Origin of the sequence: Curtobacterium sp. NPDC090217, from assembly GCF_044746705.1 — a bacterium.
GTDB lineage: Bacteria > Actinomycetota > Actinomycetes > Actinomycetales > Microbacteriaceae > Curtobacterium.
Genome location: NZ_JBIVCR010000001.1, coordinates 667930 through 888246 on the forward strand (window position 1 = coordinate 667930; position 220317 = coordinate 888246).

221 protein-coding genes, 5 tRNA genes and 4 pseudogenes (2 of these 230 cut by a window edge) are annotated in these 220317 nt (G+C 70.5%); 127 read left to right on the top strand and 103 right to left on the bottom strand.

Annotated features, from left to right (window positions below; translation table 11 throughout):
• The 5 genes in view from ACIPJ2_RS03405 to ACIPJ2_RS03425 are tightly spaced (at most 7 nt apart) and all read right to left on the bottom strand, a layout consistent with a single transcriptional unit that may run on beyond the window.
• Window positions 1-281: the 5' portion of a penicillin-binding protein 2 gene (locus ACIPJ2_RS03405; RefSeq protein WP_281266314.1), read on the bottom strand. 1174 nt of this gene lie to the left of the window's left edge; only the first 281 of its 1455 coding nucleotides appear in the window; the start codon lies at window positions 279-281; its stop codon lies off the left edge, out of view.
• The gene (locus ACIPJ2_RS03410; RefSeq protein WP_402727559.1) at window positions 278-1702 is read right to left on the bottom strand and encodes an FtsW/RodA/SpoVE family cell cycle protein; all 1425 of its coding nucleotides are present in this window, start codon (window positions 1700-1702) and stop codon (window positions 278-280) included. Before ACIPJ2_RS03410 ends, ACIPJ2_RS03405 begins: the two co-directional genes overlap by 4 nt.
• Entirely contained in the window at window positions 1699-3060 is a 1362-nt protein-coding gene (locus ACIPJ2_RS03415) for a Stp1/IreP family PP2C-type Ser/Thr phosphatase (RefSeq protein ID WP_402727560.1), read from the bottom strand. Before ACIPJ2_RS03415 ends, ACIPJ2_RS03410 begins: the two co-directional genes overlap by 4 nt.
• A gap of 7 nt (window positions 3061-3067) precedes the next feature.
• Complete coding sequence (locus ACIPJ2_RS03420) at window positions 3068-3625, bottom strand: FHA domain-containing protein (protein WP_402727561.1); 558 nt, start codon at window positions 3623-3625, stop codon at window positions 3068-3070.
• A complete protein-coding gene (locus tag ACIPJ2_RS03425; protein WP_281266318.1) occupies window positions 3622-4299 on the bottom strand; it encodes a DUF3662 and FHA domain-containing protein in 678 nt (225 codons plus the stop codon). Before ACIPJ2_RS03425 ends, ACIPJ2_RS03420 begins: the two co-directional genes overlap by 4 nt.
• 85 nt (window positions 4300-4384) lie before the next feature.
• Between ACIPJ2_RS03425 and ACIPJ2_RS03430 the strand changes: the two genes are divergently transcribed.
• Window positions 4385-4471 (top strand) — tRNA-Leu (locus ACIPJ2_RS03430).
• A 144-nt stretch (window positions 4472-4615) separates the two neighbouring features.
• Here the strand turns inward: ACIPJ2_RS03430 and ACIPJ2_RS03435 are convergent.
• Complete coding sequence (locus ACIPJ2_RS03435; RefSeq protein WP_402727562.1) at window positions 4616-5731, bottom strand: glycoside hydrolase family 172 protein; 1116 nt, start codon at window positions 5729-5731, stop codon at window positions 4616-4618.
• A 109-nt stretch (window positions 5732-5840) separates the two neighbouring features.
• Between ACIPJ2_RS03435 and ACIPJ2_RS03440 the strand changes: the two genes are divergently transcribed.
• From ACIPJ2_RS03440 to ACIPJ2_RS03470, 7 genes are all read left to right on the top strand, one after another.
• Window positions 5841-6824, top strand: a complete 984-nt coding sequence (locus ACIPJ2_RS03440; RefSeq protein ID WP_402727563.1) for a LacI family DNA-binding transcriptional regulator — start codon at window positions 5841-5843, stop codon at window positions 6822-6824.
• 126 nt (window positions 6825-6950) lie between these two features.
• Entirely contained in the window at window positions 6951-8546 is a 1596-nt protein-coding gene (locus ACIPJ2_RS03445) for an FGGY-family carbohydrate kinase (protein WP_402727564.1), read from the top strand.
• Complete coding sequence (locus ACIPJ2_RS03450; protein ID WP_402727565.1) at window positions 8543-10216, top strand: fucose isomerase; 1674 nt, start codon at window positions 8543-8545, stop codon at window positions 10214-10216. The genes ACIPJ2_RS03445 and ACIPJ2_RS03450 overlap by 4 nt, the downstream gene beginning before the upstream one ends.
• Before the next feature lie 59 nt (window positions 10217-10275).
• Window positions 10276-11643 (top strand): ABC transporter substrate-binding protein, encoded by a 1368-nt coding sequence (locus tag ACIPJ2_RS03455; RefSeq protein ID WP_402727566.1) that lies wholly within the window; start codon window positions 10276-10278, stop codon window positions 11641-11643.
• Window positions 11640-12599 (top strand): carbohydrate ABC transporter permease, encoded by a 960-nt coding sequence (locus tag ACIPJ2_RS03460; RefSeq protein ID WP_402727567.1) that lies wholly within the window; start codon window positions 11640-11642, stop codon window positions 12597-12599. The genes ACIPJ2_RS03455 and ACIPJ2_RS03460 overlap by 4 nt, the downstream gene beginning before the upstream one ends.
• The gene (locus ACIPJ2_RS03465) at window positions 12589-13503 is read left to right on the top strand and encodes a carbohydrate ABC transporter permease (RefSeq protein WP_402727568.1); all 915 of its coding nucleotides are present in this window, start codon (window positions 12589-12591) and stop codon (window positions 13501-13503) included. Before ACIPJ2_RS03460 ends, ACIPJ2_RS03465 begins: the two co-directional genes overlap by 11 nt.
• A 58-nt stretch (window positions 13504-13561) precedes the next feature.
• Window positions 13562-14317 (top strand): SDR family NAD(P)-dependent oxidoreductase, encoded by a 756-nt coding sequence (locus ACIPJ2_RS03470; RefSeq protein WP_402727569.1) that lies wholly within the window; start codon window positions 13562-13564, stop codon window positions 14315-14317.
• Between the two features lie 110 nt (window positions 14318-14427).
• Here ACIPJ2_RS03470 and ACIPJ2_RS03475 read toward each other — a convergent pair whose 3' ends face one another.
• A complete protein-coding gene (locus ACIPJ2_RS03475; RefSeq protein ID WP_402727570.1) occupies window positions 14428-14832 on the bottom strand; it encodes an ROK family protein in 405 nt (134 codons plus the stop codon).
• Between ACIPJ2_RS03475 and ACIPJ2_RS03480 the strand changes: the two are divergent.
• From ACIPJ2_RS03480 to ACIPJ2_RS03495, 4 genes and pseudogenes are all read left to right on the top strand, one after another.
• A pseudogene (locus ACIPJ2_RS03480) lies at window positions 14790-15038 on the top strand (phosphoenolpyruvate hydrolase family protein); the annotation flags it as partial. The gene ACIPJ2_RS03475 and the pseudogene ACIPJ2_RS03480 sit on opposite strands and share 43 nt — an antisense overlap.
• Window positions 15039-15049: 11 nt before the next feature.
• Window positions 15050-15346 (top strand): EthD family reductase, encoded by a 297-nt coding sequence (locus tag ACIPJ2_RS03485; RefSeq protein WP_402727571.1) that lies wholly within the window; start codon window positions 15050-15052, stop codon window positions 15344-15346.
• On the top strand, window positions 15343-16527 hold the full coding sequence (locus tag ACIPJ2_RS03490) for a Gfo/Idh/MocA family protein (protein WP_402727572.1): 1185 nt from the start codon (window positions 15343-15345) through the stop codon (window positions 16525-16527). Before ACIPJ2_RS03485 ends, ACIPJ2_RS03490 begins: the two co-directional genes overlap by 4 nt.
• Before the next feature lie 111 nt (window positions 16528-16638).
• Complete coding sequence (locus ACIPJ2_RS03495; protein WP_402727573.1) at window positions 16639-17625, top strand: NAD-dependent epimerase/dehydratase family protein; 987 nt, start codon at window positions 16639-16641, stop codon at window positions 17623-17625.
• Between the two features lie 5 nt (window positions 17626-17630).
• On the opposite strand, the gene ACIPJ2_RS03500 is transcribed toward ACIPJ2_RS03495, so the two are convergent.
• The 3 genes from ACIPJ2_RS03500 to ACIPJ2_RS03510 all read right to left on the bottom strand — a co-directional run bounded on the left by ACIPJ2_RS03500 (window position 17631) and on the right by ACIPJ2_RS03510 (window position 21095).
• Window positions 17631-18818, bottom strand: a complete 1188-nt coding sequence (locus ACIPJ2_RS03500; RefSeq protein WP_402727574.1) for a Fic family protein — start codon at window positions 18816-18818, stop codon at window positions 17631-17633.
• 116 nt (window positions 18819-18934) lie between these two features.
• The gene (locus tag ACIPJ2_RS03505; RefSeq protein ID WP_402727575.1) at window positions 18935-19549 is read right to left on the bottom strand and encodes a TetR/AcrR family transcriptional regulator; all 615 of its coding nucleotides are present in this window, start codon (window positions 19547-19549) and stop codon (window positions 18935-18937) included.
• Between the two features lie 28 nt (window positions 19550-19577).
• Complete coding sequence (locus ACIPJ2_RS03510; RefSeq protein ID WP_402727576.1) at window positions 19578-21095, bottom strand: PucR family transcriptional regulator; 1518 nt, start codon at window positions 21093-21095, stop codon at window positions 19578-19580.
• Between the two features lie 89 nt (window positions 21096-21184).
• Here ACIPJ2_RS03510 and gabT point away from each other — a divergent pair, with 89 nt between their 5' ends.
• The 3 genes from gabT to ACIPJ2_RS03525 are packed head-to-tail and all read left to right on the top strand — an operon-like array spanning window position 21185 to window position 25397.
• On the top strand, window positions 21185-22540 hold the full coding sequence (gene gabT, locus ACIPJ2_RS03515) for a 4-aminobutyrate--2-oxoglutarate transaminase (protein WP_402727577.1): 1356 nt from the start codon (window positions 21185-21187) through the stop codon (window positions 22538-22540).
• Window positions 22537-24030 carry an NAD-dependent succinate-semialdehyde dehydrogenase gene (locus tag ACIPJ2_RS03520; protein WP_402727578.1) on the top strand — a complete coding sequence of 498 codons (1494 nt, stop codon included), beginning with the start codon at window positions 22537-22539 and terminating at the stop codon, window positions 24028-24030. Before gabT ends, ACIPJ2_RS03520 begins: the two co-directional genes overlap by 4 nt.
• Window positions 24027-25397, top strand: a complete 1371-nt coding sequence (locus tag ACIPJ2_RS03525; RefSeq protein WP_402727579.1) for a flavin monoamine oxidase family protein — start codon at window positions 24027-24029, stop codon at window positions 25395-25397. Before ACIPJ2_RS03520 ends, ACIPJ2_RS03525 begins: the two co-directional genes overlap by 4 nt.
• 63 nt (window positions 25398-25460) lie before the next feature.
• Here ACIPJ2_RS03525 and ACIPJ2_RS03530 read toward each other — a convergent pair whose 3' ends face one another.
• Together ACIPJ2_RS03530 and ACIPJ2_RS03535 are read right to left on the bottom strand one after the other, a co-directional pair.
• Window positions 25461-25991: a GNAT family N-acetyltransferase gene (locus ACIPJ2_RS03530; protein WP_402727580.1), complete on the bottom strand. Its 531-nt coding sequence runs from the start codon at window positions 25989-25991 to the stop codon at window positions 25461-25463.
• Between the two features lie 22 nt (window positions 25992-26013).
• Complete coding sequence (locus ACIPJ2_RS03535; protein WP_402727581.1) at window positions 26014-26583, bottom strand: TetR/AcrR family transcriptional regulator; 570 nt, start codon at window positions 26581-26583, stop codon at window positions 26014-26016.
• Window positions 26584-26659: 76 nt separating this feature from the next.
• On the opposite strand from ACIPJ2_RS03535, the gene ACIPJ2_RS03540 reads away from it, so the two are divergent.
• A complete protein-coding gene (locus tag ACIPJ2_RS03540) occupies window positions 26660-27394 on the top strand; it encodes an SDR family NAD(P)-dependent oxidoreductase (protein WP_402727582.1) in 735 nt (244 codons plus the stop codon).
• Between the two features lie 48 nt (window positions 27395-27442).
• On the top strand, window positions 27443-27601 hold the full coding sequence (locus ACIPJ2_RS03545) for a hypothetical protein (RefSeq protein WP_402727583.1): 159 nt from the start codon (window positions 27443-27445) through the stop codon (window positions 27599-27601).
• A 72-nt stretch (window positions 27602-27673) separates the two neighbouring features.
• Here ACIPJ2_RS03545 and ACIPJ2_RS03550 read toward each other — a convergent pair whose 3' ends face one another.
• Both ACIPJ2_RS03550 and ACIPJ2_RS03555 read right to left on the bottom strand, forming a co-directional pair.
• On the bottom strand, window positions 27674-29038 hold the full coding sequence (locus ACIPJ2_RS03550) for an NAD-dependent succinate-semialdehyde dehydrogenase (protein WP_402727584.1): 1365 nt from the start codon (window positions 29036-29038) through the stop codon (window positions 27674-27676).
• Window positions 29039-29047: 9 nt separating this feature from the next.
• Window positions 29048-30463 (bottom strand): APC family permease, encoded by a 1416-nt coding sequence (locus tag ACIPJ2_RS03555; RefSeq protein WP_402727585.1) that lies wholly within the window; start codon window positions 30461-30463, stop codon window positions 29048-29050.
• 229 nt (window positions 30464-30692) lie between these two features.
• Between ACIPJ2_RS03555 and ACIPJ2_RS03560 the strand changes: the two genes are divergently transcribed.
• The gene (locus tag ACIPJ2_RS03560) at window positions 30693-31838 is read left to right on the top strand and encodes an alpha/beta hydrolase (protein ID WP_402727586.1); all 1146 of its coding nucleotides are present in this window, start codon (window positions 30693-30695) and stop codon (window positions 31836-31838) included.
• 10 nt (window positions 31839-31848) lie between these two features.
• Here the strand turns inward: ACIPJ2_RS03560 and ACIPJ2_RS03565 are convergent, their stop codons facing one another.
• Window positions 31849-32862, bottom strand: coding sequence for an agmatine/peptidylarginine deiminase (locus ACIPJ2_RS03565; protein WP_402727587.1), 1014 nt, complete (start codon window positions 32860-32862; stop codon window positions 31849-31851).
• Window positions 32859-33908: a nitrilase-related carbon-nitrogen hydrolase gene (locus ACIPJ2_RS03570; RefSeq protein ID WP_402727588.1), complete on the bottom strand. Its 1050-nt coding sequence runs from the start codon at window positions 33906-33908 to the stop codon at window positions 32859-32861. Before ACIPJ2_RS03570 ends, ACIPJ2_RS03565 begins: the two co-directional genes overlap by 4 nt.
• A gap of 228 nt (window positions 33909-34136) precedes the next feature.
• Between ACIPJ2_RS03570 and ACIPJ2_RS03575 the strand changes: the two genes are divergently transcribed.
• The gene (locus ACIPJ2_RS03575) at window positions 34137-34817 is read left to right on the top strand and encodes a hypothetical protein (RefSeq protein WP_402727589.1); all 681 of its coding nucleotides are present in this window, start codon (window positions 34137-34139) and stop codon (window positions 34815-34817) included.
• A gap of 93 nt (window positions 34818-34910) precedes the next feature.
• Here the strand turns inward: ACIPJ2_RS03575 and ACIPJ2_RS03580 are convergent, their stop codons facing one another.
• Both ACIPJ2_RS03580 and ACIPJ2_RS03585 read right to left on the bottom strand, forming a co-directional pair.
• Window positions 34911-35753: a hypothetical protein gene (locus ACIPJ2_RS03580; protein ID WP_402727590.1), complete on the bottom strand. Its 843-nt coding sequence runs from the start codon at window positions 35751-35753 to the stop codon at window positions 34911-34913.
• A 60-nt stretch (window positions 35754-35813) separates the two neighbouring features.
• On the bottom strand, window positions 35814-36656 hold the full coding sequence (locus ACIPJ2_RS03585; RefSeq protein WP_402727591.1) for a helix-turn-helix transcriptional regulator: 843 nt from the start codon (window positions 36654-36656) through the stop codon (window positions 35814-35816).
• A 123-nt stretch (window positions 36657-36779) separates the two neighbouring features.
• On the opposite strand from ACIPJ2_RS03585, the gene ACIPJ2_RS03590 reads away from it, so the two are divergent.
• Genes ACIPJ2_RS03590 through ACIPJ2_RS03600 form a run of 3 tightly spaced genes read left to right on the top strand, consistent with a single transcriptional unit; the run spans window position 36780 to window position 39096 of the window.
• Complete coding sequence (locus ACIPJ2_RS03590) at window positions 36780-37760, top strand: SDR family oxidoreductase (RefSeq protein ID WP_402727592.1); 981 nt, start codon at window positions 36780-36782, stop codon at window positions 37758-37760.
• On the top strand, window positions 37757-38227 hold the full coding sequence (locus ACIPJ2_RS03595) for a VOC family protein (RefSeq protein WP_402727593.1): 471 nt from the start codon (window positions 37757-37759) through the stop codon (window positions 38225-38227). Before ACIPJ2_RS03590 ends, ACIPJ2_RS03595 begins: the two co-directional genes overlap by 4 nt.
• A 50-nt stretch (window positions 38228-38277) precedes the next feature.
• The gene (locus ACIPJ2_RS03600; protein WP_402727594.1) at window positions 38278-39096 is read left to right on the top strand and encodes an SDR family oxidoreductase; all 819 of its coding nucleotides are present in this window, start codon (window positions 38278-38280) and stop codon (window positions 39094-39096) included.
• Between the two features lie 26 nt (window positions 39097-39122).
• Here the strand turns inward: ACIPJ2_RS03600 and ACIPJ2_RS03605 are convergent, their stop codons facing one another.
• The 5 genes from ACIPJ2_RS03605 to ACIPJ2_RS03625 are packed head-to-tail and all read right to left on the bottom strand — an operon-like array spanning window position 39123 to window position 44380.
• Window positions 39123-39776 (bottom strand): DUF1345 domain-containing protein, encoded by a 654-nt coding sequence (locus ACIPJ2_RS03605; RefSeq protein ID WP_281266342.1) that lies wholly within the window; start codon window positions 39774-39776, stop codon window positions 39123-39125.
• Complete coding sequence (locus tag ACIPJ2_RS03610) at window positions 39773-41107, bottom strand: flavin monoamine oxidase family protein (RefSeq protein WP_402727595.1); 1335 nt, start codon at window positions 41105-41107, stop codon at window positions 39773-39775. Before ACIPJ2_RS03610 ends, ACIPJ2_RS03605 begins: the two co-directional genes overlap by 4 nt.
• Window positions 41107-42468 carry an NAD(P)/FAD-dependent oxidoreductase gene (locus ACIPJ2_RS03615; protein WP_402727596.1) on the bottom strand — a complete coding sequence of 454 codons (1362 nt, stop codon included), beginning with the start codon at window positions 42466-42468 and terminating at the stop codon, window positions 41107-41109. Before ACIPJ2_RS03615 ends, ACIPJ2_RS03610 begins: the two co-directional genes overlap by 1 nt.
• A gap of 2 nt (window positions 42469-42470) precedes the next feature.
• Window positions 42471-43913, bottom strand: a complete 1443-nt coding sequence (locus ACIPJ2_RS03620; RefSeq protein WP_402727597.1) for an aspartate aminotransferase family protein — start codon at window positions 43911-43913, stop codon at window positions 42471-42473.
• Window positions 43910-44380, bottom strand: a complete 471-nt coding sequence (locus ACIPJ2_RS03625) for an Lrp/AsnC family transcriptional regulator (protein ID WP_111106184.1) — start codon at window positions 44378-44380, stop codon at window positions 43910-43912. Before ACIPJ2_RS03625 ends, ACIPJ2_RS03620 begins: the two co-directional genes overlap by 4 nt.
• 125 nt (window positions 44381-44505) lie before the next feature.
• Between ACIPJ2_RS03625 and ACIPJ2_RS03630 the strand changes: the two genes are divergently transcribed.
• From ACIPJ2_RS03630 to ACIPJ2_RS03655, 6 genes are all read left to right on the top strand, one after another.
• Window positions 44506-45957: a gamma-aminobutyraldehyde dehydrogenase gene (locus ACIPJ2_RS03630; RefSeq protein WP_402727598.1), complete on the top strand. Its 1452-nt coding sequence runs from the start codon at window positions 44506-44508 to the stop codon at window positions 45955-45957.
• Window positions 45958-45993: 36 nt separating this feature from the next.
• Entirely contained in the window at window positions 45994-47181 is a 1188-nt protein-coding gene (locus ACIPJ2_RS03635) for an ABC transporter ATP-binding protein (RefSeq protein WP_402727599.1), read from the top strand.
• Window positions 47178-48386, top strand: a complete 1209-nt coding sequence (locus ACIPJ2_RS03640) for a spermidine/putrescine ABC transporter substrate-binding protein (protein ID WP_402727600.1) — start codon at window positions 47178-47180, stop codon at window positions 48384-48386. The genes ACIPJ2_RS03635 and ACIPJ2_RS03640 overlap by 4 nt, the downstream gene beginning before the upstream one ends.
• Window positions 48383-49303, top strand: coding sequence for an ABC transporter permease (locus tag ACIPJ2_RS03645; RefSeq protein WP_402727601.1), 921 nt, complete (start codon window positions 48383-48385; stop codon window positions 49301-49303). Before ACIPJ2_RS03640 ends, ACIPJ2_RS03645 begins: the two co-directional genes overlap by 4 nt.
• Window positions 49300-50121, top strand: coding sequence for an ABC transporter permease (locus ACIPJ2_RS03650; RefSeq protein ID WP_402727602.1), 822 nt, complete (start codon window positions 49300-49302; stop codon window positions 50119-50121). The genes ACIPJ2_RS03645 and ACIPJ2_RS03650 overlap by 4 nt, the downstream gene beginning before the upstream one ends.
• A gap of 457 nt (window positions 50122-50578) precedes the next feature.
• Window positions 50579-51442 (top strand): NUDIX hydrolase, encoded by an 864-nt coding sequence (locus ACIPJ2_RS03655; RefSeq protein ID WP_402727603.1) that lies wholly within the window; start codon window positions 50579-50581, stop codon window positions 51440-51442.
• Here the strand turns inward: ACIPJ2_RS03655 and ACIPJ2_RS03660 are convergent.
• Window positions 51429-53018 carry a GMC family oxidoreductase gene (locus ACIPJ2_RS03660; RefSeq protein WP_402727604.1) on the bottom strand — a complete coding sequence of 530 codons (1590 nt, stop codon included), beginning with the start codon at window positions 53016-53018 and terminating at the stop codon, window positions 51429-51431. The two genes, ACIPJ2_RS03655 and ACIPJ2_RS03660, sit on opposite strands and share 14 nt — an antisense overlap.
• Entirely contained in the window at window positions 53015-54364 is a 1350-nt protein-coding gene (locus ACIPJ2_RS03665; protein ID WP_402727605.1) for an alpha/beta fold hydrolase, read from the bottom strand. Before ACIPJ2_RS03665 ends, ACIPJ2_RS03660 begins: the two co-directional genes overlap by 4 nt.
• An 86-nt stretch (window positions 54365-54450) precedes the next feature.
• On the opposite strand from ACIPJ2_RS03665, the gene ACIPJ2_RS03670 reads away from it, so the two are divergent.
• The 4 genes from ACIPJ2_RS03670 to ACIPJ2_RS03685 all read left to right on the top strand — a co-directional run bounded on the left by ACIPJ2_RS03670 (window position 54451) and on the right by ACIPJ2_RS03685 (window position 61595).
• A complete protein-coding gene (locus ACIPJ2_RS03670) occupies window positions 54451-57003 on the top strand; it encodes a glutamate--cysteine ligase (RefSeq protein ID WP_402727606.1) in 2553 nt (850 codons plus the stop codon).
• On the top strand, window positions 57003-58787 hold the full coding sequence (locus tag ACIPJ2_RS03675) for an N-acetylglutaminylglutamine amidotransferase (RefSeq protein ID WP_402727607.1): 1785 nt from the start codon (window positions 57003-57005) through the stop codon (window positions 58785-58787). The genes ACIPJ2_RS03670 and ACIPJ2_RS03675 overlap by 1 nt, the downstream gene beginning before the upstream one ends.
• Window positions 58784-60721 carry a prolyl oligopeptidase family serine peptidase gene (locus ACIPJ2_RS03680; protein ID WP_281266355.1) on the top strand — a complete coding sequence of 646 codons (1938 nt, stop codon included), beginning with the start codon at window positions 58784-58786 and terminating at the stop codon, window positions 60719-60721. Before ACIPJ2_RS03675 ends, ACIPJ2_RS03680 begins: the two co-directional genes overlap by 4 nt.
• A gap of 157 nt (window positions 60722-60878) precedes the next feature.
• Window positions 60879-61595 (top strand): GntR family transcriptional regulator, encoded by a 717-nt coding sequence (locus tag ACIPJ2_RS03685; RefSeq protein WP_402727608.1) that lies wholly within the window; start codon window positions 60879-60881, stop codon window positions 61593-61595.
• A 6-nt stretch (window positions 61596-61601) separates the two neighbouring features.
• On the opposite strand, the gene ACIPJ2_RS03690 is transcribed toward ACIPJ2_RS03685, so the two are convergent.
• Window positions 61602-63017, bottom strand: coding sequence for a sugar porter family MFS transporter (locus ACIPJ2_RS03690; RefSeq protein WP_402727609.1), 1416 nt, complete (start codon window positions 63015-63017; stop codon window positions 61602-61604).
• 135 nt (window positions 63018-63152) lie between these two features.
• Between ACIPJ2_RS03690 and ACIPJ2_RS03695 the strand changes: the two genes are divergently transcribed.
• From ACIPJ2_RS03695 to ACIPJ2_RS03735, 9 genes are all read left to right on the top strand, one after another.
• On the top strand, window positions 63153-64337 hold the full coding sequence (locus tag ACIPJ2_RS03695) for an ROK family protein (RefSeq protein WP_402727610.1): 1185 nt from the start codon (window positions 63153-63155) through the stop codon (window positions 64335-64337).
• A complete protein-coding gene (locus ACIPJ2_RS03700; protein ID WP_402727611.1) occupies window positions 64337-65821 on the top strand; it encodes a sulfatase-like hydrolase/transferase in 1485 nt (494 codons plus the stop codon). The genes ACIPJ2_RS03695 and ACIPJ2_RS03700 overlap by 1 nt, the downstream gene beginning before the upstream one ends.
• A gap of 25 nt (window positions 65822-65846) precedes the next feature.
• A complete protein-coding gene (locus ACIPJ2_RS03705) occupies window positions 65847-66878 on the top strand; it encodes a formylglycine-generating enzyme family protein (protein WP_402727612.1) in 1032 nt (343 codons plus the stop codon).
• 187 nt (window positions 66879-67065) lie between these two features.
• A complete protein-coding gene (locus ACIPJ2_RS03710; protein WP_281266358.1) occupies window positions 67066-68064 on the top strand; it encodes a sugar phosphate isomerase/epimerase in 999 nt (332 codons plus the stop codon).
• The gene (locus ACIPJ2_RS03715; RefSeq protein WP_402727613.1) at window positions 68061-69014 is read left to right on the top strand and encodes a 3-hydroxyacyl-CoA dehydrogenase family protein; all 954 of its coding nucleotides are present in this window, start codon (window positions 68061-68063) and stop codon (window positions 69012-69014) included. The genes ACIPJ2_RS03710 and ACIPJ2_RS03715 overlap by 4 nt, the downstream gene beginning before the upstream one ends.
• A gap of 17 nt (window positions 69015-69031) precedes the next feature.
• The gene (locus tag ACIPJ2_RS03720) at window positions 69032-69793 is read left to right on the top strand and encodes an SDR family NAD(P)-dependent oxidoreductase (protein ID WP_402727614.1); all 762 of its coding nucleotides are present in this window, start codon (window positions 69032-69034) and stop codon (window positions 69791-69793) included.
• Between the two features lie 50 nt (window positions 69794-69843).
• On the top strand, window positions 69844-71232 hold the full coding sequence (locus ACIPJ2_RS03725; RefSeq protein ID WP_402727615.1) for an MFS transporter: 1389 nt from the start codon (window positions 69844-69846) through the stop codon (window positions 71230-71232).
• Complete coding sequence (locus tag ACIPJ2_RS03730; protein WP_402727616.1) at window positions 71229-72923, top strand: dihydroxyacetone kinase family protein; 1695 nt, start codon at window positions 71229-71231, stop codon at window positions 72921-72923. Before ACIPJ2_RS03725 ends, ACIPJ2_RS03730 begins: the two co-directional genes overlap by 4 nt.
• Window positions 72920-73672 (top strand): triose-phosphate isomerase family protein, encoded by a 753-nt coding sequence (locus ACIPJ2_RS03735; protein ID WP_402727617.1) that lies wholly within the window; start codon window positions 72920-72922, stop codon window positions 73670-73672. Before ACIPJ2_RS03730 ends, ACIPJ2_RS03735 begins: the two co-directional genes overlap by 4 nt.
• A 241-nt stretch (window positions 73673-73913) precedes the next feature.
• On the opposite strand, the gene ACIPJ2_RS03740 is transcribed toward ACIPJ2_RS03735, so the two are convergent.
• Window positions 73914-74597 carry an SDR family NAD(P)-dependent oxidoreductase gene (locus ACIPJ2_RS03740; protein ID WP_402727618.1) on the bottom strand — a complete coding sequence of 228 codons (684 nt, stop codon included), beginning with the start codon at window positions 74595-74597 and terminating at the stop codon, window positions 73914-73916.
• Window positions 74598-74764: 167 nt separating this feature from the next.
• Here ACIPJ2_RS03740 and ACIPJ2_RS03745 point away from each other — a divergent pair, with 167 nt between their 5' ends.
• From ACIPJ2_RS03745 to ACIPJ2_RS03755, 3 genes are read left to right on the top strand one after another with little or no spacing between them, the layout of a single operon-like run.
• Complete coding sequence (locus ACIPJ2_RS03745; protein ID WP_281266366.1) at window positions 74765-74947, top strand: hypothetical protein; 183 nt, start codon at window positions 74765-74767, stop codon at window positions 74945-74947.
• A 21-nt stretch (window positions 74948-74968) separates the two neighbouring features.
• Window positions 74969-75508, top strand: a complete 540-nt coding sequence (locus tag ACIPJ2_RS03750) for a MarR family winged helix-turn-helix transcriptional regulator (RefSeq protein ID WP_402727619.1) — start codon at window positions 74969-74971, stop codon at window positions 75506-75508.
• Window positions 75509-75533: 25 nt separating this feature from the next.
• A complete protein-coding gene (locus ACIPJ2_RS03755; RefSeq protein ID WP_281266368.1) occupies window positions 75534-76139 on the top strand; it encodes a TetR/AcrR family transcriptional regulator in 606 nt (201 codons plus the stop codon).
• 89 nt (window positions 76140-76228) lie between these two features.
• Here the strand turns inward: ACIPJ2_RS03755 and ACIPJ2_RS03760 are convergent, their stop codons facing one another.
• Together ACIPJ2_RS03760 and ACIPJ2_RS03765 are read right to left on the bottom strand one after the other, a co-directional pair.
• Window positions 76229-77344, bottom strand: a complete 1116-nt coding sequence (locus ACIPJ2_RS03760; RefSeq protein ID WP_402727620.1) for a Gfo/Idh/MocA family protein — start codon at window positions 77342-77344, stop codon at window positions 76229-76231.
• Window positions 77341-78141 carry a sugar phosphate isomerase/epimerase family protein gene (locus ACIPJ2_RS03765; RefSeq protein WP_402727621.1) on the bottom strand — a complete coding sequence of 267 codons (801 nt, stop codon included), beginning with the start codon at window positions 78139-78141 and terminating at the stop codon, window positions 77341-77343. The genes ACIPJ2_RS03760 and ACIPJ2_RS03765 overlap by 4 nt, the downstream gene beginning before the upstream one ends.
• Before the next feature lie 217 nt (window positions 78142-78358).
• Between ACIPJ2_RS03765 and ACIPJ2_RS03770 the strand changes: the two genes are divergently transcribed.
• Genes ACIPJ2_RS03770 through ACIPJ2_RS03780 form a run of 3 tightly spaced genes read left to right on the top strand, consistent with a single transcriptional unit; the run spans window position 78359 to window position 82247 of the window.
• Window positions 78359-79660 carry an MFS transporter gene (locus tag ACIPJ2_RS03770; protein WP_402727622.1) on the top strand — a complete coding sequence of 434 codons (1302 nt, stop codon included), beginning with the start codon at window positions 78359-78361 and terminating at the stop codon, window positions 79658-79660.
• A 14-nt stretch (window positions 79661-79674) separates the two neighbouring features.
• Complete coding sequence (locus ACIPJ2_RS03775) at window positions 79675-80928, top strand: MFS transporter (protein WP_402727623.1); 1254 nt, start codon at window positions 79675-79677, stop codon at window positions 80926-80928.
• On the top strand, window positions 80928-82247 hold the full coding sequence (locus ACIPJ2_RS03780) for a carboxylesterase family protein (RefSeq protein ID WP_402727624.1): 1320 nt from the start codon (window positions 80928-80930) through the stop codon (window positions 82245-82247). Before ACIPJ2_RS03775 ends, ACIPJ2_RS03780 begins: the two co-directional genes overlap by 1 nt.
• A gap of 4 nt (window positions 82248-82251) precedes the next feature.
• Here the strand turns inward: ACIPJ2_RS03780 and ACIPJ2_RS03785 are convergent, their stop codons facing one another.
• Genes ACIPJ2_RS03785 through ACIPJ2_RS03800 form a run of 4 tightly spaced genes read right to left on the bottom strand, consistent with a single transcriptional unit; the run spans window position 82252 to window position 85911 of the window.
• Window positions 82252-82428 carry a hypothetical protein gene (locus ACIPJ2_RS03785; protein ID WP_281266374.1) on the bottom strand — a complete coding sequence of 59 codons (177 nt, stop codon included), beginning with the start codon at window positions 82426-82428 and terminating at the stop codon, window positions 82252-82254.
• Window positions 82425-83267 carry a class E sortase gene (locus tag ACIPJ2_RS03790; protein ID WP_402727625.1) on the bottom strand — a complete coding sequence of 281 codons (843 nt, stop codon included), beginning with the start codon at window positions 83265-83267 and terminating at the stop codon, window positions 82425-82427. Before ACIPJ2_RS03790 ends, ACIPJ2_RS03785 begins: the two co-directional genes overlap by 4 nt.
• On the bottom strand, window positions 83264-84328 hold the full coding sequence (locus tag ACIPJ2_RS03795; protein WP_402727626.1) for an FHA domain-containing protein: 1065 nt from the start codon (window positions 84326-84328) through the stop codon (window positions 83264-83266). Before ACIPJ2_RS03795 ends, ACIPJ2_RS03790 begins: the two co-directional genes overlap by 4 nt.
• 26 nt (window positions 84329-84354) lie before the next feature.
• Complete coding sequence (locus ACIPJ2_RS03800; protein WP_402727627.1) at window positions 84355-85911, bottom strand: conjugal transfer protein; 1557 nt, start codon at window positions 85909-85911, stop codon at window positions 84355-84357.
• A gap of 130 nt (window positions 85912-86041) precedes the next feature.
• Here ACIPJ2_RS03800 and ACIPJ2_RS03805 point away from each other — a divergent pair, with 130 nt between their 5' ends.
• The gene (locus tag ACIPJ2_RS03805; protein WP_402727628.1) at window positions 86042-86632 is read left to right on the top strand and encodes a TetR family transcriptional regulator C-terminal domain-containing protein; all 591 of its coding nucleotides are present in this window, start codon (window positions 86042-86044) and stop codon (window positions 86630-86632) included.
• Here the strand turns inward: ACIPJ2_RS03805 and ACIPJ2_RS03810 are convergent.
• On the bottom strand, window positions 86629-87090 hold the full coding sequence (locus ACIPJ2_RS03810; protein WP_402727629.1) for a hypothetical protein: 462 nt from the start codon (window positions 87088-87090) through the stop codon (window positions 86629-86631). The two genes, ACIPJ2_RS03805 and ACIPJ2_RS03810, sit on opposite strands and share 4 nt — an antisense overlap.
• A gap of 250 nt (window positions 87091-87340) precedes the next feature.
• Window positions 87341-87961: a GNAT family N-acetyltransferase gene (locus ACIPJ2_RS03815; RefSeq protein WP_402727630.1), complete on the bottom strand. Its 621-nt coding sequence runs from the start codon at window positions 87959-87961 to the stop codon at window positions 87341-87343.
• 140 nt (window positions 87962-88101) lie between these two features.
• On the opposite strand from ACIPJ2_RS03815, the gene ACIPJ2_RS03820 reads away from it, so the two are divergent.
• A complete protein-coding gene (locus tag ACIPJ2_RS03820; RefSeq protein WP_402727631.1) occupies window positions 88102-88542 on the top strand; it encodes an NUDIX hydrolase in 441 nt (146 codons plus the stop codon).
• A gap of 8 nt (window positions 88543-88550) precedes the next feature.
• Here the strand turns inward: ACIPJ2_RS03820 and ACIPJ2_RS03825 are convergent, their stop codons facing one another.
• Window positions 88551-88922: a VOC family protein gene (locus ACIPJ2_RS03825; RefSeq protein WP_402727632.1), complete on the bottom strand. Its 372-nt coding sequence runs from the start codon at window positions 88920-88922 to the stop codon at window positions 88551-88553.
• Between the two features lie 33 nt (window positions 88923-88955).
• Here ACIPJ2_RS03825 and ACIPJ2_RS03830 point away from each other — a divergent pair, with 33 nt between their 5' ends.
• Together ACIPJ2_RS03830 and ACIPJ2_RS03835 are read left to right on the top strand one after the other, a co-directional pair.
• The gene (locus ACIPJ2_RS03830) at window positions 88956-89594 is read left to right on the top strand and encodes a nucleoside/nucleotide kinase family protein (RefSeq protein ID WP_402727633.1); all 639 of its coding nucleotides are present in this window, start codon (window positions 88956-88958) and stop codon (window positions 89592-89594) included.
• A gap of 22 nt (window positions 89595-89616) precedes the next feature.
• Window positions 89617-90450, top strand: a complete 834-nt coding sequence (locus tag ACIPJ2_RS03835) for an SDR family oxidoreductase (RefSeq protein WP_402727634.1) — start codon at window positions 89617-89619, stop codon at window positions 90448-90450.
• Window positions 90451-90555: 105 nt separating this feature from the next.
• Here the strand turns inward: ACIPJ2_RS03835 and ACIPJ2_RS03840 are convergent, their stop codons facing one another.
• The 4 genes from ACIPJ2_RS03840 to ACIPJ2_RS03855 all read right to left on the bottom strand — a co-directional run bounded on the left by ACIPJ2_RS03840 (window position 90556) and on the right by ACIPJ2_RS03855 (window position 94551).
• Complete coding sequence (locus ACIPJ2_RS03840) at window positions 90556-91797, bottom strand: CynX/NimT family MFS transporter (protein WP_402727635.1); 1242 nt, start codon at window positions 91795-91797, stop codon at window positions 90556-90558.
• Window positions 91794-92498, bottom strand: coding sequence for an HAD hydrolase-like protein (locus ACIPJ2_RS03845; RefSeq protein WP_402727636.1), 705 nt, complete (start codon window positions 92496-92498; stop codon window positions 91794-91796). The genes ACIPJ2_RS03840 and ACIPJ2_RS03845 overlap by 4 nt, the downstream gene beginning before the upstream one ends.
• 94 nt (window positions 92499-92592) lie before the next feature.
• A complete protein-coding gene (nucS, locus tag ACIPJ2_RS03850; RefSeq protein WP_402727637.1) occupies window positions 92593-93288 on the bottom strand; it encodes an endonuclease NucS in 696 nt (231 codons plus the stop codon).
• Window positions 93289-93297: 9 nt separating this feature from the next.
• Window positions 93298-94551, bottom strand: coding sequence for an MFS transporter (locus ACIPJ2_RS03855; protein WP_402727638.1), 1254 nt, complete (start codon window positions 94549-94551; stop codon window positions 93298-93300).
• Window positions 94552-94606: 55 nt separating this feature from the next.
• Between ACIPJ2_RS03855 and ACIPJ2_RS03860 the strand changes: the two genes are divergently transcribed.
• Window positions 94607-95716, top strand: coding sequence for a substrate-binding domain-containing protein (locus ACIPJ2_RS03860; protein ID WP_402727639.1), 1110 nt, complete (start codon window positions 94607-94609; stop codon window positions 95714-95716).
• A gap of 579 nt (window positions 95717-96295) precedes the next feature.
• On the opposite strand, the gene ACIPJ2_RS03865 is transcribed toward ACIPJ2_RS03860, so the two are convergent.
• Entirely contained in the window at window positions 96296-97606 is a 1311-nt protein-coding gene (locus tag ACIPJ2_RS03865; RefSeq protein ID WP_402727640.1) for an MATE family efflux transporter, read from the bottom strand.
• A gap of 32 nt (window positions 97607-97638) precedes the next feature.
• Between ACIPJ2_RS03865 and ACIPJ2_RS03870 the strand changes: the two genes are divergently transcribed.
• Window positions 97639-98307, top strand: a complete 669-nt coding sequence (locus ACIPJ2_RS03870; RefSeq protein ID WP_402727641.1) for a GAP family protein — start codon at window positions 97639-97641, stop codon at window positions 98305-98307.
• A 108-nt stretch (window positions 98308-98415) separates the two neighbouring features.
• On the opposite strand, the gene ACIPJ2_RS03875 is transcribed toward ACIPJ2_RS03870, so the two are convergent.
• Complete coding sequence (locus tag ACIPJ2_RS03875) at window positions 98416-99753, bottom strand: uracil-xanthine permease family protein (protein ID WP_402727642.1); 1338 nt, start codon at window positions 99751-99753, stop codon at window positions 98416-98418.
• 105 nt (window positions 99754-99858) lie between these two features.
• Here ACIPJ2_RS03875 and ACIPJ2_RS03880 point away from each other — a divergent pair, with 105 nt between their 5' ends.
• The gene (locus ACIPJ2_RS03880; RefSeq protein ID WP_402727643.1) at window positions 99859-101823 is read left to right on the top strand and encodes a M13 family metallopeptidase; all 1965 of its coding nucleotides are present in this window, start codon (window positions 99859-99861) and stop codon (window positions 101821-101823) included.
• Window positions 101823-102779: a serine hydrolase gene (locus ACIPJ2_RS03885; protein WP_402727644.1), complete on the top strand. Its 957-nt coding sequence runs from the start codon at window positions 101823-101825 to the stop codon at window positions 102777-102779. Before ACIPJ2_RS03880 ends, ACIPJ2_RS03885 begins: the two co-directional genes overlap by 1 nt.
• Window positions 102780-102982: 203 nt before the next feature.
• On the opposite strand, the gene ACIPJ2_RS03890 is transcribed toward ACIPJ2_RS03885, so the two are convergent.
• From ACIPJ2_RS03890 to ACIPJ2_RS03940, 11 genes are all read right to left on the bottom strand, one after another.
• Entirely contained in the window at window positions 102983-103174 is a 192-nt protein-coding gene (locus ACIPJ2_RS03890; protein ID WP_402727645.1) for a hypothetical protein, read from the bottom strand.
• Window positions 103175-103201: 27 nt separating this feature from the next.
• Window positions 103202-103624 carry an MFS transporter permease gene (locus tag ACIPJ2_RS03895; RefSeq protein ID WP_402727646.1) on the bottom strand — a complete coding sequence of 141 codons (423 nt, stop codon included), beginning with the start codon at window positions 103622-103624 and terminating at the stop codon, window positions 103202-103204.
• Window positions 103621-104505 carry an Asp23/Gls24 family envelope stress response protein gene (locus ACIPJ2_RS03900; protein ID WP_402727647.1) on the bottom strand — a complete coding sequence of 295 codons (885 nt, stop codon included), beginning with the start codon at window positions 104503-104505 and terminating at the stop codon, window positions 103621-103623. The genes ACIPJ2_RS03895 and ACIPJ2_RS03900 overlap by 4 nt, the downstream gene beginning before the upstream one ends.
• A gap of 75 nt (window positions 104506-104580) precedes the next feature.
• Complete coding sequence (locus ACIPJ2_RS03905) at window positions 104581-104754, bottom strand: CsbD family protein (RefSeq protein WP_281266400.1); 174 nt, start codon at window positions 104752-104754, stop codon at window positions 104581-104583.
• Window positions 104755-104840: 86 nt separating this feature from the next.
• A complete protein-coding gene (locus ACIPJ2_RS03910; RefSeq protein ID WP_402727648.1) occupies window positions 104841-105407 on the bottom strand; it encodes a hypothetical protein in 567 nt (188 codons plus the stop codon).
• Window positions 105404-105994 carry a DUF6286 domain-containing protein gene (locus ACIPJ2_RS03915; protein WP_402727649.1) on the bottom strand — a complete coding sequence of 197 codons (591 nt, stop codon included), beginning with the start codon at window positions 105992-105994 and terminating at the stop codon, window positions 105404-105406. Before ACIPJ2_RS03915 ends, ACIPJ2_RS03910 begins: the two co-directional genes overlap by 4 nt.
• Before the next feature lie 9 nt (window positions 105995-106003).
• Complete coding sequence (locus ACIPJ2_RS03920) at window positions 106004-106318, bottom strand: hypothetical protein (RefSeq protein WP_281266403.1); 315 nt, start codon at window positions 106316-106318, stop codon at window positions 106004-106006.
• Window positions 106315-106506, bottom strand: a complete 192-nt coding sequence (locus tag ACIPJ2_RS03925) for a hypothetical protein (protein WP_402727650.1) — start codon at window positions 106504-106506, stop codon at window positions 106315-106317. The genes ACIPJ2_RS03920 and ACIPJ2_RS03925 overlap by 4 nt, the downstream gene beginning before the upstream one ends.
• A complete protein-coding gene (locus ACIPJ2_RS03930; protein ID WP_402727651.1) occupies window positions 106503-106964 on the bottom strand; it encodes an Asp23/Gls24 family envelope stress response protein in 462 nt (153 codons plus the stop codon). The genes ACIPJ2_RS03925 and ACIPJ2_RS03930 overlap by 4 nt, the downstream gene beginning before the upstream one ends.
• Window positions 106965-107126: 162 nt before the next feature.
• Entirely contained in the window at window positions 107127-108335 is a 1209-nt protein-coding gene (locus tag ACIPJ2_RS03935; RefSeq protein ID WP_402727652.1) for a helix-turn-helix domain-containing protein, read from the bottom strand.
• 22 nt (window positions 108336-108357) lie between these two features.
• Window positions 108358-109029, bottom strand: coding sequence for a DUF4232 domain-containing protein (locus ACIPJ2_RS03940; RefSeq protein ID WP_402727653.1), 672 nt, complete (start codon window positions 109027-109029; stop codon window positions 108358-108360).
• Window positions 109030-109141: 112 nt separating this feature from the next.
• Here ACIPJ2_RS03940 and ACIPJ2_RS03945 point away from each other — a divergent pair, with 112 nt between their 5' ends.
• Window positions 109142-109438 carry a hypothetical protein gene (locus tag ACIPJ2_RS03945; protein WP_402727654.1) on the top strand — a complete coding sequence of 99 codons (297 nt, stop codon included), beginning with the start codon at window positions 109142-109144 and terminating at the stop codon, window positions 109436-109438.
• Between the two features lie 48 nt (window positions 109439-109486).
• On the opposite strand, the gene ACIPJ2_RS03950 is transcribed toward ACIPJ2_RS03945, so the two are convergent.
• A complete protein-coding gene (locus ACIPJ2_RS03950) occupies window positions 109487-109918 on the bottom strand; it encodes an NUDIX domain-containing protein (protein WP_402728310.1) in 432 nt (143 codons plus the stop codon).
• Window positions 109915-111225, bottom strand: a complete 1311-nt coding sequence (locus ACIPJ2_RS03955) for a glutamyl-tRNA reductase (RefSeq protein ID WP_402727655.1) — start codon at window positions 111223-111225, stop codon at window positions 109915-109917. Before ACIPJ2_RS03955 ends, ACIPJ2_RS03950 begins: the two co-directional genes overlap by 4 nt.
• A 38-nt stretch (window positions 111226-111263) precedes the next feature.
• Here ACIPJ2_RS03955 and hemE point away from each other — a divergent pair, with 38 nt between their 5' ends.
• The 12 genes and pseudogenes from hemE (at window position 111264) to ACIPJ2_RS04015 (ending at window position 121355) form a co-directional block, all read left to right on the top strand.
• On the top strand, window positions 111264-112385 hold the full coding sequence (hemE, locus tag ACIPJ2_RS03960; RefSeq protein ID WP_402727656.1) for a uroporphyrinogen decarboxylase: 1122 nt from the start codon (window positions 111264-111266) through the stop codon (window positions 112383-112385).
• Entirely contained in the window at window positions 112382-113698 is a 1317-nt protein-coding gene (locus ACIPJ2_RS03965) for a protoporphyrinogen/coproporphyrinogen oxidase (RefSeq protein ID WP_402727657.1), read from the top strand. Before hemE ends, ACIPJ2_RS03965 begins: the two co-directional genes overlap by 4 nt.
• Before the next feature lie 95 nt (window positions 113699-113793).
• Complete coding sequence (locus ACIPJ2_RS03970) at window positions 113794-114048, top strand: hypothetical protein (RefSeq protein ID WP_281266412.1); 255 nt, start codon at window positions 113794-113796, stop codon at window positions 114046-114048.
• A complete protein-coding gene (locus ACIPJ2_RS03975) occupies window positions 114045-114503 on the top strand; it encodes a phage holin family protein (protein WP_402727658.1) in 459 nt (152 codons plus the stop codon). The genes ACIPJ2_RS03970 and ACIPJ2_RS03975 overlap by 4 nt, the downstream gene beginning before the upstream one ends.
• A gap of 26 nt (window positions 114504-114529) precedes the next feature.
• Window positions 114530-114766 carry a DUF3618 domain-containing protein gene (locus tag ACIPJ2_RS03980; protein ID WP_281266414.1) on the top strand — a complete coding sequence of 79 codons (237 nt, stop codon included), beginning with the start codon at window positions 114530-114532 and terminating at the stop codon, window positions 114764-114766.
• A 58-nt stretch (window positions 114767-114824) separates the two neighbouring features.
• Window positions 114825-115544, top strand: coding sequence for a hydrogen peroxide-dependent heme synthase (gene hemQ, locus ACIPJ2_RS03985; protein WP_402727659.1), 720 nt, complete (start codon window positions 114825-114827; stop codon window positions 115542-115544).
• Window positions 115541-116776 (top strand): ferrochelatase, encoded by a 1236-nt coding sequence (locus ACIPJ2_RS03990; protein ID WP_281266416.1) that lies wholly within the window; start codon window positions 115541-115543, stop codon window positions 116774-116776. Before hemQ ends, ACIPJ2_RS03990 begins: the two co-directional genes overlap by 4 nt.
• Complete coding sequence (gene hemC / locus ACIPJ2_RS03995; protein ID WP_402727660.1) at window positions 116773-117750, top strand: hydroxymethylbilane synthase; 978 nt, start codon at window positions 116773-116775, stop codon at window positions 117748-117750. Before ACIPJ2_RS03990 ends, hemC begins: the two co-directional genes overlap by 4 nt.
• 29 nt (window positions 117751-117779) lie before the next feature.
• Window positions 117780-118463: pseudogene (locus ACIPJ2_RS04000) on the top strand (uroporphyrinogen-III synthase); the annotation flags it as partial.
• A gap of 66 nt (window positions 118464-118529) precedes the next feature.
• A complete protein-coding gene (hemB, locus tag ACIPJ2_RS04005) occupies window positions 118530-119522 on the top strand; it encodes a porphobilinogen synthase (RefSeq protein ID WP_402728311.1) in 993 nt (330 codons plus the stop codon).
• Complete coding sequence (gene hemL, locus ACIPJ2_RS04010; RefSeq protein WP_402727661.1) at window positions 119522-120874, top strand: glutamate-1-semialdehyde 2,1-aminomutase; 1353 nt, start codon at window positions 119522-119524, stop codon at window positions 120872-120874. Before hemB ends, hemL begins: the two co-directional genes overlap by 1 nt.
• Window positions 120875-120893: 19 nt before the next feature.
• Window positions 120894-121355: a DIP1984 family protein gene (locus ACIPJ2_RS04015; RefSeq protein ID WP_402727662.1), complete on the top strand. Its 462-nt coding sequence runs from the start codon at window positions 120894-120896 to the stop codon at window positions 121353-121355.
• A gap of 223 nt (window positions 121356-121578) precedes the next feature.
• Here the strand turns inward: ACIPJ2_RS04015 and ACIPJ2_RS04020 are convergent, their stop codons facing one another.
• The 5 genes from ACIPJ2_RS04020 to ACIPJ2_RS04040 all read right to left on the bottom strand — a co-directional run bounded on the left by ACIPJ2_RS04020 (window position 121579) and on the right by ACIPJ2_RS04040 (window position 126537).
• Window positions 121579-122364 carry an ABC transporter ATP-binding protein gene (locus tag ACIPJ2_RS04020; protein ID WP_402727663.1) on the bottom strand — a complete coding sequence of 262 codons (786 nt, stop codon included), beginning with the start codon at window positions 122362-122364 and terminating at the stop codon, window positions 121579-121581.
• Window positions 122361-123689 carry an FCD domain-containing protein gene (locus tag ACIPJ2_RS04025; protein ID WP_402727664.1) on the bottom strand — a complete coding sequence of 443 codons (1329 nt, stop codon included), beginning with the start codon at window positions 123687-123689 and terminating at the stop codon, window positions 122361-122363. Before ACIPJ2_RS04025 ends, ACIPJ2_RS04020 begins: the two co-directional genes overlap by 4 nt.
• Before the next feature lie 38 nt (window positions 123690-123727).
• Window positions 123728-124396, bottom strand: coding sequence for a GntR family transcriptional regulator (locus ACIPJ2_RS04030; RefSeq protein ID WP_402727665.1), 669 nt, complete (start codon window positions 124394-124396; stop codon window positions 123728-123730).
• Window positions 124397-124484: 88 nt separating this feature from the next.
• Window positions 124485-125462 carry an acryloyl-CoA reductase gene (locus tag ACIPJ2_RS04035; protein ID WP_402727666.1) on the bottom strand — a complete coding sequence of 326 codons (978 nt, stop codon included), beginning with the start codon at window positions 125460-125462 and terminating at the stop codon, window positions 124485-124487.
• Window positions 125463-125508: 46 nt separating this feature from the next.
• Window positions 125509-126537, bottom strand: coding sequence for a 6-phosphofructokinase (locus ACIPJ2_RS04040; protein WP_402727667.1), 1029 nt, complete (start codon window positions 126535-126537; stop codon window positions 125509-125511).
• Window positions 126538-126611: 74 nt separating this feature from the next.
• Here ACIPJ2_RS04040 and ACIPJ2_RS04045 point away from each other — a divergent pair, with 74 nt between their 5' ends.
• Window positions 126612-127565 carry a DNA-3-methyladenine glycosylase family protein gene (locus ACIPJ2_RS04045; protein ID WP_402727668.1) on the top strand — a complete coding sequence of 318 codons (954 nt, stop codon included), beginning with the start codon at window positions 126612-126614 and terminating at the stop codon, window positions 127563-127565.
• Between the two features lie 125 nt (window positions 127566-127690).
• Here the strand turns inward: ACIPJ2_RS04045 and ACIPJ2_RS04050 are convergent, their stop codons facing one another.
• Window positions 127691-128281 (bottom strand): hypothetical protein, encoded by a 591-nt coding sequence (locus ACIPJ2_RS04050; protein ID WP_402727669.1) that lies wholly within the window; start codon window positions 128279-128281, stop codon window positions 127691-127693.
• A gap of 139 nt (window positions 128282-128420) precedes the next feature.
• Here ACIPJ2_RS04050 and ACIPJ2_RS04055 point away from each other — a divergent pair, with 139 nt between their 5' ends.
• From ACIPJ2_RS04055 to ACIPJ2_RS04065, 3 genes are read left to right on the top strand one after another with little or no spacing between them, the layout of a single operon-like run.
• Window positions 128421-129104: a YceI family protein gene (locus ACIPJ2_RS04055; RefSeq protein WP_402727670.1), complete on the top strand. Its 684-nt coding sequence runs from the start codon at window positions 128421-128423 to the stop codon at window positions 129102-129104.
• Window positions 129101-129616, top strand: a complete 516-nt coding sequence (locus tag ACIPJ2_RS04060) for a sigma-70 family RNA polymerase sigma factor (protein WP_402727671.1) — start codon at window positions 129101-129103, stop codon at window positions 129614-129616. Before ACIPJ2_RS04055 ends, ACIPJ2_RS04060 begins: the two co-directional genes overlap by 4 nt.
• Window positions 129613-130311 (top strand): anti-sigma factor, encoded by a 699-nt coding sequence (locus tag ACIPJ2_RS04065; protein ID WP_281266428.1) that lies wholly within the window; start codon window positions 129613-129615, stop codon window positions 130309-130311. The genes ACIPJ2_RS04060 and ACIPJ2_RS04065 overlap by 4 nt, the downstream gene beginning before the upstream one ends.
• A gap of 11 nt (window positions 130312-130322) precedes the next feature.
• Here the strand turns inward: ACIPJ2_RS04065 and ACIPJ2_RS04070 are convergent, their stop codons facing one another.
• Entirely contained in the window at window positions 130323-130790 is a 468-nt protein-coding gene (locus ACIPJ2_RS04070) for a MarR family winged helix-turn-helix transcriptional regulator (protein ID WP_402727672.1), read from the bottom strand.
• A gap of 94 nt (window positions 130791-130884) precedes the next feature.
• Between ACIPJ2_RS04070 and ACIPJ2_RS04075 the strand changes: the two genes are divergently transcribed.
• Window positions 130885-134442 carry a bifunctional proline dehydrogenase/L-glutamate gamma-semialdehyde dehydrogenase gene (locus ACIPJ2_RS04075; protein ID WP_402727673.1) on the top strand — a complete coding sequence of 1186 codons (3558 nt, stop codon included), beginning with the start codon at window positions 130885-130887 and terminating at the stop codon, window positions 134440-134442.
• A 3-nt stretch (window positions 134443-134445) separates the two neighbouring features.
• Here the strand turns inward: ACIPJ2_RS04075 and ACIPJ2_RS04080 are convergent, their stop codons facing one another.
• Window positions 134446-135078 carry a hypothetical protein gene (locus tag ACIPJ2_RS04080; RefSeq protein WP_402727674.1) on the bottom strand — a complete coding sequence of 211 codons (633 nt, stop codon included), beginning with the start codon at window positions 135076-135078 and terminating at the stop codon, window positions 134446-134448.
• Between the two features lie 30 nt (window positions 135079-135108).
• Between ACIPJ2_RS04080 and ACIPJ2_RS04085 the strand changes: the two genes are divergently transcribed.
• Together ACIPJ2_RS04085 and ACIPJ2_RS04090 are read left to right on the top strand one after the other, a co-directional pair.
• Window positions 135109-135837, top strand: coding sequence for a tyrosine-protein phosphatase (locus ACIPJ2_RS04085; protein WP_402727675.1), 729 nt, complete (start codon window positions 135109-135111; stop codon window positions 135835-135837).
• Window positions 135838-135882: 45 nt separating this feature from the next.
• Window positions 135883-136704: an ornithine carbamoyltransferase gene (locus ACIPJ2_RS04090; RefSeq protein WP_402727676.1), complete on the top strand. Its 822-nt coding sequence runs from the start codon at window positions 135883-135885 to the stop codon at window positions 136702-136704.
• Between the two features lie 3 nt (window positions 136705-136707).
• Here ACIPJ2_RS04090 and ACIPJ2_RS04095 read toward each other — a convergent pair whose 3' ends face one another.
• The 4 genes from ACIPJ2_RS04095 to ACIPJ2_RS04110 all read right to left on the bottom strand — a co-directional run bounded on the left by ACIPJ2_RS04095 (window position 136708) and on the right by ACIPJ2_RS04110 (window position 138861).
• Window positions 136708-136905: a hypothetical protein gene (locus ACIPJ2_RS04095; protein WP_281266434.1), complete on the bottom strand. Its 198-nt coding sequence runs from the start codon at window positions 136903-136905 to the stop codon at window positions 136708-136710.
• 218 nt (window positions 136906-137123) lie between these two features.
• A complete protein-coding gene (locus tag ACIPJ2_RS04100) occupies window positions 137124-137399 on the bottom strand; it encodes a hypothetical protein (protein WP_402727677.1) in 276 nt (91 codons plus the stop codon).
• 68 nt (window positions 137400-137467) lie between these two features.
• Window positions 137468-138463, bottom strand: a complete 996-nt coding sequence (locus tag ACIPJ2_RS04105; protein WP_402727678.1) for an SDR family oxidoreductase — start codon at window positions 138461-138463, stop codon at window positions 137468-137470.
• Window positions 138464-138549: 86 nt separating this feature from the next.
• Window positions 138550-138861 (bottom strand): hypothetical protein, encoded by a 312-nt coding sequence (locus tag ACIPJ2_RS04110; protein ID WP_402727679.1) that lies wholly within the window; start codon window positions 138859-138861, stop codon window positions 138550-138552.
• 28 nt (window positions 138862-138889) lie between these two features.
• Between ACIPJ2_RS04110 and ACIPJ2_RS04115 the strand changes: the two genes are divergently transcribed.
• Both ACIPJ2_RS04115 and ACIPJ2_RS04120 read left to right on the top strand, forming a co-directional pair.
• On the top strand, window positions 138890-139696 hold the full coding sequence (locus ACIPJ2_RS04115) for an alpha/beta hydrolase (RefSeq protein WP_402727680.1): 807 nt from the start codon (window positions 138890-138892) through the stop codon (window positions 139694-139696).
• Window positions 139684-140556: an NAD-dependent epimerase/dehydratase family protein gene (locus ACIPJ2_RS04120; RefSeq protein WP_402727681.1), complete on the top strand. Its 873-nt coding sequence runs from the start codon at window positions 139684-139686 to the stop codon at window positions 140554-140556. The genes ACIPJ2_RS04115 and ACIPJ2_RS04120 overlap by 13 nt, the downstream gene beginning before the upstream one ends.
• Window positions 140557-140661: 105 nt before the next feature.
• Here ACIPJ2_RS04120 and ACIPJ2_RS04125 read toward each other — a convergent pair whose 3' ends face one another.
• The 6 genes from ACIPJ2_RS04125 to ACIPJ2_RS04150 form a co-directional block, all read right to left on the bottom strand.
• On the bottom strand, window positions 140662-141192 hold the full coding sequence (locus tag ACIPJ2_RS04125; RefSeq protein WP_402727682.1) for a dihydrofolate reductase family protein: 531 nt from the start codon (window positions 141190-141192) through the stop codon (window positions 140662-140664).
• Window positions 141193-141201: 9 nt separating this feature from the next.
• On the bottom strand, window positions 141202-141567 hold the full coding sequence (locus tag ACIPJ2_RS04130) for a hypothetical protein (RefSeq protein ID WP_402727683.1): 366 nt from the start codon (window positions 141565-141567) through the stop codon (window positions 141202-141204).
• A 349-nt stretch (window positions 141568-141916) separates the two neighbouring features.
• Window positions 141917-142681: a YqjF family protein gene (locus ACIPJ2_RS04135; RefSeq protein ID WP_402727684.1), complete on the bottom strand. Its 765-nt coding sequence runs from the start codon at window positions 142679-142681 to the stop codon at window positions 141917-141919.
• The gene (locus ACIPJ2_RS04140; RefSeq protein WP_402727685.1) at window positions 142678-143529 is read right to left on the bottom strand and encodes a nitroreductase family protein; all 852 of its coding nucleotides are present in this window, start codon (window positions 143527-143529) and stop codon (window positions 142678-142680) included. The genes ACIPJ2_RS04135 and ACIPJ2_RS04140 overlap by 4 nt, the downstream gene beginning before the upstream one ends.
• Entirely contained in the window at window positions 143526-143897 is a 372-nt protein-coding gene (locus ACIPJ2_RS04145; RefSeq protein WP_402727686.1) for a hypothetical protein, read from the bottom strand. Before ACIPJ2_RS04145 ends, ACIPJ2_RS04140 begins: the two co-directional genes overlap by 4 nt.
• A 152-nt stretch (window positions 143898-144049) precedes the next feature.
• On the bottom strand, window positions 144050-144487 hold the full coding sequence (locus tag ACIPJ2_RS04150) for an Lrp/AsnC family transcriptional regulator (RefSeq protein ID WP_281266444.1): 438 nt from the start codon (window positions 144485-144487) through the stop codon (window positions 144050-144052).
• 218 nt (window positions 144488-144705) lie between these two features.
• On the opposite strand from ACIPJ2_RS04150, the gene ddaH reads away from it, so the two are divergent.
• Window positions 144706-145599 (top strand): dimethylargininase, encoded by an 894-nt coding sequence (gene ddaH / locus ACIPJ2_RS04155; RefSeq protein ID WP_348639036.1) that lies wholly within the window; start codon window positions 144706-144708, stop codon window positions 145597-145599.
• Window positions 145599-146831, top strand: coding sequence for an ornithine--oxo-acid transaminase (gene rocD / locus ACIPJ2_RS04160; RefSeq protein WP_402727687.1), 1233 nt, complete (start codon window positions 145599-145601; stop codon window positions 146829-146831). Before ddaH ends, rocD begins: the two co-directional genes overlap by 1 nt.
• Window positions 146832-146876: 45 nt before the next feature.
• Here rocD and ACIPJ2_RS04165 read toward each other — a convergent pair whose 3' ends face one another.
• The gene (locus tag ACIPJ2_RS04165; protein ID WP_402727688.1) at window positions 146877-147875 is read right to left on the bottom strand and encodes an SDR family oxidoreductase; all 999 of its coding nucleotides are present in this window, start codon (window positions 147873-147875) and stop codon (window positions 146877-146879) included.
• Window positions 147876-148140: 265 nt separating this feature from the next.
• Here ACIPJ2_RS04165 and ACIPJ2_RS04170 point away from each other — a divergent pair, with 265 nt between their 5' ends.
• Window positions 148141-149151, top strand: coding sequence for an aldo/keto reductase family protein (locus ACIPJ2_RS04170; RefSeq protein WP_402727689.1), 1011 nt, complete (start codon window positions 148141-148143; stop codon window positions 149149-149151).
• Window positions 149152-149228: 77 nt separating this feature from the next.
• Here the strand turns inward: ACIPJ2_RS04170 and ACIPJ2_RS04175 are convergent.
• From ACIPJ2_RS04175 to ACIPJ2_RS04185, 3 genes are all read right to left on the bottom strand, one after another.
• Window positions 149229-149301, bottom strand: a tRNA-Phe gene (locus tag ACIPJ2_RS04175).
• Between the two features lies 1 nt (window position 149302).
• A tRNA-Asp gene (locus tag ACIPJ2_RS04180) sits at window positions 149303-149379 on the bottom strand.
• 68 nt (window positions 149380-149447) lie between these two features.
• A tRNA-Glu gene (locus ACIPJ2_RS04185) sits at window positions 149448-149520 on the bottom strand.
• Between the two features lie 323 nt (window positions 149521-149843).
• Between ACIPJ2_RS04185 and ACIPJ2_RS04190 the strand changes: the two genes are divergently transcribed.
• Together ACIPJ2_RS04190 and ACIPJ2_RS04195 are read left to right on the top strand one after the other, a co-directional pair.
• Window positions 149844-151130, top strand: coding sequence for a M23 family metallopeptidase (locus tag ACIPJ2_RS04190; protein ID WP_402727690.1), 1287 nt, complete (start codon window positions 149844-149846; stop codon window positions 151128-151130).
• Between the two features lie 32 nt (window positions 151131-151162).
• The gene (locus ACIPJ2_RS04195) at window positions 151163-152572 is read left to right on the top strand and encodes an NlpC/P60 family protein (RefSeq protein WP_402727691.1); all 1410 of its coding nucleotides are present in this window, start codon (window positions 151163-151165) and stop codon (window positions 152570-152572) included.
• Between the two features lie 109 nt (window positions 152573-152681).
• Here ACIPJ2_RS04195 and ACIPJ2_RS04200 read toward each other — a convergent pair whose 3' ends face one another.
• Complete coding sequence (locus tag ACIPJ2_RS04200; RefSeq protein WP_070417329.1) at window positions 152682-153173, bottom strand: inorganic diphosphatase; 492 nt, start codon at window positions 153171-153173, stop codon at window positions 152682-152684.
• Between the two features lie 64 nt (window positions 153174-153237).
• Here ACIPJ2_RS04200 and tilS point away from each other — a divergent pair, with 64 nt between their 5' ends.
• The 15 genes from tilS (at window position 153238) to ACIPJ2_RS04275 (ending at window position 166249) form a co-directional block, all read left to right on the top strand.
• Window positions 153238-154257, top strand: a complete 1020-nt coding sequence (gene tilS / locus ACIPJ2_RS04205; protein ID WP_402727692.1) for a tRNA lysidine(34) synthetase TilS — start codon at window positions 153238-153240, stop codon at window positions 154255-154257.
• A gap of 9 nt (window positions 154258-154266) precedes the next feature.
• Window positions 154267-154818, top strand: coding sequence for a hypoxanthine phosphoribosyltransferase (hpt, locus tag ACIPJ2_RS04210; RefSeq protein WP_402727693.1), 552 nt, complete (start codon window positions 154267-154269; stop codon window positions 154816-154818).
• A gap of 127 nt (window positions 154819-154945) precedes the next feature.
• Window positions 154946-156931: an ATP-dependent zinc metalloprotease FtsH gene (gene ftsH, locus ACIPJ2_RS04215; protein WP_402727694.1), complete on the top strand. Its 1986-nt coding sequence runs from the start codon at window positions 154946-154948 to the stop codon at window positions 156929-156931.
• A 5-nt stretch (window positions 156932-156936) separates the two neighbouring features.
• The gene (gene folP, locus ACIPJ2_RS04220; RefSeq protein ID WP_402727695.1) at window positions 156937-157860 is read left to right on the top strand and encodes a dihydropteroate synthase; all 924 of its coding nucleotides are present in this window, start codon (window positions 156937-156939) and stop codon (window positions 157858-157860) included.
• Window positions 157857-158264 (top strand): dihydroneopterin aldolase, encoded by a 408-nt coding sequence (gene folB / locus ACIPJ2_RS04225; protein ID WP_402727696.1) that lies wholly within the window; start codon window positions 157857-157859, stop codon window positions 158262-158264. The genes folP and folB overlap by 4 nt, the downstream gene beginning before the upstream one ends.
• On the top strand, window positions 158261-158839 hold the full coding sequence (folK, locus tag ACIPJ2_RS04230) for a 2-amino-4-hydroxy-6-hydroxymethyldihydropteridine diphosphokinase (RefSeq protein ID WP_402727697.1): 579 nt from the start codon (window positions 158261-158263) through the stop codon (window positions 158837-158839). The genes folB and folK overlap by 4 nt, the downstream gene beginning before the upstream one ends.
• Entirely contained in the window at window positions 158836-159312 is a 477-nt protein-coding gene (locus ACIPJ2_RS04235; RefSeq protein ID WP_281266455.1) for a DUF3180 domain-containing protein, read from the top strand. Before folK ends, ACIPJ2_RS04235 begins: the two co-directional genes overlap by 4 nt.
• Window positions 159313-159331: 19 nt before the next feature.
• Window positions 159332-159853: a PH domain-containing protein gene (locus ACIPJ2_RS04240; RefSeq protein WP_402727698.1), complete on the top strand. Its 522-nt coding sequence runs from the start codon at window positions 159332-159334 to the stop codon at window positions 159851-159853.
• Between the two features lie 8 nt (window positions 159854-159861).
• Window positions 159862-161616 carry a PH domain-containing protein gene (locus ACIPJ2_RS04245; RefSeq protein ID WP_402727699.1) on the top strand — a complete coding sequence of 585 codons (1755 nt, stop codon included), beginning with the start codon at window positions 159862-159864 and terminating at the stop codon, window positions 161614-161616.
• The gene (locus ACIPJ2_RS04250) at window positions 161613-162305 is read left to right on the top strand and encodes a Rossmann-like and DUF2520 domain-containing protein (protein ID WP_402727700.1); all 693 of its coding nucleotides are present in this window, start codon (window positions 161613-161615) and stop codon (window positions 162303-162305) included. Before ACIPJ2_RS04245 ends, ACIPJ2_RS04250 begins: the two co-directional genes overlap by 4 nt.
• A 2-nt stretch (window positions 162306-162307) precedes the next feature.
• The gene (locus ACIPJ2_RS04255; protein ID WP_402727701.1) at window positions 162308-162784 is read left to right on the top strand and encodes a hypothetical protein; all 477 of its coding nucleotides are present in this window, start codon (window positions 162308-162310) and stop codon (window positions 162782-162784) included.
• A 40-nt stretch (window positions 162785-162824) separates the two neighbouring features.
• Window positions 162825-164393 (top strand): lysine--tRNA ligase, encoded by a 1569-nt coding sequence (gene lysS / locus ACIPJ2_RS04260; protein WP_402727702.1) that lies wholly within the window; start codon window positions 162825-162827, stop codon window positions 164391-164393.
• Window positions 164394-164433: 40 nt separating this feature from the next.
• A complete protein-coding gene (locus tag ACIPJ2_RS04265) occupies window positions 164434-164637 on the top strand; it encodes a hypothetical protein (protein ID WP_281266461.1) in 204 nt (67 codons plus the stop codon).
• A gap of 79 nt (window positions 164638-164716) precedes the next feature.
• Window positions 164717-164848 carry a hypothetical protein gene (locus ACIPJ2_RS04270; protein WP_281266462.1) on the top strand — a complete coding sequence of 44 codons (132 nt, stop codon included), beginning with the start codon at window positions 164717-164719 and terminating at the stop codon, window positions 164846-164848.
• Between the two features lie 339 nt (window positions 164849-165187).
• A complete protein-coding gene (locus ACIPJ2_RS04275; RefSeq protein WP_281266463.1) occupies window positions 165188-166249 on the top strand; it encodes a sigma-70 family RNA polymerase sigma factor in 1062 nt (353 codons plus the stop codon).
• 141 nt (window positions 166250-166390) lie between these two features.
• On the opposite strand, the gene ACIPJ2_RS04280 is transcribed toward ACIPJ2_RS04275, so the two are convergent.
• A complete protein-coding gene (locus tag ACIPJ2_RS04280; protein WP_281266464.1) occupies window positions 166391-167323 on the bottom strand; it encodes an NAD(+)/NADH kinase in 933 nt (310 codons plus the stop codon).
• Between the two features lie 53 nt (window positions 167324-167376).
• Between ACIPJ2_RS04280 and ACIPJ2_RS04285 the strand changes: the two genes are divergently transcribed.
• Complete coding sequence (locus ACIPJ2_RS04285; RefSeq protein ID WP_402727703.1) at window positions 167377-167874, top strand: Clp protease N-terminal domain-containing protein; 498 nt, start codon at window positions 167377-167379, stop codon at window positions 167872-167874.
• 165 nt (window positions 167875-168039) lie between these two features.
• Complete coding sequence (locus tag ACIPJ2_RS04290; RefSeq protein WP_402727704.1) at window positions 168040-170562, top strand: ATP-dependent Clp protease ATP-binding subunit; 2523 nt, start codon at window positions 168040-168042, stop codon at window positions 170560-170562.
• Window positions 170563-170636: 74 nt separating this feature from the next.
• On the opposite strand, the gene ACIPJ2_RS04295 is transcribed toward ACIPJ2_RS04290, so the two are convergent.
• Window positions 170637-170819, bottom strand: coding sequence for a hypothetical protein (locus ACIPJ2_RS04295; protein WP_402727705.1), 183 nt, complete (start codon window positions 170817-170819; stop codon window positions 170637-170639).
• A 68-nt stretch (window positions 170820-170887) separates the two neighbouring features.
• Window positions 170888-171340: an SRPBCC family protein gene (locus ACIPJ2_RS04300; RefSeq protein ID WP_402727706.1), complete on the bottom strand. Its 453-nt coding sequence runs from the start codon at window positions 171338-171340 to the stop codon at window positions 170888-170890.
• Window positions 171341-171413: 73 nt separating this feature from the next.
• On the opposite strand from ACIPJ2_RS04300, the gene ACIPJ2_RS04305 reads away from it, so the two are divergent.
• On the top strand, window positions 171414-171956 hold the full coding sequence (locus ACIPJ2_RS04305; protein ID WP_281266468.1) for an amino-acid N-acetyltransferase: 543 nt from the start codon (window positions 171414-171416) through the stop codon (window positions 171954-171956).
• Between the two features lie 64 nt (window positions 171957-172020).
• On the top strand, window positions 172021-172701 hold the full coding sequence (locus ACIPJ2_RS04310) for a hypothetical protein (protein WP_402727707.1): 681 nt from the start codon (window positions 172021-172023) through the stop codon (window positions 172699-172701).
• Window positions 172702-172719: 18 nt separating this feature from the next.
• Here ACIPJ2_RS04310 and ACIPJ2_RS04315 read toward each other — a convergent pair whose 3' ends face one another.
• Both ACIPJ2_RS04315 and ACIPJ2_RS04320 read right to left on the bottom strand, forming a co-directional pair.
• Entirely contained in the window at window positions 172720-173148 is a 429-nt protein-coding gene (locus ACIPJ2_RS04315; protein WP_402727708.1) for a hypothetical protein, read from the bottom strand.
• A 116-nt stretch (window positions 173149-173264) separates the two neighbouring features.
• On the bottom strand, window positions 173265-173471 hold the full coding sequence (locus ACIPJ2_RS04320) for a cold-shock protein (RefSeq protein ID WP_056126521.1): 207 nt from the start codon (window positions 173469-173471) through the stop codon (window positions 173265-173267).
• A 282-nt stretch (window positions 173472-173753) separates the two neighbouring features.
• Here ACIPJ2_RS04320 and ACIPJ2_RS04325 point away from each other — a divergent pair, with 282 nt between their 5' ends.
• Complete coding sequence (locus ACIPJ2_RS04325) at window positions 173754-174137, top strand: dehydrogenase (protein ID WP_402727709.1); 384 nt, start codon at window positions 173754-173756, stop codon at window positions 174135-174137.
• A gap of 146 nt (window positions 174138-174283) precedes the next feature.
• On the opposite strand, the gene radA is transcribed toward ACIPJ2_RS04325, so the two are convergent.
• Window positions 174284-175645 carry a DNA repair protein RadA gene (radA, locus tag ACIPJ2_RS04330; RefSeq protein ID WP_402727710.1) on the bottom strand — a complete coding sequence of 454 codons (1362 nt, stop codon included), beginning with the start codon at window positions 175643-175645 and terminating at the stop codon, window positions 174284-174286.
• A 9-nt stretch (window positions 175646-175654) separates the two neighbouring features.
• Window positions 175655-176680, bottom strand: coding sequence for an SGNH/GDSL hydrolase family protein (locus ACIPJ2_RS04335; protein WP_402727711.1), 1026 nt, complete (start codon window positions 176678-176680; stop codon window positions 175655-175657).
• A gap of 143 nt (window positions 176681-176823) precedes the next feature.
• Between ACIPJ2_RS04335 and ACIPJ2_RS04340 the strand changes: the two genes are divergently transcribed.
• Window positions 176824-176913, top strand: a tRNA-Ser gene (locus ACIPJ2_RS04340).
• Between the two features lie 328 nt (window positions 176914-177241).
• On the opposite strand, the pseudogene ACIPJ2_RS04345 reads toward ACIPJ2_RS04340, so the two are convergent.
• The 3 genes and pseudogenes from ACIPJ2_RS04345 to ACIPJ2_RS04355 form a co-directional block, all read right to left on the bottom strand.
• Window positions 177242-177376 (bottom strand): annotated as a pseudogene (locus ACIPJ2_RS04345) (IS3 family transposase); the annotation flags it as partial.
• 18 nt (window positions 177377-177394) lie between these two features.
• Window positions 177395-177634, bottom strand: a pseudogene (locus ACIPJ2_RS04350) (transposase); the annotation flags it as partial.
• A 326-nt stretch (window positions 177635-177960) separates the two neighbouring features.
• A complete protein-coding gene (locus ACIPJ2_RS04355) occupies window positions 177961-178686 on the bottom strand; it encodes an NYN domain-containing protein (RefSeq protein ID WP_402727712.1) in 726 nt (241 codons plus the stop codon).
• A 128-nt stretch (window positions 178687-178814) separates the two neighbouring features.
• Between ACIPJ2_RS04355 and ACIPJ2_RS04360 the strand changes: the two genes are divergently transcribed.
• The 3 genes from ACIPJ2_RS04360 (at window position 178815) to ACIPJ2_RS04370 (ending at window position 182797) form a co-directional block, all read left to right on the top strand.
• Window positions 178815-180248, top strand: a complete 1434-nt coding sequence (locus ACIPJ2_RS04360) for a hypothetical protein (RefSeq protein ID WP_402727713.1) — start codon at window positions 178815-178817, stop codon at window positions 180246-180248.
• Between the two features lie 80 nt (window positions 180249-180328).
• Window positions 180329-181180 carry a DNA adenine methylase gene (locus ACIPJ2_RS04365; RefSeq protein ID WP_402727714.1) on the top strand — a complete coding sequence of 284 codons (852 nt, stop codon included), beginning with the start codon at window positions 180329-180331 and terminating at the stop codon, window positions 181178-181180.
• A 561-nt stretch (window positions 181181-181741) separates the two neighbouring features.
• A complete protein-coding gene (locus ACIPJ2_RS04370; RefSeq protein ID WP_402727715.1) occupies window positions 181742-182797 on the top strand; it encodes a hypothetical protein in 1056 nt (351 codons plus the stop codon).
• Between the two features lie 834 nt (window positions 182798-183631).
• Here ACIPJ2_RS04370 and ACIPJ2_RS04375 read toward each other — a convergent pair.
• Genes ACIPJ2_RS04375 through ACIPJ2_RS04385 form a run of 3 tightly spaced genes read right to left on the bottom strand, consistent with a single transcriptional unit; the run spans window position 183632 to window position 186426 of the window.
• On the bottom strand, window positions 183632-184714 hold the full coding sequence (locus tag ACIPJ2_RS04375) for a zinc-binding dehydrogenase (RefSeq protein ID WP_402727716.1): 1083 nt from the start codon (window positions 184712-184714) through the stop codon (window positions 183632-183634).
• Between the two features lie 39 nt (window positions 184715-184753).
• A complete protein-coding gene (locus ACIPJ2_RS04380) occupies window positions 184754-185539 on the bottom strand; it encodes an SDR family oxidoreductase (protein WP_402727717.1) in 786 nt (261 codons plus the stop codon).
• A 53-nt stretch (window positions 185540-185592) separates the two neighbouring features.
• Complete coding sequence (locus ACIPJ2_RS04385) at window positions 185593-186426, bottom strand: zinc-binding dehydrogenase (RefSeq protein ID WP_402727718.1); 834 nt, start codon at window positions 186424-186426, stop codon at window positions 185593-185595.
• A gap of 220 nt (window positions 186427-186646) precedes the next feature.
• Here ACIPJ2_RS04385 and ACIPJ2_RS04390 point away from each other — a divergent pair, with 220 nt between their 5' ends.
• A complete protein-coding gene (locus tag ACIPJ2_RS04390; protein WP_402727719.1) occupies window positions 186647-187258 on the top strand; it encodes a TetR/AcrR family transcriptional regulator in 612 nt (203 codons plus the stop codon).
• A gap of 81 nt (window positions 187259-187339) precedes the next feature.
• Here the strand turns inward: ACIPJ2_RS04390 and ACIPJ2_RS04395 are convergent, their stop codons facing one another.
• Window positions 187340-187684 (bottom strand): YciI family protein, encoded by a 345-nt coding sequence (locus ACIPJ2_RS04395; RefSeq protein WP_402727720.1) that lies wholly within the window; start codon window positions 187682-187684, stop codon window positions 187340-187342.
• Window positions 187685-187794: 110 nt separating this feature from the next.
• A complete protein-coding gene (locus tag ACIPJ2_RS04400; RefSeq protein WP_402727721.1) occupies window positions 187795-188322 on the bottom strand; it encodes a MarR family winged helix-turn-helix transcriptional regulator in 528 nt (175 codons plus the stop codon).
• A 56-nt stretch (window positions 188323-188378) separates the two neighbouring features.
• On the opposite strand from ACIPJ2_RS04400, the gene ACIPJ2_RS04405 reads away from it, so the two are divergent.
• Window positions 188379-189575 carry an FAD-dependent monooxygenase gene (locus ACIPJ2_RS04405; protein ID WP_402727722.1) on the top strand — a complete coding sequence of 399 codons (1197 nt, stop codon included), beginning with the start codon at window positions 188379-188381 and terminating at the stop codon, window positions 189573-189575.
• 179 nt (window positions 189576-189754) lie between these two features.
• Here the strand turns inward: ACIPJ2_RS04405 and ACIPJ2_RS04410 are convergent, their stop codons facing one another.
• Complete coding sequence (locus tag ACIPJ2_RS04410; RefSeq protein WP_402727723.1) at window positions 189755-192076, bottom strand: fibronectin type III domain-containing protein; 2322 nt, start codon at window positions 192074-192076, stop codon at window positions 189755-189757.
• A gap of 172 nt (window positions 192077-192248) precedes the next feature.
• On the opposite strand from ACIPJ2_RS04410, the gene mgrA reads away from it, so the two are divergent.
• The 3 genes from mgrA to ACIPJ2_RS04425 all read left to right on the top strand — a co-directional run bounded on the left by mgrA (window position 192249) and on the right by ACIPJ2_RS04425 (window position 194603).
• Window positions 192249-193292, top strand: coding sequence for an L-glyceraldehyde 3-phosphate reductase (gene mgrA / locus ACIPJ2_RS04415; RefSeq protein WP_402727724.1), 1044 nt, complete (start codon window positions 192249-192251; stop codon window positions 193290-193292).
• A 106-nt stretch (window positions 193293-193398) separates the two neighbouring features.
• The gene (locus ACIPJ2_RS04420) at window positions 193399-193959 is read left to right on the top strand and encodes a VanZ family protein (RefSeq protein ID WP_402727725.1); all 561 of its coding nucleotides are present in this window, start codon (window positions 193399-193401) and stop codon (window positions 193957-193959) included.
• Complete coding sequence (locus ACIPJ2_RS04425; RefSeq protein ID WP_402727726.1) at window positions 193956-194603, top strand: hypothetical protein; 648 nt, start codon at window positions 193956-193958, stop codon at window positions 194601-194603. Before ACIPJ2_RS04420 ends, ACIPJ2_RS04425 begins: the two co-directional genes overlap by 4 nt.
• A 131-nt stretch (window positions 194604-194734) precedes the next feature.
• On the opposite strand, the gene ACIPJ2_RS04430 is transcribed toward ACIPJ2_RS04425, so the two are convergent.
• From ACIPJ2_RS04430 to ACIPJ2_RS04440, 3 genes are read right to left on the bottom strand one after another with little or no spacing between them, the layout of a single operon-like run.
• The gene (locus ACIPJ2_RS04430) at window positions 194735-195574 is read right to left on the bottom strand and encodes an NlpC/P60 family protein (protein WP_402727727.1); all 840 of its coding nucleotides are present in this window, start codon (window positions 195572-195574) and stop codon (window positions 194735-194737) included.
• Window positions 195575-195579: 5 nt separating this feature from the next.
• Window positions 195580-196542 (bottom strand): N-acetylmuramic acid 6-phosphate etherase, encoded by a 963-nt coding sequence (gene murQ, locus ACIPJ2_RS04435; protein WP_402727728.1) that lies wholly within the window; start codon window positions 196540-196542, stop codon window positions 195580-195582.
• Window positions 196532-197485: an N-acetylglucosamine kinase gene (locus tag ACIPJ2_RS04440; RefSeq protein WP_402727729.1), complete on the bottom strand. Its 954-nt coding sequence runs from the start codon at window positions 197483-197485 to the stop codon at window positions 196532-196534. Before ACIPJ2_RS04440 ends, murQ begins: the two co-directional genes overlap by 11 nt.
• 105 nt (window positions 197486-197590) lie before the next feature.
• On the opposite strand from ACIPJ2_RS04440, the gene ACIPJ2_RS04445 reads away from it, so the two are divergent.
• The 7 genes from ACIPJ2_RS04445 (at window position 197591) to ACIPJ2_RS04475 (ending at window position 204991) form a co-directional block, all read left to right on the top strand.
• A complete protein-coding gene (locus ACIPJ2_RS04445) occupies window positions 197591-198490 on the top strand; it encodes a MurR/RpiR family transcriptional regulator (protein WP_281266495.1) in 900 nt (299 codons plus the stop codon).
• 1 nt (window position 198491) lies between these two features.
• Window positions 198492-199643, top strand: a complete 1152-nt coding sequence (locus tag ACIPJ2_RS04450; RefSeq protein ID WP_402727730.1) for an exo-beta-N-acetylmuramidase NamZ domain-containing protein — start codon at window positions 198492-198494, stop codon at window positions 199641-199643.
• Window positions 199640-200785, top strand: a complete 1146-nt coding sequence (locus tag ACIPJ2_RS04455) for a serine hydrolase domain-containing protein (protein WP_402727731.1) — start codon at window positions 199640-199642, stop codon at window positions 200783-200785. Before ACIPJ2_RS04450 ends, ACIPJ2_RS04455 begins: the two co-directional genes overlap by 4 nt.
• Window positions 200776-201576: a serine hydrolase gene (locus ACIPJ2_RS04460; RefSeq protein ID WP_402727732.1), complete on the top strand. Its 801-nt coding sequence runs from the start codon at window positions 200776-200778 to the stop codon at window positions 201574-201576. Before ACIPJ2_RS04455 ends, ACIPJ2_RS04460 begins: the two co-directional genes overlap by 10 nt.
• Before the next feature lie 83 nt (window positions 201577-201659).
• Window positions 201660-202547, top strand: a complete 888-nt coding sequence (locus ACIPJ2_RS04465; RefSeq protein WP_281266499.1) for a carbohydrate ABC transporter permease — start codon at window positions 201660-201662, stop codon at window positions 202545-202547.
• Between the two features lie 72 nt (window positions 202548-202619).
• Window positions 202620-203984, top strand: coding sequence for an ABC transporter substrate-binding protein (locus tag ACIPJ2_RS04470; RefSeq protein ID WP_402727733.1), 1365 nt, complete (start codon window positions 202620-202622; stop codon window positions 203982-203984).
• Between the two features lie 98 nt (window positions 203985-204082).
• Window positions 204083-204991, top strand: a complete 909-nt coding sequence (locus ACIPJ2_RS04475) for a carbohydrate ABC transporter permease (protein ID WP_281266501.1) — start codon at window positions 204083-204085, stop codon at window positions 204989-204991.
• A 70-nt stretch (window positions 204992-205061) separates the two neighbouring features.
• On the opposite strand, the gene ACIPJ2_RS04480 is transcribed toward ACIPJ2_RS04475, so the two are convergent.
• From ACIPJ2_RS04480 to ACIPJ2_RS04490, 3 genes are read right to left on the bottom strand one after another with little or no spacing between them, the layout of a single operon-like run.
• Window positions 205062-206360 (bottom strand): amidohydrolase family protein, encoded by a 1299-nt coding sequence (locus ACIPJ2_RS04480; protein WP_402727734.1) that lies wholly within the window; start codon window positions 206358-206360, stop codon window positions 205062-205064.
• Window positions 206361-206401: 41 nt separating this feature from the next.
• The gene (locus tag ACIPJ2_RS04485; RefSeq protein ID WP_402727735.1) at window positions 206402-207346 is read right to left on the bottom strand and encodes a PDR/VanB family oxidoreductase; all 945 of its coding nucleotides are present in this window, start codon (window positions 207344-207346) and stop codon (window positions 206402-206404) included.
• Entirely contained in the window at window positions 207343-207972 is a 630-nt protein-coding gene (locus tag ACIPJ2_RS04490) for a cupin domain-containing protein (RefSeq protein WP_402727736.1), read from the bottom strand. The genes ACIPJ2_RS04485 and ACIPJ2_RS04490 overlap by 4 nt, the downstream gene beginning before the upstream one ends.
• Before the next feature lie 153 nt (window positions 207973-208125).
• On the opposite strand from ACIPJ2_RS04490, the gene ACIPJ2_RS04495 reads away from it, so the two are divergent.
• The 7 genes from ACIPJ2_RS04495 (at window position 208126) to ACIPJ2_RS04525 (ending at window position 215238) form a co-directional block, all read left to right on the top strand.
• Window positions 208126-209403, top strand: coding sequence for an amidohydrolase family protein (locus tag ACIPJ2_RS04495; protein ID WP_402727737.1), 1278 nt, complete (start codon window positions 208126-208128; stop codon window positions 209401-209403).
• A 52-nt stretch (window positions 209404-209455) separates the two neighbouring features.
• Window positions 209456-210223: an ABC transporter ATP-binding protein gene (locus ACIPJ2_RS04500; protein ID WP_402727738.1), complete on the top strand. Its 768-nt coding sequence runs from the start codon at window positions 209456-209458 to the stop codon at window positions 210221-210223.
• Complete coding sequence (locus tag ACIPJ2_RS04505) at window positions 210223-211086, top strand: ABC transporter permease (protein ID WP_402727739.1); 864 nt, start codon at window positions 210223-210225, stop codon at window positions 211084-211086. Before ACIPJ2_RS04500 ends, ACIPJ2_RS04505 begins: the two co-directional genes overlap by 1 nt.
• A 68-nt stretch (window positions 211087-211154) precedes the next feature.
• Window positions 211155-212348, top strand: coding sequence for an ABC transporter substrate-binding protein (locus ACIPJ2_RS04510; RefSeq protein ID WP_402727740.1), 1194 nt, complete (start codon window positions 211155-211157; stop codon window positions 212346-212348).
• Between the two features lie 111 nt (window positions 212349-212459).
• Complete coding sequence (locus ACIPJ2_RS04515) at window positions 212460-213821, top strand: FAD-binding oxidoreductase (protein WP_402727741.1); 1362 nt, start codon at window positions 212460-212462, stop codon at window positions 213819-213821.
• Window positions 213818-214606, top strand: a complete 789-nt coding sequence (locus ACIPJ2_RS04520; RefSeq protein ID WP_281266510.1) for a creatininase family protein — start codon at window positions 213818-213820, stop codon at window positions 214604-214606. Before ACIPJ2_RS04515 ends, ACIPJ2_RS04520 begins: the two co-directional genes overlap by 4 nt.
• Complete coding sequence (locus tag ACIPJ2_RS04525; RefSeq protein ID WP_402727742.1) at window positions 214603-215238, top strand: pyridoxal 5'-phosphate synthase; 636 nt, start codon at window positions 214603-214605, stop codon at window positions 215236-215238. The genes ACIPJ2_RS04520 and ACIPJ2_RS04525 overlap by 4 nt, the downstream gene beginning before the upstream one ends.
• 104 nt (window positions 215239-215342) lie before the next feature.
• Here ACIPJ2_RS04525 and ACIPJ2_RS04530 read toward each other — a convergent pair whose 3' ends face one another.
• Window positions 215343-215966 carry a TetR/AcrR family transcriptional regulator gene (locus ACIPJ2_RS04530; protein ID WP_402727743.1) on the bottom strand — a complete coding sequence of 208 codons (624 nt, stop codon included), beginning with the start codon at window positions 215964-215966 and terminating at the stop codon, window positions 215343-215345.
• A gap of 101 nt (window positions 215967-216067) precedes the next feature.
• Here ACIPJ2_RS04530 and ACIPJ2_RS04535 point away from each other — a divergent pair, with 101 nt between their 5' ends.
• Window positions 216068-216628, top strand: a complete 561-nt coding sequence (locus tag ACIPJ2_RS04535) for a hypothetical protein (protein ID WP_402727744.1) — start codon at window positions 216068-216070, stop codon at window positions 216626-216628.
• 206 nt (window positions 216629-216834) lie between these two features.
• Here ACIPJ2_RS04535 and ACIPJ2_RS04540 read toward each other — a convergent pair whose 3' ends face one another.
• Complete coding sequence (locus tag ACIPJ2_RS04540; protein ID WP_402727745.1) at window positions 216835-218076, bottom strand: MFS transporter; 1242 nt, start codon at window positions 218074-218076, stop codon at window positions 216835-216837.
• A gap of 106 nt (window positions 218077-218182) precedes the next feature.
• On the opposite strand from ACIPJ2_RS04540, the gene ACIPJ2_RS04545 reads away from it, so the two are divergent.
• Window positions 218183-219415: an ATP-binding protein gene (locus ACIPJ2_RS04545; RefSeq protein WP_402727746.1), complete on the top strand. Its 1233-nt coding sequence runs from the start codon at window positions 218183-218185 to the stop codon at window positions 219413-219415.
• 105 nt (window positions 219416-219520) lie between these two features.
• On the opposite strand, the gene ACIPJ2_RS04550 is transcribed toward ACIPJ2_RS04545, so the two are convergent.
• Window positions 219521-220317 carry the 3' portion of an ABC transporter substrate-binding protein gene (locus ACIPJ2_RS04550; protein ID WP_402727747.1) on the bottom strand. Its footprint extends 520 nt past the window's final position, so only the last 797 of its 1317 coding nucleotides appear in the window; its start codon lies off the right edge, out of view; it ends in the stop codon at window positions 219521-219523.

The window sequence follows — 220317 nt, forward strand, 5'->3', positions numbered from 1 at the left end:
CCGATCGTGAAGTAGCCGGTCACCGCCGAGTAGAGCGCGCCGTTGGAGTACTTCCGCTGGTACTGGTACTGATCGTCGACCGCGGTGGACTCGGCGATCGGCGTGCCGTTGACCAGGATCGCGCCGCGCTTCGTCGAGTAGCTGTCGAGGATGGTGCGGGAGTTCCGGGGGTCGGCGCGGAGGGAGTCCGCCGAGAAGAACTGGATCGAGGTCGTCGACACGAAGAGTGCGACGAACATGAGCACGACGACCGTGGAGACGCCGCGGAGCTGCCGTTTCATCGACGCCCCTTCCTGGTCCGGCCGAGGGCGTCGCCACGCTCGGACAGGACCCGTTGTTCCGCGGGGATGGAGTCGGTCAGCCGCAGCAGCATCGCCGCGATGATCCAGTTCGCCACCAGGGAGGAACCACCTGCGGCCATGAAGGGTGTCGTCAGACCGGTCACGGGGATGATCCGGGTGATGCCGCCGACGACGACGAACACCTGCAGGGCGATCGTGAAGCCGAACCCGATGCCGAGGAGCTTGCCGAAGTCGTCCTGCGCCATGAAGCCGACGCGGATGCCGCGGGAGGCGAGGACGATGAAGAGCGCGAGGATCGCGAAGACGCCGATCAGCCCGAGTTCCTCGCCGAGGGACGCGATGATGTAGTCCGCGTTGGCGACCGGGGTGATGTACGGGCGGCCCTGGCCGAGGCCGGTGCCGGTGATCCCGCCGTTCGCGAACCCGAACAGGCCCTGCACGAGCTGGTAGCTCGCCTGGGTGCTCGCGTTGTAGATCGTCGGGTCGAACGGGTTCAACCACTGCTCGAAGCGGCCGTGCACGTACACGAGCGCGCTCGCCGCGATGAGCGCACCACCGACGAACAGCACCAGACCGATGATCACCCAGCTGAGCCGCGCCGTGGCGACGTAGATCATCACGAGGAACAGGCCGAAGTACAGCAGCGCGGTGCCGAGGTCGCGCTGGAACACGAGGACGCTCATCGCCGCACCCCAGACGATGAGGATCGGGCCGAGGTCACGGGCACGCGGGAACGTCATGCCGAGGAACTTCTTGCCGACGATCGACAGGCTGTCGCGCGCGGTGACGAGGTACCCGGCGAAGAACAGCGCCATCGTGATCTTCGCGAGCTCACCCGGCTGGAACGAGAACGGTCCGAAGCGGATCCAGACCCGGGCGCCGCCCGGGGCGTACCCGATGCCGGGCAGCATCGGCAGGAGCAGCAGCACGATCGTCAGGAACATGAAGATGTACCGGTACCGCTGCAGGAACCGGTGGTTCCGCACCACGACGAGCGTCACGAGGGCGAGCACCATCGCGAGCAGCGTCCAGACGATCTGCTTGACGCCGATCGCGTTCCACCCGGACAGGCCGTTGTGGATGTCGATGCGGTAGATCTCCGCGATCCCGATGCCGTTCAGCACGAGCGCGACCGGCAGGATGAACGGGTCGGCGTTCTTCGCGACGATCCGCAGCACGATGTGCATGATCAGCGCGAGGCCGAGGATCGTCGAACCGACCCAGAGCACCGACGTGTCGAACAGCTTCCCCTTGGTGCCGAGCTGCACGAGGACCATCGCGCCGGCGCAGATGCCGCACGCGATGACGAGGAGCACGAGCTCGAGGTTCCTGGCGCGCGCGGGCTCCCGGAGCTTGATCGTGATCGCTTGGGTGAAGGACTGCGGAGTGGTCGCGGTCATCGGGCATCACCCGAGGGGGTCGGCGACGGCGTCCCGGCGCGACCGGGTGTCGGGCTCGGCGAGGACGACGCCCCGCCGGAGCCACCGGTTCCGCTCTGGTCCTGGCCCGTCCTGGCCGCGGTCCGCAAGCGGTCGACGATGTCGCGCGCGTCGGACAGGGACTGCGCGTTGATCGTGGACCGGACGTTCTCCCTGGTGTACTCCGGCAGGTCCGACACGCTGATGTCGGAGTCCTCGTACACGTCGGAGAGTTTGATCGGACCGATCTGTTGCTGCACGCCCTTGTAGATCGCGACCGTGCCGCGATCGGTGCCGACGTAGTAGTGGTCCTGCACGATGCGCCAACCGAGGAACACCGCACCGACGAGCGCTGCGACGGCGAGGACGAGCGCGATCGTCCACGAGATCCGGCGGCGCACCCGGCGTCGACGGTCCTCGGCGATGAGCTCGGCGAAGTACTGGTCGCTCTCCGGCTCGAAGTGCGAGTCCTCCGGTGCCGACGTGACCTTGAGCGGGTGCAGCAGGATCGTGGGGAGGCGGATCGGCTTGCGGCCGGTCGACGCCTCGAACGTGAGGGGCGCTGCGGCTGATCCGACCGTGGTCGCCGCGTCGTCGTCGTCCTCGGTCGGGACGGCGTCGGTGACGTCCATCACGACGACCGTCACGTTGTCGGGGGCGCCGTGGTCGAGCGTCTCCTTGACGAGGCGCTGCGTGACCTGGTTCGCGTCCATGTTCGACGCGAGCGCGTGCCGGATGCGCTCCTCGGCCAGGTACGACGACAGGCCGTCCGAGCAGAGCAGCCAACGGTCGCCCGGTCGGATGTCCATGATCGCCGTGTCGACCTCCGGAGCGGCGTCGACGTCACCGAGCACGCGCATCAGGACGGAGCGGCGGGGGTGGACCGCGGCTTCTTCCGGCGTGATGCGACCGCTGTCGACGAGACGCTGCACGAACGTGTGGTCGGACGTGATCTGCTGCAGCTCGCCGTCGCGGTGCCGGTAGATCCGGGAGTCGCCGATGTGCGCGATCGCGACCTGGTCGCCCACGCGGATCATCGCGCTCACCGTGGTGCCCATCCCGGTGAGCTCCTGGTGCTCGAACACCGTCTCGGTGATGAGCTGGTTCGCGGCGATCAGCGCCGACTGCAGCGCGAACTCGGCGTCGTGCGCCGAGGGGAACTCACGGTCGACCTCGCGGATGCGGCGGATCGCGATGGCCGAGGCGACGTCGCCGCCCGCGTGCCCGCCCATGCCGTCCGCAACGGCGAACAGGTGCGCCCCGGCGTAGCCGGAGTCCTGGTTGTTCGCGCGGATGCGTCCGACGTGGGACACAGCGGCGCTCAGCGTGCGAGCCGTCATCTGGGGGTTACCGCCGGAGCTCGAACGTCGTCGTCCCGATCGTGATCGGCGTGCGCTCCGCCACGGTCACGGGAGCGCTCACCTTCTGACCGTTGACGAAGGTGCCGTTCGTGGACTCGAGGTCGATGACGACCCATCCCGACGGCTGCAGTTCGAGCCGGGCGTGGTTGGTGGACGTGTAGTCGTCGCGGATCACGACGTTGCTCTCGCTGGAGCGTCCGATGGTGATGGGGCCGCGACCGAGCGGCATCTCCATGCCCTCTCGTGCGCCCTCGGTGATGACGAGCCGGGTGGCGACGTCCGCCGCCGGCTGCGCCGAGCCGCCGGACTGCGCCTGGTTGATGATGTCCGTGAAGGCCCCGCCACCTGGTGCCGCCGCTGCGTTCGCAGCGGGGATCGTCGGTGTCGTCGGGCCGGACGGGGCGCCCTTCGGATCGGTCGGGATGGTGCGGACGCGCTGGCCGAAGAGGTCGCTCCGCAGCGCGAACACGATCACGAAGACGAACAGCCACAGCACCGCGAGGAACGCGAAACGCAGGACGAGCAGTGTCAGTCCTGTGGTCATCGCGCACCTCCGTTCTCCGGGATCACCCGGAACACCATACGGGTACGACCGATCTCGATGGTGGAGTCCGGCTCCACGATCGCCTGCTGGAAGCGCTCACCGTTCAGCTTCGAGCCGTTCGTCGAGCCCAGGTCGTTGGCCTGTGCGTGCTTGCCGTCCCACACGATCTCGACGTGCTTCCGGCTCGTGCCGGTGTCCGCGACGGTGATGTCGGCGTCCGTCCCGCGGCCGATCACGGTGCGTCCGCGCTGCAGCTTGTGGCGCTGCGAGCCGATGTCGAGCACCGCGACCCACGCGACGTCCCGCTGCACGGTCGTGGAGTCGATCTGCAGGATCCCGGTCGACAGGGTGCCGTCCTGCTGCAGGCGGATCGTCACGGGACCGGAGAACGAGTAGTTCTGCGCGACGGCGTGCTGCTGCACCATCTGCGTGAGCTCGTCGATGAGGGGACGACCGACGTCGTTCATGCGCGTGCAGTCCGGCGGCGCCAGACGGACGGTGAACTCGTTCGGCACGAGGATGCGGTCCCGCGAGACCACGGCGGCCTTCGTGTCCAGTTCACGCCGGAGCGCGCTCGAGATCTCGACGGGCTGCACACCGGAGCGGAAGGTCTTCGCGAACGCACCGTTGACGGCGCGCTCCAGCCCTCGCTCGAAGTTGTCCAGCAGTCCCATGGGTCTCCACGTTCTCGGTCGTCGACCCCTGCATGGTAGTAGGTGGCACCTGGGGGGCTCTGTGCATGGTAGTGTTTTCGGGCTGGCGCGAGTGGCGGAATTGGTAGACGCGCACGGTTCAGGTCCGTGTGCTGGAAACGGCGTGGGGGTTCAAGTCCCCCCTCGCGCACCAGGCACTGTGTTCACGACACAGGGAGAAGGCCCCCGATCGGGAGATCGGGGGCCTTCGTCGTTCCGTCACCACGGCCGCGTGATGCGGCAGGAGCCGGACTGGAGGCTCGTGGCGGCCGGTGTCCGAGCCTCCCGTCCGGTGGTCCTAGGGGGTCCGCGGCGGCGTCGCCCCGACGTCGGGGACCGCGCCACCTCCGAGGTGCACCTCCATGGTGTCGGCGGTGGGTGCTGCCGGCCTGGTGGTGACCGGACGGTCGAGGTAGAAGAACGCCGTCGACGCGATGTCGTCGTGCAGCGGCAGGTACCGCCAGCCGCTCCGCCAGCCGAGCGCCTGGATGTCGACCCTGGACAGTGCGGTGCGGAAGGTGATCGGATCGGGGAGGTGCCAGCGGTACATCCCGAACCGCTGCTGGCTGTCGTACAGGCCGTCGGGTCGCACGACCTCGGGCATCCCGAGGTACGGCGTCGTGAACGGTGTGTAGCCCTGTCCGGGGACGTCGAAGTTCCACGCGCCGCCGAAGTAGTCCTCGGTACCGGTGCCGCAGATAGTCGGGTGGGTGTCGTCGTCGTCGACCCAGAACTTGATCTCGCCCTCACCCCACCAGCCGGGGGAGTTCACGCCCCACGCGATGTAGGTGCCGGCGTAGTGGCCCCGGCCCTCGACTCCCTCGACCAGGACGTGCGTGGTGCGGTCGGGCAGCGGGTTGCTGCGGCGCCACTGCGCGTGGAAGTAGGCGGCGTCCTCGCCGACGGCGTCGGCGCCGAGCTCGTATGTGACCTGGAAGTACACGCGCGCCGTGACGCCCGAGGTGTTCTCGAGCGTCAGGCGTGCCCCGGTGCGGAACGGCATCGGCCAGTAGCTGTTGAACCCGCCGTTCGGGTTCGCGGCGACCACCTGTGACGACACCTGGACGAACCGTCCCCACCCGGAGCAGAAGAAGTCCCCGTACGGCACCTCGACGGCCGGCTCGTCGGCACCGTCCCAGAACGCCCGCAGCACGAGGGTGCGCCAGTGGTCGGTGTGCGTGGTGATCCAGACGTGGGTGATCCGCCCGGCGCCCTCGATGGTCGCGAGGTCGAGCGTCGCACCCGGCTCGATGTCGATGCTCGGCGAGATCTTCCAGCCCGGCCCGAGGTCCCGGGCGCTCGCGGCCCCGGTCCCGGTGGTGGCACGGCCGCCGCCACCGCGCGCACCATCGGGGTTCTCGGGGCTGATGGACCGGGTCTCGGTCGTCCGGATCGCAGCGATGTCGTGGTGCATGGTCCCTCTCACGGCGTTGTGTGGCGGATGTTTCTGGAACCGATTTCATCGGCTCTCGCGGCACTGTAGAGTTCCTCGCGACGATGTGTCAACGGTGAAGGGGCGTGGCGTGGCGACCATCTACGACGTGGCTCGGCGTGCCGGTGTCTCCCCGGCGACCGTGTCGCGCGTGTTCAACGGTTCGAACGTCTCGACCGACAAGGTCCGCCGGGTCAGGAAGGCCGCCGAGGAGCTCCGGTTCACCCCGAACCGGACGGCCAGGACGCTCCGACGACGGAACTCCGAGGTCATCGCGCTGCTCATCCCGGACATCGAGAACCCGTACTTCACCGAGATGGCGCGCGGCGTCTCCGACGTCGTGAACGACGCCGGGTTCTCGGTCGTGCTCTGCAACACCGACGAGTCCGTCGAGCGCGAGGACACGTTCCTGCGGATCGCCGAGTCCGAGAACATGGCCGGGATCATCATCGCGTCGGCATCCGAGACGACCGACCTCGGCGACGTGGTCGCCCGCGGACGGCCGGTCGTGGCCGTCGACCGACCGAGCCGGTTCGACGTCGACAGCGTCACGATGTGGAACCGGGAGGCCGGGCGGGAGGCGACCGAACACCTGATCGGCGAGGGGTTCCAGCGGATCGCCTGCATCACGGGCCCGAACGACGTCGTCACCGCGGTGGAACGTGCCGGCGGGTGGCAGGACGCCGTCCGACGCGCGGGCGGCGAGCCGGAGCTCTTGCGGCACTCGGACTTCCGGGTGGACGGTGGCCGCGCGGCGATGGAGGAGCTCCTCGCCATGCCCGAGCCGCCCGATTCGGTCGTTGCGGCCAACAACCTGATGGGCGTCGGGGTGCTGCAGGTGCTCGACGAGCACGGCCTGACGCCGCTGGACGTCGGGGTGGCCGTCGTCGGCGCCCTGCCGTTCACCACGATCTCGCCGCGTGCCGTGACGATCGTGCGGCTGCCGGCGCGACACATGGGGGCGACCGCGGCCCGGTTGGTGCTCGAACGGATCGCGGGGGACGCCCAGCCGCCCCGGACCGTCGTCCTCCGGCACGCGGTCGAGCCCGCGGAACGGCCCACCCCACGGATCTGACGCCGAGGCCCGAGCTCCACCGGACGGCGTTCCGCGCGTCCGGAACGGCGATCCGGTGCTTGACGGTGAAATCGGTTTCATGTCACCATGGCGGCACAGGCGGAGAACGAGACGAGGAGGTCTCCCATGTGGTGCACGCTCGGCTTCGACGTCGGGACGTCCAGCAGCAAGGGCGTCCTGGTCGACCAGGACGGCACGGTCGTCGGCACCGCCGTCCGCGTGCACGAGGTCGACCGTCCCGCCGTCGGACACGTCGAGCAGGACCCGCGGGTGTGGTGGGACGAGTTCGTCGCCGTGACGCGCGAGCTCCTCACGGCCCACCCGGACGTCGAGGTCGTCGCCGTCGGGGTCAGCGGTATGGGCCCGTGTCTCGCACTCGCCGACGAGTACGACGAGCCCGTGCGGCCCGCCGTCCTGTACGGCGTCGACACCCGCGCGGTGGAGGAGATCGCGGCGCTGACGGCCGAGCTCGGCGCCGGGGCGATCACCCGGATCGGCGGCTCTGCGCTGACGACCCAGGCGGTCGGTCCGAAGCTCGAATGGGTCGCCGTGCACGAACCCGACGTGTTCGGCGCCGCTCGGCGCATGTACATGCCGGCGTCGTGGATCGTCCGACGCCTGACCGGCGCGTACGTGCTCGATCACCACTCGGCGAGTCAGTGCACGCCCCTCTACGACATCGGCGCCCACGCGTGGCACCGCCCGTGGACCGACCGGATCGCACAGCACGTCGAGCTGCCGGAGCTCCTCTGGGCCGGCGACCACGCCGGCGACGTCACCACGGCGGGTGCCGACGCGACCGGCCTGCCCGCCGGCGTCCCCGTGGTATGCGGGACCATCGACGCCTGGGCCGAAGCAGCGAGCGTCGGCGCGCTGCGCGAGGGCGACCTCATGCTCATGTACGGCACCACGATGTTCCTCGTCGCGACCGTCACCGAACCGATCCGCACCCCCTCGATGTGGACCACGCTCGGACTCCGCGACGGTGTCAGCTGCCTCGCCGGGGGGATGGCGACGAGCGGGGCGGTGGCAGCATGGGTCCGTGACCTCGCCGGCGGGGGACGCCAGGGCGGACCGGACTTCGGCACCCTCACGGAGGAGGCGCGGGCGAGCGGTCCCGGCGCGAACGGCCTGCTGATGCTGCCGTACTTCGCCGGCGAGCGAACCCCGATCATGGACCCGGACGCCCGCGGGGTCGTCGCCGGACTGACGCTGTCGACCAGCCGCGGGGACCTCTACCGCGCCGCACTCGAGGCGACGGCCCACGGCGTGCGCCACAACGTCGACACGATGCGCGACGCCGGAGCGGACATCCGCCGCATCGTCGCGGCGGGCGGCGGCACCCAGGGTGGCCTCTGGATCCAGATCGTCTCCGACACGACCGGCCTCGACCAGGTCGTCCCCCGGACCACCGTCGGCGCCGCGTACGGCATGGCGTGGACGGCGGCGTGTGCGCGCGCCACCGCCGCCGGGGTCGACGCCCCGGACATCGACGAGTGGAACCCCGCGGAACGGGTCGTCGTGCCCGACCCGACCACCCGGGACCGCTACGACGCCGACCACCAGCGCTTCCTCGACCTGTACGCGGCCACCGCGCCGATCGTGCACGACCTCGTCGCGACCGAACGCGCGACGAGGACCCGGGCGGCGGCGATCACCGCCGACCCGTCCGGCCACGTCCGGACCGACCACCACCACCGACTCCAGGAGACGACTCGATGACGAGCACCCTGCCCACCCCCGTGAAGCGTCCGGCGTACGAGCCGGGCACCGTCCACCTGGTCGCCTCCGGCGACCTCCGCGAGAGCGCCAACACCGCCACCTGGCCGACCCAGGCGGACATGGAGGCCCGGGTCACCGCCGCCGTCGAGGCGACCGGTCGCCGCGTGGTGCGAGCCCTCCCCGTCGACCCGGCCACCGGCCACGGTCTGATCTCCAGCCAGCGGATGGGCATCGAGGTGTTCAAGGGCATCCCGTCCGATGCCCCGCTCGTCGTCGCGATCGCCGGCTGGCAGTACTCCCATCACGTCCTCGCCGGGCTGCGCGACCACCGCGGCCCGATCCTGACGGTCGCCAACTTCGTCGGTGACTGGCCGGGCCTCGTCGGGCTGCTCGGCCTGAACGCGGGCATGACGAAGGCGGGGATCGGCTACTCCACCCTGTGGAGCGTCGACTTCACCGACGAGTGGTTCACGTCGCGCCTGGCGACCTGGCTCGAGGAGGGCACGGTGCAGCACGACCTGTCGCACGTGCACGACCTCCCCGCGCTGCCCCCGTCACACGCCCGCGACCTCGGTCGAGCGGTGGCGTCGGTGCTCCGGACGGACAAGGCGATCATCGGCGTCTTCGACGAGGTCTGCATGGGCATGTACAACGCGGTGTTCGACGACGAGATCGTCAACGCGCTCGGCATCTACAAGGAACGTCTCTCGCAGAGCGCCCTCTGGGCGGAGATGCAGCGCGTGCCGGATGCGGAGGCGGACGCCGTGCGCGCGTTCGTGGAAGACCGGGGGTTCACCTTCCGGTTCGGGACCGACGAGGCGACGGAGCTGACCGAGGCGCAGGTCCGCTGGCAGTGCAAGATGTACGTCGCCGCGCTGCGCATCGCCGACGACTTCGGGCTCGACGCCGTCGGTATCCAGTACCAGCAGGGCCTGAAGGACATCTGCCCGGCGTCGGACTTCGCCGAGGGGTTGCTCAACGACCCGGACCGGCCCGCCGTGACGAGCCGTGACGGCTCGCGTGTGCTGTTCGAGGGCAAGGCGCTGCCGCACTTCAACGAGGCCGATGAGGGTGTCGCGGTCGACGCGCTCGTCACGAACCGGATCTGGGACGCGATGGGACTCGACCCGTCGACGACACTGCACGACATCCGGTGGGGCGAGGAGCTCGACGGGGACTTCACGTGGGTGTTCGAGATCTCCGGGTCCATCCCGCCCTCGCACGTCGACGGTGGCTACGCGGGCGCCGAGGGGTGGCGCCAGGACCCGGTGTTCTTCCCGCTCGGCGGATCGACGATCCGCGCGGTGTCGAAGCCCGGCGAGATCGTCTGGTCGCGTGTCTGGCTCGACGACGGTGTCCTCAACGTCGACCTCGGTCGCGGCACCGCCGTCCGGCTGTCGGACGCCGAGTCGGACCGTCGCTGGGCCGCGACCAACCCGGAGTGGCCGATGATGCACGCGGTCCTGCACGGGGTCTCCCGCGACCAGCTCATGGCCAGGCACCGCGCGAACCACCTCTGCGTCGTCTACGCCCCCGACGCGGTGACCGCCGACGAGGCCCTCGTCGCGAAGGCGGCCGCGTTCGACGCGCTCGGCGTCCGCGTGCACGTCTGCGGCGACGTCGACCTGACCGGGGCGACCGCCGCGGTCGCGGCCGCTGCGACCCGCTAGTCCCGAACCGACGGCACCCGAACCAGAACAGAACACCCGAACCAAGGGAGCACCCACCCATGTCGACGACGGAGTCGACCGGACACGGACTGTCACGCCGAGGCTTCCTCGGTGGTGCAGCAGCGACAGCAGTCGCTGCGGCCACCGGCCTCGGACTGGCTGGATGTTCGGCCGGGGCGAGCGCATCGAGCGACCGCCCACTGCAATTCTGGCAGTTCTACGCGCCCCAGACGCAGACGCAAGCCGACCTCAAGGCCCAGAACGACTGGTTCGTGAAGGCCGCGGACGACTGGAACGCGAAGCACCGCACCAAGGTGGAGAACGTCTTCATCCCGAACTTCACCGACCCCTCGAACACCCGGCTCGCGACGGCGTTCGCGTCCGGTGACGGGCCAGACGTCTTCCTCATCAGCCCAGGAGACTTCCTCCGGTACTCCAACGGCGGCGCACTGCTCGACCTCGCGCCGTACATGAGCAAGGAGGCGATCGCCGACTTCAACCCGGACATCCTGTCCACCCGGATGGTCGGCGACGGCGTGTACGGCCTGCCGATGGAGGTCGAGCCGCTCGCGATGTTCTACTCGGTGCCGGCGTGGGAGAAGGCCGGTCTCAGCGAGGGCGACATCCCGAAGACCTGGGACCAGATGCTCGACGTCGCGGAGAAGCTCACGACGAAGTCGCAGTCCGGGCTCGTCTTCGAGACCACCCCCGGCTACTTCCAGAACTTCACCTGGTACCCGTGGATGTGGCAGGGCGGCGGCGACGTCGTGGACAAGGCGCAGAAGCCGACGTTCGACTCGGCGGCGACCCGACAGGCGCTCGACCTGTTCGGGCGGTCGATCCGGACCGGTGTCGCTCCGCGGACGCTCCCGGCCGCCGGCGACCTCCCCGGCGCGTTCGCCGAGGGGTACGCCGCCATGTGGCAGTCCGGGATCTGGCAGGTCGCGGGCTTCCGTGGCACGCAGCCGAAGTTCGACTACGGGGTGTTCCCGCTCCCCACGCCGCCGGGCGGCAAGCCGCAGACCGTCCTCGGCGGCTGGGCCTGGTGCGTCAACGCCCGCGGCCGGAACCCCGAGCAGGCGGCGAAGTTCGTCGTCGAGACGGTCGGGGCGATGACCGACGAGAGCATCAGCCGCGTCGCCGACTGGTGCATGGTCGCGAAGTCGGACATGCCGCCCCGCGATTCCGTCGATGCGTTGATGACGAAGCGCGGAGCGTTCCGCGACCCGAAGCTCGAGTACTTCCACGACGTGATCCTGCCGACCGGGCGTGGAGAGCCGCGGTACCCGCCGGTGGTCTACAAGGCGATCAGCAACGCCATCCAGCAGGTCCAGGCCGCCGGCGGGAACGCCGCCGGTCAGGCCGCCACCGCACAGAGCGCCATCGAGGCGTTCATGCAGACGTACGAAGGAGGGGACCTGCGATGACCGCGCTCTCAGAACGCCGCGCCGCCGCGCGCCGAGCCCGACAGGAGCAGCCGGCGCCACAGCGGACGATGGGCAAGGCCCGCGCCCGACGGGAAGGTCGAGCGGCGCTGCTCTTCCTGCTGCCCGACTCGCTCGGCCTGCTCGTGTTCGTGTTCATCCCGATGCTCCTCGCCATCGGGCTGGGGTTCTTCCGTCTCGACGGCTTCGGGAACCTCTCGTTCGTCGGTGGTGCGAACTACGTCCGGATGTTCCAGGACCCGCAGTTCCTGCAGAGCGCGGGGGTCACCGCGGTCTACCTGGTGGTGCTGGTCCCGGCCGTCTTCGTGGTCTCGCTGCTGCTCGCACTGCTCGTCCAGCAGCGGATCCCGTTCATCGGTGCGATCCGCAGCGCCCTCTTCGCGCCCTACGTGATCTCGCTCGTCGTCGTCGGCCTGATGTGGCAGTTCCTCCTCGCCGACAAGGTCGGCGTCGTGAACCAGCTGCTGTCCGGCATCGGCATCGACGGGATCTCGTGGCTCGGTGACCCGAAGTACACGCTCGGCACGGTCGTGGTGATCAGCATCTGGTTCCAGATGGGCTACTACATGATCATCTTCCTGTCCGGGCTGCAGGACATCCCCGGTGAGCTCTACGAGTCGGCGCGGATCGACGGCGCGAACGCGTGGCAGCGGTTCCGGAGCATCACCTGGCCGCTCCTCCGCCCCACCTCGCTCTTCGTCCTCATCACGGTGACCATCGCGGTCATCACCGGCGGCTTCGACCTCATCTACATCCTCACCGGCGGCGGGCCGGCCGGGTCGACGTCGCTGCTCATCTACTACATCTACGAGCAGGCGTTCCTGTTCGGGGAGTACGGCTACGCGGCCGCCATCGGTTCCGTGCTCGTGCTCGTCCTGCTCATCTGGTCGGCGCTCATGTTCCGCGCCACGAAGGGAGGGCGGGTCGATGACGAGTGAGACGGTGGACCGGCCAGTGTCGGCATCGAGCACCGCGGCAGCAGGCGGCCGAGGCGGTCCCGCCTCGGCCCCGCGTCGCAGGACGGGCGACCGGCGGTGGACGAAGCGATCGACGATCCTCTTCGTCGTCGGGGTGGTGATCGCGCTGATCACGATCTTCCCGCTCGTCTACATGGTGCTCAGCTCCTTCAAGCCGGAGTCCGAGATCTACGGCAGCTCGCTGCTCCCTCGACACTGGACGCTGTCGAACTTCGTCTACGTGTTCACCGAGGTCCCGTTCCTCCGGTACATGTTCAACAGCGCGTTCGTCTCGGTCGTCGTCACGGTGGTCGCGCTGTGGTTCCACTCGATGGCGGCGTACGCGCTCTCGCGGCTCCGGTGGAAGGGCCGGGAGACGGTGTTCCTCATCATCTTCTCGACACTGCTGGTCTCGCTGCCGGTCGTCCTCATCCCGTCGTTCGTGGTGGTGCGGACGCTCGGCATGCTCGACAGCTACTGGGGCCTCATCGTGCCGTCGCTGTTCAGCGCGTTCGGCATCTTCCTGCTCCGGCAGTTCTACATCGGCCTCCCGGACGAGCTCGAGGAAGCGGCGCTCATCGACGGGGCCGGGTACTGGCGGATCTACTGGAGCGTCGTGCTCCCGCTGTCCCGCCCGATCCTGTCCGCGCTCGCGGTGTTCTTCTTCCTGGCGAACTGGAACTCCTTCGTCTGGCCGCTGACGATCATCTCGAACCCGGACCTCCGAGTGGTGCAGGTCGGCATCTCGACGTTCCACCAGCAGTACGCCTCGTCGCAGAGCTACATCGTGGCGGCCTCGACGGTCGCCGCGATCCCGACCCTGCTGCTGTTCTTCTTCTTCCAGAAGCAGATCACCGAGTCCATCAAGACGTCCGGGTTCAAGTGACCCGGACAGCACGACCGACCGAACGACGCCCGGACTCCCGGGCAGGAAGGGGCGATCGATGACGATCGACCAGGGAACGAACGTGCCGCGTGACCTCGACGGCAGGACCGTCGTGGTGACCGGCGCCGCCGGGGGCATCGGCGGGCGCGTGGTCGAGCGGCTGCACGCCGCCGGGGCCAGGGTGGTCGCGGTGGACCTCCACGAGCCGACCGCGGTGCCGGAGGGGGTGGCGACCGCGGCGGCCGACATCACCGACGCGGACTCGGTCGGCGCCCTCGCCGCCCGCATCGGCGCAGAGCACGAGGGCCGGATCGACCTCGTCAACGCGGCGGGCATCGTCGAGGACGACGTCGCCGCAGCGGACATGTCCGCCGAGCAGTTCCGCGGCGTGCTCGACGTCAACCTCGTCGGCGTCTTCCTGACCTGCCAGGCGTTCCGGCGGGTGATGGAGGGCCGGGGCGACGCCGCGATCGTCAGCATCGCGTCGATGTCCGGCAGCTGGATCGTCAACCACCCGCAGAAACAGGTGGCCTACAACGTCTCGAAGGCCGGCGTCGTGGCGCTGACGAAGACGCTCGCGGTCGAGTGGGGACCGAGCGGCATCCGGGTGAACTGCGTCTCGCCCGGGTACGTCGACACCCCCCTCCTGGTGAAGAAGCAGCACCAGTTCGCCGAGTGGATGCGCGACATCGTGCCCGGTCGCTTCGCCCGACCGGAGGAGGTCGCCGCGTCGATCCACTTCCTGCTCAGCGACGCGGCGTCGTACTGCCACGGCACCGAGCTCCTCATGGACGGCGGGTACTCGCTGCGGTGAACGCACCGGGTCGCGCGGTCCGGCTGGTCGGTACCGGACTGGAGGCCGTGGTCGCCACCCCCTGGTGGCCGCGGCTCACCGGGTGGTCGCGTCTGGGACCGCGGGACGGCTCAGGACCGCCAGGTCCCGCTCGCGAGCACGCGGTCGACCGACGCGGGTGCCAAGACGGTGTCGAGCACCCGGCTCGCAGCGCCGCGGACGCCCGCGAGGTCGCCGAGCGCGGTCCTCGTGATCACCAGATTCGATGTGCTCGCCGGCAGCGCCGCACCGTAGAGCCCCTCCCGGACACCGGCGAAGAGTGCCGCGTCCGCCTCGGTGAGGTACCCCCAGAAGCCGATCGCGCGCGGCGCGAGGAGCGTGACCGCTGCGGCGAGTGCCGTACCGATGTGGCGTCCGGCGGCACGGACGGCAGCGGTCGCCACCGCGTCACCGGAGCGCGCCAGCGCGACGACGTCGGCGGTGCGCGGCGCTCGAGGAGTCGAAGGAGAAGGTCGCACTGCTCCGCGACGCCGCACGGGGCGTCAACGAGGACGTCATCGTCGTGTGCCACGGTGGCCCCATCGCGGGGCCCGAGGCAGCCGCCGAGGTGATCCGGGACGTCCCCGGTGTCCAGGGCTTCCTCGGCGCGTCCAGCATGGAGCGGCTCCCCACGGAGATCGCGATGACGGAGCACATGCGGCGCTACACACGGATCACGCTGCCGACCCGGACGGAGGTCTGATCGTGCACCGCATGACCATCCTCTACGGCCCGGCGACCGACCAGGCGGCGTTCCGCCGGTACTACGACGACGTGCACGTCCCACTCGCCCGCAGCATGCCGGGCATGACCGCGTGGAACCTCGTCTGGTCCGACGATCCCGCGAGCCCGTACCCGCTCGTGGCCGAGCTCGTCACCGCGACGGCGGCCGACATGGACGCGATGCTCGACTCGCCCGAGGGTCGCGCCGCGAACGCCGACCTGGCGAACTTCGTGACCGGGGAGGTCGTGTTCCTCCGCGGCGACGTCGAGCCGGTGGCCCTCGCATGAGCGGGATCACCGTCGCAGTCGTCGGCCTCGGCTTCGGGCAGGACTTCGTCCCGATCTACCTCGCGCACCCCGCGGTGGCCGAGGTGGTCCTCGTCGAACCCGACCCGGCACGCGCAGCGGAGGTCGCGCAGCGGTTCGGCGTCCGACGTGTCCTCCACGGGTTCGAGGAGGCACTCGCCGACCCGTCCATCGACGCCGTGCACGTGCTCGCACCGGTCGTGTTCCACGCCGAGATGACCGTCGCCGCCCTCGACGCCGGCAAGCACGTGGCATGCGCGGTGCCGATGGCCACGACACTGGAGGACCTCGATCGGATCATCGACGCCGCGGACCGTTCCGGCCGCCGCTACATGATGATGGAGACGAGCGTCCACGGCCGCGAGTACCTGACGGTCGAGTCGATGTTCCGGGCCGGCGAGTTCGGGAGTCCCACGCTGTACCGCGGCTTCCACGTGCAGAACCTCGACGGTTTCCCCTCGTACTGGCTCGGCTTCCCGCCGATGCACTACGTCACCCATGCCCTCTCCCCGGCCCTCGCGTTGTTCGACACGACCGTCGCGTCCGTGCGGGCGAACGGCAGTGGCCGGCTGACCCCGGACCACGCTCGAGGCGGATTCGACAACCCGTTCCCGGTCGAGGTCGGCACCTTCCTCCTCCGCGGCACCGACGTGGTCGCGGACGTCGTGATGTCCTTCTTCCAGACCGGCCGCTCCTACATCGAGGGCTTCTCCCTGTACGGAGAGCGGCGCGGCGTCGAGTGGCCGGCGGACAACGAAGGTCCGTTGACGGTGCACGACATGCTCCCGTCCGACGGTGTGCACCGCGGCAACCGGGTGACGACCCGTCTGCACGAGCCGGCCGACCACGGCCACCTGCTCCCGCCGCCGCTCGCACCGTTCGTCCGCCCGACGACGGTGCGGTTCCCCGGCATGACCGAACCGGTCACCGTCGCCGACGGGCACGGCGGGTCACATCCGTTCCTCGTCCACGAGTTCGTGTCGGCGATCGTCGAGGACCGGCCATCGCGCATCGACGAACGCATCGCGGCCGCCTGGACGGCACCCGGGATCTGCGCGCACCAGTCCGCCCTGCACGACGGGGAACTCGTGCCCGTACCCGATTACACGGCACCGGGACGGGAGGCTCGTGGCGGCCCGGATCCGAGCCTCCGGTCCGCCTGACGGGCGCCGGTCTCGGCGGCCTTCGCTCCGGAGAGCTGATCGGCAGCCGACTGGAGGCCGTGCCGCGCGGCACCGGACGGTCCGCAGCCGCACCGGCCTACCGTGACCGGCATGAGCAGCAACCAACGCGTCGTGGTCATCGGCGGCAGTGGACACATCGGCACGTTCCTGATCCCGCGGCTCGTCCGCGCCGGACACCGGGTCGTGAACATCAGCCGCGGGCAACGCCGTGCGTACGCCGACGCGCCCGAGTGGCAACTCGTCGAGCAGGTCTCGGCCGACCGCGAGCAGGAGGACCGCGACGGCACCTTCCCGGACCGCGTCGCCGCGCTGCAGCCCGACGTGGTGATCGACCTCGTGTGCTTCACGCTGGGGTCCGCGACGGCACTGGTCGAGCGCCTCCGCGGCACCGGCGTGCACCTGATCCACTGCGGCTCCGTGTGGCGCGCTGGTCCGAGCGCGGTCCTGCCCATCACCGAGGACGCGATGACCCCGCCGTTCGGGACCTACGGCATCGAGAAGGACCGCATCGCCCGGATGCTCAAGCAGGAGACCGCCGATGGTGGTGTCGTCACGACGAGCCTGCACCCCGGGCACATCAGCGGCCCGGGCTGGGCGCCGATCGGCCCGCTCGGGAACCTCGACCCGTCGGTCTGGCGGCGCCTGTCCGCCGGCAAGACGCTGGAGATCCCCGGGATCGGCGCGGAGACGATGCACCACGTGCACGCCGACGACGTCGCGCAGGCGTTCGAGCTCGCGGTCGAGCACCGGGACGCCGCCGCAGGCGAGGACTTCTCCGTCGTCGCACCGGACGCCCTGAACGTCCGTGGGTACGCGGCGCTCGCCGCGTCCTGGTTCGGACAGGAGGCACGGCTCGAGTCCGTCAGCTGGGACCGGTTCCGCGAGACCACCGACCAGGACGCGGCCGGCGCGAGTTGGGACCACCTGTCCCGGAGCCAGGTGTTCAGCATCGAGAAGGCGCGCCGGCTGCTCGGGTACGAGCCGCAGCACACGGCGGGGGAGACCGTCGAGGAGGCCGTCCGGTGGCTGATCGACCACGGCGAGCTCGAAGTCACTGCGCCGTTCTCGGCCGCCTGAGGAGATCAGTAGCGCGGGTGCTCGCGCCGCCCGCTCCGTTCGGCGAACGCGTCGAGCGCGTCGACAACGTCGTCGTTGATCCAGACCCGGTTGCGCTGCTTCGAGTTCGCCAACCGCAGGACCCCGAGATCGACCAGCTGCGCGAGTCCGTTCAGCACGGCCGGACGGGTCGCGCCGATCCGCTCGACCGCGAGCCGGGAGTTGAGCACCGGGTGCTCGATCGAGAACCGGGCGATCCGCCGTGCGGCTGCGTCGGAACGGAGCTCGCGCATTGCGAAGTCCCAGCGGGACTCGAGCTGCCGAAGGTCGTCCGCGAGGACGGACGCGTTCCGGACGCCGGCGAGCGAGGCGTCGGCGAAGACCTCGACGATGGGCGTCGCATCGCCGCCGCGGTAGGCCCCGAGTGCACCGAAGTAGGCATCCAGATCCGTGAGGAGTCCACTGCTCACGGGGATCGTCAGGTGCTGCAGCACCCCGCGACGGCGCAGGATCGACTGGACGAGTGCGCGTCCGGTGCGGCCGTTGCCGTCCGGGAACGGGTGGATGGTCTCGAACTGGGCGTGCGCGACCGCCGCCTGGACGAGCACGGGGACGTCGTCCCGGCGGACGAACGCCACGAGGTCGTCCATGGCTGCTTGGACACCGCTCTGGTGGGGCGGAACGAACTCCGCGGTGTGCGGGAGTCGCCCGCCGATCCACACCTGCTCGTCCCGGTAGTGCCCGACCATCGACGGTGCCGACTCGGCGAGCAGGGCCCGGTGCATCGCGATGATCGTCGCTTCGCCGATGTCGTCCGCGAGGGCGATCGCCGCTTCCATCGCGCGGACGTTCCGCACGATCTGCGGTGCGTTCCCGGTGACGCGCTCGTCGATCTCTGCCTCGGAGATCGCCCGGGCACCCGCGGTCAGCTGTTCGATCTCGGAGCTCGATGCCGACTCGCTCCGGAGCAGGACACCGGAGAACGGCGCCGGGAAGTGTGCGAACTCCGCGTCGAAGCGGGTGATCGCGCCAGACGCGTCGTCTGCATCGGCCCGAGCGTGCGCGGCGACCTGCACGTCGAGGTCCGCGATGCGCGGCACGACGGCTGCTCGGTACGGGGTGTCCCGCAGCTCGCGCTGACGCCGTGGGAGCAGGTCCGGGTTCTCGGCCCGGGGGAGGACGCGCTGCTCCCACCTGACCGCCGTGGTGCCCATCGAACCTTTCCCTTCCACCGTCCTTGGTGAAGGATACCGCACAACCTTTACCAAGGACGGAATGGAGGCTCGGATCCGGGCCGGCACCGAGCCTCCAGTCCTGATCGTGGGTGCCTTCAGGACGTGAGCTGCTCCAGTGACAGGCCCACGGCTCCGGCGATGGTGGCGACCACCAGGTCCTCGCGCTCCGCGCGGGACCGGTAGTCGACGAGTGCGTAGCCGTTCGTGGCGTCGACGAGTGCGAAGAGGAGGAGCGCGACGCGCTCCGCGTCGTCGGTGTGCATCGATCCGTCCGCGACGCCGTCGGCGACGACCGACCGGGCGAGGGCCTGCCAGTCGTCCATCACGGAGCGGGTTGCCTCGGCGAGGGAGGGGTTGGTCCGGCCGATGCTCCATGCGTCCGCCCACAGTGCCGCGACGTCGTCGCGCACGGGGTCGTTGATCGACGCGAGCAGGACGGTGAGCCGTGCGACGGGGTCTGGCCGCTCGTCGACGATCGCGACGACCTCGGTGACCTCGGCCGATGCGATCGCACGGAACGTGTCGGCGACGAGGGACTCCATCGACGGGCGGTAGTGCGCGACGAGCGAGGGTGCGACACCGATCGACGCGGCGACCGACCGCAGCGTGACCCCGGCGAGGCCGTCCGTGCGTGCGACGGTGACGGCTGCGTGGTCGATCTGGGACAGACGGTCCGCGGCGCTCATCCGGCGGCGGGGCTGGGCGGTCACACCGTCAGCCTAGGCAGTGGACCGTGCTTCACGCGGCTGGCAGGGCGACGAACGCGGCCCAGACGTCGGCGCGGGTCGCGAAGAGCCCGAGGTCCCGATCGAGGAGCCGTGCGGCGTGCTCGATCCGGGCGCGGGCGGTGTGCCGGTGGACACCGAGGACCTGCGCGGCGCGGTCGTACTCGCAGTTCTGCTCGAGCCAGGTGCGGAGCGTCCGGGTGAGGTCGGTGCCGGCCGTGGCGTCGTGCTCCGTCACCGGGGCGAGGAACGCCCTCGCGATGTCCGCGGCGTCCGTGTGCGCGAGGTGGGCGAGGACGCCGTCGCGGGCCAGGTCGCCGAACTCGACGGTGCCGGGGCGGCCCTCGCGGCTGCGGTCGAGTGCCTGGACGGCTTCGGCGCGGGCGCGCCCGAAGTACCCGTACCCGGCACCGTCGGACAGCCCGGCGTGCAGACCGTACTGCGTGGTGAGGCGTTCGACGGGGCGAGGGTCCTCGGCGCTCACGCAGAGGAACAGCGCGTCGTCGACGGCGAAGAACAGCTGTCCGGGGGACTCCTGCACCCAGAGCTCGAGGAGGTCCACCACGGAGTCCGTCTGGTGGTCGGGCACGTCGATCGCGGCGACGCGGATCGGCTCGGTCGGCAGTGGTCCCCAGAGCTCACGCGACGTGGTCTCGACGACCTCGGGGTCGCCGAACGACAGCATCGTCAGGAGTCCGGTGCGGAGCAGCCCGCGGGCACGAGCCAGCTCGCGGTTCTGCTGGAGCGCGAGTCCGGCGAGGGCGATGACGGCGGTGACGACCTCGCGGCCGGCCTGGTCGAGCGACCCGGTCGCGATGGCCAGCACGCCGTCGAGATGCCCTCCCGACCCGAGCGTCTGCAGGGTGAAACCCCCTGTGGCGGTACTCATCGGCAGGCTCGCACGCTGCCCGCCGCGGAGGAGTCGAGCCCCCTCGGCCTCGAGCTGTTCGCGCTCGTCGGACGGGATGCCGTCCGCCGGGAATTCGCGGTCGATCCGCCCGGACACGTCGAGCAGCCCCACCCAGCAGTCGAGCTGCCGGGAGAGTTCGGCGAGGGTGGCGCCGAGTCCGTCCGGGCGCAGGGCGGCGAGGGAGATGGCGCGCTGTGCCGCGAGGGCCCATGCGCTCCTGGCGTTCGCGTCGCGGGCGATCGTCTCCGCGTTGGCCTGCACCACGGCGATGAACGAGGTCTCGTAGGGGACCTCGAAGAGCGGCAGCCCGTGGGCGCGGCACGCCTCGACGAGGGCGTCCGGCGTGCCGGCCCTGACGACCTCCGTCCCGAAGCCGAGCGCGACGACCCCGCGGTCGGTCAGTCGTCGGACGTACGCGTCCGCCGCCTCGGTCGAGACCTCGGCGTCGGAGTCGAACTGGGTGCCGGTGGTCAGCAGCGCCTGCCCGGTGCCGAGGAACGGGGTCGGGTCGGGGAGGTCGGAGCTGTGCAGCCACGTGATCGCGACGTCGGGGTCGGCGTCGGTCAGCATGCGGAGCCGCAGGTCGCGACGGGCGAGCAGGGATCGCAGGGTGGCCGGCATGTCATCAGTATCCACCGTGGCGATCTCGCCATGCGCTCCTGTACGTGGTGGACAGTGATTCGGCCGCGATGGGCTCCTACCATCGCCGCATGACCTCCACCGCTGTCCCCGCGACCACCACCGGCGGACCCGGGCTCCCGCAGGAGCGCCGCCTGGTCACCGCGATCCCCGGCCCGCGCTCCCAGGAGCTCCTCGCACGCAAGGCCGCCGCTGTGCCGTCCGGGGTCGGTGTCGCGGTGCCGGTCGCGGTCGTCGCGGCCGGTGGCGGCGTGGTGGTCGACGCCGACGGCAACTCCCTGGTCGACCTCGGGTCCGGGATCGCCGTGACGAGTGTCGGCAACGCGCACCCCGGCGTCGCCGCAGCGGTCGCGGCGCAGGCGGTCGCCTTCACGCACACGTGCTTCACCATCGCGGCCTACGACGGGTACGTGGAGGTCGCCGAGGCGCTGAACCGCCTGACCCCCGGTGACCACGAGAAGCGGACGGCACTGTTCAACTCCGGCGCCGAGGCCGTCGAGAACGCCGTGAAGATCGCGCGCAAGCACACCGGCAAGCAGGCGATCGTGGTGTTCGACCACGCGTACCACGGGCGTACGAACCTCACGATGGCGCTCACCGCGAAGAACCAGCCGTACAAGAGCGGCTTCGGTCCCTTCGCACCAGAGGTCTACCGCGTGCCGATGTCCTACCCGTTCCACGACGGGCTCTCGGGCACCGAGGCCGCAGCACGCGCGATCAGCCAGATCGAGAAGCAGGTCGGCGTCGAGAACACCGCGGCCGTGCTCATCGAGCCGATCCAGGGCGAGGGCGGGTTCGTCGTCCCCGCCTCGGGCTTCCTGCCGGCGATCGCCGAGTGGGCCCGCACGAACGACGTCGTGTTCATCGCCGACGAGGTGCAGACCGGCTTCGCCCGCACCGGCGCGATGTTCGCCAGCGAGCACGAGGGCGTCGTCCCCGACATCGTGACCACGGCGAAGGGCATCGCCGGCGGGCTCCCGCTGTCCGCCGTGACCGGCCGGGCGGAGATCATGGACTCGCCGCACGCCGGCGGCATCGGCGGCACCTACGGCGGCAACCCGATCGCCTGTGCGGCAGCGCTCGCCGCCATCGATGCCTTCGAGCACGACGGACTGGTCGAACGCGCCCAGCAGATCGAGACGGTGCTCTTCGACGCACTCCGCACGGCGCAGGAGCAGGACCCCCGCATCGGCGACGTCCGCGGGCGGGGCGCGATGATCGCGATGGAGCTCGTCGATCCGGAAACGGGTGCCCCGGACCCCGGCTTGACCGGGCGTATCGTCCGGTACGCCTACGAACACGGCGTGATCGCGCTGACCGCAGGCACGTACGGCAACGTCGTGCGCTTCCTCCCGCCGCTCGCCATCGACGACGCACTGCTCGTCGAAGGTGTCGGCATCGTCCTCGAAGGGCTGGCAACGGCATGACCCACGACCTCCTCTCCCGCATCCCCACCGGCCTGTTCATCGACGGCACGTGGCAGGACGCATCAGACGGCAGCACCTTCGCGGTGCACGACCCGGCGACGGGGGACGTCCTGGTCGAGGTGTCGAGCGCCACCGCCGCCGACGGTCTCCGCGCGCTCGACGCCGCCGACCGGGCCCGTGCCGACTGGGCAGCGACACCGCCCCGACAGCGTGCAGAACTCCTCCGTGCCGCGTTCGACCTGCTCCAGGAGCGCCGCGACGACTTCGCGCTGCTGATGACCCTGGAGATGGGCAAGCCCCTCGCCGAGGCGAACGGCGAGGTCACCTACGGCGGCGAGTTCCTCCGCTGGTTCGCCGAGGAAGCGGTCCGCATCGGCGGCTCGTACGGCACGAACCCCGAGGGCTCCGGCCGGACGATCGTGTCCCACAAGCCCGTCGGTCCCGCGTACCTGATAACCCCGTGGAACTTCCCCCTCGCGATGGCGACCAGGAAGATCGCCCCGGCGCTCGCCGCTGGGTGCACCGTCGTCGTGAAGCCGGCGGAGCTCACGCCGCTGACGACGCTGCTGTTCGTGGACCTGCTCCGCGAGGTCGGCGTGCCGGACAGCGTCGTGAACGTCGTCCCGACCAGCGACGCGAAGGCGGTGTCCGCCCCGATCCTCGAGGACCGCCGCCTCCGGAAGCTGTCCTTCACGGGATCGACCCCCGTCGGCCGGAGCCTGCTCGCGCAGGCGTCCGAGAACGTCCTCCGCACCTCGATGGAGCTCGGCGGCAACGCCCCGTTCCTGGTGTTCGCGGACGCCGACCTCGACGAGGCCGTGGCCGGCGCGCTCGCCGCGAAGTTCCGGAACACCGGGCAGGCGTGCACCGCGGCGAACCGGTTCCTGGTGCACGAGGACGTCGCAGCGGAGTTCGCCGACCGGCTCACCGCCCGCGTCGAGGCGATGCGGGTCGGCCCCGGCACCGAGGACGGCGTCGCGATCGGGCCGCTCATCGACGACCGTGCCGTCGCGAAGGCCGACCGGCTCGTCTCCGACGCGGTCGAGCGCGGTGCGGTCGTCCGCACCGGCGGTCACGCGATCGACGGCCCGGGGACGTTCTACGCGCCCACCGTCCTCACCGACGTGCAGCCGGGCAGCGCCATCCTGACCGACGAGATCTTCGGTCCGGTGCTGGCGATCGCGACGTTCGCCACCGACGACGAGGCGATCACCCGTGCGAACGACACCGAGTACGGTCTCGTGGCGTACGCCTTCACCGAGGACCCGGCACGGGGACAGCGTCTGATGGAGCGGCTCGAGACCGGGATGCTCGGCCTCAACACCGGCGTCGTGTCGAACGCCTCGGCACCGTTCGGGGGCGTGAAGCAGTCCGGCATGGGCCGCGAGGGCGGGGCGGAGGGCATCTCCGAGTACCTCGAGACGATGTACACGCTGACGCCCGACCCGTTCCGGCAGCGCAGCACGACCACGACAGGAGACGCACGATGATCGAGCGCGACGTCGTCATCATCGGCGCCGGCGTGACCGGCCTGACCGCGGCGACCCGGCTCCGCGCCGAGGGCAGGTCCGTCGCCGTCCTCGAGGCCCGTGACCGGGTCGGTGGTCGCACGTGGACCAACGACATCGAGGGCGTCACCCTCGAGATCGGCGGACAGTGGGTGTCGCCGGACCAGACCGCCCTGCTCGAGACCCTCGACGAGCTCGGCCTCGAGACGTACGACCGCTACCGGGAGGGGCAGAGCGTCTACATCGACGCGGACGGCACCCGCACCGAGTACACCGGCGACATCTTCCCGCTGCCGGCGGCCACGGCGAACGAGATCGAACGCCTGGTGTCCGTCGTCGACGAGTACGTCGCGCACGTCGATCCGGCCCGACCGTGGGAGTCGCCCGACGCGAAGCGCCTCGATGAGACGTCCTTCCGTGACTGGCTGCACGGCCTCAGCGACGACCGCGTCGCGACCGACAACGTCGAGCTGTTCATCGCCGGTGCGATGCTCACCAAGCCCGCACACGCCTTCTCCGCGCTGCAGGCGCTCCTGATGGCCGCGTCCGCCGGGAGCTTCACGAACCTGGTCGACGCCGACTTCATCCTCGACAAGCGCGTCGTCGGCGGGATGCAGCAGGTCTCCCTCCGGCTCGCCGAGCAGCTCGGCGACGACGTGCACCTGGACGCCCCGGTCCGCACGCTGCGGTGGACCGACGACGGCGTCGTCGCGATCGCCGACGGTGGCATCGAGGTGCACGCGCGCCAGGCACTCGTCGCCGTCCCGCCGCCCCTCTACACCCGGATCTCGTACGACCCGCCGTTGCCCCGACGGCAGCACCAGCTCCACCAGCACCTGTCGATGGGCTTCGTCATCAAGGTGCACGCCGTCTACGACCGGCCGTTCTGGCGGGAGGCCGGGCTCTCCGGCACGGCGTTCAGCCCGTACGAGCTCGTGCACGAGGCGTACGACAACACCTCGTACGGCAAGGAGCAGGGGACGCTCGTGGGCTTCGTGTCCGACGAGCACGCCGATGCGGTGTTCGCGCTCGAGCCTGCGGAGCGCAAGGCACGGGTCCTGGAGTCCCTGGTCCACTACTACGGACCGCAGGCAGCCGACCCGGTCGTCTACTACGAGAGCGACTGGGGCACCGAGGAGTGGACGCGTGGTGCGTACGCGGCGAGCTTCGACCTCGGTGGTCTCGCACGCTACGGCGCCGACCAGCGCGCAGCGGTCGGACCCATCCGCTTCGCCTCCAGCGACCTGGCCGGTGCCGGCTACCAGCACGTCGACGGTGCGGTCAGGATCGGCCGCGAGGTCGCTGCGGAGATCGCAGCGGCCCTGCCCCAGCCGGCCACGGTCCGGTAGTCACCACGGTGCGGACGGGAGGCTCGGTGCCGGCTGGCACCGAGCCTCCCGTCCGTCAGCGGGTCAGGCCCGCCGCATCTCCACCGTCGGACCGAGCGCGCCGGTGAACTCGATGCCGACTTCCCGAAAGCCGGCCTTCTCGTACCCGCGCCGCGCGCGGGCGTTGCCGGTGTGCACGGACAGCCGCAGCGGTCCGTCCGCCCAGCCGGCGATCGCGTCGAAGAGGGCGGCGAGCACCGCCCCGCCCCGCGCTTCGGGTGCCACGAAGACGCCGACGACCGAGCAGCCGTCGCGGGGGACCAGGCGGCCCTCGTAGTCCGGGTCGCCGACACGCTCGAGGAGCCCGGTCGCAGACCCGATCCACGTTCCGGACTCGTCCTCGGCGATGAACTGCCGCACCGTGGCTGCGTCGCCGGCGTCGTCCGACCCACCGGCTGCCCGATCCTGCCAGAACGTGTCGGGCAGCGATGCCGTGTGCTCGGCGGAGTCGACGAACGCCATCGCGGCGACGGGGTCGTGCACGGCGCGCAGGCGGAGTTCGCGGACGCGTTCCCACTCATCGGCATGGATCGGACGGACGGTGAACCGCTGCATCACCGCAGTCTTGCAGAGCGGCTCAGAGCACGCTGGCGGCGGCCGATCGTGCCGCTGCTGCCCACGGCCGGGCCGGGTCGGCCTGCGCGCTCGCCATCGCGCCGTCGTAGAGCACGCACAACTGCAGCGCCGTGCCGTTCGGGTCGTCGGCGCCGGCTTCGGTCAGGAGCGACTCGAACAGCTCGCGGACCCAGTCCCGGTGCTCGAGCGTGACCTGGTGCGTGGGGTGTCCCGCGCCGTACTCGGCCTCGACGTTGATGAACGGGCAGCCTCGGTAGCCGGGCTCCTCGAACCACTCGCCGAGCAGGTCGAACACCGCGAGCACGCGGTCGCGGGGCGTGTCGCCACGGCCCGGGAGGGTGGCCGCGACGTGCGCCTGCCACGCGTTGCTCCGACCACGGAGGTAGCCCACGACGAGGTCGTCCTTCGTCCGGAAGTGCGTGTACAGGCTCGCCTTGGAGATGTCGGCCTCTGCCGCGACCTGGTCGACGCCGACCGCGTGGATGCCCTGCTCGTAGAACAGACGATCGGCGGTGGCAACGGCACGTTCGTACGCGGGGCGGCGGCGGGTTCGCGGAGCGGTCTCGGGCATGGTTTGACTTTACCGTACAGATCGGTACAGTTACCAGCACCAAACCGAACCGATCTGTTCAGACAGGACATCGACCATGACCAAGACCGCCCTCATCACCGGCGCCACCAGCGGCATCGGCCGCGCGACCGCCGAACTCCTCGCTGCCCGTGGACTGCACGTCGTCGTCTCCGGCCGCAATGCCGAACGCGGCGACGAGGTCGTCCGGACCATCCGCGCGGCAGGGGGGTCTGCCGACTTCGTGGCCGCCGACCTCCGCGACGAGGCGAGCGCGAAGGAGCTCGCCGCTCGTGCCCTCGAACTCGGTGGCGGTGCCGTGGACGTCCTGGTGAACAGTGCGGGGATCTTCCCGTTCGGCCCCACCGCGTCGACGACCACCGAGGGCTTCGACGACGTCTTCGACGTGAACGTCAAGGCGCCGTACTTCCTGGTCGCAGCGCTCGCGCCGGGGATGGCGGAGCGGGGATCCGGTGCGATCGTCAACGTCACGACGATGGTCGCCGAGTTCGGCGCTGCCGGGATGGGGCTCTACGGCTCGAGCAAGGCGGCGCTCGTCCTGCTGACGAAGTCGTGGGCGGCCGAGTTCGGCCCCGCCGGGGTCCGCGTCAACGCGGTGAGCCCCGGCCCGACCCGCACCGAGGGGACCGCCGCGATGGGGGAGAGCCTCGATGCACTCGCTGCCGCCGGACCCGCCGGCCGTCCGGGAACCGCGGACGAGGTCGCCGAGGCCATCGTGTTCCTCGCCACCGACGGGGCGTCGTTCGTGCACGGCGCGGTGCTGCCGGTCGACGGCGGTCGGATCGCGGTCTGAACGCACTCCTGTGCGGCTGCGGTCCGGGCCGCGCGTACGGTCCGGTCCATGAGTGACACGACCCCCCACGGATCCGGCCAGCCCTCCGACGAAGCCCGGCAGTACACCGAGGACCTCCCCGACGGCTCGCGCACCGGCGACGCCACGGAGGACCCGGAGCAGGACAGCGACGTCGACTCGGGTGGTGAGCCGGCTGACCCGCAGTAGGACGGACGGGAGGCATGGTGCCAGGCGGCACCGTGCCTCCCGTCCGGTGTGGAGCCGGATCCGCGGACGACGTCAGCCGATGCGGATCAGCTTCTTGTTCACGAACTCGTCGGCCCCCAGGGGGCCGAGTTCGCGGCCGAAGCCGCTGGCCTTGACGCCGCCGAACGGCAGCTCCGGGCTGTCCGCGCCGACGATGTTCACGTAGACCATCCCCGCCTCGATGCGGTCCGCGACCCGGAGGGCCTGGTCGGCGTCGGTCGTGAACAGGTACGAGCCGAGACCGTACGGGGTGTCGTTCGCGAGCCGGATCGCGTCGTCCTCGTCGATGACCCGATAGACGGCCGCGACGGGGCCGAAGAACTCCTCGCGGTAGGCGTCGTTGTCCGGCGTGATGCCGGTGAGCACGGTCGGGGTGAACGCGTTGCCGGTGCGCTCGCCGCCGGTGACGACGGTCGCACCCTGCTCCTTCGCCGCGTCGAGCTGTTGCTCGAGCCGGTCGGCGGCCGCCGGGGACGACAGCGGCCCGAGTTCCGCGCCGGGGGTCGTCGGGTCGGTCGGTGCCACGGCCGACATCGCGTCCGTGAACTTCGCCAGGAAGTCGTCGTACAGGTGGTCGGCGACCAGGAACCGCTTCGCGGCGTTGCAGACCTGCCCGTTGCCCTCGAGCCGGGTGGCGACGGCGGACTCGACCACGGCGTCGAGATCGTCGGTGGACAGCAGGATGAAGGGGTCCGAACCGCCCAGCTCGAGGACGACCTTCGTCAGGTTCCGACCGGCGATCTCGGCGACGGCGGCTCCGGCACGGGCCGAGCCGGTGAGGGAGACACCCTGCACGCGGGGGTCGGCGATGACGTCCGCTGCCTGGTCGTTCGTCGCGAAGACGTTCGTGTACGCGCCCTCGGGGAACCCGGCGTCGTGGAAGATCCGCTCGACCGCAAGGGCCGACTCGGGGCACTGCGGGGCGTGCTTCAGCAGGACGGTGTTGCCGATGAGCAGGTTCGGACCGGCGAACCGGGCGATCTGGTACGCCGGGAAGTTCCACGGCATGATGCCGAGGAGCACCCCGACCGAGTCCTTGCGGATGAAGGCGCTGCCGTCGGAACCCGGAGCCAGGGTGATCGGCTCGTCCGCCAGGAAGCCTTCCGCGTTGTCGGCGTAGTAGTCGTAGATGTCGGCGCAGAAGTCGACCTCGCCGATCGCCTGGTCGATGGGCTTCGCCATCTCGCGGACGATCGTGGCGGCCAGCTCGTCGCGGCGCTCGCGGTAGAGGTCGGCGACCCGGTGCATGACCGCGGCGCGCTCGGCGACGGTGCTGGTGCGCTCGCGGTGGGCGCGGTCCGCGGTGTCGATCGCGGCGCGGAGCTCCTCGTCGGTGATCGTCGGGTAGGTGGCGAGCACCTCGCCGCTCGTCGGGTCGGTGACGGCGTAGTCGGTCATCGTTTCCTCTCAGGCTCGTTCGTCGGTCAGCTGCTTGTTGACGCCGGTCACCGGCTGGTTCTCGTCGAAGCCCTTCGGCTGGACGCGGAACCCCTTCGTGATGACCAAGAGGTACACGAAGCCGATGGCGGCCCAGACGCAGCCGGCGATGAGCGCGTCGGCGTGCAGCTGTGACCAGAGAACACCGGTGAGGAGCATCGCGACCCCGGGGAGCACGATGTACGCGAAGCGGTCGCGGGCGGTGTGGCGGCGACCCTGGCGGACGGCGAAGTGCACGATGACGGTCGCGTTGACGAACGTGAACGCGATGAGGGCGCCGAAGTTGATGTACGACGAGATCGTGTCGAGCGAGAACGTCATCGCCAGCAGGGTCACCGCGCCCACGATGACCACGTTCGGGATGGGCGTCCGCGTGCGGGGGCTGACGTAGCCGAACACGCGCTTCGGGAGGACGTTGTTCCGACCCATCACGAGCAGCATGCGGGCGACGCTGGCGTGCGACGCCAGTCCGGACGCGAGCGCCGCGACGAATCCCGCCGCGACGAGGACCGCCTGGAACACGGGGCCGCCGACGATCAGCCCGATCTGGGGGAGCGGGTCGTCCGTGAACTCGCCGAACGGGGCGTTCGTCGGGAAGCGCAGCTGCGCGAAGTACGCCGACACCAGGAAGATCAGGCCGCCGATGAGCACCGTCATCAGGATGGCCTTCGGCATGATCCTGATCGACTTCGCCTCTTCGGTGTACATCGTGACCGCGTCGAACCCGATGAACGAGAAGCAGACGACGGTGGCGCCGGTGAGGAGCGCCGACATCGTCACGCCGTCGTGCACGAACGGCTCGGTGCTCGCGATGGTGCCGGCCCCTGCACCGTGCACGAGCTCGATCACCGTGAAGACCACGAACGCGATCATCGCCAGGATCGCGCCGATGAGCAGGACCATGTTCAGGTTCGACGTGCCGCGCATCGACAGGCAGATGACCGTGGTGACGAACACCGTGTAGACGACGACCGTCACCCATGCGGGCAGCGCCGGGAAGACCTGCTCGAGGTACAGCCGGATGATCAGCGCGTTCACCATCGGGAGCAGCAGGTAGTCGAGCAGGGACGCCCAGCCGACCATGAAGCCGGCGTTGGGGTGGATCGACTCGCGCACGTACGTGTAGGCGGATCCGGCTGCCGGGTAGACGCGGACCATCTTCCCGTAGCTCACGGCGGTCAGGAGCATGATCACGAGGGCGATCAGGTAGGCGCTGGGAACGGCACCCTCGGTCTCTCCGGAGACGATCCCGAAGGTGTCGAAGACGACGGTCGGGGTCATGTAGCCGAGGCCGAGGCCGACGATCGCCCAGAGCCCGAGGCTCCGCTTCAGGGAACCGCCGCGCGCCGGTGTTGCCGGGGCGGTGACCGCGATGGGTGATGCCATGGGCGTTCCTCCTGAGCGTTCGGTTCGGTGCACAGTACCGACGCCATGGGGTCCGCCGGACCCGCCGTGACGTACACCGGCACCCCGCTGGCTGTACTCCGGGGCGATTGCAGACCAGCACCCGCGTGGATGCCGGGAACCAGCCGCCGGGGAGCGTCGAGAACCCTCAGGAGTGGCGATCTCCCGGTCGGCGGACTTCCCGGCGGTGCTCCCTACGATCGGCCTTCCCATGCAACGGACATCTCGCTCTCAGACCGTCACCGTGGTGGTCGTCGTCCTGGCGGTGTTGACCGCGGTGAACCTCGGCGTGTCTGCGACGTGGTGGACCAGGGCTGCCGCGGGTTCCCCGACGACATCCAGTGCCGCTGCTCCGCCGACCTCGGCCACGACCGCGATCCCGAGTACGATCCCGAGTGCGATCCCGAGTGCGATCCCGAGTGCGATCTCGACCGCGATCGCGACCGCCGAGCCTCCCGCCGACGGGATCCCGGCCGCCGAGGCGCCGGGGAAGACGGCCGTCCCGGCCACCGAGGACCTCGCGACGACCTGGACGCCCCCGGCCGGCATGCCGACGACCGGGCGGCTCCTCCGCGTCGCGATCCCGGCCACCCGGTCGCACTTCACGGCGCGCGACGCGCTGCTCTGGCTGCCGCCGGCCGCGCTCACGGCCGATCCGCCGCACCTGCCCGTCGTGGTCCTGATGTCCGGCCAGTCGAGGGGCGCAGGACCCGAGGACCTGCAGACCGGCGGGCACATCGAGGCGACGATGGACGCGCTCGCCACCCTGCACCGAGGCCTCGCGCCCATCGTGGTGGTGCCGGACCAGCTCGGCCCGGAGTCGGCCAACCCGATGTGCGTGGACGGTCCCCTCGGCAACAGTGCCACCTACCTCGAGGACGACGTGCCCGCGTGGATCACCTCGCACCTCACGGTCCAGTCGGGGGCCGCTGCGTGGACCGTCGGCGGGTTCTCGCAGGGTGGCACGTGCGCCATCCAGATCGGTGCGGGAGATCCGGAACGATTCGGGAACATCATCGACGTGTCGGGCGAGGACGGACCGAGTCTCGGATCCGTCCAGAAGACCATCGCGGAGGGGTTCTCCGGCAACGCGGCGGCCTACCGACGAGCGCAGCCCGCGGCGATCCTCGCGGCGCACGGGCCGTACCGGGACACGGACGCGTTCTTCGCCGCCGGCGGTGACGACCACGCCTACGGGCAGGTGACGCCCGTCCAGGCGCAGCGGGCGCGGGCCGCCGGGATGCACGTCACCACGTGGATCCTCCCCGGCGGCAGGCACAGCTGGAGCACCGCGGGGCCGGCGATCGCCGCCGGGCTCGCGTGGCTGGCGCCACGACTCGGCGTCGCACCGAGCTGAGCCCGGCGACTCAGGCGGGCTGTTGCTGCGTGATGCAGTGCAGGCCGCCGCCGCGGGCGAAGACCTCGCGTGCGTCGACCGTGCGGATCTCACGGCCCGGGTAGACGTCGGCGAGGATGCCCCGGGCGCGGGCGTCTGCTGCTTCCTCGCCGAACCCGCACGCGATCACGGCGCCGTTCACCACGACGTGGTTGACGTAGTTCCAGTCCACCGGGCCGCCGTCGTCCGTCAGGGTCGCCGGCGCCGGGATCTCGACGATCGTGGCGTCGGTTGCCTGTTCGATCGCGCGGCGGATCTGCGGCATCACGAGGTGGTCGGGGTGGTCGGGGTCGGGTTGCGCGTGGAGCAGGACGACGTCGGTCGCTGCTCCGGCGAACGTGGCGACCATGTCGACGTGTCCACGGGTCCCGAGCCCGTCGTAGTCCCGGGTCAGTCCCCGAGGGAGCCAGATCACGTCCGTCGCACCGATCGTCCGGGCGAGTTCCTCCTCGACGCGGGTGTGGTCCGCGTACGGGTTCCGCCGCGGGTCGAGCTGCACCGTCTCGGTCACGAGCACCCGGCCACGGCCGTCGACGTGGATCGCGCCGCCCTCGTTGACCAGCAGCGACGGGATCCGTCGGACACCGGCTGACCGTGCGACGGTCGCGGCGATCTCGGCGTCGCGGGTCCACGTCGACCACGAGTTCGCACCCCAGCCGTTGAACACCCAGTCGACGGCGCCCCGTTCGCCGGTCTCGTCGTCGACGACGAAGGTCGGGCCGATGTCGCGCATCCAGAAGTCGTCGAGCGGCGCCTCGAGCACGTCCACCGAGCGGGACAGCAGGCGGTCGGCGTCGGGTCGTGCGACCGGGTCGACCACCACGGTGACGGGCTGATACTCGCTGATGGTGTTCGCGGTCGTCGCCCACGCGGTGCGCGCGGCCTCGGCGCTCGCCGGATCGTCACCGAGGGTGTTGCCCGGTCGCGGGAACGCCATCCACGTCCGCTCCTGCGGAGCCGTCTCCGCCGGCATCCGCCAGGTCACGAGCGTGCTGCCGTCGGTCGTGCGGCCGTCTGCCGCGGTGACGGTCGGTCCGGGATGGAGGCTCGGATCGCCTCCGTCGCGCCGTGGTCGTCCCGAACGGGGTCGACCGGGGCCACCAGGGAGTCGTACAGGTCGGGTCGCCTGGTCAGCGCGAAGGGGAACAGGCGGAGCCACTCGGTGCGGGCATCGAGGTCGAGGTCCGCCACGAGCACGACACTCGCGTCACGAGGCGCCTCGACGAGCACGCGACCGAACGGGTCGGAGATGAAGGACGATCCGTAGAAGGTGATGTCGCCCTCGTCGCCCCACCGGTTCGGGACGACCATGAACTGCCCGGCGGTGATGCCGTTCGCCACGATGACGTGCCGCCAGATCGGCGCCGTGTCGAACGCGGGGAACGTCGGCTCCGAGCCGATGGCGGTCGGGTACACGAGGACCTCGGAGCCCGCGAGGTCGTAGGAGCGGGCGACCTCGGGGAACCACTCGTCCCAGCACGTCGGGAGTCCGACGCGGGCCCCGAGTCTGGGCGGCTCGTAGACGGGGAAGGCGTCGTCGTCGCGACCCGGGCGGAAGTAGGTGTCCTCGTAGTACCCGGCGCTGATCGGGATGTGCGTCTTCCTGGTGCGTCCGACGAGCGAACCGTCCGGTGCCACGAGGACCGCCGTGTTGTACCCGCGCGGGTCGGCCGGGTCGTCGTCCTCGGCCGGCCGCTCGTACAGCGACGCGTGCACGAGGATCCCGTGCTCGCGGGCCTGTTCCCGCGCGAAGGTGATCGTCGGGCCGTCGTCGATCGATTCGGCGAGGTCCTTCGGGACGCCGCTCGCCGGGGTGTCGCCGGGGTACCGCAGCAGCGTCAGCTCGGGCAGGAACACGGCCTGCGCACCGTTCGCGGCCGCGGCGGCGATGCCCTCGGCGAGCTGGGCTCGGTGCGCTGCCGGGTCCTCGAGCCACCGCATCTGCACGAGGGCGACACGGGTGGTCCGACGGGAGTCTGTGCTCGCGTCGCGCAGCGGCGACTCGAGGTTCTCTGCGGTGACGACGTCCATGGCGCCATTGTTGACCACATGATCAACGAGCGCAATGGTCACGGAACGGTCACGAGGACAATCTGGTCCAAACCGTTTCCGGTGGGGTGCCGAATCCCATGCACAGACCGGGAAACACCCGGAGCGCTCACCAGCCGCAGATAGCTGGTTCTCCACTCCTTGTCGGAGTGTGTTCGGCGCGCTTTCAGTACGCCGCGCCGAGCGCGACACAGCAAAGGAATGACCATCATGCGCAAGTCCTTCAAGACCACCATCACCCTCGCCACCACGGGTGCCCTCGTCCTCGGCGGTGCCGCGTTCGGTGTCTCCGCCGCGAACGCCTCGACCCCGGCGATCCACACCGTCGCCTCGTCGTCGTCGAAGATCCCCGCACCGGTCGCGTCGGTTCCCGAGGTCCTCGGTGGCGACACCTCCGTCGCGCTGGACTCCGGCTTCACCGACGCGCTGAGCTCGCTGGGCCTGACCCCGGGTGTGTCCGGCAACGCCAAGCTCGCCGACGGCGCCGTGTCGTTCCCGATCACCTCCGGCTCGGTCACCTACTGGAGCCCGGACGGGAACTACCGTCCGTACGTGCAGGGCCTGCTGAACCACGACGACTCCGGTCTGACCCTGAAGGCCGGGGACACGACGGTGACGCTGGAGAACTTCGTGGTGAACCCGGGCTCGTCCAAGCTCTACGGTGACGTCCTGGTCAACGGGCAGGTCGCCGCAGCGAACGCGTACCTGTTCAGCCTGCACGGTGGGACGCTGAAGCCGCTGCAGCTCGAGGGTGACAACGCGATCCTCACCGGCACCACCGTCCACGTCTCCGCGGACGCCGCGAAGCTGCTCAACAGCACCTTCAAGACCGACGCCGTCAAGAGCGGCCTCCTCGTCGGCACCGCCACCATCACCGCCAAGATCAAGTAACACCCAGCGCCAGAAGCGCACCGCACCACACGACGGACACAGCACCTCGCACCCGCGGGGTGCTGTGTCCGTTCCGCGGTTCGGTGGCCGGACTCACCATGCGCGACGCGGATCCTCTCGAACGAGGCGTCGCAACGTGCTCTTCGAGGCGGCCAGGCTCGGGTACTCGTCGTCGATCGTCGCGAGCACCGACAGCATGCCGTTCATCCGGTGCCGGACGTCCACCTCGAGCAGGTTGTCGTGGTGAGCGACTCGGTTCCGAAGCCGTCGGAGCGTCTCCAACTGTTTGCCGATCGCGATCCGTCCGGCATCGTCACCGGAGGCGTTCGGGAAAGCGTGGCGGAGGGCGTCGCGCCAGAGGCGTTGCTGCCGTCCGGCGGACTCCGTGCGCGAGACGGGGCGGATCAGCTTCACCCAAGCGCCGAACATCAGTTGCGCCACGACATCGTCGTGCGTCGCTCCTTCGCCGCTCCGCTGGTGACGCGTCCCGCGTTCCGCGGCAGCGACAGACGCGCGGCTCCGTGCGTCGGCGAGCTGTCGTCGGAGGAGTGTGTAGACCGCCTCCGGCGTCGCACCCTCAGTGGTCCAGTCGGGCAGGGAGCCGTCGAGCAGGGCAAGCTCGCGGAGCCGGGTGTCGATGGCGTTGCGCACCGCGATCTCGACGAACGACAGTTGCGCGTGCAGTGCGCCGGCGAGTTGCGTCGCCCAGAGGTAGAGGTCGCCAGCTCGTGCGAGGTCTCCACCGGTGACTGATGCGTACGTGCGCAGGCGGGCCGTTCCCAAGAGGCCTGCCAGCGCCAGTTGACTCGCTGGTCCGGAAACCGTAGCGTGGACCTCACGAGCGTCGGGCATGGACCGGCGTGCATACCTCGAAACCCCCTCGCATCGCGAGGGGGTTTCTGTTTGCGGTGGTCTGTCCATCGTTCCGTCGACCATCCGGCAACGCTACGAGGCTGGTGTGCCGGAGGGAATCGCGGGTGCAATCGGCTCCGCGGTTCAGCGAGCGGCGGTGGTCGTGCCGATGACCGAGAGCAGCCGGAGTCGCTCCGCGGTCACGCTGCCCGGCTCGGCGGTGTGCACGAGGAGCACGTGCGACTGCTCGGGGTCGTGCAGCACCTGGCAGTGCAACGTCAGCTCCCCGACCTCGGGGTGGACGTACCGCTTGACCTCGCGCGGACGGACCCCGACCTCGTGCAGCGCCCAGACCTCGCGGAACTCGGCGCTCCTCGCGAGCAGGGTCTCCGCGAGGTGTGCCGCCCGCGAGCCGGGACCGCGCCGAGCGACGACCTCTCGGAGCCCGGACGCGTACATCCGGGACATGAAGGCGTGGTCCTCGACCGGGTAGAGCTCCCGGACCTCGGTCTGGGTGAACCACCGGAACCCGGAGCTCCGTGCGTCACCGGCGTACCGCGAGTGGTCGCCGACGAGAGCCACGCCGAGTGGTGTCTGCCGCAGGGTCTCGCCGACCTCGTTCGACACCTCGGCCGCGGTGTCCACCAGGCTGTCGAGGATGCGCATCATCCCCGGCGACACGTGAGCCCCACCTGCGCTCCGTGTCGGCGGTTCGTGTCCGGCCAGGCGGAAGAGGTGGTCGCGCTCGTCGATCGTCAGCCGGAGGCCCTGCGCGATCGCGGCGAGCATCTGCTCCGAGGGCTGTGGGCCGCGTTCGCGTTCGAGTCGCGCGTAGTAGTCCGTCGACATGTTCGCGAGCAGGGCCGCCTCCTCGCGACGGAGTCCAGCGGTCCGCCGACGCTGCCCACGCGGTAGCCCGACGTCCTCCGGTTGCAGGGCATGCCGGCGACCTCGGAGGAAGTCCGCAAGTGCGCTTCGATCGATCACGTCGTCATCCTCTCGCGACGCGTCCGTCCGAGCCACGGATCGTCAGGCCGTGGATGTCGTGCACGGGGTCGGCGCATGCTCGACCGAGGCGCCACGAGGTGCCGCGAACGAGGAGACGACACGATGCCACGTACCCACGACGACGTCACGATCCCTGACCTCACCGGCCGGCGGGCCCTGGTGACCGGCGCCAGCGACGGCATCGGACTCGGCATCGCCACCCGGCTGGCCGCAGCCGGCGCCGAGGTCGTGATGCCGGTCCGCAACCGACGGAAGGGCGAGGCCGCCGCCGACCGCATCCGGCAGCAGTACCCGGACGCGATCCTGCGGCTCGAGGAGATGGACCTGTCGTCCTTGCGCTCCGTGGCGTCGCTCGCCGATCGCCTCCGTTCGCAGGGCGACCCCCTGCACCTGCTGATCGGCAACGCGGGTGTGATGACACCACCGGAGCGGCAGGAGACGGAGGACGGCTTCGAACTGCAGTTCGGCACGAACCACCTCGGACACTTCGCGCTCGTCGGTCAGCTCCTCCCGCTCCTGCGGGCCGGCAGCGCACGCGTGGTGATGCAGACGAGCATCGCGGCCCGACGTGCCCGGATCGACTGGCAGGACCTGCAGTCCGAGCGGCCGTACGACGGCAACCGCGCCTACGCGGCGTCGAAGCTCGCCGGTGCACTCGTCGGGTTCGAGCTCAGCAGACGGAGTCGAGCGGGCGGTTGGGGCATCACGAGTGCGGTGAGCCACCCGGGTGTCGCACCGACGAGTCTCCTGGCCGCCCGTCCGGAAGTCGGGCGAACGCAGGACACGACCGCGGTCCGGGTCATCCGGTGGCTCTCGTCGCGCGGGCTCCTCGTCGGGACCGTCGACTCCGCCGGGGAGCCCGCACTGCTCGCGGCGACCGGCTCCGACCTGGACGGGGCCTTCACCGGTCCGGGGTGGCCTGGTGGGCTTGGCGGACCCGCTGCCAGGCACGATTCGTGGAAACCGATGCGGGACGAAGCCGCAGCAGCACGGCTGTGGACCGTCTCCGAGGAGCTCAGCGGCGTCCGGTTCCCGGAGACGACCGGACGCGACCAGGAGCCCCGGCCGATGATGGGGGGATGAACGATCCCATCGTGGTGCCGCTCGGCTTCTCGCACGTGCGGCTCACCGTCACCGACATCCACCGGAGCAAGGCCTTCTACGAGCGGCTGTTCGGCATGCCGCCCGGGAGCGACTTCAGCGACCAGATCGACGACCCGACGATCCACGACGACCCGTGGCGGACCTACGGCGGGTGCTCGTTCACGTTCGGCGGCCAGACCCTCGGACTGCGTCCGGTGGCGGAGTCCGGTGACCGGTTCGATCCGGACCGCGTCGGCCTCGACCACGTGTCCTTCCGGGTCGGATCGGTCAGCGACCTGCACGATGCGGTGGCGCGGCTCGACGAGGCGGGCATCGAGCACGGTGCGGTGACGGACCTCCCGCCGTTCGGTCTGGTGATCCTGTCCGTCCAGGACCCCGACGACGTGAACCTAGAGTTCGCCGCGCCCCGTCCGGAAGGCGCATCCGCCACCCGCACCTCCAGCTGACTCCGAAGGTCCCGGCGTTGCGTGGCCGGCGTCAGACAACAGGAGGACACATGAGCACGACCTGGTTCATCACCGGCGCATCGAAGGGCTTCGGCCGCGAGTGGGCCGAAGCCGCCCTCGAGCGTGGGGACTCCGTCGCCGGCACGGCACGGAACCCCGACGACGTGCAGGCGCTCGTCGAGCAGTACCCGGACACGTTCCTCGGCATCCAGCTCGACGTCACCGACCGCTCGGCCGACTTCGCCGCGGTGCAGCGCGCAGCAGACCACTTCGGTTCCCTCGACGTCGTCGTGAACAACGCCGGCTACGGCCACTTCGGCATGGTCGAGGAGCTCACCGAGGACGAGGTCCGTGCCCAGCTCGAGACGAACCTGTTCGGTGCGCTCTGGGTCACCCAGGCGGCGCTGCCGATCATGCGCGAGCAGGGTTCTGGGCACATCATCCAGGTGTCGAGCATCGGTGGGATCAGCGCGTTCCCGACCGTCGGCGCGTACCACGCGTCGAAGTGGGCGCTGGAGGGGCTCTCGCAGTCCCTCGCGCAGGAGGTCGCCGGCTTCGGCATCCACGTCACCCTGATCGAACCCGGCGGGTTCTCGACCGACTGGTCCGGACCGTCGTCGAAGCAGAGCGAGCCGATCGACGCGTACGCCGACGTGCGCGAGGCAGCCTCGAAGCGCCCTTCCGCCGCGGACCCGGGCAAGCCCGAGGCGACCCGCTCGGCGATCCTCAAGGTGGTCGACGCCGACGAGCCGCCGCTGCGGGTCTTCTTCGGCAAGGCGCCGCTCGGCATCGCGGAGAAGGACTACGAGTCGCGTCTCGCGACGTGGCGGGAGTGGCAGCCCGTGTCCGAGGAGGCACACGGCGCCTGACGCGGGACGAGCGGGCAGCCCACCGCTCAGGCGATGATGTTGACCGCGCGCGAGATGACCAGGGCCATCAGGATGAACCCGCCGACGGACTGGTAGGCCATGATCATCTTCGCGCGGACGGTCATCGGCATCGTGTCGGTCGGGCTGAACGCCACCATGTTCGTGAGCGCCACGTAGAGGTAGTCGAGGTACACCGGACGCCAGGCGGCGGTGCGCGAGTCGGTCTCCTGCGGGAACTGGAAGTCCGCCTCGTCGGACTCCCAGAGGCCCGGACGCCGTCGTGCGACCGGCCCGCCGCGGTCGAGTTCCCAGTACACCAGCCCGAACGCGATGATGCTGCTCACCCACACCTGCAGCGCGGTGAGCAGCACGGCTCCGCCGTCGGCATGACCGAGGAGGAGCTCCATCACGGTGCGGACGACGGTGAGTTGGTTCGCGACCGTGAGCATGATCGCGAGCCCGAACGACAGCCACCTCGACCACGTCGTCTCGCGGGACAGCCGCCGCGGGTTGAACACGATCAAGGGCACGAGCAGCAGGACACCGAGGAGCGGCACGACCCACGACGGGAAGAACAGCACCCGGCTCGGCAGGAGCAGCGCGAGCGCGAGGTTGACGAGGATCGCGACGGCGACCGGGAAGCGGTGCTCGTGCTGGTGTCTGACCTTCGACGGGCTCACGCGCCGAGTGTAGAGGCCAGCTCCTCCGCCGGGACGTCCCGTCCGAGGATGCGCGACGCCGCCCGCAACCCGGACAGCAGCGCCCCGTGCACGGTCGCGGGGTCGTCGCCCCACGTCGCCTCGCCCGCGAGCTGCACCCGACCGACGGGTGTCCCGAGCAGGTCGTGGTCATCCGGGGACGAGCCGACGTGCAGGTACGAGTACGACCCCTTCGCGAACGGGTCGGCCGCCCACCGGGTGATGCGCACGGCCTCGGGCTCGGGCACCGCCGGGCCGAACAGGAACCGCAGGGCCGCCAGCCCCTCGGCGACGATCTCGGCGTCGGACAGCGTCTCGAGCCGACGCGCTCCGGAGCCGCCGACCAGTGCAGCCAGCACCGGCACCCCGGTCACGCGGGACATGTCGTACCAGGAGTGCCAGTCGACGCCGGCGTCCCCCTGCTGCCGGAGCACCCAGGAGTCCCAGAACGCCGAGGGGAACCGGAAGAACACCTTGTCGTAGACACCCATCCCGAGCCGTCCGAGCGCACCGGCGACGGGCTCGGACAACGGCGGCGAGAACGTGATGTCCCCGGCCTTGAGCACCCCGAGCGGCACGGTCACGACCACCTGGGACGCGGACACGGACGACCCGTCGGCGAGGTCGACCCTGACGGACGACGGCGTTGTGGTCACCGCACGGACCACGGACGACAACCGGACGTCGAGCCCGGCGGCCAGCCGAGCGGCGTACTGCGCGTACCCGCGAGGGAACACGACCTCGTCCCCGGCGACGTGCTCCTCGTCGAGCCCGTGGGCGTCGAGGTCGGTGACGGGCGCGCCGCAGAGGTCCTCGGAGCGGTGCGCCATGTACTCGGTCACGCGATCGGCCCGCGAGCCGGTCCACCCGAGGGAGTCCAGTACCGAGGAGACGGCCGATGCGTACGTGGTCCCGGGAGGTGCGGCGTCGACGACGGACGGCAGGAGTTCGTCGACCGAATGCAGGTCAGCGACCAGCGACGAACCGGACACCCGGACACCGGACGGGTCGTGCCACGCGATCGGCCGCCCGTCGAACTGGAAGCTCCCGACCGTGAACTCCACGGTCTCGATCCCGAACGCCGACGCCAACGACCAGAGCGGGTTGCCCTCGATGCCGTGGATCCACGACGCCCCGAGGTCGACCGGCACCCCGAGCGCGGCGTCCGTCCAGGTGCGCCCACCGACGCGGTCGCGGGCCTCGAGCACGACGACCCGCTGCCCACCGAGCGCGAGCGCCCGGGCGGCGGCGAGCCCCGACACCCCGGCCCCGACCACCACGACGTCGTACGCCGACGGAGGGACGACGGCCATCAGTGCCCCGTCACCTTCTCGCGCACCCGGGCGGCCATGCTCGGTCGTCCGGTCAGTCGTTCCTCGCGGTCGGCGATGTCCGTCGCCACGAGTCCGGCGTTCGCCCCGAGGAACCGGAGCGGCTCCGGCTCCCAGTCCGGCGAGTGGTGCCCGACCCATGGCAACTCCGTCAGCGACGACGACACACCGCGGACGAGGTCGGCCAGCGTCCGCCCCGCCAGGTTCGTCGTCGAGAGCCCGTCGCCGACGTACCCGCCGGCCGACCCAACGGAGCCGTCCCAGGTCACCGAGGCGCACCAGTCACGGGGTACCCCGATCGGGCCGCCCCACGTGTGCGTGACCCCGACGTCACCGACGTCGGGGAAGAGCTCGGCGAGCGTCGTGCGCAGGTGGCGGAACACCCGCGGCACGCGGTCGTACGAGTTCCGGATCGTGGAGCCCCAGTGGTAGCGGGCTCCGCGGCCGCCGAACGCGAACCGGTCGTCCGCGGTGCGCTGTCCGTAGACCAACAGGTGCCGGTAGTCCGAGAACGTCTGCCCGTGCTCCAACCCGATCCGCCCCCACGCCGCCTCGGACAGCGGCTCGGTCGCGATCATCAACGAGTACAGCGGCATGATCCGGCGCCTGGTCTGCGGCATCGTCGCCCCGTAGCCCTCGAGCGCGACGACGACCGCGCCGGCCGAGACGGTCCCGGAGGTGGTGACCACACGCCCTGGAGCCCATGACACGGCGGGCGTGCGCTCCGCGATCACGACGCCACGGGCCTCCAGTGCGGCCGCCAGGCCACGGACCAACGCGGCCGGCTGCAGGCGGGCGCAGTCCGGTGTGAACGCGACCCCGACGCTGCCTGCGGCGTCGCCGGGGAGTGCGGACCGGTAGACCATGTCGTCGCCGAAGGCGGCGGACGCGTCGACCTCTGCTCGAGCCGCGCGGTCCTGCACCGCCGACCGCGCGTAGAGCACGGTGCCGCCCTTGACGAAGTCGCAGTCGATCCCGGCCTCGTCCGCTGCGCGGCCGACCTCGTCGACCGTCTCGCGCATCGCCCGCCGCATGGCGAGCGCCGCGTCACGGCCGGCGTGCTCGGCGATCTCCGCCGCTTCGCGCGGGAAGAGCGCCGAGCACCACCCGCCGTTCCGTCCGGAGGCGCCGAATCCGGCGATCTCCTTCTCGACGACGACGATCTGGAGGCTCGGGTCGGCCTGGTGCAGGTACCACGCGGTCCAGAGACCGGTCAGTCCACCGCCGATGACGCAGACGTCCGCCGAGCGGTCGCCGTCGAGCGGCGGCCGGGGTGTCAGGTCGTCGCGGCCGGAGGCCACGAGCTGGTCCATCCAGAACGAGACCCGCCGGTAGCCGGACACGGTCAGATCTTCGACGCGGCCTCGGACAGGACGCTCCGCAGGATCGAGGTGATCTCGCGGAACTCCGGCTGCCCGATGGTCAGCGGTGGAGCGAGCTGCACGACGGGGTCGCCACGGTCGTCGGCGCGGCAGTACAGCCCCGCGTCGAACAGCGCCTTCGACAGGAACCCGCGGAGCAGGCGCTCGGACTCGTCGTCGTCGAACGTGGTCTTCGTGGCCTTGTCCTTGACGAGCTCGATGCCGTAGAAGTACCCGGCACCGCGGACGTCGCCGACGATCGGCAGGTCGAGCAGGGTGTCGAGTTCGGCGCGGAAGAGCGGGGCGTTCTGCTGGACGTTCTGCAGCAGCCCCTCTTCCTCGAAGATGTCGAGGTTCTCCATGGCGACGGCGGCGGAGACCGGGTGCCCGCCGAACGTGTACCCGTGGTAGAAGGTCGTGTCGCCCTCGGCGAACGGCTCGAAGATCTTGTCGCTGATGATCGTCGCGCCGATGGGGGAGTACCCGGAGGTCATCGCCTTCGCGCAGGTGATCATGTCCGGGACGAAGCCGTACGTGTCACAGGCGAACATCGTGCCGATGCGGCCGAACGCGCAGATGACCTCGTCCGAGACGAGCAGCACGTCGTACTCGTCGCAGATCTCACGGACCCGCTGGAAGTACCCGGGCGGCGGGGTGAAGCAGCCGCCGGAGTTCTGCACCGGTTCGAGGAAGACGGCCGCGACGGTGTCCGGCCCCTCGAACTCGATCATCTCGCGGATGCGCTCGGCCGCCCAGTACCCGAACTCCTCCTCGCTCTGTCCGGCGAAACCCATCTCGTCGGCGCGGTAGTAGTTCGTGTTCGGGACACGGAGCCCGCCGGGGGTCAACGGCTCGAACATCTGCTTCATCGCGGGGATGCCGGTGATCGCGAGGGCGCCCTGCGGGGTGCCGTGGTAGGCGACCGCGCGGGAGATCACCTTGTGCTTCATCGGCTTGCCGCGGAGCTTCCAGTAGTACTTCGCGAGCTTGAACGCCGTCTCGACCGCTTCGCCGCCGCCGGTGGAGAAGAACACCTTGTTGAGGTCGCCGGGGGCGTGGTCGGCCAGGCGGTCGGCGAGCTCGATCGCCGCGGGGTGCGCGTACGACCAGATCGGGAAGAAGGACAGCGTCTCGGCCTGCTTGGCGGCCATCTCGGCCAGGCGCTTCCGCCCGTGGCCGGCGGCGACGACGAACAGGCCGGAGAGCCCGTCGATGTAGCCCTTGCCGTGGCTGTCGTAGACGTGGTGACCCTCGCCGCGGACCATGATCGGGACCTCGGCACCCGCCTGGTTCGCGCCGTGCCTGGCGAAGTGCATCCAGAGGTGGTCGCGGGACTTGCGCTGCAGGTCCTCGTTGTCGACCGGTGCGAACGGGTCGTAGGAGCCGAGTCGCGTGGACTGTTCGGTCTTCTGGTCGGAGATGGTCATCGCGTTCCCCAGTCGTAGAGCTGTTTGCGGAGTTGCAGGTAGACGAAGGTCTCGGTGCCGGTCACGCCGGGGATGGCCCGGATCGTGCCGTTGAGCAGTTCGATGAGGTCGTCGTCGTCCTCGCAGACGACCTCCACCATGAGGTCGAAGCTGCCGGCGGTCATCACGAGGTAGTCGACCGCCGCCAGTTGCTCGAGTGCGTCGGCGACCTTGCGGGTGTCGCCGTTCACACGGATGCCGATCATCGCCTGCCGGTGGAAGCCGAGCTGCATCGGGTCGGTGACCGCGACGATCTGCATGACGCCGGTCTCGGTGAGCTTCTGCACGCGCTGCCGGACCGCCGCCTCGCTGAGACCGACCGCCTTGCCGATCTCGCCGTACGGACGGCGCCCGTCTGCCTGGAGTTGCTCGATGATCCGCTTGGAGATGTCGTCGATCGGTCCCGGACGTCGTGGTGCTGCCGCCATGCCGGACAGCATGGCAGTGGATTCCGGAGGAAAGCAAGGGATTCCGTTGTGAACACCGTGTTTCGCGACGATTTCCGTTGTTACAAGTCTTCCGAACGAGCGGTTTCCGTGCCAGTATCGCCGCCATGCTGGACAGCACGAAGACGGCGTCGGACACGGCGACCCGTGACCTCCGGAACTTCGTCGGGGGCGAGTGGACCCCGTCCAGGACGAACACGTCGTTCGGCCTGGTGGACCCGACGACCGAGGCCGAGTACGGCATCTCGCCGATCTCCACCGCCGCTGACGTCGACGCCGCCTTCGCCGCGGCGAGCACCGCGTTCGACACCTGGCGCCGCACGACCCCGGGGGAACGGCAGCTCGCACTCTTCCGGATCGCCGACGCGGTGGAGGCCCGCGCGGAGGAGTTCGCGGACCTCGAGTCGCGGGACACCGGGAAGCCCCGCGCCACCCTGGTCGAGGACGAGATCATGCTCTCCGTCGACCAGATCCGCTTCTTCGCCGGCGCCGCCAGGAACCTCGAGGGCCGGAGCGCCGGCGAGTACCTCGCCGACCACACGTCCTTCGTCCGGCGCGAGCCCATCGGCGTCGTGGCCCAGGTCACCCCGTGGAACTACCCGCTCAACATGGCGGTGTGGAAGATCGCCCCAGCGCTCGCCGCCGGCAACACCACCGTCCTGAAGCCGAGCGACACGACACCGCTCTCCACGCTGCTGCTCGCCGAGGTCGCCGCGGAGTTCCTGCCACCGGGGGTCCTCAACGTCGTGCTGGGCGACCACTCCACCGGCGCCGCGATGATCGACCACCCGACCCCGCAGCTCGTCTCCATCACCGGGTCGGTCCGCGCGGGCATGGCGGTCGCCCGAGCTGCGGCCGGTGACCTCAAGCGCACGCACCTCGAACTCGGCGGCAAGGCACCCGTGATCGTGTTCGACGACGCCGACATCCCCTCCGCGGTCGCCGGCATCGTCGCCGCCGGGTTCTTCAACGCCGGACAGGACTGCACCGCTGCCACCCGGCTCCTGGTACAGGAGGGCATCCACGACGAGTTCGTGGCGGCGCTCGCCGCGGAAGCCCGGACGAACGCGAGGACCGGCACGGACGGGTACTTCGGGCCGGTCAACAACGTGAACCAGCTCACGCAGGTGCAGGACTTCCTCGACACGCTCCCCGACCACGCGACGATCGAGGTCGGCGGCCACCGTGTCGGCGACGTCGGGTACTTCCACGAGGCGACGATCGTCTCCGGGCTGCGGCAGGACGACCGCATCGTCCAGCAGGAGGTGTTCGGCCCCGTGCAGACCGTCCAGCGCTTCCGCACCGAGGCCGACGCGCTGCGTGCCGCGAACGACGTCGAGTACGGCCTGGCGAGCTCGGTGTGGACGACCGACCACGCCAGGGCGATGCGCTTCGCCCGCGACCTCGACTTCGGGTGCGTGTGGATCAACACGCACATCCCGATCGTCGCCGAGATGCCGCACGGCGGCTTCAAGCACTCCGGCTACGGCAAGGACCTGTCCCAGTACGGGTTCGACGACTACACCCGCATCAAGCACGTCATGTCCTACATCGGCTGAACCCGACTCCCGGGCCCGCGAACACCAGGAGGCACCATGGCAACGACCGGCACCTTCGCCGAATCCGGAGCAGATCTCCGGCTCGAGCAGATCACGAAGTCCTTCCCGGGACACACCGCGGTCGACGCCCTCGACCTCACCGTGCCCGCCGGGTCGTTCTTCGCGTTGCTCGGGCCGTCCGGCTGCGGGAAGACGACCACGCTGCGACTCGTCGCCGGCCTCGAGGAACCGACGAGCGGCAGCATCCTGCTCGGCGGGAATGACGTCACCGACACGAAGCCGTACCAGCGGCCGGTCAACACGGTCTTCCAGAACTACGCGCTGTTCCCGCACATGAGCGTGCTCGACAACGTCGCGTTCGGCTTGAAGCGCCGGCGCATCCCCGACCCGATGACGAAGGCGCGGGAGGCACTGCACCTCGTCGAGCTCGACTCGTCCGCATCGAAGCGACCAGCACAGCTCTCCGGCGGCATGCAGCAGCGCGTCGCCCTGGCCCGCGCGATCGTGAACCGGCCCGCGCTCCTGCTCCTCGACGAACCGCTCGGCGCCCTCGACCTGAAGCTCCGGCACCAGATGCAGCTCGAGCTCAAGACGATCCAGGCCGAGGTCGGGCTCACCTTCCTGCACGTCACGCACGACCAGGAAGAGGCGATGACGATGGCCGACACCGTCGCCGTCATGAACGGTGGCCGGATCGAGCAGATGGGCAGCCCCCAGGACCTCTACGAACTGCCCCGCACCGCCTTCGTCGCGAACTTCCTCGGCCAGTCGAACCTGCTCGAGGGCGAGGTCCGCGGCACCGAGGGCGAGCTGCTCGTGGTCGCCACGGCGGCGGGCACCATCGCGGTCCCGACGGCGCGTGCGGTCGCGACCAGCGGTCGCGTGGTCGTCGGCGTCCGTCCCGAGAAGCTCAAGATCCGCACCGCAGAGCCGTCGCACGAGGCGGGACGCAACATCCTCGGACCCGGCCGTGTCGTCGACGTCTCGTTCTCCGGCGTCAGCACGCAGTACCTCGTCGACGTCCCCGGCGCCGGCCGCGTCTCCGTCTTCGCGCAGAACACGAAGGGCGGCCCCCGCATCGCCACGGGGACCGAGGTCTGGCTCACCTGGGGCGTCGACCACGGCTTCGGACTGGAGGCTCCCATCGCGTCCGACGCGAGCGTCACCACCCAGCCCGCACCGGGCCTCCAGGCCGAGACCGCCACCGCAGGTGCGGTCGCGTGAACGCCGGACCGGACCTGGTGCGCGGACTGACGTCCGCGCGGGTCAGCCGGCGCGGCTTCCTGGCAGGCGGCGGTGCCGCGGCAGTGGCCGCCCTGCTCGCGGGCTGCAGCATCAAGGGCTCTGCGGCGTCGACGGGACCAGCGGTGGACTGGACGGCCTTCTGGAAGGACGCGAAGGCGACCAAGGAACTCAACTTCGCGAACTGGCCGCTCTACATCGACTCCGACCACGGCAAGTCCGAGTCCCTCGCGCTCTTCAAGGAGGAGACGGGGATCGCGGTCGACTACCAGGCGGTGATCCAGGACAACGCGACGTTCTACGCGACGGTCTCGCCGATCCTCCGGGCGCAGGGGGCCACCGGCTACGACATCGTCGTCATGACGAACGGGTACGAGCTCACCGAGATGATCAAGAACGGCTTCGTGTGCGAGCTCGACCACACGCGGTTGCCGAACTTCGCCGCCAACGCCTCTGCGTCCGTCAAGAACCCGAACTACGACCCGGGCAACAAGCACTCCGTCGTCTGGCAGACCGGGTTCACGGGGCTCGCGTACAACCCGAAGTACACCGGGCGGAAGATCACGTCGTTCCAGGACCTGAAGGACCCGGCCTTCAAGGGTCGCATCGGGCTGATGAGCGACAACACCGAGCTCGGCTCCCTGGCGCTGCTCGCGCTCGGCATCGCCCCGGAGACATCGACCCCGGCCGACTGGCGCAAGGCCCAGGCATGGCTCCGCGAGCTCCGGCCGAGCGTGACCGGGTTCTACGACCAGAGCTACATCAACCGGCTCGAGAACGGTGACACCTGGATCACCCAGGCGTGGTCGGGCGACGTGTTCCAGGCGCAGCAGTCCGGGTTCCCCGACCTGGAGTTCGTCACGCCGGAGGAGGGGCAGATGACCTGGCACGACAACATGCTCATCCCGAAGCAGGCGGCGAACCCGGTGTCGGCGCTCGCGTGGATGGACTTCTACTACACGCCGAAGATCGCGGGGATCGTCGAGGACTACGTCAACTACGTGTGCCCGGTGCCCGCGGCCGAGGACTACGTCAGGGACGAGCTCGACGACAAGACGGTGGCGGACAGCCCGCTGGTGTTCCCGTCCGCTGCCGTGTTGGACGCGTCGCACGAGTTCCGGGTGTTCGAGAACTACGACGAGTACTCGGAGTGGAACGGCATCTTCAACGCGGTGGTGCAGTCGTGACGGCGCTCGGGGTCGCGCCCGGGATCGGTCTCGACCCGGCGCCGGTCCGTCGCGGTCGTCGTCGCAGCACGCCGTTCCTGCTCGCGCTGGTCGGGACCGCGTACCTCTGCGTGTTCTTCGTCATCCCGCTCGTGTCCGGGCTCATCGTCTCGCTCATGTCGGGCAACCCGGACGACGGGTACACGTTCACCTGGAACTTCGGGATCTACTCGTCCCTGTTCGTCGACCCGCAGGTGCCGTACCTGACGTTCCTGCTCCGATCGCTCTGGTACGGCTTCGCCGCGACCCTCGTGACCATCATCGTCGGGTACCCCGTGGCGTACTTCATCGCGTTCCGGGTGTCACCGCGGTGGAAGAACCCGCTCCTGATGCTCGTCTTCGTGAGCTTCCTGGTGTCGTTCATCATCCGCACCGACATGTGGGCGTTCGTGCTCGCGTCCCAGGGGCCCGTCGTCACGTTCCTGCAGGGGATCGGGGTCGCCGGCAAGGACTTCCACATCCTCGGCACCGGCGGGGCGGTGATCTTCGGCGACGCGTACAACGACCTCGCCTTCATGGTGCTGCCGATCTACGCGGCGCTCGAGCGCATCGACCCGAGACTCGGTGAAGCCGCGCACGATCTGTACGCGGGGAGGTTCCGGGCCTTCTGGCACACCACGCTGCCCCTGTCCCGTGCCGGCATCTTCGCCGGGGTCCTGCTCGTGTTCATCGACTGCGTGGGGGACCCGGTGAACTCGGCGCTCCTCGGCGGCACGAACACGTACACGATCGGGCAGGCCATCCAGGACGCCTACTCCGGCAACCAGCAGTACAACGTCGCCGCCGCGCTGTCGACCGTGCTCATGGTCGTGCTCGGCATCATCCTGTTCATCTACGCCCGGGTCTCCGGCACCGACGACCTCGAGGACCTCGTATGACCGCCGTCGCACCGCGCCGTCACGGCGTGAACCGTCGTGGGCCCTGGCTCGCCATCGTCTACTGGGTGGTCATCGCGATCACCCTCGTGCCGATCGTCTACATGATCGCGTACTCGTTCAACGACGCCCCCACCAACCGGCTGACCTTCGCGTGGAACGGCTTCACCACGTACTGGTACGCCAACCTCGTGAACGTCTCCGGGCTCGGGTCCGCGTTCGTCACGTCGGTCGTCATCGCGTTCCTCGCGGCGATCGTCTCGGTCGCGATCGGGCTCCCGCTCGCCCTGGCGCTCGAGCGCTACAAGTTCTTCGGGCGCGGGGCCGTCAACGCCGTCGTGTTCGCGGACATCGCGGCGCCGTCGATCGTCGTCGGGTCCGCGTCGCTGTCGTTCTTCCTGTCGATCGGGCTCGGTACCGGGTTCCTCACGGTGCTGCTCACCCACGTGGCGTTCGACGTCGCGTACGTCGTCGTCGTCCTCCGGGGGCGGATCGCCGGGACGTCGCGCGCGCTCGAGGAGGCCGCCGGCGACCTCGGCGCGACGCCGTTCCAGGCGTTCCGGCTCGTCACGCTGCCGTTGCTCGCGCCGGGGATGCTCGCCGCCGGGCTGCTGGCGCTGGCGATGTCGATCGACGACTACGTCATCACGTCGTTCGTCGCGGGACCCGCTGTCACCTTCCCGCTGTTCGTGTACGGCGCCGCGAAGGCCGGGATGCCGCCGCAGGTGCTCTGTTTCGGGACGCTGGTGTTCGCGGTGGGGCTGCTCGTCGCGTTGCTCAACGGGGCGCTCAACCGTCGCTTGTCACGCACGCGCGGCTGACCCCACGCCGGAACGTGCCGCACCGATCGCGACCGGTGCGGCACGTCCTTGTCTCAGTCCTTCCGGACCAGGTCGACCAGGAGCCTGGCGAGGTTCACGAGCAAGCCCGCGACCCCCAACCAGAACACCCGACGCCCGGGCTTGGGATCGGTGTCGTTCGACATCGAGGCCACCTCCGGTGTCAGCGCCGGCGGACACGAGGAGCGGGGACCGGGACGGGCGTGCAATCGGGCCGGGGCTCGATTACACTGGACCCGAGCGTTCAGACTCGGGAACGGGTTGTGCCCGTCCTCGGCTTTCCACTCGGAGAGCAACCCGAAGCCCATCACCGTTGCCGCGGTGGTGGGCTTCACGCTTGCCCCAGGACCACGACCCGGCGGAGTCGAGATCCACACGGACAGCCTACGTGGAATGTCACCGGACACCAGGGGCCTCCACGATCTCGTACGCTCGATCGATGGACGCCATCGAGGTCGACGAGCGCGACAGCACCTGGGAAGACCACCATCCGCATTTCCGGGTGTACGTCCAGGAGCGATCGGGCGACTCGTACTCGACGGAGACGGTCGACCTGTTCGATGCAGACGTCCTGCAAGCGATCGACTGGGCGCAACGAGCGGTCGCGTCGCGCACCGACGCAGTCTGGGCGCTCGCGCTGGTCGGCAGGGACAGCCGTGCACTCCGCGGGCTCACGTGGCTCGTCGGCATGGACGCGAACGACCCGCCGTCGGACGAGCACGAGATCGACCTGCGCCTGCGGATGGCCACCAGGGCGACCAGGCCCGTCGGCGTCCCGTCTCGCGACCAGTGGGAACCGGACCGGTCGGCCGCTGCGGTCGTGCACGCGAACCCGTGGTTCACCGTCACGGAGACGATCGACGACACGGACCGGAGCTGGTTCCGGCTCCGGTCGTCGGACAGCGTCATCGTCGCAGCCTCGATCGGCGAGCGACTCGTCTTCGTGCACGGTGTCCGAGACACGACCGGACCAGAGCCGCGTTACGAGCTGCCGTCCGGCGCGATCGACCCGGACGACGACTCGGCAGCGGGTGCAGCCGCTCGGGAACTCCTCGAGGAGACCGGTGCCGTCTGCGACGAACTCGTCCAGGTCGGGACGTTCGTGGCCGAACCGGGGGTGTCCGACGTCCGGACGCACGTGTTCGTCGGCAACGTCGCCGAGCACCGCGGTGCCGCACTCGAGCCCGGTGAGGACTGGACCACCGTCGAGCTCGGCCCCGACGAGGTCGACGCCGCGATCGCCGCCGGGACGATCACGGACGGTGCGACGCTCGCGGCGCTGCTGTTCGTCAGGCGGCGGTGACCAGGGCCTCCGAACGGTCGGCGTCCGCGTCGTCGCGCAGGATCCGGTCGGCGGTGCGGAGGGACAGCGCCATGATCGTCAGCGCCGGGTTCGCGATGAGGGAGCTCGGGAAGACCGAGTTGTCGACGATCCACATGTTCGGCACGTCCCACGAGCGGCCGGCAGCGTCCACGACCGAGCTGGCAGCGTCGGTGCCCATCCGGGCGGTCCCGACGGTGTGTGCGGTGCGGTCGAGCACCCGGACGTCGCGGCCGCCAGCAGCCTCGACGATCGACGTCATCGTCCGGACTGCGTGCCGGGTGATCGCCTCCTCGTTCGCACCGGGGGAGAACGTCACACGGGCCTTCGGCACCCCGTTCGCGTCGACCTCGTCGGACAGCACGAGGCGGTTGTCGTCGTACGGCAGGCACTCGGCGTTGATGCCGACGCCGGCCATCTTCGGGTAGTCCCGCAGCGCCTGGACGAGCGCAGCGCCCCGCAGCCCACCGCCACGGACCAGCGAGGTGGCGAGGGTGAGCGGCTGCGCGCCGAGGCTCTGGATGAGGTAGCCCCCGGCGAAGTCGGCGTCACCCGGTCGGATGAAGTCCTCGGTGATGATCGACGACGGGTACCCGCGGTAGGAGCGCATCGACTCGTCGAACGTCGCCCAGACCTGGGTGGCCCCGTGCGCGGTGAAGTTCCGGCCGACCTGGCCGCTGCTGTTCGCCAGCCCGGTGTGCAGCAGCAGTCGCGGGGTCTCGATGCCGCCGGCGGCGAGCACGAGCGATCGGGTCCGCTGCCGGTGGTCGCGGCCACCCTGTCGGTACACGACGGCCTCGACCTCGCCGCGGGCGTCGAGCTCGATGCCGTGCACGAACGAATCGGCGCGGATCTCGGCACCGAAGGCGACCGCGGCGGGCAGGTACGTGGTGTCCATCGACACCTTCGCGCCGTTCCGGCAGCCCTGGTGACAGGAACCGCAGGCGACGCACGCGTGCCGGAGGCCGTGGTGCTCCTGCATCCGGTCCTCGGTCGTCAGGCCGACGGGCGCGTCCGTCGCGGTGATCCCGACGGCAGCGGCACCGCGCATCATCATGTCCGAGGACGCGTTGCGCGCCGGCGGTCCCATCCGGTAGCGACGGGCCGGGTCCCACGGGTAGTGCGCCGGGCCAGCGACGCCGACGTCGTGCTCGGCCTGCTCGATCCAGCGCACGAGCTCGGCGTGCTCGATCGGCCAGTCCTCGCCCTCGCCGGAGTCGGTGCGGAGCCGGATGTCGTGCTCGTTCGGGCGCGGGGTGAACGCTCCCCAGTGCAGCGTCGATCCGCCGACGCCCGTCCCGCTGTTGTTCGGGCCGAACGCGGTCGGGGCGTCCCCGCCGCTGATGCGCTCGTCCATCCAGTTGATGTCACCGGGGGCCTCGACCTCGTCCGGTGTGAACCGTTCCGGGTCGGTGTTCGGGCCCGCTTCGAGCGCGACGACGCGGAGGCCCTTCCGCGCGAGGGTGGCGAGGAGCGGTGCGCCGCCTGCCCCGGTGCCGACGACGACCGCGTCGACGACCTCGTCCTCGTCGTACCGGCGCTGGTGGTCGAGTCTCATCGTGCTGCTCCCGTCGGTTCCCACGCTTCGCGCTGCCCGGCGGCGAGCAGCTGGAAGCCCTGTTTGCGGACGCCGTCGCCACCGTTGGCGAAGCCGTCGTAGTCGATCTCGGCCATCGTCGCCGGGTGTGCGGCCCACTGCTTGACGAGGTCCACCGCGGCGTCCTCGGCCCATGCCTTGAGCTGCTCTGCGTCGAAGGGTCCGACCGCGGGGGTGTGTTCTCCCGCGGTCACCGCGTCGAGCACCGCGGCGAGGTGCTCGTCGCCTCGTGCGGCCTCCGGAGCGAGCGCGTCGAGTCCGGCCCGGTAGGCATCGACGTCGGCCGGCAAGCCGTCGGGCCGCCACCCGTCGCCGAGCCCCGCGGAGAGTTGCGCGTCGACCCGTAGCGCGAGGTCGATCGTCGTGGCGCCGGGCTGCGGGACGACGATCCTGGCCACCGCGCGGAGCGTGTCGAGCTGGTCGACGCTGAGCGACGCGGGGGTCGCTGCGGAGTCGTCGGGCAGGGCGCGCACGGCCAGGATGCCCCGGGTCCGCGCGCTGACCCGCGGCGAGGCGATCACCCGGACGGTCGCCGGCGGGACGACCGGTCCGCCGGCGATCCGGCGCTCCCAGAAGTCCCTGATGCGCTCGGCCACCGCGTCGGGCTGCTCCCACGGCAGCAGGTGTGCGGCGCCCGGGACCACGTCGAGTTCGCCGGTGGTCCAGTGCGGCAGGTTCAGCGTGCGCTGCGCGTCCTCGCCGAGGTCACCGTCGGCGGCACCGGCCAGGATCAGCGCGGGCACCGGGTTCGGCGGGAAGGTGGTCGACCAGTCCTCGCGGCTGCCGCGGACCAGCCAGTCCGTCCAGGCGCGTGGATCGGCCCGCTGCACGTCGTGGACGGCCATCGCGTGCGGTTCCGGGGGGAGGGGGGCGTCGACGTTCGCCGACACGAAGGTCTCGGCGTCGCTCGGACCGATCGGGCCGTCGGAAGCCCAGCCGAGCATCGTCGCGCGACGCTCCTCGTCCATGGGCTCCTGGGACAGGGGCGAGGCGGCGAGCAGCACGACCGCGCGGAGCCCGAAGAGCCCGTTGGACCCGTCGATCGTGCGGGAGGCGGCGACCGAGGCGACCTTGCCGCCCATCGAGTGCCCGATGAGGACCCAATCGGTGGCGCCGCTCTGCCCGATGACCCGCTCGACCTGTTCGACCATCTCCTCGACGGTCGTGCCCGTCGCCGCGGAGGAGCGGCCGAAGCCGGGCAGGTCGATGCCGACGAGGTCGAGGGTGCCCGCCAGGCGGGTGCGGAGCGTGGCGAACTCCTCGGAACTGGACCCGAGGGCGTGCAAGCAGAACGCGGTTGCCGTCATCCTTCGTTTCTACGGCCCACGGTGACCGTGTTCCCAGACGGGTGTACCCCCGGGCGTTCGACAGGCGTCACGGGTAGGTTCGGTGAATGAGTGCAGAGCTGACGCTCGGCGCCGAGGAAGAGCTGCACCTCATCGACCTCGAGTCCGGCCGACTTTCCGCGAAGGCCCCGCGCCTTCTGCCCAAACTCCCAGCAGACCGCTTCGGCGCAGAACTCCAGCGCACGACGATCGAGACGAACACCCCGGTGGTGACGACGCTCGACGACCTCCGGCGGGTGATCGTCGACCTCCGGCAGGAGCTGACGGGAGCGATCGCGCCGGCGGGTGTCACCATCGCCGCCGCCGGCACGGCTCCCAGGTCGGAGTACGCCGACTTCGAACTGACCTCCGGTGGCCGCTACGGCCGCATGCAGGAGCAGTACCGGATGCTCGTCGACGAACAGCTCATCTGCGGCCTGCAGGTGCACGTCGGCGTGAGCGACCGCGACCTGGCGGTGCAGATCGCCCAGCGCGTCGCACCGACGCTCCCGGTCCTGCTGGCGCTGAGTGCGTCGAGTCCGTTCTGGAACGGCCAGGACACCGGGTACGCGTCGTTCCGGAGCATCATCTGGCAGCGCTGGCCGTCCGCCGGCAGCTTCGGCCGGGTCGAGAGCGCTGCCGAGTACGACAAGGTGCTCGAGGACCTCATCGCGTCTGGCGTGATCGCCGACAAGAAGATGGCGTACTTCGACGTCCGTCCGTCCTCGCACGCACCGACGCTCGAACTGCGGGTCTGCGACGCGACACCCGTGGTCGACGACGCGGTGCTCATCGCCGGGCTGTTCCGCGCAGCGGTCCGCAAGGCCGAGATCGCGGTCGAGTCCGGCGCCGAGTGGCATCCCAGGAGCGAACCGCTGCACCGCGCGGCGATGTGGCAGGCCGCACGCAGCGGACTGAGCGGCGACCTGCTGGGGCTCGGGCAACACCCGGAGCGGCTGCCGGCCGAGATCGCGGTGCGTCAGCTCGTCTCGCGGCTCCGCCCCGAACTCGAGGAGCTCGGCGACTGGGGGACCGTGAGCGCCCTGCTCGAGGACACCCTCGCGCGTGGCAACTCCACCGACCGGCAGCGGACCGCGTACGCCGAGCGGGGTTCGCTCGACGACGTCGTGGCGCTCGTGGTCGAGGACACCGCTGGCACCCCGTCTGGTCGGGACGACCACCCCGTCGTCGCGATCCCGTCGTACCGGGTCCGTGCCGGCGACGAGGCGGTCGGACCTGGTGCACGCCCCCGTCCCGCGTTCCGCGACCTGGCCGCGTTCTTCCGTGGCTGGGACGCCGAGACGACCATCGACCGGTGCACCGCCCGCGACGCCTGGACCCGGGAACACGAGGTCGGCTTCGTGGTCGCAGGCTCCGTGCAGGACTTCGGCTGCGACCTCGTCCCGCGGACCGTCAGCGCCTACGAGTGGGACCAGCTCGCGAAGGGCCTCGGGCAGCGTGCCCGCGCGATCGAGCTCTTCCTCCGTGACGCGTACGGCGACCGGCGGATCGTCACGGACGGCGCGATGGACGAGCGCGACTTCGTCGGCCGCAACGGGTGGGACCCCGACGCCATGCGCCTGCCGAGGGACGCCGTCCGTGCGCCGGTGCTGGGCTTCGACCTCGTGCGGAACGAGTTCGGCGGGTGGCGCGTGCTCGAGGACAACGTCCGCTCGCCCTCCGGCGTGGCGTACGGCATCGCGTTGCGCGAACTCATGGACGAGGTCGTCCCCGACGCGCCCCGGCCGGAACACCTGCGGGATCCGCACGGCGTCATGGACCGGATCGCCCACACGCTCCGCACCAACGCGACGGCCGTCACCGGTGAACGCGAGCCGGTGCTGGCGCTGATCAGCGACGGCCCCGCCGCCGGCGCCTGGTACGAACACCGCAGGCTGTCCGACGGAGCCGGGATGCGCCTCCTGACCGAGTCGGACCTGGACGTCCGCGACGGACACGTCGTCGAGGCGGCGACCGGTGACGTCCTGCACGCGCTCTACCTGCGGGTGGACCGCGACGCCAGCGCGCTCCGGAACGACCTGACCCCCGATCTCGGCGCGCGGATCCTCGACGCGGCCGAGGCCGGGCGCGTCTACCTGGCGAACGCGCCGGGCAACGCGCTCGTCGACGACAAGGCGATGTACGTCAACGTGCCCGACCTCATCTGGTACTACCTCGACGAGAAGCCGCTGCTCGAGTCGGTGCCGACCTACCGCACCAGCATCGAAGGCGAGCGGCTGTCGGTGCTCGACCGCGTCGGCGAGCTCGTGACGAAGCCCGTCGACGGCGAGGGCGGCCGCGACGTCCTCATCGGGCCGGCCGCGAGCGCGCCGGAGGTCGCCGAACGCCGACGCGCGATCGCAGCGGATCCCGCGGGGTGGGTCGGGCAAGAGGTCGTCCAGCTCTCGTCGCACCCCACCATCGGACCAGCCGGGCTCGACCCACGGCACGTGGACCTCCGCGCGTTCGTGTACGTGACCGGCACGGGTCCGGACGACACCCACCTGGCGGACGTGGCGCTCACCAGGGTCGCGCCGGAGGGCAGCCTCGTCGTGAACTCGTCGCGGGGTGGCGGCGCCAAGGACACGTGGATCGTCGGCACGGACCGGGAGGACGGCTGATGTGTGGACTCGCTGGAGAGATCCGGTTCGACGGGACGTCCCCCGACGTCGGGGCGGTCGCCCGGATGACCGGTTGCCTGGTGCACCGGGGGCCGGACGGCGACGGACTCTGGGCACGCGGGCCGGTGGCGCTCGGGCACCGTCGTCTGTCGATCGTGGACCTGTCGACCGCCGGCGCGCAGCCGATGGTCGTGACGCGCCTCGGCCTGACGATCGCCTACAACGGGATGGTCTACAACTACCGGGACCTCCGCGAGGAACTGCACGGCAAGGGCCACACGTTCGACTCGACGTCGGACACCGAGGTCATCGTCGCCGCCTACGCCGAGTGGGGCGAGTCGTTCGTCGACCACCTGATCGGGATGTTCGCCATCGCGATCTGGGAGCACGCCAGCGGCCGACTCGTGCTCGCGCGCGACCGGCTCGGGATCAAGCCGCTGTACGTGGCGGAGGTCCCCGGTGGCGTCCGGTTCGCGAGCTCCCTGCCGGCGGTCCTGGCCGGCGGTCAGGTGGACACGTCCATCGATCCCGTCGCCTTCGCGTCGTACATGAGCTTCCACTCGATCGTCCCGGCACCCCGCACGATCCTGTCCGGCGTCGGCAAGCTCCCGCCGGCGACCGTGCGGGTCTACGAACCGTCGGGAGCGTTCCGCGACACGACGTACTGGCAGCCCCGGTTCGAGCGTGACGCCGCCCGTGCCGGTTGGTCGGACGAGGACTGGCAGCAGGCGTTCACCGCGTCGCTCCGCACTGCGGTCGAGCGCCGCATGGTCGCCGACGTCCCGGTCGGGGTGCTGCTCTCCGGCGGCATCGACTCCTCGCTGGTGGTCGCCCTGCTCGCCGAGGCCGGTCAGCAGGACCTCGCCACGTTCAGCATCGGCTTCGAGTCGGCCGGTGGGGAGTCCGGCGACGAGTTCGAGTACTCCGACGAGGTCGCCCGGCACTTCGGCACCGACCACCACCGCATCCGCATCCCCTCGTCACGCCTGCTCGACGGCATCGACGGGGCGATCCAGGCGATGAGCGAGCCGATGGTCAGTCACGACTGCGTCGCGTTCTACCTGCTCTCGCAAGAGGTCTCGCAGCACGTCAAGGTCGTGCAGTCCGGGCAGGGTGCCGACGAGGTCCTCGGCGGCTACAGCTGGTACCCGCCGCTCGCGGACGTCCCTCGGGACCAGGCCGCCGAGGCGTACCGGTCGGTGTTCATGGACCGCCGCTGGCCTGCCCTGCAGGGGTTGCTCGGGGAGCGCTGGCGGAGCGACGACGACACCCCGTCGGCGTTCGTGGACGCTTCGTTCGCGGTGCCGGGAGCCTCGACCAGTGTCGATGCCGCACTCCGCAGCGACACGACGATCATGCTGGTGGACGACCCGGTCAAGCGCGTCGACAACATGACGATGGCGTGGGGGCTCGAGGCGCGTGTGCCGTTCCTCGACCACGAGTTCGTCGAGTTCGCCGGCACGATCCCGCCGGAGCTGAAGCTCGCCGACGGCGGGAAGGGCGTGATGAAGCGTGCGGCGCGCGGCATCGTCCCCGATGCCGTCATCGACCGGACGAAGGGGTACTTCCCGGTGCCGGCGATCCGGCAGCTGAAGGGTCCGTACCTGGAGCGCGTCCGCGAGGCGCTGCACGCCCCTGAGGCCCGGGAACGCGGGCTCTTCGACGCAGGGGAGGTCGAGCGGATGCTCCAGGACCCGAACAGCACGAGGACCGAGATCGGCGCGAACGCGCTCTGGCAGCTCGGCCTGATCGAGATGTGGCTGCAGCACCAGGGGGTGCGGTGAGCCGGCCGGGAGGCTCGGTGCAGGTGGGCGCATCGGCGTCCGTCGCGCAGTCGGCCGAGACCAGGGCCGCGGTCGACCTGGGCGAGCGGCTCACCGCCGCCTGGGGCTCGTGGGGCCCGACGATGACGCGGAACGCGCGCCGGGTGGCCTTCGTCAGTGATCGGCACGGCACCCCCGAGGTCTTCGTGCAGGACGTCGTCGTCGACGGCCCACTGCCCGATCCCGTCCGCATCCGCCTGTCCGGCGACCCGGTCATCCGGGTGACGTGGTCGTCCGACGGGGAGTGGCTCGCCGTGGCCATCGCGACCGACGGCGGCGTGAAGCAGCAGGTCTGGGTGGTCCGACCGGACGGCAGCGACGCCGCGCAGATCGCCGGGTCGCGGTACCAGCACGCCGAGCTCGGGCCGTGGAGCCGCAGTGGGCACCGCGTCGTGATCACCCTGCCGTCGACCGAACCCGAGCAGCCGGCGCGCTCGTACCTCGTCGACCCCGTGTCCGGGGACCGCGACGACCTGGCGGTCGGCGAACTCATCCACATCCTCGACCTGTCGGTGGAGGAACGTCTCGTCGTGCTGCGCGACGGTGCCCGCGGCCACGAGTTCGTCGTGGTCGTCGACCGGCTCACCGACGAGAGCCAGTCGCTCCTCACCGACCCGCCGGACGGCTCCGCCGAGATCGCGTTCCTGCGGCCGTCCCCGGCGAGCGAGACCAGTCCGCTCGTCGCCTACGTCGCGACCGAGGCCGGGCTGCCCCGCCGCGGGCTCGTCGCGCAGCCGGTCGGGCCGCACGGGTGGCGCGGGAAGCCCCGCGGGATCATCGACCGCGACGACGCCGAGCTCGAGTTCCTCGACGCCGACGACGCCGGGCGCACGCTGCTGCTCGGCTGGAACGTCGACGGTCGCAGCGAGCTGGACCTCATCAACACGCACGACGCCTCGCGCACCCCCGTGCCCGACCTTCCCGGGTACGTCGTCACCGACCCGGTGCTCAGCCGGGACGGGCGGAGCGTGATCCTCGCCGTCGAGGGGCCGTCGCGCCCCCGGGAGCTGTGGCGTCTCGACACGAACGCGTTGACCTGGAGCCGCGTCACCGACGTCCCGGCGCTGCCCGACGTGTCGCTGGTGGAGCCGACGCTCGAGCGTTTCACCGCCCGTGACGGACTGGAGCTGACCGGGTGGCTGTACCGGGCGGTGGAGCCGGCCACGTCGACTGCCTTCGCTCCTTCCGGGGCTGCGCACGAGCCTCCCGTCGGTCGTGCAGCGATGCTGCACCTGCACGGCGGGCCGGAGTCGCAGGAGCGGCCGACGTTCTCGCCGCAGCACCAGGCGCTCGCCGCAGCGGGGATCACGGTGTTCGCGCCGAACATCCGCGGGTCCAGCGGGTACGGGCGGGAGTTCGTGCACGCCGACGACCTCGGGTTGCGGTGGAACGCGCTCGCGGACGTCGTGGACTGCGCGCGGTTCCTCGTGACGAACGGGTACGCCGAGCGTGGGCGGGTCGCCGTCGAGGGCCGGTCGTACGGCGGGTACGCCACGATCGCCTCGCTCGCGTTCACGCCGGACGTGTTCGCCGCCGGGGTGATGGTGTGCGGGATGAGCGACTTCGCGACGTTCTACCGGGACACCGAACCGTGGATCGCCTCGGCCGCCGCGACGAAGTACGGGCACCCCGTGGACGACGCTGCGCTGCTCGAGTCGCTGTCGCCGATGCGGGCGATCGACGACGTGACGGCGCCGCTGCTCGTCGTGCACGGGGAGCTCGACACGAACGTGCCGATCGGCGAGGCGCACCAGGTCGTCGATGCCCTGCGTGCGCGGTCGCACGACGTGTCGTACCTGGAGCTCGAGGGTGAGGGGCACGAGTACCGGCGGGCGTCCTCCCGAGCGCTGCTGGTGCGGACGATGGTGGAGTTCCTGGCGTCGCGCTTGGTGTGAGCCGGGCTGGGGTCGGGGGTCGATTCGCGCGTAGGAGGTCGATTCGCGCGTAGGTGTCCTGTCTTCCCGACCCCCTACGCGCGATTCCGCTTCCCATCCCGGGCGTCATGGGTCGGAACGCCGCGGAGCTCGTTCGTGGATTCTCTAGGATCGAGGTATGGCGAGCACGATCCCCGGATTCGGCGCGGAGCGCATCACGCAACGGGGTCTTCGCGATCGTGTCTACGACCGGGTCCTCGACGTGCTCATGGGACCGGACGTCGAGCCGGGCATGCGGTTGTCGATCGACGGGCTCGCCCGGACGCTCGGGGTCTCGCCGACGCCGGTGCGCGAGGCGCTCGTGCAGCTCGAACGGACAGGGCTCGTCACCCGCGAGGCGAACAAGGGGTACCGCGTCGCCCCGCCCCTCGCCGGGGACCAGCTCGAGGCGTTGTTCGACGCCCGGTTGATCGTCGAGAGCGGTGCCGTGGAGCTCGCCGCGCGGGGTGACGTCGAGGGGCTCCGGGAGCGCCTGGTCCTCGCCCTGTCGGACCAGGCGGCCGTCGCCCGCGAGGTCGCCGTCGTCGGGTCGGCGCAGGCCTCAGAGGAACTCATGGCCAGGTACTTCCGGAGCGACTGGCAGTTCCACCAGCTGATCTTCGACGCGGCCCGGAACCCGTTCCTGCTCGAGATGTCGGACATCATCACGACGCGCGTGCACCGGATGCGGCAGATCGTCGAGGGCGGCGGGGACGACACCGACCGTGCCGTCCACGAGCACCAGGCGATCGTCGATGCGCTCGCGTCCGATCCGACGTCCGCCGTCGCGGCAATGCGCCTGCACATCGACGCCGTGCGGTTGCGGTCCCGCGCGGACGCGTCCCACTCCGCCTGAGGCCGCCTACCGCGGGATGGTGACGTTCGAGGTCGTCTCGATCTCCTCGAGGCTGCGCCCCTTCGTCTCGGGGATCTTCTTCCAGACGAACACCGCGGCGACCGCAGCGAACGCGGCGAACACGATGTACATCGCGGTCGCGTTCGTCGCGAGGAGCAGGGCCAGGACGAAGGTGAACGCGAGCTCGACGACGATCTTGGCCGAGGTCGCGATCGAGACGCCTGCGGAGCGTGCGGAGAGCGGGAAGAGCTCGGGGAGCATGACCCACATGACCGGGCCCCACGTCAGCGAGAAGCCCGCCTTGAAGACCGCGAGTGCAGCGAGTGCGAGCATCTGGCCGGGGAGCGTCAGCCACCCGGTGCCGAAGACGACGGCCACGACGAGCATGGAGACGCCGAGCACGATCGAGCCGCCGATGAGGAGGGGCTTGCGTCCGATCCGGTCGACGACGAATCCCGAGGCGATCGTGGCGGCGACCGACAGCAGACCGAAGCCGACCGTGTTCACGAGCGCCGCGTTCGTGCCGAAGCCGAGCTTCTCGAGGATCGTCGGCGCGTAGTAGAGGATCGAGTTGATCCCGACGAGCTGCTGCAGCATCGCGAAGAACACCGCGACGACCAGGATCGACCGCAGCCCCTTCGATCGGATCAGCGCACCCATCGACAGGACCTCGCGGTTCCCCGACTCGCCTTCCGCCAGGCGTCCCTCCGCGTTCAACTCGTCGAGCTCCGCGAACGCGGTCGCTGCCTCCTGCGGGGGCAGCAGGTGCTGGAGCACGTCCCTGGCGTCGTCGCGTCGACCACGGAGCATCAGCCAGCGCGGTGTCTCCGGCTGCTTCAGGAGGAGGGCGAACAGGACCAGGGACGGCAGCGCCGCGATGCCGAGCGAGAACCGCCAGGAGAGGTCCTCGGAGAAGAACAGGTTGATCACGCCGGCGACGAGGATCCCGATCGCGATCATGAGCTGGTTGTTCGTCGCCAGGCGACCGCGCGACTTCGTGGGGGCGAGCTCGGACAGGAACGTCGGGACGGTGGCCTCGACCGCTCCGACCCCGAGCCCTGCGACGAACCGGGCGACGAGCAGCATCGCGTAGTCGGGAGCGAACGCCATGCCGATGGCGGCGATCGCGAGGACTGCGGCGCTGATGACCAGCGTCCGCTTGCGCCCGAGGGACTGGGCGACCCAGCCGGACAGCACGCTGCCGACCACGGCGCCGATGAGGATGCTCGTGATGATGAGACCGGTCTCGACGGCGTTCAGGTCGAAGTCCGGCGTGATGAAGAGCATCGCTCCCGCGATGATCCCGGTGTCGTAGCCGACGAGGATGCTCCCGAAGGCCGCCACGAAGCCGGCCGACCGGCGTCGACCGGCTCGCTGCCGGTCGGTGATCGGTGTGCCCGTGGTCGTGGTCGGTGCGGTCATCGGCTCGCCTCCTCGCGATGCGTCCGCACGGGTGCGGACGAGCCGACGTCCGTCGGCGAGGAGCAGTCTTCGCGTGTCCGACCATTTCTGTCAAGTCGATTGACGGAAATCGTCGTGATCCGTAGGCTCGTCCCCATGGACGACTCCGGCAACCGTGTCTCGACGACCACCGTCGACGCCGTGCTCGCCGTGCTGTACCTGAAGTGGCCACTGACCCGCGCCGCGATCGGCGTCGAGACCGGGCTCTCGCGTCCGTCCGTCTCCGCCGCGGTCGCCACGCTCCTCGATGCCGGTGTCGTGGAAGAGGTCACGGAAGCATCGGCGGGACGGGGGCGACCGTCCCGCGCGATCCGGCTGAGCACCCGCCGGGCCGACGCGATCGGGATCGAGCTCGGCCGTCGCCACATCGCCATCGCCATCGCGGACCCGACCGGGGCGGTGGTGGTCGACGCCGATGCGGACGCTGATCCCACGAGCAGCCTCGTCTCCCGTGCGCGGGCCGCACTCGACCTGCTCGAGTCGATCGCGGCGGCACGGGGGATCGACCTCTCCGCGGTGCGCCGGGTGGGGGTCGGGACACCCGGACCCCGGTTCGCGCCCGCTGGGTCAGGTGCATCGCCGCGCATCGCACCCCTCACGTCGCTGACGGCGTTCGACGTCGGACGGCTCGAACGCGAACGTGCCGACGTCGCCGACGCGGTCAGCGAACGCTTCGGTGTCCCCGTCGAGATCGGCAACAACACGCGCTGGACCGCCGTCGCGGAAGCCCATCACCGCGGCACGCACGTCGACCTGGTGTACGTCCGCGTCGACGAAGGCGTCGGCGGCGGCGTGGTCGAGCACGGCGAAGCCGCGACGGGGGCGATCGGCGCCGCCGGCGAGATCGGCCACGTCTCGGTCGATCCGCTCGGCGACCGGTGTCCCTGTGGTGGCAGGGGGTGTCTGGAACTGGTGGCGAGCCTCCCTGCCGTGCTGCACGCCGCCGGTGTCCGCGACGTCCCCGAGCTCCTCGAGCACGGGGACGACGACCGGGTCCGTGCCGCGGTCGACCGTGCCGCGGTCGCAACGGGCGGCGTGATCGCGGGGCTCCTCGCCGTGGCCAACCCGGCCGTGGTCGCCGTCGGTGGTGCCGTGGCCGACCTCCCGGAGTTCCTCTCCCGCCTGGACCAGGTCGCGCGTGATGCGAGTCCGGACTGGGCGACCCTCGACCTCGTCGTCGAGCGCGCGGGCACCGACCGCGTGCTCGGTGCGGTCGGAGCTGCAACAGCCGCTGCCGCCACGCTCGACGTCATGGTCCCGCTCCGCAGAAAGGACGCCTGATGGCGGACAACATCCTCTTCCTCATGACCGACCAACACACGCAGTCGACGCTCGGCTCGTACGGCAACACGGTCGTTGCGACACCGAACCTCGATCGCATCGCCGCGATGGGCACCCGGTTCTCGGAGACGTTCACGCCGACGGCGATCTGCACGCCGGCCCGTGCGTCGTTGCTCACCGGTGCGGCGCCGTTCCGCCACAAGCTGCTCGCGAACTACGAGCGGAACGTCGGGTACATCGAGGACCTCGCCGACGGCCAGTTCACCTTCGCCGAAGCGCTCAAGGGCGCCGGGTACCAGCTCGGGCTGGTCGGCAAGTGGCACGGCGGAGTGCAGAAGACCGCCGCGACGTACGGCTTCGAGGGCCCGCAGTACGAGGGCTGGCACAACCCGGTCGACCACCCCGACTACCGCGCGTGGCTCGCGCAGAACGACCTGCCCGCGTACGAGATCGGGGAGAAGATCCGCGGCGTCACGCCGAACGGGGGCGAGGGCAACCTGCTCGCCGCGCGACTGCGTCAGCCGATGGAAGCGACGTTCGAGCACTACCTCGTCGACCGCACGATCGAGATGCTCGAGCGCTTCGCTGCGGGTGGCAAGGGCGCGCCTGCGCCGTTCTTCCTCGCGACGCACTTCTTCGGGCCGCACCTGCCGTACATCCTCCCCGACGAGTTCTTCGACATGTACGACCCGGACACCATCGAGCTGCCCGAGTCCGTGCACGAGACCTTCGAGAACAAGCCGCCCGTGCAGAAGAACTACTCCGGGCTCTGGACCTACGACACCCTGCCCGAGGCGACGTCCCGGAAGCTCATCGCCGCGTACTGGGGCTACGTCACGATGATCGACCTCGAGATCGGCCGCATCCTCGACGCGATGGACCGCCTGGGTCTGATGGAGTCGACCGCGATCATGATGACCGCCGACCACGGTGAGTTCACGGGGGCACACCGCCTGCACGACAAGGGACCCGCGATGTACGACGACATCTACCGGATCCCCGGGTTGGTGCGCGTGCCGGGTGCTCCGGCGGGGCAGGTCCGCGACGAGCTCGTCACGCTGACGGACTTCACGGCGACCATCCTCGACATCGCCGGCCTGGACACGTCGCCGGCCGTCGACTCACGGTCGCTTCTGCCGCTGGTCGAGGGTGCGGACCTGCCCTGGTCGGACACGGTGCTCTGCGAGTACCACGGCCACCACTTCCCGTACCCGCAGCGCATGCTCCGTTCGAAGACGCACAAGCTCGTGGTGAATCCCGAGTCCGTCAACGAGCTCTACGACTTGGTCGCGGACCCGTCGGAGCTGACCAACCGCATCGACGACCCGGCGCACCGAGCCGTCCGCGACGGACTGATGACGGACCTGTACGAGCAGCTCCGGGCACGCGGCGACAACTTCTACCACTGGATGACACCCATGTTCGAGATCGGTGGCGCAGACTACGACTCGACGCTCTCGGCGTTCGAGAACGCCGACGCGTAGGACCGTACGCTCAGGAGGGACCGCGATGCACGAGGGGCACGACTGCTGCGCACCGGTCGGCCGCGCGGAACCGATCGGCCGCGCGGAACCGATCGGCCGCGCGGCGCTGATCGGCGGAGCGGTCGGTCACGTCGGTGCCGCGGCGACCGCGGGCACCGAGGGCAGCGGGCACCGGATCGCCCAGGCCACCGTGCCGGCGCAGACGTTCCTGATGGGGGACGCGCTCGGTGACGCGAAGTGGGGCGACGGCGAGACGCCCGTGCACCCGGTGTCGCTCGACGCGTTCGAGATCGACACGACGAGCGTCACGAACGACGACTTCGCCCGGTTCGTCGACGCGACCGGGTACCGCACCGAGGCCGAGTCGTTCGGGTACTCGGCCGTGTTCCACCTGGCGTTCGCCGGTGCTGACGACGACGTGCTCGGCCAGCCGCCCCAGACACCCTGGTGGCTCGGCGTCCGTGGTGCCGACTGGCGGCATCCGGGCGGCCCGGCATCGTCGGTCGACGAGCTCGGCGACCACCCGGTGGTGCACGTCTCCTGGAACGACGCCGTCGCCTACTGCGACTGGGCCGGACGAGCACTGCCGACCGAGGCGCAATGGGAAGCGGCATCCCGTGGCGGACTCGACGGCGCCAGGTACCCGTGGGGCGACGACCTGCGCGACCCCTCGGCCACCGACGATCTGTGGCGCGTGAACATCTGGCAGGGCGTCTTCCCGACGGAGAACACGCTCGACGACGGGTTCCTGACGACGGCGCCGGTGCGCTCCTTCGGGCCGAACGCCTACGGGCTCTGGCAGACCGTCGGCAACGTGTGGGAGTGGTGCGCCGACGCCTGGTCCGCCACGACGTACGCGTCCGACGCGGAAGCGGGCACCGTGCATGCGCCGACGGGGCCGAGCGTCGACGCGCCCGATGCGCCACGGTTGATGCGTGGCGGCTCGTACCTGTGCCACGACTCGTACTGCAACCGCTACCGGAACGCCGCACGATCGTCGAACACGCCGGACTCGTCGATGGGCAACGCCGGCTTCCGGACGGTCTCCCGGGTCTGAGCCGGCGGACGCCCGTGCCGAGGTTCGGGTCAGCGGCACGGGCGCCCTGATCCTCCGGGCCCGGACTCCTTCGGAGCCCCCGTACGGGGGGTTTGGTCGGATTCGGTTGCGCTCCGCCGACGAGCATGTATCTTTCCTATAGGAAAGAGGTTCAGCGATGAACCGTCGACGTGCAAAGGAGCATTCCGTGACCACAGCACAGGACTGGGTCCAGCAGGACTGGGATCCGACCACCTGGACGGCGGACACCTGGCCCATCGCGGCATGTCTGCACGGCTTCCCGGCCGTCGGTAGCGACGGCGTCGCCGTGCACGACGCCCCGGCCGAGGTGTGGGACGACATCTTCGGGCAGGTCAGTGCCGCCGGGTTCTCCCTCGCCGAGCTCGCCGACAGCCACATCCGACCCGCCGACCTCGAGCCGTCCCGGCGTGACGAGCTCTTCGCGATCGCGCGCTCGCACGGCATCGGCATCCCGTCGGTGCACCTGCAGCGCAAGAGCGTCATCCAGCCGGGCCACGAGGAGGACAACCTCGCCTACGCCCACCGAACCATCGATGCGGCGGCCGAGTGGGGCATGCAGGTCTTCTCGACCGGGCTGCACCAGCCGTTCAACGAGGCCCAGCAGCGCGCGCTGTGGTTCTGGACCGCGCAGGGCCCGACCGACCCGGACGACCCCGAGGTCTGGAACGCCGCGGTGTCCCGACTCCGCGAACTCGGCGAGCACGCGGCGTCCGTCGGACTCCCGATGGCACTCGAGCTCTACGAGGACACGTACCTCGGCACCGCCGACAGCGCGGTCCGCCTCGTCGAGGAGATCGGGCTCGACAACGTCGGCCTGAACGCCGACGTCGCGAACCTCATCCGTCTGCACCGCCCGGTGGAGGACTGGAGGGAGTTGTTCGCGAAGACCCTGCCGTACACGAACTACCTGCACGTGAAGAACTACACGCGGGACGAGTCGGCCGACGGGAGCTGGTCGACGAGCGTGCCGAGCACCATGGAGACCGGCCTCATCAACTACCGCCAGGTCCTCCGCGATGCCGTCGCGAACGGCTTCCGCGGCATCCTCATGACCGAGCAGTACGGCGGGGACAGCCTCGGCGTCTGCGCCACCAACCAGCAGTACATCCGTTCCGTCCTCGCGACCTCGGTCGTCGGGGCGACGCAGCAAGGAGCAACTCGATGAGCACCCTCGACATCGCCGTCGTCGGATCCGGCTACATGGGCGGTGGGATCGCGCAGGTCCTCGCCCTCGCCGGCCACACCGTCCGGATCGCGGACGTGTCCGCCGAGATCGCCGAAGCCAACCGCGCGCGGCTCATCACCGAGACGGAGCAGTTCGTCGCGGACGGCCTCTTCCCCGCGGATGCCGTGTCCCGCGTCGACGCGCACCTCAGCGCCGCCGCCTCGATCGAGGAAGCGATCGCCACGGCCGACTTCATCGAGGAGGCGGTCCCCGAGAAGCTCGAGATCAAGCACGACACCCTCCGTCGGATCAGCGCCGCCGCGAGGCCCGACGCGATCATCGGCTCGAACACCTCCACCATCCTGATCCAGTCGCTTGCCGAGGCCGTCACCGGTCCGGAGCGGTTCCTCGGGGTGCACTTCTCGAACCCCGCGCCGTTCATCCCCGGCGTCGAGCTCATCCCGCACCCGACCACCGGTGAGCACGCCGTCGAGGTCGCCGAGGCCGTCGTCGCCGCGACGGGCAAGCAGTCCGCGCGGGTGAAGGACGCCACCGGCTTCGTGCTGAACCGGCTGCAGTACGCACTGTTCGAGGAGGCGACCAAGATCGTCGACGAGGGCATCGCGACGCCCGACGACATCGACACGATCGTCCGTACGACGTTCGGGTTCCGCCTGCCGTTCTTCGGCCCCTTCGCGATCGCGGACATGGCCGGACTCGACGTCTACGCGTTCTGCTTCGAGTCGCTGCAGACCCGCTGGCCCGAGCGCTTCGCGACCCCGTCGTCGCTGCAGCAGCACGTCGACGCCGGCGAGCTCGGCACGAAGTCCGGCGCGGGGTACCTCGAGGTACCGGCCGACCGGACGCCGGAACTCGTCGCCTACCGCAACCGCGCCTACGTCGCCATGCAGAAGCTCCTCGACGAGCTCGGGCCGGCACCGATCCACTGACCGAACGGGAGCGAGACATGAGCAACCAGAGCAAGACCGTCGTCCTCACCGGAGCAGCCTCCCCGCGCGGCATCGGCCGCGCCACCGCCCACCATCTCGCAGAGGCAGGGTGGGACATCGGGATCATCGACCTCGACGACGACGCCTCGAAGGCCGTCGCGGCCGAGATCCAGGAGCAGCACGGGGTCCGTGCGGTCGGTGTCGGCGCGAACGTCGCCGACGAGTCCGCCGTCCGGGCGGCGTTCGACGCCATCGAGGCCGACATCGCCCCGATCACCGCCCTCGTGAACCTGGCCGGGGTGTCCTCGGCGCACGAGTACCTCGACCTGCCGGAGGGCGAGTGGCACCGCGTCCTGTCGATCAACCTCGACGGCGTGCACTTCGCCAGCCTCCGTGCCGCGGAGTCGATGGTGCAGACCGGCTACGGCCGCATCGTCAACCTGTCGTCGGTCTCCGCCCAGCGCGGCGGCGGCACGTTCAGCAAGACGCCGTACACGGTCGCGAAGGCCGGCGTCATCGGGCTCACCCGTGGACTGGCGCGTGAGCTCGGGCCGAAGGGCGTCACGGTGAACGCCATCGCCCCTGGCCCGATCGACACCGACATCATGGGCGGCACGCTGACCGAGGAGCGCAAGACCGCGATGGCAGCCGACGGTGTGCTCCCGCGCATCGGGACCCCGCGGGACATCGCGGCGGCGATCGCCTACCTGATCAGCGAGGACGCCGGGTTCGTCACCGGTCAGACCCTCAACGTCGACGGCGGCCTCTACATGCACTGACGGCGAGGCCGTTCCCCTGTACCGAACCGTGCTCGCGAAGGAGCGAACCCGTGTCACTTCCCAACGTCCCCGCGCTCGGATCGACCCACGATCCCGGGCTGAAGTCGGCCATCGGCAAGGCCACCAAGCACCTGATGCCGATGCTCGTGATCCTGTACTTCGTCGCGTTCCTCGACCGCACCAACGTCGGGTTCGCGGAGGAGGCCCTGAGCGTCGACCGCGGCATCTCCGACGCGGCCTTCGCGCTCGGTGCCGGCATCTTCTTCATCGGTTACGCGATCTTCGAGATCCCGTCGAACCTGCTGCTCAAGCGCTTCGGCGCTCGGTTCTGGCTCGCCCGCATCGCGATCACGTGGGGCATCGTCGCCGCGCTGTTCGCCTTCACGACGAACGACACCATGTTCATCGTGCTGCGGTTCATCCTCGGCGTGACCGAGGCGGGACTCTTCCCCGGCGTGATCATGTACCTGTCCGAGTGGTTCCCGAACAAGGTCCGCGTGCGGATGTTCGCGATCTTCTACCTGGCGCAGCCGTTCTCGCAGATGATCGGCGCGCCGCTGTCCGGCGGTCTGCTGAGCTTCGGCGACCAGGCCACTCCGTTCCACGGCTGGCAGGTCATGTTCGCGGGCGAGGGCATCCTCGCGGTGCTCGCCGGCATCGCCGCGCTCGTGTTCCTGACGAACAGCCCGCAGCAGGCCAAGTGGCTCGAGCCGGGGGAGAAGGACTCGCTGACGGCGGCGATGGCCCGCGAGGACACCGCCCGCAGCGCCGACGGGCCGCAGGGGATCTGGAAGGCGATGGCGAGCGGCCGGGTCTGGTACTTCACGATCATCTACTTCTGCCTGCAGGTCGCCGTCTACGGCACCACGTTCTACCTCCCGCAGCAGGTGTCGTCGCTCCTCGGGCAGGACGTCGGCTGGCAGGTCGGGCTGGTGTCCGCGATCCCGTGGCTCGTCGGGCTCATCGCCTGCTACCTCGTCGGGTCGAAAGCGGACTCCGTGGGACGCCGCCGACGCTGGGGGACGATGTTCTACGTCTTCACCGGCCTCTCGATCCTCGGCTCCGCTTGGGCCGGCGCGAACGGGCAGCCGATCCTCGGCATCGTGTTCATCACGCTGGCGGTGGCGAGCTTCCTGTCGGTCGGCCCCATCACGTGGGCGTACCCGACGGCGTTCCTCACGGGTGCCGCAGCGGCCGCGGGCATCGGCCTGATCAACTCGCTCGGCAACCTCGGCGGGTTCGTTGCACCGATCATGCGCACGGCGATCAACGAGGTCGTCCCGACCGACAGTGGAGCGTTCGGCATCGTGTCGCTCGGTGTCCTGGCGTTCGTCGCGGCCGTGATGATCTTCTGCACGAAGTTCTTCCGGCAGTCGCGGGCGGACGACCTGCTCGACACCTCGCACGTGGCGACGACCGAACAGCGGGCGAAGCGATGACCCGGTTGTTCAACAATCCGGCGGACTTCGCGGACGAGATGGTGGACGGGTTCGTGGCGGCGAACCTGCGGTGGGTGCGGAAGGTGCACGGTGGTGTTGCCCGGTCCACTGCGAGCCCGGACGGCACGGTCGCCCTGGTGATCGGTGGTGGCAGTGGCCACTATCCGGCGTTCGGTGGGCTCGTGGGACACGGGTTGGCGGCGGGTGCGGCGATGGGGAACCTGTTCGCCAGTCCGAGTGCGCAGCAGGTCACCGCGGTCGCCCGCGCAAGCCAGCACGGTGGTGGGGTGCTGCTGTCCTACGGCAACTACGCCGGCGACGTGCTCAACTTCGACGCAGCCGAACGGGCGCTGACGGAGCTGGGCATCGACGTCCGCACGGTGCGCGTCACGGACGACGTCGCGTCGGCGCCGGCGGGCGAGGCGCACAAGCGGCGGGGGATCGCGGGGGACCTGTGCGTGTTCAAGGTCGCCGGTGCCGCCGCCGAACAGGGCAAGTCCCTCGACGAGGTCACCGAGGTCGCCACCCGTGCGAACGACCGCACCCGGTCCTTCGGTGTCGCCTTCTCCGGCTGCTCCCTGCCGGGCGCGGACGAACCGCTCTTCACCGTGCCGGAGGGTCGTATGGCGATCGGGATGGGCATCCACGGTGAGCGGGGCATCGACGAAGCCGACGTCCCCACCGCGGACGGCCTCGCCGAGCTGCTCACCGACCGGCTCCTCCAGGAGCGTCCGGAGGGTGCCGGTGACCGGGTGGTCCCGATCCTGAACGGGCTCGGCAGCGTGAAGTACGAGGAACTCTTCGTCGTCTACGCCGCCGTCCAACGGCACCTGACCGATGCCGGCCTGACGGTGGTGGAGCCCGAGGTCGGGGAACTCGTCACCAGCTTCGACATGGCCGGGGTGTCGCTGACGTTGTTCTGGCCGGACGCGGAACTCGAACCGCTCTGGGCAGCACCGGCGGACACGCCGGCGTACCGGAAGGGTGGCGCGGTGCCGCAGGAACGGCTCCCCGAAGCCGTCCTCACCGCCGACGAGTCCGCACCGGTGGGACCGGCCAGCGACGCATCCCGCGCGCTCGGCACCGAGATCGCACAGGCGTTCACGACGATCCGCGAACTGCTCGACGCGCACGCGGACGAGCTGGGTCGGATCGACGCGGTCGCCGGTGACGGCGACCACGGCATCGGCATGCAGCGCGGCTCCACCGCCGCCGACGCGGCAGCACGCGACGCCGCCGAGCGCGGCGCGGGCGCCGGCAGCGTCCTCACGATCGCGGGGGACGCGTGGTCGGACAAGGCCGGTGGCACCTCCGGTGCGATCTGGGGTGCCGCCCTGGAGGCTCTGGGTCGCGTCATCGGGGACCGTGAACGTCCCACAGCGGCGACCGTCCAACGCGCGGTGCACGCCGCCACCGACGCCGTCCTCGCCTTCGGCGCGGCCGTCGGCGACAAGACCATGGTCGACGCCCTCGTCCCCTTCGACGACGTCCTCACCACCCGCATCACCGCCGGCGACGACCTGACCACCGCCTGGTCCGAGGCAGCTGACGCGGCGCAGCAGGCAGCAGACGGAACGGCCGACCTCCTGCCGAGGATGGGCCGGGCGCGCACCCACGCCGAGCACGCCGTCGGCACCCCTGACCCCGGCGCGGTGTCGTTCGCGCTCATCGTCGACGCGGTCGCGCCGTGATCACGATCGGCGTCTCGCTGAAGATGTACTTCGGGCACGCGCAGACGCTGCGCTGGGCCGAGGCCGTCGCGGACATCGCCAGGTCGCACCCGGCGGTCACGAGCGGCGCGGTGGAGCTGTTCGTGATCCCGACGTTCCCGTCGCTGGTCCCCGTGCACGCGGCGCTCGAGGGCACGGCCGTGCTGCTCGGCGCCCAGGACCTGGCGACGGAGGACACGGGCGCGTTCACCGGCGAGGTCTCCGGCTCCGAACTCGCGGAGATCGGCGTGGACCTCGTCGAGATCGGCCACGCCGAGCGTCGTTCCCTGTTCCACGAGGACGACGCGACCATCGCGCGGAAGGTCGCCGCCGCGTTCCGCAACCACCTGCGTCCGCTCGTCTGCGTCGGCGAGGCGATCCGGTCCTCCCGTCCGGATGCGATCGCGGACGTGACCGGACAGCTCGACCGAGCCGTCTCACGGGACGCCGCCGCACCGGTGATCGTCGCCTACGAGCCGGTCTGGGCGATCGGCGCGCCGCAGCCAGCGCCCGACGACCACATCGTCGAGGTCCTGACGGGCATCGAAGCGCATCTCGGACAGCGGCCGGAGCTGGCGGGGTCGGTCGTGGTCTACGGCGGCTCCGCCGGGCCGGGACTGCTCACGCGGGGGCAGGGACGCATCGGCGGGCTGTTCCTCGGTCGATTCGCGCACGACCCCGCCGCGATCTCCACCATCCTGGACGAAGCACGGGCGCTCGCCGACCGCTGACCCCCGGTTGGGAGGGCGCGGTCCTCGCATGCCCATGGGTGTCTTCTGCTTGCCTGCGACCGCTACACGGGGTCGGCGGCCACCGGCCCGCTCGCCGTGGCCGCGCTCCTCGCGCTGCTGCTCGGTGCCGCGCTGCGCGCCGGTGCGCGCCGCCGCCGCGAACGGATCTGATCGCTCCACCAACCGGACAGGAGGCTCGGCGCACGACGTGCGCCGAGCCTCCTGTCGTGGGGTCCGTGCGTCAGATCGCGACGGAACCGAGGACGCGGTGCGCGATCGAGATCGACTCGCCGGACACCATGGACAGCGGCGACGACAGGAACGCGATCAGGTCGGCGATCTGCTGGGGGCTGGACTCGCCACCGGACCCGCGCTGCACCTCGGCAACCGGCTCGTCCGTCACCGTGCCCGGGTTGACGACGTTGACCGTCACGCCGGAGCCGGCCGCCTCGTCGGCGAGGTTCTTCGCGATGACGCTGACGGCGGTGTTCCGGAGGGACGCGGTGATGTTGCCGGAGAAGTAGGCGTTCTGCCCGCTCACGACGACGACGCGTCCGAAACCCGCCTCGCGCTGTCCGGGCAGCACGGCGTTCGCGACCCGCAGGAACCCGAGCGCCTTGCCGTCGACGGCCCGGGCGATCTGATCAGGGTCGGACTTCTTCGCCGGGTCGAGGGTCCCGGCACTCGGCGCCGCGGTGACGACGAGCACGTCGATGCGCCCGTGCTGCGCGATGACCGAGGCGACACCGGCGTCGACCGAGGCCTGGTCCGCGGTGTCGATCGCGACGCCGTCGTCGTCCGTCGCGCTCCGCGAGGCGACGACGACCGTCGCTCCCTCGGCGCGGAGCCGATCGGCGACGGCGCTGCCGATGTACCCCTTGCCCCCGACGACGAGTGCGACACGGTCCGTGAGTTGGAGATCCACGTCGCCACGCTATCCCTCGATCGGACAACCGGTCGTTCAGTGTGCCGTGCAGTTCGGTGCGCGAAACGTACAAGATCTGGATTGTCAGTTGCTCTAACCGTTCACGTCGTGAAACACTTTCGTCGTCCAACTCGGACGGGAAGACGACCAGGAAGGTGGAACCAGGCATGCGCAGCACGTACCACGGGGCTCAGTGGGGCACCGGTCTCCTCGGCACCCACCCTCGCGCGGGCCTCACCGACCCCGCGGTCATCGCCGCCTACGTCACCGCTCGGATCGAGGACCCGTCGCTCCTCTCCAAGCGGGCCGAGCCGTCCTACGCGGACTTCTTCGCCCTCCCGCAGGCCTGAGAACCCGGAGTTCATGACCACATGCCGTTGACCGTCGTCCGCCGAGAGCACGTCCACCTGTACTCGCGAGCACCCCGATCGAAGGCCGCCCGCTCGGCCGTCGACGCCATCCTCCGGCTGCAGCACGCCGAGGATCAGCAGATCGAGCACGCGCGCATCGAGAGTGGCCTGTCGAAGAACGAGTTCCTCGCGGTCCGGTACCTGCTGCAGGCGCACCGGGACAGCCGTGCGATGGGACCGAAGGACCTCGCGGTGATGCTCGGGGTGTCCAACGCCTCGGTGACGAAGATCGTCGACGGCCTCGTGGAGAAGGGCGACATCGTCCGGACCGCGCACCCCACCGACCGTCGGGCGCAGTTCCTCGAACCGACCGACCAGGTGGCGACCAAGATCGACGACTCGTACGCACAGTTCCACGAGATCGTCGTGCGCGTGCTCGACGGGCTGCCGGCCGCCGACAACGAGGTGGTCGCCGAGGCCCTCGGACGGATCGTGGACGCCCTCGCCGAGGCGGTTCCGGAGCCAGCCGACGAGTACACCGTGGACGACACCAGCGCCTGAAACCTTCCAGCGGTAAGTTGTCTGCATGACCTCTGCCGACGACGCCGGGACCGTGCCGCGGCGCGGGTACCGCAAGGGCGCGGAGCGGCGGGTCCAGATCCTCGACGAGATGATCAGGATGGTGGCCGAGCAGGGGGTCGACGCATCGTCGCTCCGGTCAGTGGCCGACGCGCTCGGCATCACGCACGCGGCGCTCCGGCACTACTTCCCGTCGCGCGATGAACTCCTGCTGGCGGTCTACCGGGAGCACGAGGTCCGCGAACAGGGCGCCCCGGACCGCCTGCAGTCCGCGATCGGCGACATGCGCGAGAGTGCCGGCCGGAACCGCGAGATCCCGGGGCTCGTGCAGCTCTACACGACGCTCGCGGCGGATGCCGTCGGTGAGGGGCACCCGTCGACGCGGGACTTCATGCGCGAGCGGTTCGCGCGTCTGCGGGGCGAACTCGCTGAACTGATCCGCCGTGACCAGGACCTCGGGCGCATCCGGGCCGACCTCGATCCGGTCGACCTCGCGTCACTGAGCATCGCGGCGTCGGACGGCCTGCAGGTCCAGTGGCTGCTCGACCCCGAGGCGGTCGACGGCGAACGTGTGCTGCACCTGCTCGAGCAGATCGTCCCGCCCGCCGGGTGACGTGCTGCGCGCGCTCCCGCGACGCCGCGGGAACAGAAGACGTCGGGTGCCGCACGGGCACCCGACGTCTTCTGTTCCCTCGCGGAGGGCTACGCGTTCACGCCCTCGGCGAGGACCGCGGCAGCGGGGTCGAAGTCCTCGGGGAGCGGCTGGATCGGGTCGATCGACGAGGTGATCTCGACGGCCTGGCCCGACTCGGCAGCGTCGCGGATGCCGAGCATGACGTCCAGTGCGTGCGACGCCACGGCGCCGGAAGCGCGCTCCGGCCGGCCCTCGGCGATCGCGCGGGCCAGCTCGACGACGCCCGTGCCACGGCCCCAGGTGGAGCCCTTGTGCGTCAGCGTGGTCGGTTCGTCCTTGCCGAGCGTCCACAGGGTGCTGTCGCCGTCGAAGACGTTCGGGTCCGGCAGCACGATGGTGCCCTTGGAGCCGTTGATCTCGACGAAGCCGTTGCGGGGCAGTGCGTGCTGGAACGACAGGGTCGTCTGCGCCGACTGTCCGCCCGCGAACGAGATGAGCGCTGCGTGGTGCGTGGGCACCTCGACGGCGAACTCGGTGCCGGCGCGGGGGCCGGAACCGATCACGCGGGTCTCGCGGGACTTCGACGACACGGCCTGCACGCGCGAGGCGGAACCGAACGCGTGCAGGAGCGTCGTGACGTAGTACGGGCCGATGTCGAACAGCGGACCGGCGCCCTGTGCGTACAGGAACTCGGGGTCCGGGTGCCACTGGTCCGGGCCCGGCACGTGGAACATCGTCGTCGCGGTGAGCGGCGTGCCGATGTCGCCGCGTGCGATGGCCCGGATGGCGGTCTGGATCCCGGCACCGAGCACGGTGTCCGGTGCGGTGGCGTAGCGGACGCCTGCTGCCGAAGCGGCGGCGAGCAGGGCCTGCGCGTCCTCCGCGTTGGTGGCGACGGGCTTCTCGCTCCAGGTGTGCTTGCCGGCGGCGATGATCTGCTGGCCGACCTTGGCGTGCTCGGCCGGGATCGTGATGTTCACCACGATCTGGATGTCGTCGCGGGCGAGGAGCTCCTCGACCGTGCCGGACGCCGGGACGCCGTACTTCTCGGCCTGGGACGCCGCGCGCTCGAGGATGAGGTCGGCGACCATCAGGACCTCGACGTCGGCGAACTGGGTGAGGTTCGTCAGGTACTGGTCCGAGATGTTCCCGGCACCGATGATGCCGACTCCGACGCGGCTCACTTGTCGTTTGCCTTCAGCCAGGCGAGGGACTCGGTGATGCCCTCGAAGACGTCGCCGGCGTAGGCGTCGAACTCGACGACGCGGATGGCCTGCGGCGCCGCGGCGAGGATGCCCGCCACGTCGACGTCGCCCTGTCCGGCCGGCTTCTGGTTCTCGAACGCCCGCTGCAGTGCCTCGGGGACGATGAGGGCGCTCTCGGCGGAGGGCAGCGCGGTGAGGATGTCACCGTCGACCTTGCCGTCCTTCACGTGGATCGCGACGACGCGGTCGCCGAGGGACTTCAGCACGGCTGGGGCGTCGGCGCCACCGACGGTCGCCCAGAACGTGTCGACCTCGAGCACGGTCTCGGGCGAGATCTGCGACACGAAGTGCTCGTAGACCGTCTTGCCGTCGACCTTGTTCGTGAACTCCCACTGGTGGTTGTGGTAGCCGAACTGCAGACCGCGGGCGGCAGCCTCGGCGGTGAGCACGTTGACGCGCTCGGCGATCTTCGCGACGTCGTCGGCGGTCTGCCAGCGATCGGTCGGGATGAACGGGTCGATGACGGTCGTGATGCCGAGGCGCTCCGCCGCGTCCCAGATCGGGGCGGTGTCCTCGGCGTCGATGACGGCGACGTGACCGGACGGGGCCTTCAGGCCGGTGGCGGCGAAGGCGCGCTCGAGGTCGGCGGCGCGCTCGACGAATGCGTACGGCTCGACGTTCTCGTAGCCGATCTCGGCGACGCGGGCGATCGCCTTGTCGAGGTCTTCGGCGATGGCGTCGCGCAGCGAGTACAGCTGCACAGAGGTGGTGGGCATTGCAGAGGCTCCTTCGGTCCTGGCTCGGGCGTTCTCGACCCGCCGGGACGCGATGCTCCGCGGCGAGATCGGGTACGACGCTACCCGAAAAACCATCCGGTGTGCAGTTTTTGCGACGGTCTGTTGCGGCCCCGTCCTCATGTCCTGACGTCCCGATGTATGCTCGCGTCTGTAAAAACCTTGCGAAGCACGGTTTTCATCGACTCAAGGAGGCGTCATGAGCACACCCGAACCCGCGGAGACACCCGTCCTGCTGCACCCGGAAGAGGGCATCACCCAGCCGGTCAGCACGATGCGGGTCGGGATCGGCTACCAGATCGCGCTGTTCCTCGGGCAGTTCGGCCTCTTCGTCGCGCTCATGGCACCCGTGTACGTGAGCATGCAGCTCAAGGCCGAGGCGCTGGTCGGGTCCGACGCGGCGAACGTCATCGGCTCGGTGCTGCCGATCGGCGCGTTCGGTGCGCTCATCATGAACCCGCTCGCCGGGGCGCTGTCCGACCGGACACGCACCCGCTGGGGACGTCGTCGCCCGTGGATGCTCACCGGCGTCGTCGTGTTCGCGATCGCCCTCGCGTGGATCGCGTTCGCCCCGGACACCACGCAGCTCACTCTCGGATGGCTCCTCGCGCAGCTCTCGGCGAACACCGTGCTGGCGACCCTGACCGCGAGCTTCGCCGACAACGTGCCGCAGTTCCAGCGCGGGAAGTCGTCGAGCATCATCGCGCTCGCGCAGAACATCGCCGTCCTCGCCGGGACCTACCTGTCGGTGTTCTTCGTCGCGAACCTGCCGGTGCTGTTCATCGCGCCCGGCATCCTCGCGATCGTCCTCGTCGTGGTCTACGCCGTCGTCGCCCGCGATGACCTGCCCACGTACAAGCTCAAGAAGTTCACCTTCGTCAACCTGATCTCGTCGTTCTGGACGAACCCGATCAAGAACCCGGACTTCGCTTTCGCCTGGTGGTCGCGCTTCCTGATCATCTTCGCGACGTTCATGTTCACGACGTACCGCCTGCTCTACATGAAGGAGCACATCGGGATCACGAGCGACGAGGAGGCGACCGCGGCCGTCGCGTTCGGTGTGCTGCTGTACACGATCGCCCTGCTCGTCAGCGCCGCGCTCTCCGGCTGGCTGTCCGACCGGCTCGGCCGCCGCAAGGTCTTCGTCGGCGGGTCCACCGCGCTGTTCGCCGTCGGGCTCGTCGTCCTCGCGCACGCCGACACCGTGCACGGGTTCTACGTCGCCGAGATCATCATGGGCTTCGCCTACGGCATCTACTCGGCGATCGACACCGCCCTCGTCGTCGACGTCCTGCCGAACGCCGACCGGCCAGGGAAGGACCTCGGCGTCATCAACATCGCGAACGCGCTCCCGCAGTCGCTCGCCCCTGCTGCGTCGCTGTTCTTCCTGAAGTTCGGCACCGGTGGCACGCCGGACAACTACGAGCTCATGTGCTGGGCGGCCGGGATCGTGGCCATCATCGGCGCGCTCGTCGTGATCCCGATCAAGCGCGTGCGCTGATAGCTTCTGGCGTCATGACGAACCCGACGGTCGACGTGGACCGCAGGCACCTCGCCCGGTGGCGGAACGCGATCATCGTCGCGTTCGGCCTCGGCGGCATCAGCCTCGCCGCATGGGGGCCCCGGCTCCCCGAGATCCGTGCGGAGCTCGGCGTCGACACCGGCACCATCGGGCTCATGCTCGGCGGCGTCACGATCGGGTCGATCGGTGGCCTGCTCTCCGCCGCGCCGCTGCTGCGGCGACTCGGCGGACGGCGGGCCCTGACGGCCGTCGTCGTGCTCGTCCCCGTCGCGATCGCCGTGCTCGGGATCGCGGCGGCGCTGCACTCCGCACCGCTCGCCGCCGTCGCGTTCGTCGTCGCCGGTGCCGGGATCGGCTCCCTCGACGTGATGGCGAACGTCGAGGGCACGGCCATCGAGGCCCTCGCGGGCCGCACGCTGCTCCCGTTGATGCACGCCGCATGGTCGGGAGGCGCGGCGCTCGGTGCCGGGCTCGCCGCACTCTGTTCGGCACTCGGCATCACGGTCTCCACCCAGTTGGTCGTGGAGGCCGCGGTCCTGCTCGTGGTCGGCGTGGTCGCCATGCGCGCGGTGCCGGACGGCACCCGCGCGGAGGAGCACGACGACACGCTGACACCCGGGCAGCGCATCCGCGCCTGGGCCAGGGGCTGGGCGGACGTCCGCCTGCTGATGATCGGTGTCGTCATGCTCGGCGTCGAGCTGGGCGAGGGATCGGCCAACAACTGGCTCGCGCTCGCCACCACCGACGGGCACGGGCAGTCCGCAACCGTCGGCGCGCTGTTCTTCACCGTGTTCGCGGTGTCCGAGGCGGCGACCCGAGTGTTCGCCGGTCCCGTGGTCGATCGGCTCGGTCGGGTCCGGACCGTGCGCTGGACGACTGCGCTCGGCATCCTCGGGGCGATCCTGTTCATCGTCGGCGGCACGTGGTGGCTCACCCTGATCGGTGTGGTCCTGTGGGCGGTCGGCGTCTCGATGGGCTTCCCGCTGGGGATGTCGGCCGCGGCGCAGAGCGGCCCGAACCCGGCCGCCCGCGTGAGTGTCGTGGCGTCCATCGGGTACTTCGCGAACTTCGCCGGACCGCCCGTCATCGGTGCCATCGCCGTTCACCTCGGGGCGCTGTCGGCGCTGTGGCTCGTCGCGGTGCTGTTCGTCGCGGCCTTCGCGGCGTCCGGGTCGCTCCGCCCGGCGCGGAGCGCCGGGACCGACGCGCCGGGGCCGCACCGAGCCTCCAGGGCTAGCGTGGACTGATGCTCGACGCCGCCACCGTGACCTACGACAGCCCAGCAGGACGCATCCGCGGATCGCGGGACGGCGACGTCATCCGGGTGCTCGGCGTGCCGTACGCGCAGGCAGCGCGGTTCCGGCCGCCGGAGCCGATGCCCGTCTTCGAGGACGTGTTCCACGCGGACTTCCCGGCACCGGTGGCCCCGCAACCCTCCGCGACGGTCGTCGACCAGCTGCTCCACGAGATCGATGCCGAGGTCGACGAACGCTGCCAGGCGCTCTCGATCACGATCCCGGCTGACATCGGCCCCGACGAGCGACTGCCGGTCATGGTGTGGATCCACGGCGGCTCGTACGTCATCGGCGGCGGCGACGTCCCGATCAACGACCCGTACGACCTGGTCCGAGAGCAACGCGTCGTCGTCGTGACGGTGACGTACCGGCTCGGGGTGCTCGGGTTCCTCGGCGACGGGGAACGGATCCCGGCGAACCTCGGGCTGCTCGACCTCGTCGCGTCGCTCCGGTGGGTGCACGAGAACATCGCCGCGTTCGGCGGCGACCCCGACCTCGTCACGCTCTTCGGGCAGTCCGCCGGAGGGGACGCGATCGCGCACCTGATGATCAGCGAGGGGACCGCAGGGCTCTTCCGCAGGGCGATCGTGCAGAGCGCACCGCTCGGGCTCTCGCGGGGACGTGCGCGGATGAGCCGTGCGATGGTCGAGGCAGTGGGGCCGATGTCGGCGGACACCTCGCTCGACGAGCTGTACGAGCGACAGGCCCGCGGTACCCGGGTCGGCGGACGGTACGGGCTCCGCGGGGGGATGCCGTACGGCACCCAGTACGGGTTCGCGCCGCTGCCGGCCGAACGCGACCTCGCCGAGGCCTGGCGGCGGGTCGCACCAGACGTCGACGTGCTCATCGGGTCGGGCTCGGACGAGGCCGGGATGTACGTGCCCGTGCTCCCTGGACTGAAGCGCATCGTTCGGAACCGGGTCGCGCGGTCGCTCGTGCGGTGGTGGCTCGTCCGGCCGCTGACCGAGGTGATCTACGGGCGTGACGCCCGGGCGTTCGCGGCGCGGCACCGGTCGGGCGGCGGGCGCGCGACCGTCTACCGGCTGCTCCGCGGCGCGACCGCGCAGCCGACCGGGGCGGTGCACATGAGCGACCTGCCGCTGCTGCTGGGACGCAAGGAGGCGTGGGCCGGCAGCCGGTTCGTGCCCGAGCGGGACTGGCCGGAGGTCGAGCGTCGCGGCCCGGGTGTGCGGGCGATCTGGGCGGAGTTCGCGCGGACCGGTCGCGTCACTGCCCGCGACGACGAGACGCTGGTGTTCGACCGCGGCTGAACCGTCACGGCCCCCCGCCGGTGTCGACGGTGCCGTCGGGTGGGGGCAGGATGTCGGCTGCGACCCAGGGGAACACCCAGGTGAACAGGACGAACACGAGTGCGGTGAGCAGCACGATCAGTTCGAGGACCTTGAGGGCGGTCGGGCCGGGCAGGAGTCGCCACACGAGCGGGAAGATCACTTGGGCGTCTCCGAGAGTTCCTTCGGCGTCCCCTCGGACGCGGGCATCCAGTAGTCGAGCTTGGCGTGGGTGATGTAGCGCTCCTTGGCGGACCACATCGGGTGGCAGGCGGTGAGGGTCAGCCAGCGGTCGTCGGCGGTGGGCTGGACGCCGGGTTTGTTCGGGACGGGTGCGATCGTCTCGATGTGGTCGGGTGTGACGATCTGGCTGTCGGTGACCTTGTAGACGTACCAGACGTCGAAGTTCGTCGCCTTGTCGGTGACGCGGACGACGATCGCGTCGTCGGTCGTGAGTTCGGCGATCTGGTTGAGCGGCTTGCCGTAGGTGACGCGGTGGCCGGCGACGGCGAAGTTGCCTTCGGCGCCGGGCATCGCGGTGTCCTGGTAATGGCCGAGTCCGATGGTGTTGAGCACTTTCTCGCGGTTCGTGCCCTCGCCGATGGGACGGTTGTACCCGGCTCCGAAGCGCGGGATCTGCATGGTGCCGAAGACGTCCGTGACGTTCGGCGGCTCCGCGAGGACTGGTGCGGTGCCGCGGTGCTCGGTGCCTGCAGTGGACTTGGTCGCCGTCTGCCCGAGGTCCTTGACGAGCGCGGTCTGTTCGTTCACGGCGACGACGTCGGTCCACCAACCGGTCCACACCACGTACAGCCCGGTGGCCGCGCCCGCGATGATGAGCAACTCCGCGATGAGCGAGACGATCGCAGCGCCGACTTTCTGCCGCGGCCGGGCGTTCGGGCGGTGTCGCGGAGCGCGCGACCCCCGCCAGGGACCCGGCGCCGGCCGGACCCACCCGTTCGCCGGCGTCGCATCGAGCACGCCGTCTCGTCCGCCGGTCACGCGACGACGAAGAACTGGTCGCCGATGTCGACCCGTGAACCGCGGGGAGCCGGGACGGTCGTGCCGGGGTGGCACTGCTGCCTGGTGCCCTCTCGCACCACGGTGGTGCCGTTCGCCGAAGCGAGGTCCTCGACGTTCAGTCCGGCTCCGTCCACGGTGAAGCGCAGGTGGGCGTTCGAAACGCTCCGCGTGGGGTCGTCGAACCGTACCGGGTTCTCCACCCCGAGCGGTCGGCGGCCGAGGACGCCCGAACCGGACACGTCGAGGATGGTCCCGGTGCTCGTGAAGAGCTTGGCCCGACTGACCGGTTCGGTGCGGCGTCGCGTGCTCACGATCGTGCGTTCGAGCGACTCGATCTCGTCGAGTTCCGTCTCGGACGGCGATCCGGCGTTGACCGGCGCCGTGTCGGTCGACTCGACGCTGGTCGCCTCCGCCGGGGGTTCCGGTGTTGCTGGGTGCTCCGCCGCTGCCGGGGGTTCCGGTAGAACTGGGGGTTCCGGTCGTGCTGGGTGCTCCGGTCCTGCCGACGGTTCAGGTGTTGCCTGTGGTTCTGGTGCAGCTGCGGGAGCCGAGGGGATCGATGGGGACGGTGGGATGGGAGGCAGGAGCGGCTCGACGGGATCGGGGAGGTCGACCGGCTCGGGCAGGGGGTCTGGCTCGGGGGTGACGGGCATCGCGATGGTCTCGACGACCGGGGCGGCCGGTGGGGCGCTCACGGTCGCGGTCCGCTCGGTCAGGTCGATCGTGTCCGTCCTGCCCTCCGATGCGGTGGTGTCGATCGTGGTCGGAGCGGCGACCGCGGCCATCTCGTCGATCTCGACCGACCCGTCCGATGCGACGACGAGATGCCAGTTCCCTTCGGCGCCGGTGGTGTGCAGGCGAACGGGGTGCCCGGACTGCCTGGCGAACTCCGTCACGATGTCGAGCGCTGCTTCCCGTGCGGCTTCGGGCGAGGCGTGCGACGACGTCTCGGTGTGGTCGTACCCGCCCATCGTCAGCTGCCCGGACTGGGAGATGTGGACGGTGATGGCAGGCGGTTCGCCTGTGTGCGTGGAGAGCATCGCAGATCCTTCGAGTGTGGTCATGGTCAGTCGGTCGGGACGGAGGCGGTCGCTGCGCGGACCTGCCAGCCGGACCCGTTCCTCGAGATGACGAGTCGGTACTCCTGGTCGAGAACGGCGCCGCCCGGGGTCGCCCACCGGACCTCGGCGAACCCGACTCGCTGGTCGTCGTCGCCACGCTCGACCCGCCAGTCGAGCAGCTCGGTGTACTGGAGCGTGCCGTCGAGGCCGGTGGAGGCGTTCCCGGTCTCGGAGAGCTCGACGTCGCCACGACTGAGCGCTGCGAAGTACTTCGCGACAGCTGGGCGTGTGCGCGTGCTCGTCTGCGCATCGAGGCGGAAGGACGACGCCGTGCCGGTCGGCGCCGCGGCTGGGACACCCACCGACGCTGGGAGCCCGGAAACCCACACGCGGGCGCCGACGACCGTGACGGGGACCTGGAGCGACATCGTCGAGGTCGCGTCGGTTCCGTCGGCATCCGGCGTCGTCACCGGCACGACGACCGTCACGATCGCGTGCGAGGCGTCCACGTAGGTGAAGCCAGCGGCACGGGCCGCGCCGGCGGTGGAGGTTCCCTTCCCGTCCCATCCGGCCTGACCGGGCGTGCCGCCGACCATCAGCTGCGAGAGGGCCTCTGTCCGCGCCTGTCGGTCCGACTCGTCCCACGTGAAGTACACCTCGGCGAAACGCTCGGCAGTCGAAGCCGCCACGGCCTGCGGGAAGGTGGCCGACGCGGGGGTGCTGCTCGCACTCACCGGCGCGAAGATCGATCGGAGGCCGACGGCGAGGGTGAGCACGGTCGCCGAAGCGACGAGGATCTGGATGGTCCGCACCCAGGAGCGACGGCCGCCGCGGGAGCCGAGCCCGACCACGTCGCGCACGACCTCGGTCACCGAGCTGCGCAACGTACCGGTCCCACCGTCGGTGTCGCGCTGTGGGTCGGCTGCTCGCGGGCGCGTACCGGCGCGCCGAGGCGGCAGCGGGTGCGGGAGCGGAGTCGGGGACGGAGGTGGCGCGGTCGGCGGCTCGGTCGTCGTGCCGGCCGTCGGCGATGCCGCCCGGGCTGCGACCGGCGCCTCCTGCACTCCGGGGAGCGGCGCGGAGTCGGATCGGATCTCGCGGACGACTGAGGACTCGCGGTCGAGCGGCGGCAGCAGCACCGGCAGTGTCGACGGGCGCACCGACAGCGCGGCCGACGGGGTCGTCGGGACGGGGGCGGGCGCGGCCGACGGGGTCGTCGGGACGGGGACCGGGACAGGGGCGGCTGGCGGCGTCGTGGAGGCGGGGACCGGCGTCGGCGATGTCACGACGGTCGGCACCGGCTGCGCCGTGGACACGGGCACGGGAGGGATCGACAGCTGCGTCGACGGTGACGGGAGTGGCGCCGCGGCGGGCACGTCCGCGGTGGAGGCGGGGGCGGATCTCGTCCAGCCGGTCGCTCCCACGGGCCTCGGCTCGACGTCTCCGGCCGGTGCCGCCGTCGCCGAGCGAGCCCACGCGTCGACCGTGCGGGTGGGCTGCGCAGACTCGGCGCGGGCGCGGCGCTCGCGCAGCTCTCTGCGCGAGAGAAGTGCCTCTGACATGCAAGCTCCTCGGTCGGGTATCCCAAGGGTACTACAAATATCACATATACAAATAGTATTCCGTGACACGGGCGTGCGTCCCCAGAACTGGCGGTCGCGCGGCACATCGCCGAGCCGGACAATCGACCTCATGCCCGCGACCGACGACCCCGACCTCCGCGCACGCATCGTCGCGGCGGGGATCTTCGCCTACCGTGCGGCCGACTTCCACGAGGTCGGGCCGGCCGAGGTCGCCGTCCACGCCGACATCACGGTCGAGGAGTTCCGTCGGGTGTACCCGGTGTGGGAGCTGTTCGTCGTCGCCGTGATCGACCGCTGGAACAACGCCCAGCGTGCAGCGCTCCGGTCCATCGCGGAGCAGGACGGTGCCGTCGCGTACGTCCGAGCCCGACTCGAGACGGGGCTCGGCGACCCTGCACTCGTCCGTCTCCGCCTCGCCCTGCTGAGTGCGGCGTCGAACCCCTCGCACGCAGCGGCGGGGTGGTTCCGGAAGCAGTACACGACGTCCTTCGAGGACCTCACGTTCGCCCTCGCCCGCGACGTCATCGCCGGTCGCGAGTCGAGTGGTTCCTCTGCACGGCACGGCGCCGAACAGCTCCTCGCGCTGTACGAAGGGCTGCAGTTGCAGTCGCTCCTCCGGGACGACGTCGACCTGCTGCCCGGATTCGACCGTGCGGTCGCACGGATGCGCGTCGGCTGGGGAGCGGTCCAGCAGGTCTAGCGGTCGTCGACGGGTGCCGACCAGAGCCGCAGGAGCCGGAGGGCGTCCTCGGCCGCGGGGGACACCAGGCCGAACGGGTCGCTCGACACCCAGAAGGCCGTCAGCGGTGTCCATCGACGCCGGCCGCCGTGCCGCCAGGTGACACCGAGGGCGAACAGCGTCCCCGCCGGATCGCGGGGCACATCGGTGACGGCGCTGCAGGGGATGCGCCGTGACCACAACCATCCCCGGACGACGAGGACATCCGGCTCGCACCGCACTCCGAGGCGCCAGGCCCGGACCACGAGGTACCCCACCGCGGCGGCGACGGGGCTGGAGGCCACCGCGAACTCGGCGTCACCCCACCACGTCGGCACGGTCGAGGCGAGGACCGCGACGGCGCAGAGACCCAGGGCGAGTCCGGCCATCGAGTTCCCGATGCGCACCACGACCGGCGCGCGGAGCAGGAGGGGGATCACGTGGTGAACGGTCGCACGAGCTCCGCGGGTGTCGCCGAGCGGACCGCCGCGATCAGCCGTCGTCCCTGCCACCACTCGTCGCGTCGGATCTGCTCGGCCGTGCTCGCGGTCACGGAGAAGATCGTCGCCCAGTCGTCGGTGGTCGCGTTGTGGGGAGCCGCGATCGGCAGTGCGCGTTCGTGTGGAGCACACCGGAGTATCGCCCGGATCATCGACCTCGGCATCGCCCCAGTACGAGGGCGTGGGACGGTCAGTCCAGCTCGAGCCGCATCACGTACCGCCGCACGGTCGGGTGCGTGACCTCACGGAAACCGGCATCGACGAAGGCCGACCGCGCGCCCACGAAGAGCTCGCCCCAGATGTCGTCCTTCCCTTCGGCGAACTGCATCGGGTACCCCTCGACCGCTCTCGCCCCGCTCCGTCTGGCGTGCTCCACGGCGCCGACGACCAGCGCGCGGCTCACGCCCTGCCGTCGGAACCCCTTGCGGACCACGAAGCAGGCGATCGCCCGCACACCATCGTCGTCGCGGTCCTCGTCACGACCGGACCACGGCACCCGGGTCTTCCGGAGCCGCACGAACGCGGGTCGGGGCTCGACGGCCGCCCACCCGACGGGCTCGCCGTCACGGTAGGCCACGATGCCCGTCGTGTCGCGCGCGGTCGGGTCGTCGCAGCCGACCTCGGCTCGGAAGCGCCTGGTGCGCTCGTCGTTCGGCATGTCCGTGAACGCGCGGTCGAGCAGCTTCAGCCACTGGCAGTGGCACGTCCCCGGATCGCCTCGCTCGCCGAAGACCAGGTCGAGGTCGCTCCAGGGCACCTCGTTCCCCGGTCGGAACGTGATCTGCCCACGGGTCGTGTCCGTCGTCGTCATCGCACGCCGTCCCTCCGGTCCGGATGGCGATCACGATAGCCGTCACCCCGGACGTCGCGTCGGCTGCGTGGTCGCCGGGACGGCCGGGAGGCTCGGCGCGGCATGCGTGCACCGGCTCGGCATGCTGGGATGGTCGGGTCATGGAGTACACGGACTACGACACCCGGCTCGCTGCGTACGGCGTGGTCACCCACGAGGGTCGGGTCCTGCTCGCCATGCAGCGGTTTCCGGAGGCGGGGACGTGGGCGCTGCCCGGCGGCGGGGTGGAGTACGACGAGAGCGTCGAGCAGGCGGTCGTCCGTGAGTTCATGGAGGAGACCGGGTACGAGGTCTCGGTCGGCGGCCTGCTCGGGGTGCGACACCACCTCGTCCCCGCAGAACGCCGGATGCACGAGAACGGCCGGCCGATGAAGGCCGTGCAGGTCGTGTTCCGGGTGACCATCACCGGCGGCGAACTGCGGGACGAGGCCGACGGGTCGACGGAGCGGGCGGACTGGATCCCGATCGCCGAACTCCCGCACCACCGGCACGGCCTGGTCGTCCCCATCGCGCTCGGCTGGGCCGGGGCCCTCACCGCCTGAGGGCTGCGCTACTCGGCGATGACGCTGAAGACGTTGCCGGACGGGTCCGTGAACCACGCGATGAGCGGGCCGCCCTTGCGATTGATGCCCTTCTCATCGGTCATGCCGTCGTAGTGCAGGAACTCGACGCCCTTCGCGGCCAGCTCGTCGACCGCGGCGTCGACGTCCGGCACGGGGAAGTTCAGCACCGTGAACGCCGCGGGTTCGTGGGCGGGGCCCTTCGGGTACGCCAGCACCCAGTGGCCGCCGCCGAGCTGGATCGAGAGCATGCCGTGGTCCTCGGTGACGTCGAGGCCGAGGACGTCCGTGTAGAACGCCTTCGCCTCCGACGGGTCCCGCACCGAGAACCCGCTGAACGCCTTCGTCGCATCGATGCTCATGCCGACAGTGAACCACTCTGCGAGGATGAGGGCGTGCCTGTGGAGGGATCGGTCGACGAGGCCGTCGAGCGTGCGGTCGAACTGGCGTCCTCCGGGCGTCGGGCGGTGCTCGGCATCGCCGGAGCGCCAGGCGCGGGCAAGTCCACGCTGGCCAGGCGGGTCGTCGCCGCCGTGGACGAGCGGTTCGGACCTGGCACGGCCGTGCAGGTCCCGATGGACGGCTTCCACCTGGCGAACGCCGCGCTCGACGCGCTCGGGCGGCACGACCGCAAGGGTGCGGTCGACACCTTCGACGCCGACGGGTACGTCGCGCTCGTGCGGCGGCTCGTGGCTGCTGACGAACCGGTCGTCTGGGCGCCGGACTTCGACCGCCGCGTCGACGAGCCCGTTGCGGGCAGCATCGCCGTCCCGCGGGCGGCCACGCTCGTGGTCTCCGAGGGCAACTACCTGCTCGACGACATCCAGCCGTGGGCGGCGCTCCGCGACCTCTTCACCGAGACGTGGTCCTGCGTCGTGGACGACGGGGTCCGCGTCGACCGTCTGGTCGGCCGGCACATGCGGCACGGCCGCGACCACGAGGCGGCCGTTCGGTGGGCGATCGACGTCGACGGCGTGAACGCCGCACGCGTCGCTCCCACGGTGAGCCGAGCCTCCCGGATCGTCCGGACCTGACCACCTGAACGAAGGAACCGACATGACCATCGCCATCACCGGCGCGACCGGCAACATCGGCGGTGCCGTCGCCCGCGCGCTCGCCGCGGACGGCGTGCCGTTCCGGATGATCGTCCGTGACGCCGCACGGGCTCCTGCGCTGCCCGGGACCGACGTCGCCGTGGCGACGTTCGACGACGTCGACGCCGCGCGCACCGCGCTCGAGGGCATCGACGTCCTGCTCATGGTCTCCGCCGCAGAGGCCGAGGACCGCTTGGCGCAGCACCGCGCCTTCGTCGGGGCGGCGGCGACGGCCGGTGTCCGGCACGTCGTCTACACCTCGTTCTCGGGCGCGGCCGCGGACGCGACCTTCACGCTCGGTCGCGACCACTGGGCGACGGAGCAGGCGATCCGGGCCACGGGCATGGCGCACACGTTCCTGCGGGACAACTTCTACCTGGACTTCGTCGAGGACCTGGTGGGCGAGGACGGGGTGATCCGTGGGCCGGCCGGCGACGGTGCGATGGCTGCCGTCGCTCGCGCGGACGTCGCACGGGTCGCGACGGCCGTGCTCGAGCACCCGACGGCGCACCTCGACCGGACCTACGAACTCACCGGTCCCGTGGCGATCACCCTGGAGCAGGCGGCCGCGACGGTGAGCGCCGAGCGAGGCCGCACGGTGACCTACCACCCGGAGACGCTCGACGAGGCCTACGCGTCGCGCGCGCGGTGGAACCCGGAGCCGTGGCAGGCCGATGCGTGGGTGAGCACCTACACGGCGATCGCCGAGGGAGCGCTGGCGCACGTCTCAGGGGACGTCGAACGGGTCACCGGGCGGGCACCGATGACGCTGCAGGACGTGCTGCGCGCCGGCTGACGGCTTCTTGCGCGTCCGCCGGCGCGGAGTTGCGCCCCGCTCTGGACATCGCGCCCGATCCTGACGGGGCGCGATGTTCGTGCGGGGGCGCGAACCGACGGCGGGTCAGGGCACCCGACGGGCGGACAGGGTCCCCACGATGCCGAGGGTCAGGACGGCGACGAGCACGACGAGCAGCGGCGCGGTCCAGGCGTTCGTCGCGTCGTGCAGCGCCCCGGCGACGAGCGGCCCAGCCGACCCGATCAGGTAGCCGCCGCCCTGCACGAACGCGGACATCCTCCTGGCGTCGTCATCGGTCGACACCAGTCGCACGATGATGATGAAGATGACGGTGATCCCGCCGCCCTGGGCCGCCCCGCCGAGGATCGACCACAGCAACCAGAGCTGCGGCGCGAACAGCAGCCCGAGTGGCATCGCGAGCCAGAGGAACGCCACCAGGGACAGGATCGCCCTGGGGCGCCAGCGGGAGGCGAGCACGGGCACGCCGAGCGCCCCGACGACCGCGAGGATCTGGAACACCGACGAGCTCGCACCCGACGACGCCTTCGAGAACCCGATCTCGTCGTGCAGCAGCGTCGGGATCCACGCCGTGAGCGCGTAGTACGAGAACGCCTGACCGCCGAACGCCAGCGTGAGCCCGATCGTCACCCACCTGGCCGGGCGGGCAGCGGCAGCGGAGGGGACGCGGATCGCACCGGTCCCGAGGACCTGGTCGATCGGTCCGGTCACGACCGCGGGTTCGGTCGGCGTCCCGGTCGCCGGGCGCATCCACGCGGCCCGTGCCCCGACCGCGTATGTCCAGGCCAGCCCGGCGACCACGGCGAGGAGTCCCCACACCGCGATCGCGACCGGCCAGCCCCACACGGATGCGAGCGGTGCGGTGGCGAGCGACGTCAGCATCGACCCGACGTTGAGCGCTGACGTGTACACGCCGGTGACGATCCCGACGCGCTCCGGCGAGGTGTCCCGGCGGATGACGACGGGGATCACCACGTTGCCGATGGTGATGCCGATGCCGATCACCGCGGTGCCGATCAGCAGTGCCGCGGCACTCGGGACCGACCGGAGCACGGTTCCGGCGAGCACGATCACGAGCGACAGGGACAGTGCCCGCTCCGGGGTCGCCTTCGCGATCACCCAGCTCGCGAGCGGCGTCGCGAGGGCGAAGCAGAGCACCGGGATGGTCGTGAGGAGCCCGGCGACGGTGGTCGTCAAACCGAGGTCGAGCCGGATGTCGCCGATCACCGGCGCCGGGGCGACGATGGGGCCGCGCAGGTTCAGCGCGACGAGCACGATGGCTGCCGGCAGCACCCAGCCGGCGCGGCGCAGTGCGGCTGCCCGGGTCACGAACGGGCGCTGGCGTCGACGGTGGGCGCGTCCGGCGCAGCGGCGTCCGGGAGCAGGATCGGCAGCAGGTCGAGCGGGGTGGCTGCCTGGGCGATGGTGCCGTCGGCCTCGGCGGGGGAGCCGTACCCCCACTCGGCGAAGACCACGGGGACGCCGTGCACCCGGGCTCCCTCGACGTCGTGCAGCCGGTCGCCGACGAGCACCGGACGCGAGATGTCGAACCCGCGGGCGTCGAGGCGCTTCAGTGCTTCCTCGACCACGTCGGCCTTCGAGGAGCGGACCTCGTCGTCACTGGCGCCGGTGATGATGTCGATGTCCCCGGTCAGTCCGTAGTGGTCGAGGATGTACGTCGCCGGGGTCTCTGGTTTGCTCGTCGCCGTCGAGATCGGCAGTCCGGCCTCGTGCAGGGTGCGCAGGACCACGTCGATGCCGGGGAACATCGCGGAGTCGAGGGCGCCGTGCGAGAAGTAGTGCTCCCGGTAGACGGCGAGGGTGCGGTCCGCGAGTGCCTGGTCCATGCCCATCGCGTCGCGGAAGGTGTCGAGGATCGGCGGCCCGACGAACGACATCAGCGTCTCGTGGTCCGGGACGGGCACGCCGACCTTGCGGAACGTGTACGTCAGGCTCTCCAGGATGCCCGGCGCCGAGTCGCTGATGGTTCCGTCGAGGTCGAAGAGGATGGCGCTGAACGGGCTTGTCATGACCTGCCCAGCCTAACCGGGGAGGTGGACCCGGCCCACCGTGGGTCGTGACGGGTCCGACGGAGCCGGGCCGAGCCTCCAGGCCGGTCCGCGCTCAGAACAGGCGGGTGTGCCCGCCCTCGATGCCCCGCATCGCGTCGTAGTCGAGGACCAGCACGCGGATGCCGCGGTCCTCGGCCAGCGTGCGGGCCTGGGGTGCCACGGTCTGCGCCGCGAGCACCCCCTGCACCGGACGGAGCAGCGGATCGCGGTTCATCAGTTCGAGGTACCGGGTGAGCTGCTCGACCGCGTCGATGCCCGCATTGCGCTTCATCTCGACGGCCACGCTCGCGCCGGCGTCGTCACGAGCCAGGATGTCGACCGGCCCGATCGCGGTCATGTACTCGCGTCGGACGAGCGTGTGCCCGTCCCCGAGGAGCTCGATCTGCTCGGCGAGGAGCTGCTGCAGGTGCGCCTCGACCCCGTCCTTGACGAGGCCCGGGTCGACGCCGAGGTCGTGGTTCTCGTCGGCGATCACCTCGTACAGGCTGACCACGAGCTTGTCCTGCGTCTTCTTCTGCGTGACCGTCCAGACCTGCTGGATGCCGGCCTCGGTCTGCTCGTCCGTCGGCTCGCCGATCTCGATCGAGCACGGCGGGCTCATCCAGTTGAGCGGCTTGTAGCTGCCGCCGTCCGAGTGGACGAGCAGCGAGCCGTCGGCCTTCAGCATGAGGAGCCGGGTCGCGAGGGGGAGGTGGGCCGACAGGCGACCGGCGTAGTCGACGGAGCAGCGGGCGATGACGAGACGCACCCGGGAAGCCTAACGGGCGTCGGCCCGCCGGTTCACGTCGGCCGGTTCGGCGTCCGGCGTCCGCTCGCGTGCCGCACCCGATGCCAGACCGGCAGCGACGATGAAGACGAACACGATGAGCAGACCGTGCAGCAGGCCGAAGTGCTCACCCGCGAACCCGATGATCGGCGGCCCGGCGAGGAACGCGACGTACCCGATGGTGGCCACGGCACTCACCTTGGCGGCTGCGGTGCGGGGGTCGTCGGCGGCGGCCGACATGCCCATCGGGAAGCCGAGGCTCGCGCCGAGTCCCCAGAGCACCACGCCGACGATCGCCAGCGGCACGCTCGGCACGAAGATGAGCATGCCGAGGCCGACGACCGCGACCGCCGCACTGGTCCGGAGCACCGGGACGCGGCCGAACCGGTCGATCAGCGGACTGCCGGCGACCCGGCCGACGGTCATCGCGGCGAGGAACACGGTGAGCACGGCGGACCCGGCGTCGTTCTCGAGCCCGTGGCCGTCGATCATGGCGAGCGGCAGCCAGTCGTTGGCGGATCCCTCGGCGAGGGCCATGCCGAGCACGATGACACCGATGAGGAGCGTGGACGGCTGCTTCCAGACGGCCCAGCGCGAGACCGGGAGCGGCACGGGGGTGGTGTCGGTGGGCTCCGGTTCGGTGACCCGCTCGTCGCCGAACCAGCGGACGGCGACGAGCATCGCGATGCCGATGAAGACGCCGAGCACGACGAAGTGCAGCGCCACGGGGACCTCGAGGCGTTCGGCCAGTGCGCCGAGCCCGGCACCGGCGAGCGTGCCGAGGCTGAACGCGGCGTGGAACATCGGCATGATCGTGCGGCCACCGAGTCGTTCGGCAGTGGCGCCGGAGACGTTCATCGACACGTCGGCGAGGCCGTTGCCGAAGCCGAACGCGATGAGGCAGACCCAGATGGCGGCGAAGCCCCAACCCGTGGTCACCGCGATGCCGGCCATCACCATGCCGACGACCAGGCAGACGGCCGCGATCTGCACGCCGTGCTTCGCACCGAGCTTCGCGACGATGTGTCCGGCGAAGGTCAGTCCGGCGATCGACCCGACGCTCATCCCGACGACGAGCAGCCCCATCTCGAAGGTGCTGGCGCCGAGCTCGTCGCGCACGCTCGGGATCCGGCCGAGCCAGGTCGCGATGCCGAGCCCCGAGAGGGTGAAGACCACGAACACCGCGGTGATCCACGCGCGGGTGCTGGGGGCCTGGCTCATCCTGGTGACTGACGCCGTCGTCATGGTGCTGTTCCGATCGAATCGATTCGAGTGTGGTTCTCGGATACGCTAACCGGCGATGGACGACTCGGCAACACCTCGTGGCGCGTCGGGGCACACCGCGCCCGCACGACCGACGCTGGCCGCGGTCGCGCGTGCGGCCGGGGTCGCCGCGTCGACGGCGTCGCTCGCGTTCAGCGGCAGCGGCCCGGTCTCCGAGGAGACCCGCGCCCGCGTGCTCGCCGTCGCCGCGTCGATGGGGTACGACGGTCCCGACCCGCGTGCGCGCTCCCTCCGCCGTGGCCGATCCGGCGTGATCGGCGTCGTGATGGACGAACGCCTGAGCGACGCGTTCCGCGACCCGGTGAACGTCCTGACGCTCGACGGCATCGCCGAGGTCGCCGGTGAGGCGGGGGCGTCACTGCTCCTCGTCCGCAGCCCCCTCGACGACGAGCGCGGCATGGGCCCGCTGGTCGACGCGCCGATGGACGCGGTCGTCCTGGTCGGCTGCAACGTGCGGGTCGATCCCGCAGTCGCCGTGCTCCGACGCCGCGGGATCCCGGTCGTCGCGATCGAGGCGGACGACATCGAGGGCGCTGTCCCGATCCAGCTCGACAACCGCGAGGGCTCGCGCCGCGCGGCCGCGTTCCTCCGCGACCTCGGCCACACGGACGTCACCGTGGTCACGCTGCCCCTCGACGCCACGCACCAGCTCGGGCCGATCTCCGATGCGCGCTTCGCGGCCGGTGCGGCGTTCACGACGATGGAGCGGCTCCGCGGCGTCCGGGGCGTGTTCCCGTCGTGCGTCGCGATCGAGGCAGGCGGCAGCTCGGTGGAGGCCGGGCGCGTCGCCGGGGAGTCGCTGTTCGGCCCCGGCGGCACCAGCCCCACCGCGGTCGTCGCGCAGAGCGACCTGCTCGCCGTCGGGGTGATCTCGTCGGCGCTCGAGCACGGGCTCCGGGTGCCGGAGGACGTCAGCGTGGTGGGCTTCGACGGCATCCACGTGGACGACAGCCTGCTGCACCGCTCGCCGATCCGGCAGCTGACCACGCTCGTGCAGCCGTTCGTGCAGAAGGGCCAGGCGGCGGCGCGGGCAGCGCTGGCGATGCTCGAGGGCGATGCGCCGAGTGGTGCGTCGTTCCGCTCCGAGCTCCGCGTCGGCGACACGACGGCACCCCCGCGCGCGTAGCCGCGGCGTTCGCGCTGCCCGAGTCTCGCGCGTGCTGCCCCGCCCGCTCTCTCTCCGCCCCGTCTTCCCTCCCCCCGCGCCCCGGGGGCTCGAGTGCGCAGAAGTGGTGACCGTGCAGGCCCGCAGGTGACCGTTTCTGCGCACTCGATGGTGGTGCCAGGCTGGGTCACCTGCACGGCGCGAGTGCGGAGGGGGCTGGCCGTCGAGTGCGCAGTAGTGGGGACGGCGGAGGCTCTTGAGTGTCTGTTTCTGCGCACTCGATGGTGGTGCCAGTTCGCGCCACGCGGGGGCGCGAGCGCGGAGGAGCCGACATTCGAGTGCGCAATAGTGGTGCCGCGCAGGCTCGCAGGTGACCGTTTCTGCGCACTCGACCGTGCAGCGAGGCCGGGCACCAGCACGGCACGAGCCGGGCACGAGCGCACCGAGGCCGGGCACGAGCACGGCACGAGCCGGGCACCAGCACGGCACGAGCCAGGCACGAGCGCAGCGAGCACGGCACGAGCACGGCACGAGCCGGGCACGAGCGCGCGAGCACCCGTCGAGCGCGGAACGAATGCGGAAGGAGCAGACGCCCCCCGCTCAGCGCGCCATCGCGACGGCGATCCACCCCGGGCGGTGTGCCCGCACGCCGAGCGTCACCGCGCGCACGCCGATGTACCCGAACGAGAACACCGCCCACAGCGCCGCGAGCCCGTTCCCGAAGACCCAGAGCAGCGGCAGGTACACGACGAGGTTCACGCCGCCGGCGATCGCGAGGTACCTGGCGTCCCCCGCGCCGATCAGCACCCCGTCGAGCACGAACACGTACCCGGCGACCGGCATCCCCGCCGCGATGAGCACGAGCACGACGGGCAACGACGACCGCACCGCCTCGGAGTCCGAGAACACCGGACCCAGCACCCCGCTCACCGCCAGGGTCAGCAGCCCGAGCAACACGCCACCGCCGATGCCGAGCACCACGAGCCGCGTCGTCACGAGCCGCACCCGGTCGGCGTCACCGGCACCGAGCGCGTGCCCGACGAGCGCCTGTCCTGCGATCGCCAGTGCGTCGAGCGCGAATGCGAGCGTGCTGAACACCGTCAGGCCGACCTGGGTCGTCGCGAGCCCGACCGTCCCCAGCCCGGCGGCCACCCCGACGGTCGCGAGCATCGCCACGCGCAGCGATGCGGTCCGCAGGAACAGCCACGCTCCCGATCGCAGTGCCCGCGCCACGCCAGAGGCACCCGGCCGCAGCGGAGCGCCCACGCGTCGCGCCGCACGCACGGCGATCACCACGTACACGGCAGCCATCGCCCACTGCACGAGCACGGTGCCGGCGGCCGATCCCTCCACGCCCCACCCGAACCCGTAGATGAGCACCGCGTTGAGGAGACCGTTCGCCACGAAGCCGATCGACGCCACGACGAGCGGGGTCCTGGTGTCCTGCAGCCCCCGCAGCAGCCCCGTCGACGCGGTGACGACGAGGATCCCCGGGAGGCCGATCAGCGACACGAGCAGGTAGGCGGTCGCAGCGTCGGCGACCGGGGTCGATGCGCCGAACAGCCCGACGAGCGGTTCCGCGAGCGGCCACCCGACGAGTGCCAGGACGATGCCGAGCCCGAGCGCGAGCCACATCCCGTCGATGCCGGCGTGCACCGCTCCGCGCCGGTCACCGCCGCCGAGTGCGCGCGCCACGGCAGGTGTCGTCGAGTAGGCCAGGAAGACGAGCAGCCCCGTCACGGTCTGCAGCACGGCACTCGCGAGTCCGACCGCCGCGAGCGGTGTCGCCCCGAGGTGCCCGACGAGCGCCGTGTCCGTCATCAGGAAGAGCGGCTCGACCACGAGTGCGCCGAGAGCAGGGAGCGCCAGCCGGACGATGTCGCGGTCGACGGCGCGGCGCGAAGTGGGCATCAGGACATCATGCCGCGGAATAGGCTCCGCCCGTGGACGTCTTCGCGCTCGTGCCCGGCGCACTCGGCATCGCGCTGAGCCCCGTCTCCGTCGCCTCGATCGTGTTCCTGCTCGGGCACCGGCGCGGGTACGGCGCCGCGGTCGCGTGTGCGGCGGGGTGGATCGTCGCGATCGGGGTCGGACTCGTCGTCGCGGTCCTGGTGGGCGAACGTCTGCCCGCCGAGTCGTCCGACGGCCCTCCGGTCCGGGCGCTCGTCGCGCTCGGCGCCGGCGTCGTCCTGCTCGGACTGGCCGTCTGGCAGTGGACGGTCCGCCGGTTGCCCGACGGATCACCCGCGAGCTCGCGCTGGTCGGACGCGATGGAAGCGCTCGATCCGTCGAAGGCGTTCGGGCTCGGCGTCCTCGGCTTCGTCACGAACGTCAAGGCGCTGGTGCTCGTCCTCGCCGCCGGGTTGTCGTTCGGTGACGTCGACCCCGGGCCGGGTGAGGCCGTCCTGGCCGGCGCGGTCTTCGTCGTGGTCGCCGGCTCCACCGCGGTGATCCCGATCGTGCTCGCGGTCGCGCTCGGTGACCGCGCCGAGCGGGCGATCGCCGGGATGCGCGCGTGGATCGCCCGGTGGGGCTCCACGCTGCTGGTGGGCGTGCTCGTCGTGGTCGGCCTGGTGCAGCTGGTCATCGGGATCGTGGGGCTGCTCGCCTGACGCGACGGCGCGCGCCGGACCGGACGGGAGGCCCTGGTCGCGTCGCGCGCGCACCGTGCGGTGCGTGGCGGAGTCGACCAGGGCCTCCCGTCCGACCGCGCGTCCGCCTCAGTCCGCGCGTGGTTCCGTCGGGAAGCCGCCGGTGGCGGCGTGCGCCGACTCCGACGCTTCCGGTGTCGGCGGCTCCGTGCCGCGCGCCCGGCCGATCAGGTCCATCACGTGGTAGACGACGATCGCGGCCACGGTGCCGAGGATGATGCCGCCGAAGGACGCCTGACCGAACGAGAACGTGAAGTCCGCGATGCCGATGATGAGTGCGATGCCGGCGGTGAGCTGGTTCTTCGGCTTGGCGAAGTCGACGCGGTTCTCGACCCAGATGCGGATGCCGATGACCCCGATCAGGCCGTAGAGCGCGGTGGTCGCCCCGCCGAGCACCCCGGGCGGGACCGAGGAGATGACCGCGCCGATCTTGGGGGAGAGGCCGAGCAGGATCGCGACGATCGCCGCGACCCAGTACGCGGCCGTGGAGAAGACCCTGGTGGCGGCCATCACACCGATGTTCTCGCCGTACGTCGTGGTGGCGGAGCCGCCGCCGACGCCCGCGAGGACCGTCGAGACGCCGTCGGCGAAGAGGGCGCGCCCGGTCAGTGGCGTGAGGTCGCGGCCGGTGAGCTGTCCGACGCCCTTCACGTGGCCGACGTTCTCGGCGATGAGCGCGAGGACGACCGGCACGAACGCCAGGTAGATCGCGAGCTGTCCCGGGTCGAAGGCCGGTGCGGTGAACTCGGGCAGGCCGATCCAGGCGGCGTCGCCGACGGCGGAGAAGTCGACCTGGCCCGCGATGAGTGCTGCGACGTACCCGACGACGACGCCGATGACGATCGACAGCCGACCGATGAGCCCCTTGGACAGGACGGTCACCAGGATGATGGCGGCGAGGGTGATGACGGCGACGAGCGGCGCCTTCGTGAAGTTGTCGCGGGCAGCCGGGGCGAGGTTGAACCCGATGAGCGCGACGATCGCTCCCGAGACGACCGGGGGCATCAGGCGGTCGATCCAGCCGGCCCCCGCGAGGTGCACCACGAGCCCGATGACCGCCAGCAGCGCGCCGACGACGATGATCCCGGAGAGTGCGAGTGGGATCCCGCCGATCTTCGTCGCCGCACCGATCGGCGCGATGAAGGCGAAGGAGCTGCCGAGGTAGCTCGGCAGGCGGTTGCCGGTGATCAGGAGGAACAGGATCGTCCCGATGCCGCTGAAGAGCAGGGTCGTCGACGGCGGGAAGCCGGTCAGCAGCGGGACGAGGAACGTCGCGCCGAACATCGCCACGACGTGCTGCACGCCGAGACCGATGGTGCGCGGCCAGGTGAGCCGTTCGTCCGGTGCCACGATCGTCGTCGCCGAGACGGTCGCGCCGTCTCCGTGCAGCTTCCACGGGAGTCCCATGTCCATGACCGTAGTGGCAGCCGCCCACCTGCGCCGACGGCCGCAGGACGGTTGCGTCGGGATCACCGGGTGGACGGCAGGGGATCGGTGGCTATCGTGGAGCGCATGACCGACGTCGCAGGCACCACCGGAATCCAGACCGACGAACTCGACGCGAAGGTGCAGCCGAAGGACGACCTGTACCGCCACGTCAACGGGCAGTGGATCGACGCGACGCCGATCCCCGACGACAAGGCGCGGTACGGCTCGTTCACGGTGCTCGCGGAAGAGGCAGAGAAGGCCGTCCGGGCGATCATCGAGCGCTCCCAGCAGGCTCCGGCGGGGTCCGAGGAGCGCAAGGTCGGCGACCTGTACACCTCCTTCACCGACGAGTCGAAGCTCGAGGCGCTGGGAACGGCACCGATCGAGCCCCTGCTCGCCGAGATCTCCGCGCTCGGGACGAAGGACGACGTGCTCCGCATGGTCGGCCGGTTCGAGCGACTCGGGCTGCCGAGCTTCATCCAGCTGTTCGTCGACAACGACCCGGGTGACCCGGAGTCGTACGTCGTGTTCCTCGAGCAGTCCGGTCTGGGCCTGCCCGACGAGTCCTACTACCGCGAAGAGCGGTTCGGCGACATCCGCGAGAAGTACCGCGAGTTCGTCGCCGCGATGTTCCCGCTCGCCGGGTTCGAGGACGGTGCCGAGCGCACCGAGCACGTCATCGCGCTCGAGACCGCCCTGGCCGGGAAGCACTGGGACAACGTCGCCACGCGCGACAGCCAGAAGACCTACAACAAGCTGCCGTGGGCTGAGGTGGACGCACTCGCACCCGGGGCGGACCTGCAGCTCTGGTGGGAGTCGATCGACGCTCCTGCCGGCGCGTTCTCGACCGTCGTCGTCCGTGAGCCCTCGTTCCTGACGGGTCTGGCGGAACTGCTCGGAGCCGAGTCGCTCGAGGCGTGGAAGGACTGGCTCCGCTGGCAGGTCATCCGGGCGTCGGCCCCGTACCTGACGAGCGCGTTCTCCGCCACGAGCTTCTCGTTCTACGGCACGGCACTCACCGGCGCCCCGAAGCAGCGTGAGCGCTGGAAGCGCGGCGTCTCCCTGGTCGAGGGCGCGATGGGCGAGGCGGTCGGCCGGATCTACGTCGACGAGCACTTCGACGAGACGTCGAAGGTCACCATGGACGACCTCGTCGCGCACCTGGTCGAGGCGTACCGGCAGAGCATCACGGCCCTCGACTGGATGACCGACGAGACCCGGACGCGCGCGCTGGAGAAGCTCGACAAGTTCACGCCGAAGATCGGGTACCCGGTGAAGTGGCGCGACTACTCGAAGCTGCCGATCTCCGCCGACGACCTGATCGGCAACGTCCGGGCCGTCGCCGCCTTCCAGGTGGACCGCGAACTCGGCAAGATCGGGAAGCCGATCGACCGCGACGAGTGGTTCATGACGCCGCAGACGATCAACGCGTACTACAACCCGGGCTTCAACGAGATCGTGTTCCCGGCCGCGATCCTGCAGTTCCCGTTCTTCGACGCCGCCCGTGACGCCGCGGCGAACTACGGCGCGATCGGTGCGGTGATCGGCCACGAGATCGGGCACGGCTTCGACGACCAGGGCTCCCAGTACGACGGCGACGGCCGACTCGAGAACTGGTGGACCGAGGCCGACCGGCAGGCGTTCGAGGAGCGCACGAAGGCACTCATCGCGCAGTACGACGCGCTGGTCCCGACCGAGGTCCCGGACGGGCACGTCAACGGTGCCCTCACGATCGGCGAGAACATCGGCGACCTGGGTGGCCTGTCGATCGCGTGGAAGGCGTACCTGCTGTCGCTCGACGGACAGGAACCGCCGGTCATCGACGGGCTCACCGGCGCCGAGCGGTTCTTCCTGAGCTGGGCGCAGGCGTGGCGGATGGCGATCCGCCCGGAAGAGGCCGCACGCCTGCTCCAGATCGACCCGCACTCGCCGACCGAGTTCCGCTGCAACCAGGTCGTGAAGAACATCGACGTCTTCTACGACACGTTCGGCGTGACCGAACGCGACGCGATGTACCTCGACCCCGCCGAGCGCGTCTCGATCTGGTGATGGTCGAGCCCGACGCGGCACCGTCCTCGCGGCGGCGACGCCACGACGGCGCGGCCGGTGCGGGGAACCGTGCCGGTGCGGGCGGCCGTGCTCGCGGGCGCCACCGCGGGGGTGGCGAGGAGCTGTTCTCGGCGACGGTCGAGGCCCTCGGAGCGCTCGCCTACGACGGTGCCGGGGTCAGCGCGTCCGTGATCGACACGTCGACCGGCCGCGCCCTGCTCGCGATCGACGACCGGCTCGTGCAACCCGTCGGGGGCCTCGGCCGTGTGCTGCTGCTCATCGAGGTCGCGGCACGGCTCGAGGACGGCCGGCTGCACGGCGACCGGCTGCAACGGATGGCTCGGGACACCGCGACCGGACCGGGGCTCTGGCAGTTCCTGCAGGAGCCGACGATGCAGGTCTCGGATCTCGCCACCCTCGTCGCGGCGACCGCCGACGCGTGGGCCACGAACGCACTGCTCTCCACCGTCGGCATCGACGCCGTGCGCGAGCGTGCCGAGTCGCTCGGGGTCGAGCGATCGGCGTTCATCGACCGCGTCCGGGACCGCCGTGGCCCTGACGACGCGCCGGACATCGCGGTCGCTGCGTCGGGGGAGCTCAGCTGGGTGATGCGTGGTCTGGCCCTCGGCGAGGTCGTCGACGAGGGCGTCTCGAACCGGGTGCTCGGGTGGCTCTCCCTCGCAGCCGACCTCTCGCTCGTCGCGGGGTCCTTCGGCCTCGACCCGCTGGCGCACCGCGCACTCGACCACGGCCTGCAGTCGGTCGCCGTGACGGGTTCCGGCCCGGGTATCCGTGCTGAGGCCGGAGTGCTCCGCGGCCCCGGTTCGAGCGTGAGCTACGCGGTCACGGTGACGTTCGAGGACGACACGCTCGACCGGCGCCTGTCGGTCGTCGAGGCACTGCGCACCATGGGTACCGAGGTGCTCGACGCGGTGCACGTCACCGCCACCCGCTGACGCGCGGCTGCCGCGCCACCGACGTGCCCGGCTGCCGCGCGCCCGCGACCCGGCCCCCTACGGAACCGAGCGCGCCGGGCGGACGGTGGGCGAGCCTCCAGTCGGGGTCCAGGCGACACGATCGGTGTCGTACGACAGCGGGTCTGTCGTTCCGAGTCGGCACCGACGTGCCCGCCCCGCCCCGCCCAACGCCCCCGCCCGGCTCAGCGGTGCTTCTTCGCCGCCTTCGCGATCTTCTTGCCGAGCTTCTTCCGCGACTTGCGGGCGTGCGGGTCGTTCCACATCTTGCGGGCCGTCTCGCCCTTGGACTGCTTGATCACGGTGCGGTTGGCTCGCACCCCGAACCAGAAGCCGATGAGCACGATGGCTGCGATGACGATGATGCGGTTGCGCATGGTCTGTCCTTTCGGTGGTCCGGCCGGTCAGCCGGTGAACTGTCGTACGAGGTCCGTGATCACTGGCCCGATGTCTCCGGCCCGGTCCGCTGAGCCGATCGCGACCGCGAACAGCGGGTAGACGGTCACCACGACGGCGACGATCACCGCGAGGACGACCGGTACCCATGCCGCCACGCTACGACGCCGGGTCACGGCGAGGATCAGCAACGCCAGGACGACGATGCCGCCGAGGACGGTGACGAGTGTGACGCGGACGACCGGGAACGGCACGAGGCCGACGGTGGTCCCGGTGACGCCGACGAGGAACCCGACGAGCGGCAGGAACGCACCCACGAAGAGCAGGAGGACGAGGACCACGCCGACCACGGTGGCGATCCAGACGCCGCGGGCGCGCGGCGGACGTTCTCGGCCGAAGCGACGACCGGAGCGGCCGGACCAGACGGTCATGCTCGGGTGTCCGGCTCGGTCGCCGCGGCTTCGGTGGCCTCCGCGGCGTTCGCGGCCGCGTCGGCCATGTCGTCCGCGGCGCGCTTGGTCGCGTCCACCGCGTCATCGACGGCGTCCGAGCCGGCCACACGGGCTCGGTCGACGGCGTCGGAGCCGGCCACACTGGCACGGTCGACGGTGTCAGCGGTCGACTCGCGCACCTCGGCGGCGGCGTCGCGGGCGCGGTCCGCGGTCTCGGACGCGGTGTCCCGCACCTGGTCGAGCGCCGCGGCGGCGGCCGCTCGGGTCTGGTCGGCGGCGACGCGAGTCCGGTCGGCGACGTCGGCCCCGACCTCGCGCGCCTTCGCTGCCGCGTCGGCTCCGACCCCCTGCGCCTTCGCAGCTGCATCGGTCGCTGCGTCCTTGACCCGCTCGGTCGCCTCCGCCGCCTTCTCGCGGACGGCGTCGACCGCTTCGGAGACCTTCGAAGGCTCGTCGTCGAACGGGCCGTGCACGTCGGTGACCCGGACGTCGACCGTCGCGGGCTGTCCCGCGACCTGGGCGACGGCGTGGGCGACCTGCGCGCGGACCTCCTCGGCGACCGTGGTCACGCGTTCGGGGTAGGTGACGACGAGCGACACCTGCACGTCGAGCGTTCCGTCGGCGTCGTCCACCTGCACGCCGAGGGCGCTGGCGGTCCGGCCGAGGCGGGAGCGGACCTGGTCGGCCGCGCGTTCGAGCACGCCACCCAGGTGGTGCACGCCGTCGACGCCGATCGCGGTGACTGCTGCGGTGCGTGCTGCGACGGTGAGGACGCTGGCGTCCTCCGGCAGCGGCTCGGTCAGCGATGCGGGCAGGGCCACATCGGTGACGTGGGTGCGGGCGTGTGTCTCGTTCTCCATGATGTCCTCCTCGGTCCGGACAGGAGACGACGGGGCACCCGCTGGCGGATGCCCCGTCGTCGTCACTGCAGCTGCCTAGTTCTTGAAGACGTCCTTGACGTCCTCGCCCGTCTGCTTGACGTTGGCGGCGGCCTGGTCCTTCTTGCCCTCGGCGACCTTGGAGTCGTCGTTGGTCGCGTTGCCGAGGGCTTCCTTCGCCTTGCCGGCGATGTCCTGGGCGGCGTTCTTGATCTTGTCGTCGAGACCCATCAGGGTTCCTTCCTTCGGTGGGCGGGCGCGCCCGTTGCGGTGGTGAGTGTGGGCCGGGAGGCCCGTGGTGCGTCCGGCGGTCGGCCTCAGCTGACCCTGGTGGTCGCCTTCGCGAGTGCCGAACGGGTGCCGCCGGTCAGGTGCACGAGCACCGGGACGGAGCGGCCGAGTGTGCGGTCGAGGACCTCGAGAGCACGGTCGACAGCGTCGAGCACGGCGACGGCGTCGCCGCCGCGTCGCACGGCGACACGGATCCGGGCCGCGCGCTGCCGGCGCACCTGGAAGACGTCGACCTTCGAGCCGACGACGTCACGGACGCCCGTGAGCTCGTGGTCCACGATGTCGCGGACGAGCGCCACGTTGATGGTGACGGCGTCGTCGCCGGAGCGTTCGCGGACGGCGACGGACGTTCCGCCGCCACCACGGGTGAACACCCACAGGAGGGCGAGGACGATGACGACGGCGCAGGCCACGGCGACGATCCACAGCGACGCCGCGGGGACGTCGAGGCTGCGGGGGATCGAGACGTACGGGTCGACGGCATCGCGGACGGCCGGCAGGACACCGGCGCCGATGGTGATGCCGACGACGATGGCGACCAGTCCGAGGACGAACAGGATGACGCGGTTCAGGGTGCGGTTGCTCTTCGTCATGACAGCGTCCCTCGTTCTGCGAGCGTGACCTTCACGCGGCGGCCGAAGCGTTCGTCGAGACGGCCGAGCCGTTCGGTGACCGCTGCGCGGACGGCGGCCTCGTCGACCGGCACGCCCGAGACCGGGACGACCCTGACGTCGGTGCGGTTGCCGCGGGAGCTCGCCGAGGTGTTGCCCTCGGGGACCCCTGCTGCCGATCCGGCGGCGTTCGCCGCGGTGGCGGCGATGATGCGGGTGTCGATGACGACGGCTCCACGGTCGTGGGGCACCGGCGAACGGTGCTGCCGACCGGGCTTGAGCGCCAGGACGACGAGTACGACACCGAGCACGACGAGGACGACCGCGATCGCCTCGGCGATCGTGACGAACGCCGCATCGGGGCGGAGTGCCGTGTCGACGACCGTCTGCGGGTCGGCGAGGAGGGGCGCCGCGCCGACCGCGCGGAGGACCGACTCGGTGCCGATCCAGGCCGCGACGAGGACGAGCACCACGAGCGCGACCGACACGGCGGTCGACCGTGAGCGGTGCACGCTCCGGCGACGGATGCGTCGTTCGACGGCGTTGCCGCCGACGGGACTGCTGCTCATGACGATCTCCTAGGCGACGCGGGTCTCGCGCTCGCGCACGATCCCGGTCAGTTCGATGTGGGCACTGCCGACTCGGCGCCCGGTGAGGGCGCTGACCCGGTCACGGACCTCGGCCGCGGCGGCCGTCGCGCGGCCGACGAGGTCGTCGGCCGCCGCGATCGGTCCCGTGATGTCGAGGGCGAGCGACCCTTGGTGGTCTCCGAGTCCGACGTGGACCCGTTTCGCCGGGGCACCGAGGTGCTCGGCTGCGACGGCGCGCGCGCACGAGGTCAGGGCCCGCGCCGTGATCTCGACGCGGCCCGCGACCTCCGGGCCGCCGGTCACCGGGAGCTCCGGCGCCCGGTCAGCACGTCGGTCAGGGCACCGCGGTCGATGCGTCCGGACACGAGGGCGGCCACGAGGGCACCGACGAGGGCGAACACGACGACGAGGACGAAGCCCCAGAAGCCGAACTGCAGTGCGACGACTGCCAGGATGGCGCCGATCAGGGCGCCGGTGATGGTGGTGCTCATGCGACTCGCGCTTCCTTCTTCTCGTCATCGTCGTCGTCGTCACCCGGGATGAAGACGTCCTGCACGGTCACGTTGATCTCGGTGACCTCCATGCCGACGATCTGCTCGAGCGCACGGCTGACCGACGAGCGGACGCCCTCGGCGACCTGCTGCAGCGGCACCGGGTACTCGGCGACGATCACGATGTCGGCCGCGACCTGCTTCTCGCCGACCTCGACCTTGACGCCCTGTCCGAGGTCACGCTGGCCGATGGCGTCGCGGATGGCGCCGATGGCACGGGCTGCGCCGCTGCCGAGGGAGTGGACGCCGTTGACCTCACGGGCGGCGATGCCGGCGACCTTCGAGACGACGGTGTCGTCGATGACGGTCTTGCCCGTCGTGGTGCCCGACGTGGCCGGAGCCGTCCGTGCGGCCGTGGTCGCTGCTGCGGTGCCCGGGGTGCTGGTCGTGTCTGCCATGGTTGCTTCCTTCCGTGAGTCCCGCCAGGTGATCCCAGCGGTTGCTGTTCACGGATGAGACGGGCTGACCCAGACAGAAGTCACACGGGATCACTGCTTCTCAGAGAAGTGCCAGACAACGGTCGATCGGGGGACAGGCTTGTCCCCCGCAACACGGAGGGCTCAGGGATCGACGCGGATTTCGTCCGCCTGCGTGCGCTTCCGGACGCTCCGGTCGGACACGGCTCGGACCGCACGGACGCGGGCCATCGGCGTCGTCCCGAGCTCGCGTTCGAACAGCTGTTGCAGCCGTCGCGGCTGGAGCCCCACCGCGCGGGCGATGCCTCCGACGGTGAGCGGTTCGGCGGCGTGCGCGTCGATGAAGGCGAGCGCACGCCGCAGTCGCGGGGACGGTGCCTCCGAGCCGGGAGCGGCGGCGTGGACCGCTCGGACGGTGGCGCCCGGGGACTCCTCGAACCGGTCCCGGTAGGCGGCAGCGAACCGCCCGCCGTTCGTGAAGCCCCACGCGTGCGCGATCTCGGTGACGCAACCGGGATCGGCGGTCCGCAGGAGTTCGCTCCGCACCCCGTCGAGGCGCTGGTCTCGGAGGAAGCGACTCGGTGTCTTCCCCAGCGTCCGCAGGAAGACGTCCTGGAGCCCGCGTTCGCGGAGGCCCACGGCGTCGGCGATCGTCCCGACGGCCGGCCGTTCGCGGGCGTGCTCCTCGATGAACCGGATCGCGTCGCGCAGTCGGCTCGCCAGGGGCACGTCGTCGCCGCGGTCGCGGAGCGGGAACGTGTCGAGGACGACGACGGCGAGCCGTCGGTTGAGCGCGGTGCGCATCGGTCCCCGGACCCGGTCGTCGAGGAGCGCCGGCCCGAGCTCGCGGATCAGGCGACGGAGGGGTTCCCGGCGTGCGACGACGTCGTCCTGTTGGTCGAAGAGCAGTGGGCCGTCCGGCAGCAGGAACCCGAGCTCACGGCCGACCGAGCGGAGGAACCGGTCGGCGATGTGGACGCCGTTGTAGAGGGTGTCCTCCGACTCGAAGCGGTACGCCTCCGACGCGGAGGCGATGTAGGGCGCACCGGGGAGCACGACACGGGTGCGGTCCGCGAAGTGCATCTCGAGGTGCCCACGCGTCAGCCAGAACACGACGTGGTCGTCCCGCGGACCGATCACCCCGCTGCGACGCCCGCCGGACGCGTCCATGGTGCGCAGGGAGAGGTCGTCGTCGCCGATGACCGAGTACTCGTACCGGGTCCCCGGCGCCACCTCGGTGTCCGAGGCGAACCCGGATCCGCCGTACTCGGAGGTGAAGATCGCCGTGTAGCCGCTGCCGTCGACGTTCGTGAACCGCTCGCGGCGGAACCCCCTGGACGACGTTGTGCTCACGAGGACATCATCACATCAGCGGTCAGGAAGACGCCTGTCCTTCCGGCACGAGTGCCTGGACGGACAGGAGCTGCGCCTGTGCGTCGTTGCAGGCGGTGTAGTCGGTGTCCGCGACGAAGAGCGACGCCTTCGACCCCGGCGGGTAGACGCGGAACCCGTCCGGCGTCCGTGGGGAGCACGCCGCGTCGGAGTAGTTGCCCGCCTGCCCGATCTTCAGCGGTGCGACGGCGGTCTGTCCGGGCGCGAGGGTGACCGTCGGGTGCGGGGATCCCTTGTCCTGCTCGGCGGCGGCGCCGATCTGGGTGCCGTTGCCCCCGCCGACGAAGGAGACGCCCGGCCACCCCTGGAGCGTGCAGCTCGCGGATCCGGTGTTCTGCAGGGCGAGGTGCACGACGACGCTCCCGGCTGCACCCCCGCTCCCGGGCTGGATCGACGCGGCGAGGTCGCCGGCTGCACACTGCCCGGAACCGCCGGCCGATGACCCACCGCTCGACGATCCGCTGCCCCCGCCGGCGGACGCAGAGGCCGACGGCGCTGGCGAGGTCGACGGGGTCGGTGTCGCGGTGACGGTCTTCGTCGCGGTGGCGGTGGCCGTCGCGGTGTCGTTCCCGCCGGACGCGCACCCGGCGAGGGCCCCGATCGCCAGGATGCCCACCGCCCCGAGCATGATCACGGTTCCCTTGCTGGACTGCATGACGGCAGGTAACCACCGCGGGAGACGATGCGTCCCGGTATCCACTCAGGGACCGCGAGCACACTCGCGCCGTACGGCACCGTTGCCGTGCACAGGACCCGGAGGACGGACCATGGCAGGCAAGCACGAACAGATCCGAGGCGACGGAGACCGCGCGGACGGCGTCGAGCCCGTCGCGGGGGCGTTCGTCGACAGCGACATCCCTGGCGAGGAACAGCCCAGGTCGAACGAGCCGGTCGGCGAGTTCGTCGCGAGCGACATCCCCGGCGAGGACGTCCCCACGACGACGGACACCGACGGCGAGTACGTCGAGTCGGACATCCCCGGCGAGGACGAGCCACGCCCGTCCGGCGAGGTCGGGCACTACGTCGACACCGGCAGCGGCACCGACGACACAGAGAACGGCTGAGCAGCGGACGGCTGAGCAGCGGACGGCTGAGCCGCGGACGGCTGCGGGCTAGTCGATGAGATCCGCCTGCGTCAGCAGGCGGATCGTCTCGACACCAGCCGGCGGGCACCGGTCCCGGTCCGCGGAGGTGACCCACTCGACCTCGTCCACCTCTGCGGAGGCGACGGGCGTGGCGGAGTCCAGCGGGCCTCCTGGCCGGACCAGGAAGAGGGTCATCGCGACCATCGTCCCCGGAGCTTGCCCGTGCGCTGGCTCGGTGACGACGGCGAACTCGTCGACGTCGGTGGCTGTGAGCCGCAGACCGGTCTCCTCGAACGCCTCCCGCAGCACGGCCTCGACGTCGGTCTCGTGTGCCTCGGCCTTGCCGCCCGGCAGGTAGAGCACGTCGCGCTGTCGCGCTCGCACCATGAGCACGCGACGGTCACGGACCAGCAACAGCGCGCTGACGCGCAGCGTGGGAGCGTCGGCCGGGAGGCTCAGCTCGCGTCCGCCTCGTCGTCGCGCACCGGGGCGGTCCGGTCCGCCAGCGGCACGACGGGGGTGGGGACGTCCAGTTCCGCCTCGGGTTCCGGGCGCACACCGTAGAGGGCCTCGAGCGCGCCGACGAACTCCTCGCCGCGCCCGGCGCGACCCAGCTCGCGCGCGCGGACCGACGGACGGTGCAGCAGGACGCCGACGAGGTGCCGGAGCGCCCGCTCGGTGTGCTCCGCCGACTCCGGCGTGCTGTCCCCGCGTCGGTTGGCGCGGTCGATCTCGTCGTCGAGGATGTCGAAGACGTGCTTCCGGAACGCCACGAGCGCCGGGGTCGTCGACTGCTCGAGCGCCTGCGCACGGAAGCGGGACACGGCGTCGTCGACCATCGCCCTGGCTTCCGACTCGGCGTTCAGCTCGGAGATGGGCGCGTGGATGCTGATGGTCTCGAGGTCGAGCAGCTCGACGCCGTCGACGTGCGTGGCGTCGGGGTCGACGTTGCGGGGGAGCCCGAGGTCGATGACGATGCGCCGGACCCCGTCGTCGAGGTCGGCCGGCTCGATCACCGGGACCTCGCTCGAGGTGCAGGTGATGACGACGTCGCTCGTGGCGATCGCCCGGCGCAGGTCGTGGGCGGCGACGAGGTCGTGCTTCGCGGCGAACCACGGGGCGCGGCCGGACGGCGAGTACACCTGGATGCGCTCGGCTCCGCGGTCGCGCAGTGCGGCGATCGTCGTGGCCGCGTAGCTACCCGTCCCGACGAGGAGCACGTTCGTCTTCGCCCAGTCGGTCACGCGGGACGACGCGAGTTCGAGGCCGAGGCGCACGAGCGAGCGACCGGCCGCCCCGATGCGGGTGCGGGTCTTGACGCCGCGGGAGGTGTGCGCGGCTTCTTGGAAGAGCCGCTCGAGGTCGGAGGTGGTGGTGCCGTTGGCGCGCGCGTCCTCGAGCGAGCGGCGGACCTGTCCGGAGATCTCGGTCTCGCCGATGACCACGGACTCCAGGCCGCTGGAGACGGCGAAGAGGTGCTGGACGACGTCCTTGCCGCCGAGCACGGAGACGGAGTCGAGGACCTCGGTGCCGGCCAGTCCGCTGGCGCTGGCGACGGCCTCGACCGTGGCGGACACGGCGGAGTCGCTGTCGCCGGCGATGTCGAGGTAGGCCTCGAAGCGGTTGCAGGTCGCGAGGACCACGGCACCGTCGAGGACGTCCGACTCGGTGACCAGTCGGGAGGCGGCCGCGGGGGCGCCGATGCTCAGTCGCTCCAGGAGGTCGAAGCTGGCGTTGCGATGCGACGCCGTGAGACAGATGAGCACGTACTCCATGGTACCGCGCTCGATGGGAGAATCGTGCGGTGACCGACGCATCCACAGCCGCACTGCCCGCAACGCACCCGCTCGCCGACGGTCGCACCGCCCGATCCCCGCTGGTCAGGGCCCTTCGCGGGGACCGCCCCGAGACGCTGCCGGTGTGGTTCATGCGCCAGGCCGGACGGTCGCTCCCCGAGTACCGCGAGCTCCGCGTCGGCACCGCGATGCTCGACGCGTGCCTCGACCCGGCGATGGCGTCCGAGATCACGCTGCAGCCCGTCCGCCGGCACGGGGTGGACGCCGGCATCTTCTTCAGCGACATCGTCGTCCCGATCAAGCTCGCGGGTGTGGACGTCGAGATCGTCCCCGGTCGGGGCCCGGTCCTCGGCTCCCCGATCCGCACGGCTGCTGACGTCGACGCGCTCGAGTCGCTCGACCCGGGCGCGCTCGCACCGATCGCCGAGGCCGTCCAGCGCACCGTCGCCGAACTCGGGAGCACCCCGCTCATCGGGTTCGCCGGTGCCCCGTTCACCCTCGCGGCCTACCTGGTCGAGGGCGGCCCGTCGAAGGACCACATCCGCGCCCGCACGCTCATGCACGCCGAGCCGGAGACGTGGTCGCGCCTGCTCGCCTGGGCGGCCGAGGTGTCGGGGACGTTCCTCCGCGCCCAGGTGCTCGCCGGGGCATCGGCCGCACAGCTCTTCGACTCGTGGGTCGGGTCGCTCTCCCGCGCCGACTACCTCGAGCACGTCGCACCGCACTCCGCCGCGGCGCTCGCGCACGTGGCCGACCTCGGCGTCCCGCGCATCCACTTCGGCGTCGGCAGCGGTGAGGTCCTGCGGGACATGACGACCCTCGGCACCGACGCGGTCCAGGTGGACGCGGTCGGCGTCGACTGGCGGCTCCCGTTGGACGAGGCCGTCGCCCGCGTCGGCACCGGCGTCACCGTGCAGGGCAACGTCGACCCGGCGATGCTCTCCGCGCCGTGGGAGGTGCTCGAGGCGCACGTGCGCGACGTGGTCCGTCGCGGTGGCGCTGCACGCGCGCACGTCGTGAACCTCGGGCACGGAGTCCCGCCGGAGACCGACCCGACCGTGCTGACCCGCCTGGTCGAGCTCGTGCACGCGCTCGGGGACGGGACCGACGTCGCCGGGAGCCCCGCGTGACGGAGGCGATCGTCGTCGGCGGCGGGGTCGCCGGGCTCGTCGCCGCTCGTGACCTCGCCAAGGCCGGGGTGCACGTGGTGCTCGTCGAGGCCTCCGGCACGCTCGGCGGCATGGTCCGCCGGCACACCGTCGCCGGCATCGACCTCGACATGGCGGCGGACTCGTTCGCGACGAGGACCGACGCCGTGTCGACGCTCGCGATCGAACTCGGCCTCGGCAACGACGTCGTCGCGCCCGACCCCAGGGGTGCGTGGCTCATGACGCGCTCCGGCAGGGTCGCCCCGATCCCCGCGACCGGGCTCCTCGGCATCCCAGGCAGCCCCATGGCAGCCGACGTGCTCGCCGTCGTCGGCCAGGGCGCCGCCTTCCGGGCCCAACTCGACTCCCTCATCCCGTCGCCGGTCGGTGCGAAGGACCGGTCGCTCGGCGAGCTCGTCCGGAAGCGGATGGGCGCGAGGGTCCTCGACGACCTCGTCGTCCCGATCGTCGCCGGTGTCCACTCGACGCACCCGGACGACCTCGACCCCGACCGTGTCGCACCGGGACTCCGAGCAGCCCTGCAGCGCGAGGGCTCCCTCGCCCGCGCCGTGCTCGCGCTCCGCGAACGTGCGACGGCCGGCTCCGCGGTGCAGGGCATCCGGGGCGGGATCGTCCGGATCGTCGACGAGCTCGTCCGTGACATGGAGACGTACCGGGTGGACGTCCGGCTGCACACCCGTGCGACCGCGATCGAGCGGGCTGCGGTCGAGGTGCAGGGGGCGGACGGCACCACCGAGCGACTCGTCGCCGACCACGTCCTGTCGGCGGTGCCCGACCCGCACCGACCGGCTGCGCCAACCCGCACCGGCATCGAGCTCGTCACCCTGGTGGTCGACCAGCCCGCCCTCGACGCCGCGCCGCGCGGCACCGGGATGCTCGTGCACCCGGATGCCACCGGTGTGCGGGCGAAGGCGCTCACGCACGCCACCGCGAAGTGGCCGTGGCTGGCCGATGCCGCCGACGGGCGCCACGTCCTGCGACTCAGCTACGCCACGTCCGCAGCCGAAGCGGCGGACGTGGGGACGAGCCTCCCGATCGATCCGCGGAGCGAGACCGGCATGCGGGCGACGACGGACGCGACCACCCTGCTCGGGACGCCGATCGCCCCGGAGGACGTCGTCGGAGCAGCCCGCGTCCTCTGGAACGGTCCGGACGGCGGCGCCGCCGGCCTCGCCGACGGCGTCGTCGGGATCGGGGAGGGGTCCCGCGGTCGGGGGCTCGCCGGGATCGTCGACGGAACCAGGTCCGCCGTGCGGGGTCTGCTCGGTTCCTGAGCGGACCGCCGACCCCCCGAGGGCTACTGTTGGTGGAACGCCGACACATTCCGTTCGGCGCATGACCACCGCACACTGACTCAAACGGAGGAACCATGCGAGGCAGGCTCCTGTTCGTCGCCGGCGCAGCACTCGGGTACGTCCTGGGATCGCGAGCCGGACGGGCGCGGTACGAGCAGATCAAGACCGTCACCGGCAAGATCTGGAACAGCAACGGCGTCCAGCAGGGCGTCCACACCGTCGAGGAGTTCGTCGCGGACAAGACGCCCGACGTGGCCGAGTTCGTCGGTGAGCAGACCAAGAAGGTCGTCCGCAAGGTCGGCCAGAAGAAGGACGCCCAGGCCTCATGACCGACACCCGTGACCGGAAACCGCGATCGCTGTTCGGTCTCGTCGGGGACGTCCCACAGCTCGTCAAGAACCTCGTCAAGGGTGAGATCGCGCTCCTCAAGGCCGAGCTGGTCGGCAAGGCGAAGGTCTTCGCGATCGCCGCGGGGCTGCTCATCGCGGCGCTCGTCATCGTGCTCTACGCGATCGGCGTGCTGCTGACGGCTGCCGTGATGGGCCTCGCGACGGTCATGCCCGCATGGCTGGCGGCGCTGGTCGTCGCCTTCGTGATGCTCGTCGTCGCCGCGATCCTCGGACTCGTCGGCTGGAAGCGCTTCAAGAAGGGGCTGCCGATCACGCCGAAGCGCACGATCGACAGCGTGAAGAACGACATCAACGCGGTGAAGGGCATGGGCAAGAAGCCCACACCAGAGACCCAGCACGCGTCCCGCAAGCCGGACGTCGGCGGCCGGTTCTGACGCCCGTACCATCCCCGGAGGAACCCGTGACCGACCAGCACCCCCACGACCAGCTCGCCGACGACGTCGCCGCGACCCGTGCCCAGCTCTTCGACACCCTCGACGCGATCGAGGACAAGCTCAACGTGCCGAAGCAGATCGGCATCGCCGCGTCGAAGGTGAAGCGCGGCGCGCAGGAGAACCCGGTGCCGTACCTGGCCGGGCTCGCAGCGGGCGTGGCAGTGGTCGGGGGTATCGTCGTATCGGTGCTCCGACGGCGGTAGCGCTCGCCGCCGGACGGGGAGCGGCGTTCCCCCTTGCAACCGATAGGACAATGGACGCATGAGTTCCACCGTGCCCACGCACGAGCCGTCCCCTGACTCCGGGATCGACCCGAACCTCCTCACGGCGTACGCGCTGTGGGCCGTGTTCCGCCGGCCCCTCGGCCCGATCCACACCGTCGGTGACGACGCCGTGGCCGAGCTCGACGCCGTCGTGAGCGCCGCCGCCGGCCGCGGCGTGACCATCCGTGGGTTCTACGACGTCTCCGGCTTCCGTGCCGACGCCGACGTCATGATCTGGCTGCACGGCGACGACGCGCAGGCGATCCAAGCCGTGCTGCGCGAGATCCGCCGGACCGGGTTGTTCCAGGACGCCGAACCGGTGTGGCACGCGATGGCGATGCACCGCGAGGCCGAGTTCAACAAGCGGCACACCCCCGCGTTCCTCCGTGGCAAGGACCCGGAAGCCTGGATCACGGTGTACCCGTTCGTCCGCTCCTACGAGTGGTACCTCCTGCCAGAGGAAGAGCGCAGCACGATGCTCCGCGACCACGGGATCGCCGGCGCGAAGTACCGCCGCGTGCTGACGAACACCATCGCCACCTTCGCCCTGAGCGACTACGAGTGGATCCTGCCGCTCGAGAGCCCCGACCTGGTGGACCTCGTCGACCTGATGCGCGACCTGCGCTACACCGAGGCGCGCATGCACGTGCGCGAAGAGGTCCCCTTCTTCACCGGTCGTCGGGTGACGACCGCCGAGCTGCCGGAGGTCCTGTCATGACCGACACGTCCAAGATCACGAACGGCCAGCTGGTGATCGCCGCGACCCCCGCTGCTGCGGACGGCCCCGAGCACGTCGAGACCCCGGTGGCGTACGACGCCATCCTGCTCGCCGGGTTCGGCGGACCAGAGGGCCAGGACGACGTCATCCCGTTCCTCCGCAACGTCACGCGTGGCCGTGGCATCCCGGACGAGCGGCTCGAAGAGGTCGCGCACCACTACCGCCACTTCGGCGGCGTCAGCCCGATCAACGCCCAGAACCGTGCGCTGAAGGCCGCGCTCGAGGCCGAGCTCGCCGCGCGCGGGATCGACATGCCGGTCCTGTGGGGCAACCGCAACTGGGAGCCCTACCTCGAGGACGCCTTCACCGAGGCGGCCGAGAAGGGTCACACCAAGCTCATCGCCATCGCCACGAGCGCCTACTCGTCGTTCTCGAGCTGCCGGCAGTACCGCGAGGACTACGCCCGCGTGCTCGACGCCACCGGCCTGATCGACACGATCCAGGTCGACAAGGTCCGGCAGTTCTTCGACCACCCGGGCTTCGTCCGTCCGTTCGTCGACGGTGTGCGGGACGGCATCGCACAGGCGATCGCCGAGAACGACGGACTCGACGTCGCGAACGAGCTGCAGATCCTGTTCTCGACGCACTCGATCCCGTCGACCGACGCCGCCAAGTCCGGTCCGGACTTCCGTGGCTTCGGCGACGGCGGTGCGTACGCCGCCCAGCACGAGGCCGTCGCACAGGTCGTCCTCGACCAGGCGTGGGCGGAGCTCCTCGAGCAGCCGGAGCACGCGCACCTGCAGGGCACGACGAAGCCGGCGTGGAAGCTCGTCTACCAGTCGCGCTCCGGCCCGCCGACGCAGCCGTGGCTCGAGCCCGACATCAACGACTACATGAACGAGGAGCTCAAGGGAGGCCCGACCCGCGCGGTGCTCATCGTGCCGCTCGGCTTCGTGAGCGACCACATGGAGGTCATGTGGGACCTCGACGAAGAGGCGACCGAGACCGCCGAGGAGCTCGGCTTCTGGTCGATCCGCACGCAGACGCCCGGCGTCGACCCGGCGTACGTCGCCGGCCTCGTCGACCTGGTGCTCGAACGCGTCAACGGCACCCCGACCGCGGAGCGTCCGCACATGACGGACATCGGCCCCTGGTACGACGTCTGCCGTCCTGGGTGCTGCGAGAACGAGCGTGCCGGGTTCAAGCCGGCGGCTGCCGGGCTCGCACCGTGACCGACGAGCAGCCGGCCGCCGGTGGCCCGACGCCGATCCGGCTCGGGACCCGCGCCAGCCGGCTCGCGGTCGCGCAGTCGCAGGACATCGCCGACCGCCTGTCGAAGGCGGCCGGTCGTCCGGTCGAACTCGTCACGGTGACGAGCGAGGGCGACACGAACCGTGCGTCGCTGGCATCGCTCGGCGGCACCGGCGTCTTCGCCAGCGCCCTGCGCGAGGCCCTCGTCGCGAACGAGGTCGACGTCCTCGTGCACTCGCTCAAGGACCTGCCGACGGCGCCGTACCCGGGGCTCACGATCGGCGCGGTGCCGAAGCGTGCCGACGCCCGTGACGTCCTGGTTGCCCGGAACGCCGCCACGCTCGACTCCCTGCCGGAGGGCGCGAAGGTCGGTACGGGGTCGCCCCGCCGCGTCGCTCAGCTCAAGGCGAAGCGCCCAGACCTCGAGGTCGTGGACATCCGCGGCAACATCGACACCCGCATGGGCCGCGTGGAGGACGACCTCGACGCCGTGGTGCTCGCCGCCGCCGGCCTCGGCCGCATCGAGCGACTGAACGAGGCGACCGAGTTCCTCGACCTCGGTTTCTGGCCGAGTGCTCCCGGGCAGGGCGCGCTCGCGGTCGAGATCCGTTCGGACGAAGTCGACCGGAACCTCTTGGCTGCGCTCCGGAAGATCGAGCACGCGGCGACGCGACTGACCGTGTCGGCCGAGCGTCGGGTCCTCGAGAAGCTCGAGGCGGGCTGCTCCGCACCGATCGGCGCCACGGCCATCGTCGACGCCGAGATGCTGCTCGTCTCGGCCACGGTCTACCGACCGGACGGATCCGAGTACCGCACCGCGTCGCACGCCGCCGTCCTCGACGGCTCGGCGCAGGAGCGTCTCGCCGACGCGCTCGAGGTCGGTGACCGCGTCGCGGCCGAGCTCCTCGAGAACGGTGCCGCCGACCTGGCGGACATCGCGACGTCGTCGGAGTAGCCACGGACACCCGGGCGTCCGTCGTCGTCATCCCGCGGGGTGGCGGCTGGGGCGACCGTGTCGCCGCGGCCGCGCGCGAGCGCGGGCTGGACCCACGGATCGTCCCGTTGATCTCGTCTGCGCCCCCCGTGGATCCGGTCCCGTTGGAGACGGCGGCCTGGAGGCTCGGATCACCCTCCGCCGCCGGTGACGAAACCAGCGTGGCTGGTTACGAATGGATCGTGGTGACCAGTGCGACGGCGGTGCGCGTCCTCGCCGGACGCGTGGCGGTCCTCCCGTCGGGTGTCCGCGTGGCGGCGGTCGGTGACCGCACCGCCCAGGCCGCCCGCGATGCGGGCTGGGCGGTCCACCTCGTCCCGGAGGACGCGTCGGCGCGCGGGCTCGTCGACGCGTTCCCGGACGTGTCCGGCGCGGTGCTCTTCCCGCGGTCGGACATCGCCGCTCCCACCGTCGTCGACGGCCTGCGCGCCCGCGGCATCGACGTGGACGACGTGGTCGCGTACCGTACCGTGGGGACCGGCGACGAGCCGGTCTCCCTCGACACGGTGCCGGATGCGGTCCTCGTGACGAGCGGCAGCGTCGCCCGCGAGATCGCCCGCCGGATGACCCCGCTCGACCCCCGCACGCTCGTGGCGTGCATCGGCCCCGGAACCGCCGCTGACGCCCGCGCCGCGGGACTGCCCGTGCACGTCGTCGCGCCGGCCCGCTCCGCAGAATCCCTCCTCGACGCCGTCGTCGAGATCCTGAACCAGAACGCCCCCGAACAGGAAGGCACCTCAGTGACCGGCCGCTTCCCCCAGGTCCGCCCCCGCCGACTCCGCGCCACCCCGGCGATGCGTCGTCTGGTGGCCGAGACCCGTCTCCACCCCTCCGAGCTCGTGCTGCCGATGTTCATCCGTGAGGGCGCCACGTCCGCGGTGGACATCACGAGCATGCCAGGGGTGCAGCAGCACTCGCTCGACTCGTTCCGGCGCGCGCTCGTCGACGCCGCCGACGCAGGGATCGGCGGGGTGAACCTGTTCGGCGTGCCCGTCTCGAAGGACGCGACCGGTTCGGGTGCGACCGACCCCGACGGCATCCTCAACGTGGCGATCCGTGTCGCGCGTGAAGAGGTGGGTGACGCGCTCGTCGTGCAGTCCGACCTGTGCCTCGACGAGTTCACCGACCACGGGCACTGCGGTGTCCTGGCAGCGGACGGCAGTGTCGACAACGACGCGACCCTGCTGCGCTACCGCGACATGGCGGTCGCCCAGGCCGAGGCCGGCGCCGAGCTCGTCTGCATGAGCGGCATGATGGACGGCCAGATCGCCGCCGCACGTGACGCGCTCGATGCCGCGGGGTTCACCGGCACCGCACTCCTCGCGTACGCGGCGAAGTACGCGTCGGCGTTCTACGGCCCCTTCCGCGAGGCCGTGTCGTCGTCGCTCGTCGGCGACCGGCGGACCTACCAGATCGATGCCGCGAACGGTCGCCAGGGCCTCCGCGAGGTGGCTCTGGACGTGGACGAGGGCGCCGACATCGTGATGGTGAAGCCCGCGATGAGCTACCTCGACGTCCTCGCCTCGACCGCTGCGACGTCGCCGGTCCCGGTCTGGGCGTACCAGATCTCCGGCGAGTACGCGATGATCACCGCGGCGGCGCAGAACGGCTGGATCGACCGCGACGCCGCCGCGATGGAGTCGCTCGTCGGCATCAAGCGCGCCGGCGCCGACGCGATCCTGACCTACTTCGCGGTCGACATCGCCCGCACGCTCCGCCAGGAAGGCATCTGATGACGACCGCAGCTTCTCCCATGACGAACGGCCAGCTCTTCGGCCGCGCGAAGAACAGCATCCCCGGCGGCGTGAACTCGCCGGTCCGCGCCTACGGTTCCGTCGGCGGCACCCCGCGGTTCCTGGTGTCCGCGAAGGGGCCGTACGTCACCGACGCCGAGGGGCGCGAGTACGTCGACATGGTCGCGTCGTGGGGGCCCGCGATCCTGGGGCACGCCCACCCGGGCACGGTCGAGGCCGTCCAGCAGGCCGCCGCACGCGGGCTGTCGTTCGGTGCGTCGACCCCGGGGGAGACCGAGCTCGCCGAACTCGTGAAGCAGCGGGTGTCGGTCGACGGCGACGGCCCCATCGAGAAGCTCCGACTCGTGTCCACCGGGACCGAGGCCACGATGACGGCGATCCGGCTCGCCCGCGGGTACACCGGTCGGGACCTCCTCGTGAAGTTCGCCGGGCACTACCACGGCCACTCCGACTCCCTGCTGGCCGAGGCCGGCTCCGGCGTCGCGACGCTCGCGCTCCCGGGGAGCGCCGGCATCACCGCGGAGACGGCGGCGCAGACCCTCGTGCTGCCGTACAACGACCTCGACGCCGTCCGCCGCGCGTTCGACGAGCACTCCGAGCGCATCGCCGGCGTCATCGTCGAGGCCGCCGCCGCGAACATGGGTGTGCTCGCGCCGGAACGTGGCTTCAACCGGGCGCTCGCGCAGATCGTGCAGTCGCACGGCGCGCTGCTCATCGTCGACGAGGTCCTCACCGGGTTCCGCGTCGGGGCTGCCGGGTGGTGGGGGCTCGAGGCGTCGAAGGTCGTCCCGGACGGCGCCGGGTGGAAGCCCGACCTGATCACGTTCGGCAAGGTCATCGGTGGCGGCATGCCCCTCGCCGCGCTCGGTGGTCGTCGCGATGTCATGGACTTCCTCGCCCCGCTCGGCCCCGTGTACCAGGCGGGGACGCTCTCCGGGAATCCGCTGGCGGTGGCCGCCGGGATCGCCACGCTCCGTGCGGCGACGGCATCGGTCTACGAGTCGCTGAACCGGACGGCGTCGGTGATCTCCGCGGCGACGTCGGAGGCGCTGTCGGCCGAGGGGGTCGCGCACACCGTCCAGCGCGCCGGGAACCTGTTCTCGTTCGCGTTCTCGGAGCAGGCACCGCGCAACTACGACGACGTGCGGGCGCAGGACACCTGGCGGTACGCGCCGTTCTTCCACGCGATGCTCGATGCCGGTGTGACGCTGCCGCCGAGTGTGTTCGAGGCGTGGTTCGTCACGGCCGCCCACGACGACCGTGCCGTCGGGCGGGTGCTCGACGCGCTGCCGGCTGCGGCGAAGTCGGCTGCAGCGGCCACGGCCCCCTGACCGCTGGTTGGATGGCGGCATGCAACTCGCCGAAGCCCTCATCGAGCGGACCGACCTGCAGAAGCGCATCGAGCAGCTCCGCGCCCGGATCGCGGGGAACGCCCGCTACCAGGAGGGCGAGGAGCCGGACGAGGACGCCGCTGCGCTCCTGGTCGAAGCCGAGTCGGCGATCGATGGCCTGGAGTCGCTCGTCGCCCGCATCAACGCGACGAACTCCGCGACCGTGCTCCCCGACGGCACGACCGTGACCACACTCCTGGCGCGCCGTGACGCCCTCCGGCTCCGGCACGCGCTGGTCACCGGCGCAGCAGACGCGACGACCGGTGGTGGCTCGTACCGGCAGATGCGCAGTGAGCTCCGCACGTTCGCCGCGCTGCCGACGGCGGAGCTTCGGTCACGTGCCGACGCCCTCGCGAAGGAGCTCCGCGAGCTCGACGCGACGATCCAGCGCACGAACTGGGAGGTCGCCCTGGCGGACTGACACGACGAGCACGCGGTGCGTCGGTAGGCGGACCGGGGCGGGTACGGACCCGATGGACCGGCGGGTGATCCGGTCCTCTGTCGGCGCCGTGGGCAGCGCCAGGCGCAAGCCGTGCACATCGCAGCCCAGCACCGAGCACCGGTGACGGCGTACAGGGCACATCGCAGAACCGCGTACCGACCGGACCACCGAGGGTGGGACAGGGGACAGCACCGCTTCCCGGCTAGGCCGAGCGTCGAGCGTGCCAGCGCCCTTCGGCGCGCACGATGGCGAGCGGGAAGTCGAACGCGTGCGACACGGCGGACGACGTGATCACCTCGTCGGCGTCGCCCTGTGCGACGGCGGCACCGTCCCGCAGGAGCATCGCGTGCGAGGTCGACGCAGGCAGGTCCTCGAGGTGGTGCGTGACCATCACGCTGCCGAGGTCCGGGTGCCGTCCGCGGAGGGCGTCGATCGTCTCCAGGAGGTGCTCGCGGGCGGCGACGTCGAGCCCCGTCGCCGGCTCGTCGAGGAGCAGGAGCTCCGGCTCCGACATCAGTGCTCGGGCGATGAGCGCACGGCCGCGTTCGCCCTGGGACAGGACCGGCCACCGTGAGTCGCGACGTGCCGTGAGTCCCACCGAGGCGATGTGCTCCTCGGCGCGTGCGACCTCGTCCGCCGTCGGCTCCCACCGCATCATGAGGTCCGTCGTCCCGGTCAGCCCGGTCAGGACGGTCTCGAACACCGTCAGCGGGGAGAGCATGCGGTGCCGGGGGTCGACGTGCCCGATGTGCTCGCGGAGTGTTCGGACGTCGACCCGGCCGAGCCGCGATCCGAGGACCTCGACCGTGCCGGCGGTGGGGTGCCCGGTCGCCCCGAGAACGGCGAGCAAGGTCGACTTGCCGGCGCCGTTCGGTCCGAGCAGGGCCCAGTGCTCGCCGCGCCGGACGGTCAGGTCGATGTCGTGCAGGAGGTCTCGGCCGGACCGGGTCACGCGGACGCCGGCGGCACTGATGAGGACGTCGTTCACGACTCCATCGTTCCGTACCGCGCACGGACGTCGACGACGTGCGCGTCGAAGTGGGTGGCGAGCGCGTGGAACGCCTCCGACACGGTGTCGGCGTCGCGGGAGTGGACTGCCTGGTCGAGCAGCTGGAGGTAGTCCTCGACGGCCCACTGCCGGACCGGCGGCGGCTCCGGCAGGATGTACGCCAGCCGGGAGATCACGACGCTCGTCGTCTGTCGCATGGCGCGGTTCGGGCTGCGGAGCGCGAAGAACCTGGCGATCTCGAGCAGCGTGCCCGTGTAGGCGAAGTCCCGGACCCTGGCCTCGCGCCGGGTCCGAGCGACCAGGGCGTCCAGCTCGGCGACGTCCGCGTCGGTCAGGTCCGCGATGCAGGTCCGTGCGCACATCTCGTGCAGTCCGAGCAGCAGCCCGATCGTCTCCGCCCAGTCGTCGACCGTCGGCGTCGTCACCAGGATGCTGTCGTCGCGGTCGGGACCGGCGGCGACGAGCCCCATCACCTCGAGCCGTCGGATCATCGGCAACAGGCGCTGCAGGGGGACCCGGAACCGTGCGGTGAGGTCCCGGAACGCGTACGAGCGACCCGGTTCGAGCGACCCGTCGCGCACGGATCCGAGGAGTTCGAACCAGTCGTCGTCCGCGCGCCAGTCGGCCCAGTAGAGGGTCTCCGACGCTCCTCCAGCCGGGTGGGCCAGCGTGTCCGGCTCCCGGCCGAGTTCTCGGGCGCTCTCCGCCAGGTAGCGGCGCCACAGCCGCGCCAACACGTGCGCGGCGCGTTCGGCGCTCCGGACGTCCCGGAGGCGGAGCGCCTGCGACGAGGAGGCCAGCCAGGCCTCGACGTCCGGGTTCCGCCACGGGGGTCTGGTGGCCAGGCCGTAGCGGGTCTGCTGCATCGACCGCACGAGGAGTCGTGCCGTGAAGGACTCCGGGCCCGTGCCCGCCCAGAAGTCGAGCGTCGCGAGCACCGTCGTGTCGAGCTCGTCGCCACGGTCGGCAGCCGCACGACGCGTGGCGGCCACGAGGGCGGCGTACCGCTCGACGTCGTCGTCCGTCGCGACGGGCACCAGGGCGCGCATCGCCACCTCGACGACACCGACGAGCAACCAGGTGCCCTCGGCCCACGCCACCGGGTCGAGCGGCGGGAACCGCACCACGTCCCCGGGCAGCACACGGGCCAGGCCGATGTCCGCGAGCCGCTGCAGGGCGCCCTCGAGCACCGCTGGGTGCACGGCGAACCGATCGCAGAGCGCGAGCACGTCGTAGTCGGTGTCGTCGCGGAGCGAGCCGTCCCGGATGCCGGCGAGCACGGTGGTGAACGCCTCGTCGAACACGGGACGACGGTCCCTGTTCGAGCGCGCGTCGTCCATCGTCAGCCGCGCGCGGCGCGGACCGACTCGATGTGCTGCTCGAAGTTGCGCGTGAGTGCACGCCCTGCCTCGGCCGCGGTCTCGCCGTCGCGGTCCTCGAGCGCGGAGCGCAGGATCGAGAAGAAGGCCTCGGACTCGTACTGCTCGAACGCCGGCGTCGGGTTGAGGGTGAAGCGCACCCGCTCCAGGGCGCCGTCGGCAGCGACCTGCACGAGCGGGTTGCCGCCGTGCGCGATCGCGAACTCGACGATCTCGGTGACGGCACCGCTGAACCCGTAGTCGCGGACCTTCCGGAGCCCGTCGGCACGGTCGAGGAGCTTCTCGAGCGCGGCGGCATCGGCATCGGTGTACTCGGGAACGCCCCAGCGCAGGCTGAGTTCGAAGAACCCGGCCATGGCGCGCGTGGCGATCACCCAGTCGTCGATCGTCGGCGTCGCGACACGGGTGTACCGGTTCGCTTCCATCTCCACGAGCCCGATGTCGACGAGCTTCGCGATCGCCTCGCGGATCGGGGTGCGACTCACTCCGAGCCACTGCACCAACTCGTCGTCGTTGAGGCGTTCGCCGTGCTGGAGCGTGCCGTCGCGGAGCGCCGCGAGCATCTTGTCGTAGACGACGTCCCGCAGGAGCTTCCGGGGCGAGCTCTCGACGGTGGATTTCGGGACCGGCATCCGGGTGCTCCTCACATTGCGGCGTTCGGATTTGCAATCCTAACGTGTCAATATGCAAGCGTTTGTAGAATAATAGTATTGCAGAACGTCAGTACGATGTATCGACGATCGTTCGACCGTGCACCTGCCCGGCGACGATTGACGGCCCGAGCGCGATCGCCTCGGTGAGTCCGACCGTGCGGGTGACGGACGCGAGCAGGGTCGGGTCGAGTTCGGTGGCGAGCAGGTTCCATGCCCCGCGCCGGAGCGCAGGCGGAGCGTCCACCGAGTTGATGCCGAGCAGCGACACCCCGCGCAGGATGAACGGCAGCACCGTCGTCTGGAGCTGGACGTCCTGGGCGAGCCCGCAGGCCGTCACCGCGCCACCCCAGCGGGTCGAGGCGAGCAGGTTCGCGAGCGTCGCGCCGCCCACGCTGTCCACCGCGCCGGCCCACACCGCCTTCTGCATCGGTTTGCCGCGCTCCCCGAGCGATCCACGATCGACGACGTCCGTCGCACCCAGCGCCCGGAGCGACTCCGCGTTGCCCGGACGGCCCGTGGAGGCGGTCACGCGGTAGCCGCGCCCGGCGAGGAGGGGGATGGCGACCGACCCGACGCCGCCGGAGGACCCCGTCACGAGGACCGGGCCGTCCGAAGGGTCGACGAAACGGGCGAGCGCCAGCACGCTGAGCGCGGCCGTGAACCCGGCGGTGCCGATCGCGGCGGCGAAGTCCTCCGGCACCGAGTCGGGCAGCACCACGAGCGACGCCGACGGCACGACCGCCCGCGTCGCCCACCCGCCGTGCCGCGTCTCACCGGCGCCGGCGCCGTTCAGGACCACGTGGTCGCCGATCGCGACGTCGTGCACACCGGGGCCGAGCGCGGAGACCGTCCCGACCACGTCGATCCCCGGTACCAGCGGGTCGATCCGGGCGACGCCGGGGTCACCGGCCAGCGCGAGCCCGTCCTTGTAGTTGACGCTGGAGTACGAGACGTCGACGAGGGCTTCGCCCTCGCCGGGGTCCGCCACGTCGACGGACGTGACGGCGGGGGCACTGGAACTGGAGACGAGGACGGCGCGGGTCACGCGCCGAACGCTACCCCGAGCCTCCAGGCCGGGCCGGGCCGGGCCGTCAACCGAACAGGATGGCGGCCTCGTCGAACCGCGACTGCGGCACGGTCTTCAGCTCACCGAGCGCGTCCTCGAACGACACGTGCACGATGTCCGTGCCACGGAGCGCCACCATCCGCCCCCAGCGTTCCTCGACGACGGAGTCGATCGCCGCCAGGCCCAGGCGCGTCGAGAGCACCCGGTCGTACGCCGTCGGGGTGCCGCCGCGCTGGATGTGGCCGAGGGTCGTCGCGCGCGTCTCGATGCCGGTCATCTCCTCGATGAGCGGTGCCAGGCGCTCGCCGATGCCCCCGAGCCGCGGACGGCCGAAGGCGTCGAGCCCGCGCTCGGAGTGGGCGTTGTCCTCGTGGTCGGGGACGAACCCTTCGGCGACGACGACGAGCGGCGCGCGGCCGCGGTCGTACGCGGACCGGACCCAGGATGCGATCTGTTCGAGCGAGGTCTTCTGCTCCGGGATGAGGATCGCGTGCGCACCGGCCGCCATGCCGGACTGCAGTGCGATCCAGCCGACGTGCCGGCCCATCACCTCGGCGACCATGCAGCGCGAGTGCGACTCGCCGGTGGTGCGCAGGCGGTCCATCGCCTCGGTCGCGATCTCGACCGCGGTGTCGAACCCGAACGTGTAGTCGGTGGCGCCGAGGTCGTTGTCGACGGTCTTCGGGACGCCGACGATCTTCAGCCCGGCATCGGTGAGCCGCTTCGCCGCCGCCAGGGTGCCCTCGCCGCCGATCGCGATGATGGCGTCGATGCCGTGGCGCTCGAGCATGCGCTCGATGTTCTCCACGCCGCCCTTCTCGCCCTCGAACGGGTTCGTCCGGCTCGTCCCGAGGATCGTGCCGCCCTGCTTCGCGATGCCCTGGATGTCCTTGCGCCCGAGGGGGACGATGTCGCCCTCCACGACGCCGCGCCAGCCGTCGCGGAAGCCGACGAACTCGTGGCCGTGGATGGCGATGCCCTTGAGGACCGCCGCACGGATGACCGCGTTGAGGCCGGGGCAGTCGCCGCCGGAGGTGAGGATGCCGATGCGCATGGTGGGACTCCGATGTCGGGTGTGTGGATCTGGTCCCATCTTGGCCGACGGTGGTTTCGCTTACCATCCCTGTCATGCGCCTCGCCCGTCTCGACCCGGCTCCGACCGGCGGCGTGCGACGGTTCGACACGGTCTACCGGCCAGGAGGCCCGGTGCACGTGGCCGCGACGCTCCGGCCCCTGCAGCGCGGCTCCGGCGACCCCGCCTTCCGGGTGGTCGGCTCGGACGTGTGGCTCGCGTTGCGGACGCCGGAGGGGGCGACCTCGGTGGCGATCCGGCAGGCCGGGGACACGATCGGGATCTCCGCGTGGGGGGACGGCGCGGAGTGGGCGGTCGAGCACGGACCGGACCTGGTCGGGCGTGGGGACGACTGGTCCGACCTCGACGTGTCCTCGCACGCGTTCCTCGCCGATGCCCGGCACCGGCAGCCGGGGTTGCGGTTGTGCCGGACGAACACGGTCGTCGCGATGCTCGTGCCGGCGATCATGGAGCAGAAGGTCACCTCCCGGCAGGCATGGGGTGCATGGCGGTACCTGTTGCGCAAGTACGGTACGCCCGCACCCGGGCCCGCCCCCGTCGGCATGATCGTGCCGCCGTCCGCCGCCGAGTGGGCGAAGGTGCCGAGCTGGGAGTGGCACCGAGCCGGCATCGAACCCGGGCGCTCGGCAACGGTCATGCGTGCCGTGAAGGTCGCCCCGGCCCTCGAACGGACGCTGTCGCTCGGCCGCGGGGGCACGGTCGTCGCCGCCCGGCTGCAGTCGATCCCCGGCATCGGGAAGTGGACCGCTGCCGAGACGGCGCAGCGCTCCCACGGCGACCCGGACTCCCCGAGCGTCGGGGACTTCCACGTGCCGGCGCTCGTCGGGTGGGCGCTGACGGGAGGCCCGGTGGACGACGACGGCATGCTCGAGCTCCTCGAACCCTGGCGGGGGCACCGCGAGCGGGTCGTGCGGCTCATCGGCGGCAGTGGTTTCCGGAAGCCCGCGTTCGGCCCCCGCATGACGATCCAGGACCACCGCCACCACTGACCCCGCGGTGCCCGCGTCCCCGCGTGCCCGCGTGCCCGCTTCGCACCCCGCCACGGACATCGCGCCCCGACACGACGGGGCGCGATGTCCACACGCGGGCGCGATCCCGGGATCGCCGCCCGGGACTACTTCTGCTCGGTGCCGTCGGGGTTCACGACGTACCAGACCCCGCCGACGCCCTGCCCGGTGACGTCGCCCGGCTTCGCGTCCGCCGCGTAGGTGTAGATCGGGCGACCGTCGACCGTGACCTGGAGCTTCCCGTCGACGCCCGTGATCGTGCCGACCTCGCCCGTCACCCCGGACACGGCGGGCTTCGCCGCGTCGGACTCGATCGCCGGCCAGGCTGCGGCACACCCGCCTGAGCAGGTGCTCTTCCCGGAGCCCTTGACGTCCTCGTCGTAGAAGTACGCGGTCATGCCTTTCCCGTCGACCACGACCGTGCCGAGCGACGTGGAAGCGGTCGCGATGCCGTCGTCGGCACCGTGCCCGCCGCCGCTGTCGCCGCCCTTGTCGTCGGTGCCGTACGCACCGCCGGACGACGGAGACGACGACGCAGGCGACGCAGGCGACGCAGACGACGCAGACGCCGACGGGGACGGAGCGGACGATCCGCCCGACGACGCCGACGACCCGGCCGAACAGCCCGCGAGCGCCAGCGCCGCGAACGCGACGCCCGCGATCAACAGCACGGAACGGGTGGAACGTGTGGTGCGCATGGGTGACCCCTGTCCTGCGGAGCCGAGCCGGGCCTCCCGGCATGAGCGGTCCCGCTCACCGGTGACACGGGTCGGCGGGCCGGATCGTTCGATCCCGATCCGGATTGAACGATCCCGCTCCCTGCGTCGTTTCCCGGGCATGAGGACTCGGACCAAGGTGCTGCTCGGGATCGCCGCAGGCGTGGTCGTCATCGGCGCGGCCGGTGTGATCGGTGGGCCGATCGTCTACGCCAACCTCGTGAACGGCTCCGCCGACGCGGCGCCGACGCTCGCCCCGACCGGCGGTGCGACGCTCGACCCGGCCGATGCCGACGGCACGTGGCAGGCGGGGAACGACTCCTTCGCCGGGTACCGGGTGCACGAGGTCCTCCGGGGCCAGGATGTGACCGTGACCGGACGCACGAAGGACGTCGACGCCACCGCCACCGTGGCCGACGGGTCGCTCGATCGTGCGACGGTCACCGTGCAGGTCGCCTCGATCGCCACGCCCGAGTCCGCCCGCGACGAGTACTTCCGGTCTCAGGCCCTGCAGACCGACCGCTTCCCCACCGCCACCTTCCGGGTGACCGAGCCCGCCGACGTGCGGGCGGCGCTCGCCGGCACCGACCGGGACGTGACCCTCCGCGGCGACCTGACCATGCACGGTGTGACGAAGACGGTGGAGGCGGACGCGCAGCTCGGGGTCGACGGCGACGGGCACGTCCAGGTCGCCGGGTCGATCCCGGTCACGTTCGCCGACTACGGCGTCGACGCGCCCGACCTCGGCTTCGTGAAGGTCGACGGCTCCGGCGCGGTCGAGTTCTCCCTCGAGCTGACGCGGTGACCGTGGGGGAGCGTCCGGCCGACGAACTGCTCGTGGCCCTGCACGCCGAGCACGGTGACGCGCTGCTGCGGTACGTGCGGCACCTCACCGCGGACCGTGCGCTCGCCGACGACGTCGTCCAGGAGACGCTCGTGCGGGCGTGGCAGCGGCCGGCAGTGCTCGAACGCGAACCGGACGCCGCACGCGCGTGGCTGTTCACGGTGGCGCGGAACCTGGTGGTCGACGACGCCCGCTCCGCCCGACACCGCCGGGAGTTCGGGACGGACACCCCGGTCGACGACGTGCAGCCCGACCGGACGGACGCGGTGCTCGACGGCATCGTCGTCGCCGACGCACTCGCAGCACTCTCACCCGAGCACCGGCGGGTCGTCGTCGACGCGTACTGGCTCGGCCACACCGTCCCCGAGATCGCCCGCCGCCACGGCATCCCCGAGGGCACCGCGAAGTCCCGCCTGCACTACGGCCTCCGCGCACTCCGACTCGCACTGCAGGAACGAGGGGTGACCCGATGACCGAGGACCGCTACCGGGACTGGGACGCCGCGTACGTGCTCGGTTCGCTGCCGAGCGACGAGCGGCTCGAGTACGAACGGCACCTGGAGACGTGCGCCGCGTGCCGCGCCGCCGTCGCGGAGTTGGCCGGCATGCCGGGGCTGCTCGGTCGGTTGCCTGCCGAGGACGCCGTCGCGATCGCGGACCCGGACGGGAGGCCCGACCCGGCTCCGGCACGCCCGCTCGCCACGGTCGCGCACCGGGTCAGGACCCGCCGTCGCCGCCGCCGGGTGCTGGTCACCGTCACCGCAGGGCTCGCCGTCGTGGCCGCCGTGCTCGGCGGGGTCGCGATCGGCGCAGCACGGGTCGGTCCGGCTCCGACGTCCGTCTCCGCGGGGTCCGAGCGCTACGCGATGTCGCCCGTCGCGGCCGCCGGGCTGCGGGTGGACCTCGACGTGACCCGGAAGGCCTGGGGGACCCGGTTCGACTGGGGCTGCACGTACGGCGGCCGCGACTGGGGGAACGGCAGCAGCGTCATGTACGACCTCGTCGTGGTGCGGAAGGACGGCACCGACGAGACCGTGGCGTCGTGGACGGCGTCCGGGCGCTCGGCTGCCGGCCTCGCGGCGGCGACGGACGTGCCGCTCGGCTCGATCGCGTCGGTCGAGGTCCGGTTGCACGGCGACACGAGGACCCTGGCGACCGTCCGGATCTGAGGTCGTCCTGGTCAGTCGTGCACGGGGTCGACCGGGCCGAGCGCGTCCTGGACCCGGGCGCTGACCGACCGCAGCGTGTCCGCGTCGTCGCCCACGGGCTTCCAGAACAGCTGCTCGAGTGCGGCGGTGTGCGCGCGGATCCCGGCGAGCACCGCGCGGCGGCCGTCCGGCGTCATCACGACCCAGCTGCCGCGGCCGTCCGTCGGGCAGTCCGCGCGCTCGACCAGGCCGCGGGACACCATGCGCGTGACCTGGTGGCTGACGCGGGACTTCTCCCAGCCGATGCCGGCCGCGACGTCACGCACACGCAGGCGGTGGTCCGGCTGCCGGTGCAGCCCGATCAGGATCTCGAACTCCGGGATCGAGATGCCCGCGCCGTGCTGGACGGCGTGGTCGAGGGCGCGGTCGAGACGTCTCCACACGTCGTGGTACGCGTCCCAGGTGGCCCAGTCGTGGCCGCCATCGCCCTGCTTCGACATGCGAGCAAGCGTATCCCGCTGACACATCGCTGACTGTTGGCCAGCACTCGGCGCGCTCCGAGGTGAGGTCGGTGCTGCGGCATACGATCAGACCATGCCGAGCGCCCGCCTCCAGGACTGCACCGACGACGCCGTGGCGCTCGTGCGACGCTGGCTCGCCGCGTCCGCGGGGGTCAAGCCCGATCCGGGTGCGGCCCGACTGGCGGGTGTGCTCCGCGACGAACAGGGCCTCGACTTCACGTTCGGCTTCGTCGACAAGGTGATCCGCCCGGAAGACCCTCGCGTCGCCGCACGGAACCTCGAGAAGGTCAGCCAGGACGTGCCGGACTTCCTCGCCTGGTACCTCCGCGGCGCGGTCACCTTCGGCGGCGGCTTCGCGACGATGGCGCCGTGGGCCGTCATCCCCACGGCACGGAAGATCCTGCGCCGGATGACCGGCCACCTCGTCGTCGACGCGACCCCGGCGAAGCTCGGTCCGGCGCTCGCCAAGATCGGCGGCGACGGCACCCGGCTCAACGTGAACCTGCTCGGCGAAGCCGTCCTCGGCAGTGCCGAGAGCGACCGCCGGCTCCAGGGCACGATGGACCTCCTCGCGCGGGACGACATCGACTACGTCTCGATCAAGGTCAGTGCCGTGGTCCCGCAGATGTCGATGTGGGCGTTCGACGAGACCGTCGACCGCGTCGTCGACCGCCTCGTGCCGCTCTACCGGCTGGCGGCGTCGAGCCCCACGCCGAAGTTCATCAACCTCGACATGGAGGAGTACCGCGACCTCGACGTCACGCTCGCGGTCTTCCAGGAGCTGCTGGGGCGCGAGGAGTTCCTCGGCCTGCACGCCGGCATCGTGCTGCAGGCGTACCTGCCGGACGCCGCGGGAGCGCTCGAGTCGTTGACGTCCTGGGCGATCGCGCGCCGGGCACGCGGTGGTGCCCCCGTGAAGGTCCGGCTGGTCAAGGGTGCCAACCTCGCGATGGAGCGCGTCGAGTCGATCGTGCACGACTGGCCGCTCGCGACGTGGGGCAGCAAGCGCGAGACCGACACCGCGTACCTCCGGATGCTCGACACCGCCCTGACGCCCGAGCGCACCGACGCCGTCCGCATCGGCGTCGCCGGGCACAACCTCTTCGACCTCGCGACCGCGTGGGTGCTCGCCCAGCGCCGCGGGGTGACCGACGCCGTGGACGTGGAGATGCTCCTCGGCATGGCCGCCACGCACGCCGACGCCGTCCGCGCCGACGTCGGACAGATCCTCCTCTACACACCCGTCGTCCAGCCGGACGAGTTCGACTCCGCGATCGCGTACCTGGCCCGGCGCCTGCAGGAGAACGCCAGCCCCGAGAACTTCATGTCGGGGGCGTTCGACATCGACCACGACCAGGACGTGTTCGACCGGGAACTCGCCCGTTGGACCGCGTCCGTCGCGGCGCTCGACGAGCCGGTCCCGGCGACGAACCGCACGCAGGACCGACGACGCCGCCCGGCCGAACCCGGCCCGCGCGACCACTTCGACAACGTCCCGGACACCGACCCGGCGATCCCCGCGAACCGAGCGTGGGCGGCGGACGTCCTCCGCCGCGTGCCCCGGTCGCAGCTCGGCAGCCAGACCATCCGCGGCGCACGGGTCCTCGACCGCACCAAGCTCGAACGGATCGTCGGCAGCGCCGCCCAGGCCGGCGTGAACTGGGGCCGTCAGGACCCAGGTGACCGCGCCGAGCTGCTCGACCTGATCGGGCACGAGCTCGAGGTCCGGCGCGGCGACCTCATCGAGGTGATGGCGGCCGAGACCGGCAAGACCATCACCGAGGCCGACGCAGAGGTCAGTGAGGCGATCGACTCCGCCCACTACTACGCCGACCAGGCTCGAGGGCTCGCGTCCGTCACCGGTGCGCGGTACGTGCCCCCGCGACTGACCGTCGTCGTGCCGCCGTGGAACTTCCCCGTCGCGATCGCCGCCGGTGGGGTGCTCGCCGCGCTCGCCGCCGGCAGCGGGGTCGTCCTGAAGCCCGCCCCGGAAGCGAAGCGCTGCGGTGCCGTCCTCGCCGACGTGCTCTGGGACGCCGGAGTCCCGCACTCGCTGCTGCAGCTCGTCGACCTCGAGGAGGACATCCTCGGCCGACAGCTGATCGCGCACCCTGCAGTCGACCGCATCATCCTCACCGGGGCCGCCGAGACCGCCAGGTCCTTCACGTGGTGGCGTGCCGGGCTGCCCCTCACCGCCGAGACCAGTGGGAAGAACGCCATCGTCGTGACGCCGTCGGCCGACCTCGACCTCGCCGTGCAGGACGTCGTCCGATCGGCGTTCGGGCATGCCGGCCAGAAGTGCTCCGCGGCGTCGCTCGTCATCCTCGTCGGGTCCGTCGCCGAGAGCGAGCGGTTCCGTCGGCAGCTCGTGGACGCCACCAGGACGCTCCGGGTCGCCTGGCCCGACGATCCCACGGCGCAGATGGGTCCGCTCATCGCCGAACCGAAGGGCAAGCTCCGCACGGGTCTGACCGAGCTCGGCCCGGGGGAGTCCTGGCTCGTGCAGCCGGTCCCGCTCGACGACTCCGGTCGGCTCTGGTCGCCCGGCATCCGCGACGGCGTCCGTCCCGGGAGCGACTTCCACCAGACCGAGTACTTCGGCCCGGTGCTCGGGATCATGCACGCCGAGACCCTCGACGACGCGATCGCGATCCAGAACGGCACCGACTTCGGCCTCACCGCGGGGATCCACTCCCTCGATGTCGACGAGGTGGCCGACTGGATGCACCGCGTCCAGGCGGGCAACCTGTACGTGAACCGCGGCATCACCGGGGCGATCGTCCGACGCCAACCCTTCGGCGGGTGGAAGCAGTCCTCAGTCGGTACGGGTACCAAGGCGGGTGGTCCGATGTACGTCGCGACCCTCGGCCGCTGGGAGCCGACACCGCGCAAGGTCCACAAGAGCATCCAGCTGCACGGCCTCCCGCCGCGGGTCACCGCCGTGATCGAGGCAGCACGCAGCGGGCTGACCTTCGAGGAGTTCGACCAGGTCCGGGCCGGTGCCATCAGCGACGTGCAGGCCCGCACGGAGCAGTACGGCGTCTCGCACGACCCATCGGCGCTCGTCGTGGAGCGGAACGTCTTGCGCTACCGCCCGCAGTCGATCATCGTCCGCCAGTCCGAGGATGCGTCGAGCGGGGACCTCGTCCGCGCGCTCGTCGCCGCCACCGCCGCGCGCGCACACATCCTCCTGAGCACGGCGCGGCCGTTGCCCGGTCCCCTCACCCAGCTGTTCGCGTCGAGCAGGTCCCCCCTCGACGTCGTCGACCACCTGGTCGAGTCGGACGAGGAGTTCCACCGTCGCGCGGCATCGGGCGACGTCTTCCGCGACAGCTGGTCGAGTCCGTCCGACGAACCGGAAGACGCCCTCGACGTCGTCCTGTCACAGGGGCGCGAGCGCCCGAAGCACACGGCCTTCGGCGGACCGGGCGCGCGCATCCGCCTGCTCGGCGGGGACGCCCTCGCGCTCGAGGAAGCGCTCGGCGCCAGCATCGACGTCGCGATCCACCACGCTCCCGTCGTCGAGTCGGGGCTGATCGAGATGCTGCCCTACCTCCGCGAGCAATCGGTGTCGATCACCACGCACCGCTTCGGCGACGTCGACCGCGAGTTCGCCGAGCTCCGCGTCTGAGCGTCAGCCGCCGCCCGCGAGGTCGATCAGCGCGACGAGGCCGGCGGGATCCGGTGCGTACCCGGAGTCGCGCTCCGACCGCCGTGCGCCGTAGAGCTCGTAGGCGCGGAGCGCCGACTCCGGCTCCAGCCGATCCGACATGAGCGCCGCCACCTCGGCCGCCCGCGCGTCGAAGGGAGTGGCGACCCGGTGGTGGACGGTCCCCGCTGCCAGGTCGGCGGCGCGCATCGACTCGACCAGTGCCTCCCGTCCGATCCCCAGGACCAGGTGCAGGCCGATGAGCAGGTTGCCGCGACCGAGCCGCGTCGCGGCGAGGGCCGCGTCGAACCGCACGGCGTTGTCGACGGGAGGCTCCGGCAGGACGAGCGTCGACCCGATGGCCGTCAGGTCGACCCGACGGCCATCCCGGGTGACCAGGCGGAGCACCTGCCCGTCGTCCGTGACGGACTCCTGCCAGGCCCACAGCCGGGTGTCGAGCAGCAGCTCGACGTCGATGTGCTCGGACGTCGAGACCTCGACGTCGAGGTCGCTCCACTCGTCCAGGTCCCCGTCGACGAGCGAACCGTACGCCCGCACGCTGCCGTCTCGCAGCGCAGCGCGCAGCCGCTCGAACAGTTCCGCCTGCCACGTCGCCATCGCTCCAGCATGCCGGACTACGGTGTCGGGATGGCACCGACAGCACGCACGCTCGCCGCCGAGGGGCTGGTCAACGCCCGTGACCTCGGGGGCCTGCCGACGCGGGACGGCGGGACCACGCCGGCCGGTCGGTTCTTCCGGTCCGAGTCGGTCGACCGGGTCACGGTGGACGGGTGGGCGTCGGTCCGCGACGCCGGCATCCGGACCGTCGTCGACCTCCGGGCGCCGTCCGAGCGCGAGAAGGACACGGGAGTCCGCCCGGATTGGCTGACGACGGTCGTCATCGACCACGACGACCTCGACGACCAGGAGTTCTGGGCAGACTTCTGGGACAACGGGTTGGTCGGCACGCCGCTGTACTACGGCCCGCACCTCGACCGGAAGCCCGATCGGACCGTCGAGGTGCTCCGTGCGATGGTCCGCGCCGAACCCGGGGGTGTGCTGTTCCACTGCGCCGGCGGTCGGGACCGGACCGGGATCGTGTCCCTCGCGCTGCTGTCGATCGCCGGGGTCGCGGCTGACGCCATCGTGGACGACTACCTCGTCACGGTGGAGACCGCACCCGCGTTGTTCGCCTCGATCGGTGTGCCGGTGCACGAGGACCAGATCGAGGCGCTCTGCGCCGAGCACGGCACCACGGTCGCGGACGCGTTCCGCGCCGTCGTCGACGGCTTCGACGTGGACGCGTTCGTCGCCCGGTCCGGTCTGGACGCATCCGAACTGGAGGCCCTGCGCACGTTCCGCGCGCGCGTCGCGTGAGCCGTGCCTCCCGTCCAGGGCGGCGGTCGCCCCTATCGTGGAGCGATGCGGCACCTGATCCGACTCGACGACTGGACGGCCGCCGACGCGGCGGCCGTGTTCGCCCTCGCTGACGCCTACCGCGGCGGCGCGGGGCCGGTGACGGACGGTGCTGCGGTGATGTTCTTCCCGCCGTCGAGCCTGCGCACGCGGGTCTCGTTCGAGCGGGGTGCGCAGCTGATGGGCCTGCAGCCGATCGTCTTCCCGCCGGAGACGCTCGACAAGCCCGAGGCGCTCGGCGACGTCGCGGGGTACCTGGCGCAGTGGGCCGACGTCGTCGTCGCCCGGCACCCGTCGATCGCGGTGCTCGAAGAGCTGGCAGGTGCGGACGCGCTTCCCGTGGTGAACGCGATGACCGACGAGAACCACCCGTGCGAGGTGCTCTCCGACGTGTACGCGCTGTCACGGCAGAGCGACGTCCGCGCGCTGCGCCTCCTGTTCGTCGGCGCGGACGGCAACATCGCGCGGGCGTGGCAGGAGGCCGCCGCGCTCTTCGACCTCGACCTCGTCCAGTGCTGCCCGGACGACCTCGCGACGCCGGGAGCGGTGTGGACGGACGACGTCGCGACCGCGATCCGTTCCGCCGACGTCGTGCTGACCGACGGGCCGGGTCGACACGCTGCGGCGCTGGAGCGCTTCCGGATCACCACGGAGCTGCTGGCGACCGCACCGTCCGGCGTGCGGCTCGCCCCGTGTCCACCCTTCGTCCGCGGGAGGGAAGCGACCGCCGAGGCGCTCGCGGGGGAGGCCTTCGTCGGGTACGGATTCAAGCGGTCCCTGTTGCCCGTGCAGCAGGCCGTGCTGGCGTCCTGCCTCGGGCTCGGGTAGCGGTCAGTCCTCTTCGTCGCCGCGATCTTCATCCACGACGCCGGTCTCGTCCATCCGGTCGCGGAGGTGGTCGGCCATCGCGGCCGCGCCCTCGTGCCCGTGGTCCTGGTCGACCTGCTCGATGAGGCCCGAGAGCTTCTCGTGGTTCGTGGCCTCGGTGGCGCCGTCCATGACGGGCTCGGTCTGTTCGTTGTCGCTCATGTGCGGGACGCTACGCGCGGGCCCCGTGAGCCACGCGAAACGGACACCCGAACTGGGGGACCGAACTGTCTGTCCCCCTTTGTGCGGACCCGTTAGTGTCGTCACCAGCGAACCGCACCCGATCGGCGGTACCCCCGACCGCCGAAGGTTCGCCGAGAGCAACGATGCTCCGGCCCTTGAGCGTCCCCTGTGCTCGGGCCGGAGCATCCTTGCTCGTGTCAGCGCCTGCGGCCTGCCCCGACCAGGGCCACCTCGGCCGCCGCGAGTGCGCTGGCGATGGCGAGCTGGCTGGTCGCGACCCGCCGCCATGGGCCGCCGACGAACAGCAGGGGCAACATGGTCACCGCGTGGACGGCGTCGACGGCTGCTCCCAGTGTGTGGGCGTTCCCGGATCCGGAGCGCAGCAGCAGCGTCGCCTGCGCGACCTGTCGCGCGCCGAGGACCCGGTTGAAGACGGCGGTCCGCGGCTGCCGCCCCGCGCCGAGCAGGTGCACGACCCCGAGCGTGGCCCTGACGCCCTCGACGACCGATGCGCCCCGAGCGCGGGATACCCTGACCCGACTCACCGACGTCGCCCCGCTGCGACCGCCGCGGCCCCGGCGACGCCGAGCGCAGCACTCAGCAGCCCGGTGCCGAGCCGGCGGTGCTCGACCCACCACGTCTGCGGTGACCATGCGTGCGCGACGTCGTCGAACACGCCGTGCGCGCCGTGGTCACCCGGTACGGGCTCGTAGAGGTTCGCGGGCAGGCTCTGTCCGTCCTTCGCCTCGGTCTGCTGCCCCGACACCAGTGTCTTCGCGGCGTACCAGTCGGCGAACCAGGCACTGACGCGGTTCCCGATGATCGTGTACACCGTCGACTCGCCGACCCACGTGCGCCGACGGGGGTGCTCGGCGGTGACGGCGATCGCGCGCGCGCCGACCTCTGGCTGGTAGATCGGCGCGACCGGCTGGGGGTGGTGCGGCAGCTGCGACTTGACCCAGTTGAACTGGATGGTGTTGAGCGCCGGCATGTCGACGCGGGACACCTTCACGGCGCTGCCCTGTTCGATGAGCTCCGACACCACGGACTCGGTGAAGCCGACGATCGCGTGCTTCGCGCCGCAGTACGCGGCCTGCAGCGGGATGCCCCGGAAGCCGAGCGCCGACCCGACCTGGATCACGTGGCCGCGATTCCGCGGCACCATGCGGTCGAGGGCGGCGCGTGTCCCGTTCACGAAGCCGAGGTACGTGACCCGGAGTGCGCGCTCGAAGTCGTCCGGATCCGTGTCGAGGAAGCGGCCGAACACCCCGACCATGACCCCGTTGACCCACAGGTCGATGGGGCCGAGTTCCGCCTCGACCCGATCCGCGGCGGCCTGCACGGCGTCCCGGTCCGCGACGTCGACCTGCACGGCCAGTCCGCGTCGCCCGGTGGCTCGGACCTCTGCTGCCGCGGCTTCCGTGCCGTCCAGTCCGCGGGCGAGCACCGCGACGTCCCACCCGCGGGCGGCAAGCTCCCGAACCGTTGCTCGTCCGAGGCCCGCCGAACCACCCGTCACCACTGCTACTCGTGTCATGTGCCCCTTGTACCGGGGCGAGTCCGCGTCGGGCTCAGGTGCTGTCCCCCGGACGCGCTCGTCGATGAGAGTGTTCTCCTGGATCGTCAGAGACCCTTGCGGCGGTCGGTCTCCCACAGGTCGAGTTCGATCGAGTCGCTCTCCGGCAACAGCCCGGCGAGGATCTCGACCAGGCGCTGCGCATGGGAGGCGTGTTCGCGTGCCTCGCGCTCGGTCGGCCAGCCCGACTCCCACGAGTACCGGTCGTTGAAGTTCGCGGCCCATGCACGGACTGCCGCCTCGACTCGCGGCGGCAGGTCGGGCTGCCCTGGGCCGCACTTCCCGACGTCGGCCCAGAACGGCCAGAGGACGCCGTACTCGTTCATCAGCCGGTAGTGCATCAGTTCATCAAACGGCATGGCACGGTCGTCGGCTAGCGTCACTCGTGTGAGTCGCGATGTCGAGACCCAGCCGAGGACGTACCAGCACGGGCCGGACTCGGTCCCGCACGACGGGATCCCACGCGGTCGCATCGAGCGGTTCACGTGGGACGCCAGCAGCCTCTACCCGGGCACGACCCGCACGGTCCACGTGTTCGTCCCCGCGCAGTACGACCCTGCGGAGCCGGCAGCGCTCATGGTGTTCCAGGACGGAGGGCTCTACCTCGACCCAGGACTCGACATGCGCGCGGGGACGGTCTTCGACAACCTCATCGCCGAGGGGGCGATGCCTGTCACGATCGGGGTGTTCGTCGATCCGGGGCAGCCCGGGAACCGCAACGCCGAGTACGACCCCGCCGACAGCCCGTACGGCGAGTTCCTGCTGCACGAGATCTTGCCGGCCGTGCGCGAGCGGTTCGGACTGGCGATCACGGACGACCCAGACCAGCGCGCGATCTGCGGCGGCAGCAGCGGCGGCAACTGCGCGTTCACGGTCGCGTGGGAACACCCTGACGCCTTCCGTCGGGTGTTGGCCTTCGTCGCGAGCTTCGCGCAGATCCCCGGTGGCAACCCGTACCCGTCACTGATCCGCTCGACGCCCGCGAAGCCGCTGCGGGTCTTCCTGCAGGCGAACCGGTTCGACCTCAACCACGACGAGCCCGAGCTGAACTGGTACAGCAACAACCTCCTCGTCGACGCTGCTCTCGCGGAGCGCGGGTACGACCACCGCCTGGTGCTCGGCGACGGCGGTCACAGCCCGAACCACGGGGGCGTGATCCTCCCGGACGCCATGCGCTGGTTGTGGCGCCCGTGATGGGCCGGGTGCTCGTCACCGGGCACCGCGGCATGGTCGGCCGGACCGTGGTTCCGGCGCTTGAGGAAGCCGATTTCGAGGTTGTCGGCCTGGACCTGGCGGACGGCGACGACCTCACCGACCCGAGCGTCGTCCGCGCACGGATGGCGGGCTGCCGGTTCGTTGTCCACCTCGCCGCGCTCGACGAGGCTCCCGACGAAAGTGGTGCGATCGACCCGCGGTCGACCGGGGATGTCGCGTCGATCATCCGCACCAACGTCGTGGGGACGGCGGGTCTTCTGGCCGAGGCCGGGGTAGCTGGGGTTGAGCGGATCGCCTTCCTCAGTAGTGTCGACGTGCTCGGTTGCTTCATGGGGCAGGGGCAACCCGCCTACCTGCCGATCGACGATGCGCAACCCGTGGCACCGCGCGGCTCGTACGCATGGTCGAAGCTCGCCTGCGAAGAGCTGCTGGCGTCGTACTCGGCAGCGACCGGTGGAGCGACGGTGTGCCTGCGCGCGCCCGGGGTCTTCGACGAGACCACGTACGAGTTCATCCGATCTGCCCGGAGTCGGAACCCGTCGTCAGAATGGTTGCCGTTCTGGGAGTACGGCGCGTTCCTCGATGTGCGCGACCTCGCAAGCGCGGCCGTCGCCGTGCTCACCGTCCCGGACCTCGTCGGGCATCATCGCGTGCTCGTGAACGCGGACGACATCAGCTCATCGAGCGAGGAAGGCGTGGGGATGGCCGGACGACTGCTGCCGGACGTACCGTTCCGCCGGTCCGACCGGTTCATCGGTGACCGCTGGGCAGCGCTCGTCGACAACGTGGGGGCGCGGAAGCTGCTCGACTGGACACCGCGGTACCGCTGGCGCCCGTGACCCCGTCGTCGCACGTGCAACTGGCGACAGGGTCACTGTCTCACGACGGCGACCCTGTCGTTGCGAGTCGACTCCTCACCCACGACGCCAGCAGCTACCGTGCGCTCAGCCCGCGCGGTAGTGCAGCTCGACCGCGCCGCCGACCAACGGCGTCGTGCCGACGAGCTCGAACACCGCGGTCGGCGCCGCGACGGGAAGCAGCGGGGAACCCGCCCCGAGCACGATCGGCATCACCGTGACTCGCAGCTCGTCGAGAAGCCCCGCCTGCTGGTACTGCGCCGCGAGGAGTCCGCCCCCGACGACCCAGACGTCGCGCTCTCCGGCTGCCCGAGTGATCGTGTCCTGGTGATCGGCGACGTCCCCGGACACGAACCGCACGTCGGCTCCGTCCGACGTGGTCAGCGAGCGGGACGTGAACACCCACGTCGGCAGGTCTGCGTAGGGCCACGACCCTTCGTGCGCGATCAGCCACTCGTACGTCGTCGAGCCCATCACGATCGCACCGACACCCGCGAAGAATCGGTCGTACTGCTCCTGGAACGGCTCGAACCCGAACTGCAGCAGCCAGTCGAGGTCGTCCCCGGGAGCCGCGACGAAGCCGTCGAGCGACGAGGCGACGTAGTAGGTCGTGGTCATGCGCAGAAGCTAGCGTCCGCCGCCGACACGGAGTGCTTCTGCGCGCACGGCGTCCGGGCTGCTCGCGAGCCGGGTCAACGGGGAGTCGGACATCGCAGGATCTGGCAAGGGAGTCAGCCACCACCGTTGTACATCGACAGCTCGGAGTGCAGGGCTTCCGCGATCGGGGAGCTCCCGGAAGAGGATTTCGTTGATGTCCGCGACCACCGGGTCGACATCGGACGTGCCGAACTGGAACGCCGGGTAGTACGTCTGTGGTCCGATCCGAAGCGCGATGAGGGCGTTGTTCGACGTGAGGTACCTGAGCCAGCTCTTCTTGTCCGAGGGCTTGGCGCGCGCGGTGAGGAGCGCGCGAGCCTGTGGTGTGTTCACCACATCGACTTCGTCGATGGCATCAGCGATCCGGATGAGTTCATCATCCGCATCGTAGGAGCGCGACCAGATGTGCTCCGATGCCCACTCGTCATGGGCGCCGAAGACAGTCGGTAGTAGCCGTGCCGGCGGAGGAGCGCCTCAGCGGCATCGATCGTGCCGATGTCGAGCCCACGGCCCGCCAACAGTCGTGCCTGCTCCGGGACGGATGTGAACGGCTTGCGGTAGCGGCTGACTGCGGACGTCACAGAAGAAAACTAGCCGCCTCCCCTCCGGGGAGAACGGCTAGTCGTGGTGTGTGGATTATATCGACCAAGGCTGACATCACAACACCGGAGGAGGCTTCGGGGTATCAGCGACCGACACCGAACCGCGTCGTCACCCCCGGCGAGTACAGCACCGAGTCCGGCGGCAGCTCCGCGAGCGAGAATGGCAGCCCTGCGGCCCCCAGCAGGTCGTCCCGCACCATCCGCACCGACGCCCGGCGCAGCGGCCATGGCTCGTGCTCGTTCGGCCAGAACCGGGTGACCCCTGCTCGACGGACGTGCATGCCCCACCGTGCCGTCAGGAACGTGTCGAGCGCCGAGGGCTCGTCGATCGCATCGCCGATCGACACGTCGACCACCGACCGCAGCTGCGTCCCGTGTCGACGCATCGCGTACCCGACCCGACCAGAGCCGACCCGGCACTCGGCACGCGCCCAGTGGTACGGCAACCCGGTGAGCGTCCGAGCACCGATGGTCGGAGCGAGGCGCCCGGCATCGAGCGACAGGAACACGACCCCGTGCTGTCCGTGCTCGTCGACCGTGTACACGCGGACGTTCACCTCGACGAAGGTCCCGAGTCCGTCCGGCACGGCGATCGGCGGGAACCGGGTGTCCTCGAACCGGAACCCGATGAGCCCCACCCACGTGGTCGTCCCGTCGTCGGTACCGTCCGCGGCCATCGTGTCGGGTCGGGTCCCCGCCGGCAGGAGCGGTGCCACCGCCGAGATGTCCACCCGCCAGTGCACGAAGACGACGTCGCGCCAGGCCTGTTCGATCCACGGTCGCCCCGGCAGAGCAGGGGCAACCGCCTGGAGGCCGGGCTCGAACCCGGCAGAGCGGCCGGCGGTCACGAGACGCTCGCGTCGTCGATGTGGGTCGCCACCGGCGCGTCGTCCCACCCCTGCTGCGGGGTGTCGCAGGTCCCACGGAAGACGTACTGCGACGGCCGCTTGCGCTCGCTCGAGGTCCAGTCGATCGCGGGCCGCCGACGCTCCGGCGGCAGGTACCCGATCCGGTACACGGCCATCAGCTCGAGCTCCGGCGGCACCCGCAGCAGCCCCTCGATCTCCTCCCACGCGCCGGGGGTCTCCATCGGGAAGGACACGAACTGGATGCCGAGGCCGAGCTCGGTCGTCGACAGCCAGATGTTCTCCATCGCGGCGCCCATGCTGAACACCGAGTAGAAGCCGGAGAGCTCCTCCTTCCGGTACTCGTGCCGGTCGAGCATCACCCCGAGCAGCAGCGGCGACCCGGCGACGAGCTTCCGGTTCTCTTCACCGAGCGTCTGCGGCACCCGGAGCGTGTTCATGAGGAGCTGCCCACGCTTCGTGAACACCTGCTTCGTGAAGGGCTTGAGTGGCCCGGGGAGCTTGTCGAACAGCATCCCGTCGCGCCGTTCGTCCATCTCGGCCTGGCTGAAGCGGAAGTACGGCTTGTAGCGCTGGAAGAACGTCCCCTCGGCCATCGTGCGGGTCATCGAGCGCCCGCTGATCTCCGCGATGCGTTCGATGGTCGGCCGTTCCTCGACGAGCACGAACCGCCACGGCTGGCTGTTCAGCTGCGACGGGGCTCGCCCGGCGAGCTCGACGAGGAGCCGCTGGTGCTCCTCGGAAACCGGGTCGGGCAGGAACGCCCCGTTCGTCGTGCGCCGGCGCCGGATGGCCTCGAAGAGCTCCACTGCTGTCCTCCCAGCGGTCATCGCCGGAACAGCATCGCCCCGAGGTAGGACGGCGCGGCGGCGACCGCGACTCTCCAGTGTGCTCCGGTGCGGGGGTTGGTGCGCGGCGCCATCGCGAGCGGCACCAGTGCCGGCAACAGGAACAGCGCCGACCGGGAGCGCGTCCAGAACGGCGTGGTCGCCGCGACACCCGTGAGGGTCGCGGTCACGACGAACAGACCGTGGTGCACGACCCGCAGCTTCTTCGTCCGGATCAGGCGCACCGCCACGGCGGTGCCCCAGAGGCAGTTGGCGACGTAGGCGGCGGTCGCAGCGGTGACCATCCGGCGGGCGGCCACTAATCCGACGGGAGGCTGGGGGAGCCTCCCGGCCGTCGTCCTGCGTCCCATGGACGCGAACCTACGCGGATTCGCGCGAGACGACCTGTGATCGCGCTGCGGCCCTGTGGCGGCGCAGTGTCGACCTGCGGTTCAGGCGGATTCGCGCGAGACGACCTGTGATCGCGCTGCGGCCCTGTGGCGGCGCAGTGTCGACCTGCGATTCAGGCGGATTCGCGCGAGACGAGCCGGGACAGCACGATCGCGCTGCGGGTGTGGTCCACCTGCGGGGCGAGCCGGACCCGATCGAGCGCTTCCTCGAGCGCGGGGAGGTCCTTCGAGCGCATGTGCACCACTGCGTCGGCGCTGCCCGTGACCGTGCCGGCGTCGACGACCTCTGGCACGGAGTCGAGCAGCGAGCGCAGCTCGTCGGGGGAGACCGTGCCGCGGCAGTAGAGCTCGACCCACGCCTCGGTGCCACGGTCCTCGACCGCGGGGTCGACCTTGATCGTGAACCCACGGATGACGCCGTCGGCGACGAGCCGGTCGACGCGACGCTTCACGGCCGATGCGGAGAGCCCGACGATCGATCCGATGTCGCCGTAGCCGGCGCGTGCGTTGTCCCGGAGTTGATCCAGGATGCGGTGGTCGAGCGAATCCATCGATGACCATCGTACGCGGAGTTCTTGCGAGAACGCCGGGCTGAACGCACGAAACGTGCGCGCCGACCTGCTGCCTTCTCCGCCGCGGCTTCCCTAGACTGGGCCTCGGCGTCGACCTGGTCCGCCCGCGGAACACACGGTGAGTGAGCCTGCATCTCACCGAGATCTCTCGAGGTGGTTCCTGGCAGGCTCGGGCCCGAAGTCCCAGGAGGACTCCAGTGTCGACTCAAGCACCCGCCACCACCACGGCACCGTTCCGGACCGCCACGAAGCGCACGATCCTGATGTGCAAGCCGGACTTCTACACGGTGAGCTACCGGATCAACCCGTGGATGCACCCCGAGGACCCGACCGACACCTCGAAGGCCGTCGCGCAGTGGCAGGACCTGTACGACGTGTACCAGGGCCTCGGCTTCGAGATCCACCTCATCGACCCGATCGACGGCCTGCCCGACATGGTCTACGCGGCGAACGGCGGCTTCGTCCTCGACGGTGTCGCGTACGGCGCCAAGTTCCAGTACCCGGAGCGCCAGCCCGAGGGCCCCGCGTACATGGACTGGTTCCGGCAGGCGGGCCTCCGGGTCGCCGAGCCCGTCGAGACGAACGAGGGCGAGGGCGACTTCCTGCTCGTCGGCGACGTCATCCTCGCCGGCACCGGGTTCCGGTCGGACAGCACCTCGCACGACGAGATCGCGAAGGTCTACGGCCGCGACGTCATCACCCTCAAGCTCATCAACCCGAGCTTCTACCACCTCGACACCGCCATCGCCGTGCTCGACCCGGAGCCCGACGCCGAGGGCAAGTCGAACATCGCGTACCTCGAGAGCGCGTTCGACGAGCCGTCGCTGGCGATCCTCCGCGAGCGCTTCCCGGACGCGATCATCGCGACCGAGGAGGACGCCGCGATCCTCGGCCTGAACTCGTACTCCGACGGGTACAACGTCGTGATCGCCTCGCGTGCGACGACCTTCGCGTCGCAGCTGCGCGAGAAGGGCTACAACCCCATCGGCGTCGACCTGTCCGAGCTGCTGCTCGGCGGCGGCGGCGTGAAGTGCTGCACGCTCGACCTGCACCCCGTCGGCACCGGCACGTCCGTGGCCCGGTCCGTCTGATGACCGGGTCCAGCACCGCGCTCGGCACGAAGACGGCCGCGGCGCTCGCCGTCGAGGACCGCGCCCTCGCGCACAACTACAGCCCGCTGCCCGTCGTCATCGCGTCGGGCGACGGCGCGTGGGTGACGGACGTCGACGGCAAGCGGTACCTGGACGGTCTCGCGGCGTACTCCGCCGTGAACTTCGGGCACGGCAACGCCAGGCTGCTCGATGCCGCACGCGCGCAGCTCGACCGCGTCACGCTGACCAGCCGCGCGTTCGTGAACGACCAGCTCGGGCCCTTCGCCGCGGGGCTCGCCGAGCTGACGGGCACCGACATGGTGCTCCCGATGAACACCGGGGCCGAGGCCGTCGAGTCCGCGATCAAGGTGTCGCGGGCCTGGGGCTACCGGGTGAAGGGCGTGCCACAGGGTAAAGCCACGATCATCGTCGCGTCGGGGAACTTCCACGGCCGGACGACGACGATCATCTCGTTCTCGGACGACCCGGTCGCGCACGACGACTTCGGGCCGTACACGCCGGGGTTCCGGACGGTGCCCTACGGCGACGCGTCGGCGCTGCGGGACGCGATGGACGACACCGTCGTCGCCGTGCTCGTCGAGCCGATCCAGGGCGAGGGCGGCGTGGTGATCCCACCAGCGGACTACCTGCCGTCGGTCCGGGCGATCTGCGACGAGTTCGGCGCGCTGTTCGTCGCCGACGAGATCCAGTCGGGGCTCGGTCGGACCGGGCACACCCTCGCGGTGTCGCGCGTCGACGTTCGTCCCGACCTCATCACGCTCGGCAAGGCACTCGGTGGCGGGATCGTCCCCGTGTCCGCGGTGGTCGGCTCCCGCGACGTGCTCGGCGTCCTGCGCCCGGGTGAGCACGGCTCCACGTTCGGCGGGAACCCCCTGGCCGCGGCGGTCGGCTCCGAGGTCGTCGCGATGCTCGGTGAGGGCACCTTCCAGCAGCGGGCGCTCGCCGGCGAGCCGGTCCTCCGTGGGCTGCTCGACGACCTGGTCGGCAAGGGCGTCGTGACGCACCGCGTCGCCGGGCTCTGGGCGGGCATCGACATCGACCCGGCACTCGGCACCGGCAAGGAGATCGCGACGGCGATGGCCGCGCGTGGTGTCCTCGTCAAGGACACCCACGGGTCGACGATCCGCTTCGCGCCGCCGCTCGTCGTGACCGACGACGAGATCGCCACGGCGATCGGGGCCCTGGAGTCGGTCCTGCGCGACCGCAGCTGACCTGCCGGACCCGCACCGAGCCTCCCGGCCGGTGCGGGCCCGCGGTCAGACCGCCCAGCGCTCCGCGAGCTCGTCCATCAGCGCGTCGAGTCGCTCGTCGACGACCTGGGCTTCCGGGTGTGCCTCGAACCAGGCGATGACCTCGCGCGCGCCCTGCCGGTACGTCGTGCGTGGGCGGTACCAGGGCACGAGCCCGCGGATCTTGCTGTTGTCGAACACCGAGCTGTTGGCCTTGTCGCCGAGCAGTGCTGCGCCCCACTCGGCGTCAGCCGCGGCGATCGCGTCGGCCGGCACGTGCACGATCTTCAGGTCGTCGACCCCGGCCGCGTCGGCGATCGTCCGCGCGATGGCGTTCCACGTCGGTGCCTCGTCGCTCGTGATCGTGAACGCCTCGCCGATCGCCTCGTCGCGGTCGAGCAGGCCGGTGAACCCGACGGCGAAGTCGCGGCTGTGCGTCAGGGTCCAGAGTGAGCTGCCGTCGCCCGTGATGATGATCGGCTTGCCGGCGCGCATCCGGGCGACAGCGGTCCACCCGCCGGTGAGGGGGAGCTTCGTCTCGTCGTAGGTGTGCGACGGGCGGACGATCGTCACCGGGAAGTCCTGCTCGCGGTACGCCTGCACGAGCAGTTCCTCGCAGGCGATCTTGTCGCGGGAGTACTGCCAGTAGGGGTTCTTCAGCGGGGTCGACTCGGTGATCGGCAGGTGCGTCGCGGGGGTCTGGTACGCCGAGGCCGAGCTGATGAAGACGTACTGGTTCGTCCGGCCGGCGAAGAAGTCGATGTCGGCCTGCACCTGGTCCGGTGTGAAGGCGATCCAGTTGACGACGGCGTCGAAGTGTCGATCGCCGAGGGCGTCCGCCAGCGCCGCTCGATCGGAGACGTCGGCCCGGAGCCGGGTGACGGCGTCGGGCAGTTGCCGCGCGTCGGTGGTGCCGCGGTTCAGCACCGTGACGTCGATGCCCTGCGACACCGCCTCGTGCACGCAGGCCGCGCTGATGACGCCGCTTCCGCCGATGAACAGGACACTCGCTCCGTTGCTGGTCATGGGTCCACGAAACCACGTCGTGCGGACGGGGTCGCGCAGTTTCGGCCGCGGAGCGCCTCATCGTCGTTGCGGAGGTGTGGCCGGGACGAAACTGCGTTGCTACCATCGACGTGAAGACCCCGGAACGATCACTGGCTCAGGCCACATCGCCGGGGTTTCGTCTTGTCACTCGTCGCTTGGCGGCGCATCCATGAGCGCACGAGACCTGGGGACTAGCGTCACGACCGAGCCGCACCGACGCGGCCACGACAGGAGTGACACGCACATGGAGTACCGCTACCTCGGCAACTCGGGCCTCAAGGTCTCCGAGATCACCTACGGCAACTGGCTGACCCACGCGTCCCAGGTCGAGAACGACGCCGCGATCGCCTGCGTCCGGGCAGCGCTCGACGTCGGCATCTCGACATTCGACACCGCCGACGTGTACGCCAACACCGGTGCCGAGACCGTCCTCGGCGAAGCACTCAAGGGCGAGCGCCGGCAGTCGCTCGAGATCGCCACGAAGGTCTTCGGGCCGACCGGACCCAAGCAGCACAACGACACGGGGTTGTCGCGGAAGCACATCCTCGAGTCGATCGACGGCTCGCTCGGTCGCCTGCAGACGGACTACGTCGACTTGTACCAGGCGCACCGCTTCGACTACGAGACCCCGCTCGAGGAGACGATGCAGGCGTTCGCCGACGTCGTCCGGCAGGGCAAGGTGCTCTACGTCGGTGTCTCCGAGTGGACCGCCGAGCAGCTGCGCGCGGGTGCGGCGCTGGCGAAGGAGCTCGGCTTCCAGCTCATCTCGAACCAGCCGCAGTACTCGGCGCTCTGGCGGGTCATCGAGGGCGAGGTCGTCCCGACCTCGAAGGAACTCGGCATCTCGCAGATCGTCTGGTCGCCGATCGCGCAGGGCGTGCTCACGGGCAAGTACAAGCCGGGCCAGCCGCTGCCCGAGGGCTCGCGTGCCACCGACGACAAGGGCGGCGCGGACATGATCAAGCGGTTCATGCGCGACGAGGTGCTGTCGTCGGTGCAGGAGCTCGAGCCCATCGCGAAGGAGCTCGACCTGTCCATGGCGCAGCTCGCGGTCGCGTGGGTGCTGCAGAACGAGAACGTCGCGTCGGCGATCATCGGCGCATCGCGTCCGGAGCAGGTGCAGGACAACGCCGGCGCCGCGGGGGTCACGATCCCGGCCGGGCTGCTCTCGCGGATCGACGATGTCCTGGGCGGCGTCGTCGAGCGGGACCCGGCGAAGACGAACGACAGCTCGCCGAAGACCCGAGAGGCCTGAATGACCCGAGAGGCCTGAGGGGCCCGAGAGGCCTGAACGGCGAAAGGCCCCTCACTCGCGTGAGGGGCCTTTCACCGTGGCTGGACACGGCATCGATCCGTGGACCTTTCGATTTTCAGTCGAACGCTCTACCAACTGAGCTATCCAGCCGTGGCGACCCTGACGGGACTTGAACCCGCGACCTCCGCCGTGACAGGGCGGCACGCTAACCAGCTGCGCTACAGGGCCATGTTGTGTTGTGTCTTGCTGTCGTTCTGGTGTTGCTCTGCACTACGTTACTTGCTCACTCCGGAGAGTGACCCCAACGGGATTCGAACCCGTGCTGCCGCCGTGAAAGGGCGGTGTCCTAGGCCACTAAACGATAGGGCCGCAAGCAGTGCATCGCGCTACCGATGGACAAGCATACGGATGCCCCGCCCCGATGACAAATCGGGGCCCCGGACGTGCGTCCTTCCGGCGTGTCGCGGGTCTCCGTACACATGCCGCAGCTTCACTCACCGTGGAGCAAACTGCTCCGATCGTGGGAGAGACTCCTGGCGATCCTGTGCCGTCGATGGCTGAGTGCGGCCATCGTCGTCGGCCCGTGCCCCTCATCCGAGGGGCTGGAGCGGGCCGGCACCTGTTGTTACTGTTGCGTTTGTTAACAGTGTTACGTGCGTGAGCCTTGCCGCGCTGTTACGAAATCGAGATACATGTCGACCTCACCTTCGCAGTCCCTCAGCTACCGTCGCCGCCTCATCGCGGCAGCGGTCGCCGTCGTGCTCACCGCCGGGACCATCGCCGCGATCGCCCCGGTCGAGCAGGCCACGGCGGCGAGCTACCCGAGCTGGAACGACGTGCAGGCGGCCAAGGCGTCGCAGGCCGCACAGCAGGAGAAGGTCACCGAGATCAAGGGCCTGATCTCGAACCTCAAGGCCGACGCCGCGGCGAAGCAGAAGTCGGCGGACGCTGCCGGGACGGCGTACCAGACGGCGCAGACGAAGTACGACGAGGCCACGCTCCAGCAGCAGAAGCTGCAGACCCAGGCAGACGAGGCCGAGAAGACCGCGGCCCAGTCGGAGCAGCAGGCGGGTCAGCTCGCGGCACAGCTCGGCCGGGCCAGCGCGAACGACGTCACGACGGACCTCCTGACGCACCCGACCGACTCGAAGGACTACCTCTACGAGCTCGGCGCCATGTCGAAGCTCAGCGAGCAGGCCGACGGCATCTACTCCCAGGCAACGCAAGACCGGGGGACCGCACAGGCCCTCGCGGACAAGTCGGACGTCGCGAAGAAGGCGCTCGGTGACCTCGCAGACGCCGCGCAGCAGAAGATGCAGGCCGCACAGTCCGCAGCGGATGCGGCCGAGAAGGCCGTCGACGCGCAGAACAGCAACCAGGCACGGCTCGAGGCGCAGCTCACCCTGCTGACGTCGAACGCGTCCGACGTCGAGGCGAAGTACAACAAGGGCGTCGCCGCCGAGAAGGCCCGTCAGGCGGCACTGGCGAAGGCTCGCGCGGAGGCCGCGGCGAAGGCGGCTGCCCAGGCGCCTGCGGCGAGCGGTGGGACCGGCGGCGGCGCAGCGAACGCGTCCGGCTGGGTCCGCCCGAGCGCCGGGTACCAGACGAGCCCGTACGGCTACCGCATCGACCCGTACACCGGAGCGCACGCGCTGCACGCCGGCGTCGACCTGGCCCCCGCCTGCTACTCCCCGATCTACGCGGCCCACGACGGCACCGTGACCTTCGCGGGCAACGGCGGCGGCTACGGCAACGAGGTCGTGCTCGACAACGGCGGCGGCATCTCCACCGCCTACGGGCACATCGTCAACGGCGGGATCATGGTCGCGAGCGGCCAGCACGTCTCCGCCGGGCAGCAGATCGCCCAGGTCGGTTCGACCGGCTGGTCGACCGGGTGCCACCTCCACTTCGAGACCCGGGTGAACGGCGCCGCCGTCGACCCGGTCCCCTTCATGGCAGCGCGGGGGATCTCGGTATGACCGTGTGCGCGCCCGAGAGGCCCTGACACCACATGAAGAAGCCTGCACGTTCCCTCGCCTGCGGGATCGCGACCGTCTCGTTGCTCGGCATCGGGCTCTCGGTCACGATCGCCGGACCGGCCGAGGCAGCACCCAAGGCCCCGTCGTGGGCGGACGTGCAGGCGGCGAAGGCCGACCAGGCCGAGACGCAGCAGACCGTCGACGAGCTCGCCTCGCGCCTGTCCTCGCTGCAGGACTCGGCGGACCAGGCCGGGATCGTGGTGCAGCAGGCGGGCCAGACGTACGCGCTCGCGGCGTCGGAGCAGCAGGAGGCGCAGTCGACGCTCGACGACCTCAGCGCGCAGGCCAAGCGGGCGAAGACGAAGGCGGACGACTCCGCGTCGCAGGTCGCAGCACTCGTGGTCGAGCTCTCGCGTACCGGTGGCGGTGACCTGTCCACGAGCATGCTCGTCGACTCCTCGGACGCGAAGGACCTGCTCTACCAGGTCGGCACGATGTCGCACCTGTCCGAGCGCTCGGCGACGGTGCTGGCGCAGGCGAAGGCCGACCAGCGGACGGTCGACTCCCTCGCCGCGCAGAAGTCCCAGGCGACGAAGGCGCTCGCGAAGGCGACCGACGCCACGAAGTCCGCGCTCGACGCGGCCAACGACACGGCCGCGTCCGCGAACGCGAAGCTCGACGAGGCGCAGAGCCAGCAGAACGAGGTGCTCGAGCAGCTCGCGTTCCTCAAGGGCACGACCGTCGCGACCGAGAGCGCGTACTACACCGAGCAGCGCGCGAAGCAGGCCGAGGCGCAGCTGGCGTCACAGACCACGACCACCACCACCCCGTCGAAGAGCGCCGCGAAGCCGAGCTCGAACACCGGATCGAACACCGGCACGAACTCCGGCGCGACGAACCCCGGCACCTCGAACCCCGTGACGCCGAGCCGCCCGTCGAACCCCGCGCCGTCCCAGCCGAACAACCCCGCGCCGTCGAAGCCGAGCAACCCGGCACCGAGCAACCCGGCGCCCAGCAACCCCGCCCCGAGCAACCCCGCACCGTCACCGTCGAAGGCCGCCGGAGCGATCGCCTACGCCCGCGGACAGCTCGGCAAGCCGTACGTCCTCGGCGGCGCCGGCCCCAACACGTGGGACTGCTCCGGCCTGGTGATGATGGCCTACAACTCGCAGGGCATCACCACGGGCGGCCACAACGTGGTCTGGCAGTACAACCACTTCGCGTCGATCGGTCGCCTCGTGCCGCTCTCGCAGCGGCAGCCGGGCGACATCCTCTTCTACTCGTCGAACGGCACCGCGTCCGGTGGGTACCACGACTCGATCTACACCGGCGGCGGAATGATGGTCGAGGCCGCGCGCCCCGGTGTCGGCGTCGTCGAGCGCGCGATCTGGACCCCGAGCCAGCTGCTGCCCTACGTGGCACGCCCGTCCGGCTCCCTGTAGCAACGCAACGCACCCCCGTACGAACATCGCGCCCCGTCAGGACAGGGCGCGATGTTCGTACGGGGGTGCGATCCCGTGACCGGCAAGCTGCGCGAGCCGGGACGGACCGTCAGTGACCGGCGGGCACGTACGCGGCCTGGCCGGCCGTCACGATCGCCTCGGCCTCGGCGGCGTCGCCCCAGCCCTCGGCCTTGACCCACTTGTTCGGCTCGAGGTCCTTGTAGCGCTCGAAGAAGTGCGCGATCTCGGCCTTCGTCTGCTCGTCGACGTCCGAGATGTCCTGGATGTGCGCCCAGCGCGGGTCCTTGGCGGGGACCACGAGGACCTTCGCGTCGTTGCCGGCCTCGTCGCTCATCTTGAAGACGCCGACCGGGCGGACCTTCACGCCGACGCCGGGGAAGGTCGGGTACTCGAGCAGCAGCAGCGCGTCCACGGGGTCACCGTCGTCCGCGAGCGTCTTCTCGAAGAAGCCGTAGTCGGTCGGGTAGACGAACGACGTGAACAGCACGCGGTCGAGGTACACGCGACCGGTCTCGTGGTCCACCTCGTACTTGTTGCGGCTGCCCTTGGGGATCTCGACGACGACGTCGTACGCGGCCATGTGTGCACTCCTGGTTTGTCGATGGGTCTGTCGGAGGTTCCGAAAGCGCGGCTAACGTTACCGGGTGAACTCTCCGCGTCCCCGGCTGGATCCCGCAGTCGCCGACACCCGTCGCGCGGTCCGCGACCTCCTCGCGCAGGCGATCGACCAGGACCTCGTCCACGCCGGCGACCTGGTCCTCGTCGCGCTGAGCGGCGGACCCGACTCGCTCGCGCTCGCCGCGGCCACCGCGTTCGAGGCACCCAAGCAGGGACTCCTGGCCGGCGCGGTCGTCGTCGACCACGCGCTCCAGGCGGGCTCCGAGGCGGTGGCGAGCCGAGCCTCCAGGCAGGCATCCGAGCTGGGTCTGGACCCGGTGGAGGTCCGCAGGGTCGCGGTCGGCACCGCAGGTGGTCCGGAGGGCGCCGCACGGGAGGCCCGGCATGCGTCGATCGCGGACGTCGCGTCCGCCGTCGGGTCGCCGCTCGTGCTGCTGGGCCACACCCTGGACGACCAGGCCGAGACGGTGCTGCTCGGCCTGCTGCGCGGCAGCGGGCCGGACAGCCTGTCCGGCATGCGCCCGCTGGCGGTCCGCGACGCCGGGCCTGCCTACGGCCGGCCGCTGCTGACGGTGCGGCGGCACACCACCAGGCAGGCGTGCGCCGCTGCCGGGCTCGCGCCGTGGCACGACCCGCAGAACGACGACCCGGCGTTCACCAGGGTGCGCGTCCGGAACGCCCTGATGCCGGTGCTCGAGCGCGAACTCGGCGCCGACGTGCACGAGGCACTGGCCCGCACGGCCGACCAGTTGCGGGAGGACTCCGCGGCGCTCGACCACTTCGCGGAGGAGATGGCCGAGGACCTCGCCGAGCACTCCGAGGCCGGCATCTCCCTGTCCGTGCGGCAGCTGCACGCGAACCCACCTGCCCTCCGGCAGCGGCTCGTCCGGCTCGCGGTGGAGAGCGAGTTCGGCGTGACGCTGTCCAGGGTGCAGACGCTCGAGGTCTGCCGACTCGTCACCGAGTGGGGCGGGCAGGGGCCGATCGACCTCCCCGGCGTGCAGGTGTCGCGGAGCGGGGATCGTCTGCTCTTCGCAGCGAGTTAGGCTGTCCCGGTGGAACTCTCCGACGTGCAGGACGACCTCTCCGAAGTGCTCTTCACCCCCGAGCAGATCGACGACAAGATCGCTGAGCTCGCCGCGGCGGTGGACCGTGACTACGGGGACAAGGACCCGCTGCTCGTCGGCGTGCTGAAGGGCGCGGTCATGGTCATGGCCGACTTCTCCCGCCACCTGACGCTCCAGGCGAAGATGGACTGGATGGCCGTGTCGTCCTACGGCTCCGGCACGAAGTCGTCCGGTGTGGTGCGGATCCTCAAGGACCTCGACACCGACCTGCACGGTCGCGACGTCATCATCGTCGAGGACATCATCGACTCCGGTCTGACGCTGTCCTGGCTCAAGCAGAACCTCGAGTCCCGTGGAGCCGCGAGCGTCGAGATCGTCGCGCTCCTCCGCAAGCCCGAGGCGGCGAAGGTCGAGGTGGACGTCAAGTACGTCGGCTTCGACATCCCCGATGCCTTCGTGGTGGGATTCGGTCTCGACTACGACGAGCGGTACCGCAACCTGCGCGGCATCGGGGTCCTCGCCCCGCACGTCTACTCCTAGACGGATCGTCGGCGAACGGGGAGTTCGCCCGCAGAGGACACCCATTCTCGCCACAGAATCGCGGCCGTATGCTGATCAGCACGCAACTTCGGCAGAGAAAGGTGTCGGGCCCTGGCGCCCGGATCACATGGACTTCAAGCGCATCCTCCGCGGGCCGTACATCTACGTGCTCATTGCGATCGTGGGGATCTGGATCGGCTGGGCGTTCATCTCCCAGTCCGGCACCCAGCAGATCGACACCCAGAAGGGCCTCGAACAGCTCGCCGACGGCAAGGTCTCCTCCGCGGTCGTTAACTCGACCGACCAGCGCGTCGACCTCGTCCTCAAGGACGGCGGCGCCACCGAGCAGTTCTACTACTCGACGCCGCGCGGCACCGAGGTCGTCGAGGCGGTCGCCAAGGCCGACCTGCCGAAGGGCTACAACGACACCGTCCAGCAGTCGAACTGGTTCTTCACCCTCATCCTGACGCTGCTGCCGTTCCTGCTCATCGGTGCCCTGTTCTGGTTCCTGCTCTCGAGCGCCCAGGGCGGCGGTTCGAAGGTCATGCAGTTCGGCAAGTCCCGGGCGAAGATGAACAACAAGGAGAACCCGCAAGTGTCGTTCGCCGACGTCGCGGGCTCCGACGAGGCGATCGAGGAACTCCACGAGATCAAGGAGTTCCTCAAGGAGCCGGCGAAGTTCCAGGCCGTCGGCGCCAAGATCCCGAAGGGCGTGCTGCTGTACGGCCCTCCCGGAACCGGCAAGACGCTGCTCGCTCGAGCCGTCGCCGGCGAAGCGGGTGTGCCGTTCTACTCGATCTCCGGTTCGGACTTCGTCGAGATGTTCGTCGGTGTCGGTGCGAGCCGTGTCCGTGACCTCTTCGAGCAGGCCAAGGCGAACTCGCCGGCCATCGTCTTCATCGACGAGATCGACGCCGTCGGTCGTCACCGCGGTGCCGGCATCGGCGGCGGCAACGACGAGCGCGAGCAGACGCTCAACCAGCTCCTCGTCGAGATGGACGGCTTCGACGGCAAGACGAACGTCATCCTCATCGCCGCGACGAACCGTCCGGACGTCCTCGACCCCGCGCTCCTCCGCCCCGGCCGCTTCGATCGCCAGATCGGCGTCGACGCGCCGAGCCTGCAGGGCCGCAAGCAGATCCTCGAGGTGCACGCGAAGGGCAAGCCGCTCGCCGCGAGCGTCGACCTCGAGCTCCTCGCCCGCAAGACGCCGGGGTTCACCGGTGCCGACCTGGCGAACGTGCTCAACGAGGCCGCACTGCTCACCGCCCGCTCGAACGCGCAGCTCATCGACAACCGTGCCCTCGACGAAGCGGTCGACCGCGTGATGGCCGGCCCGCAGCGCCGGACCCGGATCATGTCCGACCAGGAACGCCTCATCACCGCGTACCACGAGGGCGGACACGCCCTGGCGGCAGCGGCGATGCGCCACACCGACCCGGTCACGAAGATCACGATCCTGCCGCGCGGCCGCGCCCTCGGCTACACGATGGTGCTCCCGCTGGAGGACAAGTACTCCGTCACCCGTAACGAGCTCCTCGACCAGCTCACCTACGCCATGGGTGGTCGCGTCGCCGAGGAGATCGTGTTCCACGACCCGACCACGGGTGCGTCGAACGACATCGAGAAGGCCACTGGCACCGCACGCAAGATGGTCACCGAGTACGGCATGAGCCAGGCCGTCGGTTCCGTCAAGCTCGGCTCCGGGTCGAGCGAACCGTTCGTCGGTCGTGACATGAGCGGCGGCACCGGACGCGACTACTCGGAGAACATCGCCGAGATGGTCGACGCCGAGACGCGTGCCCTGCTCGAGTCCGCGCACGACGAGGCATACCAGGTGCTCAACGACAACCGCGACATCCTCGACCGTCTGGCCGGCGAGCTCCTCGAGAAGGAGACGCTGGACGCGCCGGAGCTCGTCGAGATCTTCAAGGACGTCCGGAAGTTGCCGGAGCGCCCGCAGTGGCTGTCGAGCGACAAGCGCCCGGTCAGCGACCTGCCCGCGATCGAGGTCCCCGGCAAGGCGGCGAACACCGCGGCCGAGACGACCGACGAGCCCTCGAAGACCCGTCGTCACCGTCCGTTCGGCAACCCGGGTATCGCCCCCGCGTAGGCCGGATGTCCGACCTGCCGACGCGACGCTCGCGCCGACTCGCTGCGACCGACCTCCGAGCACCGGAACCGGTGCCGGAGGTCGTCGTGCGCCGTCGCCGTGACCGCGGTGCCCCGACGCCCGAGCGCACCCGGGTGATGGGCATCCTCAACGTGACGCCCGACTCGTTCTCCGACGGCGGGCTGCACCTCGGGATCGACGCCGCCCTGGCGCACGCGCGCGAGCTCGTCGCCGCCGGAGCCGACATCATCGACGTCGGCGGGGAGTCCACCCGCCCCGGCGCCGACCGGGTCCCGCTGGCCGTCGAGCAGGAGCGCGTGCTGCCCGTCGTGCGCCAGCTCGTCGCCGAGGGGATCGTGGTGAGCGTCGACACCATGAACGCCGACACCGCCGAGCGTTCGGTGGAGCTCGGCGCCGCGATCGTCAACGACGTCTCCGGCGGTCTGGCCGACCCGGACATGGCGCGCGTCGTCGCATCCACGGGGACGGGCTTCGTGGTGATGCACTGGCGTGGCCACAGCGACCGGATGTACCGCGACGCCGTGTACGAGCACGCGGTGGACGAGGTCCGTCGCGAGGTCGAGATGCGCGTCGCGGAGCTCATCGTGCTCGGGGTCCGGCAGGAGCAGGTCGTCATCGACCCGGGGCTCGGGTTCGCGAAGCAGGGCGTGCAGAACTGGGAGATCCTGGCCGGGTACGAGCGCTTCGCGTCGATCGGGCTCCCCGTGCTCGTCGCCGCGTCCCGCAAGCGCTTCCTGGACGGCGTCGGCAGCCCGGTGGGCGCTCCGCCGAAGGACCGTGACCTCGCGACAGCCGCCATCAGCCTGCTCTCCGCCGAACGCGGGGCATGGGGCGTCCGCGTGCACGACCCCGCACCGACCCGCGCGGTGCTCGACGTCTGGGAAGCCTGGAGGGCAGCTCGATCGTGAACGACACCATCCGCCTCGTCGGGGTCCGCGCCCGCGGCCACCACGGCGTCTTCGACCACGAGCGCGCCGACGGACAGGACTTCGTCGTCGACGTCGCGGTGGAGGTCGATGCCCGCGCTGCCGCCGGCTCCGACGACCTCGACCGCACCGTGCACTACGGCGTGCTGGCCGAGCAGGTCGTCGCCGAGATCGAGCGCGACCCGGTCGACCTCATCGAGACCCTGGCGGAGCGGATCGCCGCCGCCGTGCTGACGCACCGGGCTGCCCTGGCGACCGAGGTCACCGTGCACAAGCCGCAGGCGCCCATCACGGTGCCGTTCACCGACGTCTCGATCACCATCCGCCGCGAGCAATCCGCCGAGCCGCCCACTGAGTCGGCAGACGAGCGGACGGGCGCCGCGTGATCCGCGCCGTCATCGCCCTCGGCGCGAACCTCGGCGACCGGGGGAGCACGCTGCGCGCCGCCGCCGCCGAGATCGCGGCGATCCCCGGTGTCGCACCGGTGTCCTCCAGCCACGAGGTCGAGTCGGTCGCCCTGACGCTCGACGGACTCGACCGGACGAAGCCCCGGTACCGGAACGCGGTCGTGGTGGTGGACACCACGCTGACGCCCCAGGAGCTCCTCGACGCCCTGCACGTCGTCGAGGACACCCACGGCCGGACCCGAGCGGTCCGCTGGGGTGATCGCACCCTCGACCTCGACGTCGTCGCGATCACGGACGACGCCGGTGTGCACCAGCGCATCGACACCGAAACCCTCACGGTGCCGCACCCTCGAGCGCACGAGCGGGCGTTCGTGCTCGCTCCGTGGCTCGACGCGGACCCGGACGCGGTGCTGCCCGGTAGCGGACCGGGTGCCGGGCCGGTCGCCGACCTGCTCGCCGCACTCGGCGACGACACCGACCGTGTCGACGGGCCGCGCCTGTTCGCGGAGCCGACCCGAGCCTCCCGGCCGACCACGAGCGAGAGGACCCCGTGAAGCCCACCCGCGCCTCCACCCTGATCAGCGTCGCCGTCGTCGCGGTGATCGCCGGCTTCGCCCTCGACGCCGCACTGGCGTCCCGGCAGGCCCCGACGCTCATCCTGTTGTCGCCCCTCGGGCTGACGCTCGCGTTCATCGGCATCGCCCTCGTGATCATGGCCGTCCCCGTCCGGCGGCACGTGAAGGGCAGGGCGGAGCGCCGCGTGGACCCGCTCTACGCGACCAGGGTGGTGGTGCTCGCCAAGGCCTCGAGCATCATCGGGGCCCTGCTCGGCGCGTTCGCGCTCGGGCTCATCGCGTACCTCCTGACCCGTTCGGTGACGCCTTCGCTAGGCTCGACTCTGCCGAACGCCGTGGCGGTCGGTGGCGGAATCGTGCTCACCGTGTGCGCGCTCGTCGCCGAGCGCATGTGCATCGTCCCGCCGGACGACGATCGTGACGACCAGCAGGGCGGCACCACGGCGAACTGAGACACCAGGAGGGGCCCAGATGCCGCGCGAACGACTCGACGAGCCGGGACTCGGGCTGACCGGCATCACCTGGACCAGGGTGTCGCCGAAGCTCCTCTGGACGGAACTCGTACAGACGGTGCTGGCCGGCGTCGTCGTGACCGCCGGGTGCGTGATCATCGGCGTCGTCAGCGGCGGGTTCGAACGCACCGCGGGCGTCGTCTGGATCCTGATCGGCATCGTGGTCGCGGTCGTCACCCTGGTCACCGCGGCGCTGACCCCTCGTCGGGTCCGTGCGATCGGCTACGCCCTGCGCGAGGACGACTTCGTCCTGCGTCGCGGGCTGATGTGGCAGCGCTTCACGGCGGTGCCGTACGGCCGGCTGCAGCTCGTCGACGTCGCCCGCGGCCCACTCGACCGCGCGCTCGGCATGAGCGAGCTGAAGTTCGTGACGGCCGCAGCGTCGACCAACGTGCGCGTGCCGGGCATCCCCGCCGAGGACGCTGACGAGCTCCGCGACCGGCTCGTGGAGCTCGCCGAGGCCCGTCGCGCCGGGCTGTAGGGGGACCCGTGACGTTCCGACCAGGTCCGCCCGCGCCGGCACCGCCACGCAGCGGGAACGCCGCAGCGGCCGCTCCACTGACCGATGGCGAGTGGCACCGCCTGCACCCGCTGACTCCGCTGCTTCGCGGTGGGATCTTCCTCATCGTGGTGCTCGGCATCGTGGTGAACAACCTCCGCGACACCCTGGTGAACATGTTCATCCCGGGTGCCGACGGGCCCCAGGAAGAGGGCGATCCCGTCCGCTACGTCTACGAGCACGGCGCCGTCGGGTGGGTGCTCCTCGGCATCGCGGGCTTCCTGGTGGTGCTGATCGGCCTGTTCTACCTGTCCTGGCGGATGCACGAGTTCCGCGTCACCGGCGAGATCGTCGAGGTGCGCTCCGGTGTCCTCTTCCGGAACCACCGCAAGGCCAGGCTCGACCGGATCCAGGGCATCAACATCACCCGGCCGCTCGTCCCGCGGATCTTCGGGACCGCGAAGCTCGAGATCGCGCAGGCCGGCAACGACGCCAACGTGCAGCTCGCGTACCTCGGGGCGACGGCCGCGGACGACCTCCGGCAGCGCATCCTCGTGCTCGCCTCCGGTGCGCAGGAAGAGGAAGCGGAGTCCGGCGAGCGCCACAGCAACGGCGTGGTGCAGGACCGCGTGAACGAGTTCCTGTCGCCCGAGCTCGACCCGTCCGCCGTGCACGCCACGCGCATCGTCAAGGTCAAGCCGGGGCGGCTCATCGCGTCGATGGTGCTCTCGGGCACGACGGTGTTCCTCGTGCTCGTCATCGTCGCGATCATCGTCAGCATCACCGTCACCGGCCGGTACTTCCTGCTCGTGTCGCTGTTCCCCGCGGTGATCGGTGCCGGTGGGTACTACATCCGGAAGTTCTCGCGGTCGCTGCAGTACACGATCGCCGACACCCGGGACGGCATCCGGATCGGCTTCGGCCTGGTGTCCACGACGAACGAGACCCTGCCCCCCGGTCGCATCCACGCCGTGAGCGTCGCGCAGCCGCTCCTCTGGCGGCCGTTCGGCTGGTGGGACGTCCGCATCAACCGGGCGACGAACGCCGGCAACGGAGCCTCGAACAACCAGCAGGTGTCCTCGATCGTGCTGCCCGTCGGCGACGCGGCCGACGTCCGGCAGGTGCTCGAGATCATCCTGCCGACACTCGTCGGCTCCGCGGTCGTCGGTCCCGCCGCCTCGATGGACCGGCTCCGCGAGGGGTCAGCCGAAGCCGTCAGCGTCGTCGACGACAGCCTCACCACGACCGGCGACCAGGGCGGGTTCACGCACTCGCCCCGCCGCGGCCGGTGGCTCCGACCGTTCTCGGCCCGCCGCAACGGGTACCGGTTCGTGCAGGGTGCCGTGCTGCTCCGGCTCGGTGCGGTGTGGCGGTCGCTCGTCGTCGTCCCCCTGCCGCGGGTGCAGAGCGTGAAGGTGTCGCAGGGGCCGCTCGAGCGGGCACTGCGGCTCGCGACGGTGCACGTGCAGACCGTGTCGGGTCCGGTGAACGCGACGGTCGGTGCGATCGACGCGGAGGACGCGCAGGGCCTGTGGGCCGAGACCGCGCGGCTGGCCGTCGAGGCGGCGGTCACCGACACGTCGCACCGCTGGCGTTCCCGCGGCTCCGGCACGTCCGGTACACCCGACCTGGAGGCTCGCCCCGCGCCCGCCCCGCCCCCTGCGGAACCGCAGGCGGCGGCACCATGGCCCCACGAGCCTCCCGTCGGTTGGGGCGAGGTCCCACCAGCAGGAGCCGCACGATGAGGGCGGGACGGCTGGGAGTCGGCGTCGTCGGCGCCGGCCGTGTCGGGCCGGTGCTCGGCGCCGCCCTGGCGAACGCGGAGCACGCGATCGTCGGCATCACCGCGGTGTCCGCGGAGAGCGTGGACCGCGCGGAGGCACTGCTCCCCGGTGTGCCGTTGCTCGAGACGCCCGACCTCGTCGAGCGCAGCGAACTCGTGATCCTTGCGGTGCCGGACGACCAGCTCGCCGGACTCGTGCAGGGCCTCGCCGACGCGGGTATCTGGCAGGCGGGGCAGCTCGTCGTGCACACCAGCCCCGACCACGGCGTCGGGATCCTCGGTCCAGCCCTCGCCGCCGGGGCGATCCCGCTCGCGATCCACCCGGCCATGGCGTTCACCGGCACGAGCGTGGACCTCGCGCGACTCCGCGACGCGTACTGTGCCGTCACGGCGCCCGCGCCGGTGCTCCCCATCGCCCAGGCGCTCGTCGTCGAGATGGGGGCCGAGCCGTTCGTCGTGACCGAACAGGACCGGCCCGCGTACGCCGATGCCGTGCGCGCCGCCGTGAGCTTCTCGACCGCGATCGTGGACCAGTCGGCGGGCACGCTGACCGGCATCGGCGTCGACCACCCCGGGCGCGTGCTCGGGGCGCTCGTCCGGTCCGCCGTGGACAACGCGCTCGCCGCGGCCGACGGGCAGTCCAGACTGTGACCATGGGGACCATCCGCATCACCACCGCCCAGGCCAAGGTCGGGTACCTCGTCGGCGCCGTGATCGTCGAGGTGCTGCTCGCGCTCCTGCTCTGGGCGATCGGGCTGCCGGACGATGCCGTGCCGTTCCTGTCGGCCCTCGGACTCGTGGCGATCGTCGTCGTGGGCGTCCGGTTGTTCCGGAACGAGGGCGAGCCCGTCGAACCGCCTCGTGCGTGGTGGCGCATGACCGGTCGGCCGTTCGCCGGCTTCCTGCTGGCGGCGTACTTCGTCGCGGACGCGCTGTTCGCACGGGCGTCCACGGTCGGGGCGTTCGACGTCCTCGGCACCACGGTGATGCTGCTCGTGGCCGCTGCGTACGTCGGGTCGTCGGTGACGATGCTCGTGTTGCGCGCGCAGGGGCGGCCGCCCGTCGGTGCGTTCGCGCCCGGGGCGGGCCACGGGTCCGTCGATTCCGGGGATGCCGCGCCCCGCGGGTAGCATTCCCCTGCACCCCCACGACCTCCGGAGCCGCACCCGTATGACCGACGAGACCGTCACCCCCGAGACCGCCGCTGCACCCGCCGACGCCGTCGCGCTCGCCGACGCCGTCGCGCTCGCCGACGCCGTCGCGCTCGCCGAGCAGGAGACGAGTGAGCAGCGACAGGTCCGGCTGGACAAGCGGGCACGTCTGCTGGAGTCCGGGATCGAGGCGTACCCCGCCGAGCTCCCGATCACGACGACGATCCCCGCGGTGCGTGCGCAGTACGGCGAGCTGGAGACCGGGGTCGAGACGGATGACGTCGTCGGTGTCGCCGGCCGCATCGTGTTCTCCCGCAACACCGGCAAGCTCTGCTTCGCGACGCTGCAGTCCGGCGACGGTGCCCGGATCCAGGCGATGGTGTCCCTCGCCGAGGTGGGCGAGGAGTCGCTGGCGCGCTGGAAGGAGTTCGTGGACCTCGGCGACCACGTGTTCGTGCACGGTCGGGTGATCTCGTCCCGTCGTGGCGAGCTGTCGATCATGGTCGACGAGTGGGCGATCGCGGCCAAGGCGATCCTGCCGCTCCCGAACCTGCACAACGAGCTGAACGAGGAGACCCGGGTCCGCCAGCGGTACCTCGACCTCATCGTCCGCGACCAGGCCCGCGAGACCGTCCGTGCCCGTGCCGCCGTGATGGCGTCGCTCCGCCAGACCTTCACCGGCCACGAGTACCTCGAGGTCGAGACGCCGATGCTGCAGACCCAGCACGGTGGCGCCTCGGCCCGTCCGTTCGTCACGCACTCGAACGCGTTCGACACCGAGCTGTTCCTCCGCATCGCACCGGAGCTCTTCCTGAAGCGCGCCGTCGTCGGCGGCATCGACCGGGTCTTCGAGATCAACCGCAACTTCCGGAACGAGGGCGCCGACTCGTCGCACTCGCCCGAGTTCGCGATGGTCGAGGCGTACCAGGCGTACGGCAACTACGAGCAGATGGCCGACCTCACGCAGGAGCTCGTGCAGAACGCGACGCGCGCCGTCACCGGTGGCTCCCTCGAGGTCACGCTGCCCGAGGGGACGACGTACGACCTCGGCGGCGAGTGGCCGCGCATCGACATGTACGGCTCGCTCTCGTCGGCGGCCGGGCGTGAGATCACGCCGTCGACCCCGCTCGGAGAGCTGCAGGCGCTCGCCGCGGCCGAGGGCGTCGAGGTCGCGCACGCCACCCACGGCAAGTACGTCGAGGAGCTCTGGGAGCACTTCGTGATCGACTCGCTCGACCGCCCGACGTTCGTCATGAACTTCCCGGTGGACACCTCACCGCTGACGCGTGAGCACCGCACCCGCCCCGGCATCGTCGAGAAGTGGGACCTGTACGTGCGCGGGTTCGAGCTCGCGACGGCGTACTCGGAGCTGGTCGACCCGGTCGTGCAGCGCGAGCGCTTCGTCGAGCAGGCGAAGCTCGCGGCGGGCGGCGACCCCGAGGCGATGCGCGTCGACGAGGAGTTCCTGCGGGCGCTCGAGCACGCGATGCCCCCCTCGGGCGGCATGGGCATGGGCGTCGACCGCCTGCTCATGGCGATCACGGGCCTCGGCATCCGCGAGACGATCCTCTTCCCGCTGGTCAAGTAGCCCGTCGGTTGCTCACGAGCGGGCGGGTTAGGATGCTCGGGTGCCGCATGGAGTCGTGACCGGGATCATCTTCGCCCTGACGCCGACCGTCGTCGTCGGCCTCGTGTTCTGGTTCGTCATGCGCGCCATCATGCGGGCCGACCGCACCGAGCGCGCCGCCTACGCCAAGGTCGAAGCCGAGGAGCGCGCCCGCTTCGAGCGCGAGCACGGCGTCCCCGCGTCCGCACCGGCGTCCGCGGAGTAGCAGCAGCGTTCACTCCTTCGACGCCCAGCGTCACCGTTCGTTCACGTGGGCGTTGCCGCACGGTGTGAGCATCGTCCGCATGTCCATCACGCAGCTGTTCCGCACTCGTAGCCTGGTCGGCGACATCGAGAGCGAGTACGACGAGTACGACCGCGACGCCGACATCGAGGTCTCCAAGCGCCGAGAGGGCTGGCTCGAACCCTCCTGGTGACCCCATCTGTTCGTCTTTCGGGGTACGGAGTCCGGATCGCATCGATCCGTGACGACGTACCCCTTTCGCATGCCCGGCGGCGTCCTGCTGGCGAGGTGCATCCTCTGCAATGCGCCAGAAACACCCCTGCAACGCCGGAACCACGGGGTCGACCCCTTGCCATCCGGGCGGTCGGGGGACGAGACTGGTCGTGCGCTGTACCCCGTGGGGTGCGGTTCCGATGGTGAAGCACGGAGAACCCTGGGAATCATTCCGTTTGGTTTGTGGGGTACACCTCCCGCCCGCTTTACTCGTGATCACCCCACGAAGGCCATCACCGTCGAATGCAGGGAGAGTCAGATGACGATCGCAACGGCAGCACCGAGCACCACCTCGCGCCGGACGAAGAAGGCAACCGCGAAGACCGAGTCGGCCAAGGTCGAGAGCACCACGCTCGACACCGCCGCGGCAGAGGTCGAGGCGGACGAGCAGCTCGCTGGCGTCCGCGGCGCATCGGTCGACCAGGTCGGCGACTACCTCCGCCACATCGGGCGTCTCGCGCTCCTCACGGCCGAGGAAGAAGCACAGATCGCCCGCCGGATCGAGGTCGGCCTGTTCGCCGGCGAGAAGCTCGCCACGGAGCAGGGCCTCGCGAAGTCCCTGCAGCGTGAGCTCAAGTGGCTGGTCCGCGACGGTGAGCGCGCCAAGGAGCGCATGATCACCTCGAACCTCCGCCTCGTCGTGAGCATCGCGAAGCGCTACTCGCAGCGTGGCCTGCCCTTCATGGACGTGATCCAGGAAGGCAACCTCGGCCTCGTCCGCGCAGTCGAGAAGTTCGACTTCACGCAGGGCTACAAGTTCTCCACGTACGCCACCTGGTGGATCCGTCAGGCGATCTCGCGTGGTCTCGCCGACAAGGCCCGTACGATCCGCATCCCGGTGCACACCGTCGAGCTGATCAACAAGATCTCGCGCACCGAGCGTGACCTCACCGTCGACCTCGGCCGCGCGCCGATGCCGGAAGAGGTCGCAGCCGAGCTGAGCATGTCCGTCGAGGAACTCGTGGACCTCAAGGGCCGCTCGCACGAGCCGGTCTCGATCCACACCGTCGTCGGCGACTCCGACGACAGTGAACTCGGCGACTTCATCGAGGACGAGGACGCTGCGTCCCCGAACGAGCTCACCGAGACGACGCTCCTGCACCGCGACATCCGCTCGATCGTCGCGGAGCTGCCGAGCGACGAGGCGAACGTGATCCGCATGCGCTACGGCCTCGACGACGACAAGCCGATGACGCTCGACGAGATCTCGAAGATCGTGCACACGACGCGCCAGGCGGTCAGCCGCGTGGAGTCGCGAGCCAAGCTGCGCCTGTTCGCCAAGGCGGTCTCGCAGGACATGCAGCTCTACCTGACCGAGTAGGTCAGCAGCACTTCGGCCGACGCCCGCAACGGCGTCGGCTCGGGGAACCGGGTCGTTCTGTGGGAAGGCGATCCGGTGGGGTGATGGGACGGCCCGTTCGAGCACTGCTCGGACGGGCCACACTCATGTCAGCGGGTGTGCTCAGTCCTCGGCCTCGCGACGCAGCTTCTGCCGGAGGTCGCTCGGGATCAGCTCGACGAGCTGGTCGGGGCGGACGGGCAGGTCGAGCAGGCTGAGCTTCAGGCGCCCGGTGCGCCCGTGTCGCTCGGCATCGAGCCGGACGACGCTCCCGGCGTCCTTCCGGAGGCGCATGTCGATCTGCGCCCCGGTGGCGACCTCACCGACGACGAGTCCGTCGACCTCGAGCGCCGCGCTCCTGGTGCCCTCCGCGATCTCGAACCGGTAGCGCTCCCGCGCGGCCAGGACCACCGCGCGGTCGATGCCCGCCATGGGGGCGACCGGGGTCACGACGGAGCCGGAGAGCGCTGGGGAGAGGACGGGTCCGCCGGCCGCGTAGTTGTAGGCGGTGGACCCGGCTGGCGTCGCCGCCACGATGGCGTCCGCTCGGTAGTACCCGTACCCGAGCCCGCCGACACTGAGATCCGCGGACACCTGCCCGGCTCCCGGACGCCGCACGATGGTGAGGTCGTTGAACGCCAGGTACTCGGTCCGTGCGCCGCTCCACGACAGCCGGGCCTCGAGCGCGTGGTGCGGCTCCAGCTGGTAGTCGCCGTTCGACAGCCGCTCGAGCGCCGCTTCGAGCTCCGGCGGCTCGATCTCCACGAGGAACCCGACGTTGCCGTAGTTCACCCCGAGCACCGGCACCGGGCGCTTCGCGACGAGCCGCATGGCGCCGAGCATCGTGCCGTCCCCGCCGAGTGCGACGACGAGGTCCACCGTCGCGGTGAAGTCGTCGTCCTCCACCACGTCGATCGTGCCGCCGATGCGGGCTGCGTCGATGCGCCGTGCGACGAGGCGGCCGGCGCCGGAGGAGTTCCAGCGCTGCAGGGTCGTGACGGACTCCTGCACGTTCTTGGTCGGGTGGACGACGAGGCCGACGACGGGCTGCTCCATGTGCCGGATCGTACCGGGCGGACCTGGTTCGAGGTCTTCTCAAGACAACCCCAATGAGATATTCTGCATACATACAGCCCGCCGCGCTCTCCGTCGCCGTCGCCGACCTCCGTCACGGTCGCGAGATCGTCCTGCTCGCCGAGCACGAGTCCCGCCAGTCCGGCTTCGGCTTCGTCGACGCCGAGCACCTGCTCGTCGCCTCGGTCGTGCTCTGCTCGGGCATGCCGCGGTTCAGCGACGTCCTGCGGCGTCACGGCGTCACGCCCGATGTCCTCCGCGACGCCATCCGTGTGTTCGTCGGTGCCGGGACCGAGCCGTACCCGTCCGCGGCCGGCCGCATCACGTGCACCCCTGCCGGAGCGCGGCTCCTGGCGCATGCGTCGCAGATCGCCGGCCCGCACGAGCGCGTCCGTCCGCATCACGTGCTGCTCGCCGTGCTCGACGGCATGGACGACCCGTTCATGGGTGCTGCACACGACGTCCTCGACCAGGTCGGCGCCGACCCCCGTCGCTTCCGGCGTGCCCTCCGCCGCGCTGCCCGCCGCAGCTGACGACGCCGGCCCAGCCGCTGGGCGCACCCAGGACAGCAAGGTCACGCCCACGGCGAACAGGGGCAGACCAGCCCCGATGTGCTCGTTACTCTCGAAGTACTTGGCCGGACTCACACGAGACCGGCACAGCTGTCGGCTCCGATCGCAGGGGCCAAGGGAGAGCACATGTTCGAGAGATTCACCGACCGAGCCCGTCGTGTTGTCGTCCTCGCTCAAGAAGAAGCGAAGATGCTCAACCACAACTACATCGGCACCGAGCACATCCTCCTCGGCCTCATCCACGAGGGCGAGGGCGTCGCCGCCAAGGCGCTGGAGTCGCTCGGCATCTCGCTCGATGCCGTCCGCGAGCAGGTCCAGGACATCATCGGGCAGGGCCAGCAGCAGCCGACCGGGCACATCCCGTTCACGCCGCGCGCCAAGAAGGTGCTCGAGCTGTCCCTGCGCGAGGCGCTGCAGCTCGGTCACAACTACATCGGCACGGAGCACATCCTCCTCGGCCTCATCCGTGAGGGCGAGGGTGTCGCAGCCCAGGTGCTCGTCAAGCTCGGGGCCGACCTCAACCGCGTCCGCCAGCAGGTCATCCAGCTCCTGTCCGGCTACCAGGGCAAGGAAGCGGTCGCCGTCGGCGGCGAGCAGCAGCAGAACGCCCAGCAGGGTTCGCAGGTCCTCGACCAGTTCGGTCGGAACCTCACCCAGGCCGCGCGCGACGGCAAGCTCGACCCGGTCATCGGGCGCGAGAAGGAGATGGAGCGGGTCATGCAGATCCTCTCCCGCCGCTCCAAGAACAATCCCGTCCTGATCGGTGAGCCCGGCGTCGGCAAGACCGCCGTCGTCGAGGGCCTCGCCCAGGCGATCGTCAAGGGCGACGTGCCCGAGACGCTCAAGGACAAGCAGCTCTACTCGCTCGACCTCGGCTCGCTCATCGCCGGGTCCCGCTACCGCGGTGACTTCGAGGAGCGCCTCAAGAAGGTCACGAAGGAGATCCGCACCCGCGGCGACATCATCGTCTTCATCGACGAGATCCACACCCTCGTCGGTGCCGGTGCAGCCGAGGGCGCGATCGACGCCGCGTCGATCCTCAAGCCGCTCCTCGCCCGCGGTGAGCTCCAGACCATCGGTGCCACCACGCTCGACGAGTACCGCAAGCACTTCGAGAAGGACGCAGCACTCGAGCGTCGCTTCCAGCCGGTGCAGGTCAACGAGCCGTCCCTCCCGCACGCGATCAACATCCTCAAGGGCCTCCGCGACAAGTACGAGGCGTTCCACAAGGTGTCCATCACCGACGGCGCCATCGTCGCCGCGGCGAACCTCGCGGACCGCTACGTGCAGGACCGCTTCCTGCCCGACAAGGCCATCGACCTGATCGACGAGGCCGGCGCCCGCCTGCGTCTGTCGATCCTGTCGGCGCCGCCGGAGCTCCGCGAGTTCGACGAGAAGATCTCGACGGTCCGCGGGTCGAAGGAAGCCGCCATCGAGGAGCAGGACTTCGAGAAGGCAGCGAGCCTGCGCGACGAGGAGAAGAAGCTCCTCGGCGAGCGGCTCCGCCTCGAGAAGCAGTGGCGTGCCGGTGACGTCGCCGCGTCCGGCACCGTCGACGAGGGCATCATCGCCGAGGTCCTGGCGCAGGCCACCGGTATCCCGGTGTTCAAGCTCACCGAAGAGGAGACCTCGCGCCTCGTCTTCATGGAGAAGGCCCTGCACCAGCGCGTCATCGGTCAGGAAGAGGCCATCTCGGCCCTGTCCAAGACGATCCGCCGCACCCGCGCCGGCCTCAAGGACCCGAACCGCCCCTCCGGCTCGTTCATCTTCGCCGGCCCCACCGGCGTCGGGAAGACCGAGCTCGCCAAGGCGCTCGCGGAGTTCCTGTTCGACGACGAGGGCGCACTGATCTCCCTCGACATGTCGGAGTTCGGCGAGAAGCACACCGTCTCGCGCCTGTTCGGTGCCCCTCCCGGGTTCGTCGGGTTCGAAGAGGGCGGCCAGCTCACCGAGAAGGTGCGCCGCAAGCCGTTCTCCGTGGTCCTCTTCGACGAGATCGAGAAGGCCCACCCGGACATCTTCAACTCGCTGCTGCAGGTCCTCGAAGAGGGTCGACTGACCGATGGTCAGGGCCGCGTGGTCGACTTCAAGAACACCGTCATCATCATGACCACGAACCTCGGTTCGCAGGGCATCGCCGGTGGCCCGGTGGGCTTCCAGGTCGAGGGTGACTCGGGCGTCGGCTACGACCGCATGCGCTCGAAGGTGAACGAGGAGCTCAAGAAGCACTTCAAGCCCGAGTTCCTCAACCGCGTCGACGACACGATCGTGTTCCCGCAGCTCTCGCAGTCCGAGCTCCTGCAGATCGTGGACCTGTTCGTGAAGCGTCTGTCCGACCGCATGCTCGACCGCGACATGACCGTCGAGCTCACGCTGCCGGCGAAGGAGCAGCTCATCAAGGTCGGGTTCGACCCCGCCCTCGGTGCCCGCCCGCTCCGTCGTGCCATGCAGCACGAGGTCGAGGACCAGCTGTCCGAGCACATCCTGCAGGGTGAGCTCACCGCTGGCGACCACGTCAAGGTCGACTTCATCGACGGCAAGTTCGAGTTCGAGACCGGGCGTCAGCCGGGCCGCGAAGAGGTCCTCGCCGGCGCAGCCGCCGTGGAGTCCGGAACGGAAGCCGCTCCGCAGGGCGAGATCGAGTCCTAGAACCCAGCCACAGACAGACTGGAGGCCCGGTGCCAGCTGGCACCGGGCCTCCCGTCTGTCCTGTGTCGGGTGGGTCAGAGCTGGTCGCCCCGTTCGGCGTCGCTTGCGACGTCGCTGTCGGCGGTGCCGTCGGAGTCACCGGCCAGCCCGTCGGCCAGACCGTTGGTCTGGTCGAAGGGACGCCCGATGGACTCGTCGTTGAGGTCCGCGAGGGAGCCGTTGCCCTCGTGCTGTTCCGGGTTGGTTTCCTTGTCCATGAGCCGGACGGTACGCCGGAGCCCCCGTGCCGTTCCCAGCACGGGGGCTCCGTCGATCGTGGTCAGGCTCAGGCCTGGACGTCACCGCGCCATCCGGCGTCGGTCGGCGCGGACTCGACGCGCTCCTTGTAGTTCTCGAGGTCCTTCTTGACGGCGTGGCCGCCGACGCCGACCGCGGAGCCGAGCTTCTCGAGGAAGCCGGAGGGCTGCCAGTCGATCTGCGCGGTCACGCGCGTCTCGGTGTCGGACAGCTTGTGGAACGTGACGACGCCGGCGTGGTCGGTCTCGCCGTTCTTGACCGCCCAGGCGACCCGCTCGTCGGGGTGCTGCTCGGTGATCTTCGCGCGGAACTCGCGCTCCTGGCCCGCGACCTTCACGGTCCAGTCGGTGGTGGTGTCGTCGACCTGGACGATCTTCTCCACCTCGCTGAGGAACTCGGGGAACTCCTCGAAGCGGGTCCACTGCCCGTAGGCAGCGCTGACGGGGACGTTGACGTCGATGGTCTCGATGATCTGGGGCATGTCCTGGACGGTAGGCGGCGGCGCATGTGCACGGCCCAGGGAGCCGTACCCCGTGAGCACTATGGTTGGGGAGATGACTGAGCACGGGAAGCACGCGTTCCACGAACGGGACGACCACGGCATCCTCGTGCGACCGGCGCTGGCGTCGGACGTGCCGCACATCCAGCGCCTCATCGCCCCCTACGTCGACCGGCGCATCCTGCTCGGCAAGGAGAACGTCGCGCTCTACGGCTCGATCCAGCAGTTCCGGATCGCCGAGGGTCCCGACGGTGTGCCGATCGGCTGCGGAGCGCTCGCGGTGTTCTGGGACGACATCGCCGAGGTGCGCACGCTCGCCCTCGACGCGGACTGGATCCACAAGCGCGTCGGACACCGGATGCTCGAAGCACTCGAGCACGACGCCCGCGAGCTCGGTGTCGCGCGGATCTTCTGCCTGACGTTCGAGGTCGACTTCTTCACGAAGCACGGGTACCTCGAGATCGGCGAGAGCGTCGTGTCGCCGGATGTCTACGCCGAACTCGTGCGGTCGTCGGACGAGGGCGTGGCGGAGTTCCTCGACCTCGCCAGGGTCAAGCCGAACACCCTCGGCAACACCCGCATGCTGAAGATCCTCTGACGCTTTCGGGTCCTCCTCGGCGGGGTTCCGCCGCGCTGTGCCGGGCGTTGTCTACCCTGTGCGCATGTCCTCGTTCCGTCACCCCGTCGGCCCGCAGAAGCCGGGCGTCTACTGGCGCCGCCGTGCGACCGTGGCCGGAGTGATCCTGCTCATCGTGGTCGTCATCGTGCTCATCGTCGTGGGGCGCGGGAACGGGGCGTCGTCCGCCGCTGCCCCGTCGGCGTCGCCGTCTTCGTCTCCTGCCGCATCGTCTTCGTCTTCGTCGTCGTCTTCGTCGTCTGCCAGTGCGTCGTCGCCGTCAGCGTCCGCGTCCGCTTCGGCGCCTGCTTCCGCTGCCGACGGGTCAACGTGCTCGAAGGACCAGATCACGCTCAAGCCCGTCCTCGACAAGAGCGCGTACGGGCCCACCGAGGACCCCAAGATCGCGATGTCGATCGAGAACACCGGGTCGAACTCCTGCCACATGGACCTCGGGTCGTCGCAGCAGGTCCTGACGATCAGCTCCGGCGAGGAGCAGTACTGGTCGTCGAAGGACTGCCAGACCGGTGGGACGAACCAGGACGTCACGATCAAGGCGGGGCAGACCCTGACCACGCCGGCGATCGCATGGGATCGGACGCGGTCGTCGACCTCGACGTGTGATGCCTCTCGCCCGTCGGTGACCGGTGGGGGAGCGAGCTACCACCTGCAGGTCGCGGTGGGGAACATCACGGCGAAGGACTCGGCGCAGTTCATCCTGAACTGAGGCGGACCGGCCCGGGCGTCAGTCGAACTTCGGGGTCGTCGCCTTGCAGCGCACGATCTGACCGACGCCGCCGTGCTCTTCGGCGATGACCTTCTTGCCGTCGAGCAGGATCCGGCAGCTCGCCGTCCGGTCGGCCGGGGGAGTGGCCCGCACGGATGCGTCGTCCTCAGCGAGCACGATCGAGTCGTGCGTCCAACTGGTGTTCTCGCCCTCGGTCGCCTTGGTCGACGTCGACCCGGCGGTGTGGGTCTCGGGGTCGTCGCCACGGCTCTCGGCGCCCACGTAGCTGACGTCGTGGAGCGGAGTCGCGTCCGGAGAGTCGACGGTGACCTCGTACGTGACGGACCATGCGTCGCCGACCTGCTGCTGGATCTGCGCACATCCCGTCAGGGCGACTGCGACGAGGGCGGCGGCGGAGAGGGCTGCTGTTGTCCGGGTTTTCGTCATACAAACACAATCGCGGCCGACCGATCGAACTTCGTCATGACGAAGGTTCGATCGAGTCCGACCGCGGTCGTGTTCGGGGTCAGCCGACCGGATGACGGTCAGCGTTCCCCTGGGGTTCAGCCGATGACGGTGATGTTCTCCGCCTGCGGGCCCTTGCGGCCCTCAGTGATCTCGAACTCCACCTTCTGGTTCTCTTCGAGACCGCGGTAGCCGCTGCCCGAGATCGCCGAGAAGTGCGCGAAGACGTCCGCGCTGTTGTCGTCCGGGGCGATGAACCCGAAGCCCTTTTCGTTGTTAAACCACTTGACGGTTCCAGTTGCCATGATGGCGTTTCCTTAACTGTTCTTGCTTTCCATCGCGGTATGACACGCAGACGGAGCCTCGTCGTATGTCGACGAGGATGATGCGCCACGCGGGCAGGTGCCGGCGGGACGGGTTCGGGGTCAGGCCTGAGCCAGTGACCCTGTGCAGTCCGGTCGGGGGAGTGTCACCACCCCGCCCGGACGTTGGGCGCCGCAGAAGCGGTTCCCTCAACCTACAGGGTCTTTGGCCCCACGACCAGACAGTTCGCCTCCTTGGGGCGAAATCTGATGAACTTGATGGTGATGGCAGACAAGGAACAGCGCTTCCGGAGCGAACAGCTCGAGGAAGCCCTCGCGAAGCAGGACGTGGCGGCGGTGGCGTTCGCGCTGCGGAACGACATCGTGATCGTGCCCCGACTCGTCACGGGCAAGAAGGACATGCAGGTCCGCGTCTTCGGGCGTGAGGGGTCGGAAAAGCGCATCCTGCTGCTGTTCTCGTCGGCCGACGCGTACACGGCGATGGTGCCGGACGAGAAGATCCGGCAGGTCATGGTCTACGACGCGGCTCGTTTGGAGGAGTTCCTCGCCGCGCACCTGGACTCGCTCGAGGGCGTCTTCTTCGACATCGCCGGCCCGAACACGATGCAGGCGGAGCCCGCTGACCTGTTGGATGCCCTTCGCGCCTGACCGTCCTCATCTCGGAGGGAGTGCGCTCAGCGGACAGCCCCGCGTGGCCGGGTGCTGAAGACGCGTTGCGCCCACTCCACACAGGAGGCTCGGCTCACCCCGGGCGCGCTGGTCCGGTCAGCGCGGTGATGCTCCAAGGCCGTGATTCAGAACGCTGCGTCGAGCTCGCGTTCGCGCACCGACTTCGTCAGGGAGAACGCGACGCGGAGTGCTTCGCGCAGGTGCTCTGCGTCCGCGCCGAGGACGGTCGTGAAGCCGAGACGCTTCGCTTCGTTCGCGCGCTGCTTGGCTCCGGTCGCCGGTCGGATCTCGCCAGCGAGGCTGATCTCGCCGATGGCCGCGAGCGTGTGCGGGTACGGACGGTCGCGAGCGGCACTGGCCAGGGCGAGGACGATCGCCAGGTCGGCGCCGGGCTCGGTGAGCTTCATCCCACCGACGGTGGAGACGTAGACGTCGGCATCGGAGAGCTTGATGCCCGCACGGCGTTCGAGCACCGCGAGCAGCATCGCCACCCGTGAGGAGTCGACGCCGTTCACGACGCGACGGGGCTGCGGAGCGGAACTCGGTACGACCAGCGCCTGGACCTCGACCGGCAGGGCGCGGCGGCCTTCCATCGCGACGGTGATGCACGTGCCGGAGACGGGGGCGCCGTTGCGGGACATGAACAGTCCGCTGGGATCGGGGACCTCGTGGATGCCGTCGCCCGCCATGTCGAAGCAACCGACCTCGTCGGTCGGGCCGAAGCGGTTCTTCAGAGCGCGGACGAACCGGAGCGCGGTCTGACGGTCGCCCTCGAAGTGGCAGACGACGTCGACGAGGTGTTCGAGCAGCCGCGGACCGGCGATCGATCCGTCCTTCGTCACGTGGCCGACGATCAGCACGGGCAGGTTGCGCTGCTTGGCTTCGCGGATGAGGGTCGATGCGACCTCTCGAACCTGGGACGTGCCACCCGCGATGCCGTCGACCGTGGCGGAGGAGATCGTCTGCACGGAGTCGGCGATGAGCAGGTCTGGCTGGACCTGGTCGATCTGACCGAGGATGACGCCGAGGTCGACTTCACTCGCGAGGTACAGGTCGTCGTGCATCGCCCCGGTACGCTCGGCACGGAGCCGGACCTGGTCGACGGACTCTTCCGCGCTGACGTAGAGCACCCGCTTGCCGGACGCGGCAGCGCGCGAGGCGACCTCGAGCAAGAGCGTCGACTTCCCCACGCCCGGTTCGCCGCTCAGCAGTACCGCGGCACCGGGGACGATCCCGCCGCCGAGGACACGGTCGAACTCGCCGATGCCGGACCGCCAGCGTGGCACTGCGCCGACCCGAGCTTGCGTGATGGGCTGCGCGACACGGGTGCCCGTCACGGCGACCGCGCTCGTGCCGCGGACGCTGGCCGTCGTGGCGGTGGTGTCCTCGACGGTGCCCCACGACTGGCATTCGCCGCAGCGCCCGACCCACTTGATGGTGGTCCAGCCGCACTCGGTACAGCGGTAGGAAGACTGGGGGCGGGCCATGGGACGAGGTTAGGCCGCGCCGCCGACATCCCCCGGGTGGCGGTCCGGTGCGTCCGGTGCGTTCGGCCAGTCGTCCTCGCCGCGCTCGTCGTGCGCGCCGCCGGCGTACTCGCCGGGTAATGGGACGGACCCGGTCATGCGCTGCCGGAGGCGGTCGATGCGGCCCGGCCGGTGCGCGTGGTCCAGATCGTCCGCCCCGCCGGTGTCCTGCTCCGCACGCGCGTTCGCGACCGCCCCGGCTTCTCGCCCCAGGTCCTCGGCTTCCCGCACCGACAGGTAGTGCCGGATCGCCGCGACGGTGTCGACCCTGGCATCGATCGCCGGCTCGAATGCGCTCGCCCAGATCTCGTACCCGCGGTCGTTCGGGTGGAACAGGTCCCCGTACGTGTTGAAGAAGGTCCGGCGCAGCCCGACCCGCTTCGTGATCGCGTGCAGCGGCGCCACCGTCAGCCCGAGCTCGTCCGCGACCCGGTGCACGATCTCGTTCGCCACGGCGACCTTGCGCTCACGGTCGGGGACGAACATGCACGGCAGCTCCGCCACGATCGTGTGCGACGGCACCGCGGCGTAAATCTCGCGGAGGTTCCGCTCGAACTTGTCGGGGTTGAAGTCGGCGATGTCGTTCGCGCCGATCGAGACCGTGCAGATGTCGGGAGTGAAGTTCCGGAGCTTCGGGAGTTGGTCCTTCTTCGCTCCCCACGTCGTCGCGCCCGAGATGCTCAGGTTCACCACGCGGACGGTGCTGCGTGATCGGTGCTTGATCCGTCGGGCGAGGAGGCCGACGTAGCCACGGGACGGGACCGTCGCACCGACGCCCTGCGCCGCGGAGTCGCCGATCGCCAGGTACGTGATCTGCCCTTCGTGGTGGAGCCGTTCGCGCCACCAGTCCGCGTGTGTGGGGAGCATCTCGACCACGCGTTGGGCTGCCGCGCGCTGTCCCTTGACGCCGGCCCGGGCGCCGAATGCCGCGCCGCCGGCGACCGCGAGGCCGCCGGCGATCGAGCTGATCAGTGCGATGAGTGTGCGGGACTTCATGCCGCTGACGGTACGCCCGCTGGCCATGACGGATCAGGGCGGGATCTGTGGTCGTGGGACGTGCCCTGGACGTGACCACCTGTGGAGGGCGGGCCGGCCCGCGGTGTCGCGAGGGGCCTCCCGGATCGTGTAAACTCTTCCCCGGTACCGTGTCCGAGCGGCCGAAGGATCATGTCTCGAAAACATGTGTGGGGGCAACTCCACCGTGGGTTCAAATCCCACCGGTACCGCCAGCGCAAAGAGCCCCAGATCCCCGTAATGACGGGGATCTGGGGCTCTCTTGTTTCACTCCGGTAGCTCTGCCAGTAATCAGGCGGTAACGGATCTTCTCGCAGCAGTTGTGAGCAACCGCAAGTCCTGGCGCTCCAGAGCTCAGCTGATCGCGAGGAGCGACCGGTCCGGCGCCGGCCTACACACCGCCTAGCTGGTGTTCGAGTTCGGCCACCATGGTCGCGCCCGAGGGAAAGGGCACGGGGCCAACTGCAGGGGCGCAATCCTAGGCCCGTGCGGCGGGTCGTTTCGATCTGACGGGACTGCTGCAGGTTTGGTTGACTCGTTGGTTTAGGGCGCGAGTGCGACCTGTGGGTTGATGATCGTCTCGTACCCGATCGGGGTCAACTTCTCCAGACCACGTTGCCGTCGTTTCCGGTGGTAGGTGGCCTCGATCCAGGTGATGATCGCCAGCCGGAGCTCTTGGATCTCGTTCTCCTGCTCGAGCAGCCGGATCCGTTTCTGCGCCTCCCGCAGCTCGGCTTGCTCCACCGCTTTCGCCGACGGCGGCCCTGCGACCCCGATACCGTCGTCGCGGTCCGCGAGGCGCAACCAGCGGGCCAGGCAGGACTCGGACACACCGAAGTCCTTCGCGACCCGTCGCACCGACGGCTCGCCCTTCCGTGCGACCGCGACCACATCACGGCGGAACTCCTCCGGATACGCCTTCACCATGGCGCACATCCTTCCAGCAGGAGCCCATGCCCCTACCTGTCAGGAGTCAACAGAACCTGCAGCAGTCCCGTACTCGGCAGCGAGCTCGAGCGTGCGGCTCGCCTGAGCATGCAACAGATAGCAACCGATCGCAAGGCGCGGCCCGCAGCTAGCGGCTGCTAGCAGTGGCGAACCTTCGCAGCTTCCTGGATCCGAGGAACGTTGCTGCCGTGCCGTCTCGCCACGTCCTGCTCGCGAGGTGCCCGAGAGAGAAAAGACCCGCCCTCACATGGAGGGCGGGTTGGTGATCCCTACGGTACCTGATCGAGGCGGAAACGTCTAGGTGCTCGCGGGACTCACCAGCTGGACGGCTTGGATATTGACCCAACCGTTGAGGGGAGCTGGCTGCTGCGGAAGTCGTGCGCGGATATGCGCCGCCACCAGTGACTGCCGACACCGTCGTTCGGGCTGCCCTTCAACGCGTTGCTTAGCGGACGCGCGTTCGGGTTCAGAACTCCGGTCGGTACGTGCGAGCGCACCATACGGATCGGAAGTGCCAGGTCCGAGTCGTTGGAGATGACGATTGCGGCGTCAACGCTGCCCTGCAGTACGTCGGCGAGCAGATGCGTTGCTACGTTGACGTCGGAACCCTTTTCCTCGCGCTTGCGCACGGTGGCGAAGACCGTGCCCGCACCGTTCCGTCGAAGCCGAAGGCCGGATGTCCAAAATTCAGCGGATGTCGGATCCGAGAAGCTTGTTGGTGCCTTCGCCCCTGCAGCCTCGTTGGTGAGGACGGACTCCTTCGCCCATGAGGAGTAGTAGCCCTCCTCAATGAGGTCGACGGAGCCGTGCAGCTGCAGTGCCTTCAAGTAGAAGTCCTGCCGTTGCGTTTGGAGCGGATCGGCCGGGTCGTTCACGCGAGCGGTGCAGTAGACAACACGGTCGATGTGTGACCCGGACCAGCCAGCGAAACGGGAGGCTAGCGCTCGAAGATCGATCCACTTCCACCCCGGTGTGCTGCCCAGCTGGCTGAGGCCGCCATAGTAGAGGTTGAACCCATCGACATACACGCCCACCCGCATCTGGACACCGTAACCTATCCGGTCGGCCCGGTGCGTGTGGACGAGCTGATCCAGTCCGCGTGGAGTGGCGGTCGCGCCGCGACCACCAAGAACCGTATCCTCCTGAGGAACCGTCAGAGAGGGATCGGATGCCGGAAAAGGTCATTGTCGAGTGGGAAAACTTGCTGGATCTCGTCCTCGACGAGAGCAACCCTCGGCACGAACCCACCACCGACCGCAACGCGATCATCCGCCAAATGGTGGAGAAGGAAAGCGTGCTGCCGCTCGCACGTGACATCGTCCGGGTCGATGGCATTAGTCCTCTCGACGTGTTCGCTGGCATACGGGAGGGCGACCACATCATCGTGCTCGACGGGAACCGTCGACTCACCGCCTTGCTGCTCCTTCACGACCCAAGTCTCGCGCCCGCCAAAGAGCGGCCTGCGTTCAAAGCACTGTCTGAGTCCTTCGAGGGCAACGTCGCCGTTGAGGTGGCAGTGTTCCCGACCCGCGACGAAGCCAACGTCTGGATCGAACGTAAACATCAGGGGTTCAACAACGGGCTCGGCATGCGCGACTGGAATGCCGTTCAGAACGCCCGTTTCATGGGCAGCCGTTCGAATAACGCTCTTGCGCTCCGACTGCTCGACTATGCTCTCGAGCACCGCATCATTACACCGGAGCAACGTGCACAGCGCGTCATCACGACAGTCACCCGTTACGTCGGTAACACCGTCTTTCGAGTCGAAGGCCTCGGCATCACGACGTCGAGATCTGAACCCGACTTCCGTCACGCCGGAACCGTAAAGCTCTTCCGAGCGCGGCTGGCTCGGTTCTTCGAAGATCTCTACGCCGAGCGTGGCCCCGTCACGTCCCGATCCACAGCATCTGAACGTGCTAACTATGCCCGGGCTGTCCTGCTACCCCTCGATCCCAAGATCGCAGTCGACACCAGCGCAACGACATCAGGCGATGACTCTGCGGCGTCTCCTCCCCCGACGAGCAACGACCGTGCTGATACATCCGGGGCGACGACTGATTCATCCGGAGCTGCATCTGATCCGCCCGGCGAGCCAGACTCGACGGCCGGATCTGCCTCCGGAGGGACCACGAAAGCTGGCCCACACGGTGCACGAAAGTACTTCCTGGCCGACAGTTCCCGGTTCGCCACGTCAAACTCGAAGGTCCAGCGCATCATCGACGAGCTGGGCCGAACCGACCGTCAGCACCCCCTCGCCGCAGCGCTGCTTGCTCGGGTGTTTCTAGAGTCAGTGTTCTTCCGGTATGCGGAGCACGTGCAAGAGCGCACCATTTCGGACCGCGACAAGCAGCATGTAATCATCAAGGAGGCGCTTGAGCACTTCCGCGGACAACGAGCCGCAGGCGGGCCGAGACTCTCCCGTGACGAGCGATCCGCGCTCGAGTTGTTCCGGAACCTCGTCACCAACCAGACCTGGGTGTTCAGCGGCTTCTATCTCGGCGCCGTTGCACATGGACAGGCCTTCCCCGAATGGCGAGAGCTGACGAGCAGGTGGGATGAGATCGAAGCGGTCGTGGTCGCGGTCGTGGCGAAGCTCGGATAGCTGCCGCGTGCCGCGTGGGGAGTGGCCACGGTGTCCACGCTTCGTTAGCGTCGGTGTCACCAAGCGCGAAAGAGGACCACGTGGGCAGTACCTATTCACCCCTCCGCTACCCAGGAGGGAAGTCAACGCTCCGCGCGCTGACGAGCCAGATTCTCCGCGACAACAAGCTCCGCCGAGGCACCTACACCGAACCGTTCGCTGGAGGTGGAGGACTGGCACTGGCGCTGCTGTTCGACGGCGACGTACGTCGGATCGTGCTCAACGACCTCGACCCCGCGATCTGGTCGTTCTGGAACGCGGTCCTTCATGACACGGCAGCACTTGCGGGTCGTGTCCGTACCGCAAACGTGACCATGGACACGTGGTACCAGCAACGCGAGGTGTACAGCACTGCCGACGCAGGCTCCCTCGATCTGGCCTATGCAACGCTCTTTCTCAACCGAACCAACCGATCCGGCGTAATCACCGGCGGCGTTATCGGTGGAAAACAGCAGAACGGCGTCTACAAGCTCGACTGCCGATTCAATCGCGAGGACCTTGCGGACAAGATCGAGCGTATCGGCCGGTACAGTAACAGTATCGAACTGCACAACCTTGACGGTGAACAGTTCCTTACTGACCTGGACGGGGCGCGCGACCGGCAGTTCTTCTTCATCGACCCGCCCTATTATCACAAGGGATCGGGCCTGTACGCCAACTTCTTCACCGACGCCGATCACCGAACCCTTGCTGAAACGATCAAGAAGCTTGACGACCCATGGGTTCTCACCTACGACTGGACCGACGAGATTCGCGGCCTCTACGACGGATTCGAACGGCACCAATTCGGCATCAACTACAGCGCCGCGACCAAACGTGTCGGCAGTGAACTGCTGGTACCAAGCAAGGGCCTCAACGTGCATCGCGCGCTCGATGAGCGCGCAGCGGCGTAGCGGAGCAGACGAACGCTGGTCTTCACTAGGAGTGGTGAATCAAATCCGCAGTCACGTGACTGACAGAAGAGCGCGCTATCGGCGCGGTCAACCGCAGCCGTTTCAGCTGACATGGTGGGGATCCCGCGTGGCCCCGAGTGTCCATGGACGCGATGTGGGGAAGTCGGCGATTTTCCGCTAAGTCGTTGTCGTATGATCGGAGGGGGAGTGCTCTGACCAGGGTGCTGAACCGGTACATCGGACCTTGGCTACGTGGGTCCGCTCCAGGGGGTTGATGTGGCAGCTGTTGCGACCGAACTCGAGAATGCTGCGGCCGCTGTGCGTGAGTCAGAAGACGTCCCATACATAGGGTGGGCTTGGGTCGATCCCGCGTTTCGCGCGTCCCCCGCCCGCGCGTTCCGCGGGGGTCGCGGGCCGCTTACCATCGCGGAGGAGGGCATGCCGTCGCTTGAGCGCGCGATGCAGGCACTCCTCCGAGACCAACGGGTGACGTCGCGTTGGCGGGACGAAGACCTATGGACAATGGTTTTGTCGCTCGTGGCAGCGGCATCAGCTGGTCAGGTGGCCGATCTCCACGCGGCCGTCGATCGCCTCCTTAAACCCAAGCCGGTACGCGTCGCCGCTGCGGTGGCCAATATCACCTGGGACTCCGAGCCCGCGTCGATCGGCGCGCTGACGCTAGCCAAAGTTAATGAGGAAACGGATGTCCGAGAGTTGGCCGATACTCTCAAGCTTGACGCGCGCGCGGAGGAGTCGCTCATCGAGCATGCCCAACAACTGCTCCGAGAGTTCAATGGGTATGTTGTGGCGACCTCGACGACCGATCGTCAAGGCGAGCTAGCGACACAGGACTTCGAGCGGACCTTTGAGGACTTGATTGGGCTCACATTGATGCTCGCGGATGACCTGGGAACTCACGGTGTCTACTCCCTGCGTGGAGCGACTAATCGACCCGGAATCCGCGGCGTCGACCTGGACAGATCCGCTATTGTCGAGTTGTTAGCAGACCACGGCTCTGCTGAACTCGGCGCTAGTGTGCTCACCATCACTGGGTGGAGTTCCGGGAACAATTTCCGTTGGTACAGCGCGGACCCGTTGCCTCTTGATCGCATACTCGGTGCCGACCTGCGCGTGGTCATCGATGATTTGATGACTGCGCCAGACGCGATCGCGCAGAGGCTCCGAGTTGCTGCACGCTGGTATGCGCGCGCGTTTTGGGCGGAGGCTCAGGATGATTCAGCGTTGGCAGTGAGCGTCGCCCTTGATTCGATGTTGACGGGCAAGGATGCAGTACCCGGAGCGGTCAGCAAAAGTCGATTCGCCTTGCTCGAACGGGACCCTGCCGCTCGAGGCGGTCGGTTTGAACGCTACGAAGCGGTGTATCAGGTCCGTTCTGCGATCGCACACGGTGGTGACGCTACTCGTCGGCTGGCACAGATCGGCGGGGCGCGCTCGATGCTTGAAGATGCTCATTGGGTCGCGATGAAGTTGCTCGAGCTTCGTGGCATCTCCACTCCGGCCGACGAGAAGCAGTTCCGCGAACTTTGGGCCGCGGTGCAATGGGGAGCGCTCGACTGGGCCCATCCATCCGGACTAGGTGCGAGGGATGGCGGCTAAGCTCCATCGATGGTCAGTCCGTCTGGGACCTGACATAAATCCGCTTTATCGGTTGGTCAAGGCTGCGGTGCACAAATGCTGGGATGCTGCACAGTGCCGCCGACGAAGCAATCTGCGGCACGTCTGCATCGATGAGGTCCGTTCGTTCAGTGTTCATGCGCATCGACAGCGAGCGTTGGCCGAACGTTCGGCAGCGAGCTCCTGTGACGACCAGCGGAGGTGCAAGTGATGGCAGCGGTGGTCTTGCGTGAAAATGGCAGTGATGCGTTGCGCATCGCTCTGCGCTGGGCCGGTACACGCCCGCGCGTAGACCGTTCTTGATCCGGTGTTGCGGGCGGCCGATCGATCGCTTAACCCTCGAGCACTCGTGTCACCCACCCCTTGGCCTCGCCGCAGGCGTTCCGGTAACCAAGCAGTAACGGAGCACTGGTCTCGAGACGTGCGGTGATGGGAGCAACCGCGACCAACATCTCAGCCAGAATGGGAATCTCGCCCCCTGGCCCATCTCCTGGGGCGTCGGCATATGGGTTCAAATGCCACCGGCACCGCCAAGGAAAATCCCCCGTTTACGCGGGGGTATTCTCGTTCGGAGGTCCGCGCACAGCCTCCTGTACGAGCCGGTCTGGGTCCTGCCTCGGTCGCGTCGCCCACATTGGGACATCTTTCTTTGATCTGCTGCTTGACCAACGCCCCGCCGGATCGGGGCAGTCGGGGCTTGTCAGCGTCTCGGCGACGGCGCTCGTTGTTGGCCGACCGCACGAGTCGGCTTGCCTTCGACGACCGCACCCCGTGGCCTCTCTCTGTACCGAGCAATAGGCCCCGGGGCGCGATGAGTCAGAACGAGGTGATGACCACCCGGTTGATCTTCGGGTCGTGCAGCGACTCGTAGCCCGCCTGTACCTCGTCAATGGAGATGGTCTTCGACACGAGCTCGTCGAGCTTGTACCGGCCCTGGAGGTACAGCTCGGCGATCATCGGGATGTCGCGCTTCGGATTCGTCGAGCCCATGTAGACGCCCTCGACCCGCTTGCGTCCGTTGAGCAGTTCGAGCGACGTGAGGTCGAGGTGGTTCGACGGGTCGAGCACGCCGATCAGGTACAGGCCGCCACCTTGCGCGAGCATGTCGAATCCGGACCTCGTGACTGCCGGCAGGCCGACGAAGTCGAACACGAAGTCCGCGCCGAACCCACCCGTCAGCCCCTTCACGGCGGCGACTGCGTCCGTCGTCGTCGAGTTGACCGTGTCCGTCGCACCGAAGTGCCGTGCGTTCTCGAGCTTGTCGTCAGCGACGTCGATCGCGATGATCCGACCGGCGCCAGCGATGACCGCGCCGCTGATGGCGTTGGTGCCGACGCCGCCGGTGCCGATGATCGCGACGGTCTGCCCTGGCTGCACGTTCGCCGTGTTCATCACCGCTCCCGCACCCGTCACGACGCCGCAGCCGAGCAATGCGGCCTGCGGGAAGGGCACTGCGTCCGGGACCTTGGCGACCTGGTTCTCGTGGATGATCGCGTACTCGGCGAAGCCGCCGAGCCCCATGCCCTGCGCCAGCTCGTGGCCGTCGGTGTCGGTGAGTCGGCCGTCGCGGACGGTGGCCTCGGGGTGCTCGCAGAGGCCGACGCGGCCGGTCAGACACTTCGTGCAAGCGCCGCAGTACTGGACGAGGCAGCCGACGACGTGGTCGCCGATGGCGACGTCGCGGACCTGGTCACCGACTGCCGTGACGACGCCGGCGACCTCGTGCCCGAGGACCATCGGGACGTCGTAGCCGAGGTTCGTGCTCGCGGCGAGTTCGTCGCTGTGGCAGAGGCCGGACGCCTTGACCTCCACGAGGACCTCGCGACCGACGGGGTCTGCGATCGTGACTTCTTCCGTCTGGAATCCTCCGCCGAACTCGCGGACCACTGCTGCTTTCATCGTGTTTCTCGCTTTCTCTTCGTCGAGATGACTGGGGTGTCAGACGAGTTCGGGCCGTCTGATGCTCTCGGCCCCGCCGTCGATGAAGACGACCTGACCGGTGACGTGCGTGTTCTCCGAGCTGGCGAGCCAGGCGAGGAGCGCCGCTGGGGCCGCCGGTGGCGCTGCTGGGCCGTTGAGGGGCGAGGGTGCGCCGGCGTCGAGCGCCGCGCGTCCTTCCGCCGTCTGCAGTGCCGGCGCGGTCATGGGCGTCTCGATGACTCCGGGCGCGATCGCGTTGAGGGCGATGCCGGCGCCGGCCCACTCCGGGTCCTTCGCGTGGGTGCGCACCCAGTGCGCGATGGCCTTCTTCGTCGTCGAGTAGATCGCACTCGACCCTGCTGCGTTCGTCGCGGTCCCGATCCGCTCGGCTTCGGCACGAGCACCGGGCTCGTCGTCGGCGAGGAGCTTCGCGTACAGGCCGTCGTCGACGTCCTCGAGGGCGGCGAGGCTCGCGACGACGACCGCGCGGGGTGCGTCCGAGCCGGCGAGGAGTGGTCGGAGCCCCTCGAGGGTGGCCTTCGCGCCGAAGTAGTTCACTCCGACCGTGACCGGGCTCGCGGCGACGAGTCCTGCGACGGCGATGACGGAGTCGATGCGTCCGCCGGCGCGTTGGGAGACCTCGTGGACCAGGGCGGTGCGGCCCTCGTCGGTGCTCAGGTCGACGACGACGTCGGCGTCCCTGATGTCGACCCCGACGACGGTGTGACCGTCGGTGCGGGGCTTCTCGGTGGTGGCCTTGCCGATGCCGGATGCGGCTCCGGTGACGACGGAGGTGCGGGTCATTGGTGATCTCCTTCGATCGGGTTCGAGCGTGTGTTCGTGCGGGGCGATGCCGGTCAGCGGTCGAGTCGGGCGACGAGCCGGCCGTTGACCTCGCCGCGCTGCAACCGGCCGAGGCCCTCGGCGATGTCAGCGAACCCGATCTCCTCCGCTGCGACCGTGACGCGACCGTCGCCCATCAGGGCGAGAACAGCCTCCAGGTGTTCCGGGACGCCGGCGACGGTGGCTCCCTGCAGGTCGATCGCGCGGCTGACGAGGTCGATGGAGTTGATCGTCCACTCGGACCGGCCGAGACCGACCAGGACCACGCGACCACGGGTCTTCACGGCGCGGATCGCTCCGGAGGTCGTCGTGCCGAAGCCGGCGAAGTCGATGACGACGTCGAGGTCGCGTCCCTCGAGCTCTTCGACGTCCGCGACGACCTCGCTGACGCCGTGCGCCTTCGCGGTCTCCCACAGCGCTTCGCGGGGCTCGGCGGCGACCACGGTGGCGCCCTGCGCGATCGCGATCTGCGCGCCGGTCATCCCGAGCCCGCCGAGTCCGACGATGCCGACGCGGTCACCGGCGCCGACCTGCCCGTAGACGACGACGCCCGTGTACGAGGTCAAGCCGGCATCCGTGGCGGCCGCGGCCTGGGACCAATCCATGCCCTCCGGGAGCCGGACGAGCTTCGCGGCGCTCACGATCGTGTACTCCGCGTACGCGCCGTCGCGGGAGACGCCGGGGGCGTCGTCGGGGGAGATGGCACTGGCCACCGCGTCGCCCACTGCCCATCCTGTGACGCCCTCGCCGACCGCGGCGATGGTGCCAGAGGCTTCGTGCCCGAGGATCACGGGCAGCGGAATCGTCAACGGGATGACGCCCCCATGTAGCCGACGTCGCTGTGGCACAGGCCGGACGCGACGATCTTCAGTAGGACCTGACCGGGACCCGGTGTCGGGGTGTCCACTTCCGTCTCGGTGACCGCTCCGTGGACTTGCCCGAGTACCCAGGCCCTCATGTCGACTCCTTCATCGATGTGCGGCGTGGCTTCCTTGCGCGCCTGATCGGACCCTACGTCATTTTTCTGGACAGGTGTCTATGAACTGTGGCATGCGAGATGATCGACACATGACCAGTGCAGCGCAGGGGGATCGGCGACGGGAACTCGCTGCGACGGACGATCCCCGAGCGGCGAGGACGCGTGACCGGCTCGTCGCCGCGCTCGACGCGCTGCTCGAAGCCGGCGAAGCCGTGTCGGTCGCCGCCGTCTGCACGCGAGCCGGGGTCGGCCGGAGCACCTTCTACACGCACTTCGCGACCGTCGGAGACGTCGTCGTGTACGTGGTCGACACGATGTTCGACGAGATCGGACCGCGAGACGTCTCGCGGCGAACCGGTCAGGTCATGGCCAGGGCCGCCATCACACGGACGGGTCTCGAGGAGCTCCTGGCCGCGTTCCGCCTCCACCGCCGCTACCTCCTGTACGCGGTGTCGGCGCCGGCAACCGAACGTGTCCGTGAGCATCTCGTCGAGGAGATGTCTGCGAGCCTGCGGAGGACGATCCTCACCGAACGCCCGGACGCATCGGACGAGTTCCTCGACACGGCGGGAGAGTACATCGCCGGCGGGGTCCTCAGCGTCCTCCTCGGATGGCTCGAGAGCCCGCGCGGACGCAGTGACGACGATATCGTCGACACGGTCGCGCAGCTGCTACCGAGTTGGCTGACCACCAACGACTGAGTCTCGGAGCACGCGTGCGGCGTTGTGGATCTCGCGCGAGACGCCCCGCACACGGTGCCGTCGGCACTGATCCGCAAGCCCTCAGAGGACCGGACGGATCTCGAGCCTCCGGTTGCACGCCTTCGACGCCTCTGTTGCCAACCTGAGGGCGACGTCGGCGTCGGCAACGTCCCAGATCCACACACCGGCGACGAACTCGGTCGTCGCGACGTACGGGCCGTCCGTGACCAAGCCGGCGTCATCCCGGTTGTCGACGACCGTCGCGAGCTCGGGCGCCGCCAAGCCGGCGGCGAACACCCAGTGCCCGTCGGCGCGGAGTCGGTCGTTGAACGCATCGATGGCGGCCATCTCGGCGTCGGTGGCGCGCCCGGATGTCTGCCCGCCCGTGGTCGGGCTGCCGTCGAGGACGTTGACGAGGTACTGCATCGTTGTCTCCTTCGGTCGTCCACCGCTCGTGCGGTCTCACGTACACGGCATACACGGTGCTTCGCCGAAACGGACGTCGTTCGGTAATTGACCTCGGCGGGGCCCGAGTGTCACCGGCGCCGTGCGGGCTCGGCGCCGGTGCGCGGCGGCGCCGGCGTCTCCCGCAGGCGACCAGCCGCCGTGGTCGCGGCGTCGGTGATGGTGTGGAGGAACGTGGTGACCTGGCGGAGGTCGTCGGCGCCTGTGCGTCGGAGGACCGTGGCGATCTCCTCGCTCGACCGTTCCGCGAACGCGCGCGCCCGGTCCTCCGCCGCCGCGGTCGGGCGGAGCGTCACGCGCCGTCGGTCGGTGTGCTCCCGGCTCCGGACGATCAAGCCCGCTCCCTCGAGGCGGTCGACCAACACCGTGACCGACCCGGAGGTCATGCCGATCAGTTGCCCGAGCCGTGCGGGGGACAGTGGTTCCCCGGCAGAGGCGGCCCAGAGCACCTGTCCGAGCGCGTGCGCGTCGTTGGTCGGCAGGTCGAGCCAGACCGCCATCTGCTGGTTCAGCTCCGTGAAGGCCACGGCCCAGTCGCGGAGCGCCTGCATCACGTCGACCTGGGGGACGGACCAGGTCGTGTCGAAGACGTTCTCCATCAGACTCCTTCAATGTGCAGTCGCTTTACTGTAAAGACAGTATCGAGGAGGAGCCTATGGAACAACGCACCGCGATCGTCTCGGGAGCCAGTATCGCCGGACTCTCGGTGGCCTACTGGCTGCGGCGCACGGGCTGGCAGGTCACGGTCGTCGAACGCGCCGACTCCTTCCGGGACGGCGGCCAGAACGTCGATGTCCGCGGCGTCGCGCGGGACGTCCTCCGTCGCATGGGCCTCTTCGATGCCGTGAAGGCGAAGAACACCACCGAGACAGGCACGGTCCTCGTCGACGCCGACGGGAAGGTGACGGCCGAACTGCCCTCGGATGGGACGGACGGTGCGACGGCGGAGCTCGAGGTGCTCCGCGGCGACCTCGCCCGGGTGGTGCTCGACCACCTGCCGGACGGCGTCGACTTCGTGTACGGACAGACCATCACCGCGGTCGAGGACCGCGGTGACGCGGTCACGGTGCGCCTCGCGGACGGTCGGGCGCTCGACGCGGACCTGCTCGTCGTCGCCGAGGGTGTTCGGTCGTCCACACGTCCGCTGCTCTTCCCTGGCGACGACGTCGAGGAGCGCGATCTCGACGTCACGATGGTCTTCGGGACGATCCCCAGGACCGATGGCGACGACGACCGCTGGCGTTGGCACAACTCCGTCGGCGGCCGGCAGGTCCACCTCCGGCCCGACCCGTACGGAACGATCCGTGCGATCCTCGCGTACTCGCCGGGCGGCGACCTCCTCGGCCTGACGCGGGCCGAGATGCTCACCGCCGTGCGGGAGCGGTACGACGGGGCGGGGTGGGAGGCACCGCGCATCCTCGAGGCGCTCGAGACGTCCGACGACGTCTACGTCGACCAGCTGCAGCAGGTGCGCATGCGGACCTGGCACCGCGGCCGGGTCGTGATGGCCGGCGACGCAGCGTGGTGCGTGACACCGATGGGCGGTGGTGGTGCATCCCTCGCCCTCACCGCCGGGTACGTGCTCGCCGCCGAACTCGCCGCAGCACCCGACGACCAACCCGGCGCGCTCATCGCGTACGAGAGGTGGATGCGCCCACTGGTCGACGACGTCCAGCACCTGCCGCGCGGCATCACGGCCTTCGCGTACCCCCAGACGCGCGTCGGTCTCGCAGTGCGCGGGGTCGCGGACAAGGTCCTGCTCTCCCGGCCCTTCCGCCCACTCGCGGCGAAGCTGACCCAGGTCGCACAGACCGAGCGCGACCTGCCGCCGCTCCACGACGAACGACGGTGACGGCGAGGTGTTGCGTCGGTCTGCCGGAGCGCTCGCGCGAGTTCGAAACGTCGCCGCGCTCGGCAACCTGACCTTCACTGACGACGAGTTTGCGCCGGTGTCGAGCAGCGGTGCGTCGATGGCCTGGCGACGGCGTGCAGCGTTCCGCGCACGTCGTCGCCAGGCCGTCAGGTCAGCACTCAGGCGCGGCGGCGCCGTACCACGATCAGGCCGACACCGAGCAGGACCGCGAGTGCGGCACCGCCGACGAGGAGCGGCGAGATCGTCGACCCGGTGAAGGCGAGCTCCGCGGCGGCCTGACGAGCCACCGCGGTGGTCGTGGCGGCCACGGTGGCCGGCGCGACCGTGAATGCGTGCGACACGGTGACGGGGTCCGCCCCGGTGCCGTCCAGCGTCAGCACCAGCTCGTGGGCACCTGCGGCGGTTCCGGCCGGGATGATCACGTCGGTGTCGAGGACGCCATCGTCGCCGATCGTCACCGTCGCCAGGCGGACCGGCGTCGAGTGCAGGTCGACCGTCACGATGGAGCCCACGGGCAGGTCGGTCGCGCCGAGGTGGACACGGTCGCCGACGGACAGCGTGGTGCCGTCGATCGAGTCTCCGTCGCTGCGCGCGGTGGGGTCGAACACGAACGGCGTGGTCGAGACGCTGTCGCTCGCGGTGCCCGGTGCGACCGACGTGACGGCGCGCACGCGGAACTCGTAGCGGGACCCGTTGTCCAGACCACTGATCGTGGCCGGGGAGGTCGACGCGTCGACGCCGGTCCAGTCAGCGCCGCCGGCACGGTACTCGACGCGGTAGCCGGTGACGGCCGCACCGCCGTCGTCCGTGGGTGCGGTCCACGCGAGGACTGCCGCGCCGTCGGCGGGGGTCACGGTCAGGTCGCTCGGTGCGCTCGCGACGGTGACGGGCGTCGCGGTGGCGAGTTCGCTCCACGGTCCGGCGCCGGCGGCGTTCACGGCAGCGACACGGAAGGAGTACTCGGTGCCGTTGGCGAGCCCGGTGACGTCGGCGGACGTGGTGGCGGCGGTGATGGGCTCGCTCCACGTGGAGCCGTCGCTGCTGTACTCGACCTGGTACCCGGTGACCGGGGAGCCGTTCGCGTCGGCGGGTGCCAACCAGGTGAGCGACGCGGACTCGTCGCCGCCGACCGCCTCGACCGCCTGCGGCGAACCGGCCACGCCGAACGGAGCGGCCGGGTTGCTCGACGCGGCGGGCCCGGAGCCTGCGGCGTTGGACGCGACGATCCGGTACTCGTAGGTGGAGCCGTTGCGCAGGCCGTCGATGACGGCGTTGTCGTCGGTTGCGGCCGGGGTGGCGACGTCGGCCCACGGCCCGCCGTCGACGCGCTGCGAGATCGTGTAGCCGGTCAGCGGGCTGGAGCCGTCGCTCGCGGGAGCGGACCAGTTCAGCTCGACCGATCCGTCACCGGGGGTCACGCGGAAACCGACCGGAGCGGACGGCGTCGTGTAGGGGGTCACTGCGGCGCTCGGCTCGGAGGCGGCACCGGTTCCGGAGGCACTCGTGGCGGCGACCTGGAAGGTGTAGGCGGTGCCAGGGGTCAGGCCGTTGATCGTCGCGCTGGTGGCGGAGGTCGTCGCGGTCACGTTGCCCGGGGTGGACGTGACGGTGTACCCGGTGACGGGGTCGTCGCCGGTGTTCGTGGGTGCCGACCACGACACCGTCGCGGAACCGGCGCCGGCCGCCGCGGTGACACCGCTGGGAGCAGCGGGCGCCACTGCGGCTCGGACGACGATGGTGGAGGTGACGTCCTGCTGTCCCTTGTCGTTCGCGGCGCGGATCGTGAACGTCGATGACCCGACCGTGGTCGGCGTGCCGGAGAGCCGGCCGGACTGCGAGAGGGTGAGGCCGTCGGGGAGCGCGCCGTCGACGACCGAGAGCGTCGGAGCCGGGTAGCCGTTCACCGCGTAGTCGTAGGAGTAGGGGTGGCCGACGGGGGTGTTCGACGTCGGGGTGCCGGAGATCGTGCCACCGGCGACGACGTACTCGCGGAAGGCGAGGTCGTAGCTGGAGGCGTAGTTCTGACCCTCGTAGATCGCGCCGCCGCCGGGGTAGACGTTGGTGTCGCACCCCACGTACGCGTTCGACGGGCCCCGGAACGAGATCGCGTACGAACCCCCGGCGGTGACGGGGGCGGTGGACGTGATCGGGACCGAGAACCATCCGACACTGGAGACGGTCGCCGAGCCGGTACCGAGGACCGGGCCGGTGGGGAGCCCGTTCTGCGCTGCTCGGATGGTCAGGTTGTACGTGGCAGACCCGGAGACCTGCGCCTCGTACAGGTCGATGCCTGACACGAGCCCGCTGATCGCCGGCGTGAACGTCTGGCCGTTGTCGCCGTTCGACCACGGGCCGAGGCTGTGCGTCTCACTCGCCTGGTCGAGCGTGCCCTGCTGGGCAGCCTGGGCGGAGCCCACGGAGAGCAGTGCCGGTGCGAGTGCGGCCGCGAGGACTGCGGCGCTCGCGATGGCCGTCCGCATCGGCCGGACGGTTCGGGTTGGAGACGGAGCGGTGCGTGCGCGCAAGAGCGTTCCTTCGGGAGAGGCTCCCTCCTGCAGGGAGCAGGCCGATCATATGAGCGCGATTCGCCTCGTTACGGCGCGATCTCCACCCCAGTTCGGGTCTCAGATGACACGGTGCCATCCTCGACGCATGGACTACACCGCAGCAGAGACCCGCTACGACAGCATGCGCTACCGCCGGACCGGCCGCTCCGGTCTTGACCTGCCGCTGCTCTCGCTCGGGTACTGGCACAACTTCGGCGACGACCGGCCGTTCGAGACGCAGCGGGCGATCAGCCGACGCGCCTTCGACCTCGGCATCACCCACCACGACCTGGCGAACAACTACGGCCCGCCCTACGGCGCCGCCGAGGTGAACTTCGGCCGGCTCATGCGAGAGGACTTCCGGCCGTACCGCGACGAGATGGTCATCTCGACGAAGGCCGGCTGGGACATGTGGCCCGGACCGTACGGGCAGGGTGGTGGCTCGCGGAAGTACGTCCTCGCGTCCCTCGATCAGTCGCTCCAGCGGATGGGCCTGGACTACGTCGACGTCTTCTACTCGCACCGGCTCGACGCCTCGACCCCGCTCGAGGAGACCATGGGGGCGCTGCACACCGCCGTCCAACAGGGCAAGGCGCTCTACGTCGGGATCTCGTCCTACGACGCAGAACGCTCCCGGCAGGCCGCCGCGATCCTGCGCGACCTCGGCACCCCGCTGCTGATCCACCAGCCGTCCTACTCGATGCTCAACCGCTGGATCGAGGACGAGGGACTCCTCGAGGCAGCCGACGACCTCGGCTTCGGGGTGATCGGGTTCACGGCGCTGGCCCAGGGGCTCCTGACCGGGCGGTACCTCGACGGCGTCCCGGAGGACTCGCGCGCGGCGGCGGGCAAGTCGCTCGACGCCGGGTCGCTGACGCCGGAGGTCGTCGACCACCTGCGGGCGTTGCACGGCATCGCGGAGCGCCGGGGGCAGAGCCTGGCGCAGCTGGCGCTCGCCTGGGCGCTGCGGGACGAACGCGTGACGTCGCTGGTGATCGGCGCTTCGCGGGTGGAGCAGCTGGAGCAGAACGTGGCCGCGCTCGACGACCTGTCCTTCACGGACGAGGAACTCGCCGCGATCGACGAACACTCGGTGGGCGTTCTCGACGTCGACCTCTGGTCGGGCGCGCGCTCCGGCGCGGTCTCGTAGCGCGCCCGCGGGATGACAGACTCGGTTCCGGAGGTTCGACGATGGTGACCGAGCAAGAAGCCGCAGAGATGCAGCGCGGCGTGCATCGATCGAGCGGAGCCCGTGGATGAGGTCCATCGAAGTCCCCATGCTCCCGATCGTGATCCCGCTCGGGGTCGTGATCTTCCTCGTCCTGCTCTGGACCCTCCGCGCCCGTGGCCGCGTCACACTTCCCCGGGCGAGCGTCGCCGCCGTCCTCGCGCTCTACGCCGGGGGCGTGATCGCGAACACGGTCTTCCCGATCTTCATCCACGTCGGGACCTGGCCGGACCGCGGGCCGCGCCCACTGGCGCTCTGGCTCGTCCCGTTCGTGGACTACGGGCTCGAGGACGCGCTCGTCAACATCGCGGTGTTCGTCCCGCTCGGTGTGCTCATCCCCCTGCTCCTCGCGCGGCCGAGCTGGTGGCGGGTGACGGCGATCGTCGCCGGTGCGAGTCTCGCGATCGAACTCACGCAGATGGCCACGGCGGGGCTCGCGTACGGCGGACACATCGCGGACATCAACGACTGGATGACCAACATCCTGGGCGGCGTCATCGGCTACGGCTTGTTCGTCCTCGTGACGCGCTCGCAGTCGGTCTACGGAGTCGTCCAGCAGTTCCGCTGGCCGGCACGCGAGGCATCGTGAGCGACGGTCGGTCGACTCGGCTCCGGGGCATCGATGCCGTCTCGGTCGGAGCGATGGTGTTCACCGCAGCCGGCCTGTGCACCTGCGCCACGCTCCTGATCGACGTCAGTCACGAGGTCGCGTCCACGGCGTCGCTGTTCGCCGGCCCCCTGACGCTCGCCGGCCTGCTCATCCTGGGGTTCGGTGCGTCGGACGAACGTCCGTTGCGGGCGGTCCCGGCCGCGCAGGTGCTGCTCCTGGTGGCCGCGGTCGCGGGGGTGGTCCAGACGACGGCCCTGCGGGTCCGGGTACCCGACGTCTTCTCCGAGCCGTTCCTCCGGCTGGTCGTCCCGGGGATCGGTGTCGTCGGTGGCACGGCGGTGGCTGTCGCGTGCATCCTGCTCGCGCTGCACCGCGGGAGGCGCGTCGTCCCCGCCGCGGTCTTCGTCGGCCTCGGCCTCATCGCGATCTCGGCCCTGGTCACGAACGGCACGGCGGTCCTCGCCGATCGCCTGCTCCTCACCGCGAGATCCGGCATCGACGTCGCGTCGATGTCGATCCACCTCTCTGTGCTCGGGAGTGGCGTCGGGCTGCTCGTCATCGCCGTCGGGCTCCTCCTGTCGTCCCGGTCGACGACGCGGCAGACCGAGCGCCGTCCCGTCTGAGGACGAGTCGCGATGCCGCGCCCTGTCCGTCTCCACGGTCCGCGTCCGGCGCGCGTCCCGGTGACCCACGGCTGACGGGAGGCTCGTGGCGGCCCCGCCACGAGCCTCCCGTCCGTCCTGACGACGCTCGCTCAGCGGACGCGCGCCGCGGTCACCGTCTCGGTCGCCGCGACCGTGTCGAAGCGCCCCGCGCCGACGAGCTGCCCCGTCCGTGGTGCATGGAAGGTCGCGCCGCCACCGGTCGCCAGGGCGACGTGGTGGATGCCGTGCTCGTTCGCGAAGAACACCGGGTCGCCGGGTCGGGCGTCCTCCGGCGCGACCGGCTCGAGGGCCTCGGCCTGGTCGTCGGCGTCACGCGGGACGACGATCCCGAGGGCGCGGTAGGACACGTGGACGAGGCCCGAGCAGTCGACACCGGCGGCCGATGACCCGGCCCAGAGGTACGGCATCCCCGTGAAGGTGCGGGCGACCGCGAGCGCATCGGCGGGGTCGACGGCCCCCGGCGAAGGCGAGCGCAGCGACGTGACCGCGGTCGCTGCGAGGTCGTGCACGACGCCGTCGGGGCCGAGGTACCCGCCCGAGGCACGGCGGTCGAGGATCGCACCGAGGAGCGGCCCGCTTCGCACGACGACCGGGTCGGTCCGCGGTGCGTCGAGCGGCAGGAGGTGCGCGGTCGGCAGGAACCCGGGGTAGCCGTCCGGGTGCTTCGACGACGGTTGGAGCGGCAGGCGGACCTCTGCCCATCCGTCCGATCCGGCGACGACGACGACCGGCTCGCCGAGGACGGCGTGGGTGTCGGCGCGGTCGAGCAGACCGAGCCGTGCGTCGTCGTCGAGGCCGGCTGCCCACGCGACGAGGTCCGGCGTGTCGGCAACGGCGGCGGCGTCGATCGGCCGTGGAGCGGTCGGGGCGTTCCAGAGCACCGTCGCGGGGACCCCGACGACCGTCGGGGTGGCCAGCAGGTCGAGCATGCGCGTCATCGTGCGAGGCCCGTCGAGGAGGACGCCCGGTCGAGTGCGATCCGCAGGTGCCCGTCGGCAGCGGCGAGCGCGGACGTCGCGGTGGCGGGGCTGCTGCCGGTCAGGAGCGCGAAGACCGCCTCCTTGACCGAGCCGTGCGCCGCGTCGAGTGCGGTGGCCGCCGTTGCGGTGTCGACGCCGGTGACCGAGACGACGGTGCGGCGGCTGCGGGCGACGAGCTTGGCGTTCGTCGCGCGGAGGTCGACCATGACGTTGCCGTAGGTCTTGCCGAGCCGCACCATCGTCAGGGTCGAGAGCATGTTGACCACGAGCTTCTGGGCGGTCCCGGCGTTGAGCCGGGTCGAGCCGGCGATGAACTCGGGGCCGACCGGGGCCTCGATCGCGATCGCCGCCGTCTGGCCTGTCCTGGAGTGCTCGTTGCTGGCGACCGAGACGGTGAGCGCACCGACCTCGTTCGCGGCACGGAGCGCGCCCAGCACGTACGGGGTGCGGCCGGAGGCGGAGAGTCCGACGACGGTGTCCTGCGCGGTGAGCCCGACGGCGGCGAGGTCGGCTGCTCCTGATGCCTCGTCGTCCTCGGAGCGTTCGACGGCAGAGCGGATCGCGCGCTCCCCGCCGGCGATGATCCCGACGACGAGCGACGGATCCGTCCCGAACGTCGGTGGGCACTCGCTCGCGTCGAGGACACCGAGGCGGCCGGACGTCCCCGCGCCGATGTAGATGAGCCGGCCGCCGCCTGCCATCCGCGAGCTGATCGCGTCGACGGCGCTGGCGATCGAGGGGAGCGCGGTGCCGACGGCGTCGAACGCGGCGCGGTTCCCGTCGTGCATGGCGGCGACGAGGTCGGCGGTGTCGAGGAGGTCGACTGAGCTGCGGCGCTCGTCGACGGACTCGGTGGCGAGCGTGCTGAGCTCGTCGCCGATGGCGTCGAGGAGCGCGTCGTCTGGGTCACGGGGCATCGACACGGGACACCTGCCTCTCATGGGGGAGATCGGGGTTGTCGAGGATGAGTGCGGCGCCGTCGAGGGCGTCACCGAGCGGCTCGACGACGTCGAGGTCGCTGTCGACGAGCGCCTGCCGGAGCCGCGCCGCGAACCCGTCGTGCGCGACGAGTCCACCGGTGATCGTGACCACGTGCGCCGCAGGGTCGGCTGGAGCCGCCGCGCGGGCCGTCGTGACGAGGTGCCCGATCGCCCGCTCGACGATGTCCGACGCGACGGCGTCGCCGTCGGCCGCGTGCGACAGGACGACGGGCGCGAAGGCGGCCAGGGTGCGCTCGGGGGTCGCGGACCCGCCGACGACGGCGGGCAGTGCGTCGAGCGACGGCGCCAGCGACATCGCGGCATCGCGGAGGGCGGTGTCGCGTCCGCGTCCGTCGTGCGCGCGGAGGGCAGCACGCAGGCCCTGCTGTCCGATCCAGCGGCCGGACCCGTCGTCGCCGAGCCAGATGCCGGAGCCGTCCGCGCGTCGGATCCGTCCGGTGGGGTCGATCCCGATCGCGACGGCTCCGGTGCCGGCGACCAGCACGGTCCCGGGTGCGCCGCCGAGGGCACCGGCGTGCGCGGTCACGACGTCGCTCGTGACGACGGCGCGCCCGCCGGAGGCCGTGGCGACACGGTCCGCCAGTTCGCGGGCGCGATCGGGCACGGTCGCGGCTCCGGCAGCGCCGATGGCGACACCGCCGACGAACGCGGCGAGCGACGCGGGCGCGGGTCCGGGCCGGGGTCCGGGTCCGGGTCTCAGCACGGTCAGGGCGTCGGTGATCGCGGCGATCGCGTCCTCGAGCCCGTCGTGCTCCGCGAGGCCGGCGCTCCCGTGCCCCGAGGCGGACCGGTCGCCGACGCGCACACGGCACGTCGTCTTCCCCAGGTCGACGAGGGCAGCGGGCTCGGCTGGTGCCATGGTGGGTAATTTACCTGATCGTCATGCCGGATGAAAAGCATTGACGCGATGACATCCCGCTCCGTAGCATGACGACCAATCGGAACGCGTTCGGAGAGGTTGTCCATGACCGTGCTGGAATCGCCCAATAGTGTCATCAGGGTGAGCATCCGGACCTCGATCCAGTCGCGACTCGACACCTACCCTCCCTCGACGAGGCGTGTGGCCGAGGCGATCCTCGAGCGTCCGCAGATCGTGCTCGAGCAGACGATCACCGAGCTGGCCCGCAACTGTTCCACGAGCGAGACGAGCGTCGTCCGGTTCTGCCGCACGATCGGCTTCACCGGCTACGCCCCGATGCGGTTGCAGATGGCCACCGAGCTCGCGACCGAGTCCGCCCAGTTCGGCCAGGTCGGCGAGTACGGCTCCGACATCACCGACGCGGACTCCCTCGCCGAGATGATCGCGAAGATCAGCCGGTCCGAGATCGTCGGGATCCAGGAGACCGCGGCGTCGCTCGACCTCGACGTGCTGCAGTCCGTCATCGACCGGGTCGCCGCCGCGGACACCGTCATCGTGTTCGGTGTGTCCGCGAGCAACGCCGGCGCCCGCGACCTCGCGCAGAAACTCCTCCGCGTCGGTCGGACGGCGCTGTCGTTCGCGGACGCGCACGACGCGCTGGTCCCGGCGACGCTGCTCGGCCCGAACGGCGTCGCGATCGCGTTCTCGCACAGCGGCCGGACGCGCGAGGCGATCGAGTTCCTCCGCGCCGCACACGACAGCGGCGCCGCGACGGTGGCGATCACGAACGCCGCGGACTCGCCACTCGGCGGTGTCGCGGACGCCGTGCTCCGGACCGCAGTCCGTGAGACCGCCTTCCGCTCCGGTGCGATGGCGAGCCGGATCGCGCAGCTCACCGTCGTCGACTACCTCTTCGTCGGGGTCGCCCGCGCCGACCACGATCGGAGCGTCGCCGCCATCCGGCGCACCCACTCGGCCGTCCGACCGCTCCGCGACGGTGCGTGACGTGGCGGTCGCCGCGATCGACCGACTGCTCACCGACCCCGGGCTCCGCGCGTCCGTGATCGGGGACGCCCGCGTCGGCCTGGTCACGAACGACACCGCCGTCACCGCGGGCTTCGAGCGCACCGCCGACGCCCTGCAGCGCATCGGTGTGCGTCTCGCCCTGTTGTTCGGACCGGAGCACGGCATGCACGGCACGGGGCAGGCGGGGGAGTCCGAGGCCCTCGAGCACGACCGCGCAACCGGCCTGCCCGTCGTCGACACGTACGAGCTCGACGCCGATCGACTGGCCGAGCGGATGGCCGCGTCGGGCATCGATCTCCTGCTCGTCGACCTGCCGGACATCGGGACGCGGTTCTGGACGTACCCGTGGACGATGATCGACTGCCTCGTCGCCGCGGACCGCGCCGGCGTCCCGGTGGTCGTGCTCGACCGCCCGAACCCGATCGGCGGGACCCTCGTCGAGGGGCCGGGCCTCGATCCGGCGTTCGCGAGCTTCGTCGGCCGGGTGGACGTCCCGATCCGGCACGGGCTGACCCTCGGCGAGCTCGCCAGGACGGCGGTCGCCACCGGCACCGGCGGCCTCCGGACGACGGCGCTCGACGTCGTCGAGGTCGCGGAGTGGGACGACCGCGCACCGTGGCCGCTCGACGGTGGGCCCTGGGTCACGCCGTCGCCGAACCTGCCGACACCGGACACCGCGTTCGTCTACCCCGGTACCGGGCTCGTCGAGGGCACCAACCTCAGCGAGGGGCGCGGGACGACCCGACCGTTCGAGACCGTCGGCGCTCCGTGGCTCGACGACCGGTTCGTGCCGGCACTCCGCGAACTCGAGCTCCCCGGCGTCCGCTTCCGCGAGACCCGCTTCCGGCCGACCTTCCACAAGTACGCGGGGGAGGTCGTGCGCGGGGTCGTCCTCCACGTCACGGACCGCGAGCGATTCCGGCCGGTCCGGACCGGCCTCGCGATCATCGGGACCGCCGCGCGGCTGCACCCGGACGCCTTCGCCGTGCGGTCACAGCCCGCGGACGCCCCGCCGGAGCCCGGCTGCCCGCTCGACCGCCTCTGGGGATCCGACCGACTCCGACTCGCGCTCACCGCGGGTGACGACGTGGTCGGGTTCGCGGACACGACGGACGACCGGGTGACCGCATGAGCCTGGAGGCTCGGCTCACCACGCTCCTCGACGTCGCGGTGGCCGGAGGGGTCGCCTCCGCAGCGGCCGCCGTCGTGGTCGTCGACGGGAGCGTCGCGGCGCGGAGCGTCCGTGGCACGGTCGCGACGGTCGACGACGACGGTGCCGCGATCCCCGCCGAGGCGCGCACCGCGGTCGCCGACGGAGCGCGCTTCGACCTGGCGTCCGTGACGAAGACGTACTCGGCGTACACGCTCCTCCGGCTCGTGGAGTCCGGTGTGCTCGGCCTCGACGACCCGATCGCGGAACACCTGCCCGACTACCGGAACGACCCGGACCGACGTGCCGTCACCCTCCGTCACCTGCTGACCCACACCTCCGGGCTCCCGGCGACCTGGGCCGGCTGGCGGGCTCCCTTCGACGCGGCGCTCGCCGCGCTGCCGGACGGTGCCCCGACCTTCCGGGCGTCGCCGCTGTCGGACCGGGCCGCTCTGCGGGCGGACCTGGCGCGCACGACGCTCACCGAGCCTCCCGGCCGGCACTGGGAGTACGCGTGCACCGGGTTCAACACGGCCATGCTCGTGGCGGAGGCAGCGACCGGCGAGCCGTGGGCCGACCTCGTCGCGCGCGAGACGCTCGTCCCGCTCGGGCTCGCGGACACGCGCTACCGACCGACCGATGCCGGGCTGCGGGACGACGTCGTCGCGACCGAGTACCAGCCGGAGCTGCACCGCGGCGTCGTGCGTGGCGACGTGCACGACGAGTCGTCGTGGTCACTCGGCGGCGCGACCGCGAACGCGGGGCTCTTCGCCGACGTCGACGACGTCGCGCGCTTCGGCGAGGTGCTCCGTCGTGGCGAGACCGAGGTCACCGCGCGGTGGATGTGGGACGACCAGTTGCCCACGGTGACCGGACGGCCGGATCCACGCGGCGACGGGACGGGAGCCAGTCTCGGGCTCCGCGTCGGCGAGACGTCGTGGATGGGCACCTCCGGCACGGCCTCGCGCGGGCACACCGGGTTCACGGGCACGTCGGTCCAGGTCGACCGGTATGCCGGACTGACGATCGTGCTGCTGACGAACCGGGTGCACCCCACACGGCACGGGTCGGGGGTCACGGCGCTGCGTCGCGACGTCGCCGAACTGGCGTTCGCGTGCCGGTGAGCGTGGCCGGTGACGGCGGACCGCTCGTCACCTGGGTGCTCCTCGACCCGATCGGTGGCACGGTGTCCGAACGGGACGCCGACGTGGTGCTGCCAGCGGCCTCCACCATCAAGCTCGTCGTGCTCCTCGCCCTGCTCCTGGCGGTCGACGACGGCACGATCGCGCTGGACCGGTCGGTCACGGTGTCCTCGACCACGACGTCGGCGGCGGGCGGCGGCATCGTCGTCCGACCGGATCCCGAGGACGCCGACCCGGAGTTCCCGCCGGACGGTGCGGAGGCGACCGTCGCGGCGCTCGCCGGGATGATGATCGAACGGTCCTCGAACGAGGCGACCAACGTGCTCCTGGACCTGCTCGGTCCCGGACGGATCGCGGAGACTATCCGTGCGGCGGAGCTCGGCCGGACGATCCTCGCCCGCAAGCTCGGCGACGTGCCGGCGCAGCGTGCGGGGCTCGAGAACCGGTCGTCCGCGTCCGACCTCGCCCGCACGATGCACCTGCTCGTGTCCGGTCGCGTGCTCTCCGCGTCGAGCGCCGCGTTCGCGCGTGCGGTGCTCGCACGACAGCGTTTTCCGCACATCGCGCGCGAGCTGCCACCCGGTCGGTGGTGGGGGTCGAAGAGCGGGTGGGTCCCGGGGGTCGTGCACGACGTCGCCGCGTTCGCGACCACTGCGGACGCCGACGATGCGTCCGTCCTGGCGGTCTGCACGCGCGGCTTCGACGAGGCGCAGGGCGATGCGGTCATCCGGTCCGTGGGGAGCGTGTTGCGATCGTGTTTCCTGATCACGTAAACCATTGACGCAATTGCGTCGCGCTAGGTAACCTTCCGACAACTTCGCTCCCGAGACGAAGAACCACGGAAAGGATGCCGCTCATGACCGCCATCCCCACTCGGCCCGCTCGCCCCGCAGGAGCAGCACCGACGCGGCACCGCGGCCGGCGGGCCGGCGCCGCTCCGGTCGTGAGCCACGTCGTCCTCGTCATCGCGTCGATCGTCGTGCTGCTGCCGCTGCTGTTCGTCGTGTTCCTGTCGTTCAAGGACATCCCCGGCATCCTCGGCACCCCGCTGTCGTGGCCGGACGTCTTCCACGTCGAGAACTACCCGAACGCCTGGAACGAGGGCGACATCGGGCGCTTCCTGGCCAACACGATCATCGTCGCGTGCGTCACCGTCGCCGCGATCCTCGCGTTCTCGTCGCTCGCCGCGTTCGTGATCGCGCGCTACCGCTTCACGGGCAACCAGCTGCTGTACCTGTTCTTCGTGTCCGGCCTCGCGCTGCCGATCCAGATCATCGCGCTGCCGATCTTCATCCTCATCAAGAACCTGCACCTGCTGAACACGCTCACGTCGCTCGTCATCGTGTTCGCGTCCGGTGGGATCTCGTACAGCGTGTTCATCCTCGTCAACTTCATGCGGACGATCCCCTTCGAGCTGCAGGAGGCCGCGGTGATGGACGGTGCCGGCCCGCTGCGGATCTACTGGCACATCGTGCTGCCGCTGATCCGCCCGGCGCTCGGCATCGTCGCGATCTTCCAGTTCCTGTCGGCGTGGAAGGAGTTCTTCCTCCCGCTGCTCCTCGTGCAGGACCCGTCGAGCATGACCGTGCCCGTCGGCATCCTCTCCTTCGTCGGCGAGCACTCCACGGAGTGGCAACTCCTCCTCGCCGGGCTCGTCATCATCAGCCTGCCGACCCTCATCGGGTTCCTGCTCGTCGCGAAACAGTTCCGACGGAACCTCGTCGGCGGCGGCGTCAAGGCCTGACCGCTTCCCCGACCGACCCCGAAAGCCGACCGACCCCGAAAGCCGACCGACCCCGAAAGGACGTCCGGAGCCATGCAACGAACGCACACCACCCGACACCGTCGCGGCAGGACCCTCGCGGTCGTCGGCGCCGTCGCCGCAGCCGCCATCGCCCTCGCCGGGTGTTCAGCGGGCGGGTCCGCCGCTGGCGCGGACGGCGGGAGCTCAAGCGGGCCGACCGTGTCCGTCTGGTCGTGGCGCTCCCAGGACAAGCCCCTGTGGGAGAGCGTCCAGAAGAACCTGCGCGCCGAGGGCACCGACCTCACGATCAAGTTCCGGTCCATCTCCGCGACGTCCTACGACTCCGTGCTGAAGACCGCGATGAACGGTGGGAGCGGGCCGGACATCTTCTACGACCGCGCCGGCAACGGCACCCAGACGTACGCGGCGGCGGGGCTCGTCAAGCCGATCGACGACGTCGCCGACACCTCCGGCATGAAGCCGGCGTCGCTCGCGGCCGCGCAGTACGAGGGCAAGACGTACGGCGTCCCCTTCGCGGTCCAGACGATGTCGATGTTCTACAACAAGAAGATCCTCAAGGACGCCGGCATCGAGAAGCCGACCACGTGGAAGCAGTTCATCGCCGCGATGAAGAAGCTCAAGTCCAAGGGGACGACCCCGATGTACACGATGGGCGTCCAGCAGTGGCTGATGTCGCTCCAGCTGCAGGCGGTCGGCGCGTCCACGGTGAGCAACACCACCGCGCAGGCGATCACGGACAAGAAGTCGGACTACACGGACCCGGAGTTCGTGCAGTCGCTCGCCGCGTTCCAGGACCTCGCGCCGTACCTGCAGGACAACTGGCAGGCGACGGGCTCGGCAGGCAACGAGCAGGAGACGGCCTTCGCGCTCGGCAAGGCGGCGTTCATCATCGACGGCATCTTCGACACGGCGACGATCGACCAGGTGAACCCCGACCTCGACTACGGGCAGATGCTGGTCCCGTCGCCGAACGGCCAGAAGCCGAAGATCACCTGGTACGTCGACGGCAACATCTCGATGAACGCCAAGATCGGCGACTCGGCCGTCGAGAAGGCATCCGAGAAGGTCATCGCCTACACGGCGACGAAGAAGTTCGGCAACGCGTTCTCGGACGTCGCGGGTGAGATCTCCCCGATCGCCGGCGTGACGATCCCGAAGAAGTACCCGCTCAGCCGACAGGCCGCGGAGTGGTTCGACACCCAGGCGGCGAACCCGATCATCGGGATCCGCTCGCCGATGGACACGCCGGACCCCGACCCGACGTCGCTCTCGAAGAAGAAGACGGTGTCGACGACCTCTGGCGTGTACACGGCCGAGCAGGACGTCGTCGTGCCGCTCCTCGAGGGCAAGACGACCCCGCAGGAAGCCGCCGAGCACATCAACGGCAAGCTCGACTGGTACTTCGGGGCCAAGTGACCATGGCCACCATCACCGATTCCGGGAGGCGGGGCGGCACGCCGGCCCCGTCTCCCGCGGCTCCCTCGGACCAGCCAGCACCGCGGGTTCCCCGCGGGATGCCGAAGCGCCAGGTCGCGATCCTCGCCGCCTTCGTGGCACCGGCGTTCCTGCTCTTCGCGGTCTTCGTGGTGTTCCCGCTGCTCGACGGCGTCCGGTACAGCTTCTACAACTGGAACGGCACCGGCCCGCTGTCGAACTTCATCGGCCTCGGGAACTACACGTTCACGCTCTTCGACCCCTCGTTCGCCCCGGAGTTCTGGCGGGCGGTCGGCCACAACCTGTACTTCTTCGCCATCTCGATGGTCCTGACGCTCGTGTTCGGCATCGGGCTCGCGTACATGATGATGATCGTCAACGAGCGGGCGTCGCAGCGCTACTCGATCATCATGATGCTGCCGTTCACGCTGCCCCCGGTCGCGATCGCGTACATCTGGACGATCTACCTCGAACCGAACAGCGGCGTGCTGTACTCCGTGCTGCACGCGCTGCACCTCGACGCCCTCGCGCTGCCGTTCCTCGGATCGACGACGCTCGCGCTCCCGACGATCGCCGTCATCACGGCGTGGGTCGGCATGGGCTTCCCGGTGCTGGTGTTCCTCGCGTCGCTGACCGAGGTGCCGCAGGACACGATGGACGCCGCAGCGCTCGACGGTGCCGGGCGGTTCCGGATCCTGTGGTCGGTCCTCATCCCGGCGATCCGGCCGACGATCCTGCTCATCACGACGATGAACTTCATCGGCGCCTTCGGGACGTTCGACCTGATCTACATCATGCAGGGGAGCCAGGCCGGGCCGAGTGGCTCGACGGACGTCCTCGGCACGCTGTTCTACCGGACCGGCTTCGGTGGGTTCGGGACGACGGCGCAGTCGATGGGGCTCGCGACGGCGCTCGCCGTCGTCGGGTTCGTCATCGTGGTCGGCGTCTCGGCGGTCTTCCTCCGGCTGCAGAAGCGGTTCGCGGACTGAGCCGACCGCGCGGACTGACCCATCACCGGACGGGAGGCTCGTGGCGGCACCGCCACGAGCCTCCCGTCCGTCACGTCGTGACCGGCGTCCGTGCCAACCGGTCCCGCAGCCGGGTCGCGAGCTCGCGCTCGTCGGCGGCCACGAGCGCGAAGTCCCTGACCACCACGCGCCCACCGACGACGACGTGCCGGGGCCGGCGCCCCGGTGACGCCCATAGCAGGCCGGCCACCGGGTCGTCGACACCGGCGTCGGCGACCCCGGACACGTCCCACACGCACAGGTCCCCGGCGGAACCGGCACCGAGGTGGCCGAGTTCCGGTCGTCCGAGGCCGACGGCGGAGCCCTCCGTCGCCATCCCGAGCACCTGCCGGGCCGGAAGCTGCGGTCCGACCAGTGCCGACACCTGCATCGCGAGCCGGGCGTCCGCGAGCAGGTGCCCGGCGTCGTTGCTGCCGCCACCGCTCGTCCCGAGTCCGACCATGATCCCGGCGTCCGTGAGCCGTGCGACCGGGGCGATGCCCCACCCCATCGGCACGTCGCACCCCGGCGCGTGCGTCGCGGTCACGCCGGCGGCGGCGAGCCGGGCGATCTCGTCGTCGGTCACGTCGCACAGGTGCGCGATGGTCACGTCCGGCGCGAGCCAGCCCCAGTCCTCGAGCAGGTCGATCGGCCGTCGGCCGTACCGCTCGAGTGCGATGGCGGTGTCGACCTGCTCGTTCGCCTGCGTCCGGCGGCGGAGCCCGTGGCGTGCGGCCACGTCGCCGAGCGCCCGGAACGTCGCCTCGCCGTCGGAGTGCACGCCCGCCGGTCCGACCGCGACCTGGAGCAGACCGTCGGGGTCGACACCGCCGACGGCGTCGGGGTGGAGCAGACCGGTCACGATCGCCTCGGCCGACGCGGCCGCGCGGTCCGGGTCGTCCCGCGCGGAGCCGCGGACGAACGCCAGGCGGCCACCGAGCGCTCGGACCGCCCCGGCCGTCGCGGCCGCCAGCGCGACCGTGTCGTCCGCGGACGCCGCGGCCGGCCAGTTCAGGTGGTGGTCGGCGATCGTGGTGACCCCGGACAGGAGGCCCTCCGCGGCTCCGACGGTCGCGGCGAGTCCGTAGAGCTCGGGATCGTGGCCGACCCGGCCGTACGCATCGGCCATCGTCGGCAGCCACGCCGACATGGGCACGCCACGCGTGCCCGGGAGGGTCCGGAAGGCCGTCTGCAGCAGGTGGTGGTGGGCGTTGACGAGGCCGGGGGTGACGACGCAGCCGGAGGCGTCGAGGGTCGCGCGGTCCGGCGAGCCGTCGTCGACGAGGACGTCCCCGTGCCGCTCGGTCCTGGGGTCGACGAGGACGCGGAGTGCGCCGGAGACGGTGAGCATGGACCGGTTCTAGCAGCGGTGCGTTTCGGGGCGGTTTCGGGCTAGAGGTCGAGGACCAGGCGCGGGCAGCCCCGTGCCGCGCGGGACACGCAGATCATCATGGTGTGGTCGCCGGCCTGTTCCGCGGCGCTCAGCACGGCGTCGCGGTGGTCGACCGAGCCCTCGAGCACCGGCGTCTCGCAGGTGCCGCACGTGCCCTCGCGGCAGGACGACAGGACGAACACCCCGGCGTCCTCGGCGACCTCGAGCAGCGTGCGGTCCGCCGGCACGGTCAGGGTCATCCCGGACACGGCCAGCTCGGTCTCGAACTCCGTGCCGGGGAGCGTGGCGGCGTCGGAGGCCTCGAACCGTTCGACCCGGACGCTGCCGTCCGGCCAGTGCGCCGCCGCCGCCTCGACCGCGTCCATCAGGCGCTTCGGGCCGCAGCAGTACACGACCGCGTCACGTGGCGCGGCGAGCAGTGCCTCGACGTCGAGTCGTGTGCCCTCGTCGGCGACGGCGAGCGACACCCGGCCCGGGTGGTCGGCCACGAGGTCCTCGGCGAAGGCCATCGCGTCCCGCCGGCGACCCGCGTAGTGCAGCTCCCACGGGGTCCCACGGAGCTCGGCCTCGGCGATCATCGCGGCGATCGGGGTGATGCCGATGCCGCCGGCGACGAACACCGCGGGTCGATCGGGATCGAAGGCGAAGTGGTTGCGCGGGCCGCCGACCGTCACGGTGCTCCCGACCTCGAGCGTGTCGTGGACGGCCACCGAGCCACCGCGGCCGCCGTGCTCGCGGAGGACGGCCACCCGCCAGTGCCCGTCGTCCGTGGTGGTGACGAGCGAGTACTGCCGCTCGACGCCGGGTGCGACCTCGACGTCGAGGTGTGCGCCCGGCTGCCAGGTGGGGAGCGGCTCGGGGCCGACAGCGGCGAGGTCGATCGCGACGACGTCCGCCGCGACGGTCCGGCGGGCGGCGATCCGGAGGGGGAACCGAGCGCTCATGCGCCGCCCTCCCCGCCGAACGGGCTCTGCTTGACCACGACGAGCTGGAACCGGCCGCCGTCCGGGCTGCACCACCGGTGCGGTGTGCCGCCGCGGTAGTACGCGGAGTCGCCCGGTTCCAGGTGCTGCACGCCGGAGCTGCCGAGGTCGAGGAGCAGCGAGCCGGACAGCACGTAGAGGAACTCGTCCTCGCGGTGCTCGTAGTACTCGCCGGGGTCGGTGTTCATGCCGGTGAACTCGAGCGGTTCGAACGCGTGCCGGCCACCGTGCACGAGCAGGCGCGCCTCGCCCTTCGAGAACGGACCGCGGGCACCGTCGGCGGCACGCAGGACGTCGGGGGAGCGGTCGTCGGGTTCGCGGTGCTGCGCGTCCCCGGCCGCGAGCAGCTCGACCTGGCTCGTGCCCAACGCGATCGCGATCTTCTCGAGCGAGACCATGCTGGCGCGGGAGTGCCCGCGTTCGAGCTGGCTGAGGAACGGGTGCGACAGTCCGGTGCGTTTGGCGAGCTGGACGAGGGTCTGGCCGTGCGACCGGCGCAGCGCGCGGATGTGCTCGCCGGTGCGGAGCGCCTGCTCGTCGACGACGCGGGTGTTCGTCGAGCCGGGCTCGATGAGGTCGGTGGGCACTGTTCCTCCGTCGGTCGGTCACGGGCGGGGTTTCACCGGGGCACGACCGTCACACATGGCAACCGCCGCGAAATACGTGGGAAACGTGGTCCTCATAGCATCACCAATGTTGATGCGATCAACATTCTGACACACGATCGAGAGGGCGTTCCGATGCGGTCATCCCTGCCGAACGCACTTGCCCTGCTGCGCGGAGCGACACTGCCGGACGGGCGCACCGTCGACGTCCGGATCGACGGCGAGACCGTCGTCGAGGTCGCTGCGCCCGGCTCCCTCACCGCCGACGCAGCGGCGACGTTCGACCTGCAGGGCCGGCTCCTGCTCACCGCGCCCGCCGAACCGCACGCGCACCTCGACAAGGCCCTGAGCTTCGACCGCATCCAGCCGCCGCTCGGCGACCTCGGGTCCGCGATCGAGGCGTGGGTCGACCACGCCGACGACATGACCGTGGCCGACATCGCGGATCGGGCACGGACGCAGGCCCTCGCGATGCTCGCTGCCGGGACGACCTCCATCCGGACCCACGTCGACGTGTTGAGCGCCCGCGGGACCGCCGACGTGCAGGCGGCCACCCGTGGTGCGCGCGCGCTCGTGCAGGTCCGCCGCGAGCTCGCCGGGCTCGTCGACCTGGAGCTCGTCGCGCTCGCCGGACACCACGCGCCGGACGAGCACGTCGAGGCGGTCCTCGACCTCGGCGTCGACCTGGTCGGTGGCGCCCCGCACCTCGCCGACGACCCGGAGGCCGACCTCGTGCGGCTCCTCGCCATCGCCGAGCGGCGGGGCCTCGGCGTCGACCTGCACGCGGACGAGAGCCTGGACGGCCCCGTCACCCTCGACCGGTACGCGCAGATCGTGCGCGACTGGCCCCGCGACCGGCAGTACTCCGCTGGGCACTGCGTCCGGCTCGGCACGCTCGAACCCGGCCGTCTCGCCGAGGTCGTCGCGGACGTGCTCGCCGCCGACATCGGGGTGATCTCCCTCCCGATCACGAACCTGTACCTGCAGGGCTGGCAGCACCCGGTGTCGACGCCCCGCGGACTCACCGCCCTGCGCGCCCTGCTCGACGCCGGCGTCCGCGTCGCCGCCGGCGCGGACAACGTCCGCGACCCGTTCAACCCCGTCGGCCGGTCCGACGCGTTCGAGACGGCATCGCTCCTGGTCACTGCCGGGCACCTGACGCCGGACGAGGCGTACGCGCTCGTCAGCGACGGCGCTCGCAGCGTGATGGGCCTGCCGGTCGCCGGCGTCGCGCCAGGAGCACGCGCGGACCTCGTCGCGGTGGACGCGACGAGCGTCGTCGACGCCGTGGCGAACGCCCCCGCCGACCGGGTGGTCGTCGCGCACGGCCGACTCGTCGCCGTCACCGAGGTCCGCCGCAGCGTCGCTGCACCCGCGCTCGCAGCGCCCGTCGCCCCCGAACTCGTCCCCTGACCGGGCTCCCCGGCACGACCCGCCCGCCCCACCCCACCGAAACGAGGTACACGTGACCACCACCGCACCAGCGCCCGTCACGTCGACGGACACGCTGCTCGACTTCGGCGACGTCGAGATGACGTTCCCGAACGGCACCGTCGCCCTGCAGGGAGTCGACCTCACCGTGGACCGCGGCGAGTTCGTCTCCGTCGTCGGCCCCTCCGGCTGCGGCAAGTCGACCCTGCTCCGCATCGCCTCCGGCCTCGAGACCGCCTCGGACGGGACCGCCCAGGTCACCGCGGACCGGATCGGCTACGTCTTCCAGGACGCCACGCTGCTGCCGTGGCGTTCGGTGCAGGGCAACGTCGAGCTGCTCGCCGAGCTGCAGCACGCACCGAAGGCCGACCGGGCCGAGAAGGCACGACGGGCGATCGACCTCGTCGGGCTCAACGGCTTCGAGTCGAACCTGCCGAAGCAGCTCTCCGGCGGCATGCGGATGCGCGTCTCGCTCGCCAGGTCGCTCACCCTCGACCCGCAGCTGTTCCTGTTCGACGAGCCGTTCGGCGCCCTCGACGAGATCACCCGCGAGCGCCTCAACGACGAGCTCCTCCGGCTCTTCGTCGCGCAGCGCTTCGCGGGGTTGTTCATCACGCACTCGGTGTCCGAGGCCGTGTACCTGTCCACCAAGGTCATCGTGATGTCCGGTCGCCCGGGCAGCATCGTCGGCCGCTTCGACGTCCCGTTCCCGATGCCACGCGACCCCGACATCCGGTTCACCCCCGAGTTCGCCGAACTGGTCGGCGAGGTCTCCCACGCACTCCGAGAGGGGCACCGCTGATGACGACCCTGCAGCAGGCCACCGAGGCCAGGGCGGCGAGACTCGCCACCCGCCGCTCCCGACCGCGTCGCGCCGTCACGTGGTGGCAGCCGGTCGTGGTCTTCGCCGTCCTGATCGGCGTCTGGTACGCGGCAGCCGCCTACTACGACCACGTCAGGAACCTCGCGTTCCTGGTGCCGTACCCGCACCTCGTGCTCAAGGCGATCGTCTGGGACACCGGCGTGAACGGTGCCCCCACGACGTTCGACAGCGACCTGTGGAAGGCGCTCGGTCGCACGTCGGTCGTGTCGCTGACCGGCCTCGCGTTCGCGATCGTGATCGGTGTCGTCTGGGCGATGCTGATGGCGCAGGCGAAGTGGCTCGAGAACTCGCTCTACCCGTACGCCGTCGTCCTGCAGTGCGTGCCGATCCTGGCGCTGGTGCCGCTCATCGGCGCCCTGTTCGGCTACGAGTTCACCAGCCGGGTCATCGTCACGGTGATGATCGCCCTGTTCCCGATGGTCTCCAACACGCTCTTCGGACTGCAGTCCGCCGACCGGGCGCAACGCGAGCTCTTCCAGCTGCAGCGGGCCGGGCGCGGTGCGCAGCTCGTGAAGCTCCAGGTCCCCGCCGCGCTGCCGTCGATCTTCGTCGGCCTGCGGACCTCCGCTGGGCTGTCCGTCATCGGCGCGATCGTCGGCGACCAGTTCTTCCAGCGCGGCAACCCCGGGCTCGGCGTCCTCATCCAGGTCACCGCCTCACGCTTGATGGGCCCGGAGCTCTACGCGACCATCATCATCGCCTCGCTCTACGGCGTCGCCGTCTTCCTGCTCTTCGGCCTGATCGGTCGCCTCGCCGTCGGGCGCTGGCACGACTTCGGCTGAGCCCCCCCCCGACCATCCCTCCCATCATCCCGACGCACCACGTGAACAGCACCACGAACGGAGCACCCATGCGCATCAAGACCCGCCTCGGCATCGCGACCGCCGCCCTCGGCGTCACCGCGATCGCCCTCACCGGCTGTGCGAGCGGATCCGGCGCCGCGACCGGCGACAGCACGTCGACCGCATCCACGGCGAGCGGCCCTGCCGTCGACCTGTCGGACGTCTGCCCGGCGACCGTCGTCGTCCAGACCGACTGGAACCCCGAGGCCGACCACGGCCACGTGTACCAGATGCTCGGACCGAACCCGAAGATCGACGCGAGCGGCAAGTCCGTCACCGGCGACCTGTACGCCAACGGCAAGTCGACCGGCGTGCAGCTCGAGGTCCGTGCAGGCGGCCCGGCGATCGGCTACTCGACCGTCAGTTCGCAGATGTACCAGGACAAGGACATCACCCTCGGCTACGTCTCCACCGACGAGGCCGTGCAGTTCTCCGACAACCTGCCGACCACCGCGGTGTTCGCCGAGAACGACCAGTCGCCGATGGTGCTCATGTGGGACCCGTCGAAGTACAAGGACGTCGACTCGATCAAGTCGCTCGGCAAGGCGCTCGAGAAGAACGACGGCGTCGTGCGCTACTTCAGCGGCGCCGCGTACATGACCTACCTCGAGCAGTCGGGCAACCTGCCGAAGAGCGTCCTCGACGGCAGCTACGACGGCACGCCGTCGAAGTTCGTCTCGGCCGGCGGCAAGGACGCCCAGCAGGGCTTCGCCACCGCCGAGCCGTACATCTACCAGAACGAGGTCGCCGCCTGGGGCAAGAAGGTGGACTACTCGCTCATCTCCAGCACCGGGTGGAACCCGTACCCCGAGACCATGTCGGTCCGCAGCGGTGACCTCGAGAAGCTGAGCCCGTGCCTCGAGAAGCTCGTGCCGGTGATGCAGCAGGCCGACGTCGACTACTTCAAGGACCCGACGCCGACGAACGACCTGATCGACCAGCTCGTCCAGCAGTACAACAACGGCTGGACCTACGACGCCCAGGTCGGCGCGTTCGCCGTCAAGCAGATGAAGAAGCTGAAGGTCGCGACCGACGGCGACAACGCCTACGTCGGCGACATGGACGCCGACCGGATGACGGACTTCATCGCGAAGGCGAAGCCGATCTTCGACGCATCCGGCGGACACGTGAAGGCCGACCTCACGGCCGACGACCTCTCCACGAACAAGTTCCTCGACGACAAGATCGGCTTCGGCTTCTAGCCGGCCACGGGGCCGGCCGCCATCGCGGCCGTCGGCCCCAACCACCGTTCTGGAGGCTCGGTGCCGGACCGTCACCGAGCCTCCCGTCCGACCACCCCACAGGAGCCCCCAATGCCCGCCACCCAGGAATCCCTCGACACCCTGCGGGTCGCGCTCGTCGACCTGCTCGGCGACCGCGGCGTCAGCACCGACCAGCGGACGCGCGAACGCGCGTCCGTGGACGAGGCGACGATGAGCCCGATCCTCACCGAACAGCTCCCCCTCGGCCTCGCCGACCTGGTCGCGTACCCCGCGAGCGCCGACGAGATCGCCGCCGCGCTGCAGCTCGCGGCGCGGCACGGCGTCCCCGTCACCACGCGGGGCAAGGGAACCGGCAACTACGGCCAGGGCATCCCGCTGCACGGCGGTGTGGTGCTCGACACCTCGCGGGCCCGCGCCGTCGTCGAGGTCGGCGACGGGTACGTCACGGCAGAGGCCGGCGCCTCGATGGTCTCGCTCGAACAGGCCGCAGCGGCCGCCGGGCAGCAGCTCTGGATGTACCCGTCCACCGCGCAGTCGACGATCGGCGGCTTCCTGTCCGGCGGCTCCGGCGGCACAGGATCGATCTCGCACGGATCGAACTGGGAGGGCTTCGTCACCGCGCTCGACATCGCGCTCCCCGGCGAGGACGGACTGCTGCACGTCGAAGGTGCCGAAGCGCAGACGTTCGTGCACACCTACGGCACCGCAGGGGTCATCGCGCGCGCCACCGTGCGGCTCGAGCCCCTGCAGGACTGGCGGGCCGTGTACGCGACGTTCCCCACCTTCGAGCAGGCGCTCACCGCGGTCCGCACGCTCCGTGGGACGACCCCGGCACCACGCCTCGTGAGTGCCGACCGAGCCGAGATCGCGGCGAAGCTGCCGAAGGACCCCGCCATCGCCGTCGACCGGGCGAGCCTGCGCGGGATCATCGACGCCGTCGTGCTCGAGGAGTCGCGGGACCTGATCGAGGCAGCGGGTGGCACCGTCGAGGACGTCCGCGAGGGCCTCCAGCAGACCACCAAGGTCTCGATGCTGTCCTACAACCACCCGATCTGGTGGCTCAAGCGGAACTCGCCGGACACCGTCTGGTTCCACGTCGAGGTCGGCGGCGAGGCGCTGATCGACCGCATCGCCGAGGTCGAGGCGGTGTACCCGGGCGCCATGCTGCACATCGAGGCGGCGCACATCGGGCCGATCGGCATGCTGACCGCGCCGTACACCGGCGCCGAGGACGTCTACGCCGGCTACCCGGCACTCCGCGACCTCGGCGTCCGCGTGCACAGCCCCCACCAGTACTACGTCGACCACGGCGTCGAGGAACTCGTCGCGCTCAAGCAGCGCACCGACCCCGCCGGACTGCTGAACCCCGGGCACGTGATCGACCCCGCGCTGGTCGAGTCCGGCGGGTCCACGGCGTCGGCGCAGCCGAGCATCCCGGGGTTCGGCAAGTGAGCGGGACGAGGAACCTCGCCGAGCTGTCCGGCCCCGAGGTCGCGGCACGGTTCACGCCCGACACGATCGTCGTCCAGCCCACCGGCGCCGTCGAGCACCACGGACCGCACCTGCCGCTCCTGACCGACTTCCTGCTCGCGGACCACATCGGCGGCGCGGCCGTCGAGCGCGCGGCGACCGAGGGGCTCGACGTGTGGCGGCTCCCGACCCTGGCGTTCACGAAGTCGGACGAGCACAGCTGGGCGCCGGGCACCGTGTGGCTCGACGAGGCGACGATGTTCGACACCGTCGTGCAGGTCGGCCGCGCCGTCGCCCTCACCGGTGCCGGCACGCTGGTGTTCGCCAACGGACACGGCGGGAACGTCGCCCTGCTGCAGGTCGCCCTGCGCGAGATCCGGAAGCGGTTCGGGCTGAAGACGTTCCTGATGCCGACCCTGGCGCGCGTGCCTGGGCCCGGTGGCGAGGACGCCGACGAGCGCGGGCTCGGGATCCACGGCGGTGCGGCGGAGACCTCGATGATCCTGCACCTGCGTCCGGACCTCGTCGACATGACGAAGGCCGAACGGTGGGTGCCGGACCACCTCGCCGAGTTCGAGCGCATCCGGTTCAACGGCGGCCCGGTCAGCTTCGGGTGGCTGTCGAACGACTTCGGGACGCCGGGTGTCATCGGGGACGCGAGCCGCGCGACGGCGGAGTACGGCAAGGCGCTGTGGGACGTCTCGCTCGACGAGGCGGTCGCGTCGCTCCACGAGATCGCACGGTTCGACCCCGCCGTCCGGCGGTGACGTCGGTGCTGCCGGGCGAGGTCACCGCGGACGGTTCCGGTTCCGGTTCCGGTTCCGCTTCTGCGGCGCCGGCGGACCCCCTGGCGCTCGCCGCGTCGTGGCTCACCGGCACGGGTGCGCCGGTGACGATGACGCTGTCGACGATCGGTCTCGACGGCTACCCGTCGGCCAGGACCGTGCTGCTCTCCGCGTTCGACGGGGAGCGCCTGCACTTCCACACGGACTCCAGGAGTCGGAAGGCCGCAGAGGTCGCGGCGGTCCCGAGGGCGACCGCCACGATCGTCTGGCCGGAGACCGCGCGGCAGCTCGTCGTCACCGGGGACGTCGCGCCGGTCACCGACCAGGAAGCTCGGGCCGCCTACGCCGCGCGGACCCACTACCTGCAGGTGCTCGCCTGGGTCAACGACCACCCGCTCGCCGCTGCGGAGGACGACGTGCGGCGCGCGACCTGGGCGGCGTTCATCGCGGAGCACCGGGACGTGGTCCTCGGTCCGCCCGACACCTGGGTCGGGTACGCGATCACGCCGGTACGGATGCTGTTCTGGCGTGGTGCGACGGACGCGCCGAGCAACCGGCTCGCGTTCGAACGGGACGGGGACGGCACGTGGACCTCGGAGCGCTGGCCGGGCTGACGGTCCGACCACCGGACGGGGCGCCCGATGGTCAGATCGGGGCGATGTGCTCCCGAACGAGTTCCATGGCGTTGTCGTACAAGCAAAACAGGTTCCTGCCTGGATTACTTGTATCGCTCCTCCTCTGCGGCGGCGGGCTGCCGGGAGCGGTCCAGGACGGCGGTGAACGCAGCGTCGAGTTCGCCCGCGATCGCGTCGGGTTCGGCCAGGTATCCGCCGACCATCGCCCCGTCGCGGAGCATCACCAGCTGCCCGGCCGTGACGTCCGGGTCGGGAGCGCCCGCGTCGGCGGCGATCGTGGCGAAGAACCCGTGCATCCACTCCCGGTGCCGACGGACGACGGCGCGGACGGGATCGTCGGGGTCGGGGGTCTCCGCCGCGGCGTTGATGAAGGGGCAGCCCCGGAACCCCGGCAGGCAGCTCGCCTCCCCGATGAGGGATGCGATCGCTCGGGCCGCATCCAGACCGTGACGCCCGTCCGTCACGTGCGAGAAGGCCCCGCGCTCGCCGTCTGCCTGGGCCTCGAGGTACGCCACCGCCAGGTCCGTCTTCGTGCGGAAGTGCCGGTAGAACGTGACCTTCGTGATCCCCACCCGATCGATGACCCGATCGGCACTCGTGGCGCGGATGCCCGCGGCGGCGAAGAGCTCGGTCGCCGCGTCGAGGATCCGCGCCCGCGTCGCGACGGCGCTGCGACGTCCGTCGACTGGTGGCGAACCGGCGGTCACGACTTCTCCCTCGGGGCTTGCGTTCTCGATGGACCCAACTCTAGAGTCCTCGATGTAGACGTACTAGTAACTCTACATCGAACCCCGACGAACGGACCACCATGACCACCACCGAGCGCGCGACCTCGACCGTCGCCTCCTCCCTCCGACGGCTGTACTTCTTCCGTTTCGGCTTCGCCGTCCTGTGGGCGATCGCCCTCGCGGCCACAGCCGCGGCTCTTCCGGTGGTCGCCCCGGCCGTCGTGGTGCTGCTCGTCCTCTACCCGGTCGTCGACCTCGCCGCTGCGGTGTGGGACCACCGATCGTCCCGGGACACCAAACCCGCTCGGGCACTCGTCGTGAACATGGTGCTGAGCCTGCTCGCGGCGATCGGCCTCGGCATCGCCGCAGTGTCGGGCGCGCCGGCGGTCCTCGTCGTCTGGGGCGCGTGGGCGATCACCGCCGGCGCGGTCCAGCTCGTCCTCGCCGTCGCGCGTCGCCGCATGGGAGGACAGTGGCCGATGATCCTCAGCGGAGGGATCTCGGTGCTCGCCGGTGCCGGGTTCGTCTCGCAGGGCCTGAGTGGCGGGACGGGACTCACGAGCCTCGCCGGCTACGCCGTGCTCGGCGGCATCTTCTTCCTCGTCTCGGCGCTGCGCCTGCGGCGCGCGGCGAGCCTGTAGGCAGACGGCCGACTGGAGGCTCGTCGCGGCGCCGCCACGACCCTCCCGTCCGTCGTCACCCCGCTCGCGCAGAGCGAGTGCGCAGACGATGGGTTCTCGAGGGCGATCTGCTCGCCGTTTCCGCGCACTCGATGCGGCGGGCGGAGGGCGGTGGGCGGCGGGCGGCGGGCGGAGGGCGGCGACCGCGCGCGACGGGTGCGGCCGGGTCAGGCCCCGGTCGGGCAGACGGTCTGGACGGGGCCGGTCGACGCGGGGACGACGTCGTCGGTGGACGCCACCGGCACCGCGTTCCCACGGCGCAGCCCGAGGCCGACCAGCACGACGGCCCCGACGACCGCGATGCCACCGGCGAACCAGAAGTCCGCGGCGATCCCGAACGACGTCACGGCGACGCCGCCGAGGACCGATCCCGCGGCGATCGCGAGCTGGATCGTGGTGACGAAGAGCGCGAGACCGGTCTCCGAACCGCCGGGTGACGCGGTGGACATCCATGTCTGCATCCCGAGGGGGAGTGCGCCCCACACGAGGCCCCAGACGACGAGCAGGGCGAACACCCCGACGACCGAGTGCGCGAGCAACGGCAGCGCGATCACGGCCGCGGCCAGGACGATCTTGGACGCCCCGATCGTGCCGAGCACGTTCCGGCTCAGCGTGACCCCCGCCACGAAGTTGCCGACGATGCCGGCCACGCCGAACACCAGGAGCGCGAGGGTGATCGTCTCCGGCCCGACGCCGACGAGCTCCTGCAGGTACGGCGCGACGTAGGTGTACGCCGCGAACTGCGCCGCGAAGACGAACGCGGCGCCGATGAGCCCGACCCGGGCCCTCGGCACGCGGAGCAGTGCGCCGAGCGTGGCGAACCGCACCCGCTGCACCGCCGGGATGCTCGGCAGCATCGCCAGCTGGAGCACCAGCGCGACCAGCCCGAGCGCGCCGCCGATCACGAACCCGAGGCGCCAGCTGCCGAGCGCGGAGACGAACGCGCCGAGCGGCAGGCTGACCACGGTGGCGACCGAGACGCCCGCGGTGATGAAGGAGGTCGCGCGGATGACCGACGGGGCCGGGACGAGCCTCCCGGCGATCCCGGCACCGATCGCCCAGAAGCCACCGATCCCGACCCCGAGCAGCATGCGTGCGGCGAGGAGGACCGCGAACGTGGGCGCGACGGCCGCCAGGCCGTCGGCGACGACCAGCAGCACCGTCAGGGCGACGAGGACCACACGACGGTCGAGGCGCGAGGTCGCGACCGTCACGACGGGGGCGGCGACGGCACCGACGAGTCCGGTCGCGACGACCATCAGGCCGGCGGTCCCGACCGGGACGTCGAGGTCGGCGGCGATCGCGGGGAGGAGCCCGATGGGCAGGAACTCGGAGAGGACGAGCACGAAGGAACCGAGTGCGACGGAGAGGACGCTGAGCCACCCACGGCGCTGGGCTGACGATGTCATGGAGGGGTCAAAGCGCCCAGGCCGACTTCCATTCCCCGCATGTCGCTTCGGTCGAGATTCGCGCTGATAAATTTATCGCCAAACTTACGGGTGATAAAGTTATCGCGTGCGCAACGCTCTCGACAATCCCTTCAGCCCGGGCTCGGACATCGTCCCGGAGGTGTGGGCGGGACGCACGCAGCAGCTCAACGACTGGCGGGACGTCCTTCGCCCTCGCCGCATGGCGGGGCTACCCGAACGAGGACGCACGATCCTCGGAGAGCCTGGACTGGGGAAATCCTCCCTGGTTCGACGCATCGCGGACGACGCTCGAGCGCGCGGCGACTGGGTGACGCCGCAGTTGCGCATTCCGTCCGGCGCAGACCCGCTCAAACTGGTGGCCTCGGCTGTCCTCGACCTCGCCGATCAAGCCGGCCTCGCGGCGCGGCGCGAGAAGCGGATCAGGGAGTTGCTCGCACGAGTGGAGTCCGTCGAAGCGTCCGGGTTCGCGCTCACGCTCCGCGACCGGGAAGGCCCCGAACCGTACCGCGTGCTCGCGGACATCCTCGTGGAGGTCGGCCGCACCGCACGGCATCAGAACCGCGTCGCGCTGATCCACATCGACGAAGTGCAGAACATCACCAACGAGAACGTGCTGTCGCAGCTCCTCATCGCACTCGGTGACGCGATCGGTCATGAAGACGACGTCGAGCTGCCCGGCGGTCTCGTGGCAAAGCGAACGCTGCCGCTCGCTGTGTACCTGACTGGTCTCCCCGATTTCGAGGACAGAGCAGGAGCGCACAAGGGCGCGACGTTCGCCCGGCGGTTCCAGACGACCACGCTCACCGGAATCGACGACGAGGACTTGAACGCAGCCCTTCGCCAGTTCGTCTTCGACGGCTGGGAGGTCCCCACCGAGGAAGGTGGAACGGCGAGGGTCCGGATGGAACAGAACGCGGCCGACACCGTCGTCGACCTCTGTCGAGGAGAGCCGTTCCTCTTCCAACTCGCCGGCGAGAAGGCATGGTATGCGGGATCGGGCGAGACGATCACCCTGGAGCAAGTCCGCGCCGGTTGGCGAGGGGCCGAGAGTGAGGCAGGAGCACACGTCGAGCGCATCGTCTCGCGGCTCCCGCAGCGCGAGCGGGACTTCCTCCAGGCGATGGCGGACCTGCCTGCGGAACGACGGCGGTTCAGCATCATCGCCGCGGAGGCGGGCTTCGCGAAGGCGACTGACGCGGGGCCGACAGCGCAACGGCTCGATACCATCCGGCGGATCATCAAGCGTGGGTCCAAGTACAGCTTCCAGCACCGCGCAGTCGAGGCGTACATGACCACTGACTGGCCGAGCATCGACTGAGCGGCAAACGCGCAGCGGGGAGTGGCGACGCCACAGCGGCAGTGTGACGGACGGGAGGCACGGTGCCAGCTGGCACCGTGCCTCCCGTCCGGTCTGCGGTCGCGACTACTGCGCGTCCTGGATGGCCTTCTTCAGCTGCGTCACGTACTGCTCGGCCCCCGCCTTCGGCGTGGTCTTGCCGAACTGGACGTTCTGCCAGATCTGGGCCAGCAGCGTGTCCGCGTCCTGTGCGCCGACCGGCGTGATCGGTGCGGGCGGACCGGACTCTGCGGTGACCTGCTTCACGTAGTCCATGACGATCTTGTCGGAGCCGCTGAGGTCCGGCGTGATCTGCTTCTGGAACGCGGGGTTCGCGGGCATGCCGCGCTCGGCGCCGAAGATCTTGCCGACCTTCGGGCTGGTCGTCAGGAAGTCGATGAGCTCCGCCGCTTCCGCCGGGTGCTTCGACTTGCTCGAGATCGACCAGTACATCGAGGACTTGAGGTACTGCCAGCCCTTCTTCGCATCGGCGGCTGCCGGCATCGGGAGCATGTCGAGCTTCTGCGACGGCGCTGCGACCTGGTACGCGCTCAGGTTGGAGGGGATGAACGTCATCGCGACCTTGCCGGTGGCGATGTCGGACTGGTCGAGCGCGGCGTTCGTGCCCTCGGCGAGCTGCGACGGACTCGGCGTGACCCCGGCGTCGATCTGGTCGAGCGCGTACTGCCAGTAGTCGGCGAGCATGGACGGCTTCAGGACGACCTTGCCCTTGTCATCGAAGACCGCGCCGCCGTGCTGGCGGGCCCAGAGCGTCAGCGACGGGGTGTCGCCGCCGAACGGGTCGAGACCCTTGACCTTGCCGCCGGACTTCTCGGTGACCTCCTTCGCGACCGTGTTCATCTCGTCCCACGTCCACCCCTTCG

Coding starts and splice junctions, on each gene's coding strand:
- ACIPJ2_RS03410 (WP_402727559.1), bottom strand. CDS start 1,702: ATGACCGCGACCACTCCGCAGTCCTTCACCCAAGCGATCACGATCAAG.
- ACIPJ2_RS03415 (WP_402727560.1), bottom strand. CDS start 3,060: ATGACGGCTCGCACGCTGAGCGCCGCTGTGTCCCACGTCGGACGCATC.
- ACIPJ2_RS03420 (WP_402727561.1), bottom strand. CDS start 3,625: ATGACCACAGGACTGACACTGCTCGTCCTGCGTTTCGCGTTCCTCGCG.
- ACIPJ2_RS03425 (WP_281266318.1), bottom strand. CDS start 4,299: ATGGGACTGCTGGACAACTTCGAGCGAGGGCTGGAGCGCGCCGTCAAC.
- ACIPJ2_RS03435 (WP_402727562.1), bottom strand. CDS start 5,731: ATGCACCACGACATCGCTGCGATCCGGACGACCGAGACCCGGTCCATC.
- ACIPJ2_RS03445 (WP_402727564.1), top strand. CDS start 6,951: ATGTGGTGCACGCTCGGCTTCGACGTCGGGACGTCCAGCAGCAAGGGC.
- ACIPJ2_RS03450 (WP_402727565.1), top strand. CDS start 8,543: ATGACGAGCACCCTGCCCACCCCCGTGAAGCGTCCGGCGTACGAGCCG.
- ACIPJ2_RS03455 (WP_402727566.1), top strand. CDS start 10,276: ATGTCGACGACGGAGTCGACCGGACACGGACTGTCACGCCGAGGCTTC.
- ACIPJ2_RS03460 (WP_402727567.1), top strand. CDS start 11,640: ATGACCGCGCTCTCAGAACGCCGCGCCGCCGCGCGCCGAGCCCGACAG.
- ACIPJ2_RS03465 (WP_402727568.1), top strand. CDS start 12,589: ATGACGAGTGAGACGGTGGACCGGCCAGTGTCGGCATCGAGCACCGCG.
- ACIPJ2_RS03470 (WP_402727569.1), top strand. CDS start 13,562: ATGACGATCGACCAGGGAACGAACGTGCCGCGTGACCTCGACGGCAGG.
- ACIPJ2_RS03485 (WP_402727571.1), top strand. CDS start 15,050: ATGACCATCCTCTACGGCCCGGCGACCGACCAGGCGGCGTTCCGCCGG.
- ACIPJ2_RS03490 (WP_402727572.1), top strand. CDS start 15,343: ATGAGCGGGATCACCGTCGCAGTCGTCGGCCTCGGCTTCGGGCAGGAC.
- ACIPJ2_RS03495 (WP_402727573.1), top strand. CDS start 16,639: ATGAGCAGCAACCAACGCGTCGTGGTCATCGGCGGCAGTGGACACATC.
- ACIPJ2_RS03500 (WP_402727574.1), bottom strand. CDS start 18,818: ATGGGCACCACGGCGGTCAGGTGGGAGCAGCGCGTCCTCCCCCGGGCC.
- ACIPJ2_RS03510 (WP_402727576.1), bottom strand. CDS start 21,095: ATGCCGGCCACCCTGCGATCCCTGCTCGCCCGTCGCGACCTGCGGCTC.
- gabT (WP_402727577.1), top strand. CDS start 21,185: ATGACCTCCACCGCTGTCCCCGCGACCACCACCGGCGGACCCGGGCTC.
- ACIPJ2_RS03520 (WP_402727578.1), top strand. CDS start 22,537: ATGACCCACGACCTCCTCTCCCGCATCCCCACCGGCCTGTTCATCGAC.
- ACIPJ2_RS03525 (WP_402727579.1), top strand. CDS start 24,027: ATGATCGAGCGCGACGTCGTCATCATCGGCGCCGGCGTGACCGGCCTG.
- ACIPJ2_RS03530 (WP_402727580.1), bottom strand. CDS start 25,991: ATGCAGCGGTTCACCGTCCGTCCGATCCATGCCGATGAGTGGGAACGC.
- ACIPJ2_RS03535 (WP_402727581.1), bottom strand. CDS start 26,583: ATGCCCGAGACCGCTCCGCGAACCCGCCGCCGCCCCGCGTACGAACGT.
- ACIPJ2_RS03540 (WP_402727582.1), top strand. CDS start 26,660: ATGACCAAGACCGCCCTCATCACCGGCGCCACCAGCGGCATCGGCCGC.
- ACIPJ2_RS03545 (WP_402727583.1), top strand. CDS start 27,443: ATGAGTGACACGACCCCCCACGGATCCGGCCAGCCCTCCGACGAAGCC.
- ACIPJ2_RS03550 (WP_402727584.1), bottom strand. CDS start 29,038: ATGACCGACTACGCCGTCACCGACCCGACGAGCGGCGAGGTGCTCGCC.
- ACIPJ2_RS03555 (WP_402727585.1), bottom strand. CDS start 30,463: ATGGCATCACCCATCGCGGTCACCGCCCCGGCAACACCGGCGCGCGGC.
- ACIPJ2_RS03560 (WP_402727586.1), top strand. CDS start 30,693: ATGCAACGGACATCTCGCTCTCAGACCGTCACCGTGGTGGTCGTCGTC.
- ACIPJ2_RS03570 (WP_402727588.1), bottom strand. CDS start 33,908: ATGGACGTCGTCACCGCAGAGAACCTCGAGTCGCCGCTGCGCGACGCG.
- ACIPJ2_RS03575 (WP_402727589.1), top strand. CDS start 34,137: ATGCGCAAGTCCTTCAAGACCACCATCACCCTCGCCACCACGGGTGCC.
- ACIPJ2_RS03580 (WP_402727590.1), bottom strand. CDS start 35,753: ATGGTCGACGGAACGATGGACAGACCACCGCAAACAGAAACCCCCTCG.
- ACIPJ2_RS03590 (WP_402727592.1), top strand. CDS start 36,780: ATGCCACGTACCCACGACGACGTCACGATCCCTGACCTCACCGGCCGG.
- ACIPJ2_RS03595 (WP_402727593.1), top strand. CDS start 37,757: ATGAACGATCCCATCGTGGTGCCGCTCGGCTTCTCGCACGTGCGGCTC.
- ACIPJ2_RS03600 (WP_402727594.1), top strand. CDS start 38,278: ATGAGCACGACCTGGTTCATCACCGGCGCATCGAAGGGCTTCGGCCGC.
- ACIPJ2_RS03610 (WP_402727595.1), bottom strand. CDS start 41,107: ATGGCCGTCGTCCCTCCGTCGGCGTACGACGTCGTGGTGGTCGGGGCC.
- ACIPJ2_RS03620 (WP_402727597.1), bottom strand. CDS start 43,913: ATGACCATCTCCGACCAGAAGACCGAACAGTCCACGCGACTCGGCTCC.
- ACIPJ2_RS03625 (WP_111106184.1), bottom strand. CDS start 44,380: ATGGCGGCAGCACCACGACGTCCGGGACCGATCGACGACATCTCCAAG.
- ACIPJ2_RS03630 (WP_402727598.1), top strand. CDS start 44,506: ATGCTGGACAGCACGAAGACGGCGTCGGACACGGCGACCCGTGACCTC.
- ACIPJ2_RS03635 (WP_402727599.1), top strand. CDS start 45,994: ATGGCAACGACCGGCACCTTCGCCGAATCCGGAGCAGATCTCCGGCTC.
- ACIPJ2_RS03650 (WP_402727602.1), top strand. CDS start 49,300: ATGACCGCCGTCGCACCGCGCCGTCACGGCGTGAACCGTCGTGGGCCC.
- ACIPJ2_RS03655 (WP_402727603.1), top strand. CDS start 50,579: ATGGACGCCATCGAGGTCGACGAGCGCGACAGCACCTGGGAAGACCAC.
- ACIPJ2_RS03660 (WP_402727604.1), bottom strand. CDS start 53,018: ATGAGACTCGACCACCAGCGCCGGTACGACGAGGACGAGGTCGTCGAC.
- ACIPJ2_RS03665 (WP_402727605.1), bottom strand. CDS start 54,364: ATGACGGCAACCGCGTTCTGCTTGCACGCCCTCGGGTCCAGTTCCGAG.
- ACIPJ2_RS03670 (WP_402727606.1), top strand. CDS start 54,451: ATGAGTGCAGAGCTGACGCTCGGCGCCGAGGAAGAGCTGCACCTCATC.
- ACIPJ2_RS03675 (WP_402727607.1), top strand. CDS start 57,003: ATGTGTGGACTCGCTGGAGAGATCCGGTTCGACGGGACGTCCCCCGAC.
- ACIPJ2_RS03685 (WP_402727608.1), top strand. CDS start 60,879: ATGGCGAGCACGATCCCCGGATTCGGCGCGGAGCGCATCACGCAACGG.
- ACIPJ2_RS03690 (WP_402727609.1), bottom strand. CDS start 63,017: ATGACCGCACCGACCACGACCACGGGCACACCGATCACCGACCGGCAG.
- ACIPJ2_RS03695 (WP_402727610.1), top strand. CDS start 63,153: ATGGACGACTCCGGCAACCGTGTCTCGACGACCACCGTCGACGCCGTG.
- ACIPJ2_RS03700 (WP_402727611.1), top strand. CDS start 64,337: ATGGCGGACAACATCCTCTTCCTCATGACCGACCAACACACGCAGTCG.
- ACIPJ2_RS03705 (WP_402727612.1), top strand. CDS start 65,847: ATGCACGAGGGGCACGACTGCTGCGCACCGGTCGGCCGCGCGGAACCG.
- ACIPJ2_RS03715 (WP_402727613.1), top strand. CDS start 68,061: ATGAGCACCCTCGACATCGCCGTCGTCGGATCCGGCTACATGGGCGGT.
- ACIPJ2_RS03720 (WP_402727614.1), top strand. CDS start 69,032: ATGAGCAACCAGAGCAAGACCGTCGTCCTCACCGGAGCAGCCTCCCCG.
- ACIPJ2_RS03730 (WP_402727616.1), top strand. CDS start 71,229: ATGACCCGGTTGTTCAACAATCCGGCGGACTTCGCGGACGAGATGGTG.
- ACIPJ2_RS03745 (WP_281266366.1), top strand. CDS start 74,765: ATGCGCAGCACGTACCACGGGGCTCAGTGGGGCACCGGTCTCCTCGGC.
- ACIPJ2_RS03750 (WP_402727619.1), top strand. CDS start 74,969: ATGCCGTTGACCGTCGTCCGCCGAGAGCACGTCCACCTGTACTCGCGA.
- ACIPJ2_RS03755 (WP_281266368.1), top strand. CDS start 75,534: ATGACCTCTGCCGACGACGCCGGGACCGTGCCGCGGCGCGGGTACCGC.
- ACIPJ2_RS03765 (WP_402727621.1), bottom strand. CDS start 78,141: ATGCCCACCACCTCTGTGCAGCTGTACTCGCTGCGCGACGCCATCGCC.
- ACIPJ2_RS03770 (WP_402727622.1), top strand. CDS start 78,359: ATGAGCACACCCGAACCCGCGGAGACACCCGTCCTGCTGCACCCGGAA.
- ACIPJ2_RS03775 (WP_402727623.1), top strand. CDS start 79,675: ATGACGAACCCGACGGTCGACGTGGACCGCAGGCACCTCGCCCGGTGG.
- ACIPJ2_RS03780 (WP_402727624.1), top strand. CDS start 80,928: ATGCTCGACGCCGCCACCGTGACCTACGACAGCCCAGCAGGACGCATC.
- ACIPJ2_RS03795 (WP_402727626.1), bottom strand. CDS start 84,328: ATGCTCTCCACGCACACAGGCGAACCGCCTGCCATCACCGTCCACATC.
- ACIPJ2_RS03800 (WP_402727627.1), bottom strand. CDS start 85,911: ATGTCAGAGGCACTTCTCTCGCGCAGAGAGCTGCGCGAGCGCCGCGCC.
- ACIPJ2_RS03805 (WP_402727628.1), top strand. CDS start 86,042: ATGCCCGCGACCGACGACCCCGACCTCCGCGCACGCATCGTCGCGGCG.
- ACIPJ2_RS03815 (WP_402727630.1), bottom strand. CDS start 87,961: ATGACGACGACGGACACGACCCGTGGGCAGATCACGTTCCGACCGGGG.
- ACIPJ2_RS03820 (WP_402727631.1), top strand. CDS start 88,102: ATGGAGTACACGGACTACGACACCCGGCTCGCTGCGTACGGCGTGGTC.
- ACIPJ2_RS03825 (WP_402727632.1), bottom strand. CDS start 88,922: ATGAGCATCGATGCGACGAAGGCGTTCAGCGGGTTCTCGGTGCGGGAC.
- ACIPJ2_RS03835 (WP_402727634.1), top strand. CDS start 89,617: ATGACCATCGCCATCACCGGCGCGACCGGCAACATCGGCGGTGCCGTC.
- ACIPJ2_RS03845 (WP_402727636.1), bottom strand. CDS start 92,498: ATGACAAGCCCGTTCAGCGCCATCCTCTTCGACCTCGACGGAACCATC.
- ACIPJ2_RS03855 (WP_402727638.1), bottom strand. CDS start 94,551: ATGACGACGGCGTCAGTCACCAGGATGAGCCAGGCCCCCAGCACCCGC.
- ACIPJ2_RS03860 (WP_402727639.1), top strand. CDS start 94,607: ATGGACGACTCGGCAACACCTCGTGGCGCGTCGGGGCACACCGCGCCC.
- ACIPJ2_RS03865 (WP_402727640.1), bottom strand. CDS start 97,606: ATGCCCACTTCGCGCCGCGCCGTCGACCGCGACATCGTCCGGCTGGCG.
- ACIPJ2_RS03875 (WP_402727642.1), bottom strand. CDS start 99,753: ATGGGACTCCCGTGGAAGCTGCACGGAGACGGCGCGACCGTCTCGGCG.
- ACIPJ2_RS03880 (WP_402727643.1), top strand. CDS start 99,859: ATGACCGACGTCGCAGGCACCACCGGAATCCAGACCGACGAACTCGAC.
- ACIPJ2_RS03885 (WP_402727644.1), top strand. CDS start 101,823: ATGGTCGAGCCCGACGCGGCACCGTCCTCGCGGCGGCGACGCCACGAC.
- ACIPJ2_RS03890 (WP_402727645.1), bottom strand. CDS start 103,174: ATGCGCAACCGCATCATCGTCATCGCAGCCATCGTGCTCATCGGCTTC.
- ACIPJ2_RS03895 (WP_402727646.1), bottom strand. CDS start 103,624: ATGACCGTCTGGTCCGGCCGCTCCGGTCGTCGCTTCGGCCGAGAACGT.
- ACIPJ2_RS03900 (WP_402727647.1), bottom strand. CDS start 104,505: ATGGAGAACGAGACACACGCCCGCACCCACGTCACCGATGTGGCCCTG.
- ACIPJ2_RS03905 (WP_281266400.1), bottom strand. CDS start 104,754: ATGGGTCTCGACGACAAGATCAAGAACGCCGCCCAGGACATCGCCGGC.
- ACIPJ2_RS03910 (WP_402727648.1), bottom strand. CDS start 105,407: ATGACGAAGAGCAACCGCACCCTGAACCGCGTCATCCTGTTCGTCCTC.
- ACIPJ2_RS03915 (WP_402727649.1), bottom strand. CDS start 105,994: ATGAGCAGCAGTCCCGTCGGCGGCAACGCCGTCGAACGACGCATCCGT.
- ACIPJ2_RS03925 (WP_402727650.1), bottom strand. CDS start 106,506: ATGAGCACCACCATCACCGGCGCCCTGATCGGCGCCATCCTGGCAGTC.
- ACIPJ2_RS03930 (WP_402727651.1), bottom strand. CDS start 106,964: ATGGCAGACACGACCAGCACCCCGGGCACCGCAGCAGCGACCACGGCC.
- ACIPJ2_RS03940 (WP_402727653.1), bottom strand. CDS start 109,029: ATGCAGTCCAGCAAGGGAACCGTGATCATGCTCGGGGCGGTGGGCATC.
- ACIPJ2_RS03945 (WP_402727654.1), top strand. CDS start 109,142: ATGGCAGGCAAGCACGAACAGATCCGAGGCGACGGAGACCGCGCGGAC.
- ACIPJ2_RS03970 (WP_281266412.1), top strand. CDS start 113,794: ATGCGAGGCAGGCTCCTGTTCGTCGCCGGCGCAGCACTCGGGTACGTC.
- ACIPJ2_RS03975 (WP_402727658.1), top strand. CDS start 114,045: ATGACCGACACCCGTGACCGGAAACCGCGATCGCTGTTCGGTCTCGTC.
- hemQ (WP_402727659.1), top strand. CDS start 114,825: ATGAGTTCCACCGTGCCCACGCACGAGCCGTCCCCTGACTCCGGGATC.
- ACIPJ2_RS03990 (WP_281266416.1), top strand. CDS start 115,541: ATGACCGACACGTCCAAGATCACGAACGGCCAGCTGGTGATCGCCGCG.
- hemL (WP_402727661.1), top strand. CDS start 119,522: ATGACGACCGCAGCTTCTCCCATGACGAACGGCCAGCTCTTCGGCCGC.
- ACIPJ2_RS04015 (WP_402727662.1), top strand. CDS start 120,894: ATGCAACTCGCCGAAGCCCTCATCGAGCGGACCGACCTGCAGAAGCGC.
- ACIPJ2_RS04030 (WP_402727665.1), bottom strand. CDS start 124,396: ATGCCGGTCCCGAAATCCACCGTCGAGAGCTCGCCCCGGAAGCTCCTG.
- ACIPJ2_RS04040 (WP_402727667.1), bottom strand. CDS start 126,537: ATGCGCATCGGCATCCTCACCTCCGGCGGCGACTGCCCCGGCCTCAAC.
- ACIPJ2_RS04045 (WP_402727668.1), top strand. CDS start 126,612: ATGCGCCTCGCCCGTCTCGACCCGGCTCCGACCGGCGGCGTGCGACGG.
- ACIPJ2_RS04050 (WP_402727669.1), bottom strand. CDS start 128,281: ATGCGCACCACACGTTCCACCCGTTCCGTGCTGTTGATCGCGGGCGTC.
- ACIPJ2_RS04055 (WP_402727670.1), top strand. CDS start 128,421: ATGAGGACTCGGACCAAGGTGCTGCTCGGGATCGCCGCAGGCGTGGTC.
- ACIPJ2_RS04065 (WP_281266428.1), top strand. CDS start 129,613: ATGACCGAGGACCGCTACCGGGACTGGGACGCCGCGTACGTGCTCGGT.
- ACIPJ2_RS04070 (WP_402727672.1), bottom strand. CDS start 130,790: ATGTCGAAGCAGGGCGATGGCGGCCACGACTGGGCCACCTGGGACGCG.
- ACIPJ2_RS04075 (WP_402727673.1), top strand. CDS start 130,885: ATGCCGAGCGCCCGCCTCCAGGACTGCACCGACGACGCCGTGGCGCTC.
- ACIPJ2_RS04080 (WP_402727674.1), bottom strand. CDS start 135,078: ATGGCGACGTGGCAGGCGGAACTGTTCGAGCGGCTGCGCGCTGCGCTG.
- ACIPJ2_RS04085 (WP_402727675.1), top strand. CDS start 135,109: ATGGCACCGACAGCACGCACGCTCGCCGCCGAGGGGCTGGTCAACGCC.
- ACIPJ2_RS04090 (WP_402727676.1), top strand. CDS start 135,883: ATGCGGCACCTGATCCGACTCGACGACTGGACGGCCGCCGACGCGGCG.
- ACIPJ2_RS04095 (WP_281266434.1), bottom strand. CDS start 136,905: ATGAGCGACAACGAACAGACCGAGCCCGTCATGGACGGCGCCACCGAG.
- ACIPJ2_RS04105 (WP_402727678.1), bottom strand. CDS start 138,463: ATGACACGAGTAGCAGTGGTGACGGGTGGTTCGGCGGGCCTCGGACGA.
- ACIPJ2_RS04110 (WP_402727679.1), bottom strand. CDS start 138,861: ATGCCGTTTGATGAACTGATGCACTACCGGCTGATGAACGAGTACGGC.
- ACIPJ2_RS04125 (WP_402727682.1), bottom strand. CDS start 141,192: ATGACCACGACCTACTACGTCGCCTCGTCGCTCGACGGCTTCGTCGCG.
- ACIPJ2_RS04140 (WP_402727685.1), bottom strand. CDS start 143,529: ATGACCGCTGGGAGGACAGCAGTGGAGCTCTTCGAGGCCATCCGGCGC.
- ACIPJ2_RS04145 (WP_402727686.1), bottom strand. CDS start 143,897: ATGGGACGCAGGACGACGGCCGGGAGGCTCCCCCAGCCTCCCGTCGGA.
- ACIPJ2_RS04150 (WP_281266444.1), bottom strand. CDS start 144,487: ATGGATTCGCTCGACCACCGCATCCTGGATCAACTCCGGGACAACGCA.
- rocD (WP_402727687.1), top strand. CDS start 145,599: ATGACCGGGTCCAGCACCGCGCTCGGCACGAAGACGGCCGCGGCGCTC.
- ACIPJ2_RS04165 (WP_402727688.1), bottom strand. CDS start 147,875: ATGACCAGCAACGGAGCGAGTGTCCTGTTCATCGGCGGAAGCGGCGTC.
- ACIPJ2_RS04170 (WP_402727689.1), top strand. CDS start 148,141: ATGGAGTACCGCTACCTCGGCAACTCGGGCCTCAAGGTCTCCGAGATC.
- ACIPJ2_RS04190 (WP_402727690.1), top strand. CDS start 149,844: ATGTCGACCTCACCTTCGCAGTCCCTCAGCTACCGTCGCCGCCTCATC.
- ACIPJ2_RS04195 (WP_402727691.1), top strand. CDS start 151,163: ATGAAGAAGCCTGCACGTTCCCTCGCCTGCGGGATCGCGACCGTCTCG.
- ACIPJ2_RS04200 (WP_070417329.1), bottom strand. CDS start 153,173: ATGGCCGCGTACGACGTCGTCGTCGAGATCCCCAAGGGCAGCCGCAAC.
- ftsH (WP_402727694.1), top strand. CDS start 154,946: ATGGACTTCAAGCGCATCCTCCGCGGGCCGTACATCTACGTGCTCATT.
- folP (WP_402727695.1), top strand. CDS start 156,937: ATGTCCGACCTGCCGACGCGACGCTCGCGCCGACTCGCTGCGACCGAC.
- ACIPJ2_RS04240 (WP_402727698.1), top strand. CDS start 159,332: ATGCCGCGCGAACGACTCGACGAGCCGGGACTCGGGCTGACCGGCATC.
- ACIPJ2_RS04250 (WP_402727700.1), top strand. CDS start 161,613: ATGAGGGCGGGACGGCTGGGAGTCGGCGTCGTCGGCGCCGGCCGTGTC.
- ACIPJ2_RS04255 (WP_402727701.1), top strand. CDS start 162,308: ATGGGGACCATCCGCATCACCACCGCCCAGGCCAAGGTCGGGTACCTC.
- lysS (WP_402727702.1), top strand. CDS start 162,825: ATGACCGACGAGACCGTCACCCCCGAGACCGCCGCTGCACCCGCCGAC.
- ACIPJ2_RS04270 (WP_281266462.1), top strand. CDS start 164,717: ATGTCCATCACGCAGCTGTTCCGCACTCGTAGCCTGGTCGGCGACATC.
- ACIPJ2_RS04275 (WP_281266463.1), top strand. CDS start 165,188: ATGACGATCGCAACGGCAGCACCGAGCACCACCTCGCGCCGGACGAAG.
- ACIPJ2_RS04280 (WP_281266464.1), bottom strand. CDS start 167,323: ATGGAGCAGCCCGTCGTCGGCCTCGTCGTCCACCCGACCAAGAACGTG.
- ACIPJ2_RS04285 (WP_402727703.1), top strand. CDS start 167,377: ATGAGATATTCTGCATACATACAGCCCGCCGCGCTCTCCGTCGCCGTC.
- ACIPJ2_RS04290 (WP_402727704.1), top strand. CDS start 168,040: ATGTTCGAGAGATTCACCGACCGAGCCCGTCGTGTTGTCGTCCTCGCT.
- ACIPJ2_RS04295 (WP_402727705.1), bottom strand. CDS start 170,819: ATGGACAAGGAAACCAACCCGGAACAGCACGAGGGCAACGGCTCCCTC.
- ACIPJ2_RS04300 (WP_402727706.1), bottom strand. CDS start 171,340: ATGCCCCAGATCATCGAGACCATCGACGTCAACGTCCCCGTCAGCGCT.
- ACIPJ2_RS04305 (WP_281266468.1), top strand. CDS start 171,414: ATGACTGAGCACGGGAAGCACGCGTTCCACGAACGGGACGACCACGGC.
- ACIPJ2_RS04310 (WP_402727707.1), top strand. CDS start 172,021: ATGTCCTCGTTCCGTCACCCCGTCGGCCCGCAGAAGCCGGGCGTCTAC.
- ACIPJ2_RS04315 (WP_402727708.1), bottom strand. CDS start 173,148: ATGACGAAAACCCGGACAACAGCAGCCCTCTCCGCCGCCGCCCTCGTC.
- ACIPJ2_RS04320 (WP_056126521.1), bottom strand. CDS start 173,471: ATGGCAACTGGAACCGTCAAGTGGTTTAACAACGAAAAGGGCTTCGGG.
- ACIPJ2_RS04325 (WP_402727709.1), top strand. CDS start 173,754: ATGGCAGACAAGGAACAGCGCTTCCGGAGCGAACAGCTCGAGGAAGCC.
- radA (WP_402727710.1), bottom strand. CDS start 175,645: ATGGCCCGCCCCCAGTCTTCCTACCGCTGTACCGAGTGCGGCTGGACC.
- ACIPJ2_RS04335 (WP_402727711.1), bottom strand. CDS start 176,680: ATGAAGTCCCGCACACTCATCGCACTGATCAGCTCGATCGCCGGCGGC.
- ACIPJ2_RS04355 (WP_402727712.1), bottom strand. CDS start 178,686: ATGCGGGTGGGCGTGTATGTCGATGGGTTCAACCTCTACTATGGCGGC.
- ACIPJ2_RS04360 (WP_402727713.1), top strand. CDS start 178,815: ATGCCGGAAAAGGTCATTGTCGAGTGGGAAAACTTGCTGGATCTCGTC.
- ACIPJ2_RS04375 (WP_402727716.1), bottom strand. CDS start 184,714: ATGAAAGCAGCAGTGGTCCGCGAGTTCGGCGGAGGATTCCAGACGGAA.
- ACIPJ2_RS04380 (WP_402727717.1), bottom strand. CDS start 185,539: ATGACCCGCACCTCCGTCGTCACCGGAGCCGCATCCGGCATCGGCAAG.
- ACIPJ2_RS04390 (WP_402727719.1), top strand. CDS start 186,647: ATGACCAGTGCAGCGCAGGGGGATCGGCGACGGGAACTCGCTGCGACG.
- ACIPJ2_RS04395 (WP_402727720.1), bottom strand. CDS start 187,684: ATGCAGTACCTCGTCAACGTCCTCGACGGCAGCCCGACCACGGGCGGG.
- ACIPJ2_RS04400 (WP_402727721.1), bottom strand. CDS start 188,322: ATGGAGAACGTCTTCGACACGACCTGGTCCGTCCCCCAGGTCGACGTG.
- ACIPJ2_RS04405 (WP_402727722.1), top strand. CDS start 188,379: ATGGAACAACGCACCGCGATCGTCTCGGGAGCCAGTATCGCCGGACTC.
- ACIPJ2_RS04410 (WP_402727723.1), bottom strand. CDS start 192,076: ATGCGGACGGCCATCGCGAGCGCCGCAGTCCTCGCGGCCGCACTCGCA.
- mgrA (WP_402727724.1), top strand. CDS start 192,249: ATGGACTACACCGCAGCAGAGACCCGCTACGACAGCATGCGCTACCGC.
- ACIPJ2_RS04420 (WP_402727725.1), top strand. CDS start 193,399: ATGAGGTCCATCGAAGTCCCCATGCTCCCGATCGTGATCCCGCTCGGG.
- ACIPJ2_RS04430 (WP_402727727.1), bottom strand. CDS start 195,574: ATGCTCGACCTGCTGGCCACCCCGACGGTCGTCGGGGTCCCCGCGACG.
- murQ (WP_402727728.1), bottom strand. CDS start 196,542: ATGCCCCGTGACCCAGACGACGCGCTCCTCGACGCCATCGGCGACGAG.
- ACIPJ2_RS04440 (WP_402727729.1), bottom strand. CDS start 197,485: ATGGCACCAGCCGAGCCCGCTGCCCTCGTCGACCTGGGGAAGACGACG.
- ACIPJ2_RS04445 (WP_281266495.1), top strand. CDS start 197,591: ATGACCGTGCTGGAATCGCCCAATAGTGTCATCAGGGTGAGCATCCGG.
- ACIPJ2_RS04455 (WP_402727731.1), top strand. CDS start 199,640: ATGAGCCTGGAGGCTCGGCTCACCACGCTCCTCGACGTCGCGGTGGCC.
- ACIPJ2_RS04465 (WP_281266499.1), top strand. CDS start 201,660: ATGACCGCCATCCCCACTCGGCCCGCTCGCCCCGCAGGAGCAGCACCG.
- ACIPJ2_RS04470 (WP_402727733.1), top strand. CDS start 202,620: ATGCAACGAACGCACACCACCCGACACCGTCGCGGCAGGACCCTCGCG.
- ACIPJ2_RS04475 (WP_281266501.1), top strand. CDS start 204,083: ATGCCGAAGCGCCAGGTCGCGATCCTCGCCGCCTTCGTGGCACCGGCG.
- ACIPJ2_RS04480 (WP_402727734.1), bottom strand. CDS start 206,360: ATGCTCACCGTCTCCGGCGCACTCCGCGTCCTCGTCGACCCCAGGACC.
- ACIPJ2_RS04485 (WP_402727735.1), bottom strand. CDS start 207,346: ATGAGCGCTCGGTTCCCCCTCCGGATCGCCGCCCGCCGGACCGTCGCG.
- ACIPJ2_RS04495 (WP_402727737.1), top strand. CDS start 208,126: ATGCGGTCATCCCTGCCGAACGCACTTGCCCTGCTGCGCGGAGCGACA.
- ACIPJ2_RS04505 (WP_402727739.1), top strand. CDS start 210,223: ATGACGACCCTGCAGCAGGCCACCGAGGCCAGGGCGGCGAGACTCGCC.
- ACIPJ2_RS04510 (WP_402727740.1), top strand. CDS start 211,155: ATGCGCATCAAGACCCGCCTCGGCATCGCGACCGCCGCCCTCGGCGTC.
- ACIPJ2_RS04515 (WP_402727741.1), top strand. CDS start 212,460: ATGCCCGCCACCCAGGAATCCCTCGACACCCTGCGGGTCGCGCTCGTC.
- ACIPJ2_RS04535 (WP_402727744.1), top strand. CDS start 216,068: ATGACCACCACCGAGCGCGCGACCTCGACCGTCGCCTCCTCCCTCCGA.
- ACIPJ2_RS04540 (WP_402727745.1), bottom strand. CDS start 218,076: ATGACATCGTCAGCCCAGCGCCGTGGGTGGCTCAGCGTCCTCTCCGTC.